Annotated in this window: 184 protein-coding genes and 2 pseudogenes (2 of these 186 only partly in view); 107 read left to right on the forward strand and 79 right to left on the reverse strand. The window is 67.7% G+C overall.

Going from position 1 to position 230686, the window contains the following annotated elements:
- Window positions 1–668, reverse strand: partial view of a transketolase gene (locus IM660_RS17705; protein ID WP_193497083.1) — the 5' portion only. 208 nt of this gene lie to the left of the window's left edge; 668 of the gene's 876 nt are visible here — the first part of the coding sequence; it begins with the start codon at window positions 666–668; the stop codon falls past the left edge of the window.
- A gap of 347 nt (window positions 669–1015) precedes the next feature.
- Between IM660_RS17705 and IM660_RS17710 the strand changes: the two genes are divergently transcribed.
- Genes IM660_RS17710 through IM660_RS17720 form a run of 3 tightly spaced genes read left to right on the forward strand, consistent with a single transcriptional unit; the run spans window position 1016 to window position 2553 of the window.
- Window positions 1016–1384: a hypothetical protein gene (locus tag IM660_RS17710; RefSeq protein ID WP_193497084.1), complete on the forward strand. Its 369-nt coding sequence runs from the start codon at window positions 1016–1018 to the stop codon at window positions 1382–1384.
- Window positions 1356–1547 (forward strand): DUF86 domain-containing protein, encoded by a 192-nt coding sequence (locus IM660_RS17715; RefSeq protein ID WP_246465021.1) that lies wholly within the window; start codon window positions 1356–1358, stop codon window positions 1545–1547. The genes IM660_RS17710 and IM660_RS17715 overlap by 29 nt, the downstream gene beginning before the upstream one ends.
- Before the next feature lie 55 nt (window positions 1548–1602).
- Complete coding sequence (locus IM660_RS17720; RefSeq protein ID WP_193497085.1) at window positions 1603–2553, forward strand: Lsr2 family DNA-binding protein; 951 nt, start codon at window positions 1603–1605, stop codon at window positions 2551–2553.
- A gap of 110 nt (window positions 2554–2663) precedes the next feature.
- On the opposite strand, the gene IM660_RS17725 is transcribed toward IM660_RS17720, so the two are convergent.
- On the reverse strand, window positions 2664–3410 hold the full coding sequence (locus tag IM660_RS17725) for a FadR/GntR family transcriptional regulator (protein ID WP_193497086.1): 747 nt from the start codon (window positions 3408–3410) through the stop codon (window positions 2664–2666).
- 156 nt (window positions 3411–3566) lie between these two features.
- Between IM660_RS17725 and IM660_RS17730 the strand changes: the two genes are divergently transcribed.
- Genes IM660_RS17730 through IM660_RS17765 form a run of 8 tightly spaced genes read left to right on the forward strand, consistent with a single transcriptional unit; the run spans window position 3567 to window position 12517 of the window.
- A complete protein-coding gene (locus IM660_RS17730; RefSeq protein ID WP_246465022.1) occupies window positions 3567–4667 on the forward strand; it encodes a mandelate racemase/muconate lactonizing enzyme family protein in 1101 nt (366 codons plus the stop codon).
- Window positions 4664–5626 (forward strand): MBL fold metallo-hydrolase, encoded by a 963-nt coding sequence (locus tag IM660_RS17735; RefSeq protein WP_193497088.1) that lies wholly within the window; start codon window positions 4664–4666, stop codon window positions 5624–5626. The genes IM660_RS17730 and IM660_RS17735 overlap by 4 nt, the downstream gene beginning before the upstream one ends.
- On the forward strand, window positions 5623–6690 hold the full coding sequence (locus IM660_RS17740; RefSeq protein WP_193497089.1) for a Gfo/Idh/MocA family protein: 1068 nt from the start codon (window positions 5623–5625) through the stop codon (window positions 6688–6690). The genes IM660_RS17735 and IM660_RS17740 overlap by 4 nt, the downstream gene beginning before the upstream one ends.
- Window positions 6687–7907, forward strand: coding sequence for a CaiB/BaiF CoA transferase family protein (locus IM660_RS17745; protein WP_193497090.1), 1221 nt, complete (start codon window positions 6687–6689; stop codon window positions 7905–7907). The genes IM660_RS17740 and IM660_RS17745 overlap by 4 nt, the downstream gene beginning before the upstream one ends.
- Window positions 7904–9004 (forward strand): carbohydrate ABC transporter substrate-binding protein, encoded by a 1101-nt coding sequence (locus IM660_RS17750; protein WP_193497091.1) that lies wholly within the window; start codon window positions 7904–7906, stop codon window positions 9002–9004. Before IM660_RS17745 ends, IM660_RS17750 begins: the two co-directional genes overlap by 4 nt.
- On the forward strand, window positions 9001–9783 hold the full coding sequence (locus IM660_RS17755; RefSeq protein ID WP_193497092.1) for an enoyl-CoA hydratase/isomerase family protein: 783 nt from the start codon (window positions 9001–9003) through the stop codon (window positions 9781–9783). The genes IM660_RS17750 and IM660_RS17755 overlap by 4 nt, the downstream gene beginning before the upstream one ends.
- A gap of 32 nt (window positions 9784–9815) precedes the next feature.
- Window positions 9816–11006, forward strand: a complete 1191-nt coding sequence (locus IM660_RS17760; RefSeq protein ID WP_193497093.1) for a fumarylacetoacetate hydrolase family protein — start codon at window positions 9816–9818, stop codon at window positions 11004–11006.
- A complete protein-coding gene (locus tag IM660_RS17765; protein ID WP_193497094.1) occupies window positions 11003–12517 on the forward strand; it encodes an aldehyde dehydrogenase (NADP(+)) in 1515 nt (504 codons plus the stop codon). Before IM660_RS17760 ends, IM660_RS17765 begins: the two co-directional genes overlap by 4 nt.
- Window positions 12518–12541: 24 nt before the next feature.
- Here the strand turns inward: IM660_RS17765 and IM660_RS17770 are convergent, their stop codons facing one another.
- The 7 genes from IM660_RS17770 to IM660_RS17800 all read right to left on the reverse strand — a co-directional run bounded on the left by IM660_RS17770 (window position 12542) and on the right by IM660_RS17800 (window position 23495).
- A complete protein-coding gene (locus IM660_RS17770) occupies window positions 12542–13837 on the reverse strand; it encodes an alpha-L-fucosidase (protein WP_193497095.1) in 1296 nt (431 codons plus the stop codon).
- The gene (locus IM660_RS17775) at window positions 13837–14829 is read right to left on the reverse strand and encodes an ABC transporter permease (RefSeq protein WP_193497096.1); all 993 of its coding nucleotides are present in this window, start codon (window positions 14827–14829) and stop codon (window positions 13837–13839) included. The genes IM660_RS17770 and IM660_RS17775 overlap by 1 nt, the downstream gene beginning before the upstream one ends.
- A 17-nt stretch (window positions 14830–14846) precedes the next feature.
- On the reverse strand, window positions 14847–15746 hold the full coding sequence (locus IM660_RS17780; RefSeq protein ID WP_210769016.1) for a carbohydrate ABC transporter permease: 900 nt from the start codon (window positions 15744–15746) through the stop codon (window positions 14847–14849).
- Between the two features lie 8 nt (window positions 15747–15754).
- Complete coding sequence (locus tag IM660_RS17785; protein ID WP_193497097.1) at window positions 15755–17521, reverse strand: extracellular solute-binding protein; 1767 nt, start codon at window positions 17519–17521, stop codon at window positions 15755–15757.
- A gap of 24 nt (window positions 17522–17545) precedes the next feature.
- Window positions 17546–18874 (reverse strand): glycoside hydrolase family 28 protein, encoded by a 1329-nt coding sequence (locus tag IM660_RS17790; RefSeq protein WP_193497098.1) that lies wholly within the window; start codon window positions 18872–18874, stop codon window positions 17546–17548.
- Window positions 18875–18981: 107 nt separating this feature from the next.
- A complete protein-coding gene (locus IM660_RS19970) occupies window positions 18982–20763 on the reverse strand; it encodes an acyltransferase (protein WP_193497099.1) in 1782 nt (593 codons plus the stop codon).
- Window positions 20760–23495 (reverse strand): hypothetical protein, encoded by a 2736-nt coding sequence (locus IM660_RS17800; protein ID WP_193497100.1) that lies wholly within the window; start codon window positions 23493–23495, stop codon window positions 20760–20762. The genes IM660_RS19970 and IM660_RS17800 overlap by 4 nt, the downstream gene beginning before the upstream one ends.
- A 125-nt stretch (window positions 23496–23620) precedes the next feature.
- Here IM660_RS17800 and IM660_RS17805 point away from each other — a divergent pair, with 125 nt between their 5' ends.
- From IM660_RS17805 to IM660_RS17830, 6 genes are read left to right on the forward strand one after another with little or no spacing between them, the layout of a single operon-like run.
- Window positions 23621–24328, forward strand: a complete 708-nt coding sequence (locus IM660_RS17805; protein WP_193497101.1) for a GntR family transcriptional regulator — start codon at window positions 23621–23623, stop codon at window positions 24326–24328.
- The gene (locus tag IM660_RS17810) at window positions 24325–25482 is read left to right on the forward strand and encodes a mandelate racemase/muconate lactonizing enzyme family protein (protein ID WP_193497102.1); all 1158 of its coding nucleotides are present in this window, start codon (window positions 24325–24327) and stop codon (window positions 25480–25482) included. Before IM660_RS17805 ends, IM660_RS17810 begins: the two co-directional genes overlap by 4 nt.
- A complete protein-coding gene (locus tag IM660_RS17815) occupies window positions 25479–26285 on the forward strand; it encodes an SDR family NAD(P)-dependent oxidoreductase (protein ID WP_193497103.1) in 807 nt (268 codons plus the stop codon). The genes IM660_RS17810 and IM660_RS17815 overlap by 4 nt, the downstream gene beginning before the upstream one ends.
- Window positions 26282–27184: a dihydrodipicolinate synthase family protein gene (locus tag IM660_RS17820; RefSeq protein WP_193497104.1), complete on the forward strand. Its 903-nt coding sequence runs from the start codon at window positions 26282–26284 to the stop codon at window positions 27182–27184. The genes IM660_RS17815 and IM660_RS17820 overlap by 4 nt, the downstream gene beginning before the upstream one ends.
- A gap of 22 nt (window positions 27185–27206) precedes the next feature.
- Window positions 27207–28211 carry a hydroxyacid dehydrogenase gene (locus IM660_RS17825; RefSeq protein WP_193497105.1) on the forward strand — a complete coding sequence of 335 codons (1005 nt, stop codon included), beginning with the start codon at window positions 27207–27209 and terminating at the stop codon, window positions 28209–28211.
- A 45-nt stretch (window positions 28212–28256) separates the two neighbouring features.
- Window positions 28257–30410 carry a right-handed parallel beta-helix repeat-containing protein gene (locus IM660_RS17830; RefSeq protein ID WP_193497106.1) on the forward strand — a complete coding sequence of 718 codons (2154 nt, stop codon included), beginning with the start codon at window positions 28257–28259 and terminating at the stop codon, window positions 30408–30410.
- An 87-nt stretch (window positions 30411–30497) separates the two neighbouring features.
- On the opposite strand, the gene pgi is transcribed toward IM660_RS17830, so the two are convergent.
- Window positions 30498–32180 carry a glucose-6-phosphate isomerase gene (pgi, locus tag IM660_RS17835; protein WP_281389262.1) on the reverse strand — a complete coding sequence of 561 codons (1683 nt, stop codon included), beginning with the start codon at window positions 32178–32180 and terminating at the stop codon, window positions 30498–30500.
- 162 nt (window positions 32181–32342) lie between these two features.
- Between pgi and IM660_RS17840 the strand changes: the two genes are divergently transcribed.
- The gene (locus tag IM660_RS17840) at window positions 32343–32615 is read left to right on the forward strand and encodes a hypothetical protein (protein ID WP_193497108.1); all 273 of its coding nucleotides are present in this window, start codon (window positions 32343–32345) and stop codon (window positions 32613–32615) included.
- The gene (locus IM660_RS17845) at window positions 32612–34036 is read left to right on the forward strand and encodes an acyltransferase domain-containing protein (RefSeq protein WP_193497109.1); all 1425 of its coding nucleotides are present in this window, start codon (window positions 32612–32614) and stop codon (window positions 34034–34036) included. The genes IM660_RS17840 and IM660_RS17845 overlap by 4 nt, the downstream gene beginning before the upstream one ends.
- 4 nt (window positions 34037–34040) lie before the next feature.
- On the opposite strand, the gene IM660_RS17850 is transcribed toward IM660_RS17845, so the two are convergent.
- From IM660_RS17850 to IM660_RS17860, 3 genes are all read right to left on the reverse strand, one after another.
- A complete protein-coding gene (locus tag IM660_RS17850) occupies window positions 34041–34319 on the reverse strand; it encodes a metal-sensitive transcriptional regulator (protein WP_193497110.1) in 279 nt (92 codons plus the stop codon).
- 4 nt (window positions 34320–34323) lie between these two features.
- Window positions 34324–34494 (reverse strand): hypothetical protein, encoded by a 171-nt coding sequence (locus IM660_RS17855; RefSeq protein WP_193497111.1) that lies wholly within the window; start codon window positions 34492–34494, stop codon window positions 34324–34326.
- A 70-nt stretch (window positions 34495–34564) separates the two neighbouring features.
- Window positions 34565–35269: a M50 family metallopeptidase gene (locus IM660_RS17860; protein ID WP_193497112.1), complete on the reverse strand. Its 705-nt coding sequence runs from the start codon at window positions 35267–35269 to the stop codon at window positions 34565–34567.
- A 232-nt stretch (window positions 35270–35501) separates the two neighbouring features.
- Between IM660_RS17860 and IM660_RS17865 the strand changes: the two genes are divergently transcribed.
- Window positions 35502–38162, forward strand: coding sequence for a lamin tail domain-containing protein (locus tag IM660_RS17865; protein WP_193497113.1), 2661 nt, complete (start codon window positions 35502–35504; stop codon window positions 38160–38162).
- A 95-nt stretch (window positions 38163–38257) separates the two neighbouring features.
- Here the strand turns inward: IM660_RS17865 and IM660_RS17870 are convergent, their stop codons facing one another.
- Entirely contained in the window at window positions 38258–39268 is a 1011-nt protein-coding gene (locus IM660_RS17870; RefSeq protein WP_193497114.1) for an NADP-dependent oxidoreductase, read from the reverse strand.
- 39 nt (window positions 39269–39307) lie between these two features.
- On the reverse strand, window positions 39308–39694 hold the full coding sequence (locus tag IM660_RS17875) for a DUF1304 domain-containing protein (protein ID WP_193497115.1): 387 nt from the start codon (window positions 39692–39694) through the stop codon (window positions 39308–39310).
- Window positions 39695–39797: 103 nt separating this feature from the next.
- Between IM660_RS17875 and IM660_RS17880 the strand changes: the two genes are divergently transcribed.
- The 3 genes from IM660_RS17880 (at window position 39798) to IM660_RS17890 (ending at window position 45076) form a co-directional block, all read left to right on the forward strand.
- On the forward strand, window positions 39798–40388 hold the full coding sequence (locus IM660_RS17880; protein WP_193497116.1) for a TetR/AcrR family transcriptional regulator: 591 nt from the start codon (window positions 39798–39800) through the stop codon (window positions 40386–40388).
- 68 nt (window positions 40389–40456) lie between these two features.
- A complete protein-coding gene (locus IM660_RS17885; protein ID WP_193497117.1) occupies window positions 40457–42529 on the forward strand; it encodes a RecQ family ATP-dependent DNA helicase in 2073 nt (690 codons plus the stop codon).
- A gap of 138 nt (window positions 42530–42667) precedes the next feature.
- Window positions 42668–45076: a DUF11 domain-containing protein gene (locus IM660_RS17890; RefSeq protein WP_193497118.1), complete on the forward strand. Its 2409-nt coding sequence runs from the start codon at window positions 42668–42670 to the stop codon at window positions 45074–45076.
- Between the two features lie 194 nt (window positions 45077–45270).
- On the opposite strand, the gene IM660_RS17895 is transcribed toward IM660_RS17890, so the two are convergent.
- Together IM660_RS17895 and IM660_RS17900 are read right to left on the reverse strand one after the other, a co-directional pair.
- Window positions 45271–45957, reverse strand: a complete 687-nt coding sequence (locus IM660_RS17895; protein WP_193497119.1) for a hypothetical protein — start codon at window positions 45955–45957, stop codon at window positions 45271–45273.
- Window positions 45958–46107: 150 nt separating this feature from the next.
- Complete coding sequence (locus tag IM660_RS17900; RefSeq protein ID WP_210769018.1) at window positions 46108–47172, reverse strand: small ribosomal subunit Rsm22 family protein; 1065 nt, start codon at window positions 47170–47172, stop codon at window positions 46108–46110.
- A 201-nt stretch (window positions 47173–47373) separates the two neighbouring features.
- On the opposite strand from IM660_RS17900, the gene IM660_RS17905 reads away from it, so the two are divergent.
- The 3 genes from IM660_RS17905 to IM660_RS17915 are packed head-to-tail and all read left to right on the forward strand — an operon-like array spanning window position 47374 to window position 51496.
- Complete coding sequence (locus IM660_RS17905) at window positions 47374–49980, forward strand: circularly permuted type 2 ATP-grasp protein (protein ID WP_193497120.1); 2607 nt, start codon at window positions 47374–47376, stop codon at window positions 49978–49980.
- Window positions 49977–51035, forward strand: a complete 1059-nt coding sequence (locus tag IM660_RS17910) for a transglutaminase family protein (protein WP_193497121.1) — start codon at window positions 49977–49979, stop codon at window positions 51033–51035. Before IM660_RS17905 ends, IM660_RS17910 begins: the two co-directional genes overlap by 4 nt.
- A complete protein-coding gene (locus tag IM660_RS17915) occupies window positions 51035–51496 on the forward strand; it encodes a PPOX class F420-dependent oxidoreductase (RefSeq protein ID WP_193497122.1) in 462 nt (153 codons plus the stop codon). The genes IM660_RS17910 and IM660_RS17915 overlap by 1 nt, the downstream gene beginning before the upstream one ends.
- A 79-nt stretch (window positions 51497–51575) precedes the next feature.
- Here the strand turns inward: IM660_RS17915 and IM660_RS17920 are convergent, their stop codons facing one another.
- Window positions 51576–52877 (reverse strand): FAD-binding oxidoreductase, encoded by a 1302-nt coding sequence (locus IM660_RS17920; protein WP_193497123.1) that lies wholly within the window; start codon window positions 52875–52877, stop codon window positions 51576–51578.
- Between the two features lie 100 nt (window positions 52878–52977).
- Window positions 52978–53745, reverse strand: coding sequence for a type I methionyl aminopeptidase (gene map, locus IM660_RS17925; RefSeq protein ID WP_193497124.1), 768 nt, complete (start codon window positions 53743–53745; stop codon window positions 52978–52980).
- 1273 nt (window positions 53746–55018) lie between these two features.
- On the opposite strand from map, the gene IM660_RS17930 reads away from it, so the two are divergent.
- The 3 genes from IM660_RS17930 (at window position 55019) to IM660_RS17940 (ending at window position 57045) form a co-directional block, all read left to right on the forward strand.
- Window positions 55019–55462 (forward strand): (deoxy)nucleoside triphosphate pyrophosphohydrolase, encoded by a 444-nt coding sequence (locus IM660_RS17930; RefSeq protein ID WP_246465023.1) that lies wholly within the window; start codon window positions 55019–55021, stop codon window positions 55460–55462.
- 36 nt (window positions 55463–55498) lie between these two features.
- Window positions 55499–56110, forward strand: coding sequence for a TetR/AcrR family transcriptional regulator (locus IM660_RS17935; protein WP_193497126.1), 612 nt, complete (start codon window positions 55499–55501; stop codon window positions 56108–56110).
- Between the two features lie 287 nt (window positions 56111–56397).
- Window positions 56398–57045, forward strand: a complete 648-nt coding sequence (locus tag IM660_RS17940) for a biliverdin-producing heme oxygenase (RefSeq protein ID WP_193497127.1) — start codon at window positions 56398–56400, stop codon at window positions 57043–57045.
- Between the two features lie 40 nt (window positions 57046–57085).
- Here IM660_RS17940 and IM660_RS17945 read toward each other — a convergent pair whose 3' ends face one another.
- The gene (locus IM660_RS17945) at window positions 57086–58957 is read right to left on the reverse strand and encodes an NHL domain-containing thioredoxin family protein (protein WP_193497128.1); all 1872 of its coding nucleotides are present in this window, start codon (window positions 58955–58957) and stop codon (window positions 57086–57088) included.
- A 56-nt stretch (window positions 58958–59013) separates the two neighbouring features.
- The gene (locus IM660_RS17950) at window positions 59014–59721 is read right to left on the reverse strand and encodes a hypothetical protein (RefSeq protein ID WP_193497129.1); all 708 of its coding nucleotides are present in this window, start codon (window positions 59719–59721) and stop codon (window positions 59014–59016) included.
- Window positions 59722–59900: 179 nt separating this feature from the next.
- Between IM660_RS17950 and IM660_RS17955 the strand changes: the two genes are divergently transcribed.
- Genes IM660_RS17955 through IM660_RS17965 form a run of 3 tightly spaced genes read left to right on the forward strand, consistent with a single transcriptional unit; the run spans window position 59901 to window position 62207 of the window.
- Window positions 59901–60251 carry a YciI family protein gene (locus IM660_RS17955; RefSeq protein ID WP_193497130.1) on the forward strand — a complete coding sequence of 117 codons (351 nt, stop codon included), beginning with the start codon at window positions 59901–59903 and terminating at the stop codon, window positions 60249–60251.
- 31 nt (window positions 60252–60282) lie between these two features.
- The gene (locus IM660_RS17960; RefSeq protein ID WP_193499507.1) at window positions 60283–61476 is read left to right on the forward strand and encodes an RNA polymerase sigma factor; all 1194 of its coding nucleotides are present in this window, start codon (window positions 60283–60285) and stop codon (window positions 61474–61476) included.
- 23 nt (window positions 61477–61499) lie between these two features.
- Window positions 61500–62207 carry a hypothetical protein gene (locus IM660_RS17965; protein WP_193497131.1) on the forward strand — a complete coding sequence of 236 codons (708 nt, stop codon included), beginning with the start codon at window positions 61500–61502 and terminating at the stop codon, window positions 62205–62207.
- 52 nt (window positions 62208–62259) lie between these two features.
- On the opposite strand, the gene IM660_RS17970 is transcribed toward IM660_RS17965, so the two are convergent.
- Window positions 62260–62793 (reverse strand): rRNA adenine N-6-methyltransferase family protein, encoded by a 534-nt coding sequence (locus IM660_RS17970; RefSeq protein ID WP_193497132.1) that lies wholly within the window; start codon window positions 62791–62793, stop codon window positions 62260–62262.
- 181 nt (window positions 62794–62974) lie between these two features.
- On the opposite strand from IM660_RS17970, the gene IM660_RS17975 reads away from it, so the two are divergent.
- Genes IM660_RS17975 through IM660_RS17990 form a run of 4 tightly spaced genes read left to right on the forward strand, consistent with a single transcriptional unit; the run spans window position 62975 to window position 66834 of the window.
- A complete protein-coding gene (locus tag IM660_RS17975; protein ID WP_193497133.1) occupies window positions 62975–63676 on the forward strand; it encodes an LmeA family phospholipid-binding protein in 702 nt (233 codons plus the stop codon).
- Between the two features lie 36 nt (window positions 63677–63712).
- Window positions 63713–64369, forward strand: a complete 657-nt coding sequence (locus IM660_RS17980) for a TetR/AcrR family transcriptional regulator (protein WP_193497134.1) — start codon at window positions 63713–63715, stop codon at window positions 64367–64369.
- Between the two features lie 54 nt (window positions 64370–64423).
- Window positions 64424–66115, forward strand: coding sequence for an RCC1 domain-containing protein (locus IM660_RS17985; protein ID WP_193497135.1), 1692 nt, complete (start codon window positions 64424–64426; stop codon window positions 66113–66115).
- Between the two features lie 29 nt (window positions 66116–66144).
- The gene (locus IM660_RS17990) at window positions 66145–66834 is read left to right on the forward strand and encodes a spermidine synthase (protein WP_193497136.1); all 690 of its coding nucleotides are present in this window, start codon (window positions 66145–66147) and stop codon (window positions 66832–66834) included.
- Window positions 66835–66861: 27 nt separating this feature from the next.
- On the opposite strand, the gene IM660_RS17995 is transcribed toward IM660_RS17990, so the two are convergent.
- Both IM660_RS17995 and IM660_RS18000 read right to left on the reverse strand, forming a co-directional pair.
- Window positions 66862–68922, reverse strand: coding sequence for a S9 family peptidase (locus IM660_RS17995; protein WP_193497137.1), 2061 nt, complete (start codon window positions 68920–68922; stop codon window positions 66862–66864).
- A 41-nt stretch (window positions 68923–68963) separates the two neighbouring features.
- Window positions 68964–69824 (reverse strand): alpha/beta hydrolase, encoded by an 861-nt coding sequence (locus IM660_RS18000; protein ID WP_193497138.1) that lies wholly within the window; start codon window positions 69822–69824, stop codon window positions 68964–68966.
- A gap of 411 nt (window positions 69825–70235) precedes the next feature.
- Here IM660_RS18000 and IM660_RS18005 point away from each other — a divergent pair, with 411 nt between their 5' ends.
- From IM660_RS18005 to IM660_RS18030, 6 genes are all read left to right on the forward strand, one after another.
- Window positions 70236–71216 carry an ABC transporter permease gene (locus IM660_RS18005; protein ID WP_193497139.1) on the forward strand — a complete coding sequence of 327 codons (981 nt, stop codon included), beginning with the start codon at window positions 70236–70238 and terminating at the stop codon, window positions 71214–71216.
- Window positions 71213–72130 (forward strand): carbohydrate ABC transporter permease, encoded by a 918-nt coding sequence (locus IM660_RS18010; protein WP_159618244.1) that lies wholly within the window; start codon window positions 71213–71215, stop codon window positions 72128–72130. The genes IM660_RS18005 and IM660_RS18010 overlap by 4 nt, the downstream gene beginning before the upstream one ends.
- A 39-nt stretch (window positions 72131–72169) precedes the next feature.
- Entirely contained in the window at window positions 72170–73729 is a 1560-nt protein-coding gene (locus IM660_RS18015) for a DUF3502 domain-containing protein (RefSeq protein WP_193497140.1), read from the forward strand.
- Window positions 73730–73798: 69 nt separating this feature from the next.
- Window positions 73799–74776: a hydroxyacid dehydrogenase gene (locus IM660_RS18020; RefSeq protein WP_193497141.1), complete on the forward strand. Its 978-nt coding sequence runs from the start codon at window positions 73799–73801 to the stop codon at window positions 74774–74776.
- A 68-nt stretch (window positions 74777–74844) separates the two neighbouring features.
- On the forward strand, window positions 74845–75882 hold the full coding sequence (locus IM660_RS18025; RefSeq protein WP_193497142.1) for a LacI family DNA-binding transcriptional regulator: 1038 nt from the start codon (window positions 74845–74847) through the stop codon (window positions 75880–75882).
- A gap of 72 nt (window positions 75883–75954) precedes the next feature.
- The gene (locus IM660_RS18030; RefSeq protein ID WP_193497143.1) at window positions 75955–76938 is read left to right on the forward strand and encodes an acetylxylan esterase; all 984 of its coding nucleotides are present in this window, start codon (window positions 75955–75957) and stop codon (window positions 76936–76938) included.
- Between the two features lie 146 nt (window positions 76939–77084).
- Here IM660_RS18030 and IM660_RS18035 read toward each other — a convergent pair whose 3' ends face one another.
- From IM660_RS18035 to glpK (IM660_RS18065), 7 genes are all read right to left on the reverse strand, one after another.
- Window positions 77085–77720 carry a LuxR C-terminal-related transcriptional regulator gene (locus IM660_RS18035; RefSeq protein WP_193497144.1) on the reverse strand — a complete coding sequence of 212 codons (636 nt, stop codon included), beginning with the start codon at window positions 77718–77720 and terminating at the stop codon, window positions 77085–77087.
- A gap of 19 nt (window positions 77721–77739) precedes the next feature.
- Window positions 77740–80151, reverse strand: coding sequence for a glycoside hydrolase family 65 protein (locus IM660_RS18040; protein ID WP_193497145.1), 2412 nt, complete (start codon window positions 80149–80151; stop codon window positions 77740–77742).
- Window positions 80152–80168: 17 nt separating this feature from the next.
- Window positions 80169–80987: a trehalose-phosphatase gene (gene otsB, locus IM660_RS18045; protein ID WP_210769019.1), complete on the reverse strand. Its 819-nt coding sequence runs from the start codon at window positions 80985–80987 to the stop codon at window positions 80169–80171.
- A gap of 16 nt (window positions 80988–81003) precedes the next feature.
- Window positions 81004–81789, reverse strand: a complete 786-nt coding sequence (locus IM660_RS18050) for an HAD family hydrolase (protein WP_193497147.1) — start codon at window positions 81787–81789, stop codon at window positions 81004–81006.
- Complete coding sequence (locus tag IM660_RS18055) at window positions 81789–83507, reverse strand: glycerol-3-phosphate dehydrogenase/oxidase (RefSeq protein ID WP_193497148.1); 1719 nt, start codon at window positions 83505–83507, stop codon at window positions 81789–81791. Before IM660_RS18055 ends, IM660_RS18050 begins: the two co-directional genes overlap by 1 nt.
- 1 nt (window position 83508) lies before the next feature.
- A complete protein-coding gene (glpX, locus tag IM660_RS18060; RefSeq protein ID WP_193497149.1) occupies window positions 83509–84543 on the reverse strand; it encodes a class II fructose-bisphosphatase in 1035 nt (344 codons plus the stop codon).
- Window positions 84544–84604: 61 nt separating this feature from the next.
- Window positions 84605–86122, reverse strand: coding sequence for a glycerol kinase GlpK (glpK, locus tag IM660_RS18065; protein ID WP_193497150.1), 1518 nt, complete (start codon window positions 86120–86122; stop codon window positions 84605–84607).
- 527 nt (window positions 86123–86649) lie between these two features.
- On the opposite strand from glpK (IM660_RS18065), the gene IM660_RS18070 reads away from it, so the two are divergent.
- The 5 genes from IM660_RS18070 to IM660_RS18090 all read left to right on the forward strand — a co-directional run bounded on the left by IM660_RS18070 (window position 86650) and on the right by IM660_RS18090 (window position 91942).
- Complete coding sequence (locus tag IM660_RS18070) at window positions 86650–87423, forward strand: IclR family transcriptional regulator (RefSeq protein ID WP_193497151.1); 774 nt, start codon at window positions 86650–86652, stop codon at window positions 87421–87423.
- 32 nt (window positions 87424–87455) lie between these two features.
- Complete coding sequence (gene glpK, locus IM660_RS18075) at window positions 87456–89003, forward strand: glycerol kinase GlpK (RefSeq protein WP_193497152.1); 1548 nt, start codon at window positions 87456–87458, stop codon at window positions 89001–89003.
- A 243-nt stretch (window positions 89004–89246) separates the two neighbouring features.
- Complete coding sequence (locus IM660_RS18080) at window positions 89247–89525, forward strand: hypothetical protein (protein WP_159618254.1); 279 nt, start codon at window positions 89247–89249, stop codon at window positions 89523–89525.
- Window positions 89525–91030: a sodium:solute symporter family protein gene (locus IM660_RS18085; protein WP_193497153.1), complete on the forward strand. Its 1506-nt coding sequence runs from the start codon at window positions 89525–89527 to the stop codon at window positions 91028–91030. The genes IM660_RS18080 and IM660_RS18085 overlap by 1 nt, the downstream gene beginning before the upstream one ends.
- A gap of 45 nt (window positions 91031–91075) precedes the next feature.
- Window positions 91076–91942, forward strand: a complete 867-nt coding sequence (locus IM660_RS18090) for an amidohydrolase family protein (RefSeq protein WP_193497154.1) — start codon at window positions 91076–91078, stop codon at window positions 91940–91942.
- 51 nt (window positions 91943–91993) lie between these two features.
- On the opposite strand, the gene IM660_RS18095 is transcribed toward IM660_RS18090, so the two are convergent.
- The 7 genes from IM660_RS18095 to IM660_RS18125 form a co-directional block, all read right to left on the reverse strand.
- Complete coding sequence (locus tag IM660_RS18095) at window positions 91994–93316, reverse strand: Gfo/Idh/MocA family protein (protein WP_193497155.1); 1323 nt, start codon at window positions 93314–93316, stop codon at window positions 91994–91996.
- Between the two features lie 29 nt (window positions 93317–93345).
- Complete coding sequence (locus IM660_RS18100) at window positions 93346–94815, reverse strand: sulfatase-like hydrolase/transferase (RefSeq protein WP_193497156.1); 1470 nt, start codon at window positions 94813–94815, stop codon at window positions 93346–93348.
- Window positions 94812–95519 carry a DUF1961 family protein gene (locus IM660_RS18105; protein ID WP_193497157.1) on the reverse strand — a complete coding sequence of 236 codons (708 nt, stop codon included), beginning with the start codon at window positions 95517–95519 and terminating at the stop codon, window positions 94812–94814. The genes IM660_RS18100 and IM660_RS18105 overlap by 4 nt, the downstream gene beginning before the upstream one ends.
- Window positions 95520–95535: 16 nt before the next feature.
- Complete coding sequence (locus tag IM660_RS18110; RefSeq protein WP_193497158.1) at window positions 95536–97398, reverse strand: GDSL-type esterase/lipase family protein; 1863 nt, start codon at window positions 97396–97398, stop codon at window positions 95536–95538.
- Window positions 97399–97454: 56 nt separating this feature from the next.
- Window positions 97455–98354: a carbohydrate ABC transporter permease gene (locus IM660_RS18115; RefSeq protein WP_159618268.1), complete on the reverse strand. Its 900-nt coding sequence runs from the start codon at window positions 98352–98354 to the stop codon at window positions 97455–97457.
- Between the two features lie 2 nt (window positions 98355–98356).
- The gene (locus tag IM660_RS18120; protein WP_193497159.1) at window positions 98357–99259 is read right to left on the reverse strand and encodes a carbohydrate ABC transporter permease; all 903 of its coding nucleotides are present in this window, start codon (window positions 99257–99259) and stop codon (window positions 98357–98359) included.
- A 79-nt stretch (window positions 99260–99338) separates the two neighbouring features.
- Complete coding sequence (locus IM660_RS18125) at window positions 99339–100697, reverse strand: ABC transporter substrate-binding protein (RefSeq protein WP_193497160.1); 1359 nt, start codon at window positions 100695–100697, stop codon at window positions 99339–99341.
- Between the two features lie 355 nt (window positions 100698–101052).
- Between IM660_RS18125 and IM660_RS18130 the strand changes: the two genes are divergently transcribed.
- The 7 genes from IM660_RS18130 to IM660_RS18160 all read left to right on the forward strand — a co-directional run bounded on the left by IM660_RS18130 (window position 101053) and on the right by IM660_RS18160 (window position 109029).
- Entirely contained in the window at window positions 101053–101835 is a 783-nt protein-coding gene (locus IM660_RS18130; protein WP_193497161.1) for a FadR/GntR family transcriptional regulator, read from the forward strand.
- 5 nt (window positions 101836–101840) lie between these two features.
- Window positions 101841–103310 carry a sulfatase family protein gene (locus IM660_RS18135; RefSeq protein WP_193497162.1) on the forward strand — a complete coding sequence of 490 codons (1470 nt, stop codon included), beginning with the start codon at window positions 101841–101843 and terminating at the stop codon, window positions 103308–103310.
- A 5-nt stretch (window positions 103311–103315) separates the two neighbouring features.
- Window positions 103316–104305 (forward strand): aldo/keto reductase, encoded by a 990-nt coding sequence (locus IM660_RS18140; protein ID WP_246465024.1) that lies wholly within the window; start codon window positions 103316–103318, stop codon window positions 104303–104305.
- 210 nt (window positions 104306–104515) lie between these two features.
- Entirely contained in the window at window positions 104516–106594 is a 2079-nt protein-coding gene (locus IM660_RS18145; protein ID WP_193497164.1) for a type 1 glutamine amidotransferase family protein, read from the forward strand.
- 145 nt (window positions 106595–106739) lie between these two features.
- On the forward strand, window positions 106740–107486 hold the full coding sequence (locus tag IM660_RS18150; protein WP_193497165.1) for an SDR family NAD(P)-dependent oxidoreductase: 747 nt from the start codon (window positions 106740–106742) through the stop codon (window positions 107484–107486).
- 270 nt (window positions 107487–107756) lie between these two features.
- The gene (locus IM660_RS18155; protein WP_193497166.1) at window positions 107757–108044 is read left to right on the forward strand and encodes a hypothetical protein; all 288 of its coding nucleotides are present in this window, start codon (window positions 107757–107759) and stop codon (window positions 108042–108044) included.
- A 151-nt stretch (window positions 108045–108195) separates the two neighbouring features.
- Window positions 108196–109029, forward strand: a complete 834-nt coding sequence (locus IM660_RS18160; RefSeq protein ID WP_193497167.1) for a NucA/NucB deoxyribonuclease domain-containing protein — start codon at window positions 108196–108198, stop codon at window positions 109027–109029.
- A gap of 678 nt (window positions 109030–109707) precedes the next feature.
- On the opposite strand, the gene IM660_RS18165 is transcribed toward IM660_RS18160, so the two are convergent.
- From IM660_RS18165 to IM660_RS18175, 3 genes are read right to left on the reverse strand one after another with little or no spacing between them, the layout of a single operon-like run.
- Window positions 109708–110130, reverse strand: a complete 423-nt coding sequence (locus IM660_RS18165; RefSeq protein WP_193497168.1) for a PaaI family thioesterase — start codon at window positions 110128–110130, stop codon at window positions 109708–109710.
- The gene (locus IM660_RS18170; RefSeq protein ID WP_193497169.1) at window positions 110127–111785 is read right to left on the reverse strand and encodes a class I adenylate-forming enzyme family protein; all 1659 of its coding nucleotides are present in this window, start codon (window positions 111783–111785) and stop codon (window positions 110127–110129) included. The genes IM660_RS18165 and IM660_RS18170 overlap by 4 nt, the downstream gene beginning before the upstream one ends.
- Complete coding sequence (locus tag IM660_RS18175; protein WP_210769020.1) at window positions 111782–112789, reverse strand: zinc-binding dehydrogenase; 1008 nt, start codon at window positions 112787–112789, stop codon at window positions 111782–111784. The genes IM660_RS18170 and IM660_RS18175 overlap by 4 nt, the downstream gene beginning before the upstream one ends.
- Window positions 112790–113012: 223 nt before the next feature.
- On the opposite strand from IM660_RS18175, the gene IM660_RS18180 reads away from it, so the two are divergent.
- Window positions 113013–113648, forward strand: a complete 636-nt coding sequence (locus tag IM660_RS18180; RefSeq protein WP_193497170.1) for a VOC family protein — start codon at window positions 113013–113015, stop codon at window positions 113646–113648.
- Between the two features lie 64 nt (window positions 113649–113712).
- On the forward strand, window positions 113713–114249 hold the full coding sequence (gene msrA / locus IM660_RS18185) for a peptide-methionine (S)-S-oxide reductase MsrA (protein ID WP_193497171.1): 537 nt from the start codon (window positions 113713–113715) through the stop codon (window positions 114247–114249).
- A 185-nt stretch (window positions 114250–114434) separates the two neighbouring features.
- Here the strand turns inward: msrA and IM660_RS18190 are convergent, their stop codons facing one another.
- The gene (locus tag IM660_RS18190; protein ID WP_210769021.1) at window positions 114435–115343 is read right to left on the reverse strand and encodes an alcohol dehydrogenase catalytic domain-containing protein; all 909 of its coding nucleotides are present in this window, start codon (window positions 115341–115343) and stop codon (window positions 114435–114437) included.
- Window positions 115344–115448: 105 nt separating this feature from the next.
- On the opposite strand from IM660_RS18190, the gene IM660_RS18195 reads away from it, so the two are divergent.
- Entirely contained in the window at window positions 115449–115856 is a 408-nt protein-coding gene (locus IM660_RS18195) for a winged helix-turn-helix transcriptional regulator (RefSeq protein WP_193497172.1), read from the forward strand.
- A gap of 43 nt (window positions 115857–115899) precedes the next feature.
- On the opposite strand, the gene IM660_RS18200 is transcribed toward IM660_RS18195, so the two are convergent.
- Entirely contained in the window at window positions 115900–118053 is a 2154-nt protein-coding gene (locus IM660_RS18200) for a bifunctional copper resistance protein CopD/cytochrome c oxidase assembly protein (protein WP_246465025.1), read from the reverse strand.
- A gap of 161 nt (window positions 118054–118214) precedes the next feature.
- Between IM660_RS18200 and IM660_RS18205 the strand changes: the two genes are divergently transcribed.
- From IM660_RS18205 to IM660_RS18265, 13 genes are all read left to right on the forward strand, one after another.
- Window positions 118215–119237, forward strand: a complete 1023-nt coding sequence (locus tag IM660_RS18205; protein ID WP_159618292.1) for an AAA family ATPase — start codon at window positions 118215–118217, stop codon at window positions 119235–119237.
- An 87-nt stretch (window positions 119238–119324) separates the two neighbouring features.
- On the forward strand, window positions 119325–120212 hold the full coding sequence (locus IM660_RS18210; protein WP_193497173.1) for a DUF58 domain-containing protein: 888 nt from the start codon (window positions 119325–119327) through the stop codon (window positions 120210–120212).
- The gene (locus IM660_RS18215) at window positions 120199–120681 is read left to right on the forward strand and encodes a hypothetical protein (RefSeq protein ID WP_193497174.1); all 483 of its coding nucleotides are present in this window, start codon (window positions 120199–120201) and stop codon (window positions 120679–120681) included. The genes IM660_RS18210 and IM660_RS18215 overlap by 14 nt, the downstream gene beginning before the upstream one ends.
- 5 nt (window positions 120682–120686) lie before the next feature.
- Entirely contained in the window at window positions 120687–121715 is a 1029-nt protein-coding gene (locus tag IM660_RS18220) for a vWA domain-containing protein (protein ID WP_193497175.1), read from the forward strand.
- The gene (locus tag IM660_RS18225) at window positions 121712–122809 is read left to right on the forward strand and encodes a VWA domain-containing protein (RefSeq protein ID WP_193497176.1); all 1098 of its coding nucleotides are present in this window, start codon (window positions 121712–121714) and stop codon (window positions 122807–122809) included. Before IM660_RS18220 ends, IM660_RS18225 begins: the two co-directional genes overlap by 4 nt.
- Complete coding sequence (locus IM660_RS18230) at window positions 122809–123738, forward strand: hypothetical protein (protein ID WP_193497177.1); 930 nt, start codon at window positions 122809–122811, stop codon at window positions 123736–123738. The genes IM660_RS18225 and IM660_RS18230 overlap by 1 nt, the downstream gene beginning before the upstream one ends.
- 371 nt (window positions 123739–124109) lie before the next feature.
- Complete coding sequence (locus tag IM660_RS18235) at window positions 124110–125216, forward strand: IS110 family RNA-guided transposase (protein WP_193496828.1); 1107 nt, start codon at window positions 124110–124112, stop codon at window positions 125214–125216.
- A 56-nt stretch (window positions 125217–125272) separates the two neighbouring features.
- The gene (locus IM660_RS18240; RefSeq protein WP_193497178.1) at window positions 125273–126541 is read left to right on the forward strand and encodes a GNAT family N-acetyltransferase; all 1269 of its coding nucleotides are present in this window, start codon (window positions 125273–125275) and stop codon (window positions 126539–126541) included.
- Window positions 126542–126628: 87 nt separating this feature from the next.
- On the forward strand, window positions 126629–127345 hold the full coding sequence (locus IM660_RS18245; RefSeq protein WP_193497179.1) for a WXG100 family type VII secretion target: 717 nt from the start codon (window positions 126629–126631) through the stop codon (window positions 127343–127345).
- A gap of 10 nt (window positions 127346–127355) precedes the next feature.
- Complete coding sequence (locus IM660_RS18250; protein ID WP_193497180.1) at window positions 127356–127967, forward strand: HNH/ENDO VII family nuclease; 612 nt, start codon at window positions 127356–127358, stop codon at window positions 127965–127967.
- 51 nt (window positions 127968–128018) lie between these two features.
- Window positions 128019–128561, forward strand: a complete 543-nt coding sequence (locus IM660_RS18255; RefSeq protein WP_193497181.1) for an ankyrin repeat domain-containing protein — start codon at window positions 128019–128021, stop codon at window positions 128559–128561.
- A 1-nt stretch (window position 128562) separates the two neighbouring features.
- On the forward strand, window positions 128563–128952 hold the full coding sequence (locus tag IM660_RS18260; protein WP_193497182.1) for a DUF2185 domain-containing protein: 390 nt from the start codon (window positions 128563–128565) through the stop codon (window positions 128950–128952).
- A gap of 30 nt (window positions 128953–128982) precedes the next feature.
- Entirely contained in the window at window positions 128983–130029 is a 1047-nt protein-coding gene (locus IM660_RS18265; RefSeq protein ID WP_193497183.1) for a LacI family DNA-binding transcriptional regulator, read from the forward strand.
- Window positions 130030–130096: 67 nt separating this feature from the next.
- On the opposite strand, the gene IM660_RS18270 is transcribed toward IM660_RS18265, so the two are convergent.
- The gene (locus IM660_RS18270) at window positions 130097–132988 is read right to left on the reverse strand and encodes a family 20 glycosylhydrolase (RefSeq protein ID WP_193497184.1); all 2892 of its coding nucleotides are present in this window, start codon (window positions 132986–132988) and stop codon (window positions 130097–130099) included.
- A gap of 227 nt (window positions 132989–133215) precedes the next feature.
- On the opposite strand from IM660_RS18270, the gene IM660_RS18275 reads away from it, so the two are divergent.
- Together IM660_RS18275 and IM660_RS18280 are read left to right on the forward strand one after the other, a co-directional pair.
- Window positions 133216–133851, forward strand: coding sequence for a hypothetical protein (locus IM660_RS18275; protein WP_193497185.1), 636 nt, complete (start codon window positions 133216–133218; stop codon window positions 133849–133851).
- The gene (locus tag IM660_RS18280; RefSeq protein WP_193497186.1) at window positions 133848–134081 is read left to right on the forward strand and encodes a helix-turn-helix domain-containing protein; all 234 of its coding nucleotides are present in this window, start codon (window positions 133848–133850) and stop codon (window positions 134079–134081) included. Before IM660_RS18275 ends, IM660_RS18280 begins: the two co-directional genes overlap by 4 nt.
- Before the next feature lie 65 nt (window positions 134082–134146).
- Here the strand turns inward: IM660_RS18280 and IM660_RS18285 are convergent, their stop codons facing one another.
- The 3 genes from IM660_RS18285 to pdhA are packed head-to-tail and all read right to left on the reverse strand — an operon-like array spanning window position 134147 to window position 137811.
- A complete protein-coding gene (locus IM660_RS18285) occupies window positions 134147–135619 on the reverse strand; it encodes a dihydrolipoamide acetyltransferase family protein (RefSeq protein ID WP_193497187.1) in 1473 nt (490 codons plus the stop codon).
- Between the two features lie 36 nt (window positions 135620–135655).
- Complete coding sequence (locus IM660_RS18290; RefSeq protein WP_193497188.1) at window positions 135656–136669, reverse strand: alpha-ketoacid dehydrogenase subunit beta; 1014 nt, start codon at window positions 136667–136669, stop codon at window positions 135656–135658.
- Window positions 136666–137811: a pyruvate dehydrogenase (acetyl-transferring) E1 component subunit alpha gene (gene pdhA, locus IM660_RS18295; protein ID WP_193497189.1), complete on the reverse strand. Its 1146-nt coding sequence runs from the start codon at window positions 137809–137811 to the stop codon at window positions 136666–136668. The genes IM660_RS18290 and pdhA overlap by 4 nt, the downstream gene beginning before the upstream one ends.
- Before the next feature lie 681 nt (window positions 137812–138492).
- Between pdhA and chvE the strand changes: the two genes are divergently transcribed.
- The 5 genes from chvE (at window position 138493) to IM660_RS18320 (ending at window position 144474) form a co-directional block, all read left to right on the forward strand.
- Window positions 138493–139650: a multiple monosaccharide ABC transporter substrate-binding protein gene (gene chvE / locus IM660_RS18300; protein WP_193497190.1), complete on the forward strand. Its 1158-nt coding sequence runs from the start codon at window positions 138493–138495 to the stop codon at window positions 139648–139650.
- Window positions 139651–139711: 61 nt separating this feature from the next.
- Window positions 139712–141253, forward strand: coding sequence for a multiple monosaccharide ABC transporter ATP-binding protein (mmsA, locus tag IM660_RS18305; protein ID WP_193497191.1), 1542 nt, complete (start codon window positions 139712–139714; stop codon window positions 141251–141253).
- Window positions 141250–142428 (forward strand): multiple monosaccharide ABC transporter permease, encoded by a 1179-nt coding sequence (gene mmsB / locus IM660_RS18310; RefSeq protein WP_193497192.1) that lies wholly within the window; start codon window positions 141250–141252, stop codon window positions 142426–142428. Before mmsA ends, mmsB begins: the two co-directional genes overlap by 4 nt.
- Window positions 142429–142522: 94 nt before the next feature.
- Window positions 142523–143695 (forward strand): ROK family transcriptional regulator, encoded by a 1173-nt coding sequence (locus tag IM660_RS18315; protein WP_193497193.1) that lies wholly within the window; start codon window positions 142523–142525, stop codon window positions 143693–143695.
- Entirely contained in the window at window positions 143695–144474 is a 780-nt protein-coding gene (locus tag IM660_RS18320; protein ID WP_159618337.1) for an ATP-binding cassette domain-containing protein, read from the forward strand. The genes IM660_RS18315 and IM660_RS18320 overlap by 1 nt, the downstream gene beginning before the upstream one ends.
- 163 nt (window positions 144475–144637) lie before the next feature.
- On the opposite strand, the gene IM660_RS18325 is transcribed toward IM660_RS18320, so the two are convergent.
- The 3 genes from IM660_RS18325 to IM660_RS18335 are packed head-to-tail and all read right to left on the reverse strand — an operon-like array spanning window position 144638 to window position 149185.
- Entirely contained in the window at window positions 144638–145951 is a 1314-nt protein-coding gene (locus tag IM660_RS18325) for a four-carbon acid sugar kinase family protein (RefSeq protein WP_193497194.1), read from the reverse strand.
- Window positions 145944–147200 (reverse strand): ribulose-bisphosphate carboxylase large subunit family protein, encoded by a 1257-nt coding sequence (locus tag IM660_RS18330; RefSeq protein ID WP_193497195.1) that lies wholly within the window; start codon window positions 147198–147200, stop codon window positions 145944–145946. The genes IM660_RS18325 and IM660_RS18330 overlap by 8 nt, the downstream gene beginning before the upstream one ends.
- Complete coding sequence (locus IM660_RS18335; RefSeq protein ID WP_193497196.1) at window positions 147200–149185, reverse strand: glycoside hydrolase family 127 protein; 1986 nt, start codon at window positions 149183–149185, stop codon at window positions 147200–147202. The genes IM660_RS18330 and IM660_RS18335 overlap by 1 nt, the downstream gene beginning before the upstream one ends.
- A gap of 143 nt (window positions 149186–149328) precedes the next feature.
- On the opposite strand from IM660_RS18335, the gene IM660_RS18340 reads away from it, so the two are divergent.
- From IM660_RS18340 to IM660_RS18350, 3 genes are all read left to right on the forward strand, one after another.
- Entirely contained in the window at window positions 149329–150027 is a 699-nt protein-coding gene (locus IM660_RS18340) for an aspartate/glutamate racemase family protein (RefSeq protein WP_193497197.1), read from the forward strand.
- A gap of 110 nt (window positions 150028–150137) precedes the next feature.
- Window positions 150138–152303: a glycoside hydrolase family 5 protein gene (locus IM660_RS18345; protein ID WP_193497198.1), complete on the forward strand. Its 2166-nt coding sequence runs from the start codon at window positions 150138–150140 to the stop codon at window positions 152301–152303.
- A gap of 78 nt (window positions 152304–152381) precedes the next feature.
- Window positions 152382–154784 (forward strand): glycoside hydrolase family 95 protein, encoded by a 2403-nt coding sequence (locus IM660_RS18350; protein ID WP_193497199.1) that lies wholly within the window; start codon window positions 152382–152384, stop codon window positions 154782–154784.
- A gap of 88 nt (window positions 154785–154872) precedes the next feature.
- On the opposite strand, the gene IM660_RS18355 is transcribed toward IM660_RS18350, so the two are convergent.
- Complete coding sequence (locus tag IM660_RS18355; protein ID WP_193497200.1) at window positions 154873–157455, reverse strand: glycoside hydrolase family 78 protein; 2583 nt, start codon at window positions 157453–157455, stop codon at window positions 154873–154875.
- A 153-nt stretch (window positions 157456–157608) separates the two neighbouring features.
- On the opposite strand from IM660_RS18355, the gene IM660_RS18360 reads away from it, so the two are divergent.
- The 8 genes from IM660_RS18360 to IM660_RS18395 all read left to right on the forward strand — a co-directional run bounded on the left by IM660_RS18360 (window position 157609) and on the right by IM660_RS18395 (window position 171635).
- Window positions 157609–159165 (forward strand): apiosidase-like domain-containing protein, encoded by a 1557-nt coding sequence (locus IM660_RS18360; RefSeq protein ID WP_246465026.1) that lies wholly within the window; start codon window positions 157609–157611, stop codon window positions 159163–159165.
- A 47-nt stretch (window positions 159166–159212) separates the two neighbouring features.
- The gene (locus tag IM660_RS18365) at window positions 159213–162245 is read left to right on the forward strand and encodes a glycoside hydrolase family 2 TIM barrel-domain containing protein (RefSeq protein ID WP_193497201.1); all 3033 of its coding nucleotides are present in this window, start codon (window positions 159213–159215) and stop codon (window positions 162243–162245) included.
- Window positions 162246–162350: 105 nt separating this feature from the next.
- The gene (locus IM660_RS18370; RefSeq protein ID WP_193497202.1) at window positions 162351–163709 is read left to right on the forward strand and encodes an ABC transporter substrate-binding protein; all 1359 of its coding nucleotides are present in this window, start codon (window positions 162351–162353) and stop codon (window positions 163707–163709) included.
- Window positions 163710–163771: 62 nt separating this feature from the next.
- Window positions 163772–164653: a carbohydrate ABC transporter permease gene (locus IM660_RS18375; RefSeq protein ID WP_193497203.1), complete on the forward strand. Its 882-nt coding sequence runs from the start codon at window positions 163772–163774 to the stop codon at window positions 164651–164653.
- Between the two features lies 1 nt (window position 164654).
- Window positions 164655–165560, forward strand: a complete 906-nt coding sequence (locus IM660_RS18380; protein WP_193497204.1) for a carbohydrate ABC transporter permease — start codon at window positions 164655–164657, stop codon at window positions 165558–165560.
- A 124-nt stretch (window positions 165561–165684) separates the two neighbouring features.
- A complete protein-coding gene (locus tag IM660_RS18385; protein ID WP_193497205.1) occupies window positions 165685–166698 on the forward strand; it encodes a glycoside hydrolase family protein in 1014 nt (337 codons plus the stop codon).
- Window positions 166695–168812 carry a hypothetical protein gene (locus tag IM660_RS18390; RefSeq protein ID WP_193497206.1) on the forward strand — a complete coding sequence of 706 codons (2118 nt, stop codon included), beginning with the start codon at window positions 166695–166697 and terminating at the stop codon, window positions 168810–168812. The genes IM660_RS18385 and IM660_RS18390 overlap by 4 nt, the downstream gene beginning before the upstream one ends.
- A gap of 282 nt (window positions 168813–169094) precedes the next feature.
- Window positions 169095–171635: an NB-ARC domain-containing protein gene (locus tag IM660_RS18395; RefSeq protein ID WP_210769022.1), complete on the forward strand. Its 2541-nt coding sequence runs from the start codon at window positions 169095–169097 to the stop codon at window positions 171633–171635.
- Between the two features lie 176 nt (window positions 171636–171811).
- Here the strand turns inward: IM660_RS18395 and IM660_RS18400 are convergent, their stop codons facing one another.
- Window positions 171812–172783 (reverse strand): sugar-binding transcriptional regulator, encoded by a 972-nt coding sequence (locus tag IM660_RS18400; protein ID WP_246465027.1) that lies wholly within the window; start codon window positions 172781–172783, stop codon window positions 171812–171814.
- Window positions 172784–172895: 112 nt separating this feature from the next.
- On the opposite strand from IM660_RS18400, the gene IM660_RS18405 reads away from it, so the two are divergent.
- From IM660_RS18405 to IM660_RS18415, 3 genes are all read left to right on the forward strand, one after another.
- Window positions 172896–173726 carry an NAD-dependent epimerase/dehydratase family protein gene (locus IM660_RS18405; protein ID WP_193497208.1) on the forward strand — a complete coding sequence of 277 codons (831 nt, stop codon included), beginning with the start codon at window positions 172896–172898 and terminating at the stop codon, window positions 173724–173726.
- Window positions 173727–173754: 28 nt separating this feature from the next.
- The gene (locus tag IM660_RS18410; RefSeq protein ID WP_193497209.1) at window positions 173755–174759 is read left to right on the forward strand and encodes a LacI family DNA-binding transcriptional regulator; all 1005 of its coding nucleotides are present in this window, start codon (window positions 173755–173757) and stop codon (window positions 174757–174759) included.
- Between the two features lie 83 nt (window positions 174760–174842).
- Complete coding sequence (locus tag IM660_RS18415; protein WP_193497210.1) at window positions 174843–175226, forward strand: hypothetical protein; 384 nt, start codon at window positions 174843–174845, stop codon at window positions 175224–175226.
- Between the two features lie 153 nt (window positions 175227–175379).
- On the opposite strand, the gene IM660_RS18420 is transcribed toward IM660_RS18415, so the two are convergent.
- From IM660_RS18420 to IM660_RS18435, 4 genes are all read right to left on the reverse strand, one after another.
- Window positions 175380–176039: a helix-turn-helix domain-containing protein gene (locus IM660_RS18420; protein ID WP_193497211.1), complete on the reverse strand. Its 660-nt coding sequence runs from the start codon at window positions 176037–176039 to the stop codon at window positions 175380–175382.
- Window positions 176040–176128: 89 nt separating this feature from the next.
- A complete protein-coding gene (locus tag IM660_RS18425) occupies window positions 176129–178018 on the reverse strand; it encodes a D-apionate lactonase family protein (protein WP_193497212.1) in 1890 nt (629 codons plus the stop codon).
- Window positions 178018–178875, reverse strand: coding sequence for a phosphogluconate dehydrogenase C-terminal domain-containing protein (locus IM660_RS18430; protein ID WP_193497213.1), 858 nt, complete (start codon window positions 178873–178875; stop codon window positions 178018–178020). The genes IM660_RS18425 and IM660_RS18430 overlap by 1 nt, the downstream gene beginning before the upstream one ends.
- Window positions 178872–179666, reverse strand: a complete 795-nt coding sequence (locus IM660_RS18435; protein WP_193497214.1) for a sugar phosphate isomerase/epimerase family protein — start codon at window positions 179664–179666, stop codon at window positions 178872–178874. The genes IM660_RS18430 and IM660_RS18435 overlap by 4 nt, the downstream gene beginning before the upstream one ends.
- Before the next feature lie 68 nt (window positions 179667–179734).
- On the opposite strand from IM660_RS18435, the gene IM660_RS18440 reads away from it, so the two are divergent.
- Complete coding sequence (locus IM660_RS18440) at window positions 179735–180466, forward strand: FadR/GntR family transcriptional regulator (RefSeq protein ID WP_193497215.1); 732 nt, start codon at window positions 179735–179737, stop codon at window positions 180464–180466.
- 183 nt (window positions 180467–180649) lie between these two features.
- A complete protein-coding gene (locus tag IM660_RS18445; protein ID WP_193497216.1) occupies window positions 180650–181048 on the forward strand; it encodes a phage holin family protein in 399 nt (132 codons plus the stop codon).
- 6 nt (window positions 181049–181054) lie between these two features.
- Here the strand turns inward: IM660_RS18445 and IM660_RS18450 are convergent, their stop codons facing one another.
- The 4 genes from IM660_RS18450 to IM660_RS18465 form a co-directional block, all read right to left on the reverse strand.
- The gene (locus tag IM660_RS18450; RefSeq protein ID WP_193497217.1) at window positions 181055–182713 is read right to left on the reverse strand and encodes a hypothetical protein; all 1659 of its coding nucleotides are present in this window, start codon (window positions 182711–182713) and stop codon (window positions 181055–181057) included.
- Window positions 182710–183012, reverse strand: a complete 303-nt coding sequence (locus IM660_RS18455; protein WP_193497218.1) for a hypothetical protein — start codon at window positions 183010–183012, stop codon at window positions 182710–182712. The genes IM660_RS18450 and IM660_RS18455 overlap by 4 nt, the downstream gene beginning before the upstream one ends.
- Window positions 183013–183144: 132 nt before the next feature.
- Window positions 183145–183912: an ABC transporter ATP-binding protein gene (locus IM660_RS18460; RefSeq protein WP_193497219.1), complete on the reverse strand. Its 768-nt coding sequence runs from the start codon at window positions 183910–183912 to the stop codon at window positions 183145–183147.
- Between the two features lie 27 nt (window positions 183913–183939).
- On the reverse strand, window positions 183940–186339 hold the full coding sequence (locus tag IM660_RS18465; RefSeq protein ID WP_193497220.1) for an FtsX-like permease family protein: 2400 nt from the start codon (window positions 186337–186339) through the stop codon (window positions 183940–183942).
- Between the two features lie 303 nt (window positions 186340–186642).
- Here IM660_RS18465 and IM660_RS18470 point away from each other — a divergent pair, with 303 nt between their 5' ends.
- From IM660_RS18470 to purB, 4 genes are all read left to right on the forward strand, one after another.
- A complete protein-coding gene (locus IM660_RS18470) occupies window positions 186643–187134 on the forward strand; it encodes a low molecular weight protein-tyrosine-phosphatase (RefSeq protein WP_193497221.1) in 492 nt (163 codons plus the stop codon).
- The gene (locus IM660_RS18475) at window positions 187134–187895 is read left to right on the forward strand and encodes a fructosamine kinase family protein (RefSeq protein WP_193497222.1); all 762 of its coding nucleotides are present in this window, start codon (window positions 187134–187136) and stop codon (window positions 187893–187895) included. Before IM660_RS18470 ends, IM660_RS18475 begins: the two co-directional genes overlap by 1 nt.
- Before the next feature lie 172 nt (window positions 187896–188067).
- Window positions 188068–190329: a beta-glucosidase family protein gene (locus tag IM660_RS18480; protein ID WP_210769024.1), complete on the forward strand. Its 2262-nt coding sequence runs from the start codon at window positions 188068–188070 to the stop codon at window positions 190327–190329.
- 106 nt (window positions 190330–190435) lie between these two features.
- Complete coding sequence (gene purB / locus IM660_RS18485; protein ID WP_193497223.1) at window positions 190436–191863, forward strand: adenylosuccinate lyase; 1428 nt, start codon at window positions 190436–190438, stop codon at window positions 191861–191863.
- 248 nt (window positions 191864–192111) lie between these two features.
- Here the strand turns inward: purB and IM660_RS18490 are convergent, their stop codons facing one another.
- The 3 genes from IM660_RS18490 to IM660_RS18500 form a co-directional block, all read right to left on the reverse strand.
- Window positions 192112–193767 carry a type 2 periplasmic-binding domain-containing protein gene (locus IM660_RS18490; protein WP_193497224.1) on the reverse strand — a complete coding sequence of 552 codons (1656 nt, stop codon included), beginning with the start codon at window positions 193765–193767 and terminating at the stop codon, window positions 192112–192114.
- Between the two features lie 77 nt (window positions 193768–193844).
- The gene (locus IM660_RS18495) at window positions 193845–194771 is read right to left on the reverse strand and encodes a carbohydrate ABC transporter permease (protein WP_246465028.1); all 927 of its coding nucleotides are present in this window, start codon (window positions 194769–194771) and stop codon (window positions 193845–193847) included.
- Window positions 194768–195775 carry an ABC transporter permease gene (locus tag IM660_RS18500; RefSeq protein ID WP_246465029.1) on the reverse strand — a complete coding sequence of 336 codons (1008 nt, stop codon included), beginning with the start codon at window positions 195773–195775 and terminating at the stop codon, window positions 194768–194770. Before IM660_RS18500 ends, IM660_RS18495 begins: the two co-directional genes overlap by 4 nt.
- A 289-nt stretch (window positions 195776–196064) precedes the next feature.
- Between IM660_RS18500 and IM660_RS18505 the strand changes: the two genes are divergently transcribed.
- The 6 genes from IM660_RS18505 to IM660_RS18530 are packed head-to-tail and all read left to right on the forward strand — an operon-like array spanning window position 196065 to window position 201095.
- Window positions 196065–196304, forward strand: a complete 240-nt coding sequence (locus tag IM660_RS18505) for a glycoside hydrolase N-terminal domain-containing protein (RefSeq protein WP_210769026.1) — start codon at window positions 196065–196067, stop codon at window positions 196302–196304.
- The gene (locus IM660_RS18510; protein WP_193497226.1) at window positions 196301–197503 is read left to right on the forward strand and encodes a CaiB/BaiF CoA transferase family protein; all 1203 of its coding nucleotides are present in this window, start codon (window positions 196301–196303) and stop codon (window positions 197501–197503) included. Before IM660_RS18505 ends, IM660_RS18510 begins: the two co-directional genes overlap by 4 nt.
- Complete coding sequence (locus IM660_RS18515) at window positions 197500–198636, forward strand: extracellular solute-binding protein (protein ID WP_193497227.1); 1137 nt, start codon at window positions 197500–197502, stop codon at window positions 198634–198636. The genes IM660_RS18510 and IM660_RS18515 overlap by 4 nt, the downstream gene beginning before the upstream one ends.
- Window positions 198623–199078: a MaoC family dehydratase gene (locus tag IM660_RS18520; RefSeq protein WP_193497228.1), complete on the forward strand. Its 456-nt coding sequence runs from the start codon at window positions 198623–198625 to the stop codon at window positions 199076–199078. The genes IM660_RS18515 and IM660_RS18520 overlap by 14 nt, the downstream gene beginning before the upstream one ends.
- A complete protein-coding gene (locus IM660_RS18525) occupies window positions 199078–199914 on the forward strand; it encodes an amidohydrolase family protein (protein WP_193497229.1) in 837 nt (278 codons plus the stop codon). Before IM660_RS18520 ends, IM660_RS18525 begins: the two co-directional genes overlap by 1 nt.
- Window positions 199911–201095: a Gfo/Idh/MocA family protein gene (locus tag IM660_RS18530; RefSeq protein ID WP_246465030.1), complete on the forward strand. Its 1185-nt coding sequence runs from the start codon at window positions 199911–199913 to the stop codon at window positions 201093–201095. The genes IM660_RS18525 and IM660_RS18530 overlap by 4 nt, the downstream gene beginning before the upstream one ends.
- 69 nt (window positions 201096–201164) lie before the next feature.
- Here IM660_RS18530 and IM660_RS18535 read toward each other — a convergent pair whose 3' ends face one another.
- From IM660_RS18535 to IM660_RS18580, 10 genes are all read right to left on the reverse strand, one after another.
- Window positions 201165–202184, reverse strand: a complete 1020-nt coding sequence (locus IM660_RS18535; protein ID WP_193497230.1) for a LacI family DNA-binding transcriptional regulator — start codon at window positions 202182–202184, stop codon at window positions 201165–201167.
- A gap of 376 nt (window positions 202185–202560) precedes the next feature.
- On the reverse strand, window positions 202561–204780 hold the full coding sequence (locus IM660_RS18540; protein WP_193497231.1) for a sialidase family protein: 2220 nt from the start codon (window positions 204778–204780) through the stop codon (window positions 202561–202563).
- A gap of 77 nt (window positions 204781–204857) precedes the next feature.
- The gene (locus IM660_RS18545; RefSeq protein ID WP_193497232.1) at window positions 204858–205880 is read right to left on the reverse strand and encodes a hydroxyacid dehydrogenase; all 1023 of its coding nucleotides are present in this window, start codon (window positions 205878–205880) and stop codon (window positions 204858–204860) included.
- Window positions 205877–206980 (reverse strand): Gfo/Idh/MocA family protein, encoded by a 1104-nt coding sequence (locus IM660_RS18550; RefSeq protein ID WP_193497233.1) that lies wholly within the window; start codon window positions 206978–206980, stop codon window positions 205877–205879. The genes IM660_RS18545 and IM660_RS18550 overlap by 4 nt, the downstream gene beginning before the upstream one ends.
- A gap of 16 nt (window positions 206981–206996) precedes the next feature.
- Window positions 206997–207935: a Gfo/Idh/MocA family protein gene (locus IM660_RS18555; protein ID WP_193497234.1), complete on the reverse strand. Its 939-nt coding sequence runs from the start codon at window positions 207933–207935 to the stop codon at window positions 206997–206999.
- A gap of 1 nt (window position 207936) precedes the next feature.
- The gene (locus IM660_RS18560; RefSeq protein WP_193497235.1) at window positions 207937–208791 is read right to left on the reverse strand and encodes a sugar phosphate isomerase/epimerase family protein; all 855 of its coding nucleotides are present in this window, start codon (window positions 208789–208791) and stop codon (window positions 207937–207939) included.
- A gap of 45 nt (window positions 208792–208836) precedes the next feature.
- Window positions 208837–209685 carry a carbohydrate ABC transporter permease gene (locus tag IM660_RS18565; protein ID WP_193497236.1) on the reverse strand — a complete coding sequence of 283 codons (849 nt, stop codon included), beginning with the start codon at window positions 209683–209685 and terminating at the stop codon, window positions 208837–208839.
- Between the two features lies 1 nt (window position 209686).
- Entirely contained in the window at window positions 209687–210562 is an 876-nt protein-coding gene (locus IM660_RS18570; RefSeq protein ID WP_193497237.1) for a carbohydrate ABC transporter permease, read from the reverse strand.
- Between the two features lie 126 nt (window positions 210563–210688).
- Window positions 210689–212047: an ABC transporter substrate-binding protein gene (locus IM660_RS18575; protein ID WP_193497238.1), complete on the reverse strand. Its 1359-nt coding sequence runs from the start codon at window positions 212045–212047 to the stop codon at window positions 210689–210691.
- Window positions 212048–212153: 106 nt separating this feature from the next.
- Window positions 212154–213152: a dihydrodipicolinate synthase family protein gene (locus IM660_RS18580; protein WP_193497239.1), complete on the reverse strand. Its 999-nt coding sequence runs from the start codon at window positions 213150–213152 to the stop codon at window positions 212154–212156.
- A 25-nt stretch (window positions 213153–213177) separates the two neighbouring features.
- Between IM660_RS18580 and IM660_RS18585 the strand changes: the two genes are divergently transcribed.
- The gene (locus IM660_RS18585; RefSeq protein ID WP_193497240.1) at window positions 213178–213897 is read left to right on the forward strand and encodes a FadR/GntR family transcriptional regulator; all 720 of its coding nucleotides are present in this window, start codon (window positions 213178–213180) and stop codon (window positions 213895–213897) included.
- A 116-nt stretch (window positions 213898–214013) separates the two neighbouring features.
- Here IM660_RS18585 and IM660_RS18590 read toward each other — a convergent pair.
- A pseudogene (locus IM660_RS18590) lies at window positions 214014–214962 on the reverse strand (integrase core domain-containing protein).
- Window positions 214963–215091: 129 nt separating this feature from the next.
- On the opposite strand from IM660_RS18590, the gene IM660_RS18595 reads away from it, so the two are divergent.
- From IM660_RS18595 to IM660_RS18605, 3 genes are all read left to right on the forward strand, one after another.
- Window positions 215092–217113, forward strand: coding sequence for an ABC transporter ATP-binding protein (locus tag IM660_RS18595; protein WP_246465031.1), 2022 nt, complete (start codon window positions 215092–215094; stop codon window positions 217111–217113).
- Window positions 217106–219073 carry an ABC transporter ATP-binding protein gene (locus IM660_RS18600; RefSeq protein ID WP_193497241.1) on the forward strand — a complete coding sequence of 656 codons (1968 nt, stop codon included), beginning with the start codon at window positions 217106–217108 and terminating at the stop codon, window positions 219071–219073. Before IM660_RS18595 ends, IM660_RS18600 begins: the two co-directional genes overlap by 8 nt.
- A 281-nt stretch (window positions 219074–219354) precedes the next feature.
- Window positions 219355–224499 (forward strand): bacterial Ig-like domain-containing protein, encoded by a 5145-nt coding sequence (locus tag IM660_RS18605; protein ID WP_193497242.1) that lies wholly within the window; start codon window positions 219355–219357, stop codon window positions 224497–224499.
- 253 nt (window positions 224500–224752) lie between these two features.
- Here the strand turns inward: IM660_RS18605 and IM660_RS18610 are convergent, their stop codons facing one another.
- From IM660_RS18610 to IM660_RS18625, 5 genes and pseudogenes are all read right to left on the reverse strand, one after another.
- Window positions 224753–225733, reverse strand: a complete 981-nt coding sequence (locus IM660_RS18610) for a LysR family transcriptional regulator (protein WP_193497243.1) — start codon at window positions 225731–225733, stop codon at window positions 224753–224755.
- Between the two features lie 19 nt (window positions 225734–225752).
- Window positions 225753–227993, reverse strand: coding sequence for a family 78 glycoside hydrolase catalytic domain (locus tag IM660_RS18615; protein ID WP_193497244.1), 2241 nt, complete (start codon window positions 227991–227993; stop codon window positions 225753–225755).
- 99 nt (window positions 227994–228092) lie between these two features.
- A pseudogene (locus IM660_RS20060) lies at window positions 228093–228449 on the reverse strand (glycoside hydrolase family 78 protein); the annotation flags it as partial.
- A gap of 12 nt (window positions 228450–228461) precedes the next feature.
- The gene (locus tag IM660_RS18620; protein ID WP_193497245.1) at window positions 228462–229886 is read right to left on the reverse strand and encodes a sulfatase family protein; all 1425 of its coding nucleotides are present in this window, start codon (window positions 229884–229886) and stop codon (window positions 228462–228464) included.
- Between the two features lie 34 nt (window positions 229887–229920).
- Window positions 229921–230686 carry the 3' portion of a carbohydrate ABC transporter permease gene (locus IM660_RS18625; RefSeq protein WP_193497246.1) on the reverse strand. Its footprint extends 95 nt past the window's final position, so only the last 766 of its 861 coding nucleotides appear in the window; its start codon lies beyond the right edge, outside the window; the stop codon is at window positions 229921–229923.

The following is a 230686-nucleotide window of genomic DNA, read 5'->3' on the forward strand; positions in this document are numbered from 1 at the left end:
GCGGCGAGCCGCGCGTCCAGTGGGTCAAGTCCGTTGGTGTCCTCCGTGCGGGCTCCCTGCTGCAGCCGGTTCCGGTCGACCACCAGAGTGAGGTTCTCAAGGCCATAATGCGCCGCGGCCATGAGGGCCTCCCAGTTACTGCCCTCCTGCAGCTCGCCGTCTCCGGCCACCACGAAAACCCGTGCCGGCGAGCCGGCCAGGTGTGCACCCACCGCCTGCCCCACGGCGACCGGCAGGCCGTGTCCAAGCGGCCCGGTGTTCGTCTCGACACCCGGAACCTTCACGCGGTTGGGGTGACCGTTCAGGGCGGACCCTTCAGCCATGAACGTGTCCAGCTCGTTCGGGGAGAAATAGCCGCAAGAGGCGAGTGTCGCGTACAAGGCTGCGGCGCAGTGGCCCTTGCTGAGGATGAACCGGTCGCGATCCTTGGGCAGGTCGGCCGGGTCGATCCGCAACGTCCCATAGAAGAGGGTCGTGAGAATGTCGGTCACCGACATGTCCCCGCCCACGTGCCCCTGGCGCGCGGTCATGATCATCTGCACCACGCGGCGTCTGATGGCCTGCGCTCGACCGGCCAGCAAGGCCGCCTTCTCCGCGGGCTCGGCCGCAGCGATGCGATCGCGCTCAGCGCGCCAGATCAGCACCTGCTCGAGATCCGTCGTCAGCATCTCCGCATATCCATTCAATAGTGATCTTGTGTGCATTCACCATGGCACGGCTACGTGGCGGCGTCAAGATCCGCGGCGCGCCCCGGTCCCGACCGCTCAGAAAATCGAACGTCAATCTGGTTGACGGCGTGGACGATTGCCCAGGTCGCGCCATCGCAGATTTGCTATACCGAGTCGGTGAGCACCTTCGGTGAGTTCCTCCGAGCGCGGCGTGAGGCGGTCGGCTTGACCCAGCAACGACTCGCGCGTCCAGCAGTCAACGATCGCGGCTATCGAGCGCCGGCGGCGCCAGCCGTCTGACGAGGCCCGCCGTCACCTGTCGAAGCCCGGCGCGAGGCCATCGCCCTGTGACCGACGCCGCCGAGCAGCACCTCCGCGACGAGGCCGACTATGTGAGCGCCGACGAGAAACGGATGTACCAGGAGGGTCGGGGCTACCCGAAGAACGCCCGGCCGTTCTCGCCGGAGCAGACGCGACGCCGACTGGGCGACCTGGTCGAGGTAGCTATCCGGTGCGGGCGGATCGTCGAGCGTGGCCATGCCGCATTCCTCGCCGACGACACCGACGGCGAACTTCTGAGGGCAGCGGCGGAGCGCTACCTCATCACGATCGGGAACATCGTCGAGAAGCTGCACAGCGACTACAAGGACATATTCCCCCAACGTCCCGTGGCCTGCCGTCACCGCGATGCGAAGTCTCGTCGCACACCACAATGACAAGGTCGACCATGAGCAGGTCTGGCAATCGATCACGCGCCGGGTCCCGGAGCTCATCGAGACGCTGCACCTCGCCGACACGGTCGACGACATCACCCTTCCCGCCGACCTCCAGCCACGAACACCCCGGCCGGCCGACCCGTTTCCCGGGCCTGACGCCTAGCGCCGCACCTCAAGGGGGTAGCGGCCCCGGTCCCCTCGCGCCGTAGCATGGCGCCATGCCGGAGGACTTCCTGATCGCCCGGAACCCCGAGGAAGGCAGCACACTGCCGTATCTGCTGCGGATCCCACTGGGCGAGCACGGGATCGTGCTGAAGGCGCGCGAGGTCTGGCCCCGCACCGGGAAGGTCTACTGCCACCGCGCGGTCGGGTGGCCGAGCGAACCGGAGATCGTGGAGGCCACGCCCGTGCGTTCGTGCCGGCGCCGGGGCGCAGCGATCGATCTCGTATTGGACCGCTCCCGTGAGAACCGCAGCCAGTTCGTGCTCACCCGGATCAAGGGTGGCCGCGAAGCGGTGTTCTGGCAGACCGCACGAACAGCCAAGCAGGCGCGCCCCACCGTCGCGATCCCCACAGCCAGGGCGAGCGGCCTGGCCGAGCTGGAGATCGTCGTCGACAGCCACGAGCGATATGCCTGGAAGTTCAGTCATCAACAAGCCACCACCCGGAAGGCACCACTGGCCGCCGGCGACTATGCGGTCGAACTCGACGGCGCCGTCATCGCCTCCGTCGAACGCAAGAGCCTGAGCGACCTGGTCAGCACGCTCACCACCGGCAAGATGCGCTACCTCGCGGCCGACCTCAGCGATCTGCCGCGTGCCGCGATCGTGGTGGAGGACCGGTACTCCCACATCTTCGCGCTCGAGCATGTGCGGCCATCGGTCGTGGCCGAAGCCGTGGCCGAACACCATGCGCGGTTCCCCCAGATCCCGATCGTGTTCTGCGAGACCCGGGCGCTCGCGCAGGAATGGACCTACCGGTTCCTCGCTGCCGCGTTGGCCGCGATCGCCGGGGAGAGCATCGGCGAGGTGCGCACCAGCGCGCTCGCGAGCGCCGCCGCACCGACTCCGTCCGCCATCCGGGCGTGGGCGCTCGAGGCTGGTTACACGGTGTCAGCCCGCGGTCGCATTCCTGCCGAGGTGCGGGCCGCGTTCGACCGCCGCGAATAGAGCGCGCCAGCGCACGAGGTTGCACAGTTCCGCAATGGCGAAGTCCGACGGCGAAGGCTGCGCCATCCGGGATCCTTGCCACCGCCCGTGAAGGCTCGAGACGCCCACCGCTACGACGAACTCCGATCGGTCGGCAACCGGCGGCGCTGCCACGAGCCGAGGATGTGCTCGCGCATGGCCTCGCGTGCTCGGGCCTGGTCTCCGGCGTCGATCGCGTCCACGACAGCCTGATGCTCGGCGAGCGTCAGCTCGAAGGCGTGAGTCGGATCGAGCCCCAAGTATCGATCGCTGTGAACCGCATGCAAGATGAGCGCGCGGGCGATGTTCGCGGCCAGCGCGTTGCCGGAGAGGTCCATGACCGCGAGGTGGAACTGCACGTCCGCTTCGCGGAAGACGCTTGAGTCCGCAACCGACTCCGCCATATCGTCGATCCGCTCGCGCAACAGCACCCGCGCCTGTTCGTCCACCGACCCAGCGACGTCACCGGCCATCTCCGCCTCGAGTGCGCTGCGGACCACGCTGAGATCATCCAGGACGCCGAGCGTGCGATCGTTGCCGATCATCGTCGAGAGCACCAACGGATCGAGCACGTTCCAGCTGGTGATGGGCTGAACGTGGGTGCCACGCCCCTGCGCAACCGTGATCATCCCCTTCTCCTGGAGCCGCTTCATGGTCTCCCGGATCACGGTGCGACTGACCCCGAACTCTGTGGTCAGTTCCGCCTCCGTCGGAAGGATCTGGCCCGCGGCGTACTCGCCGGAGACGATCGCTTGGACGAACTCGCGCAGCACCGTGGCTCCGATGCGCTCGATCGGGCGTCGGACACGCGCAGCAGCCGTCGGCTCAGAGATGGGCATGCCACCAATCTAGTGAGCAGGAGAGGGCGGCGATACCGGAACACACCAAAACAACAGACATATGATGTATGCTGTACGGACCGATCTCACCTCGAGGATGATATGAAGATCACCGGTTACCGCACGCTTCGAACAACCCATCACTGGGGCAGACCAGTGGGCGATGTCAATGGGTTCGTTGCCTCCGGGGTCACCGAGTTGCCGATCGTGATCCTCGAGACCGACGAAGGCGTCGAAGGGGTCGGCACCGGATCGCACGCCGACCTCGACCGCCTCTTCCCCGCGCTGGAGGGACAGGACCCTCGCGCGGCCACCACGTTGTACGACGCGATGCTCGCCCGGGTGTTCAAGACCTCCCACGCCGGAGCAACCTTCGGTGGCATCGGCACACTCGATACCGCTCTGTGGGACATCAAGGCCAAGCTCGCTGGAGAACCGCTGTGGCGCTTGCTCGGCGCCGGCGATCGCTATGTCCACGGATACGCTTCCGGACTCGATGCCGCGCTGACCGACGACCAGCTCGTGACCCTCTACCGTTCGTTCGCCGAGCGTGGATACACGGCCGCCAAACTCAAAGGAGGACGGCGCCTCAGCGACGACCGGCGGCGCTTCGGACTCCTCTCCGAGGCCCTCAGCGCCGGGGACACGCCACCGGCGCTGATGCTCGATGCCAACGAGTCCTGGAACGTCAAGCAGGCCGTGCGGTACGTCAGTGCGCTGGAACAGCACATCGATCTGACCTGGGTCGAGGAACCGCTGCGCCGCTGGGACGCGCTCGGGCACGCGCGCCTGAGCCAGTCGATCAAGTCCGCCGTAGCAACAGGGGAGAACCTCACGGGCCTCGAGATGTACCGGCCACTCCTGGACGCTGGCGGCGCTGACATCGTCCAGGCCGGCGCCGTCTGGGGCGTCACTCACATGCACCGGGTCGCGATGACCGCCCACAGTCGCGATCTAGCCATCAGCCCCGTCGGTCTCACCGCCAACTACGCCGTCGCCGCTGTCGCCGCCGCGGTGCCCAACCACCTCACATCCGAAGTTCAGGACCTGGGGACGCCCCTCGGGCTGACCATCGATCAGGAGTTCATCGACGGCGGCATCGTGCTGGGCTATCAGCCCGGCGCCGGCATCGCCGTCGACGAAGCGGCCATCTGCGCCGCTCGCGCCGCCGACGGCTGGCAGACACCTGATGGACCACACGTGCGACCACAACGAAGCGGACTGCGCATCGTCGACGGCGGCGGATGGGGGGAATGATGGAGTTGCGACCGGGACTACACCGGATCGTCGCTCCCCTGGGGGAGCGGTTCGTTGCTCTGTATCTGCTCACCGGCCCGCGCGGCGCGCTGCTGTTCGACACCGGGGTGGAGGAGTCAGTCTCGGGCACGCTCAAGCCCTACCTCGGCGAGATCGGCCTGGCCCCGGCCGAGATCCGCTGGGTGATCAGCTCCCACTGCGACTTCGACCACACCGGCGGCAATGGCGCTCTCCGAGAGCTGGCACCGGGAGCAGAGTTCCTGGCCGGTCGCGCGGACGTCCCGATGACGGAGGACGTCGACCTGCTGATCACTGGTCGATACGGCGAGTTCGCCAGCCGGGACGGCTTCGACGACCCGCCCGAGACCACCAGCGAGATCCGCCGCAGCACCCGGCTCGTCGCCGTGGATCAGGCGCTCGACGGCGGCGAGGTCCTCGACCTGGGCGGTGACCGCCGGGTCGAGGTGATCTCCGCCCCCGGCCACTCCCCCGGCCACCTCGCCCTGTGGGACCCGGCCAACAACGCGCTGCTCATCTCCGACGCCGTGCTCGGTGAGAGCGTCCTGACGGCGCAGGGTGCGCCGGTCTTCCCACCCACCTACCGCGACACGGTCGCCTATGCCGACACCATCACCCGCCTGCGCAGGTACGACGCGGAACTGCTGCTGACAGCGCACTACCCGGTCTACGAAGGAGTCGAGGTGGACACCTTCCTGCACCGATCGGCCGCCTACGTGGACCACATCGACGCGGTGGTGGAGCAGCAGCTGGGTGCCGTAGAGGAGCTCACTTCGCTTGAGCTCATCCGTCGGTGCGCCCCGCACCTCGGCCCCTGGACCGAGGCAGCCGCTGACTACCTGATCTTCCCGATGACAGGCAATCTGGAACGGCTCGTGGCCGCCGGACGCCTGAGCGAGGGCATCCGGGACGGCCTGCGCACCTGGAGGTGGACCCGATGACGGTCCGGCTCGGGGCGATCGGCGCGGGCTGGTGGGCGACAAGCAATCACTTCCCGGTATTCGCCGCCCGCGAGGACGTGGAGCTGGTGGGCGTCTGCGGCATGGGACCGAGCCTGGCCCACGCGCAGGCAGAGTTCGGGTTCGACCTGGCCACCGAGGACGCCGACGAACTCCTCGCCGCGGACATCGATGCCGTGGTCATCTCCACCCCGCATGACCTGCATCACCGGTTCGCGGCACAGGCGCTCGAGCGCGGATTACACGTGTTGTGTGAGAAGCCGATGACGTTGGACGCTGCCCAGGCGTGGGACCTGGTCGAACGTGCCGAACGCGCCGGGACCGTCTTCCTGGTGCCCTACGGCTGGAATTACAAGCCGTTCACGTCCGCGGCCAAGCGCATCCTCGACGCCGGCGGGATCGGTGAGATCCAGTACGTGCTCTGCCACATGGCCTCGCCCACCCGTGGCCTGTTCGGCTCCGACCCCACCCACATGCTGCAGCGGTGGAACTCGCACACCGCGCCCGACCCGAGCACCTGGGCCGACCCTGCCCACGGCGGCGGCTACGCGCACGGGCAGATCACCCACTCCTCGGCGCTGCTGTCCTGGCTCACGGGCCTGCGTGCCACCACGGTGGCGGGCCGGGTGAGCGGACCAGGGGCCGCCGTCGACCTCTTCGACGCCGCTGTGGTGCAGTTCGAGGGCGGAGCGCTGGGCACCGTCTCGGGTGCTGCCACGCTCGCCGACGGCGACAAGTACCAGCTCGACATCCGCCTGTTCGGCTCCGAGGGGGTGCTGATGATCGATGTGGAGCGCGAGCGGGTCTCACTGAGCCGCTACGACGGCCGTCGCGAGAACGTCGCCATCGCCCCGGGTGAGGGCGAGTACGAGTGCCTCGTGCCCCCGGCCCGATTCATCGACCTGATCACCGGTACCAGCACCGAGAACAACTCCGATGCCCTGGTGGCCGCGAGATCGGTCGAGCTGATCGAGGCGCTGCTGCGCTCGGCCGGCGCCAGCGGCGTCGAGACGCCCGTCCATCGAGAACCTCTGAGGGAGACATGACCGACGCCACCCACCGCGGAGTCCTCGACGGCTACCGCGTGATCGACTGCTCCATCGCCATGGCCGGCCCGTTCGCGGCCCAGCGTCTGGGCGACCTGGGCGCCGACGTCGTCAAGGTTGAACCCACCACCGGGGAGTGGCAGCGCGGCGCTGCTGCCGGTGGGGCGAAGGGCAACGAGATCAACGTGTCCTTCCTCAGCCTGAACCGGAACAAGCGGTCCCTGGCGATCGACCTCAAGTCCGAGGAAGGACGCCAGATCGTGCGCGAGCTCGTCGCGGGCGCCGACGTCTTCCTGCAGAACTACCGGCCCGGGGTCGCTGCCCGTCTCGGTCTGGACTACGAGACCCTCGCTGCGATCAACCCGGCGCTGGTCTACGTGTCCATCTCCGGCTACGGCGAGGACGGACCGTACCGTGACCGCCCCGGCCAAGATCTCATCCTGCAGGCCATGAGCGGTGCCATGCTCTCCGCCGGGCGCGACGGTGAACCGCCCGCGCCCGCCGGGCAGTACCTGGCCGACGCCGTCACCGCCTCGACCGCGTTCGAGGGCGTGCTGGCAGCGTTGCTCCACCGGGAGCGCACGGGCGAGGGCCAGCTCGTCACCGTCAACATGCTCGACGCGCTCACCACCCTGCAGATGCAAGAACTGAGTGTCTACACCGTCGGCGGCGTACCCCAGCAGCGGGGCGAGGAGCCGCACGCGCATGTCTATATCCGCGCCCCGTACGGCATCTTCGAGACCGCGGACGGGTTCCTGGCCCTCGCGTTCGCCGACCTGGAGGCCCTGGGGGCCGTGCTGGAGGAGCCACGGCTGGCGGGCCTGGATGCCGAGACCCACGGCTGGACCCACCGGGACGAACTTCACGCGATCGTGGCCGGGCACCTGTGTGGGCGCAGCACGCAGCACTGGCTGGACGTGCTGCTTCCCGCCGGTATGTGGGTCGGTCCGGTATACGGCTACGAGGATCTGGTCCAGGACCCGCAGATCCGGCACAACGGGACGTTCGTCGAATACGACCACCCCACCGAGGGTCGCGTGAAGACCCCCGGCTTCCCCTACCGGATGACGAAGACACCACCGCGCATCGACCGCGGTGCGCCACGGGTCGGCGAGCACACCCGGGAGATTCTCGGCGAGCTGGGTATCGAGTCGGACCGCGCCGACAGCCTGGTCGGCAGCGGTGTGGTGACCGAACCGGTCAGCGCCCCGGTATGACCGACTATGTCGGGCTCACTTGGGACCACCCGCGGGGCCGGAACGCGCTGGAGGCTGCAGCTCCTCGGCTGACCGGCCTGACCGGAACAGACACGCTGCGGTGGGAGGTGCAGCCGCTGGAGGGGTTCGAGTCGGCGGCGATCGCCGACCTCGCCAGGCGCTATGACGTCCTGGTGCTCGATCACCCTCACCTCGGCGACGCGCTGGCCGCCGACTGCCTGCACCCGATCGACGGCCTCCTGCCCCCGGAGGTGGTCCAACGCCTGGAGCGGGGCGCAGTGGGGGCCAGCGTGCGCTCCTACCGGTTCGGCTCACACCTGTGGGCGCTCCCGCTGGACGCAGCCACGCAGGTGAGCGCACGGCGACCCGATACGGTTCCCGACGCACCCACCAGCTGGGACCAGGCGATCGCGGTGGCCGGGACCGCGCGGGTGGCGATGAGCCTCGCCGGTCCGCATGCGTTCCTGACGTTCTGCTCCATCGCCGTCTCCCTCGGTGGCGAGTATGCGGGGGCCATCTTCGAGCGACGCACGGCCCAGCATGCCCTGCAGATCATGACCGACCTCTCGGCCAACCTCCCCGCAGGGACCGAGCACCTGAACCCGATCGGGCTGCTGGACCGGATGCGCACCGCCGGCGACATCGACTACCTGCCGCTGGTGTACGGCTACGTGAACTACTCCTCGCGCACGCTCTCCTTCGGCCCGCCGCCGATGGCTCGCCGGATCGGTTCGACGATCGGCGGCACCGGTATGGCTCTCACCCGCAGGAGCCGTCCGTCTCCGGCGCTCCTGGACCACGTGCTGTGGCTGCTCGACGAGCACACCCAACGCACGTTCATCCCCACTCACGACGGCCAGCCCAGCTCCCGGGCCGCCTGGTCGGACCCGGCCGTCGACGCCGCCGCCCACGGGTTCTACGGCGCCACGCGCGCCACCATGGAGGCTGCCTGGGTCAGGCCGCGCTTCGCCGGCTACGTCCCTGCCCAGAGCCAGGCATCGGCGATCGTGCGCTCCGTCGTCCTCGGCGGACGCTCTGCCAGCGAGGCCCTGGACGAGCTCGAGGAGCTGTTCGCCCATCAACCGGAGGCATCATGACCCTCACCCCCGAGTCCACCCTCATCGCGGTCGAGATCCACGATCGCGTGGCGACCGTGCGGCTGAACAGACCGCACAAGCTCAACGCCGTCACCCAGGAAATGAGCAACGACCTCATCCGGATCATCGCCGGAATCAATGACGACCCCACGATCCGGGCCGTCGTTTACACCGGCACCGGTCGCGCCTTCTGCGCAGGCAGCGACATCTCCACCCTCGATCAGTACACCACGCCGTGGCAGTTCCGGAACCGGCGCGACTACTGCGACGCTCTGCGCGAGTGCCGGAAACCAGTGATCGCAGCCGTGAACGGCTACGCCTTCGGGGGTGGGCTGGAGGCCGCGCTGACCTGCGACATCCGGCTCGCCGCCGATTCCGCAACGTTCGCGGCACCGGAGGTCAAGCTCGGCTGGATCGGGGGCGGTGGCATGTCCCCCCTCCTCACGAACTCGATCGGTCCGAGCAACGCGGCCACCATGCTGATGACCGGGGACCCCATTGACGCCTCGCAGGCGCTCGCCTGGGGAATGATCAGTCAGAGCCTGCCAGCGGCGGACCTGCTCGACACAGCCCAGGCCCTGGCGGCGACGATCGCGGCCCGTCCACCGATCGCCGTCGAGACGGCGAAGGCGAACCTGCGCGCGGCGCAGAACCTCCCGCTCGACGGGGCCATCGGCTACGAGCGGGAGCTGCAGGCGATCACCTTCGCCACCGACGACGCCACCGAGGGCCGTGCGGCGTTCGCGCAGAAGCGCGCGGGCACCTTCCACGGCCACTGACCAGCACTGACCAGCACTGAGGAGCAGAGCCCATGACATGGTTCCCCCCGGTCACCGACATCCTGCCACAGGACGACGCCGACGCGGTGCTGGTCGGGCGCGCCTGGGTGCCGCGTGCCCCAGGGCCGGCGGTCGTAGCTGTCCGAGAGGGCGAGCTGCAGGACCTCTCCGCCACCTTCCCCACGATGCGTGACCTCACCGAGCAGCCGGACCCGGCCGCGGCCGCCGCCGGGGCGAGCGGCCCTTCCCTCGGCTCGCTCGAAACTGTCTGGGCCAACACCGATACCGGCCGCCGGGACGAGAGGCTGCCCTGGCTGCTCTCGCCGATCGACCTGCAGGTCATCAAGGCCGCCGGCGTGACGTTCCCGGTCTCGATGATTGAACGGATCATCGAGGAGCGCGCACGGGGCGAGGCCGCAACCGCCGAGAACATCCGTGGCACCATCCTGGAGGCGATCGGCGGTGACATCGCTGACCTCGTGCCCGGCTCGGAGGCCGCCGCGCGACTGAAGGAGGTGCTGCTCGAGGCCGGGATGTGGAGCCAGTACCTCGAGGTCGGTATCGGGCCGGATGCCGAGATCTTCACCAAAGCACCCGTGCTCGCCTCGGTCGGGCCGGGCGCGGACGTGGGCGTGCTCGCCGAGTCGGAGTGGAACAACCCCGAGCCCGAAGTGGTGCTGGTGGTCTCCTCCGCCGGCGCGATCGTCGGCGCCACCCTCGGCAACGACGTGAACCTGCGTGACATCGAGGGCCGCTCCGCCCTGCTGCTGGGACGGGCGAAGGACAACAATGCCTCCGCCTCGCTCGGCCCGTTCCTGAGGCTGTTCGACTCCACGTTCACCCTCGACCACGTGCGACGGGAGACCGTCTCGCTCACTGTCACCGGTGAAGACGGCTTCCGGCTCGAGGCGACATCGGAGATGGCGCGCATCAGTCGCGACCCCGCCGACCTCGTCCACCAGGCGACCGGGAATCATCACGCCTATCCGGACGGCTTCGTGCTGTACCTGGGCACCATGTTCGCCCCGACCGCCGATCGCGATGTGGCCGGTCACGGCTTCACCCACCACCCTGGTGACGTGGTCCGGATCGCCTCCCCAGGTCTGGGCGCGCTGAGTAATCGCGTCCAGCACAGCGAGTGCCTGCCCCCGTGGGAGTTCGGGATCGGTGACCTGATCTCCAACCTCGCTCAGCGAAACCTGATCGGAAGGATGACGCAATGACCACCCTGTCGACGACCGACCCGCGTACCGGCACCACCACACCCACGCTCGTCGAGCAGACCAGCCCTGAGCGGCTGGTCGAGATCACCACCCTGGCTCGTGATGCCTTCCGCGACCTGAGCAACCGCAGCCGCGCCTGGCGAGCCGGGCTGCTGCTGGCCCTGGCGAACGGTGTCGAGCAGGACCGGGAAGCGCTCGTGAGCACGGCGATGAGCGAGACGGGCCTGCCCGAACCGCGGCTGAACGGCGAGCTCTCCCGCTCCGTCTACCAGCTGCGCCTGTTCGCCGACGTCGTCACCGACGGCGGGTACCTCGAGGCGATCATCGACCACGCCGGTGAGACCCCGCTCGGCCCCGGCCCCGACGTGCGCCGCATGCTCGTGCCCCTCGGTCCGGTCGCCGTCTTCGGGGCGAGCAACTTCCCCTTCGCCTTCTCCGTGCTGGGCGGTGACACGGCCTCGGCGATCGCAGGAGGCAGCTCCGTGGTCATCAAGGCACACAGCTCGCACCTGCTGACCTCCCAGCGCTCCTACGAGAGCCTCGCGGCGGCCGCGGCCGCCTACGGCGCTCCCGAGGGCACCGTCGGGATCGTCTACGGGCAGCAGGCGGGGGCGGACCTGGTCCGTGACCCCCGCATCAGCGCTGTCGGCTTTACCGGGTCGCTGTCCACCGGGAAGATCCTGCAGTCCCTGATCGACGAGCGCCCCACGCCCATCCCCTTCTACGGAGAGCTCTCCAGTCTCAACCCGCTCGTGATCACCACCGGCGCTCTCGCAGAACGCGGCGAGGAGATCGCCGACGGCTTGTACACCTCGTTCACCGGGTCCGCCGGGCAGTTGTGCACCAAACCGGGGATCGCGCTGGTCCCGGAGGGGGAGGCCGGTGATGCGCTCGTCGCCGGTCTGGTTGCACGCGGCGAGGCCGCCGGGCCGCAGACGCTGCTGAACTCCCGCATCCACGACAGCTTCGGCGAGATCCGCACCCGGCTCATCGATGAGGGTCGCGCACGCAGCCTGCTGGCACCCCGAGCCGGTGAGCAGGGCTTCTCGCTCACCCCGGCCGTGCTCGAGATCGACGCCGACGACGTCACCCCCGCCGTCGCCGAGGAGGCCTTCGGCCCCCTGCTCGTGGTGGTCCGCTATCGCGACCTGACGCAGGTCCGTTCGACCTTGACGGCTGTCCCCGACTCCCTGACGGCGACGATCCACTCGGGGGCCGGCGAGGAGAGCGAGCGGCAGGCCTTGACCGAGGCCGTGCGGGACGTCGTCGGGCGGATCGTCTACGACGGCTACCCCACCGGCGTGCGGGTGTGCTGGGCGATGCACCACGGCGGCCCCTGGCCGGCGACGAACACCACGCACACCTCGGTGGGCGCCACCGCCATCCGTCGCTTCCTCCGGCCTCTCGCCTGGCAGGACGCACCACAGGAGGTGCTGCCGCCCGAACTGCGCGAGGGCCGGGTGGGCATTCCCCGACGCGTTGACGGTGTGCTGCAGTCCGCCGAGGGCTGAGGCGAACCGAGGCCGGGCTGGGGGTCAGTCCTCGGTGAGGAAGAGCTCCACGACCGGGACCGCGACCTCGGGCCGGACGGCAGGCAACTGCAACGTGACCGTGCCTGCAGGCTGCTCACCGGGGGTGATGTGGTCAAGCTGATGGTTGGCGTCGGTGCGCCCGCCGCCGGCCACCCTCACCTGCAGCTGAGAACCGTCGTGCAGGAACCGCGCATACCGCACCGAGCCGGGCAGATCCCGCAGGTGCACGTGCTTGAGCGGCCAGTGCAGCAGGTGCACGTAGATCCGGTCAGCGCGCGCGGTGAACGCGGTCCCGGGCGCCGGGGTGGCCGCCACCGGCCCGGCCCCGACGATCGCCTGGCGGTGCAGGCGCATCCACTCGGCGAGGACCCCGAGCGAGGCCGCATCGCTGCCGGTGATCGCACCCCGTCCGTCTGGGCCGATGTTGAGTAGGAAGTTCCCGTTCTTGGACACGATGTCGATCAACGTGCGGATCAGCAGGTCCGGGCTCTTGAGGTTACGGTTCTCCCGGTCATACCCCCACGCCCCGTTCATGGTGTGGCAGGCCTCCCAGGTCTGCCAGGCGCCGTCGTCGGTCATCATCGGGGCGTCCGGCAGGTACTGCTCCGGGGTGACCAAATCGCCCGGGATGCCCAGCCGGTCGTTGACCACCGCTCCCGGTTGGAGCTCGCGCGTCATCGCGAGTAGACCGGCCGCGTCCCAGTCCTTCGGCCCCTTGCCGACCCAGCCGTCCTGCTCCCACGGGTAGGTGAAGTCGTAGAAGACGTAGTCGATCTGCCCGTACCCGGTCAGCAGCTCACGCACCTGCCCGTGCAGGAACCGGCGGTAGCTGTCCATATCGCGACCGGAGTTCAGCTCGGCGGCATCCGGGCGGTCCCGGAGCGGGTGCTGGAAGTCGATCGTGAAGTCCGGGTGATGCCAGTCGATGAGCGAGTAGTAGAGGCCGACCCGCAGCCCCACTCGGCGGCACGCCTCGACAGTCTCGGCGACGAGGTCGCGCCCACAGAAGGCGGCCGAGCTGTAGTCGCTGAGCGCGGTGTGGTACAACGCGAAGCCCTCGTGGTGCTTGGCGGTCAGCACCACATAGCCCATCCCTGCGTCCTTCGCCGCCCGCGCCAGAGCATCGGCGTCGAACAGGTCGGGATCGAAGTACCTCGCGAGCCGCTCGTACTCCGCCGGGTCGATCCGCTCGTTGGTCATCACCCATTCGTGCCGGGCCAGGGCAGAATAGACCCCGAAGTGGACGAACATCCCGAACCGGTCGTGGGTGAACCACGCCGGTACCGACGTGCCCGCCATCAGAACAGGCTGGTTTTCGCCACGCGCCGCGCCAGCCAGTTGGCCATCACGAGCATGATGACGGCGATCACGGACTTGAACAGGCCGATGGCGGCGGCGTAGGAGTACTGAGGGATCGAGGAGGCGAACGCGACGTTGTAGGAGTAGGTGTCGATCACCTCGGAGACGTTGAGGTTCAGCGGCGTCTGCATCAGCAACACCTTCTCGAAGCCGACGGAGAGCATCGAGCCCATGTTCAGGATCAGCAACGTCACCATCACCGGCAGAATGCCGGGGATGTCGATGTGCCAGATGCGACGCACGATCGAGGCGCCGTCCACCTTGGCCGCCTCATGCAGCTGCGGATCGATGCCGGCCAAAGCCGCGAGATAGATGATCGCCGAGTAGCCCAGCGTCTGCCAGGCACCGGACCAGACGTAGGTGTGCCGGAAGAACTCCGAGCTGAGGAAGTCGGTCGGCTGGCCGCCCAGCCCGACGATCACCTGGTTCACGATGCCGCCGCTCGGGGAGAACAGCATGATGATGATGCCCACCACCACCACCGTGGAGATGAAGTAGGGCGCATAGGTGATCATCTGAACGGTCCGCTTGAACTTCATGTTGCGCACCACGTTGAGCAGTAGCGCGAGGATGATCGGCAGCGGGAAAAGTGCGATCAGCTCGTAGAAGTTCAGCACCAGGGAGTTCCTGATCACAGTCCCGAACTGGAAGGAACTGACGAACTGCTCGATGTACTTCAGCCCAGCCCAGGGGCTGCCGTTGATGCCCAGGGCCACACTGAAGTCCTTGAATGCCATCTGCAGGCCGTACAGCGGGGCCCACATGAACAGGATCCCGTAGACAAACGGTGGCAGCAGGAGCACGTAGAGGCGCCATGATCGCTTCAGGCGCAGTCCGAGGGGGTGTTGATGCTTCCTCGCCGGCCTCCGGCTGACCGGCTCCGGAGCCCGGCCCCGCGACGCGGGCGGTGCGGTGGTCGTCGGTGACGTCATCGTTCAGGCTCCCTGGCTCACTTCAGCGATCCGATCAGCGCACCCTTGGTGAAGTGCTTCTGGACGAACGGGTAGGCGATCATGGGCGGAATCATCGCGACCACGATCAGGGCGTATTTGAGCTTGTCGAACAGTTCCTTGCGGCGGATCAGCTCGGAGACATCGCCGCCGATCATGGAGGGGTCCACCTGGCTCTGGGTAAGGATGTCGCGCAGCACCAACTGCAGCGGGAACAGCGTGTCGTCCGAGAGGTACAGCAGCGCGTTGAACCAGCTGTTCCACTGCGTGATCGCGTAGAACAGCACGTTCACGGCGATAATCGGCTTGCTCAGAGGGATGGCCATCCGGAAGAAGAACCGGAAGTCCGTGGCTCCGTCAACCTGCGCCGCCTCAAGCATCTCTTTGGGGATGTTCAGGCGGTAGAACGTCATCGTGATGATCATGTTGAAGACGTTCAGCACACCCGGCAGCACCACCGCCCAGATCGAATCCATCAGCCCCAGGGCATTCACGATCATGTAGGTCGGGATGATCCCGGCGCTGAACAGAAACGGGATGAGGAAGAAGAACATCAGGATCCGCCTGAACGGCAGATCGTCGCGCGAGAGCACATAGCCGGCCAGCAACGTCAGGAATGTCCCGATGGCCGATCCCAGCACCGTGTACAGCACCGAGTTCAGGAAGCCCCTGACCAGCCGGGGGGAGCCGAGGACCTCGGCGTACGCGTCAACGTTGACCCCGACCGGCCAGAACCAGACCTCTCCGCGCGTGAGCGCGTCGGCACTGGAGACCGACGCGCTCACGACGAAGATGAGCGGGTAGAGCACGGACAGGGTGAAGACCGCCAACAAGATGTAGGTGGTCACCATGAAGGTGGCGTCACCCCCGGAATACCTCATCCGGCGCGTACGGGCCATCGACTCTCTCACCCCTGACGTGCGTCGAAGGCTTGCTGGTGCAGATCGATGTACTCCGGCAGCCCCATCGCGCCGAACGCGGACACGTACTCCTCCCACGCGGCGTCGTCGTTGATGTCGAGCTCACCGATGGCGAAGCTGGCCATGTGCTGGCGCACGTGGCTCTCGATCGAGGTCGCGATATCCGCGCGACGTGAGGCCTGCGTCTCGTCGAAGATCAACGAGGGCAGGAAGAACTCCCGCGGCTGCTGATACGGCTCGTACTCGGTGGTGGCGTTGTAGAGGAAGACCTCCAGGTCCGGATTGTCCGGGTCGGACAGCTGACCGAGGCGGAAGTCGTTGGAGTTGTAGGCCAGGGCCAGACCGCCCAGGCTGGTCCCGGCCGGGGGTGGCCAGGTCACACGGTCCCAGATGGCCTGCTCCCCGTTGATCCCGACGTCGCCTTCTTCGGCGTAGTTCCAGTTCTCCGTGTTCCCGGCCGCAGCGCGGAGAGTTCCCTCAAGCGTGAACATGTAGTCGAGCCACTGCACCAGCACTTCGGGGTTCTCGCAGTTGCGGGTGATCACGAACGGCCGGCTGCGGTCGGTCTCCCAGTTCCAGTTCGCGTAGCGCACACCGTTCGGGCCCTCGAGCGGCGGTACCGAGACGTAGTCACGCCAGAGGGCGTCCGGCTCGTCGGCGATGTCGGCGAAGAAGCCCCAGTAGTAGCTGCGGACGAACCCGAGGCGGCCCTGGTTGCCGGCCTGGAGCAGCTCGTCGGAGGTCATCGTGAAGGCGGAGCGGTCGAGCGTGCCGTCGTCGCTGAGGGTGCGCAGGTAGCGCAGACCTTCGCGCCACTCATCCTTGTCTGCGACGAACTCGACGTTGCCTTCGTTCAGGCGCAGCCACCCGCCGCCAGTGCCCTCGGAGCCTGGGTTGTATAGGAACGAGTTCATGATGAAGTTGTCGATGAAGTCGTTCGGGCCACCGCCGGAGAAGGGGATCATCTGACCGGTACCGGACGGATCCTGTTCCTTGAACAGCTTGAGCACCTCGCGCAGGTCCTCCGTGGTCTGCGGCATCTCAGCACCGACCGCCTCGAGGTACCGCTTGTTGATAAACGCGCGTGAGGGGCTCACCCGGCAGTGGTAGCAGTCGTTCGGAACAGCCATCTGATACTTGTGACCGTCCGTTGCGGTGAGCGCGGCTCCCCACTCGGGGTAGTCCTCCATCACCTGACGCAGCGCTGGCGCATAGGTCTCGATGAGATCCTCCAGCGGCTGGAACAGACCCTGGCTGCCGTAGAGGGAGACCTGATCGTTGGTGAAGGGGATCATCAGGTAGGCGTCCGGCATGTCGCCGGCCGTCATCTGTGCATTCACCCGGGTCAGGTCGGCGTCCTCGTTCAGCACGACGTCGTAGTTCACCGGGACGCCGGTCTGCTCCTCCATCCACTGGGTGAACTCGTTGGTGTTCCAGTCCCCGACGTCGTTGGGATTGAGCTTGGTGCCGATCGTGAAGGTGGCGTCACCGGTGTAGAACGGTTCGCGCACATAGGAGCGAGGTCCGACATAACCCTCCGGGTAGAGGATCCCCTCGGTGATCTCCTCTCCCAGCTGAACCTGCTCGACACCGTCGACGCCGCTCGCCTCGATCTCGCTCGGAGCCTCGGCTTCCGGTTCTCCGCCGCAGGCAGCGAGAACGCCAGTCGTGGCGAGAGCACCAGCGCCCGCTGCGCCGTAGCGAAGCAGCGAGCGACGGTCGAGGTCGCGCTCCAGGGGGTTGAACGTGGTCATGCTCTTACCTCTCTTCGTTGAGACTTACGCGGAGTGAGTGTTCGTCAGCATCAGGCCGACGACGTTCTCGATCGAGTCGGGCTCGGCCATCGACTCGAACGTGCTGTCACAGATGTGGACGTCAGCGATGGGGCTGTGGGCGTACCCGGCCAGGTGCAGGGCACGCCTCGCCCGGCCGACCCGGACGTTGCTGATGCGAACGTGGCGCACAGTCGGGGTCCGCGGGCCTTCCAGGCCCTCCCCCCGGAGGAAGTTGCAGCTGAGGAACTCGCGCCGCAACTCGGTCACCGCCACGTTGTCGACGTAGACATTCTCGACATATCCGCCACGTGCAGCGTTGGTCTTGATGTAGAGGCCGTACCAGAGGTTCGGTCCACCGATCGTGCAGTTGCGCACGTACACGTCGCGAACGCCGGACGTGAGCTCGCTACCGATGGTGAATGCGCCGTACTTCATCGTCATCGCGCAGTCCTCGATCACCACATTCCGGCACGGCTCATCGACCCGTTCGGCGTCGTCTTCCCGGCCCGCCTTGATCGCCACCGCGTCGTCGCCGACGTCAAACCGGCAGTTCCGGATCACGACGTCGGTGCAGGACTCGGGGTCGACACCGTCGTTGTTGGGGCCATGACTGTCGATCTGCACGTCCTCGACGAGCACACCAGTGCACAGCACCGGGTGGATCTCCCACATGGGAGAGCCGACGATCCGCACCCCCTGCACCCAGACCTGCTCGCAGCGGTAGAACTCGATGAAGTTCGGCCGCAGATTGCTCGCCGGGGCCATGATCCGCTGCTTCGGCGGCACCCCCTGTCGAACCTGCTCCACCAGGTGTTCCCAGTCGTCCCCCTGAGCGGGGATCCCCGGGCGCCATCCGAACTCTTCCATCCCGCACCAGGGCCACCAGTGCTCGGTGTCAGCACCACCGTCGAGGATGCCGGCGCCGGTGACAGCAACGTTCTCGGCATCGTGGGCGTTGATGAGCGGGGCGTACCCCATCATCTCCACCCCCTGCCACCGGGTGAGGACGGGCGGAAGGTAGCGTTCGGGCTCGGGGATGAAACGCACCGTCGCCCCCGCGGCGACATGCAGATCGATGTTGCTGAAGAGCCGGATCGGCCCGGTCAGGTAGGTCCCCGCGCCGAGAACCACCCGGCCACCCCCGGCCCGGCGGACGGCGTCAATGGCACCGGCGATGGCAGCGGAGCAGTCCGTCGCGCCGTCGGCGACTGCCCCATGGTCCTCGACCAGCACCTCGCGGTCGGGGAAGGCAGGCGCCTGGACCCGGCGCACGATGGCGTCGGCCCGGTGCCAGCCGGGGCCGTCGTCCTGCCATTCATCGAGCTGCATCATTGCCTTTCGCTTCTCACGTCCTCGTGCGATGAGACTCTTGGAAGGTACTATGTATGACCCTTATGGTCAAGATCCTACCTATGACGTATGCCGTCACTTGATTCGATTCACTGTGACGTCAAGGAGCCCGCAGGCTCGGGGCGATGAACGCCGGCCGGCCGGTAGCTCAGCGATCGACTCACGCCGAGCAGGTCGGCGAGGTACCAGACGATGGCCAACCACATCTCGGTCCCGCGCAGGCCGGGGGTCTCGGCCAGTGGGTCCCGCCCTGTCCCGGAGTCGGCGGCGAACGCGAACCCCTCACCGGGGCGCCAGTGGCTCAGGGCGTCAGCGAGCAGGCGCGCGGCCACCTGCCGGATCTCCTGCTGGCGGTAGTCACTCATGCGACCCGCAAGCCAGAGCGGATGCGCCACATCCAGCACGTTGCAGGCGTTCTGGCGATCAGCCGCGAAGTAACGGGCATCCTGAGCGTGCGCAAGCACCGTGTCCACGACGCGCTCGGGGTGCGGCAGGGGCAGCCCGAACTGGGCGAACGACCCTCGCGCCGTGCGATAGAAGCCATTCACGGTCTCCAGCCGGCCCGAGCGCGGGTCGTCGGCGCCCCACATCCCCGTCCTCGGGTCCACGTGGGTGTGCAACCAGCCGAACAGCCCGGCCGCGGTGGCGGCACTGTGTGGTGTGCCGGCGCGGGTATTCCACAGCACCGCCGTCCCGAGCATGTCGGCGACGTTGCTGCTGCGCCACGGACTCCCGCGCCAGGGGAGTGAATCCAGCAGCGCGATCACTCCATCGGCACCGAGCTCGTCCACTGCGTGGATCGGGTGAGGCAGGCTGGACCCGAGCACCTCGAGCGCATACCCCACGCATAGCACGTGATAATGCGCATCGTCGACGCTCAGATCGGTCACTCTCGGCCCGGGGTGCCCGGAGGCATCGAGCTCGGCGATCATGCCGGAGGCCGGGTCCTGCAGCCCGCGTAGCCACGCGACGTGCTCTTCGCGGCTCAGCTGTGACGGGACGTCGCCGGTCAGGTAGGCCGCCACCTCGATCGCGTCGCAATGGGCGCGTACCGACGGCGCGTGCCCCGGCGCATCGACGTACCGGCCGGTGGCCGCGTCCCAGGATCTCGCGAGCACTTCCTCCGCCTGCTCGCGCACCATCTGGTCGAACGCGCGCAGCTGCTCAGCCAGCGCGGGATCACCCGACGGCACAGGTCCACCGGAGGACACAGGTCCACCGGAGGGCACAGGTCCACTGGAGGGCACAGAGGCGGCCGTGGGCGGAGCGAGCTCGGGCACCCGCCACTTGCGCACCGTCGCCGGGTTCCCGGCGACGATCGCCCCGGCCGGCACGTCCTTGGTCACGATCGACCCAGCTCCGACGACGGCGCGGTCACCGATCGTGATCCCGTCCAGGACCATCACGTGCGAACCGATCCAGACGTCGTCGCCGATGGTGATGCCCCGCTGGGAGGTCGGCTGCTTGAAGACGGGCAGGTCCGGGTCGGTGATCGTGTGGTTGAAGGCCAGCATCGACGTGTGGGCGCCGATCCGCACCGAGTGGCCGAGCCGGATGTTGCCCCGGATCACGCAGAACGGGTTGATCGTGCAGTTCGGGCCCGTCAGCAGCGTGCCCGTCAAGTAGGCGTGGCCGGAGATGTAGGAGCTGCGCCCGAGCGTCAGCGTCTCTACCTGGATGGCGGCCAGCGGTGAGATGAAGCAGCGCTCACCGATCGAGGAGTCCGGCCGCACGCGCAGGAACTGCTCTTGCTGGGCGAGCTGCTCGGCCTTCTGCTCTTCACTGGCCTCAACCCAGAAGAACCAGGAGGAGTAGTCGTAGTGGTCGCGGTCGAAGGGGTTCGTCTCGATACCGGTCCTGGTCTCGCTCATGCCATGCTCCTGATCGGGTTCTCGTACAGCCAGTCGAAGGAATCCTCGCGCTCGGTGCCTGAGACGCTGCGACCGGTGAACTCCTGGTCGGCGGCGACAGCGCCGAGGATCACGTACGCGCCGCCGCCGGGGGCGAAGGTGTGCCGGCCCGCTTCGTAGCGGAAGGCGTGCACGTCCACTGCCGGGTTCCAGGAGACGGTCACCGCTGAGGTCAGCACCGGGGTGAGTCCGCCCCGCTCGTCGGCGTGCGTGTTCGTCTCCAGATCCGGCACCTGCAGCCAGGTGGGGCTGGAGTCCTTGAAGTAGCCGACCAACAGGTGCCCGTCCTGCGCCAACGAGAACTCCACGCTCGCCTCGCCGCCGAGCACCGCGGACTTGGCGAACCGGACCCCGCGCAGGCCGGTCAGCTCCTCGGCGAGGGCGACCACCGGCTCGTCCACGTCGTCGAACAGCGCCTTCCCCTCCGCCACCTCGAAGACCTCGCCGCCGGCGTGAACCGTCAGGTCGATCCCGCGGAATCTGCCCGGTAATGCCGGGCGCTCCGCGACGGCCGGCGGGAGGTCGCCACGGGCGAGGATCTCGGCGTTGGCCCGCAGGTTGGCCAGCTCGGCCTCATACTCAGGCAGGCATTGCTGCCAGTGCCCGTACACCTTGCCGTTCGGGAACGGGATCTTGCGCTGCGGCGTCTGCATGCTGTTCGCGTACCAGTAGGTGCCGGCCGTCAGGTCGGCCAGGCGGCGGTACACCTCCACGCTCGCCTCGACCAGGGAGACCGCCTCCCGCAGCCGGCCGGCGATGGCGAGAGGGTCACCCTCGAAAGTGGCCCGGGCGCGCAGGATCTCGACGGCGGCCCGCACCCTCAGGTCGTAGAAGTCGGCGATCAGAGCGATGGCTTGCGCGTCCCTGGCGAGCCGCTCGTACTCCGCTCCCCCGGTGCGCACCGCTGCACGCCCTGCGCCCACGGCGGCCTGCGCCCGCGAGGCGAAGCGCACCGCGTCCTCGACGACGTCCAGCGGGGTCTCCCCGATGTGCGTGCCCCCGGCCACCTCAGTCGCGACGAACTCCTCCAGCCGCTCCCCTGCCGGAGCGTGGGAGAGCCAGAGGTCGTCGTAGGCGCGGTGCCGGGCCGGGTTGGTGAGCTGGCTGAGCGTCATCCCGAGGCTGAGGGTCTGGCGGTTGCCCTCGGTGATCCCCAGCCGCCGCACCAGTCGCGGCGCGACCTGACCCATCGCCTCGAGCGTCTCGAGTGCTGCTGCTCCTGCCTGCTCGGAACCGAATTGCTCGGCGAGCCGGCCGGTCCAGTAGCGACGCTCGTCGTCGGCATCCCGATCGCACTTCCAGGCGTAGCGGTGCCAGGCCTCGAACCAGATCCAGTCCCGGTCGAGCTGACGCAGTCTCGGCTCCGCCCTATCCGGTGAGAGCGGCCACTCCCAGTAGAAGAGCGGGTACAGGTGCAGCCCGTTGCTGTCGAGGCGGTGGCGGATGGCGCGGACGCTGCGCTGGATGAAGGTGACGGCGCCGTACCGGAACGGTTCGAGGTCGGCCAGGATGTGGATGTTGACCACGTGGACCCCACCGAGCGAGGCGAGGTAGCGGTGGGTGCGCTGCCACTTCCCGCGCGGATTCCACGTGGTGAGGGACTCGCCGTTGTACTTGGCCTCGGTATGCAGGGCCGGATACCGGCCGGCGGACGCCTCGATCACCGGCTTGGGGTCCAGGGAGTGCGCGCGGAGCAGAATCGGTGGTGGCGCCTGGGCGCCGGCGGCCACCACACCGTCCTCGACGGCGGGCAGGATGGTCTCGGTGAACCACTCGGTGCCGTAGAGGTCGCCCTGCAGCACCTCACCGAGGCAGACGTAGAGCCCGACCTGCGGGAAGTCGCGCACGAAGTCGGTCAGGACCGCCCTGGTGTACCGCGAGGTGAGCTCGGTCGGTCGGGGCTGATGCAAGGGGATGTCGTGATGACGCGCGAACGGCAGCGGGATGTGGATGTTGTAGAACATCAAGAACAGCTGGATTCCGCGGCGCCCGGCCTCGGCCACCATCCACGCGAGGGTCTCCCGGTTGAGCGCGAGCTCGTCCGGGGTCACCTCGAGCGCTTCCGGGAACTGCGCCGTCTGCACGAACGAAGCGAACGGATGCCCGCTCCACAGGTAGATGACGTTGGCGCGCTGGCTGAGCAGCGTCTCGAACATCTCCAACCAGAGGTCGCGGTCGTAGAACCAGCCGAAGCGGTCGGGGGTGATCGGGTACTCATACACCTGCCGCGGCGGTTCCACCTCGGTGAGCTGGAGCCCGATCGCCGGCCCGCGTAGCGCCAGGTCGGGGGTCTGGCCGGTCTCGACATCCCAGGGGATCCCGCCCTCGGCGGCGATCAGCCGAGCCAGCTCCTGGCAGCCGTAGAGCACGCCGACGTCGTCGCCGCCGGTCACCACGAGGATCCGACCCGGCAGCATGCTCAGATAGAAGCCGTTCGGGCCCGGCGCCCCAGTGTTGTAGAGCAACCACTCCTGCTCTTCCAGCGCGGTGATCGCGGGCACCGTGCGATGACCGACAACGACGCACACCTCCCCGTCCTGCGGACGCCGGATCGCGTTGCCGAGCGGTTCGTTCCGGTAGTCGATCCCCGTGTCGGCCAGGGCACGGCCGAGCATCTCGATCCCGTGCTGTGCGGCGGGACCGAGATCGGCGGCCGGGCTGATCACGACGGCGTGCTGCGCTGAGCCGGACACAAAGAACTCCCGTAGTTCTGCTCGGTGGTCTCGCCCGGTCGCAGGCGAGATGGCGAAGATAGCATCGTGCGATACCAGATACAATGTCTTGCGATCGGAGGGCGGAGGCTGGTAGAGATGACACCATGACCCCACCACCGGAGGTGGCGGATCCGGCCCCTCGACCGGCACTCGCCCTCGAACAGCCCATCTCCCGCGGCGATCGCGTCCGCGACGTGATCCAGGCAGCGATCCTCGACGCACGACTCCCGCAGGGCACGCCGCTCGTCGAGCGAGAGCTCTCTGCCATGCTCGGCGTCTCCAAGACGCCCATTCGCGAAGCGCTCAAGCAGCTCCAGTCCAGTGGCCTCGTCGTATCCACCGCGTATCAGGGCATGCGAGTCCGGGTGCTCGATGCCGCGATCGTGCGTGAGGTGACCGACGCCCGGCTGGCGGTCGAGCCGCAGGCCCTCCGCCTGGCCATCGCCGCTCGGGGCGCGACCACTTTCGATGAGGCACGTGAACTCCTTGCCCGGACCGAAGCACTGGTCAGCGCCGATGACACCGCCGAGCTCAGCGTGTCCAACAGAGCCTTCCACCGGTGCCTCTATGCGGCCTGCGGCAACGATCTGCTCACTGACTTCCTCGACAAGCTGCAGGCGCTGAGCAGCTTCATCGCCACGGCCGGCTGGCACCTGCAGGCGACCTACGACGAGGAACTCGCCGAGCACACCCGACTGCTGGCGGCGTTCGAACGGGCCGACGTCGACACGGCCACCACCTTGCTGCGAAGCCACATCAGCACGGCGGCCGAAGGCACTCTCCGTGCGCTCGAGAGCGGGTCCGGCTCATGAGCGTGATCACCGCGGTGCGGCTGACCCCGGTCAATGTCGCCCGCTCGACCGGCTTCGTCTGCGGGCACGTCATCGTCGAACTCGAGACCGACGACGGGCTCCTCGGCATCGGCGAGATGTCCGACCTGCAGCACCTGCCCCGGTTCCACCCTGACGTGGATGACCTGACCTCGACGTTGCAGGCGATGCTCATCGGCGCTGACATCTGGAATGCGAACCGGCTGACGGGGCTACTCGCCGAGGCCTTTCCTCCTGCCGGAACCCTCTACGACAAGGGCGCCGTGATCCGCTGTGGCGTCGACATCGCACTCTGGGATCTACGCGGCAAGGCCACCGGGCGCAGCGTGACCTCCCTGCTCGGCGGGGCGGTGCGCGAGGCACTCCCGGTCGCCTATCCGATCTTCCGCCAGCGCAGCGAGGCCGACGTCGCCGCCAACCTCGACGTGGTCGCTGATCGGCTGGCAGCCGGGTTCTCGATGTTCCGGATCTACGTCGGCGGCGACCTGGACCTCGACGAGCAGTTCCTGCGCCTGCTGCGCGAGCAGTTCACCGACCGGATCCAGATCAAGTCCCTCGACTTCTCCAACCTGCTGGACGCCCCAGCCGCCATCCGCTTCATCGAACGCACCCGCGATGTCGATTACGCCCTGGTGGAGGCCCCCGCGCACGAAGGTGACATCGACGGCCTGGCCGAGGTACGCCGTCGGACCTTGATCCCCGTCAGCGAGCATGTCTATGACTCCCGTTCGGCCCTCCGGCTCGCCTCTGAGCGCGCCGTGGACGTGTTCAACGTGGGGCTGTTCGCCCTTGGGGGCATCACCCCCGCCCAGCAGGTCATCGCCATCGCCGAGGCCGCCCGCCTCGACTGCCTCATCGGCACCACCCAGGAGCTCTCGATCGGGACCGCAGCCGCCGCACACCTGGGACTGGCGACCGTGGGCGCGCGGGTCGCTGCCGACCCGGTCGGACCACTGCTCTACGACGGCGATGTCGTGACCGACCCGGTGACCTATCGCGAGGGCCGACTGACGGCGCCGACCGGACCCGGGCTGGGGATGACCATCGACGCTGATCGTCTGCGGCAGGCATCCGGCCCGTTGCGCTGGGATGCCGGTTCCGGTTCGGTGATCGATCGGGTGGGGGCGAAACCATGAGCGCGGGGCGGTTCGCCGGCGCGCGGGTGCTGATCACCGGCGGGTCGCGCAACATCGGGCGAGCGATCACCGAACGGTTCGCCGCGGAAGGCGCGCACGTCGCGATCAACACCGTGGTCGAGGGTGAGGCCGAGGAACTCGCCGGTCTGCTGCGCACCGGGAGTCGCCGGGCGATCGCCGTGCCGGCGGACGTCTCCGACCCGGCGGCTGTGGAGGACATGCTGGCCCGGGTCGAGTCCGAACTCGGCGGTATCGACGTGCTGATCAACAACGCCGCCGTGCCGATGCTCGGGCGCGTACCGTTCTTCGACCTCACGCTGGCCGAGTGGGACAGGCAGTTCGCAGTGGGGGCGCGGGGAACCTATCTATGCACCCGGGGTGCGGCCGAGCGAATGAGCGACGGCGGCAGCATCATCAACATCTCCTCCATCGGGGCCACCAAGGCGCACCGGGAGGCGGTCGCCTACGACGCGACCAAGGGCGCGATTGAGGCGTTCACACGCGCTGCCGCGCTGGAACTGGCGCCCCACCGGATCCGCGTCAACGCCATCGCACCGGGTGCGATCTCGAACGCGCGGTACCAGGGCGAAGATCCTGCCGTCCAGCAGGCTGAGGTCACCCCCATCCCACTCGGGCGCGCAGGCACCGGCGGTGAGGTGGCCGGTCTCGCCGCCTACCTCGCCTCGCCGGAGGCGGCCTACATCACCGGGCAGGTCATCACCATCGACGGCGGCCTCAGCGTCCAGGCCAGGCAGGCCACGGCCGAGATCGCGCTCGTCTCTGAGCGGGAAGGTTCTGCATGAGGATCGAGCTCGACGGCGTCACCGCCGTGCTCGTCACCGGGTACCGCGACGGGACCACACAGGTGAACCAGGACGCGGTGTCCGCCCTGGCCGCCCATGTCAGCAACGGCGGGGTTCCGGTATTGACCGCACTGGGCAACACCGCCGAGGTCCATCAGCTTCAAGGCCCCGAACGGAGTGCAGTGCTGCAGGCCGTGGCCTCAGCCGGGCACTCCGGCACGCTGCTCGCTGGGGTCGCGGGCCCGATGGCCGGGATGCTCGAGGAGATCGAGCTCGCACATGCCCTCGGTTACCACGCGGCGATGGTGCACGAACCCGCCGACCCGTTCGGTGACGGAACCGGTCTCGTCCGCTTCTACACCGAACTCGCGCACATGTCTGCGCTGCCGCTGGTGCTGTACCTGCGCACCACGCGCCTGTCGGTCGCGCAGCTGCGCGACCTCGCCGACCACCAGCGCGTGGCCGGCATCAAGTACGCGCGCCCCGATCTGCACACCCTCGGATCGCTGCTGCGGGAAGGATCCGGGTCCCGATGCACGTGGATCAACGGTCTGGCCGAATGGAACAGCCCCGCATTTGCCGCGATCGGCGTCACCTCATTCACCTCCGGCATTGCCAACGCCCGCCCGGAGATCGCGATGGCCGTGCACCGTGGCCTCAGCACCGGTGACCTGACCGCGGTGCACCGCCTGATCGAGGAGTACGTCGGCCCGGTGGAGGCGCTACGGGCCGAAGGCTCTGGCCGCTACAACGTCTCGGTCATCAAGGCGCTGCTGCGCTGGGAGGGCCTGGAGCTGGGCGGGGTGCGAGCGCCGCACTGCGAGCTCGACGAGGCGGCGCTGGCACGGCTGGCCACGGTCTCGGCGCACCCATCGGCGATAGCGTCGGCCACGACCTGAGCATCCTGACCGAGGGAGAGACATGACAGCACCGCGCCCAGTGGCCGGCTACCTACTCGATCCGAACGCCCTGGAGGCCGTCTTCGGAAGCGCCGAACGAGCACGGGTGGACGCGCTGCTCACCATCAGTGACGACGTGCACGCCACCAAGGAGTCCCTCCTCGCCTCCCCTCGGTTGGCGCAGATGGAGGTGCTCATCGCCGGCTGGGGTACGCCCCGCCTGACGCCGGAGCTGCTCGAGAAGATGCCATCGCTGCGACTGGTGCTCTACTCCGCCGGATCGATCCGCCCTCTGGTCACGGAGGAGTTCTGGGAACGCGACATCGACCTGGTCTCAGCTGCCGACGCCAACAACGACCCGGTGGCGGAGTACGTGGTGGCGAACACGGTCCTGGCGCTCAAAGGCGAGCACCGCGCGATGACGCACCTGCGCGCCACACAGACGTTCCTGCCCGATCACACCGGCCTGGGGATCGACGAACGGCGGATCGGTTTGGTCGGCTTCGGCTCGATCGCGCGCAAGGTCGCCGAGCGGCTGCGCCGCTTCGGCCACCACATCGGCGTGTGGGACCCGTACCTGGACGAACGGGACGCCGTCGGCGTTCACCGGCACGAGACATTGACGGAACTGTTCGCAGGCAGCGACGTGGTGAGCATCCACGCGCCCTGGATCGCCGGGGAGAACGACCGGCTGGTGGGCGAGGAGGCCCTCGCTGCGCTGCCCCATGGCGCGACGTTGATCAACACCGCCCGCGGCGCACTGGTGGACGAGGACGCACTGGTGGACCTGCTGCGCCGGCGGCGCGACCTGTACGCCATCCTCGATGTGACCTGGCCGGAGCCGCCCCCGAGCGGCAGCCCCTTGTACGGGTTGGACAACGTCAAACTCACGGGGCACATCGCCGGCAGCATCGGCACCGAACGCCGGGCGCTGGGCAGGCTCGTGGTCGGCGAGCTGGAGCGCTGGATCGACGGCCGACCGCTCGAGCATCAGGTCACCGTGGGTGCCGCGCGACTACGCGCCTGACCGCGACCAACCCCCTCCATCCCCGACGCGCACCCGAGGAGTCCCATGTCCACCGACCGCATCGAGGTGTTCGTGCACCCGAACGGCTCACGCTACGCCGACGGCTCCCAGGGCTATCCGGTGGGCTCACTCCTGACGGCGATGGCCCTGATCCGCTCCCGGCGCACCCCGGGGCAGCGCGCCGTGGCGTGGGTCGCCGGTGGCCGCTACAGCCAGCACGAGACGCTGGCGCTGGGGCCGGCGGATTCCTTCACCTCCTTCGTCGCCCTCGATCCGCAGGACCCGCCGGTGTTCGACGGATCCGCAGCGATCACCGGCTGGCGGCCCGTCACCGTCAACGGTCACGAGGTGCTCGCGGCCCCGGCACCGGCGCACGGTGGCCGTGCGTTGTACGTGGAGGGAGAACGCCGCTCCCGCCCGCGCCTGCCCCGCACCGGGCGGCTACGCATGGACAGCGCCGGCAACCTCGACCCCGCGGCTCACGGCGTGGGCACCATGTTCGACGGGGGCGACACGTTCACCTTCTCCGAAGGTGACATCCCGCAGTTATCCGAGCCGGAGCGGGTGGAGGTGGTCGTCCCGCACTACTGGGTACAGGAGCGCCTGCCGATCGGCAGCATCGACCACCAGACGCGGACCGTCGTCAGCCCGTACCGCAGCCTGTTCGCACTGCGCGACGACAGTGCGAAGACTTTCGCGACCTATTACCTCGACAACGTCGTGGAGGCGCTCGGCGAGGCGGGCGGTGAGTGGTACCTGGACGCCTCTGGCGCCGTCAGCGGTCTCGGCTCGGCCCACGTGCTCTACGCCCCGCTTCCGGGGGAGGATCCGGGGTCCCTGCGGGCCCACCTGCCCGTGATCGACGTCTTTGTCCGGATCGAGGGTAGCGCCGAGAATCCGGTGCGAGAGGTGCGCTTCGAGCACATCGAGTTCGCCTACGCGGACTTCCGGACTGCACCCGCAGCGGTCCCGCCGTTCGGCGTCCGGGAGGACCCGCTCCTGCCCGCGGGCCAGTACGGCAGCGACATCCAAGCCGCCAGCCAGATCCCGGCCGCGATCCAGCTGCGGTACGCCCATGCCTGCGCGATCATCGGCGGCGGAGTCTCCCACGTCGGCGGCTACGGCGTTGAGCTCGGCGAAGGCACCCGGGGCGCCCTGCTCTCCGGGATGGAGCTGACCGATCTTGGCGCCGGTGGCATCCGCGCCGGTGGTAGCGCTGAGGCAGCCTCGCCGGGATTCGTCAGTCACAATGAGATCAGTGACTGCACGATCCGTTCCGGAGGCCGGGTCTACCCGGGCTGCGTGGGCATCCTCGTCCAGCACGGCGCTCACCATGTCATCGCGCACAACGAGGTCGCGGACATGCTCTACACCGCGATCTCGGTCGGCTGGGTCTGGGACTATCACGCCAGCGCTTCGGTCGCGAACATCATCGAGGGCAACCACCTGCACCACCTCGGGCAGGGCGAGCTCAACGACATGGGCGGCATCTACCTGCTCGGCATCGCCCCCGGCACCGTCATCCGTCGCAACCACATCCACGACGTGAAGTGCCGCAACTATGGCGGGTGGGGTATCTATCTCGACGAGGCGTCCTCGCACGTGGTCGTCGAGCAGAACACGGTGCACGACACCTCCAGCCAGTGCATGCACCTGCACTACGGACGGGAGAACATCGTCCGGGACAACCTCTTCGCGTTCGGTGGCGAGGGGCAGATCGCGGTCACCCGACCGGAGGAGCAGATCGGGCTCACGGTGATGAACAACGTGATCCTCGGGCGGGACCGACCGGCCTTCGGTGGGCACCACGAACGCCCGGACGACGTGCGCGCGTTCAACGTCCGTAGCGATCTCAACCTGATCTGGGACTACGCGCCCACGCACGGGGCGGTGCTCGCGGCGAACGGCCGGGTCGAGGGATCTGGCCACGAGCGGGACTGGTCGCTGGTGCATCCGGCGGACGAGGAGTGGCTCGCCGCCGGCCACGACACCCACTCGGTGGTCACCGATCCGCTCGTGCGGGACCCGGAGGCGCGGGACTTCACACCGCTGCCAGGGTCCCCGGTACTCGAGGTCGCCAAGAACGTCACCCCGATCTCCGACGGCGGCCCTCGCCCCGCCGAGGAACGTCGCCACCCGCTGGGTCAGCCAACATTGCCCGACCCGACCCCGCCCACGCGCGCACGGTCCGTCTTCTAGCACCTGACGCACTTGTGGTGTGGATCCGGTGCACGCGGCGCACCGGATCCACACCACAAGCGGGTCACGATCGGGAGTAGCGGAAACTCAGCCGCGCAGCTCGAGGTACCTCTCGATCAGCGCCTTCGTCGATGCGTCCTGGCTCGCCAGCGCCTCGACTTCCCCGGCCACGGCGGGAGCGAGCTCGGTCGCGAGCTGCTTGCCCAGCTCCACGCCCCACTGGTCGAAGGAGTCGATCCCCCAGATCACGCCCTGCACGAAGGTGATGTGCTCGTACAGGGCGATCAGCTGGCCGAGCACGGACGGGGTCAGCGCCGGGGCGAGGATCGACGTCGTCGGGCGGTTCCCCTCAAATACCCGGGCCGGGACGATAGCCTCGGGCGTCCCCTCGGCCCGCACCTCCTCGGCTGATTTGCCGAACGCGAGCGCCTTGGTCTGGGCGAAGTAGTTGGCGAGGAACAGACCATGAACATCGGTCTCCCCGTCCTTCAACGGGTGCGCCGGCGAAGCGACCGCGATGAAGTCGGCCGGGATCAGGCGGGTGCCCTGGTGGATCAGCTGGTAGAAGGCGTGCTGGCCGTTGGTGCCGGGCTCACCCCAGAAGATCTCCCCGGTGTCGGTGGTCACGGGCGTGCCGTCCCAGCGCACGCTCTTGCCGTTGGACTCCATGGTGAGCTGCTGCAGGTAGGCAGCGAAGCGGTGCAGGTGCTGGGAGTAGGGAAGCACGGCGTGGCTCTCCGCGCCCAGGAAGTTGACGTACCAGACGTTCAGCAGGCCCATCAGGACCGGCACATTCTCGACCAGCGGCGTGGTGCGGAAGTGCTCGTCCACCGCATGGAATCCGGCAAGGAACTCGGCGAAGCGCTCCGGACCGATCGCGATCGCCAGGGAGGTGCCGATGGCCGAGTCCACCGAGTAGCGCCCGCCCACCCAGTCCCAGAAGCCGAAGGCGTTCTCCGGGTCGATACCGAACGCGGCCACCTTGTCCAGGGCGGTGGAGACGGCCACGAAGTGCGCGGACACCGCGGCGGTGCGCGCGTCGTCGACATCCTCGATCGCGCCGGCCGCGATCAGTCCCTTCCAGAGCCACTCCCGGGCCAGGCGGGCATTGGTGAGGGTCTCCAGGGTGCCGAAGGTCTTGGAGGCAACGATGAACAGCGTCGTCTCCGGGTCCAGGCCCTGGGTGGTCTCGGCCACGTCGGTGGGGTCGATGTTGGAGACGAAGCGCACTTCGAGGCCGTCCGCCACGTACGGCTGCAGCGCTTCATACGCCATCACCGGCCCGAGGTCGGATCCACCGATTCCGATGTTCACCACCGTGCGCACCGGCTTGCCGGTCACCCCGGTCCACTCCCCACTGCGCACCTTCGCGGCGAAGTCGTACACCTTGGCCAGCACGGCGTGCACGTCGGCGTCGACGTCCTGACCATCGACCACCAGCGGCGGCTGCAGACCGGCGGGCCGGCGCAGCGCCGTGTGCAGCACGGCCCGGTCCTCCGTGACGTTGATGTGGTCACCGCGGAACATCGCCTCGATCCGGTCTGGCAGATGCACATCCTCGGCCAGCCGCAGCAGCAGGTCCCGGGTCTCGTCCGTGATCAGGTTCTTCGACAGATCCACGTGGAGGTCGGCCGCCTGGTAGGTGAACCGCTCCGCCCTCCCGGGATCCTCGGCGAACCACCCTCGCAGATTCGGTTCGAGCACACGGCAGTGGGCCATGAGATCGGCCCAGCTGGTGGTGCGAGTGACGTCGATAGGCGCGTGGGTCACAGTTCTCTCCTGAGGCGGCGCTGGCGGTGATCCCTCACACGGTAGACCGACCGGGCGCGGCACGACCACCATATCGGGCGATATCTCGCCGCAGCCCACCACGAGAGCGCCCCGCCCGCTCCAGGGTCCGGTGCCGCCCGGGCGATCGGTACCCTGGAGAGCATGGACAGCCTGACGTTCCGGACCCGGGTGATGGAGATCCAGGCCGAGCTCTCCGACATGGATCCCACCGATCCGGGCACCGTCGAGCGGGCCACTGAGCTCGCAGACGAGCTGGACGTGCTCGCCGCGGAGCAACGCGAGCGGGCCAACCAGCTTGCCGCCCGGGCATTCGAGCAGCAGGTGGCCGCAACCGGCGTCGACACTCCGTTGGAGAAGGTGGGCGAGGCCGTGGACCACGTCACCGGCACCGACGGCACCGACGACCCGCGATGATCCTGACCGCCGACCTCATCCGCACCCGCCTCGCCGCCCCGGATCTCCCCGAGACCCTCACCCTGCTCGGTTTCACACCCGAGGACGCCGCCGCCACCCTCGAACTCCGTGAGCGCGCTCTCGACGACGCCGCGATCGAGCAGATCCGGGTTGACGCCCACGAGCTCTCCCGCCGCCTCGGCGATGTCACACGCGAGATCCCCGGCGAGATCTGGCCACGGATCGAGTCCAGCAGCGACGTCGGCGAGCGCGCCGCCGTGGGCCATCGCGCGATCCTCACTTTCCTGGCCACTCTGCCCGAGATCCGTTCCTTCCACCGCAGCCGGGGCATTCCCGAGGCGATCTCCTGGCGGTCACTGGCAGATCTCGGCCAGCAGGTGGCCGTGCACCGGCTCGCCTTCGGCGAGTTCGGGCTGCACACCCAGAACTGGCTGATCAACGCCTGGGCGGGCGGGCTGTACTGGCTCGGCCGGTTGCAGTTCACCGTCGAGCGTGCCGGCGACGAGCTCCTCGCTTCCGCGCACATCCCACGCACCGGCCCTCTGGATCCCGCGGCGGTCGATGCGTCCTTCGCACGTGTCGGGCCGTTCTTCGCCCGCCACTTCCCCGAACTCCCGATCGCCGGTCTGCACTGCAACAGCTGGTTGCTGGACCCGCAGCTGGCACAGGTCCTGCCCGAGCGGTCGAACATCGTGGCGTTCGGGCGCCGTTGGCGCCTCACCGGGGAGTCCAGCCCCGGGACGGCGGACGTGCTGTTCTTCGTGTTCGCTCGCCGCGGGCAGGTGGATCTGGACGCCCTTCCGCTCACCTCGAGCCTGCAGCGCGGCGTGGTCGAGCACCTCCAGTCCGGAGGCACCTGGCACACGTGTGCGGGCAGGCTTGCGCTGCCTCCCGACGGCGGCCCCTCCTCCTGCGCTGACGCCGACACAGCTGGGGGGAGACAAGGCGATCTCACCACGGCCGGCGCCGAGGTGCCGGAATCGCTGGTGCGGGAGTTCCATCGCGTCTACGACGTGCCGGTCGGGTCGGCTCCGTCGCTCGACTCCAGCCGCGTACCGATGCGGATGGCGCTGATCGCCGAGGAGTTCGCTGAACTCGTCGGTGCCGTCTACGGCCGGGAGGCCGAAGCGGTCATGGAGGCCGCGTTCCTGCAGGCGGTGAGGGCCGCAGACGACGCACGGGACGCCGTCGGGGCGGCCGATGCGATCGGTGACCTGGTGTACGTGCTGTACGGGATGGCATTGGAATGCGGGATCCCGCTCACGGAGGTGCTGGCAGAGATCCAGGCGTCGAACCTGTCCAAGCTGGGCATGGACGGTCGCCCGATCCTGCGCGAGGACGGCAAGGTGCTCAAGGGCCCCGGCTATCGTGCGCCGGATATCGCCGCGGTGCTGGAGCGCGCGCGAGACGGGCGAGCCTGACGGGTCAGGCGAGGGACAGGAACAGCTTCTCCAGCTCCTGCGTCGTGAGCCCGTCCTCGGACTCGGCAACGCCGTCGGGATCAGCGAGGCACTCCTTCATTGCTGCGGAGACCACGGTGAACCCGGCGCGGTCCAAGGCAGTGGAGACGGCCGCCAGCTGGGTGACGACGGCCCGGCACGATCCCCCCTCCTCCACCGCGGCGATCACCGCATCGAGCTGACCGCGGGCGCGGCGGAGGCGGTTGAGGATCCGGCGCTGGGCCTCGGCATCTTGCGTGAGCATCGGATCAACGCCCCAGAATCCGGGCGAGGAATCCGGGCCGGGGCTGCTGCTCGGCCAACGGGTGTCCGGGGCACTGCTGCGCCTGGGGCACTGCCCTCATCACCTGGTCGACGTGCTCACCGCAGCCGGCCCAGGTGGTCTTACCGCAGGTGTCGCACGAGACGGGACGGCACATGGGGGTTCCTTTCGATCGAATCTCAGACAACTATACCCCCTAGGGTATCGCATCCTCGTTGTCGTCGAGGTCAGGGCAGCACCGCGATGATCGCGAGCCCGGCCCACCAGGTGAGGACCCCCAGGACCATGACGAAACTGGCCATCCACAGCAGCCGCGGAACAGGGGTCAGCGCCGCCAGCACTGCCGGGTCGCTACCCCGGCTGCGGTCGCGGGCCACCGAGCCGAGGTGCCGCCACGATCCGACCAGCAGGAGCGCACCCATCCCCAGCACCGCCAGTCCCTGCCAGAGCGGGTCCGCCGCCCACCACAGCAGGCCGACCACGGCGATCACGGCGAGCAGGACGACGGCGGTGAGGAACGAGCGCACCCGGATCAGCGAGCCGAGCAGAACCACCAGGGCGAGCGCCAGTACCGGGGGCGCCCAGCCGTGGGCTGCGGCGACGATGAGGACGGCCCCGACCACCGCCGGGGCGGGATAGCCGGCCCAGGTGGTGGCGATCCGGCCGAATCCGCGCGCCGGACCCTGGGTGACCGCATGCCCGGAGGCGTCCATCCGCAGGACGAAGCCAGTGAAGCGCCTGCCACAGAGAACACCGACGACGGCGTGCCCCAGCTCGTGCACGAGCGTCACGCCGAGCCGGGCCGCACGCCAGGCGGGGCCCAGCACGACCACAGCGACCACGAGCCCGAGCAACACCAGCAACTCCCGGGCCGTGGGCGCGAGCGCGTCCACCGGGCCGATCCGGTCGACGATCTGCTGCCACCACTCCATCCGGCTGAGCCTATGCGCCGCCGCTGACCGGACCGACACAGCCGCGTGGAGCGCGGCGAGATAGTGCCGCACACGGGCGCCGTCGTGTCGGTTCGGTCAGCGAGGCGGCCGGTAGGAGCGCGAGGTGCTGCTGGAGCCGTCACCCGCCGGCACCCGGGCGTTCGCGGCTCGTTCATCCAGTGTTCGCCACGCCCCGAGAGGATCACAGGTGGCCCCTACCGAAGGAGCACCTGTGCGCCGCACGCTCTCCCTCGCCACGGTCGCCGCCCTCGTGGGCAGCGCGACCGGTGGCATCTTCCTCGCTGCACCTGCTGCCGCCGCCGAGACAGACGTGCGGATCAACGAGGTGCAGTCCAACAGCGCGGACAGCTCCCCCGACTTCGTCGAGCTGACCAACGCCGGCACCGAGAGTGTCGACATCTCCGGGTGGATCATCCGCGACGACGATGACACTCACACCTTCACCATCGCCGATGGCACCGTGCTCGAGCCGAGCGCGTACGCCGTGTTCGAGACCAACGAGGTCGCCGACGGCTTCGGACTGGGCTCGAATGACATGGCCCGCCTGTTCACCCCCGACGAGACGCTCGTCGACTCCTACGCCTGGACCGATCACGCCTTCACCGAAGGACGAGTGCCCGATGGCACCGGCGAGTTCACCGACACCGAACCCACCCCCGGCACCGCGAACGTGGAGCGGAACGAGCCGCAGTGGTACGACGCCGAGGAGACCATCGCCGTCAACGAGGTCATGTCCGATGACCCGGACGACGGCGAGGACTGGGTGGAGCTGATCAACGACGGCGACGCTGAGGTCGACCTCTCGGGTTGGATCCTGCGCGACGACAGCGACCTCAAGGCCCTCCCGATCGCTGCGGGAACCACGCTCGAGCCGGGCGAGTTCCTGGTGATCGAGACCAACATCACCGACGACGGCTTCGGCCTCGGCAAGAACGACATGATCCGCCTCTACGTCGCCGATGGCCTCGGGCTGGTCGACTCCTACGAATGGACCGAGCACGCGTTCACGGAGGGCCGCGTGCCGGACGCCACCGGAGCCTTCGTCGACACCCGCCCCACCCCGGGTTCGGCCAACGTGGCCCGCGACGCGGAGAGCCCGGTCGTCATCAACGAGATCGAGTCCAACGGCGGCATCGGCGACTGGGTCGAGCTGGCCAACACCGACACCGAGCAATCGGTGGACCTGACCGGCTGGACCCTCATCGACAACGACCCCACGCACCCGCCCGTCGAACTCTCGGGCGAGATCGAGTCCGGCGGGTATGCGGCGTTCATGACCCAGCCGAACTTCGGACTCGGCAACCCGGACAGCGTCACCCTGCGGGATGCCGAGGGCATCGTGGTGGACTCGCTGGCCTGGCAGGACCACGCCCCGATCACGCTCGGGCGCTGCCCGGACATGACCGGCGCCTTCGCCGAGACCTCCGAGAGCACCCATGAACTCCCGAACGCGTGCGACGAGATCGTCGAACCGGAGATTGAGGCCGAGCCGTGGCCGTTCGCCAACGAGATCACTGACGCCGTGGCGGCGGGCACCTTCGGTGAGGACATGTCGGGCATCGACATCGCCACGGACGGCACTGTGTACGCGGTCAACAACGGCACCTCCGAGCTGGTCACGATGGTTGCCGAGGGCGATCAGTACGTAGTGAGCGGCTCCCAGGTCGTCACCTATCCCGACGGCGGAGGCGAACCGGACACTGAGGGCGTCACCGTGACCGAGGACGGCCAGATCTTCGCCTCCACCGAGCGTGACAACGCCGCCGGTGGCACCAGCCGCCCGTCAGTGCTGCGCGTGGACACTGAGACCGGGACCGCCACCCACGAGTGGAACCTGGCTGACATCACCGGCCCGCTCAGCGCGAACGGCGGCTTGGAGGGGATCGAGTGGATCTCCGACGCCGACGCCACGGCACTCGGGGTCCGCGACGCTGACGGCGCGGTCTACGACCCGGCCGCGTACGGCGAGCACTTCGGCGGCATCTTCGCCGTGGCCGTGGAGTCCACCGGTGACATCCACCTGGTGGTGCTCGAGTCCGACGGCACCGCCACCCACCTGCAGTCCGTCGCCCCGAGCGAGGCCATGTCGGCTGCGATGGGCCTGGACTGGCGCGCCGGCGCCAACGAGCTGTGGGTGCTGTGCGACGAGTCGTGCGACAACCGCACCTCGGTGCTCAGCTTCGATGACGGCGAGCTGACACGAGCGCTCACCTACCACGCACCGACCGGGATGAACACGAGCTACACCAACGAGGGCATCGCATTCGACTGGTGCGACGTGAACGACGAGGTGGCGCCGGGAGTGCTGTGGATCTCCGACACCGCCCACGACGGCGTCTCCCTGCGAGCGGCAGCCGGTGAGGAGTGCGTCGAGCCGACCGATCCGGAACCTACTGACCCCGAGCCGACCGACCCCTCGACCGAACCTGTTCCCACCCCGGACGAGGACCTCACCGAGGACTCCCGCGGGAGTGTCACCGCTCCGACGACGGCGGAGCGCGGGGATTCGATCGAAGTCACCGTGGCGGGCAACGAGGGTGAGCAGGTGCACGTGTGGTTGCACTCGGATCCGGTACTCCTGGCCACCGGCACCGTGGCAGATGATGGGACGACCACCATCACCATCCCGGCTGACGCCACCCTGGGCGACCACCAGATCGTGGTCCAGGCCGCCGACGGCACCCTAATCGGCTGGGCTCCATTGGAGATCGTGGCCGCGGACGGCAGCGGTACGGATGGCGATGGCTCCCTGGCAGAGACAGGGGCCGCCGTCGGGCCGGATCTTGGGCTGGCGGCGCTCGGAGCAATGCTCCTGGGTGGGCTGCTGATCGGTGCCGCACGCGCAGCGAAGGTACGTGACTCGATCCGCTGATCACCACCGCACGAAGGGCCGCACCCACGCATCGGGTGCGGCCCTTCGCGCATGTCGCAGCCAACGGGGCCGGGTCAGCTCCGTCCTTGCCATCGTCAGACGCGCACGAGCATCTTGCCGGTGTTCGCTCCGCGCATCATGTCGAGGAAGGCATCGACTGTGTTCTCGAATCCGTCGACGATGGTCTCGTCGTAGGCGATTCTTCCCGCGGCGAACCAGGCTGTCATCTTCTCCGAGAACTCGGGCGCCAGGTGGAGGTAACTCGCGAGGGTGAATCCCTGCAGGGTGAGCGCGCGAGTGATGATGTTGGCCATATTGTCGGGCCCGGGGCTGGGCTCGGTGGCGTTGTAACTGGAGATCGCACCGCACAGTGCGGCCCGGCCACCGTCGTTGAACACGGCGAGCGCAGCCTCGAGGTGGTCACCGCCGACGTTGTCGAAATACACGTCGATCCCGTCAGGGGCGGCCTGCGCGAGTTGCCCGCGGATGTCGCCATCCTTGTAGTTGAAGGCGGCGTCGTATCCGTACTTCTGAGTCAGTAGCGCGACCTTCTCGTCCGATCCGGCCGACCCGATCACACGCTTGGCCCCGAGCAGTTTCGCGATCTGTCCGACCGCGGTGCCGACAGCACCAGCCGCTCCGGAGACGAACACCGTGTCTCCCTCGCGCAGACCCGCGATGGTCGTCAAACCCACATACGCGGTCAGTCCGGTCATCCCCAGGATGTGCAGCCGCAGCGAGAGCGGCAGGCCCGGCACCTCGGGCACCACGGTGAAGGTTCCGGCATCCGCCTGCACCGCATCGGCCCAGCCGTGCTGGTGCAGCACGACCGCTCCGACCGGAACATCATGGGCAGCAGATTCGATCACCCTGCCGATGGCTCCGCCAGTGATCGTCTCACCGAGTGCGTAGGGAGCGACGTAGCTGCGGACGTCGTCCATCCGGCCCCGCATATAGGGATCGACCGAGATGAACTCGTTGCGCACCCGCACCTGCCCTTCCAGCAGGTCGCCGTGGGTGGCCTGCACGGTCTGGAAGTTCTCGTGCGTCGGCCAGCCTTCCGGGCGGGACGCGAGCTGGATCTGCGTGGAATTGAAGTGCGGCATGGAGGTGTGGTCTCAACTTTCTCTTTGAATGGTGGGTGGTCACGCGGTCAGTGCGATGGCGAGAACGATCACGCCGAGCGCGGGAAGGATGCCCTGCTTCATCGCGGCCGCGAGTTTGTCGGGGCTGGAAATCGCCAGCACCAGGCTTGCTGCCGCCATCGATCCGGCACCGGCGAATAGGAGCGCCGCTCCTGCCGCACTCTGGCCGGCGGCGAACAAGATCATCCCCGTGAACACTGCAATGGCGAGGAATAGGTTGTAGAAGCCTTGATTGAAGGCGAGCGCCTTGGTGGCCTGAGCCTCCGCCTCACTGGTGCCGAAGACGGCACGAGCGCGCGCCCCCGTCCACGCGATCGACTCCAGGTAGAAGATGACGATGTGGACCAGCGCCGCGACACCAGTGAGCACGAGTCCCGCGATGATCATGTGGATTCCCTTTCGGTGGCCCAGACTGGGCTGGACCGATTCTGTAACGTTCGGTCCAGTATATACTGGACCGGACAGTCTAAAAAGTCGAGTGGGGAAGATCATGGCCAGAACACAGAGCTTCGACCGCGACACCGTGGTGCGAGCAGCACGTGCGACGTTCTGGCACTCCGGCTACTCAGGGACCTCCGTCCCCGACCTGGAGGCAGCCACAGGTCTGAGCCGCTCCAGCATCTACAACGCCTTCGGCTCCAAACGGGGGCTGTTCGACGCAGCCGTGCAGAGCTATCTGGATGAGGTAATCCGCCCGCGGCTGCGTCCGATGCAGAGCGAGTCCGTCGAACCTGACGCCGTGATCACCTACCTCACCGGGCTAAGCGATGCCTTCTCACGTGCGGACTCCATGTCCGCGACCAACGGGTGCCTCCTCGTCAATACGGCCGGGGCTCCCATCGCCCAGGACGTGCACGTCGCCGCAGTCATCGCCGATTACCGCCGCGAGCTACACGAGGCACTCACCCGCGGAATCGAAGCACATCACCCCGCAGCCGAGCCGGCGGAGGTGACCCAGCTGGCCGACACGGTGACCGGCCTCATCGTCGCAGCCTTCGCGCTCGCCCGTATCGACCCGATAGCGGCATCGCGGAGCATTGCAACCGCACGCGAACTCATCGAGCAGACGCAACAGCCCTAGTCGCCCACCAGAGCACTGCTGTGGATAGACGCTGACGAGTTTCACCGGCAGCAGGCAGGATGGAGGTAATGACATCCACCGCTGAGTTCCTCGCCGCCACCATCCGCTCCGTGGCCGGGCCGGAGGCCGCACCGCGCCCGGATCAGGAACGGGCCGTGACCGAACTGGTCGACCACGGCCGGCGGGTGCTGGTGGTCCAGGCCACGGGGTGGGGCAAGTCCGCGGTCTACTGGGGGGCGACGGCGGCACTGCGCTCCCGGGGTGCAGGTCCCACCTTGGTGGTCTCACCACTCCTGGCACTGATGCGGGACCAGATCGCCGCGGCCGAGCGGGCAGGGCTGCATGCTGCCACGATCAACTCCACGAACATCGAGGAGTGGGACGAGGTTCTGGCCTCACTTGCCGCCGGGACGATCGACGTCCTGCTCATCTCCCCCGAGCGGCTCTCAAACCCGCGCTTCGCCGAGCGCCTACCGCAGCTGCTCGCACGTACCGGGATGCTCGTGATCGACGAGGCCCACTGCGTCTCGGACTGGGGGTTCGACTTCCGGCCCGACTACCAGCGGCTCACGCGGACCTTGCTCCAGCTCGCGCCCGGCACGCCGGTCCTAGCCACCACGGCGACGGCGAACGCCCGGGTGACCGAGGACGTCGCCGCCCAGCTGGGTGAGGCGACCGTCACCCTACGGGGCTCACTGGCCCGCGCCTCACTCCGCCTGGCCGTCGTCCCGGGGCTGAGTCCGCTGGAACGCTACGCTTGGGTGGCCGAGGCGGTCGGGCAGCTCCCCGGCTCTGGCATCGTGTACGCCCTGACGGTCGCCGAGGCCGAGCGGGTGACCGGGTTCCTGCAGGCCCAAGGTCTGGACGTGGCCGCCTACACCGGCAAGACGGAGAACCGGACCGAGCTCGAGGACCGGTTGCGGGACAACCAGGTGAAGGCGCTGGTAGCGACGTCAGCACTCGGCATGGGCTACGACAAGCCCGATCTCGCCTTCTGTGTGCATCTCGGCTCGCCCGCCTCACCCGTGGCCTACTACCAGCAGGTCGGACGCGCCGGCCGAGCGCTCGACAACGCCATCGCGGTGCTCGTGCCCTCGGACGCCGATGAACGCATCTGGGAGTACTTCGCCACGGCCGGGATCCCCGATCCGGAACAGGTCGATCGAGTTCTGGAGGTGCTGGCGCGCGAGGGCGGTCTGGACGAGTCCGGTCATCAGCTGGCCGTCTCGGAGTCGGCGATCTCGACCGCGACCGGCATCCGGCCCGGACGTCTGGCCACGCAGCTGAAGATCCTCGCCGTCGATGGCGCCGTCGAGCGGGTGCGTGGCGGCTGGGCTGCCAGCGGCCAACCCTGGCACTTCGATGAGCAGAAGTGGTCCTCACTACAGAAGGTACGAGCGACCGAAGCCGATCTGATGCGCCGCTACGCCCACGGCGAGGGCTGCCTGATGCAGTTCCTGCAGCAGGCCCTGGATGATCCCGACCCACGACCCTGCGGTCGCTGCTCGGTCTGCGACGGGCACCTGCCCCCTCCCGGCGCCCGCCCGAGCGAGGACCTGGTTGTCACCGCCCGCCAGCACTTCCGCGGCCTGGACAGCATCGTCGAGCCCCGCAAGCTGTGGCCGTCTCGCCTCGAGGGCGTACGCGGGAAGATCGGTCCGATCATCGCCGAAGGGCGAGCCATCGCTTTCGCTGACGACCCCGCTTGGTCGGATGTGCTGGCGCGACTGTGGGTCGACGACCAGGAGGCTCCGCCGGAGATCCTGCAGGCTGCCGTCGCCACGCTACGCCGGTGGGCACCTCATTGGCAGCGCCCGACGGCGGTCGTCCCCATGCCGTCGCGACGGTATCCCCGGCTCGTGGGTTCCGTTGCGGACCACCTCGCCCAGGTGGGCCACCTTCCCGTGGTGGAGGCGCTGCGGGTCAGCGGACCGCCGCCATCGGACGAGGCGGCCTCGGGTGTGCGGGTCTCGCAACTGCTGGAGCGAACGGGCGTGGTCGACGGAGTGGAGCTGAACGGGCCGGTCCTGCTCGTAGACGACACGATCCGCACCCGATGGACGGCCACCGTCGCTGCACACCTGCTCAGCACGGCTGGTGCAGGGCCTGTCCTACCGTTCGCGATTCACCAGCTCCCCTGACACGCGGTCCACCAGTTGAACGTCCGTCAAAGGAAGAAATTGAACGCCTGGACAGGATGGGGGCGGATGCGGTTGGGTAGCACTCGGCAGTAGACCGTCAGCGGCTGGGAGGCCGCACGAGCCTCGGGGGAGGACGCGATGCCGCGCGCACCGCATGAAGTCACAGACAACCGGACACGACGGCCGTGGCGGGCTCGAGGCGGAGCACTCCTCGCCGTCGTCGCTCTCATCGCCGCCGCGCTGGGAACGACGGCACCGTGGGCAGCCGCTCCCGCGAGCGCTGCTCCGGGCGACCCGTTCGACGCAGCCGATCCGTTGGTCTTCGTGGGCCAGGAACAGCCGACGGGGCTCTACCAGGCGATCACCAATGCCGACGGCGAGGTGGAGTTCGAGACCGAGGGCCCCACGTCCCCAGTTACCTACAACGCACTGGCGTACAACACCGACGACAACTACCTGTACGCCATCGTCAACAGTGACGACAGCCAGGAGTTCCCCGAGGGGTCCTTAATCCGCATCGGGCAGGAGGGAGTCCTGACCCGCGTCGGCACGGAGACCTACAGCACGTCGATCGTCGGAGCCTTCGGTGACGACGGCTTGTACTACAGCGCACGGCCCGAGAACGACGAGCTCCAGGTGATCGACGTCGCCACCGGCGCCCTGGTCGACACCATCGAGCTCAGCCAGCCGATGTACACGGCAGAGATCGGCGGACCCGACTTCGCGCTGCTCGATGGCTACTTCTGGGGAGCGGGCAGCGGGGCGATCACCCGCACCGATCCTGCGACCGGCGAGGTGACCTACTTCCCGGGCGTTTTCTCGGCAGACCTCGCGATTGCGGGTGCCGCCTGGACCTTCGGCAACGGCAACCTCGGCTTCTCATTCAACGCCTCCGGGAGCGTCATGCAGCTCGCGGTCGAGAACCCGGATGCCGACGCCCCGACCTTCACGGTGGTCAGCACCGGGCCTGGCCCGGCGAGCAACAACAACGACGGCGCCGCCTCACCCGGTCAGCCCACCGACCTCAGTGTGGACAAGACCGGCCCGGCAGCGCTCGTGCCTGGCGGCACGATCGAGTACACCATCACCGTGACGAACCACGGCCCCGGCAACTCGTCCGGTTTCATCGTCAGTGACACGATCCCGGAGATGCTGCTCAACCCTGACACGGACGAACCGAACTGCACCGTCGCCGAGGGGACCTTCACCTGCATCGGCGGACGGACCGAGGCTGGCACGTCGGTGGACTTCACCATCAGCGCCGAGGTCCCGGACGACCTCGACCCGCAGACGCTGGTCGAGAACACCGCGACTGTCTCCGCGAACGAGGAGGACCCGGACGAGGAGAACAACACCAGCACCTCCGGTGGCGCCGTCCCCGAGGTGCAACTCGAGAAGGAGGTCGCCTCGATCGAGGATGCCAACGGCAACGGCCTCACCGATACCGGTGACCTCGTCCACTACAACTTCACCGTCACCAACACCGGCCTGGTGGATCTGAGCGACATCGCGATCGAGGACCCGTTGCTCTCCGAGCCCGCCACCTGCCCGGTCACCGACCTTGCCGCCGGCGACAACACGGTCTGCACCGCCACCTACGCCCTGACCCAGGGCGACGTCGATGCCAGCTGGGTGGCGAACACGGCCACGGCAAGCGGTGTGCCCTCCGGGGCGGAGGAGCCGATCACCTCGGAGCCGTCGACCACCGGCGTGGAGATCCCGGCAGAGCCGGAACTCACGATCACCAAGACGGCCGACCCGGCAACGGTCGACTCCTACGTCGTCGACCAGGACATCACCTACACGTTCCTGGTGACCAACACCGGCAATGTCACCCAGACGCAGGTGGAGGTCGTCGAGGGCGAGTTCACCGGTAACGGCGACCTCGGCCCGATCACCTGCCCCGACGGCGCCGGCGACAGCCTGGCTCCCGGTGACAGCTTCGCGTGCACCGCCTCCTACACCCTCACGCAGGAGGACATCGACGCCGGATCGGTGGAGAACAGCGCGACAGCCACCGGCTTCCCGCCGGGAGGGGAGATCCCGATCGAGTCGCCCCCGTCGACGGTGACGATCCCGCCCCCGGCTGAGCCGGCCCTGAGCGTGGTGAAGACCTCCGACACGGTCAGCGTCCAGGAAGCCGGTCACGTGATCACCTACTCGTTCCTGGTGACCAACATCGGCAATGTCACGATCGAGGACGTCACGATCGACGAAGGTGAGTTCACTGGTGCGGGCGAGCTGGAGCCGGTCACCTGCCCGGCAGCGGCCGCTGCCCTCGCTCCGGACGAGGAGGTCGTGTGCACCACGACCTACGAGGTGGTCGAGGCCGACCTCACCGGTGGCGAGCTCAGCAACACTGCGACCGCGACCGGCGCCACCCCGGGTGGTGACCCGGTGACCTCACCGGAGTCGAGCACGACGACGGACACGGTGGCTCCGCTGCCCACCACCGGTTCCTCGGTGCTACCGATCGCCGCCATCGCCCTGCTGCTGGTGGGTGCGGGTACGGCGCTCGCGGTCGCACGCCGCCGCGGCGCGAACTGAGATGGTCCCGGTCCGCGTCGCTGACGCGGACCGGGACAGTCGCAGACTTACCTCCGCCCGCGCATCCGCTGAGGGTACGCGGGCGGACCCATGCCTGGCCAGCCTCAAGTCTGGCTCGCACAGTCGCAGCCGGCGACCCCGAGCACCGCTCACTCCGAGGGCCGGACCCTTCCTAGGCTGCGCTCAGCTGCCGGTCAGGAAGTCCGCACCAGCGGTCGCCACTGGTGCGGTTCGAGCGCCGGGACTTCGCGGGCGGCGAGCCCGGCCCGGGCACGGCTGTGAGCGATGACCTCCTCGAGCAACCGATGCAGCCGCTCGTCCGGATCCGGCACACACGCCTCCGCGATTCCCCGGACGGCGATCTCCGTGATCGCGATCGCGGAGGAGTCCCGCACATCCGGGCGCGCGATGCGCCGCGCGAACGTCGTCGCCCAACTGCGCAAGGCTGCGTACTCCGCGAGTTTCGCGCGCGCCCACCCCACCACTGCTGGCTGCGCCGGAGTGGTGTAGCGGCCGAACTCTCCCACCGTGCGACCGATGCCAACGGCCAGAGCACGCTGCCGGGACTCCGACGCCACCGGCAGGGCGTGGACCGCCGCGATCAACGCGATCTCGTCCTCGAGCCCACGCCCGAGATCACGCAGCCCGATCACCCCGGGGATGAGCGCCGCCAGGCGCGGACGAGCCGCATCGCTGGTGAGGTCGTTCACCAGGCGGGCCAGGTGGGCGAGGGACTCATCGGTACACGCGGGCGCATCGCTCCAGGCTTCACCCGCCAGGAACGAGGCGAGTTCCATGAAGCACGCACCGCGGCGAGGGTTGCGGTGGCGGCCTCTCGCGAGCATCGGCATCGATGCAGACATCGACACTGTGGCGGACATTCTCGACACCTCCAGCAGACGGCTGACCACCAGTGTCCAACTGTTCGGTCGCTCCCGCCACAGGAGGGCGACCAGTCGGTCGAGAAGCGAGCGGGCTGCGGGCCAAGCCGGCACGCGGGTCACCGTGCGGCGAACACTTCCTTACACCTGCTAGGCATCCTCACCTGCAGGATCCCACCCCTGCCCCCACGCGACCTTCCGCGCAGCCCGGAACGCCGCCTTGTCACGTTTGGAGACGGTCACCTCACGTGCCCGACCGTCGGACTCGCACAGCTGCAGCCGCACATGACCAGGTCGCACCTGCGGATGGCGCAGCACCCGGGCCGCGGCCGGCTGTACCGGGAGCCGGGTGGCTGCGACGTAGGCGAACTTCTCATCCTCGAACCCGCGCGAACCCCCCTTGGCCTGCCGGTGGGCAGCCGTACGCTCAAGCCGGGCCGCGGCGTGACACCAATCGCCCGGTCCGAGCGGGCAAGCGAGCTCGTGCGGGCACGGTGCGGCGATCCTCATCCCAGCCTCGAGCAGGCGTTCGCGCGCACGGAGCACGCGGGCGTACCCGGCCGGGGTACCCGGTTCCACCACCAGCACCGTGCCGGCGCTGCGCGCCAGCCGATCCACGACGGCGTCCCTGCCCTGCGCGTCCAGCTCACCCAGGACGTAGCCGGCCAGAGCGAGCCCCGCAGTACCGTCCGCTTTCCGGGCAGCCTCTTCTGCACCTGACCCCACCTCGCCTGGCCGAGCCGCAACTGGATCAGCCGCACCCGGACCGTCTGCATGTGAACCCGTCCGGTCCAGACGGAGGTCCTGTCGGTCCACCTCGACGGGCGCCTCCGCGAGCATCCTCACCGCGAGGTCCAGTGCGTCGGTGGCATAGTCGGCGAGGGTGACGGCCGAGAGCGAGTCAAAGGTGTCGATCGCTGCCCAGGTCATCGCGCCGGTCCCCGCTCCGAGATCCAGCACCCGGGACGGTTCCAGGGAGGGCACTGCCATGGCCAGCTCAGCGAGTGCTGCTCGGGCGGCCGCGAACGTGGCGGGCATCCGGGCGAGCACGTAGGCGACGGCCCGCAACCGCGAGTCCATGATGGGCTGCGCCGCTGGCTGATCGGCGAGGTACCGCCTGCTGAGGGCCTGCGCAGCCCGGTGCAGGTCCGCAGCTGGGTGCTCGGCCGTGACCGAGGAGGTCGCGGCCACGAGTGCGGCGGGGAGCGGGTGCACCGGCCCAGTATGGCCTGCCCTGCGGCGCACTCCGCCCCCCGGCAGTGCGATCACACCCGCAGTCCTAGACACCCGCGGTGCCACCAGCACCAGTCATCGCCGGTCAAGGATGCGCCAAACCAGGCTCGCGCGCATGGGCACGATCTTTGCCGACGCATTACACTACGGGGGTCGGCGAACCAAGCGAGAGAGTGGAGCACTGTGCCCGACCTCCTCGCCTCCTACCGTGCCGCGGGCCCGGGGCACGACGAGATGCTGCAGTCCACCGGTGCTGCGCGCGCGGCATGGGACCAGATGGCCGACCTCGCCCAGGTGCAGTCCTGGGAGCAACTGGCCGAACGCCGTCAGGAAGTGGCCCTCCTCCTGGAGGACCACGGTGTCCGGTTCGGCATCGGGGGCGATGCCGAAGCCCAGACGCCCGGTGCGGCCAGGCCAGACGGGACGGGTGGGACGGCTGGGACGACTGGGAACTCGACCGGTCAGACGACAGCCACGACCGACTCGCCCTGGCAGCTCGACCCCCTGCCGGTGATCCTGGACGAGCTCGAGTGGGCGCAGGTGGAGACCGCTCTGCGCCAGCGCGCGATGCTGCTGGATGCGATCCTCACCGACCTCTACGGCCCACGGCGCCTCATCGGTGACGCGGCGCTTCCGCCAGAACTGGTCCTCGCCCACCCGGGGTTCCTGCGGGCCGCGGAAGGGATTGCCATTCCCGGCCCCCATCAGCTGTTCCTGTACGCGGCGGACCTCGCGCGCAACGCCGATGGCTCCTGGGTGGCTCTGTCGGACCGCACCCAGGCTCCGTCGGGTCTCGGCTTCGCGATGGAGGACCGGCGCGTGGTCTCCCAGGTGCTGGCCGGCTCCTACCGCCAGGCACGGATCCGGCGAATGGGGCCGTTCTACCACGCGATGCGGACCGCACTGCAGGAGGTCGCGCCGGCCGGGGGTGATGCTCCACGTATCGCCCTGCTCACCCCGGGACCGTACTCGGAAACGGCATTCGACCAGGGCTACCTCGCCACCATGCTCGGCCTGCCGCTGGTCGAGGGGGAGGATCTCGTCGTCTCCGACGGCCGGCTGTGGATGCGTTCGCTCGGCGGCCTCGAACCGGTGGACGTGCTGATCCGGCGGGTGGACGCCGAGTTCTGCGACCCGCTGGACCTGCGGGGCGACTCGGTGCTCGGCGTCCCTGGTCTGGTGCAGGCCGCCCGCAGCGGCGCTGTGACCGTGGTGAACCCGTTCGGCGCCGGCGTGCTCGAGAACCCGGCCCTGATGACCTTCCTACCGCGCCTGTGCCGGCAGGTACTTGGTGAGGAGCTGCTGCTCGGCTCCGCCGCGACGTACTGGTGCGGTGAGCGCAGCATGTGCTCGCACGTGATCGCCAACCTGGATCGCCTGGTGATCCGACAGACCGTCCCGGGTGGGTACCAGCGCAACGGCTGGGAACTGACGGTGGCCGAGCGGGCCGACCTGGCGACCATGATCGCGGCGGACCCGCACCGGTGGGTGGGGCAGGAGCCGGTGGACGCCTCCACCACGCCGACGATCGGGGAGGAGAGCCTGCAGGCCCGTCCGACGACGTTGCGCACTTTCACGCTCGCCCGGCCCTCGGGGTATCAGGTGCTTTCCGGCGGGCTCGCCCGCGTCGACCTCGACGAGCGGCACGAACGCTTGGACCACGCACCACGCTCGCCTATGGCGGGTGCAGCCGCGAAGGACGTGTGGATCCTCTCCGCCGAACCGCAGCCGGTGCAGGACCCGTGGCTCACCGACGATGGCGCCCCCTATCACCCGACCGTGCCGGCGATCTCCCCTGGCGCTGCGGAGGATCTGTTCTGGTTCGGTCGCTACAGCGAGCGAGCCGAGGCCACCGTCCGGCTCGTGCGTGCAGTGGCCGACCGGTGGGAGGACTACCACCTGACCCCGCACAGTGCGGGCGGCCGGTCGTTGGAGATCCTGATGACGGCGCTGGCTGGCGTGACCACTGATGCCGGCCTGGATGACGTGGTGCTTGACGAACGACGACCGGGATCGGTCGCCTTCGCTGTCGCCCATGCCGTGCGGGCGGCGACCGGGGTACGCGACCAACTCTCCGGTGACACCTGGATCGCACTGTCGGCGGCCGAGCGTGCCCTCGCTCGGGGCCGGTCGCGGCGTGCCCGCACCGTTGGACCGGAGCTGGAACTGGACGGGGTTCTCACCCGGACGCTGGAGGCATTGCTCGCCCTCGCCGGCATCGGCAACGAGGCGATGATGCGCGATGTCGGCTGGGCCCTGATGGACGTGGGCCGGCGGCTCGAACGCGCCCAGCACTTGGTACAGGTGCTGGCAGCCACGGTGACGGTGCGGCGCGATCGCGTGGTGGACTCGATGGTGCTGGAATCGGTGCTGATCGCACACGAGTCGGTGATCAGCTACCGGCGGCGTTCCCAGACGACGGCGCGGCTGGAGGCGTTCCTCGAGCTGTTGCTGATGGACTCCCGCAACCCCCGCTCACTCGCCCACCAGCTCACCACGCTGCGCACGGACCTGGACTCGTTGCCGACGGCCGCGCACAACGCCCAGGTGCGCGACCAGTTGCTGGCGGACCTGGGGGATCTGCTGGCGGAGCAAGATGCGGCCGCTCTGGCCGCTACCGACCCTGCTGGTGACCGCCGCCGGCTGGCGGAGCTGCTGGAATCGTTGGACTGGCGGCTACGTGATCTGGGGGAGGAGATCGCCCGGGTGCACTTCGCCCACCCGGTGCCGATCCAGTGGGCCGACGCAGCCGGCACCTGGGTTCCCCGCCGTGAGGAGGTGACCTCATGAGCACCGGCGACGGAAGCGCACCCCAGGCGCGCGCGGCAGAAACGACCCGGCACTATCGCCTGACGCACACCACGACCTACCGGTATCCGGCGGCCGTGACGTCCTCCTACGGCCGGGCCACGCTGCTGCCACGCCCTGGTGGGGGTCAGCAGGTGCACAGCAGCGGGCTGGTGATCGACCCAGTCCCGGACGTCGTCGCCGAGCACCGGGACTTCGCCGGCAACCGGTCGGGGTTCTTCCACGTCACCACCGAGCACGAGGTGCTGCGGGTGGTCAGCCACGCGGTGATCACCACAGGCCGGCGCCGCAGCGACATCGCACGCCTGCCCACCACCGGCTGGGAGGAGGTCGCCCAATTGGTGCGCACGATCCGGATGGGTGCGCCCGGTACGAGCCGGGACAACCCGAACACCGTGGTGGCGATCGCCGATGCACGGTTGCCTTCTGCGATGGTCGACACCGACGAGAGCGTGCGTGAGTACGCCCAGGAGTCCTTCACCCCCGGGCGCCCGCTGGTCGAGGTCATCATGGAGCTGACGCACCGCATCAACACCGACTTCACCTACGCCCCCGGCTCCACCTCGGTGAGTTCGCGACTGCCGGAGGTGCTCGCCGGGCGCAAGGGTGTCTGCCAGGACTTCGCGCACCTACTCATCGGGTGCATGCGGTCGATGGGCCTGGCAGCACGGTATGTCTCCGGCTACATCGAGACGCGTCCACCTCCGGGGAAGCCGAAGTTGCGCGGGGTGGACGCCTCGCACGCGTGGGCGGCGGTCTGGCTGCCTGACGGCGGATGGGTGCAGGTAGACCCGACCAATGACCAGGTGGTCGACAGCCGGTACGTGACGATCGGCTGGGGCCGGGACTATCGCGATGTCGCCCCGTTGCGTGGCATCGTGTTCACCGACGGCTCCGGTTCGCAGCTGGACGTGGGCGTGGACCTCTGGCCCCTTGACGGCGGCGAGGTGGCCGGTGCGGTGGCTGAGGTGGACGATCTCACCGCTGAGTGGCGAGACGGCTGCGGCACCACGACAGGACGAAGGAGTGCAGATTGATGGCGATCGCGACGAACACCCGAGTGGGACGAGCCGAGTTGGAGGAGTTCCTGCGGCCCCGGCATCGCGGGATCGTGATGACTCTCAGGTCTGACGGCGGACCGCAGCTCTCCCCCGTGGCCTGCGGTCTGGACAACGAGGGCCGTCTGGTGGTCTCCACCTACCCGGACCGAGCGAAGGCGAACAATGTGCGTGCCCGCGAGCAGGTGGCTGTGTGCGTGCTCTCCGACGAGTGGAACGGCCCCTGGGTGCAGGTGGAGGGTGCCGGCGAGATCATCGACCCACCGGATTCGGTGGAACCACTGGTGGAGTACTACCGGGCCGTGGCTGGGGAACACCCGGACTGGGACGAATACCGGGAGGCGATGGTGCGTCAGGGCAAATCGCTGTTGCGGCTGACCATCACGCGTTGGGGCCCGATCGCGACGGGCGGGTTCCCGGCACACGTGGCACCCTCCTGAGACGATCCCTTGCGAGCTCACGTCTGACGTTGCCCTCCTGGCGGCCACCTCCTGACTCGTGGCGCCAACGCCCCGGCGCTCAGTACAGGGCGTGCGCCGCCGCGAAGATCCCGTCCGGATCCACCCGCTCCTTCACCGCCCGCAGACGTTCGAGGGTGGTCGGTGGGTACATCGCCGCGGTGACGTCCGGACCTCGGTCGAGAGAGAAGTTGCCGTAGATCCCGGCGTGGCCGAACACGCCTGCCTGCGCCTCGCGCGCAGCAGCGATCGCCTCCTCCGGCGCGTCTGCCGGCAGCAGCGCGTTCGCGACCGCGAGCACGCGTGCGTCCCGATGCGCGAAGGCCGTCTCCTCGGCGCGGACCCGTCCGAACGCACCGCCGAGCCCGCGCAGCAGGAGCATCGTCGGCGCCTGGCCCGCGGCCAGGGCGGCGAGCTGATCGAGTGCCTCGCTTGTCAGGTCCGGCAGCACGCGATTGCCCCCGACGAAGGTGACGGGAATGTCCTCGGGTGGCGTCGGGCCCAGCAGATCGGAGTAGTGGCAACTCTCGATACGCTCCGAGCGCAGACCCTCGACGGCGAGCAGCGGCGCGACGACCTCCCTCGCCTCACCCACGGTGCCGTCGAGCACCAGGTCGACCAGCCCGCCAGCCGGGAACTGCGGGCTGATATCCGGCATGACGGCAAGGGTCGAGTTGACCGTGTCAGGCGCCTCGGCCATCACCTGCCACCACGCCTCCATCAGCGAGCGGGTGGCTGAAGGCTCGTATCCGAGCTCGACCCGCACGAGGTCCGGCGCGGGTGCCGCCTCGATCCAGATGCGGGTGACGACACCGAAGTTGCCGCCCCCGCCGCGCAGCGCCCAGAACAGCTCGGGGTCGTCCTGGGCGTCGACCATGCGGATCCGGCCGTCGGCGGTGACCAGCTCGATCCCACGGAGGGAGTCGATCGTCAGTCCGTGGGTGCGCACCAGCCACCCGATCCCGCCACCGAGGACGAGTCCACCCACACCCACCGAGCCGGTGTCCCCCGAGGTGACCACCAACCCGTGCGGGGCAAGCGCCGCGGCCACCTCGGCCCACACGGCACCGACGCCGATCTCCGCCGTGGAACCGGCAACGGTGACGCCGTCCAGCCCGCTCAGGTCGATGAGGGCGCCATCAGGGCAAGGCGCGCTCCCGTGCCCGCCCGAGCGCACCTGGATTCGGAGCCCGGCCGATGTGCACGCACGGACGGCGGCGGCCACCTCCTCGGTGGTGCGGGGCCGGAGGACGACCTCGGGTGTGGCTGGCGCTCGGAAGAGGTGAGCTCCGCCGTCGTACTCGGACGTTCCGGGAACGTGTGCGAACGGTGAGACGTGGTCAGGCAAGTCAGCGAGTGGCATGCGCCCTACGCTTGCACCGCCCACCGACACTGACAAGGGAGATTCGGCGCATACGGCCCTGGGACAGTCACGTCAGCCCGCACGTCAGCCACAGCCGGCGTCAGTCGCGGGCGGTGAGCACCAGCGGCCCGTCCGGTGTGATGGCCACGGTGTGCTCGGAATGCGCACCACGGGAACCATCCTTCGAGCGAAGTGTCCAGCCGTCCGGATCCGTGTAGATCTCGTCGGTGCCGAGCATGAACCATGGCTCGATCGCGATCACCAGACCGGGCCGCAGCGCAAGCCCGCGCCCGGGGCGCCCGGTGTTGGGAACGTGCGGGGCACCGTGCATCTCCCGGCCTACGCCGTGGCCACCGAAGTCGGTGTTCACCGGGTAGCCATAGGAGGCGGCAACCTCACCGATCGCAGCAGAGATGTCGCCGATCTTGTTCCCCACGGTCGCCACGTCGATGGCGGCGGCGAGCGCCTCCTCGGTGGCCCGGATGATCCGCTGATCCTCCTCGCGGGGAGTTCCGACGATCACGCTCCGCGCGGAGTCGCCCACCCATCCGTTGACGCTGACCGCGAAGTCGACCGAGAGCAGGTCGCCGTCCTTGAGCCGGTAGTCGTTGGGCAGCCCGTGCAGCACGGCGTCGTTGACGGAGGTGCACAGCACCTTCCCGAACGGGCTCGCCCCGAAGGAAGGGTGGTAGTCGATGTAGCAGGACGTCGCGCCCTCCTCCCGGATCATCCGGTGGGCGAGGGCGTCCAACTCGTTCAGGGAGACACCGACATCGGCCGCGTCTGCGAGCGCATTCAGCACCCGGCCCACGAACGCACCGGCGGGACGCATCGCCTCGATCTCGGCGGGAGTCTTCAACTCAATCACCGCTCCAGCGTAACCGTCCGCCGGACGAGCCGGACAGGGCGGCAGGCGCGCAGTCGGCAGGCTCATGGTCCGCCGGCTCGCCGAGCGGGTGGGGTGAACATCACACGAACGATCGCCGGCGGGCGGTGTGTCTGGTCTGATCCGGCCCGGACGTGCCGCCATGATGGGAGCAGGCAGAGCGAAGGCCCCTCGGAATAGGCGTCCGAGGGGCCTTGCTCATCTCCTGAGGTTCTCGACGATTCAGTCGACCGCCTGCGCCACCGGAGGGGTGGCGGCACAACTCAGGAGAGGATCCATCCGGGGCCATCCAATCAGCGTCTGCACGCCTCGCCGCAACCTGAAGCCGAAGCGATCATCGGTGGGATCCCGGGTGAACTCGAGTCCCTCGGCCGGGTGCGCCGTCCTGCAGCGTCCCGCAGGGGGCACGACGCGGGGCGTGTGGAGCGAACTCCTCACATCCCTGCGCTGCACGTCCCAAGCGTCCCTGGTTCGTGCTCCGCATGGGTCCAGGTCCGTCCGGGGAACTCCTGCGCCGGCCGGTCTCCCGGTCCGCCGCTCTCACACTCCCCGGGATCACTCCCTGGAACCTCGCGGTTGTGATCTCGGCTCGCCCCTCACGGAATCCGTTCGGTGCGATCCGATCTCACGCCGCCCGTCCCGCAGTCTCCTGCGGAGCGGTCCGGTCACGTTCAGCGAATGGTGACCTTCAGGCTGCCGATCCGTCTTCCCCGGTCGACCGCCTAGGTTTCCCCTGCGGCGCTCGTGGATATCGGACCCGCATCCGTCAGGACGTCCGTCCCGCCTTCTGCGACCGAGTCGGTGAACTCGATGTGTCATGTGTAGTCCGCGTCACACTCCGGCGCAAGGGGTTCGGAGGACGAGTTTTGACCCCGCTTGCGGTGCACAGCGTTGTCCACAGCGTGACCTGCAAGGACGCGATCTGTGCACAGACCTGTGGAGCAAATCTGTGGACAACCCCCACATCTCCACATCGACAACCGACCCTCTCAGCCCATCCAGTCGGCTCGCCGCCTCTCCAGCCGGGTGCACGTGGAACGCCCGGTGAACAGCCCGACCGCGGGCTCCGACCACAATCGGCGTGATCGCATGCACTCGCGTCGCTCGTTCGCACGTCGTTCACCTCGTTGGTCACCTGTCTCCACGTGGTCCACAGCCGTGACCTGCACGGATGCCCGGTGTACACACACCTGTGGACAAGCACTGTGGACAACCTGCGACCGTGAGCGTGCAGGCGCGCCGTTACGATCGCGGTGTGACTGCCGCCTCCCACTCCCGCCTCGTCGTGGCCGCGGCGATCGTGGACGACCTCGATCGCCCGGCCCAGTTGCTTGCCGCACGCCGGAGCGCACCGAAGTCACTGGCGGGTCAGTGGGAGTTCGCCGGGGGCAAGGTCGAGGAGGGCGAGGATGACCTCGACGCCCTGCGTCGCGAGCTGGATGAGGAGCTCGGGGTCTCGGTCGAGCTCGGCGATCGGATCCCTGGCCCAGCGGGCGGCGACTGGCCCATCCTGCATGGCCACGCCATGCGGATCTGGTTCGCCCGGATCACCGACGGCACCCCGGAACCCCTCGCCGACCATGACGCGCTGCGGTGGCTACCGCTCGAGAATCCGTTCGACGTGCCATGGCTCGAACCAGACCTCCCCGTGGTCCACGCCGTGCGAGCCATCGGTCGAGGGAACGAATTTTCCGACTGATTCGCGGCATCTGTCACGAAATGCGATGATGACGGCGTGCCCAAGATCATCGGCTCCACGCTCGCTGAGCACCGTGAGCACGTCCGGACCCAGCTCTTCGGCGCGCTCTCACGCCTGATGACCGAGTCCGGCTTCGACTCGGTCAGCCTCGCCGACATCGCGGCGGCTGCCGGGGTCGGACGGACGTCTGTCTACAACCACTTCCCCGACAAGGAAGCGTTGCTGCTGAGCTTCATTGAGCACGAGACGGCCAAGTTCGTCGCCGACCTGCGGGTGTCGCTGCAGGACGTGGACGATCCCGAGCAGCAGCTGCGGGTCTACGTGCGCGAGCAGATCAACCTCAAGACCGTCTACCACGTCACGTCCGGCCCAGACCTACGCTCCGTCGTCTCCGGGAGCACCCAGGCCCGCCTGCGCGAGCACGTGTGGCAGGTCGCCGAACTGCTGGCCGGGATCCTGCGCGCCGGGATCGCCGCCGGACGGCTGCCCGATCAGGACGTTGAGGCGGTCGTCCCGCTGATCAACTCCTGCCTGTCCGGCCGCACCTTTCCCGATGCCGAACCCGAACGGAGCCGCGCTATCGAGGCCACCGAGCACTTCGTGCTGCGCGCCGTGGGGATGCGCGAAACGGCCCTCACGCCCGCCTGAGCATCCACGCACCATTCAGGCCAGGCGTTCCCACCTGGAACCTCGCACGCCGCTCCCAGGCACGCCGCACCTCGAACCGTGCGCCTTGCGCCTTTGGGTCTCGCGCGCCCACCGCTCGCACCTTCGCGCGTCCACCACGCAGCCACCGTCACGATCGCCGGCGACCGCGCAACACCCTCTTTTCGCAACGTTGATGTTTCGCTAACATCGAGACCACTTGCCAACTTAGGTCGACCTCACCTAGGGTGATGACACACTGTCACGACACTCTGTCAGAACGAGGCCCCATGTCGATCACCTCGATGCAACTCCCGATCAGCGCTCTCCTGCGGGAGGCCACGGGCGAGGCACACTCCCGTGCAGAGTCCACCGGGTTCGTCACCCATTTGATGGCCGGTCACCTCCCGCTCGCTGCGTTCACCGCGCTCGTGAGGCAACACCGCGCCATCTACGCGTCGCTGGAGCGTCTCGGCAAGCGCATCAAGGACCAGCCCGGTGCCGCGGCACTGGTGCGCCCCGAGCTTGCCCGCTCACCAGCCCTGCACCGCGATCTCACCGATCTCACCGATCTCACAGGCGCCGTCCCCGAGATCCAACCGGCCACCCGCCGCTACATCGAACGCATGGACGCGATCGACGATCTGCCCGGATACGCCGCCCACGCCTACACCCGCTACCTCGGCGACCTCTCCGGCGGTCAGGTCATCAAGACGATGATGCAGCGCCACTACGCCCTGACCACAGGGCTGAGCTTCTACAGCTTCGACCAGATCGAGAAGATCCCCCCGTTCAAGGCCTCCTATCGTGAGGCCCTCGACGCCCTCCCTCTCGATGACGCCGGCCGCGAGCGCCTCGTGACCGAAGCGCGTGACGCGTTCGCGTTCAACGAAGCGGTCTTCACCGACCTAGGGAAGCGGTTCCGGCCGGCCGCCTGATCGGGCGACCGTACCCTTGCTGCGCGACAGGAGAAGCCGCTCAGCCGAACAGTGGCAACGTCAGCTCCGCCTCACCACCGTCGACCACCCGCACCGGGATCCCCCAGTCCTGCTGCGCCAGGTGGCAGGCCGGGAACTCCACCGCAGGGTCTGCGTCGCACGCAGCCGCACGAGCGCTTACGTGCAGCACCCCCTGCCCTTCGGTGAGGTGCAATGTCCGGCGGAGGTCGGTCTCCTCGCCGTGGCCCCAGGCGAGCAGTGAAGGCGGGGTCGACGAGACGCTCAGCTGCGTCGCCGGGCCGAACCGGTCGTCCAGCCTCGTGCCGGGCGCCGGGGTGAAGAGCACCTGGAACTCGAGCTGCTCCCCCACCTCGGTGACCGGACGCTGGACGTGGTGAGCTGCGCCGTCGTGGATGAGCTCGTGCCCGATCTGCACGGCGGTGAGGCGATGCGCGGCGGACTCCACCACGAGCAGGCGGCCGCCTGCCACAAGCACGTCCGAGGGCTCGGCGAGGCCGGTGGCGAGCGTGGTGACCTCACGCGTGATCGGGTCGTAGCGGCGCACCGCACCGTTGTAGGTGTCGGCGACGGCGACGCTGCCGTCCGGTAGGAGGCACACCCCGAGCGGGTGCTGCAGCAGCGGTTCAGTGCCGACAGTGCCGACAGTGCCGGCTGTGCCGTCTCGATGACCGAACTCGAACAGCCCCTGCCCGACGGCGGTGCTCACCTCTCCCTCGAATCCGCCTGTCAGATGCACCAGCCGCAGTGCCGAGGTCTCCGCGTCGGCGAGCCAGACCTGGCCGTCTGCGCCGGGAGCCAGCCCGGAGGGCTGAGCGAGCCACGCCTGGGGGAGCGCGCCGTCCACCAGGCCCTCGTTCATCGTTCCCGCCATGTGCTGGATGTGTCCCTGCTCGCCGTCGAACGCCCACAGGGTGTGGGTGCCGGCCATCGCCACCAGGAATCCGCCGAGCCGCGCAACCCAGGCCACGTCCCACGGGGAGGAGAGATTCTGGCCCAGCGGGCCTGGCGTGCCGGGGTCGATGTTGTCCGGCGCCCCCACCCGGTAGGGCCGGCCCGACCCGGCCACGGTGCTCACGTGCCCGTCGTCCAACCGCACCCCGCGCAGCAGGTGATTCACGGTGTCGGCGACCACGACGTCGTAGCCGAGGGAGCGCTGCAGCTCGGGCGGCACCAGGCACAGGCCATTCGGTTCGTTGAAGGAGGCCTCGTCCGGAGCCCCGTCGGCGGCCCCGCGCTCACCCGAGCCGATCCTGCGCACCAGGGTCTCGCCGTCGGGGGCCAGCTCGGCGAGGCTGTGGTGCCCGGCATCGGCCACGAGCAGGGTGCCGCCGGGGAGCTCGATCGCCTTCGCGGGGAAACGCAGGGCCGTCGACGGCGGCTCCGGCGGCACGTACGGCCCCTCACCCCGGTGCAGGGTGCCCTTCGCGTCGTGCTCGCGGATCAGCTCGGTGATCAGCGCGGCCAGGCTCGGCGCGTGCCCCTCCCCGGCGAGCTGGGCCACGACGTATCCCTCGGGGTCGATCACCACGAGTGTGGGCCAGGCTCGCGCGGTGAAGGCCGTCCAGGTGGTCATATCCGCATCGTCGAGAACCGGGTGAGCCACGCCGTAGCGTTCGACCGCGGCGGCGAGAGCATCCGGGTCGGCCTCGTGGGTGAACTTCGGCGAATGCACGCCGACGATCACGAGCTCATCGGCGTACCGGTGCTCCAGATCCCGCAGTTCGTCGAGGACGTGCAGGCAGTTGATGCAGCAGAAGGTCCAGAAGTCCAGGAGCACGATCTTGCCGCGCAGGTCGGCCAAGGTGAGGTCGCGGCCGCCGGTGTTCAACCAGCCGCGGCCGATGAGCTCGCTGGCGCGCACGCGAGGCAGGCGGGTCGTGGGATCAGGCACCCCGGCAGGGTACGCGGTGCACTGAGCGCGCGGCACCTGGCATCGCTACCCCCGGGTCAGAAACCCCGCAGTCGCCGGATCAGCCGCACCGTGTCGACCGCACTGGCTTCCAGGATCGAGATGGGAATCACCACGCGGGGCTTACCCCCGGCCCGCGTGAGCCGCACCTGCTGGATCCCCCAGCGCAGCACCACCGAACCCAATACCGGAACGTCCGACCACGAGTAGCGGCGCCGGCGCAACCACCCCGCCTCGATTCCCTCGCCGTCGAGCACGTAGACAACGCGAGCCACCAGCACGGCCATCACCACGAAGACGACAGCGAACGGCCCGAACACATACACCAGGCGCATTCCTTCATCGAGGTAGCCCACCACCGCGAAGAACGCGAAGAGCGCTGCAGCGAAGAGCCAGCGCGCGACGGCGGCCTGTGAACTGTGCAGGTAGTAGCGACCGCCACGAAGCTCCACCCCATACGCGGTCATGACCTCGAGATCGAGATCTGCGAGATCCTCGCGCATCGCTTGGACCAGTCCGGCGGTGGCGCGCTTGCGCACGTACGACCCCACGGCAGCGAGCCCGACACCCACACTACCCACGAGCACGACGCCGGCGACGTCGCCCACGGTCCAGTCGTCGACGATGTCCACCGTGGCAACCAGTACGAGCAGAGCCCAGCACAGCCCGACCAGGAGCACCACCAGTCCCAGGCCCCGAACTACTCGCCGACGACGGGTCCGGGGCATGTCTCGAGCGCGTGGCATCGCCCCATGCAAGCATCTAGGTGCTCGATGCGCGAGGGGGCGCCCTGATGGCACGAAGCGTTGCACTGTGGGGACCGAGAACAGAAATCTGCGATCACGTGTCGATATCGCTCCGCCTCGTTCGTGGAGATGATGAGAGGCGGGCACCGGGCCCGCCCCACGACGCAAGGAGTTCGACGATGACGCAGTACCTGCTCTCCGTGTGGCACGACTACGACCAGCCCCCCTACTCCGATGACGCCACGATGCAGCAGGCGTTCGCCCAGGTGGATGCCTTCAACAAGCGCATCACCGAGGCCGGGCAGTGGGTGTTCGGTGGCGGCCTGGAGGCGCCCAGTACCGCCACGACCGTGGACAACAGCACAGGCCAGGGGCTCGTGACGGACGCCCCGCTCGCCGAGACCCGCGAGCAGATCGGCGGATTCTGGGTGGTCGAGGCGCCCGACCTGGACGCTGCACTCGCACTCGCGCAGGACGCGTCGGCCGCCTGCATGGGGCCGGTCGAGGTGCGGCCGTTCCAGTCCGAGTGAACCGGTGACCGGCTCGGCACTCACCGAGGAGATGGTGGCCCGCATCTACCGAGAGGAGTACGGCAGATGCGTGGCCACCCTCACCCGTGTGTGCGGCGATCTCACGCTCGCCGAGGACATGGTGCAGGAGGCGTTCACAACTGCGCTGACGGCCTGGTCCGAACGCCTCCCGCCCAACCCGGGCGCTTGGATCGTGGTCACGGCCCGGCGCCGCGCGATCGACCGCTTGCGCCGCGAGGCGAAGCGCGAGCAGAAGCATGCGGAGGCGTTGCTGGTGCACCCTCCGCCCGAGCACGAGGAGGTGGGACCGGTGGCCGATGATCAGTTGCGCCTGATCTTCACCTGCTGCCACCCGGCGATCGCCCCGGAGGCCCGGGTCGCACTCACGCTGCGCACACTCGGCGGTCTGACCACACCCGAGGTGGCGCGCGCCTTCCTCGTTCCGGAGCCCACGATCGCCCAGCGCATCGTGCGGGCGAAGAAGAAGATCGCCACCGCGGGCATCCCGTACCGGGTGCCGGCCGACCATGACCTGCCGGACAGGCTCTCCTCCGTGCTCGCCGTGATCTACCTGATCTTCACCCAGGGCTACGCACCGAGCACCGGGGCCGAGCTGGTGCGCACCGACCTATGCGCGGAAGCAATCCGGCTCGCCCGGCTCCTCGTCGCGTTGATGCCCGACGAGGAAGAGGCGGTCGGGCTGCTGGCACTGCTGCTGCTCACCGAGTCCCGCCAGCCGGCGCGCACCGATCCCGGCGGAGACCTCGTCCCTCTCGCAGAGCAGGACCGCACCCGGTGGGACGCCAGCCTGATCGATGAAGGTCAGGCACTCGTGCGCTGGTGTCTCCAGCGCAACCGCCCGGGTCCCTACCAGGTGCAAGCCGCCATCGCAGCCGTCCACAGCGACGCCGCCACCGCCGGGGCGACCGACTGGCACCAGATCCTCGCCCTCTACGACCAGCTCCTCACGCTGGCCCCGTCGCCCGTGGTCGCCCTCAATCGGGCAGTAGCCCTGGCCGAGGTGCGTGGACCTGCGGAGGCGTTGTCCGCCGTCGACGGTCTCGACCTGGACGGCTACTATCTGCTGCACGCCACACGCGCCGACCTGCTCAGCCGCCTCGGACGCGCCAGGGAGGCGGGCGCTGCATGGCATAGAGCCAGCGAGCTGACGGCGAACGAGGTGGAGCGGCAGTTCATCGCCGACCGGATCGCAGCGCTGGAGTGACGTCACCGGCGTACCGTGGATCGATGGACATCGTGGTTCCCTCCCAGTTCAACGGTCCGCCTTACTCGGGCAACGGCGGCTGGACCAGCGGTCACCTGGCCGCGTTACTGCCCGATCACGACGGCGCAGCCTCCGTCCGACTGTTCTCTCCCCCGCCGCTGGACACGCCCATGCAGGTAACGACCGGCCATGATTCGGGCGAGCTGACCGCCCTGCACGGGCACGTGAAAGTCGCCTCTGCTCGGCTCGCGCCCCCGATGGAGACGGAGGATGTCCCCGAGCCAGTGCAATTCGCGGAGGCGGAGGCGGCCGGCGACTCCTACGCCGGGCTGGTGGATCATCCCTTTCCGACCTGCTTCTCCTGCGGCACCGAGCGCGATCCGAACGAGGCGTTGTGCCTACGCACCGGTGTGGTGCGCGAGGGGGTGTACGCCGCGGCCTGGGTTCCCCGCGAGGTGACGCCTGAGATCGTATGGGCCGCCATCGACTGCCCGAGTGGATGGGCACTGGGGGTGGGCGGGCGGCCGATGGTGCTCGGCACGATGACCGCCCAGGTCGATGAGCTGCCCGAGCCGGGGTCCGAGCTGGTGGTGCTCGCGTGGCCGATCTCCTCCCAGGGGCGCAAGCACCACGCGGGCACGGCGCTGCTGCAGGGCGACCGCATGCTGGCTCAGGCGCGCTCGGTGTGGATCAGCGTGGACCCGGAGTCGGTCCGGCCGATCGCCGGATGAAGTCGACGGTCATACTGCCAACCAGGCGCGCAAACGGACCTGGTTGGCAGTATCACCGTCGTTTTCGTACCCGACGCAGCACCAGCACGGCCGAGTCGCTGCGCGGTGGCGGCACGAACGCCGCAGCCGGAACATGCGCGCCCACCTCGGCGGTGAAGCCGCACGGCGGGGAGGCGGCGTACCGGCGCGCCATCCATCGCGGCAGCACCAGGTCGGCCCGCGTCAGCGCCGATCTGGTGCCGCCGGTGATCCGGCGCACCACAGCAGCTCCGATCGCATACGGCGGGTTCGCCACCACCCGGTACGGGCGCCGCGGTAGTGGCATCTCGAGCAGGTCCGCCTGCACCACGGTGACGGCATCGGACGAGCCGAAGGCCGCCGTCAGCCCGCTCACCCGGCCGGAGTGCAGCTCGACCGCGATCACTCGCCCGGCGTGCCTGGCGAGGGGCCGGGTCAGCGCCCCGGTTCCCGCGCCCAGATCGAGTACGAGCTCACCACCACCGAGCCCGGCACCGCGGACGATGCGCTCAGCCCAGGAGCCCTTCAGCCGGTGCGACCCCCACCGCCGTTGCCCGTTCCCGGACACGACGCACCATCACCATGTACATACCCATGCCGGCGACAGTAGACAGCGGCGTGGTGCGAGCGCCACGGATTTTCAGCTCGCGCATCCGAGACCCGGAATCCGACGTCGATCTGGCGGTTCGCGGCAGCCATATCGACGAGTGATTCCGGGAGTCCCAGGCGGGCCGGTTATCGTGACCGCCATGTCACGTTCGGGCAAGGCCGCGATCGGCACGCTGGCGCTTCTGCTGGTCCTGGTCGGCGGCGCCTACGCGCTAGACCGGTGGGCGGTGGCGCAGGCGGAGGATCGGGTCCGTACCGAGTTGAGCACCGCCTTCCCCGACGCCGAGCGCCTTGAGGTCTCGATCGCCGGGGCGCTGTTCCTGCCGCAGGTGATCACCGGCTCTCTGAGCACGGTGGAGCTGTCGGCCGACGGCGTCCGGTACGAGGGCCTGGACGTCGCCAATGTGGAGGTCCTCGCCCAAGGGGTGGATGTGGGTGAGCCGCGAACCGTGGAGGAACTCACGGTGAGCGCCACCGTGCCGGGAACGACCGTTCAGGCTGCGGTGGCGGCCTCGGGCCGCGTACCCGAGGGGGTCACAATCGAGATCACCGGCGGTGACCTGGTCGCGAGCGCGACCGTACTGGGCGTTCCCCTGGAGGCGACCCTGCAACCGGTGGTCTCCGACGGCGAGCTCCAGCTCGAGCCGCAGACCTTCTCCCTCGGCGGGCTGGAGGTCGATGCCGACGCGATCCCGGGCGACCTGCTCGGGGATCTCGGCTCGCTCCAGGTGCCGGCTGACGCCCTTCCGGATGCGCTCACCCTCACCTCCGCCGAGGTGATCGGCGACGAGGTCAGGCTCGAGGTGACCGGCAGCCAGGTAGCGCTGGATGATCTCAACTGAGGGCGGGCGACTCCGCGGGCGGGCATACTGCGCCACGTGACTAGTTCCGCTCCACGCCGACGCCCCCGCAAAGACGCATTGGCCAATCGTGATCGCATCCTCGACCATGCCGAGGGTGTGTTCGCCACGGAAGGGCTCGACGTGAGCCTGCACCGTCTTGCCGAGGACCTGTCCCTGGGGATCGGGACGGTGTACCGCCACTTTCCCACCCGCGACGATCTTCTCCTCGGTCTGTATCACCGGCTCCAGGAACGCGTCGATGAAGCAGGCGAGGCACTACTCAGTATCGAGGGCGCGTACGAACGTGTCGTCGCCTTCATCGACCAGACGGTGCAGTTCTCTCTCGATGTTCCGGTCGCCCGGACGGTCGGGGCCAGGGTGCAGCGCCTCTTTCCCGACGAGGTGCGGGTCAGCCCCACCGCAGGGGTGGTCGCGGGAGCGGTCGAGGAGGCGAAGGCGGCAGGCACGATCCGCGACGACGTCGATGTCACCGATATCGCGTCGCTGGCAGGGATGCTCGCGGATCTCGTGTGGATCCGGGACCCGGAGCGCTCGGTCGTGATACCCCGGATGCGCGTGCTCGTCCTCGATGCGCTCCGGCCCCAGGGCGAACCCCGGCCGGGCCTCCCGGCGGGACCGGTGTCAATGACTGAACTCACCCGGATGGCGCACCGCAACCGGATGGATCCCTGAACCCTGCGTTGTTAAACGGACTTTTCGTCCACTATGTTCGTTCTCATGACGTGGATGCGCAGGACTGTCGTGGGAGCCGTGGTCGCGAGCGTGCTCGCGGCCGGAGTGGCAAGCGCTCCGGCGTCAGCCGATGAGCCAGAGGTCCTCGGCGGCTCGGCGATCGCCTTCGGCGACGACACGTACGGGCAGACGAACGTCCCGGAACTGCCGGAGGGCATGGTCTACACCGCCGTCGCCGCCGGCACCAACCACACAGTGCTGCTGCGCTCAGACGGCGAGGCAGTGGCCTTCGGCAACGGCAGTGACGGACGGACCGACGTGCCGGGCCTGCCGCCCGGGGTGACCTACACCGACGTCGGCGCCGGCACCAACCACACCGTGCTACTGCGCTCAGACGGCGAGGCAGTGGCCTTCGGTGACAACCTCTACGGGCAGACGGACGTGCCGGAACTGCCGGAGGGCATGCACTACACCGACGCCGCCACCGGCTGGGGGCAGACGATACTGCTGCGCTCAGACGGGAACGTCGAAGCCTTCGGCCACAGCGGCTCCGGAAAGACCGACGTGCCGGACCTGCCGCCCGGGGTGACCTACACCGCCGTCGCCGCCGGCACCAACCACACAGTGCTGCTGCGCTCAGACGGCGAGGCAGTGGCCTTCGGTGACAACGCCGAACATCAGATCGACGTCCCGGAACTGCCGGCCGGAGTGACCTACACCGCCGTCGCCGCCGGTGGCTGGCATACGGTGCTGCTGCGCTCAGACGGGAACGCGAACGCCTTTGGCGCCACCAACGACGGACGGACCGACGTGCCGGACCTGCCAGCCGGGGTGACCTACACCGACGTCGCCGGTGGTGGCCGCCATACCGTGCTCCTGCGCTCAGACGGCGAGGCAGTACCCTTCGGCCACAGCGGCTTCGGGCAAACGAATGTGCCGGAGTTGCCTGAGGGGATGGTCTACACCGACGTGGCGGCTGGCTACGCGTCTACCGTGCTGCTGCGGTCGGCCGTAGACACCGACGTGAGCCTTCAAGCTCCTGACTCGATCGTCGCCACCGACGGCGAGGTGGAGGTCAGCGCCCGTGTCGGTGCCTCCAGCGTTGCCCAGCCCGATGTCGCGTTCACCGGCACGGTGCGCTTCACCATCGACGGCCAGGATCCGATCGACGTCAACGTCAACGACGAGGGAGAGGCCACCACCACAGTCGACGGGCTCCCCACCACCGCAGGCAGCACCATCGCTGTCAGTGCCACCTACCTCGGATCCACCGACGGCGCCTATCTCGCCACACCCACCCCGGCCGAACGCGACATCGAGGTCACCGCCGCACCACTGGCCGCGATCGAACTGCGCGCACCGGACGGCCTCGAGGTCATCGACGGGGGAACGCTTACGTTCACCGTGGACGGAACCGACACCTACGGCAACCCGGTCGAGATCGACGACGACACAGTCGAACTCACCAGCGACCAGTCCACCGACATCGTCGACGGCCTCACGGTCACCTTTCCCGAGGCGAGCCCCCACCGGATCACGGCGACCGTCGGCAACCTCACCGACACCGTCGCCGTGGAGGTCACCCCGAGCACCCCCGCACCGACGAACCCCGAACCAAGCGCCCCCGAACTTCCAGAAACCGGCGCAGGTGTCGGCACCCCGCTCACCGGCGCCGCACTCCTGCTGCTCGTTGGAGTGGCACTGACCATGTCAGCCCACCGCACGGCTCGTCCGCAGCACACCTGACCTGCTCCCCCGCGTGGTAGGACTGCCTGATGGCAGCCCGTTTCGAAGAGCTCGACTTCCAACAGACTCCGGTCGGTGAGATCAGCCTCCGACGGCGCTACGACCTCACGGCGAAGACCGACGTGTACGAGGTGCGCCTGGGCGAGGAGTACCTGATGTCGAGCCTGTTCACGGTCGCCGAGAAGGCACTCGCCACTCTCGCCCTCGACGCGCTCGACCGTGACGGCGCACGGGTTCTGGTGGGCGGTCTCGGTCTCGGCTACACCGCCCACACGGCGCTGAACGATCCACGCGTGGCAGACCTGACGGTGATGGACGTGGCCGAACCGGTGATCGACTGGCACCGCCGCGGCCTGTTACCCGAGACCGCCGGCCTCGCCGACGATCCCCGCTGCCACCTGGTGCTGCGCGACTTCTTCCAGCTTGTCACCACCGAGCCCGAGACCACCTACGACGCGATCCTGCTCGACGTGGACCACACTCCGCGCCACGTACTGCACCCGAGCCACGCCGAGCTCTACACCCCGGCGGGACTGCGGCAGATGCAGCGTCACCTCACCGCGGGAGGGGTGTTCGCGCTGTGGTCGGATGACCCACCCGATCCCCGGTTCGATGCCGTGCTCGCGCAGGTGTTCGGCTCCACTGCGGCCGAGGTGGTCACGTTCGCCAACCCGCTCACCGGTGGTGAGTCGAGCAACACCGTGTACCTGGCCCGCTGACGGGCCGGCCGGCCTCGACCAGCGCTCCTACCCGAGCACCTCTGGTAGCTCCGGCGCCTCGCCGCCGAGCACATGCTCAGCCAGGAACGCCGAGACCACCTGGTACCAGATCTTCGCGTGCTGCGGGGTGAGGATCCAGTGGTTCTCGTCCGGAAAGTACAGGAACCGGTGCACGGTGGAGCCGTCCTCACCGGCGGGCAGCCCAGAGGAGCTGAGCAGGTCGTACCAGAGCCGCAGTCCCTCACCGATCGGCACCCGGTAGTCCTTGTCTCCGTGGATCACCAGCATCGGGGTGCGGATCTCGGCGACGGCGCGGTGGGGGGAGTTTTGCTCCGCCATCTCCGGCGTCATCTCGCGGGTCCAGTAGAACGCCGCATCGGTGGTGCCACCAAAGGCGTCCAGGCCCCACAGGCTGGCGTGCGTGACGATCGCGTCGAACCGGTCGGTGTGTCCGGCGACCCAGTTGGCCATGTAGCCACCGAACGAGCCACCCATGGCGGCTGTGCGGGTCTGATCGATCTCCGGCAGTGCCTCGGCAGCATCGGTCGCAGCCATGAGATCGGTGAACGGCGCCTGACCCCAGGCACCCCACCCACGCTGGATGAAGTCCTGCCCGTACCCGGTGCTCAGGGCCGGGTCCGGCAACAGCACGGCATAGCCCTGCGCGACCAGCAGCCACGGGCACCACCGCCAGCTCCATGCGTTCCAGGACCCGAGCGGGCCACCGTGGATCCACAACAGCAGTGGAGCAGGCTCGTCCGCGCTCGCTCCGTCCGGCAGCGCCAACCAGGACCGGACGCGCGTGCCGTCGTCGGCGGTCGCCTCCACCTCGCGCAGCGTTCCCGGTAGCACCGGCCGCGGCACCGGACCGCGTAGCGCCGTCACGTCCCCGGAGTCCAGATCGATGCGCACCACCTCGGCCGGGAACTCGTAGGAGGACCGCAGTGCGTAAGCCGTCGCGCCATCCGGTGCGGCAACCACACTGGCGTACGCGGCAGCGTCGTCGGTCACCTGGGTGACCACACCCTCCAGGGTGACGTGAAAGACGGGCGAGCGACCGTCGTCGTCGGTGGCCATCAGCAGCCCGGACGAATCCGGCAGCCACACCGGTTCACCCGGCCAACGGTCCCACTCCGCGGCGATCCGGCGCGGCGCGGACCCGTCGATCCCGCACACCCACAGGCTTACCTCAGGTGCACGCTCGGGCGTGGTGATCGTCTCGAGGCCGTAGGCGACGTGCTGCCCGTCCGGGCTGATGCGGGGGGTCAGGAACTCCGCCTCCGGGTCGTCCACCAGCACGGTGCGCCCGCCATCGGCCAGGTCGATGCGAACGAGCTGGGTGCGTACGGCACCCCTTCCCAGCGGCACCCGCCACGTGCTCACGACGGCGGAGCCGTCCGGGGCGAGATCGGCCTCGGCCTCGATGAGGTGCTTGCCGGCGTCGGGGGTCAGGTCGCGCAGCTCGATCTCGTCCTGGGTGCTCGCCTCGCCGGCGAAGTACCGGGGAGCGGCGGGGCCGAGATCGTGATCCCAGAACCGCACGGGGTAGTCGCTGTGCAAGATCGCGGACACCTTGTTCTCCTCGCGCGCGTCCCAGATGGCCTGCTCGGACTCCTCATCGGTGGCCGAGGGCATAGCATCGGCGGTGACGACCACCGTGCCAGCGGTCCGGGCGGCCTGCACTCCGGAGATGCCACCGGGGCGGGTCGCCACCTGACTGGCTTCCCCGCCGGCGGCCGGAAGCAGCCACAACGCCGGCTTCGCCTTGTCCTCAGCGGTCTCCTCGGTCGGGCGCTTGGCGACGAAGAGCAAGTCGCCGTCAGCCGTGAAGGCGGCCCCGCTCTCTCCGGTGAGGCCGTGCGTCAGGCGCCGCGCCGGCTGGACGCCCGTCGGATCAACCTCCCACAGCGCGGTCAGGTACTTCGTGGCATCGGCGTTCAGGGTGGAGACGCCCACGACGATGCTGTCACCGTCCGGTGAGAGCGTCAGTCCGCCCACACGCGGGAGGGCGATGTAGGAGTCGAGGTCGTGGAACGGGGTGGCCGGAGGGGTCTCCTCGGCTCCGGGGGTGTCGGTGCTGGTGTTCACGAGACGTTCGTATCACGCCGGACCGACAGTGGCGAGAACAATCACCACGACACCCTCTCCGGCCGGCCGCGAACAGCGGCACCGGACCGCACACCGGGCACTGTCCGGATCTGTTCGAGCCATGCATCGGTCGTGCGCGCAAAGGCCAAGGGGTTGTCCCGCCGCACGAAGTGCCCGGCTCCCTCGATCGCCACCACCTCAGCGCCGCGATCGGCCAGAACGCGCCGATGGTCGGGCGTCATCCCGACATCGGGGGCCGTTCCAGTCACCACCAGCACCGGCGCAGATGCGGCGATTGCAGAGACGGTGTCCGGCCACGGCGCCGTCGGGATGACGTGACCGTTGCGCACGAGCAGGGCGTCGGCCTGGCGCTGGGCGCGTGCCCATTGCCGCACCTCCCACACCTGCCATCGAGGGTGGGAAGACGCACCGTGGGCCTCCAGCCGCTGTTGCCCCCACACGTGATACGCGAGCAACTCGCGCGCCGCTCGTGCGGCCACGAACCGGTCCTGAAATGCAGTCACCGGAAGCCGCCAGAACGGATCCTCGAGCAGTACCCCGTGCACCACCGCGGCCTGCTCGGCCGCGGCTGCGGCAATGGCCCCGCCCGCGGAGTGCCCGTAGAACACCACTTCGTCGTCTCGCCCCGCTCGGGCCAGGTATGGTCCGACGGCGTCCCTGACGTCGGCGAGCAGACGGTCGCCAGGATGCAGTGGGTCGGCCGGGTCCCATCGAGGCGAGCGACCGTGTCCGCGCAGGTCTGGCGCCACCACGTCCCAGCCGTGGGCAGCCCAGTGCTTCGCGAGCCGGCGCAGTGTGTCGGCACTCTCCCTCAACCCGTGCAGCGCGACGATCGTGCCGCGCCGCTCACCAGCCGACCTGGGGTGGTACTCGGTGGACATGCCTCCCACTGGCGGACGCACTCCTCGGCGCCTGGCAACCCGAGAACGTGGTCGCACAGAGCCGGTGTCCGCGTGCACCCCCGTACGACCAGGTGCTCGCGACTGGGTCAGCGATCGCATCGCGACCGTTCGACGCAGTGAAAGCGCATTCACGTATCATGCCACGAGACACTGCCTGACGCGGCGGAGGGGCCCCTATCGAGGCGCGAACAGGTCGCACAAACCTGAGAACCTTGCCAACTACATGCCGATCACCCATACGGCATGCGCTTTCAGTTTTTCTTGACATCTTTCAGCAACGGTCATAGCGTCTCCTTTCGAGACAGCGACCACCCTTCGACGGAGAAGAGATCCCGTGACGCTCCCGGCACTCCCCGCGCCGCTGGCACGCATCGACCTTCGGGCGATCTGATGACCGCGCCACCGCAGACCACACCCAAGACAGCGACCCGGGAGACGCCGGGCCCTCGTCCTGCCAGGAACCCGCGACAACGCCGGGACTACGGTCTGGTGATCCTCGCGGCCCCCGCAGTGATCCTGCTGCTGGTGTTCGCCTACGGTCCGATGGCGGGCCTGGTCGTCGCGTTCCAAGACTTCAACGTCGCCGACGGGGTCTTCGCCTCACCCTGGGCGGGACTGGAGAACTTCCGCTTCTTCTTCACCTCCGGCGACGCGACGCGCATCATGCGCAACACGCTGCTGCTCAACGTGCTGTTCCTCAGCGCCACGCTCGCGGTCGGCGTCATGTTGGCACTGATGCTGAACGAGATCCGGGGCAAGGTCACCAAACGGTTCTTCCAGTCGGTGATCTTCGTGCCCTATTTCGTCTCGCCGATCGTGGTCAGCATCTTCCTGCAGGCCTTCCTGGCAGGACCGGGTGGCCGCGGGGGCCTCATCAACGACGCCGCCGGACTCTTCGGCATCCCCTCGGTGACCTGGTACACCGAACCGGGACCGTGGCCGTGGATCCTCACCCTCGTCAAGGTGTGGCAGCTCGGCGGGTACATGAGCGTGATCTTCCTCGCCGCCATCACCGCCATCCCGGAGGAGGTCTACGAGGCTGGTGAGATCGACGGTGCGAGCCGGGCCCAGATGGCCTGGCGGATCACCACACCGTTGCTCAAACCGACCGCGGCCATCCTCCTCGTGCTCGGTGTCGGCCGGATCTTCTACGGCGACTTCGCCACCATCTACGCGATCGTCGGCGACAACGGCACCCTCTTCCCGACCACAGACGTGATCGACACCTACGTCTTCCGCGCCCTGCGCACCCGCGGCGACTTCGGGGTCACGGCGGCGATCGGACTCGTCCAGTCCGTCGTCGGCTTCGTGCTCGTGGTCGTCGCCACGATGGTGCAGCGCCGCTACGCCAAGGAGACATCGATCCTGTGACTGCCACCGTTGAACGCACAGCACCCGTGACCAGGGTGAGGCCCCCTTCTCGGCGCAAGAGCCGCCGTCTGGAGCCGTTCACCATCGCCAGCTACGCGGGCGTGATCTGCTTCGGCCTGGTCTGCGCCATCCCGTTCTGGATGGTGGTGGCCGGATCTCTGACGGCGGAGAGCGCACTCTCCCAGCGCGGATACTCCTTCTGGCCCACCCCCTTCTCCCTGGACGCCTACACCACCCTGTTCCAGGGCACCCGGGTCTGGCTCTCCTACGGCGCCACCATCTTCATCACCGGCATCGGAACAGCCATCGCGGTGGCGGCCACCTCCGGGATCGCGTGGGTCATCGCCCGCGGCCTGCCGCGCGTCAGCCGCCCGCTGGCCGTCTTCGCCTACATCCCGATGCTGTTCAACGGCGGCCTGGTGCCCATGTACATCCTCATCACTCAGGTCCTGCAGCTGCAGAACTCATGGTTCGCGGTGATCCTGCCGCTGGTGATCGCCCCGTTCCTGGTGTTCGTGCAGGTGAGCTTCTTCCGGGCGACACCGCAGGAGATCCTCGACGCGGCCCGGATCGACGGCGCCGGTGAGCTGCGGATCTTCTTCCAGGTGGTGCTGCCGCTGTCGAAGCCGGTGATCGCCGTGATCGCTCTGTTCTACGCCGTGACCTTCTGGAACGAGTGGTTCCACGCGCTGCTGTTCCTCAGCCAGCCGGAGAAGTTCCCGCTGCAGCTGGTGCTGCAGAACCTCATCTCCTCGGTCACCAACGCCGCCGAGCTCGGCACCACGAGCGCGGCACCCGTCTACCAGATGCGACTCGCGATGACAGTCATCACGATCGGCCCGATCCTGCTCGCCTACCCGTTCGCCCAGCGGTACTTCGTCAAGGGCCTGACCCTCGGCGCCACCAAGGGCTGACGCGGCCCACCTGCACAGATCACACCCAACGAAGGGAACATGATGTCTGCCCACCACACCTTCTCCCGCCGGTCGTTCCTCGCCGGCACCGGAGCGGCCGTGACCGCCGTCGGACTCGCCGCGTGCGGGAATGGTTCCGGCAATGGCAATGGCTCGGGGAGCTCGACCTACTCCTTGCTCCTCCCCGGGGACACACCCACGGACTGGACCCGGATCCGCGACGCAGTGAACCAGAAACTGCGCACCGACCTCGGGTTCGAGATCGAGCCCCAGTTCATCAACTGGAGCAACTTCGCCAACCAGTCGCTGCTGAAGTTCACCGCCGGTGAGGATTTCCAGACGTCGCTATCGGCCCGCTGGCTCAACATCGCCCAGCTGATCGAAGGCGGATCGCTGCAGCCGATGGACGATCTGCTCGCGAGCGGGGACTACGGCAATCTCACTGCTGCGGTCGACGAAAGTGCGTTCGACGCCAACCGGTGGAGCGACGGGAACGTCTACGGCGTCCCGGCCGTCAACAGCGCCGCCCGGATCCACTGCTACGTCGCCCGCGGCGACCTCATCGACCGCTACGCCGGCGGCGAGATCACCAGCTTCGACCAGCTGGAGCAGTTCTGGTATGACGTACACGCCGGCGAGGGGATCGTCGGCTACGTGAAGAACAACTCGGTCTTCGATGTGCTCGGCGCTCCCACCGGGACGATGTTCGCCGAAGGGTGGGAATCGCCGTCGATGATCCCGCTGTACTTCTCCAGCGACTCTCTGCTGTTCGTCCCCTCCCGCGATGCCGCGACCAGCGGCGTGACGGACGCGGTGCCCTTCTGGGAGCACCAGCCCTACGTCGATGCGCTGCGCCGTGCCCGCCGCTACTACGAGGACGGCATCATCAACGCCGACCGGCTCAACGTCGACTCCGCCACCGCCGGGGCGTTGTTCAAATCCGGTGGGGCTGCCACCACCTGGGCGATCACCGATGGTGCGAATACCTCTGCCCACCTGAGCCAGCTCGAGGCAGCCGTGCCCGGAGCAAGCCTGGTGACGCTGCTGCCGTTCGCCGACGGGATGGACGCCCGCCCGAACCAGACGTTCCAGGCCGACAACCTGGTGGTGGTCAATGCAGCGGCGGCCGACGCCGAAGCCGCGATGGCACTCCTGGACTGGGTATCGATCCAGGAGAACCACGACCTGCTCCAGTACGGCGTCGAAGGCACCGACTGGACTCCCGTCGGCGAGGACGCCTACGAGCCGACCAGCGACTACGCGAACTTCCCCGGCTACGCCCTGAGCTGGCGGATCCCGTTGGAGCGCCGGTTCTCGCGCATGAGCGAGTCGGAGCAGGCGTGGTTCGAGTGGTCCAAGGACTACAACAACTTCACCCAGGACCCGTTCGCCGGGTTCATCCCCGACCTGAGTGCGATCGAGACCGAACACGCGCAGATCACCGCAGCGATCGGCGAATATGGCAACCCGTTGTGGGCCGGTGCCGTGGACGTGGACGAGGGCCTGGACAACCTCAAGCATGCGGTCGAGCAAGCCGGCCTGGCCACCGTGCAGGAAGAACTGAACCGGCAGGCCGACGCCTACCTCGCGGGCCAGTAGCGGCCAGCCCGCCCTCACCCCGTTCATCCCCGCACGGCTCCTCGCCGGCCTCGTTCGTGAAGGAACTCTGTGATCGACTACGCCCTCGCCGTCGGCTCGGCCAGGCTGACCGAACGACTCTTCGGCACGTCCCTGGACGTCCTGCGCGACGTCCAGGGACGGCGGGTCGGTGACATCCTGCATGACCTCCGGTCCCCGGCCTCCGACCAGACCCTCGCGCAGGCAGAAGCACTCGTGACGGGCTGGGATACCGCGCCACTCACCGCGGACGTCCTCGCCCGCGCACCGCGGCTGCGCCTGGTGGTCCACGCCGGCGGTGGCACCGATCACCTCTTTCCCGACGGATACGGGGGCCTGACGGTCCTCGATGTGGGGGACGTCAACGCCGTCCCGGTGGCGGAGTACACCCTGGCGATGATCCTGCTGGCGAACAAGGAGACGTTCCGCGCTCAACAGCTCTACCGGCACCGGCGCACCGTCGTCGACCGGGAGGAGGAATTCCCCGTGGCCGGGAACTACGACCGCACCATCGGTGTCATCAGCGCCTCCCGGATCGGCCGTCTGGTGATCGAGCATCTCGAGAGCTTCCCGGGATTGCGCACCCTCCTGTACGACCCGCACCCGAGCGCCCGAGCGGGCCTTCCGCCCGGGGTGGTGCGCGTCGACCTGGACACCCTGCTGGCATCCTCCGATGTGGTCACCGTGCACGCCCCGGTATTGCCGGAGACGCACCGGATGATCGGCTCCCGGGAGCTGGCGCTGCTACGCGACGGCGCGACGCTCATCAACACCGCTCGCGGATCACTCATCGACGCCGGCGCTCTGGAGGCCGAACTGGTCAGCGGCCGGATTCAGGCGATCCTCGACGTCACCGACCCCGAACCGCTACCTGCGCAGTCTCCGCTCTACGACCTCCCCCACGTGCTGCTCACCCCGCATATAGCCGGATCGGTGGGGACCGAGCTACGCCGGATGGGCGCCGCCGTCGCTGACCATCTCACCGCGGCGGCACAACACCAGCACGCGACACAACCGGTCCCGCGATGAGGAGGTCAGACGTCGCCGGAGTGAGACGTGGATACGATCGATCCTCAGGACCCAAGGGCAGGAGGACCATGGCGGAGGAGCCACCGCTCGCGCGTGCCGCACGCCTGGCCGACGTCGCCGAGCTAGCGGGCGTGTCTCCGGCGACAGCATCGCGAGTCCTCAACGGGGGCCACCGCGGGGTCCGGGAGGGCAACCGGCAACGGGTGCTCGATGCGGCCAAGCGGCTGGGATACACGGCCAATCTCGCCGCGCAGACCGTCGCTCGCGGGCGCGGGCGAGGGGTGACCCTCGTAGCCAAGGGCATGCCGGACGACTACGCCAATCCGGTCACCGCCGGAGTAGTATCCGCGGCTCAGAGACGTGGCCTGCCGTTCACACTGATCTCCGCCGGCACCGAACCGGCCGATCTGGTGGAGGCGGTCAACATGGCGCGTGGCAACCGGCCCGAACTCCTCGTCCTGGCGGGGGGCCGGATGGCCGACGACGCCACCATCCCCGATCTCGTCGACGCCCTGCAGCGATACGAGGACGAGGGGGGCCGTGTCGTACTCATCACCCAGACGGGGCTCCCCTTCGACACGGTCTCCTACGCGAATCACCAAGGTGGCCGCGACATGGCCACCACGCTCGTCGACCTGGGCTACCGCAACTTCGCCGTGATCTCCGGCCTCAAGCACGGGCTGACACAGCGCGAACGCACCGACGGCTTCATCGAGGGACTGGCGGCTTCCGGGATCACGTTGCCGGCCGACCGCGTACTGATCGGCCAGTTCGATCGCGACGCCGCCTACGCGATGACCGGTGAACTGCTCCGCCGGCCGATCGAGGTCGATGCGATCTTCGCCGTCAACGATGCGATGGCGCTCGGCGTGCTGACGTTCCTGCGGGACAGGGGCGGTACCGCACCCCGTATCGCGGTTGCCGGCTTCGATGACATCAAGGCGCTGCGGGACGTGACCCCGGCGCTGACGACCGTGCACCTGCCGTGGGAGAGCGCGGCCGACGAGGCGCTGCGGATGGGCCTGGGCCCGCGGTCGCCAGAGCCGCAGGTCTCAGTGATCGAGGGACATGTGGTCGTCCGTGAGAGCACACCCCCGCTGCGCTGACGGCGTAGCGGGAACGGAACCCGTTCAGATGTTCAGTAGTGTGTTCCGGGTTCATCGATCAAGGAGCACCAGTTGACAGCGCCGCCGTTCCAGACGTGGTTCCCCGACGCACCGTTCGACGCCACGCACGGCTATGACCTCGACGCTTTGCTGCAGGTCCAGCCACCAGCAGCGCCTGCGGGTTTCGACGACTACTGGCAGCGGGTCTACACCGATGCCCGTGCCGTGGACCCGCAGCCGTGGATGACGCCGGATCCGATGACCAGCCGCCACCACGAGGTGCACCACATCGATCTGACCACCCTGGATGGTCTGCGCTTGGGCGGCTGGGTGGCCCTCCCCCACGGGCCCGCCCGCATCGGAGCGGTGATCAGCCACGGGTACGGCGGGCGCGCCGAGCCCGATCTGTCGGCTCTGCCTGCGGATGCGGCTGCGATCTTCCCCGTCGCCCGCGGGCTGCCCACGATGAGCCTCATGCCCGAAGTGCTCCGGCCTGAGGACGGGCACGTCATCGACGGGATCGAGTCGGTCGACACCTACGTGCTGCGCGGTTGCGCGGCCGATGTGTGGTGCGCCGCGACAGCACTGCACCAGCTGCTGGAGCAGGAGCTGCCGCTGGTGTTCGTCGGTGGCAGTTTCGGCGGCGGACAGGGCGCGCTCGCACTCCCGTGGGATGAGCGATTCGTCGCCGCGGCGCTGAACGTCCCGAGCTTCGGGCAGTACGACCTGAGGCTGGCCCAGCAGTGCACCGGAAGTGGTGCGCGGGTGACCGAGTACGTGAGGGACCACCCGCAGGCGCGCGAGGTGCTCCGCTATTTCGACGCTGCCACGGCCGCCACCCGGCTGCGGATCCCCACCCTGATGGCGTGTGCGCTATGGGACCCGGCGGTTCCTCCGGCCGGGCAGTTCGCGGTGCACAACGCGGCACGTTCGGCCACCGGTGACGCCGCCCGGCTGCAGGTGCTCAGCGCCGGTCACGCCGAGTACCCCTCCCAGGTGACCGAGGCGGCCGTGTGGCTGCGGGGAGTACGCGACCTGATCAACACCGCCGCGTAGGCGATCGCACCGCTGGGAGCGCATGCCCCCGACGGCGTATCCCGCCATATGGTCCTCCCTCACCTCCCCCATGCTCCGGTTCGCAGCACGGGCGGACAGATCGGCGACCGACGCGGCCGCTCCCTGTCGACATCACTATGTCTCCTTCAGACTCGGTGCCAATCCCTATCGCGCCGCCTCGCCGCGAAGGCGGCGATCTGGGTCCGCCGCTGGAGCCCCATCTTCGCCAGCACCGGAGTCACATGATTCTTGACGGTCTTCTCGGCAATCCCGAGCGCCTCTCCGATCTCCCGATTGGACAGCCCGTCGCCGATGAGGTCGACAATCCGCCACTCGTTGAGCGTCAATACAGGAGTCGCGTTTCCCCCAGCGATGCAAGCGAGTCCGAGCGACTGTCGTAGCAAGGTCTTCCCTGCCGCCACCGACCGCGCGATGTCTACCAGCTCGGTGCAGCGCGCGCTCTTGAGCACAAAGGCGTGAGCGCCTGCCTCCCGAGCAGCTGATCGTGCCCCTCCGTCATCCGAACATGTCAGAACTACCGAGCGCACCAACGGCAGGCCGGAACGGACCTCACGCACCACCCCCAACCCGCCACCGCCTGGCAGCTCCAGATCCACCAGAAGCAGATCGGGGCGCATCAGCCCGGCACGGCGAGTCGCAGCATCCACTGTGCCCGCCTCGGCGACAACGGTGAGGTCTGCGGTGAGGCCGAGCACACCGGTGAGCCCACGCCGGAAGATCTCCTGTCCATCAGCAACAAGCACTCGCACCTGGTTCGCCATGCTGCACCAGATCGGATGCCTATGACTGCAGAGTGAACTCAACCGCCTGCGCCGGCCGAGCCTCCTGGATGCTGTCCTCGACAGCGATCCAGATGAGTGTGGGGCTGTCATCGACCCGGCTGACGCTCAATCGCTCGTGGTCGATGGCGATCTTGAGCACGGTTTCCCGGAACCGCATGGTCATCGACTGGCCAGCCAGCTTTTGGACGCCGCGCGGTGTGAAACGAAGAAGTTCGCCGTTGCCCTCGGTGCCGAGGTAGCCCCGCTGGATCAGGTCCAGCGTCCCCGCCATGACACCGAGGTGAATCCCTTCGGCCGTGGTACCGCCCTGCACATCGTTGAGATCGCTGTCGAGCGCGGTCCGGAACATCTCCCACGATCGGTCGGGGTCAAAGCGAGCCAGAACGTGTGCGTGCACGATGTAACTCAAGGTCGAGCCGTGTGTGGTGCGACTCTCGTAGTACCCGATGTTGCGCCGTGCGGCGTCAGGTTCGTACCCGTAACCGAGCCGGCCGAGAATCTCAGCCAGTTGAGTGTCCGAGAACACGTAGAAGAGCATCAACGTGTCGGCCTGCTTCGCCAGCTTGTAGCGGTCGGGCGTGTCACCCTCGGCGCGCAGAATGCGATCGAGGCGCTGGATGTTGCCGTACTTGGACCGGTAGGCGGCCCAATCGAGCTCCTCCAGATCCTCGTATCCCTCGAACTGGCTGATGACCGCGTCGCCGTTCTCGTCCTCGTGGAAGGGGATGTACATCAACCGGGCGAGTTCGGCCCAGTGCTCCAGCTCGCCCTCTGTCAGCCCGATCGAATCCCACAGACGGCGCCGACGACGGACGGGGAGTGCGGCAAGTACCTGACCGGCGGTGTGGGCCAGCCATGCGACCATGACGTTGGTGTAGGCGTTGTTGCGCAGGCCTTCCTCGTCCGAACCCGGGTACTTCTCGTGGAACTCGTCCGGACCCATCACGCCATTGATCTCCCATCGGCCCCGATCAGCGTTGAACGTGGCGAGGCTGGCCCAGAACCGGGTGATCTCGAGCAGCACCTCAGCGCCGAACCGGGACAGGAAGTCGATATCACCGGTGGCCTGGTAGTACTGCCAGATGTTGTAGCAGATCGCCGCATTGACATGGCGCTGGTTATGACTCAGGTCCGGCTCCCACTGTCCGTTGCGTGGATTGAGGTGGACGACCTGCGTCTCCTCGGTGCCGTCGCTGCCGCTCTGCCACGGGTACATCGCTCCGCGGTAGCCTGCGTCGGCTGCCGCGGCACGCGCCTCATCGAGACGTCGGCAGCGATACATCAGCAGCGACCGGGTGACTTCCGGAAGTCGGTAGTTCAGGAACGGATAGATGAACAGTTCGTCCCAGAAGATGTGACCACGGTAGGCCTCACCGTTCAAACCTCGCGCCGGGGCGCCGGCGTCGAGTTCGGCGGTATGCCGCGAGCACACCTGCAGGATGTGTGCGATGTGGAGATTGAGGCGCAACTGCACCTCATCGTCGCCGACTTCGACCCCGCAGCGCTCCCACAGTTCGGACCACGCGCGTTGGTGGCGGGTGAACGCCTCGGCGAAGGTCGGCAGGCGCGAAGCAACCGTCCCGGCAGTGGTGAGCGGTTCACTCATCGCGTGGTCGCGGGAGTTGTACAGCGCCACCATCTTCTCCACCCGGATCGGTTCACCCTCCGTCGCCGAGAACGAGATCGTCTGGTGGATGTAGTCCTCCATCTGGTAGAGCTCGCGGGCGACGTTCACCGGCTGACCGTCAAGGTCGAGAACCCGGGTGCGCGCTGCCTGTCCGACGTGGATCTGTGACTGTCGGGTCCGAACCTTGAGGCCGATCACCTCTGGTCCGAACGTGCGGGGCACCACGGGATCGAGATGCCGACCCTCCAGTTCCTGGTAGCGCGCCACACCCCAGTTCGTGACCCGGCCGTCCAACGCCGTGATCACCTCCAGACGACCAGACCAGTTCTCCGGCGTGATGGTCCACTCGATCCCCGCCCAGTGGCGATCGCTCATGCTGACAAACCGGCGACTGGTCAGACTCGTCTCACGACCGGCAGGATCGCGGAAGCGGACGAAGCGCGAGACCGTCGCCGTGGCCAGGTCATACTCGTGCCGGTACTCGAGCACGTCGGCAGTCCCGGCGAGCCGGAACGGCTCGCCGTCCTCCACGCGCAGTTTGAGCACCAGCCAGTTCGGCAGATTGACGAGGTCTTCGTTCAGGACGGCACGGCCGGCCACGATCGTCGTCTCCCGGTTGAATCCGCTGTGAGTATAGGTACCGGGGTAGTGCGATGCGCCCGGGTCCTCCCACTCGGCGGCTCCGCGAGTGCAGATGTAGCCGTTCCCGGTCGAGGTCAACGCCTCGCGCAGGCCTTCCGTCGCGGGCTCGTACGAGTCGTAGGTCAGCGTCGTGGTGAACACGGATCTCTCCAAACAGTTCAACGTGCGATCAGATCAAGGAAGCGCTGGACGGCAGCGACTCCGTCCAGCCGGTACTCCGCGGCACTCACTCGGTCGGCGTCGGCCGTCGCCGCGCCCACAACGATGAGTCCGATACCACGCCCCCTCAGCGCGGTGAAGGCATGTTCGTCCGTGAAGTCGTCGCCGAGGTAGATGGGCACCACATCTGGCCCCATCTCCAGCACCCGGATGAGGTAGTCGACAGCCTTGCCTTTGTCCCAATCAATGGCCGGCTGCACTTCATAGACCATCTTCCCGGGTGTCACCTTCAGCTCATCCAGATGGGCCGTCCGGACCTCTTCGACAAGCGCGGTAGCCCGCCAACGGTCGATCTCGTCGACGAGTCGGTAGTGCAGGGCAACCGAGGCGGCCTTGACCTCTACGGTCGCCCCGGGGATCTCCCGGGCACCCGCCTCGACCTGATGTCTGACACTCTCGAGAAGGTTCTCGTGCCCGCCGGCGAACTGAGCACTGATCTCTCCGTCAGGGCTGGCGATATCGAATCCGTGACTCCCGGCGACAATCAAGGAATCCAGGCGCATCAGTTCCTGGACGACCGGGCGGTCACGTCCACTGACAACGCAGACCTGGCACCGCTGGGCCAAGTCAGCGACGACGTCGCGCATCCCGTCGGAGATCGTGGCGTCCTCTGGCCGGTCCACGATCTCTGCCAGGACCCCGTCATAGTCCAGGAACAGGGCGACAGGACGACCTCCGATTCGCGTCCGGAGCGAATCCGCGATGCCCCCTTGGAGGTGCCCAAGTGCGTCTGGGAGCTCGCCAGCAACTGTGGTCATGGTCATCTCCCGCACGTCACCGGATCGTCGCGAGCTCGACACTGCCCTGATGCAGCGCGGAGACGGAGACGTCGTCGAGGCTGGTCACCACGCGATCAGCACCGGCACGGGCGAGTGCATCCTCATCGTCGGCCCGCGACACTCCAAGCGCGGTCATCCCGCCAGCTTTCGCCGCCTGAATCCCCGATACGGCATCCTCCATCACTACACACCATTCCGGCTTGACGCCGAGTTCCTCAGCAACGGCGAGGAACATCATCGGGTGCGGTTTACCGTGCTTGAAGTCCTGACCGGACAGGTTGACATCGAAGAGATCGAGCAGCGTGAGACCCGGCTTGACGGCGGAGTACGGGAGCCCGTGCTCGTTCACGAACACGTCGAGGTAGATTCGTTCGAGGAACAGCTGGGCATTCTTGGAGGAGGAGGCTGCGGCGACCGGAATGCCGCTGTACTTCACTGCGAGAATGAACCGGAGCGCATCGGGGTAGGCGCGGAACTCACCTCGCCCGATCAGTTCGCGGACCAGCGCCTGCTTGCGGTCGGCGTACGCCTGGACGCGATTCTCGGCGTCGGGTACCTGAAAGTAGTCAAGGACCGCCAGCGCACCGCTCATCCGTGGCTTGCCCGACATCACCTGGTGGTAGACGTCAGCCGTGAACCTCTCCGGCGTGTACGTGCTCTCCTCGCGGACATCTGCCCACTCGGTGTCCATCAGCTCGGCGAAAGAGTCTCGCCATGCCCGCTCGTGCGGGGAGTCGACAAGGACACCATCGACATCGAAGATGGCAGCGCGAAAGGTCATCAGGTACTCCTGTGCTCGTCGGTACGAATATCCGGTGCACTCAGTCGGGTGGCGTCGGCCGAGGGGTCATCCGGTTGCATCTGTGATTCACGCTCCGCCTTGACGCGCAGGCGATAGGCCTCGATCTCCTCGAGGGTCTCGGTTGTGCTCCACCCCAGAATGGGAGCCACCAGCGGTGCGATCTCAGCCGCTGCTCCCTCGCCACGGTCAGGCACCTCGATCCCGATTCGCGTACGGCGGGTGAGGATGTCCTCCAGGTGCAGGGCGCCCTCGTGCGTGACGGCGTAGACCGCCTCCACCTTGAGATAACCAGGGGCGCTGGCCAGCGGTTCGCTGAGCTCCGGACTGTCGGCGATCAACGAGAGCAACTCGTTCATCAACGTCCCGTACCTACCCAGCAGGTGCTCAACAGTCTCGACGCTCATCTTCAGTTGAGCCGCAGTGTCTCGACGGCCCCGGAAGGCATCGTGGTACCCCTCGGCTCCGAGAAGCGGCTTGTGCTGCGTTCGCGAGGCAGGCACGCGACCTCCCGCGGCGTTCATCGGCTTGACCGCGGCGTCCACGGCATCCTTGGCCATGACCCGATATGTGGTGTACTTCCCCCCCGCGACGACTGTCAGACCCGGGACCGGGGACGCAACCGCATGTTCACGTGAGAGCTTGCTGGTGGAATCGGAGTTCGCGGCGAGGAGCGGCCGCAGGCCCGAATAGACCCCGACGATGTCGTCGCGGGTGAGCGGTTCGGTCAGGAGCACATTCACATGCTCGAGCAGATAGTCGATATCGGCGGCGCTCGCTGACGGGTGCGCGAGGTCGTACTCCCAGTCGGTGTCCGTGGTCCCGATGATCCAGTGCTGAGCCCACGGGATCATGAACAGCAGGCTCTTCTCCGTGCGGGTGATCACCCCGGTCTCGCTCTTGATCCGATCTCTGGGCACTACCAGGTGCACGCCCTTGGACGCCCGTACTCGGAACTTCCCCTGGGTACCGACCATCTTGTGGATCTCATCGGTCCAGACGCCGGTGGCATTGATCACCTGGCGCGCCCAGATTGGGAACGACTCACCTGACTCCAGGTCGGTGACGGAGACACCGACGACCGTTTCGCCCGCTCGCAGCAGCCCGGTCACCCGCGTGCTGTTGGCGACGTGGGCCCCGTGCGTGGCAGCAGTACGTGCCAGCATCATCGTGTGGCGGGCATCGTCCACCTGCCCCTCATAGAACTTGATACCTCCTCGCACCGTCTTGGGGTCGCCCGAGGGGAACGACTCGACAGTCTTGGCCCTGCCCAGGTGCTTGAGGTGGCTTGGCACGCCGCGCCCAGCCCCCAGCACGTCGTAAACGCCGATCCCGAGGCCGGCATACGGCCTGTCGATCGCTTTCAGCATCGGATAGATGAACGGGACCGGCCGCGCCAAATGGGGGCACAGGGTTTCCAGCGCCAGCTTGCGTTCTCGCAGCGCCTCGAAGACCAGGGCGAAGTTGAACTGCTCCAGGTAGCGCAGGCCGCCATGGAACAACTTGCTCGAGCGGCTCGACGTTCCTGCCGCGAAGTCCCGCGCCTCGACCAGCCCGACCTTGAGTCCGCGCGTCGCTGCATCCAAGGCACTGCCGGCACCGACCACGCCGGCTCCGATCACAAGGACGTCGAGTTCAACGGTGCGCAGAGCGTTCAACGCCTTCGCGCGGGAATCCGGACTCAGCGCAACTGCCGCCATCTCAGTGCCCTCGTCCGCTCGCGGTGATCAGGTTAGAGCGCTCGCGGTCGTGCCAGGCGTCGACGATCCGTACGGCTCCCGAGCGCGAACGCATCGAGATCGACTGGGTACGCACCCGGTCGGCCTCGAACTGCACCCCGCGTAGCAGGGGGCTGTCCGTGACCCCCGTCCCAGCGAAGAACACGTTGTCACCCGACACCAGATCCGTGGTGGTGAGTACGCGATCGACGTCGTGGCCGAAGTCGATCGCCGCGCTGCGCTCGTCCTCGTTGCGAGGGTAGAGCTTGCCGAAGATCGCGCTGCCGTCGCACCGCAGCGCGCACGCGGCGAGGACACCCTCCGGGGTACCGCCTATGCCAAGCAGCGCATCGATCCCGCTGCCCTCCCGGCCGACCGCGATCGCGCCGGCGACGTCTCCGTCCAGGAGGAATCGCACCGATGCTCCGGCAGCCAGGATGCTGGCGACGAGGCTCTCGTGGCGTGGCCTGTCGAGTACGGCGACCCGGACGTCGGACACCTGCTTGCCGATCGAACGTGCTACCGATCGGAGAATGTCGCCCACCGGCGCCTCCGGATCGATGACGTCGGCAGCAGCCCCGGGAACGACGAGCTTGCGCATGTACACGCACGGGCCCGGATCGAACATCGTGCCCCGCTCGGCAAGCCCGACCATCGCCACGGCGTCCGGGAGGGCCTTGGCGGCGGCGGTGGTTCCGTCGATGGGATCGACCGCGATGTCTACCTCGGGGTCGGAGCCGTTACCGACCTTCTCGCCGTTGTAGAGCATCGGAGCCTCGTCCTTCTCCCCCTCACCGATCACGACCACGCCGCGCATCGATACCGAGCCGAGCACCGGACGCATGGCATCGACGGCGGCCTGGTCGACCTTGATCTTGTCGCCACGGCCGACTTCGCGGGCAGACGCGATCGCGGCGGCCTCTGTCGCCCGGACCAGTTCCAGGGCAAGGTTTCGGTCCGGGTCCAACGGCAGTGCGCGGCCATCTCCAGCGCGATCGGATGTGTTCGTGGGGTTCATCACTCGTTCATCTCCTTCAGTAGTGGGTTGATCCCGAACCGGGACCAGGGGCTGCCGGTGTCTACTCGACGTCTACCCAGTCGAGCGTTCTCTGAATCGCCTTCCGCCAGTCCGCGTGCCCGGCGGCACGTCGCTCGTCGGACCACTGCGGCGTCCACCGCTTGGACTCGTGCCAGTTCTCACGCAGCTCATCCGTGCTTGACCAGAATCCGACGGCAAGGCCAGCGGCGTAGGCGGCACCGAGTGCCGTCGTCTCCGGAACACGTGGACGAATCACGGGCACGCCGAGGATGTCCGCCTGCATCTGCATGCACAACTCGTTGGCGGTCACCCCGCCGTCTACCTTGAGCGCCTCAAGGCCCGCGCCGGAGTCGGCCACCATCGCGTCTGCGACGTCGCGGCTCTGGTAGCAGATCGACTCGAGGGTGGCGCGGGCCATGTGCGAGTGATTGCTGTACCGCGAGAGCCCGACGATCGCGCCCCTGGCGTCACTGCGCCAGTGAGGTGCGAACAGTCCGGAGAAGGCGGGCACGAAGTAGACGCCACCGTTGTCCTCCGAGCGCCGTGCGAGACCTTCGATCTCACTGGCATCGGAGATCATGCGGAACTGGTCGCGAAGCCATTGCACGGCGGAGCCGGTGACCGCGATCGACCCCTCGAGCGCATACACGGGCGCTTCGTCTCCGAACTGGTAGCAGACCGTGGTCAGCAGCCCGTTGGTGCTCCTGACGATCTCCGTACCGGTGTTCAGGAGGAGGAAGTTCCCAGTGCCGTAGGTGTTCTTCGTTTCACCTGGTGCGAAGCACACCTGCCCGACCATGGCCGCCTGCTGATCGCCGAGGCTACCTGTCAGCGGGATCCCTCGGAACTCGGTCGGCATCGTCGTCTCGCCGTATCGGGCCGGGTCCGAGGACGGACGGATCTCCGGCAGCATCGCACGCGGGATTCCGAAGAACCCGAGCAACTCGTCATCCCAGTCGAGGGTCTCGAGATTCATGAGCATCGTGCGGCTGGCGTTGGTGACATCGGTGAGGTGCTTTCCGCCGCCGTCAACCCCGCCCGTCAGGTTCCACATGAGCCAGCTGTCGGTGGTTCCGAACAGTGCATCGCCCTTCTCGGCGTCCTCCCGCGCACCGGGGACGTTCTCGAGGATCCACTGGATCTTGCCGGCAGAGAAGTAGGTAGCCGGAGGCAACCCGGCCTTGCGCCGGATCACGTCACCCCGCCCATCGCGTTCGAGCGCGCTCGCGATCTGGTCGGTGCGAGTGTCCTGCCAGACGATCGCGTTGTAGTAGGGCCTGCCGGTCTTGCGGTTCCAGACGACCGTCGTCTCGCGTTGGTTGGTGATGCCCATCGCCGCGACGTCCGAGGAGACGAGCCCGAGCCCGTTCATCGTCGCCTGGATAGCGGAGCGGGTCCGCTCCCAGATCTCGACAGGGCTGTGCTCGACCCATCCGGCCCTGGGCAAGATCTGCTCATGCTCCAGCTGGTGGCGACCGACCTCGTTTCCACCATGGTCGAAAAGCATGAAGCGGGTGCTGGTCGTTCCTTGATCAATCGCTCCGACGAAGTCCGCCATGACGTCTCTCCTCCTCGATGAGGGAATAGCTGCACTGCTCGCCATCACGCTAGGTTCGGTCCCGCGGCTCGACCATCGCCGAGTGTCGGCATTGTCGAACAAATCGAGATGACCGCTCCGCACCGAGAAGAACCCGCGGGACGACACTGCGGGCGCGCGTGCCACGCGGTCCCGTCGCAAGCGTCAGTGCGGCGAAGGGGGCTGCACGGATGACCCATGCGGATCACCCACGCACAGCGAGGCCGTGAAAGAAGTGCTCGGACTACGCCCAACGGTCGCAAGTACACACGTCACTCACGACCAGCACGGCCCGGGGGAGTAGCGCGTGCGGTACCCGCCCGAGCACCTCTTTCATGGCCTCACCGCGGAGCCACGGCGGCGGTCGTGACGACCATTCGCCGGCTCACGGTGAGCACATTAGGGTCGGCCCGCTCCACGGACAAGCAACGCCTGTCGGCATTGTCGAACCGGATGCAACGTCCGCGCTCGCACATCCGATGGTGACCGCCTCTGGCTATCATGAAGCGGTGCCAGGGTCGATACAGTCGATAGAGCGGGCTGCGGCCATCGTTCGGTTGCTGGCCGCCGGTCCTCGCCCGTTACGGCTCAGCGAGATCGCTACGGCCCTGCAACTCCCGCGCGGCACTGCCCATGGGATCCTGAAGACCCTCACCGAGGTCGACTTCGTCGCACAGGATCGGTCAACGGGCCTGTACGAACTGAGTGATGGTCTGCGCCACCTTGGCTCGGGCTATCTCGACGCGAACGAGCTTCGCGTCCGGAGCATGAACTGGGCCGATCCACTCGCAACACGCACAGGCACAGCCGTTCGAGTCGCAACGTTGGATCAGGGCGGTGTTCTCGTGGTGCACTACGTGCTGGGGCCCGACGCCGCGAGCGACCAGGGACCGGATGTCGGAACATATCTTCCTCCACACGCCACCGCACTCGGGCAGGTCCTCCTCGCCTATAGCGCGAGCGCAGAGCAGTACACCGGCACCCGACCCACGGCATTCACGAGCTCCACGATCGTCGATGCGCGAGCACTGGCCACTGTGCTCACACACACACGCACGCGCGGCTATGCCGTGGAACGTAGCCAGTACGCACCGGAGCGGGCCAGCATTGCCGCTCCGATCTTCGGCTACGGCGGCCTCGTCGTAGCCGCAGTCGGGATTCACGGCGAGGCGGATCGACTCACCACATCCACCGGCGAGGCGCACCAGCGCCTGGCGACTCACGTCTGCCGGTGCGCACGTTCGATCACCCGAGCCCTGCAGATTTCTCGCTCGGAAACCTAGCCCGAGCGCCCCGGACCGCCAGGAGACCAGCCGTGCCCAGCCGCTACGTCATGTCGATCGACCAGGGGACATCCTCAACACGCTCGATCCTGTTCGACCAGGCTGGACAACTCGTGTCGTTCGCCCAGCTCGAGCACTCCCAACACTACCCGCGGCCCGGTTGGATCGAGCACGACGCGAGCGAGATCTGGCACAACGTCTCTCGGACGATCCAGCAGGCACTGGCGGAAGTGGACGCGACGCCAGGCGATCTGGCTGCAGTTGGCATAGCCAATCAGCGGGAGACGGTCGTCGTGTGGGACAGACGCACGGGCATTCCCGTCGGGCCGGCGCTGGTGTGGCAGGACCTCCGCACTGAACAGCTCATCGCCGATCTCTCGGCCCGATCAGATGCCGCAGTCGTGGCAGCACGTTCGGGCCTGCCGCTGACGTCCTACTTCAGCGCACCCCGCTTGCGCTGGATACTCGACGCCGATCCCGGGCTTCGGGCGCGGGCCGAAGCCGGGCAGGTGCTCGCCGGCACGATGGAGACATGGCTGATCTGGAACCTGACGGGCGGTCCCGATGGCGGTGTACACGTCACCGAACCCACCAACGCCAGTCGCACACTCTTGTTCAACATCCACACACTCACCTGGGACGAGGACCTCCTCGCCTTCTTCGGAATCCCCGTGGCCATGCTGCCCGAGGTCCGACCTTCGATGCAGGTCTACGGAAGGGCACGCGGGCCCCTCGCCGGGGTACCGATAGCGGCGGCCCTCGGCGATCAGCAGTCATCCCTCGTCGGCCAGACCTGCTTCGACGCCGGTCAGGCAAAGTGCACTTTCGGTACCGGTAGCTTCGTGCTACTCAACACCGGGCCGGAGTTGATCGTCTCCCAGCACGGAATGCTCTCGACCATCGCCTACCAGGTGGAAGGGCAGCCGCCGGTTTACGCCCTCGAAGGACCGATGGCGAGCACCGGCTCGCTGGTGCAATGGCTCCGGGACGGCCTGGGGCTCATCCAGACCGTTGGCGAGATCGAGACGCTAGCAGCATCGGTCCCGGACAATGGTGGCTGCCACGTCGCACCAGCGTTCTACGGCATGTTTGCCCCTCGCTGGTGGCCGGACGCACGGGGCGTCATCGCCGGGCTCACCAACTACGTCACCAAGGCGCACCTCGCCAGGGCTGTACTCGAGGCAACGGGCTGGCAGACGCGCGAGGTGATCGATGCGATGAACACTGATGCCCACCATCCGATCACCGAACTCCGGACCGACGGCGGCATGACCTCGAACAATCTTCTGATGCAGCTCGTCGCCGACGCGATCGACCTGCCGGTGGTCCGCCCCACGGTACGAGAGACAGTGGCACTCGGGGCAGCGTACGCCGCTGGGCTCACAGTGGGGTACTGGGCCGACCTCCAGGTCCTCCGGCGCAATTGGCACCGTGCGGCCACGTGGCTACCCGCAGCCGACCGCCCTCACCGGGACAGCGAGTTCAACACCTGGCGCAGCGCAGTCGACCTGACGTTCGAGTGGACCGCCAAGACGGGCCAAGCCCAGTCATTCACAGGGAGAGGACCCGGGCCGGTGTGAGCAGTGACGCGTCCGGGTGTGTCGACGATCGCCGAGCGCGCGGGTCCGTGACGACCGTTCCACCAGCATCCCGTCCCGACATATGGGCGCTCGCCGCGACCTACATGCTCTGGCGGGGTGTACCCGCGTACAGTGATCGGCGACCGAGCCGGATCGCCACATGTGCGGACCTGCACACGCTACGGTGCCCGGCCGGACGATTTCCTGCAGAGGCGGCGTGACGCCGCGGAAGGAAGCTCCCTCATGTCGCAGACGCAACGTTCCCGGGCCACCGGCGTGGTGGCGATCGTGCTGGGGGTGCTGCTCGCCGCCCTCATGGTCTACCCCTGGCCGCAGCACACCCCCACCCCGATCATCGGCGGCGTGATCCCGGCACCACTGTTCTTCTGGATCATCTGGACCGCGCTGTTCGTCGGGTATGTCGCCTGGATCGCCTACCGGTGGGACCCCTACGCCGCTGTCGCACGCCGCGCTGAGGCTCTGGCCGCGCAGCAGAACGACGCAAACGGGGAGGAGCGCTGATGTCTGCCACCACCATGTGGATCGCGCTCGCGGTCTTCGCCGGGTTGCTGGTCTTCCTGGGCTACCTCGGGCACCGGGGCTCGACCAACACGCTCGAGGACTTCGTGCTTGGCAGCCGGAAGCTGAGCAACATCCCGGCATTCTTCACGGTCACCGCCACGTTGTTCAGTGCTTTCAGCTACTTCGGGATCACCGGCCAGTTCTACACCAGCGGCATCGGCGCCTGGATTCAGGTGGCCACCACCGCGGCCGTCGGCCCGATTCTGTACTTCGCCGGCACCCGCATCTGGGTGGTCGCTCGCAAGTACGGCATCGTGAACGTGACCGAGTACCTCACCGACCGCTACCGCTCACGGTGGGTGGGCCTGGTGGCGGGCGTCATCATGATCGCCGCGCTCGTGCCCTACATGGGTGCCCAGTTCCGGGGCAGCGGCCTCACCCTGGAGGCTGTCACCAACGGGGGCATCCCCTACTGGGCCGGTGCGGTCTTCCTCGCCGTGGTTGTCACCCTGTACGTGATGAGCGGTGGCTTCCGGTCGGTGGTCTGGACCGATGTGATCCAGGGCGGGCTCATGTACGTGCTGCTCGCGATCGCAGCGATCATCCTGGTCGCCACCCACACTGACGGCCTCGGCAACCTGCTCGACATGGTCGAAGAGCAAGGCCAGTCCGCGCTGCTGTCCAACCCGGGAGCCGACGGCCTGTTCGGTCTGCCATACCTGATCTCGGTGCTGGTGATCTTCGCGGCCGCTCATTTCACCATGCCGCAGCTGCAGCAGCGGTGGATGGCGGCCCGCAGCCACTCGACGCTGAAGTTCATGGCCATCTCACTGCCGGTGGGTACGGCGATCATCTACTTCTGCCTGTTCTACATCGCGATGGTCGGGGTGGTCACCCGCCCGGGTGACCCGGCACCGGAAGCGATCTACCCGGCGATGATCATGGAGGTGCTCCCGCAGTGGCTGCTGCTGGTGGCCATCCTCGCGATCATCGCGGCCACCGGTTCCACCGCGAACTCGATCGTACTGACCCTGAGCTCGATCGTGGCGAAGGAGTACGTGAACCCGGCACGTCGGCGCCGGGGCAAGGTCAGCCCCGAGCAGGAGAACAAGGCGCTCACCACCACCGCACGCGCCCTGCTGCCGGTCCTGGTGGCCGGAGGTCTGCTGGTCGCGTTCTTCGGGCCGAGCAGCATCATCGGCATCATCGTCTCGATCACTTGGCCGGCGGTATTCCTGATCTTCCCGACGCTGCTGGCGGGCCTGTACTGGCGCCGGGCGACGGCACCCGCGGCGGTCGCCTCGATGGTGGTCTCCGAACTGATCTTCCTCAGCCTGAACCAGGGCTGGCTGCCGATCTCGCTCGGCGGCTGGCACCCCGCCATCCCGGCGGCGATCGTCGGTGTGATCCTGCTGGTCGGAGGAAGCTACCTCACGAAGCCGCCGTCGAAGGAGCACATCGAGCGGCACTTCGAGTTGTTCGAGACCGATCCGGCGAAGGTCTGAGGTGGACCGGGGCGTAACCGTGCACGCCCCAGGCAGAATGGCACGATGGGTGTCGACTGGAAGGCAATGCTGAAGGTCGACGCCCATCACCATCTGTTGGATCCACGCCGTCGGCAGTACCCGTGGCTGAGTGCTCGGAGAGACGACCTTCTGCTCACCCCCTTCACGGCGGCACAGTTCGAGGCCCTCGCCGACCGGCACCGGATCGACGCCAGCGTGCTGGTTCAGACACTCACGGATGCCGGAGAGACGGTCGAGTTCCTCTCCACAGCCGCCACCAGCCCGGTAGTCGCCGCCGTGGTGGGGTGGGTTGATCTGACCTCGGGACGTGTGGCGGAAGACCTCGATGTCCTCCAGTCCGGTCCGGGTGGCAGTTACCTTCGCGGAATCCGTCATCCACTCCCCCGCGAAGCCGACCTGGACTGGCTCGGACGCGACGATGTCCGGTCGGGCCTGCGTGAACTGACTCGGCGCGGGTTGGCGTTCGACGTCCTCGCCGACGAACGCCACCTTCCTGCGGCCACAGCGGTTGCGCAGGCGCACCCTGACCTGTCCATGGTCATCAACCATGCGGCCAAGCCGCCGTTGCGCGGTGGCGACCTCACCCGGTGGCGCGAGGCGATCATCGACCTCGCCGTAACCGACAACGTCACCTGCAAGGTCTCCGGACTGGTCACCGAGGCAGACCATGCCTGGTGGACGATCAACGACCTTCGCCCGGCCGTCGAATTGGTCCTGGAGGTCTTCGGGCCAGGACGGGTGATGCTCGGCTCCGACTGGCCCGTCTGCCTCGTTGCCGGAAGCTACGGCCAGGTGCTGGACACCTACCGTGGTCTGCTCGATGGTCTTAGTGTCGCCGAGCGGAGGGACGTAGAAGGCGGTGTAGCAGCCTCGGCATACGGGCTGGCTTGATTCCCGGTCACCGAGACGTCTGCACCTCTACCAAGACAACATCATTCGAAGTCACCGAAGCTCGATACCGAGATCGAGGTCGAGGTCGCCGATTCGGACGGCTTGGCCGGTGGCGAGCGATCGGTTGCCGGCGATACCTACGGCAACCGCACGGACGCCGTCGAGCGCTCCTGCTCGCTGCCCCAGAGGGTCGGGCCGCTGCCCAGGTCGGAACACATCCTGCAGCAGGATCGCGTCACCTCCACCGTGCCCGCCCGTGCCACGGGGAATCTCAACCTCCCGCGCACGCTCCCAGTGACGCTGCACCACCAGCCGCCCTCCCACCGGTCGCACCCCGTCGATCTCATCCATCGCGGTCGCGGACGGATCCACCACCCGCCCACCGGTCTCGAGCGGCACGTAGGACCGCTCAACCACATCGAGTTCGGCACGGCCCGCTGACCCGTTCACCACAACCCGGTACCCCTCCCAGGGCCCGTGCGCCGTCAGGGAGTAGGTCAGCATGGCACCGGAGTCGTAGTGCACCATCACGGCGAGGTCGTCTTCGATGCTGATACCCGGCGCGAAGGGGTCCTGGTCCCTGCGGTAGCCGTCGTGGTGCTCGGCGTCGAGGTAGAGCGCCTGCAGGCGCGGGTCGCTGCGCAGGTCGAGGGACCAGGGGTCGTTGGCCGCCCCCGAAGAGCCACGATCGGGGCGCGGCCCCGCACCCGAAGCACCAGCGCCGTCAGGCCCATAGAACATCAAACCACCGGCCGCGTAGACACGAACGGGCACCGCACCGATCCACCAGTTCACCAGGTCGAAGTGGTGGGATGACTTGTGCACGAGGAGCCCGCCGGACCTCGCCTTCTCCCGATGCCACCTGCGGAAGTAGTCGGCGCCGTGAGACGTGTCCAGGACCCACTCGAAGTGCACCGAAAGCACCTGCCCGATCTCACCGGCGGCAAGCACCCGGCGCAACTCACTGTTGCGCGGTGCGTAGCGGTAATTGAAGGTGGTCACCAGATCCCGCCCTGTCTCCTGAACGGCGTCAGTGATCTCGGCGATCCCGGCCGTCGTTGTCGTCAGGGGCTTCTCCACCACGACGTCCGCACCGGCTCGCAACGCCCGGCTGACCATGTCGGCATGGGTGTGGTCGGGCGAGGTGACGACGACGCGGTCGACCTGATGGTCGGCGATCAGCTGCTCGAGGTCGTCCGGGTCGTAGCGGGGAACCGAGAACTCGTGGAGCGTGCTGTAGTAGGACGCCCGTGTCGGGTTCGGTTCGCACAGGGCGACCAGCTCACCGTCTGCGCGATGCTCTCCCGCCAGGGCACCCAGGTACATGCGCGCCCTGTTGCCCGTCCCTGCCACGGCATAGCGTCGTCGTGTCATCTGTACCTCCGTTGTTCGTTGAGCACTCGTTAGTGCAGGCCGCGTTGGCCGGACAGGCCGCGCGTTGGTGGAGCATCGGGGCCGGCACTGCCGCCGCTGTCGGCGTGACCCGGGTTTCCGATCCACTTCCCCTCGCGCGTCCACTCTTCGGCTTCTACGCCCAGCTCCGAGACCAAGACGTTCGAGAGCCGCTCGAGGACGTCCTGGTGGTCGGGCGAGGAAGCCAGGTCGTCGAGTTCGGCCGGATCGACATCCAGGTCGAACAGCTGCCGTCGGTTTCCGTGGGGGTAGTAGATAAGTTTGTACCGGTCGTCGCGGGCCATGCAGGTGGCCTTCACCCCGGCTCCGACGGCGCCCGTGAAGTGCCCACGCTGCGCCCCGGTGACCACGGAGCGGCCGTCGAGCCCAGCGGGTGGGTCGATGCCGGCCAGGTCGAGGAGCGTAGGCATGACGTCTTGGAGCCCGCATAGTCGCTGGTCCACCTGGCCGGGTGACACGCGGTCGTCCCCGACGGGACCGGTGAGGATCATCGGCACCCGCGCCGAGCCTTCGTAGAACAGTGACTTGGCCCAGGCACCGTGGTCGCCGAGCATCTCGCCGTGGTCTGAGGTGAACAGGATCACCGTGTCCTCGAGCATGCCTTCCTCACGCAACGTGCCGATGACCACACGTAGTTGGTGATCGATGTGGGTGCATAGGGCGTAGAACGCCCGCCGGGCGTCCTCGCGCAGAGCTTCCGGTGGTGCCGAGCGTTGCCGTTCGCACACCGGCCAGGGCGCTGCGTCCGGATCATCCGCCCACTGCCCGTGGACCGGTGGGTCCATCTCCTGGCGACGGTAGAGATCGAGGTATTCCGCGGGTGGGACCAGCGGCGGGTGCGGGTGTGTGTAGGAGAGGTAGAAGAACCCGGGCCGGGTGGGGTCCCGGCGCTTGATCTGGCGCGCCATCTGCTCCGTGGCCCAGTTCGTCACATGCAACCGTTCCGGCAGGTGCCACGCGCGGCTGAGGTACTGGTTGTTGCCCATCCCGTGCGTGAAGGCCTGACCGTGGAACCCGGCATCGGTCAGGGCAGCCTCGTAGTCGTCGACCACGCCCCACTGGGTCCGTCCTTCTTCGGTGAGCAGGACGTCTGCGAACCCGATTCGGTCCCGTTGCGGGTACACATGCAGTTTCCCGACGGCGTAGGTCTGGTAGCCGTGGTCGCGGAAAGTTGAGGCGAGGGTCGCCAGGTCCGGCATGGGCGCTTCCGGCTCGTTCCACCTGACGCCGTGGGTGCGGGCCGTGGTCCCGGTCATCAGCCCTCGGCGCGCGGGAACACACACCGGCGTCTCGCTGTAGGCGCGGGTGTAGCGGATCCCGGTCGCGGCCAGCTCGTCGAGGGTGGGCGTCTGCACGACGGGATGACCAGCCGACTGCAACAGGTGCCCGGGCCACTGGTCGACGGTGACGAGGAGGACGTGCGGGCGGCGCGCCGCCGGCGTCTCTGCAGCTGCCGTCATCGCGCGATCTCCTCGTCGTGTGCTGCCTCTTCGAGGAGCGCTACCTCGAGGTCGGTGTACTCGCCGATCAGGGGTGCCATCTGCCGGAATCCGATCTGGCCGCCGGCCAGAGCCTCCCCCACGGCGCCGTCGTCGATCCAGTCGAAGCAGCGCAGCGCGTTGACCCAGAACTCGACCCGCGGACCGTCCTTGATCACGGTGATGGTGTACGGCGGATCGGCGTCGGCTACGTCGGGGATCGGGTCACCGCCTTGCGTCACGAGGTGGAAGCCCGGGCTCTTGCGCAGGTTGCAGGTGTGGAAGGCCCGTTCGTGGGGCTGCTTGCGGCGGAAGTAGGACACGTGCAAGGTGCGCAGGTCACTGCTGTGGTATTGCGGGTACTCACCGGTGCGCCGGGCCAGGGCGTCGTCGTGGACGTTCTCACCGCCCATTCCCGTGGCGGCGAAGAACATGATCGCCAGGCCCGGTTCGCGGATCGGCCAGAACTTCCACCGGATCGCCACATGATCGGGGAGGACCTCGGGGCACCAGAACACGACGTTGGCGGCCTGCCCGTCCTCGACCGGCCGGGTGCTCTCGAGCCGCATCCGCCGGTGCGGGAATGTCACGGCACCGTCTCCCTCCATCCGGAATCCGTCCACGTCCGACGGCGACCGGAGCGGGTTGGCATAGATGGTGCGACCGAGCGCGGGCTGCTCTGGCATGGGGATCCTCCAGGTCTCAGATATCCACGACGCACAGTTGGGAGTAGCCGGTGGCATCGCTGGCGAACAGGATGCTGCGCGAGTCGTGGGACCAGACCGGGTGCAGGTGCGTGCCCCGGTGGGAGTGATCGGTGACGGCAACCTCAACCAGTTCGCGGACGGAGTGGTCGGCCGTGTCGACCAGGTTCAGCGTGGCCATGCCCTCGCTTGCGATGACGTGGTCGACCACGATCCATCGCCCATCCGGGGAGAAGGACGGGTGGCCGTGGCCACCGATCGCATCGGTGGCCAACTCGCGCTCACCGGTACGGGCATCGATCAGCACCAGGCTGTAGCCGGGTCGATCCCCGAATTCCGCATTGGCGAGCAGACGTCGCCCGTCCGGGTGCCAGCTGGGGTGGTTGCCGAACTCACCGAGCCTGCGCAAGTCGCTACCGTCAGCATTCACCGAATAGAGGTCCTTCACCCGCGGAAGCTCGGCGAACTTCGTGTCGTAGAACTTCTCGTTGGTGAACACGAACATCAATTGCTGACCGTCAGGCGACCACTTGGTGTGCTTGATGTACAGATGCCAGTCCGCGATCTCGGCACGCCTCGGATGGATGTCCAATGCGTCCTGGACCGTGGCGAGGGTCCGCTCCTCAACATCGGTGAAAGAGCGGATGACGACGCCGCTCGTGGCCTTGGTGCGCCGGACGGTCTCGTCGTCGTGGCGGGCGCGATCGGTGAAGTAGACGAGCTCATCGTGACCGGGGCGCATCATCCGCAGATCACCCGGGAGCGAATCGACGCCGCCGGTCGCCATATCGACCGTAGCAACCAGCGGGCCACGCTCGTCGACGTCGCGGAAGTACAGCCGCGCGCCGTCCGCTGACCACTGCGGCATCGCACCATCGTTGGCCGTCATAGCCGCCGATCTGGCCACCACTGTCAGATCCGATCCGTCCGGCCTCATGACACAGATCTCGCCATCACTGCTGCCACGGTGACGGCTGAAGGCGATCCGCCCGTCCGTACGCGACCACGGTGGCAGGTCGTAGTACCCGTGTACCGAGTGCGCCCGGCCGTGAGTTAGTTGCCGGATCGTCGATCCGGTGATCGAGTCGACAGTCCGTGTGCCGCCGGTAACAGGTCCTGTGGCATCAGCCGTGGAGTCCGCGGTAGCCATCACACCGTCAACGATGGCGTCGGCCACGTACTCGGCAATAGTCCGGGAGCCGAGGAAGGAGGAGTGACTGTCATCCCGCAGGCCGTCGGGGAACTGGGTGCTGGGTGCGCGGTGGGTGAAGTACTCGACCGACCCCTCCGGTCCTAGCCGTTCGTAGAGAGCATGGGTCATCGCGTGCAGGTCGATGAGTGACAGGGACCGTTCCGTGGCCAGCTCGCGGACCACCTGCGGGTACCGCCCGTGTGTGTCGGTCAGCGTCGCGCCGTCCCACACGCGCCGCGCTACCGGCGTGCACAGGATCGGCGTGGCCCCGGCCGCCTCGACCTCGTCGACAAAGCACCCGAGATTGGAGCGGTACTGACCGTCGGCAGCCAGGTGCTCATGTTTGGCATCGTTGTGGCCGAACTGGATGAGCACGATGTCGTCGATGTGCACCAGGCGCAGGAGCTCACCCCACAGACCGCTCTCCCGGAACGACTCCGTGCTGGCACCCCCCTGTGCGAGATTGCACACCGGGACAGTGAGCGGTGGCAGCCCTCGCTCCACACGGCGACAGGTCACGAGAGTGTTGAGCTCGGCTCCGAGGTGACTTCCCCACCCAAACGACGGCTTCTCGTGGATAGGGCGTGAGGCGACGGTGGAGTCACCCGCCAGGTACACGGTCGGGCCCCCGGTTCGGCGGGGCCGCAGTCCATGGTCGGTCTTCTCCATCGCTTCCTCTCTGACGGTTCGAACAAACTGATCCTCAGACTCACGCAGCGAGGCGGTCATCCCTTGAGCGCCCCACCCATGATGGTGGCGCCCCGCAGAACGATCCGCTGGGCGAAGATCAGGACCAGCAGGACCGGCAGCATGGTCAGCAACGTGGCAAGGACTACCTCGGGGATACCGATATCGGACTGCACGATGGAGTTCGGATTGAGTTCGGGTGCCACCGAGGCCAGGAGCGCGAGCCCGACCGGCAACGGGAAGTCATCACTCGAGAGCATGATGTACGGCAGCAGGAACTCGCCCCAGTTCCGGGTGAAGGAGAAGAAGGTCACCAACGCGGCGATCGGTGCCGCAAGCGGCATCGCCACCTTCAGGAAGACCTTCCACTCGCTGCATCCGTCGATCCGGGCCGCGTCATAGACATCGCGACCGATCGTGCTGGAGAAGTAGATAAAGGTCAGGTAGAGCCCGAGCGGGAAAACCGCCCCTGGAAGAATGACGGCCCACCTGGTTCCAACCAGTCCTAGCGCCACCATCTCCAGGAACTGCGGCAGCACGAGCGCACCGCCGGGCAGCAGAATCAGACCGAGGGTGGCCATGAGGATCGGCTTGCGCATCCGGAAGGTGCACGCGCCGAGCGCATACCCAGCGGGAACGGTCGCCACGAGCGTCAGCACCATCTGCGCGCCCGTCAGGATCACGGTGTTCCCCAACCACCGGTACAAGACGCCGTCGTTGAACTCGGCCAGGTGCTCCCACGACTCCCCGACCCGCGCGAAGGAACCGAAAGCGAAGGGGTGCTCGGTCGCCAGTGCGGCACCTGATTTCGTTGCCGCCAGGACCAGCCAGAGCATCGGCAGGATCGCGAATGCTGCCCAGAGCAGCAGGCCGATCCAGGCGAATGTGCGGGCCGCCGACGCAGACAGGATCGTGCGATCGATTCGCATATCACGCATATCTAGACCTCCACCCGGAACATCCCGGTCTTCTTCACCACGAGCACGGCCCCGCCCAGGCCGAGCAGGAGCAGCTGGATCGACAACGCCGCTGACGCTGGGAAGTTGCCGTACTGGTAGGCGAACGTGTAGGCCAGTTGCAGCGGCGAGAAGTTGGTCCCCACCGCACCGTTCGTCACCGCTGACATCAGCTGCGGCTCGGCGAACAACTGCGTGGACGCGGCCACGCTCGTGATCAGCAGGTACGCGACCCACTTGCGCAGCAGGGGCAACTTGATGTGCCACACCATCTGCCAGGCGTTAGCACCGTCAATGGATGCCGCTTCCTCAACCTCCTGGGGGACAGATGAGAGCGCAGCGAACATCAGCAAGATGCCCTGCCCCGAAGTCCACACGGCAATGATCGCGAACAGCACCGCGAGACTCGCCGGATTGCCCGGCCGGACGACATCGTAGAACTGCTCCATCCCCAGCGACTCGAGCAACCCGCCGATCGGCGAGACACGCGGGGTCAACAGGAACAGCCAGAGCAGCACGGCGGCGACACCGATCACCGAGTGAGGCAGGTAGTAGATCACCCGGAAGGTCGAAGCCACACCGGGTCTGCGGCCGTGCAGGAGCAGGGCCAGCCCGATCGAGATCACCAACGTCGGTACCAGGAACACCAGGGCGTACACGCCGAGGTTCTTGAACGTCGCCACATACCGGAAATCGGTGGCCACGGTGATGAAATTGCCGAAGCCGGCGAACCCGCCTTCGGGCCGGACGAAGGCGAGGTAGACCGCATACACTGCCGGCAGGAACGCGAAGGCGACGAAGAGCAGCACGTACAGGCTGGACAGCACATACCCGGCGGTTGCCTGTCCACGCGTCACGGACCGGCCCGAAGGCCGGTCGGTGGGCACCGACCGGCTCCGCGGGGGGCGTATCGCAGTGGGAGCACTCATGCGCTCACGCCTGGGTAGCGGTTGATCATCGCGGCGATCATCCTTCCTCGACGGTCCAGCCGGCCGCCTGCGCCTCGTTCACGATGAGCTCTTGCCACGCGGGGACCAGGTCGAAGATGGACTCACCCTGTCGCAGACCCGGTTCGACCGCTTGGGCGTAACTGGAGCGGATGGATCCAACGTTCAGCTCGTCCCAGTAGGGGGACAGTTGCGACTCCGACGCCTCGACAACGTCGCCCAGTTCCCCGTCTTCGACGTAGAACATGTCGGTGTGGTTCTCGATCCAGTTGTCCTGCGCGGGCCGGTAGGCGGGGAAGGTCGGCGTCTCAGGGGCCGTCTGATAGGGGCCGGTAGCCATCCAGGCCGCGAGTTCGGCGGCTGCCTCCAGGTGCTCGCTGTGCCGCGAGACGGCATAGGCAACACCGCCGCCGTAGTAGTTGTGCACCTCGTCCTCGTTCTCCCAGCGCAACGGAGGAGCGATACCCACGGACCCCTCGGGCCATTCGTAGGCGTTGATGAATCCGTACTGACCGCGGTGCAGCGGCTGAACCGACATCAGCAGATGGCGGTTCGATGCGTAGTCGGCGATAAACTCCGGGTCATTGGCCGACAGCGGCGAGAGTGCACCGGCGCTGAGCATGTTGTCGATCATCTCGAACACGCGGGTGCAGTTGGGGTCTTCCAGATCCACCTGCAATGTCCTGTCCCCGACGACCTGCGCCATCGGGCACCGCGACACCGGCAGGTACTGCATGGTGGCGATGTGGCCCATGATGTAGCCAGGGTGTTCCTCTGCGAGCTGCAGGCCGAGCGCCTCGAACTCTTCCCAGGTGGTCGGCAGTTCGTACCCGAACTCTTCCATCAGGTCCTTGTCATACCAGAGCACCAGGGGCGAGAGGTCGTTGTTGATGCAGTACAGCGCATCGCCGTCCGTGCAGAGATCCAGGATCGCCGGCGAGAACTCGCCGAGCATATCCTCCGGCACGTAGTGCGAGATGTCCGCGGAGTACTCGTATGGCGCGTCCGCGAAGGCCGCCATCTGCTGGGTCTTCACCACGATCATGTCCGGCCAGCCTTCACCGGCTTGGTTGGCCAACTGGAGCCGCGACTCGATGTCATCGGGCAGCGTCTCGATCTGGAGATCCACCTCCGGGTTCTCCTCCTGGTACATCTCGAAACCGACCTGCCGGTTCGGGTCGGTCCAGATGACCAGTTCGGCGGGCCCTTCCGCTTGCGATGCCGTCTCGGTGGCGGGATCCTCCGTACCTTCGCCCTGGCCTGGGACACATGCGGCCAGAGCCAGTGCTGCGCCGATACCGAGCACGGCCCAGGGCCTTCCCCGGCGACGTTCCGTTGTGTGATCGAACCGTCCGGTCCGCGTTCTCCCTGCAGCCATCTCTCGCTCCTTCGGTGCGTGCTGTGCAGCGTCCTCATCGACTTCAGCGACCGTCGCGCGCAATGACTTGAAGCACCATTGCGGGCCGCGAATGAATACCAACCATATTGAGATCTGTCGGACCGGTCAACCAGCATGTATGCACTTCATTGCTCAATAGTCGCTTCACCAGGCGGTCAGCAACGCAGGCTGCCGATCGACCGGACCGACTCTCCAGCGGTGCCGTTGAGCAGTCAATTGCTCACCCAAGGGTTCCCCACGACCGACAGATACTGGTTCGCATCACGCCGACCGATCGGGCTAGCGATCAGCCAACGAGCCATGTATAGTTACCATCTACTTGCTAGGAGGCGACGTGGAGAAGAACACCAAGAAGGCTGGCGCGTCGAACAAGGGAAGCCGCGCACAGACCTACCGGCCGGGCTACGAGATCGCGGCCGAGCGGATCCTCGCCCTGATCGACCGTGAGGGACACGCCCCGGGCGACCGACTCCCCACCGAGAAGGACCTCGCCTCCCGCCTCGAGGTGAGCCACACCGTGGCACGCGAGGCGATCAAGCTGCTCTCGGCCCGCGGTCAGGTAGTCACGCGCAAGGGGGCCGGCATTTTCGTCGCCAACCCCACCACCACCCTCACTCCGGGCACATGGGAACCGCTGCTGCTGCAGAACCTCGACCACGTCGAGATGCTCTACGAGGCGCGGCGGACACTCGAGGTCGAGGCAGCTGCGCAAGCGGCGAAACGCTCCAACCCTTTAGAGCTCAAGCAGATCCGGGATGCTGCCCAGGCCACGGTCGACGCGGCCGCCGAGGGAGCGTTCGACGCCTACATCGCAGCCGACGAGCAGCTCCATCTGGCGATCGCGCAGGGCTCGCACAACATGTTCTTCTGCTCACTCATCGAGAACCTCTCGGCGCTGAAGCGGCGAGTCATGACGGTCGGCTTCGAAGGTGAGGCCGGCGACGTGATCCGTCGTGGCGCGGGCGAGCATGCACGCATCGCCGCAGCCATATCGGATGGTGACGCCGAGGAGGCCGGCGCAGCGATGGGCCACCACGTCGACATGGCACTGGATCAGTACCGGCAGCAAGTACAGAAGAGGCTCCTGCACGAGCCGCGTGAACCCAACGGAGAGTGAGCACCGTGTCGTCGAAGCGTCCGAACCTCCTCTATATCCTGTCCGATCAGCATGCAGCGTCGGTCATGGGATGCAGTGGAGACCCTGTCGCCCGCACACCCCACCTGGATCGGTTAGCGGACCGCGGCGTGCGCCTGACGAACCTGTACTGCCCGTCTCCGATCTGCACCCCCTCCCGTATGGCACTGCTCACCGGACGCGAGCCCCACGAGAACCAGGTCTGGACGAACGAGAACATCCTCAGCGGCGCCCACGCCACCTGGCCGCATGCCCTGGGAGCTGCCGGATACCGCCCCGAGCTCATCGGTCGCCTCCACTCCCGCGGCCGCGATCAATTGCTCGGCTACGCCGCACGCGCAGTCGGTGACCACTCACCCAATCATCCTGGTGGACCCGAACCTGTGCGAGGAAGTCTGCACGGAACGAATGACCCGCTTCGCGTGAGCCTCAGCAAGACCGGGGCAGGATCCAACCCATACGAGTTCCACGACGAGGACGTCACTGAGCACGCGGTGACGAGGCTGGACGAGATCGGGAGGGCACGGGCCGACGGCGACAGCACCCCGTTCGCCCTCTCCATCGGACTCATGCTTCCGCACCAGCCCTATGTGGCCAATCGGGAGGACTACGACCTATTCGACGGTGCGGTTCCCCCGCCTCGGAACCCGTCCACCTCAACGCATCCGTATCACACCGCATGGCGAGCGGAGACGGGGATCGACGACGTCACCGACAACGAGTCCAACCGCGCCAGAACCGCGTACTACGCGTTGGTGTATCGCATGGACGCCATGATCGGGCGGATCCTCGACGCGCTTGACCGGAATGACTTGGCTAGCAACACCCTCGTCATCTATCTCTCGGACCACGGAGACCACCTAGGCGAGCACGGACTCTGGTGGAAGCAGACGTTCTTCGAAGAGTCCGTCCGGATTCCTGGCATCGTGTCCTGGCCGGGGCACCTTCCAGCCGGCACGACCTGCGAGCGAGTGGCGTCCGGAACGGACCTGACGGCCACTCTCGTGGACGCCGCGGGTGCACCCGCCCTGCCGAACAGTTCCGCACGTTCCATGCTCCCGATCCTGACCGAGGGTACGGCCAGTTCCGGCGAGTGGGAGGACCGCGCGTTCTCCGAGTACGTGACCGCGAGCGGCCGCACCCACCGGATGCTCCGGCGCGACCGCTGGAAGCTCTGTTACTACACGGATCAGCCGGAGCAGCTGTTCGACCTGGAGGCGGACCCTCACGAGCAGGTCGATCTCGGCCAGCACCCCGACTACGCTGCGGTCGTCGACGAGTTGCGTACCGACCTGCTCCGCGACTGGGACCCCGAGATCGTCCAGGGTGCCTGTACGGAGAAGGCACGCGATCTCGAGGTGCTCCGTGCCTGGGCTGAACGAGTCGAGCCTCCTGAGCAGCATCGATGGCTCATGGAGGAGAGCATGAGCCGGCTGGATCAGCCACAACCAGCGTGACGCCCGTGGAGCGGACGTCCCTGTTCAGCGACTCGGTGACTGCGCCCGGTCAGTTTCCGCTCTCACTCGGTTGCGCCCAGCTGGGCAATCTCCATCGACCGCTGAGCAATGAGGATGCCGTATCGATCGTCGAATCGGCGTGGGAGCACGGTCTCCGATACTTCGACACGGCACCCCACTACGGGCTCGGCCTGTCGGAGCGACGGCTCGGGCAGGCTCTGCGCGGGCGACCGCGTGACACCTTCATCGTATCGACGAAGGTCGGACGGCTGCTGGAATCGCGTTCGGTTGACGGCACGCCCAACCGTGATCGCCTCCACCATGTACCCGCCACACACGAACGCGTCTGGGATTTCAGCCGGGACGGTGTGCGGCGCTCGCTCGAGGAGAGCCTCGAGCGACTCGGGACGGATCGCGTGGACGTCGTGTACCTCCACGACCCGGATGACCACGCCGCGGAAGCCCTCGATGACGCCTACCCGGCGCTGGAAGAGCTCCGCGCTCAAGGAGTGGTGCGCGCCATCGGGGCAGGCATGAACCAGTCGGCACTGCTCACCCGGTTCGTCCGCGAGACGGACGTCGATGTCGTCATGATCGCCGGTCGCTTGACCCTGCTGGACAGCTCGGCCGCCGACGACCTGGTGCCGGCGTGCTCCGAACGCGGCGTCGGCGTCGCAGCGGCAGGCGTGTTCAACTCAGGAGTCCTCGCCACGCTCGGCTCAGGTGAGCCCGTGACCTACGACTACGCGCCCGCACCCGATGCCGTGCTCCACCGAGCGCGGCGTATCCAGCACCTTTGCCATTCCTATGGCACGGATCTTGCGACCGTCGCGCTCCAGTTCCCGCTCAGGTTCGGGCCGGTCGAGACCATCACGGTGGGTTGCGACAGCGCGGAGCAGGTCGCACGGAACGTCACAGCGGCGCAGGCCCCAATCCCTGAGGGCCTCTGGGAAGCGATCAACCAGCTGATCGATTGCCAACTATACACTCGATAGTGGATCTTAGATGCCATTCATTCTTGCCAGATGCGCTCCACCATGGCAGAGTGACACAGTCAGCGCCGACAGTGTCAGACATCTTCGTCGAAGATAAATACCATCAATGATCGTCGGGCATCGTTCCGTCGAGCAGGAGCCAGCGCGGCCCACTCACGCTCCCGTGGGTCCAGAGGCAGATGCTCCCCGCAACAAGGAGGTTCAGCGAGCATGACCACGAACACACCGATCAACCGTGCGACGGACTCACCCACCGGACCCGCTAGGCGTACCGTTCTCGGCCTTGGCGCCGCCACGGCCGGTTGGTTCCTCGTGCCGACACCTGCGCTCGCAGCACCGAGCACAGGCACGCCACCGCACGCCTTGTCGAGCAACGGAGGCGGGCGCGAGGTCCCACACTGGTACGACGCGAACCGTGTCCAGGGACACACGCGCCTGATGATCGACCGATACCACGACACGCCCCAGTTCTCCGATGCCGCCGAGCGATTCCAGCAGCTCGGGGCCGGTGCCTTCACCCGACACGCCAAGTTCGGCGACGAGCAGCCCTGGTGGCCCACGGCACTCCCGCTCGGACCCGACGGCAACCCGCTCTCGGACCACGACCGGATCATCAGGGGCGTCGAGGTCGAGGCGGGACGCAACATCCCGCAGGAGTACATCGACTACGCACACAGCCTAGGCATGCGCGTTATCGCCTACTACTGGCACATGTCGGAAGCCTGGTATCGAGACAATGAACCCTCCTATATCTGCCGTACGCCCGACGGCGATCCGATTGAACACGGGAGAGGTACCCACCTCGACATCACCGGCCCATACGGCGACGTCGTGGTCACCCGGCTCCGCGAACTGGCCGCCATGGGGGTGGATGGCTTCTTCTTCGATGAGAACCATCTGCCGCCCTCAGGCTCCTGGGGTTCGGCACTGGAAGAGGCTTGGGAGGCAGAGACGGGCACTGCCGCTCCTGTTCCGGCGGGCGCCTCCGGAGCCCTGCCCACGTGGCCACCTGCAACGTGGAACGATGCGTCGTACCTTGCATACCTCGACTTCCGGGCACGTCGGATCGAAGACACATTCCAGTCGTGGATGGACGACGTCAAGGCCGACTATCCGGAGGTCGTTTTCATCATCAGCACCACGGAAATCGCCGGTATGACTCGCCGCGGCATGACGACCCGGCTAGCCAGGATTGCTGACTCTGCGAAGAACGAGTTCGACACCTCGTGGAAGCACAACTACAGCTACCGGGTCTTCCTCGACTATCCCGATCTCCTTCAACCGGCGAACCATGTGCGCCAAGCCCTGAGCTTCTCACTGATGCGGGATTCCTCTGACGGTCGCCCGCCGCTCATCTGGGTGACGGGCCTACCGAATGCGGACCACGCGGAGGGCTTCGCCAGCTCAGTCCTCACCTTCGGAGGCGTCGCGAGCATGGACACCGACGAAGGAACGACGCTGGTCGGTCAGGACCCGCCGCCGTGGCCTGACGGCCTCAAGACCCCGATCGCGGGCCTCGAGGCAGCGTTCGAGCTTGGGAACGCCGTCTCTCCACGCCTCGCCGGAACGCGACCGGTCCGCTGGGCGGCCGTGCACTACAGCGAACGGATCCGCAACGCACGGGAGGGAGACTTCCGCGCTGCGTGGGAAGAGGTAATCTGGCCGACGATCGGTGTGTACCAGACCGTGACAGAGGACGGACTGCCCATCGGGATCGTGAACGACCACCAGCTCGCTGAGAACGAACTGGACGGGTATCAGGTACTCATCCTGCCGAACCCCACCGAGCTCACGGGTGCAGAACAAGCGGCGGTGGACGACTTCACTGCCGGTGGGGGCGCGGTCATCGCGATGGACCCGTCGTGGGAATGGAGCACCGAGGCCGGCAACCCACTCGCCGCCGCATCGCTACGCAGCGCGCTCGCGCCCCACACCAGCTCGGCGACCGTTCAGGTCGTCGGCGGTCCGGCCGGACGGTACGGCATCGCCTACCAACGCCAGGGGCACACCTACACAGTAGCCATCACCAACGACTTCAGCTGGGTCCAAGATTCCGCCTACGCCAAGCGTTGGGAAGGCGAGATCAACCCTGCAGCCCCACCCGCCGAAGGCGTCTCGGTCCATCTGCGCGACATGCCGAACGTGAACGCGCTTGTAGCGACGGACGCCGTCAGCGGCGAGGATCTCGACGTGGTAGCAACCGCGGACGGTGTGCGGGTGGACGTCCCCGCCTTCGATCGGATGGCCTGCATCGTGGTCTCCTGCGGGAACACGAACCAGCCGTCGTGACCTCCTGAGCCGGCCGGCCGGGCAATCCTCAGCAGGCAGGGGATGCCCGGCCGGCCGCCTCGTTTCGTCCTGCTCGTCCTGGGGTACCGTCGTGTCCTGCCCACCGGCGCAACCATCCCCGCCGTCGACAGGAAACCGGCACACCGTGACCTCACCCCCCGCGGAAGCACCCGTCGTCGTCATCACCGGCGGCTCGGCCGGGATCGGCCGGGCGGTGGGTGAACGCCTGCACCGGGCCGGGCACCAGGTGGTGAGCCTGTCCCGTCAGGCCACCGACCCCGAGTCGGGCTGGGTGCCGGACGTCCAGCACGAGGTGGATGTGGCCGATTCTGACGGCGTCGCTCAGGTCGCAGCGCAGGTGCTGTCCGAGCAGGGCCGGGTGGATGCCTTGGTCACGTGCGCCGGGACCGTCACCCGAGGCGACCTCATCGAGACCTCAGCCGACCAGGCGGGGCGGCAGATCGCCGTCAATCTGCTCGGGACGATGAACGCCTGCCGGGCCTTCGCCCCGGCACTGCGGGCCCCTCGGGGCGCCATCGTCACCCTGAGCTCCTCGATCGCGGCCAACCCGCAGGCGTCGGTGAGCGCGTACGCGGCCGCGAAGGGCGGGGTGGAGTCCTTCAGCCGCGCGCTGGCGCTGGAGCTGGCGCCGGTGCGGGTGAACGTGGTGCGCCCCTCGCTCGTGGACACCGGCATCTGGGTCAGCGGCGGCCTTGATCCCGACGCCTACGACACCCTCATCGCCACCCGCGGCTCGGAGTACCCCCTCGGCCGGGTGGGCCGGGCAGAGGACGTGGCGGCCGCCGTCGCGTTCCTGCTCTCCGAGGACGCCGCCTGGATCACCGGCACCGTACTGCCGGTGGACGGCGGCGCCGACCTGATCGGCCGCTAGTCCACGCCGGGCAGGTCGTGGTTGTTGGGTCCAGGCGGACGGGGCGATCTGAGCGCGGCAGCGGTCTTGCCACCGGCGACCTCAGCCTGGATGCGCGAAACGAGCCATCGCCAGGACGGTCGACGCGCCTGCTTCATTTGTTCACCAAAGAGCCTTGAGGCGCAACCGAATCCTCAGCTAACTTGTGGGTGTGTGATGTAGGCCACCCACTCGGGGGTGACCGTTCATTCGGGGGAGGAACTCATGAGTCACACACGTCAACAATCGCGGATGGTCGCGACACTCGCCCTCATTTCAGCTCTGATGCTTCCTGCGTCATCTGCGGGAGCAGTTTCGTCGACCGAGGCCGGGTTACCGGAGGATGAGTCTGCGGTCTGGGTTGAGCCGGTACTGAACGACGTTCTGGACGACGTTCGTCTCCGGGCGGACGAGGTCGGCGAGGAGTGCGCCGAACAAGACGATGGACAGACCGAGGTTTGCGTCAGCATCGAGAACGCGCGCGATGTCCAGCTCGCTCCAGTGCCGGATGAAGCCGGTGGTCTAGCCGCCCGAGGATGAGCTGGGAGTGGTTACTCCGCAAGCGATCGTGCCGATCCCACAGTGGTGCCTAGACGCTGGCGTCACAGATGGCTGGATGGTCACACGCACGGAGGGCTGCGGAATCTTCACGGGTGAACTGGTTGTCAGGCAGGTATCGTCCACGGGGGCTGTGACCGTGATCGGAACGATGAACTTCCTGATGTACCGCCTGATTTACGTCTCCACTAGTGCGGTGCTGTGGGGCAACCAGATCGAGGTATCGCCCACCATCATTACCGGCGCCGCAGCCGGCACGGTCATCTCCGGCACCCCAGCGTGCTCTGGGGTGTGCGCGTTGAGCAGTTCCGTGTTCCCCCCTCAGACGCCAGGTGTGGGTGGTAGCGCCAACGGCGAGTCATACTACACCACGGCCACTACGAGTGGCGGGGCTGCGTTTGCCTATGCGGGGTGGACCCTGTCCTTCAAACCTCCGAACGTGACGACGCCAGCCACGTTGAACACGACAAACGGCCTGGCGGTCCGCTGTGATAATGCCGTTCCCGGCCGGGGCCCGGGATGCGTGGTACCGCATGTGACCGGCCGCATCACCTACTCGCAGGCGGTGTACCCGACCTTTGGTGCGCATCTGAGCGCGGCACAAGCGTCAGGACTTCCCGGTGCGACGGTCCCTCTTCATCGCCTCACTGACAGTGCGCTTCAGGCTGCCAACCGGACCGAGTCGTGCAAGACGGGTGCCGTGATTCCGCGGCCGTCTGGGATGAGCTGTGACGAGTACCCGTTCGCGTCCAGTTACGAGGGTGCTTTCACTGGTGGCGGCAGCGGTCGGACATTCGCTGGCTGCAGCGTGACCTACTACCCGACTGGAGTGACCGGGCCAACGGGGTTCAGCATCTGCATGATCAACGCCACCGAGAACTCCTCCGCCGGAAGCCAGCTCAACTCGGTTCTGTACTCTCCGTACAGGATCATCGACGGCGACCCCTTCTACGTATCTGTCGCCTAGCCGCCTCGGCAGCTGGGAAGGAGGACCGTGGTGTACCACGCGAACGCGCACTCTCACCGCCTTGACCTCGACGGCGCCGTTCGGTGGCACGATCTCCCTCCCAACTCCGGGCCAGGAGGTGGCCTCTTCGGCCACCTCCTGGCCGCGTTCCCTGGCCTATCGCCGGGGTTGTTCACCAGCGTGTGGGGTGGTCCGGTGGCGATCACCCTCGAGGCACACGGCACACGCCCAAACTTGCCATCTGGCAGATTCGACATCTGCGTTGAGACCAGCGTACTGGTCAACGAAGCACACTTCGCAGTACGAGGGATGGAGGACCCTCCCTCCCTCACAATCGAGCACGGTCTAAAGCTTCCAGGCGGCTGGATGCGTATGCGCGTGTACGGTGCAGGGCGTGAGGAGGCCTACGACGAGATGGTAGCTACGGCGGTCGAGAGCTACCTCCTTCAGGTGTGGCCCGAACAAGTCTCACCCACACGAAACCTGACTACCGGCGAGCTGGTCGATCACCCCGGGCCACCGACGCCACAGCAGTCCGAACCTAGCGTTCGGGTCGAGTTCGTCCCCGATGACTCCCCAGCCGACGAACCTCACGGATAGTCCACAACGCCGTAGCCGGAACGCCTTGCGGCCCGGTCGGCACCACGGCGTACTCGTTGAATGAGCCCCAACACGATTTCAGGCGGCCGCGGTGCTGTACAACCCCCGCGCCACCGCGAGCTTCTTGCCGTCGCCGTTGGTGACCACCGCATCGGCCACCCCGAGCGACCGGCCGCGCCGCACCACGGTGCCCACGGCCAGCAGCCGATCCCCCGGTCGAGCGGGGCGCAGGTAGTCCACCCGTAGATCAATCGTCGGCAGCCCCACCCCGAGCTCGGTGACCAGCGCGAAGTCCCCGGCCACGTCCAGCAGCGTGGCGAGAATGCCGCCGTGCACGTAGCTGCCGTCGACGTCGGCGGTCAGCTCGTCGCGGCAGTCCATCGCGATCTCCACCTCACCGGGCGCCGCCCGCACCAACTCGAGCCCGAGCCACCGGTGGTAGGCGGGGGTGGTGAGCAGTCGCTCGACGGTCTCGCTGTCCACCAGGGATGTCTCGGTCATGTGCTCTCCTCCGTCTGCACGTTCTGCGGCACGTTCTCCTGCGCCCCGCCCTGCACGTTCTCCTGCGCCAGTGCACTCAACCGGGCGTAGTCCACCTTCCCGGTGCCGCCCAGCGGCAGCTCATCGAGGAACCACACCCGCCGCGGGTGCGCATGCGCCGCCCCATGAGCGAGCGCGTACTGCTTCACCTCATCCTCGGTCAGCCCCTCACCCACCACGAACGCCGCCGGCACCTGCCCCTTACGCTCGTGCGGGATCGGCACCACCGCTGCCTGCCCCACTCCGGGCATCGTGCGCAGCAGCTTCTCCACCTCCAGCGGGTACACGTTCTCCCCGCCCACATTCATCATGTCGTCCGCGCGGCCGAGCACCCGCAGGTAGCCGTCAGCATCCGCAGCGGCCAGGTCACCCGTGCGCAGCCAGCCATCCGGGGAGATCCGCTCCGCCGTCACCTCCGGCAACCGGTGGTACCCGGCGGTCACGCCGGAGTTGCGTACCCACAACTCCCCCACCTCACCCACAGGAAGATCACGGGCCTGGGCGAGCTGCGCCGTCGGGAGATCGGGATCGAGCACCCGCACCTCACAGCCCGGCAGCGGCAGCCCGGCCCGCCCGTAACGCGGCGAATCGGTGCGCGGGTTCATCAGCACCTGCGGCCCGCCCTCGGTGAGCCCGTACGCCTCGATCACCGGCACGCCGAGCCCCGCGGCGAACCGCTGCCCGAGCGCATCCGAGAGCGGCGCCGACCCGCAGATCACGAACCGCAGCGAGCTCAGGTCGTGCCGGAGGTGCTCCCCGCTCGCCAGCAGCATCTCGTACGTCGCCGGCACCCCGGTGGTGTAGGTGCATCGGTGCTCGGCTACTTCGGCCGGGATCCCCGCGGGGTCGGGCCGGCGCCCGATCACGATGGTGCCGCCCACCAGCAGCAACGGCTTGACCACGCAGATCATCGCGTTCTTGTGATAGAGCGGCGCAGTGATCAGGCCTCGGTCGTCGCCGGCGAGTTCCCACACCCGCGCCACCGTGCTCGCGTTCCACGTCTGCCCGGCGTGCGTGAGCAGGCACCCCTTCGGGTTGCCGGTGGATCCGGAGGTGTAGGGCTGCAGGCAGATGTCCCCGGGCCGCACAGGTTCGGGCCCGTCAGCCCCCGACGGCGGAGCATGCGTGCCATCAGCATCTCGCCACCCGTCCGTGGTCGCCTGGAGCGTGGGCATCCCGGCTGGTGCCGCGAGCTCGGCGGCCCGCTCGGCCAGCGGGTCGTGAGTGAGGAGCACCCGGGGTTCGGCGTCGGCCATCACATGCTCGAGCGAGGCGCGCCCGGCGCGGGTGTTGAGGGGGACGGCGACGGCGCCGATCCAGATCGTGGCGAGCAGCGCCTCGACGAACCGGTGATCATTGCCGAACAGCAGCGCCACCCGGTCACCTGGCCCGACGCCGAGGCCACGCAGGCTGGCTGCGGTGGTGCGGACCGCCGTCGTGAGCTGACCGTAGCTGACCACGTGCGCACCCTGCAGGATCGCGGGCCGGCCGGGGTGATCGGCGGCGCCGGCGAGGAGGTGGACGGCGAGATTGTCGGCGAGGTGGGTCTCATCGCCGTGCGGACCTGAATCGTGTGGAGTGCCTGCGGCGCTGCCGGGGGCCTCGCCCTGCGTCACAGGGTGATCACCACCTTGCCGATCACGGCCCGGTCCTCCAGCAGCTGCTCAGCCTCGCGGATCTGATCCAAGGGGAACGTGCGGTCGATCACCGGCTCCAGGTCGCCCGAGGCCACCATCGCCAGGAGGGCTTCGAGGTCCTCCCGTCGCCAGCCGTTGCTGCCGCGGATGTCGAGCTCGCGCACCCACACGTACGGCTGGAACTGGGTGACCTCGTAGCCGCTGGTGGCGCCGCAGGTGACCACGCGCCCGCCGACCTTGGTGGCGCGGATGGAGGACTGCCAGGTGGCGGCGCCGGTGTTGTCGACCATGAGGTCCACGCCCTGCTTACCGGTGGCCTTCCAGATCTGCGCACCCCAGTCCTCGGCGCTGGAGTCGATCACGATGTCGGCGCCGAGCTCGGTGAGGCGCTCGCGCTTCTCCGCCGAGCTGGCGCAGGCGATGACGGTGGCCCCGACGGCCTTGGCGATGAGCACGGCGCCGGTGCCGAGCCCGCCGGCGGCACCGAGGACGGCGACAGTTTCCCCGGCCTGCAGCCCGCCGCGGGTGATGAGCTGGCGGCGGGCGGTGCCGTAGGCGATCGGGAGGGAAGCGGCACGAACGTAGTCCACGCCGTCGGGCAGGGGAATGATGTTGGTGCCGGGAACGGCAGCGTACTCGGCCAGCCCGCCCTGCATGTCCTCCCCGAGGGCCTTGCCGCCGACGAGCGGGTCGATGAGGATGCGCTGGCCGATCTGGATGTCGGTGACCTCGGAGCCGACGGCGGCGATCTCGCCCGCGATGTCACCGCCGGAGATATGCGGCAGCGGCAGGTGCCGACCGGCCACACCCTTGCGCACGAAGACGTCCAGGTGGTTCAGCGAGCAGGCGCGCACCCGGACGAGGACGTCGCTCGGTCCGATCTCCGGGACCGGGTGCTCCCCGACGACGCGGCCCTCCGGTCCGCCGCGCTCGACGATGAGTGCCGCGCGCATGGTCTCGGACTGGCTGGGCGCCTCGGGCATCACAGTTCCTCCTCGTTCCGGTGGCGCTGCGCTGAGGGGGCGCGGCGCCGTGCTGGTCTCACTTTCTCACGTCCTTCTGGCAAGCCGGCGAGACCAGTCACCTACCGGACCGACACCGGTCCGCACCGCCGCGGCACCATGGTGCGCGGCTCGACGTATACGTGTCGGTGCGATCAGCGCGGGCCGCTCCTCGGCGATCTGTGGGCCAGATACTCTGGCAATCATGACAGCGATCGATCACCTGGTGTATGCCGGGCCCGACCTGCAGGCGCTCGTGCGCGAGGTCGCCGACCTGACCGGCGTCGAACCCGTCGCTGGTGGCAGCCATGAGGGGCGCGGCACCGCCAACGCGCTGCTCGGGCTGGGCGAGGGGCGCTACCTGGAGTTGCTCGGGCCCGATCCTGACCAGGGCGAGCCCGACCGACCGCGACCGCTGCGGGTGGATGAGGTCAGCGGACCCACGATGGTGGGGTGGGCCGTGAACCTCGGCGGGGCCGGACGCGACATCGAGGCGCTGGTCAACTCGTCCCAGGCAGATGGCTACGATCCCGGTCCCGTGGCCCCGATGAGCCGCCGCACCGCCGACGGCGACCTGCTGGCGTGGCGTTTGACCCCACCCGAGGGTGGACGCGGTGGGGCGATCCCGTTCCTCATCGACTGGGGCACCACGTCGCACCCCTCAGCGGATCTGCCGGCGGTGGAGCTGACCGGCCTGCGCCTGGAGCACCCCGAGCCCGAGGTGGTGCGCGCGGCGCTGACTGCCGTGGACGCCGTCGGGCTGGTGGATGTACACGCCGGTGAGCGGCTACGGATCGTGGCCGAGCTAAGGACACCGCGAGGCGTCGTCACCCTGGGCTGAGCGCGTGCGGAACATCGCGGGTGCCACGGGAGTTGACCGGGTAGGACCCGACCAGGAGGTACACATGACTGACACCGGCACGATCACCCGCACCCCCGGCACCGAGACAGCGGTACTCGCAGGGGGCTGCTTCTGGGGGATGCAGGATCTGATCCGCGCCCAGCCGGGCGTGCTCAGCACCCGGGTCGGCTACACCGGCGGATCCAACGACCACGCCACCTACCGCCATCACCCCGGGCATGCGGAGGCGGTGGAGATCGTGTTCGACCCGGAGCAGACCAGCTACCGCGACATCCTCGCGTTCTTCTTCCAGATTCACGATCCCAGCACCCTGAACCGGCAGGGTAACGACGTGGGCACGAGTTACCGGTCGGCGATCTTCCCCCTCGGCCCGGAGCAGGAACAGACGGCGCGGGAGACGATCGCCGACGTCGACGCCTCGAGCCTGTGGCCCGGGCCGGCCGTAACCACGATCGAGCGGGCAGGCGCGTTCTGGGAGGCCGAGCCCGAGCACCAGGACTACCTGCAGCACTACCCGAACGGGTACACCTGCCACTTCCCGCGACCGGGATGGGTGCTCCCGCGGCGCGGCCAGAAGTAGACATACCGAGACACAATGAATCGATGAATCGATCTCGGTAGGCGACCCCGGCAGAACCCGGCGCCGATGCTGTGATGGCACGGGTCGCCGAGCAGATCGGCTACCCGACGTGCGACCCGGTCGCAGAATGAGCCCGGAGTCGAACGCTGTGGCGAACCTTGCCGTCGCGAGGAGTGGCCGGGCCGCTAGGGAACCAGCAGCAGGCGTCCGCGCTGTCCGCCCGAGGCCACCTGCCGATAGGCTGTGGCCCCTTCGGCCAGCGGGCGAGAACCGCTGATCCGGACGGCCAGCTCACCGGAGGCGCTCCGCGCGAGCAGGTCGGCGAGCGCCACCGGGTCGGGTTGGACGAACACGTCCTCGCTGGTGATGCCGCGCACCGGCGGCGTCGGTGCGATCGGCAACACTCCGACGAAGGCCCCGTCGTCGCGCACGGCGGTCATGGCCGCCTCACGCAGCGCGGCGGCGTCCAGCACGGCATCGACCGAACCGGGCACGAGCTCGGTGACCAGTTCCTCAGCACCAGCGGAGCGGACGAACTCCTCGTCAGCAGCGCGCGCGAACGCGACAACCCGCCAACCTGCCGCCGAGGCAAGCGCCACGGCGTAGCCGCCGACCGCTCCGGCCGCACCGGTGACCAGCAGGTCCCGCCCGTCGGCCGGTCCGAGCATCGCAAGCGCCTGCGCTGCCGTGAGCGCGTTCAGCGGAATCGATGCGCCCGCGACTGGATCCAGACCGTCGGGCAGGTGAGCAGCCCACGACTCCTCCAGTAGAACCTGCTCGGCGTGCGCCCGGGAGGGGGCAGCCAGATCGGGATGGATCGCGGCGACTGTGTCACCCACCGCGAACCGGGTGACACCCGCACCGATCTCACGCACCACTCCGGTGACGTCCCAGCCGAGCCCGACCGGCCCGGTGAGACCGACCGGCCCGCGGGCAGCGCCGGAGGCGACGGCGAGATCGAACGGATTCACCGCGGAGGCGATGAGATCGACGACGATCTGACCGGCGCCGGCCGATGGTCCGGATGCCTTCTCCGCCACCGGTTCTGTGGAACCGGGGTGGGAGATCAGGCTGGTGATGATGCTGGAGGACATTGGGGGTCCCTTTCAACGAGGTCTCATTGCCACTCCAGGATCGGGTGGTTACTCTCCATGGGGAAGTAGGCACTTCGAAGTGGGTCACGCACCCGGAGGTAACCCATGGTCACGATGACGGCGCAGGAACGGCGCGAACTCGAGCGCGAGGCATTCGACGCCTACCTGAGCAACTGCCCGAGCCGCCAGCTCCTGGACCGGATCAGCAACAAATGGGTGACGCTCGTGATCTGCGCCCTGGGCGAGGAGGGCACCATGCGCTACTCGGAGATCGCGCGACGCCTCGCGGGAGTCAGCCAGAAGATGCTCACACAGACCCTGCGGTCGCTCGAGCGTGATGGCCTCGTCATGCGCGAGGTCACACCGTCGGTCCCGGTCCGGGTGGACTACTCCCTCACCGCACTCGGGAACTCCCTGCTCGGGACGATTCAGCACGTCAAGAGCTGGGCCGAGGAGCACATGACGGGAGTCGACGAGGCGAGACGTCGCTATGACGGGCGCTCTGTACAGTGATCGGCCCGCACGCTCCGAGCCGACGAGCTCAGTCCCGACGAGCTCAGTCCCGACGCACGCGGTCCTGACGGCTCTCGTCCTTCCCCATCCGCTGCATCATCGCGTTGTAGGCCTCCAGCTCGGCGTCGTCGTCCCGGTCGGCCTTCCGGTCCCGGCGCCGGGCCTCCCGGGTGTCACTACGCGCCCACTGCACTGCCACCCCGATCGCGAGCGCCAGCGAGGGGACCTCACCGATCCCCCAGGTGATCTCACCACCGGTCTCCTGGTCGGCGAGAGCGTCCACACCCCACGGCAGCCCGAGCGCGCCGAAGTAGTCGGCCGCCAGAAGCGTGTTCATCGAGATGATCGCGATCCCGAAGAAGGCATGGAACGCCATCGTGGCGAACAGCATCACCAACCGCAGCGGGTACAGGGGGCGGCGCGGGCCCGGGTCGATCCCGATGAGCACGTTGACGAAGACGTACCCGGCGAGGCTGAAGTGCACAACCATCGCGACGTGCCCGATATGGGTGGTCAGCGCGAGCTCGAACAGCGGTGTGAAGTAGAACAGGATCATCGAGCCGGCGAAGTTCACGGCGGCGATCACCGGGTGGGAGGCGAAGCGCGCCCATCGCGAGTGGACGATCGCCAGCAACCACTCCCGCGGGCCCCGGGTACCGTCGGTACGAGCCGGGAGGGCACGGAGCGCGAGTGTGACCGGGGCGCCGAGGGTGAACAGGATCGGCAGCACCATCACCAGGGTCATGTGCTGGACCATGTGCGCGCTGAACAAGATCCGCCCGTACACCGCCGGCCCGCCGAAGGTGATCCACGCGAAGCCGGCCGCTCCTACCAGCCAGACGACGGTGCGCCCGAGCGGCCACCGGTCGCCACGCCGGTGCAGCCGCACGACCCACATCACATAGACAACGGCGAGCACCACGGCAAGGCACGCGAACAGCAGGTCCGGAACGCCCTGGGTGAACCATCGTTCGAATGTCGGTGGCGCCGGCACAGGCTGCTGCGAGAGCTCCTCGGCGGGGCTGAGATTCTCCTGCGCCTCTTGCGGAACTGGTGGCCCGGTGTCCGCCAGGGCCACCGCGACCCCCATGACGGCGCCCATCACCAGCACCTCGACGGCAGCCAGGCGCCAGAACGCCTTCGGCGTTCCGCCGTCAGATTTCTGCACCGGCGTTCCGCCGTCGGGCCGAGGCTCCAGGGTGCGGATCGTCCGCACGCGGTGCAGGAGCCCGATCCCGCCCAGAGCGTAGAAGATCACGATCTTGACCGCGAGCAGCGCACCGTAGGTGCCGAGGAAACCTTCCCAGCCACCGAGCCGGAGCCAGGCGTTCGCGGCGCCGGAGACTCCGACGCCGAGGAAGCACCACAGGGCGATCCTCGAGTACCGGGCCGCGGCGCCGGCCAGGTCACGACCCAGACGCGGTGCACTCAGGCACAGCACCACCAGGCCTCCCACCCAGATTGCTGCGAACAGCAGGTGCCCGAACATTCCGGACATGCCGAGCTCGTGGTAGGCGCTACCGGAGGCGTGGCCCGAGGTGGCGATCGGGATCAGGACGGCGACCGCCAGCAGGGCAGCGATCGCTGCGGTGCCGTAGCCGGCCACCGCAACGCATGCCACCGACATGATCGCCGCAAGCACTGCGGCCATCAGCGCGGCGCGGCCGGTGGAGATCTCGGTGAGATAGAAGGCGAGCTCGTCACCGAACCCGGCCCCGCCGATAGGACGACCGGCGACGGTGGCGTAGCCGAGCACGAGGTCGATCACCAGACAGGCCGCCCAGACCGGGCCGGCGACCATCACCGCGCGGGCGGCGATCGGCCACGCCTCACCCATGCCTCGCGGCCGGTTCTCCCGGATCGGCCCGTTCTGACGGTTCGTGCGGTTGCGCCCCGGCGCCGCCTCTCGCCCAGATGCCTCTCGCCCAGCGGCCGCGCCGTGCCCAGCCGGCGGGGGGCTGAGCACGAACAGCAGCAGCATCAGCCCGCCGATGGTGACCGAGGCTGCGAGCTGCCACGTCACGGAGATCAGCGGCCGGCTCCAGCGCACGAGCGGGCCGGCGTCGGCGAGCTCGGTCGGCCCAGCAGCCCCGGAGAAGGCGAGGCCGAGCAGAGCGGCAAGCATCGCCGTCGGGAGCAACGCCCAGGCGGCCCAAGGGGCTCGCTGAGCGGCGAGAGTGGAGGGCGAGGCGGGCACACCGTGAGCCTACGCGGCGCACTCATCGACCACCGACGTCTCGGCCGGGACGTGGCCCGTGGGCGGGTCATGGGGACTCCTCCCCCGAGGCCACCCCGACGACGTCAGCCCCGGCTGGCATAATCGGCCGCGACCCACGTCCTCGTACAGAGCCGGAGCTCATGTCCAGTCCCGTTGCCCCCCACCTGGCGCCGCCGACGGCGACGATCTCCTACGACGACATCCAACGCGCGTCCGAGCGGCTCGGCCACGTGGCCCGGGTGTTCGACCAGCGCATCGTCGGCCAGCACGGGCTGCGCACCGCACTGGTGAGCTGCATGCTCGCAGGCGGGCACGTGCTGCTGGAGTCCGTACCCGGCCTGGCGAAGACGACCGCGGCACAGACCCTGGCCGACTCCGTCTCGGGCACCTTCCACCGCATCCAGTGCACCCCGGACCTGATGCCGAACGACATCGTCGGCACCCAGATCTACAACTACGCCACAGGTGAGTTCTCCACCCAGCTCGGCCCGGTGCACGCGAACATGGTGCTGCTGGACGAGATCAACCGCTCCTCCGCCAAGACGCAGTCGGCGATGCTGGAGGCGATGCAGGAGAAGCAGACCTCCATCGGCGGCGAGATCTTCAAGCTGCCGAAGCCGTTCATGGTGATGGCCACCCAGAACCCGATCGAGGAGGAGGGCACCTACGTCCTCCCCGAGGCACAGATGGACCGCTTCCTCATGAAGGAGGTCCTCACCTACCCGGCCCCGGACGAGGAGGTGGACATCCTGGAGATGATCCAGTCCGGCCGGATGAGCGCCCCGCTGACGGCGCAACCCATCTCCATCCAGGACGTCGAGTTCCTGCAACGCCTGGTCGGGCAGGTGTATGTGGACACCTCGATCAAGCAGTACATCGTCGCGATCATCAACACCACCCGCGGTGGCGGCCCGAGGCCGCTGCCGAACCTGAACCAGCACGTGCGGGTCGGTGCCAGCCCCCGTGGTGGGATCGCACTGATGCAGATCGCACAGGCGCTGGCCCTGCAGGCCGGCCGCGCCTACGTGGTGCCGGACGACGTCAAGGCGCTGCGTCACTCAGTGCTGCGGCACCGGATCGTGCGCACCTACGACGCGCTCGCCAACAACGTGGCACCGGAGTCGCTCATCGACGCTGTCTTCGCCGCGGTGCCGAGCCCATAGCCGGTCGCGAGCTGCCCATGCACCGACCATGAGCCGACCCTGACACAGGCGCCTGAGGCGCCGCCCCACCATCAAGGAGAGTTCCGCGTGGTCTCGACGTCCCGCCTGGCGAAGGTCCGAGCACGGCTCGACCTGCCCACGGTGCGGCGCGCCGCCGGACTGCTGGAGGGGCGCCACCGCTCGGTCTATTCCGGGCACGGCCAGGACTTCGACGAGATGGCCGAGTACCGGATGGGCGACGACGTCTCCGACATCGACTGGAAGGCGAGCGCCTCCTACGGCGAGCCGGTGATCCGCCGATTCGTCCGCGACTCCAACCTGGCGATGGTGCTGGCGGTGGACACGGGCCGGAACATGGCAGCCGCCGCACCCGACGGTGGCAGCAAGGCCGAGATCGCGACCTTCGCAGCCGAGATCGTCTGCTACCTGGCCCGCGGGCGTGGCGACACGGTGGCGCTGGTGGCCGGCGATGCGGAACGGATCGTCCAGGTCCCCGCCCGGGGCGGCACCGAGCACATGGAGATGATGCTGCGGCGGGTGGAGGCGATGCTCACCCTCGACGCCGGGCCCAGCGACCTGAACCGGGTGATGGACCGGATCCTGACCTGGTTCAACCGCCGGTCGCTGGTGGTACTCATCACCGATGAGGCACGGCCGCAGCCCGAGCACGAACTGAGCCTCAAGCGCCTGCGCACGAGGCACGAGGTGATGGTGATCCAGGTGGCCGACGCGCTGCCCACCACGTTCGGGGACCGGCCGATCGACGATGTGGACCAGCCCCTCGATATCCCCGAGTACATGCGCTCGCACAAGGCACTGGCCGAGGAGGCTCGGACCGCGGTGGAGCGGCGGCGTGCCGACGTCGCGGCGATGCTACGCCGTCAAGGTGTGGAAGGAGTCACAGCCGACAGCGAGGAGACGCTGATCGACGCGCTGATCGACCTGCTGAGGAGGCAACGCCGTGTTCGCCGGTGACCTCATGGCCGCTCCGATCAACGATCCGGTCGACCCTGCCGCCTACTCGGCCTGGGTCTGGATCGTCGGTCTGGTCCTGCTCGCGCTCATCGGCGGGTGGTACTGGTTCGTCTTCTACAACACCCGCAAGCGCCCCTTTGAAGAGGACGAGGGTGCGCGAGACCGGTATGCCACGCTGCGCACCACGATGCTCGAGCAGGTCGACGCAGCCGAGGCCCGCTACCGCGAGGGCGAGTCTGACCTGCGCAGCCTGCACCTGGACCTGAACCACATCCTGCGTGAGTTCGCCAACGGGCGGATGCGGATGGATACCTCCTCTCTGACCGTCCGGGAGATCGCCCGGCTGGAGGGCACCGACCGGCTGGTAGCGCTGCTGAGCGAGTATGAGGAGCCGGCGTTCGCGATCGACTCCGACGCCGAGGCACTGTCGGCCACCGACAGCGCGCGGGCGGTGGTACGCGAATGGTGACCAGCATGCTGATGCACCCGTGGGCGATCTGGGTGGTCGTGGCCGTCGTGGTCGCGGCATTGGTCCTGGGCTGGTTCGCGCGGGCCGCCAAGCAGGAGCGACGCCGCGTGGCGTGGGTGGCCAACGCCGGCTATCTGACGGCGCTGCCGTCGTTCAGGTCGAGAATCTCTCAGTACCGGGTGCTGCTGTCGTGCCTAGTGGTCGTGCTCTTCGGAGCCTCGATCGCCGCGGGTTTCCTCGTCTCACGCCCCGTCGACCGGGAGGTGCGCTCGGATGAGCTCGCCACCCGGGACATCGTGCTCTGCCTGGACGTCTCGGGGTCGATGGTCGAGTACGACACCGAGATCGTGCAGCGGTTCCTGGAGCTGCTGCCGAGCTTCCACGGCGAGCGGATCGCGCTGTCGATCTTCAACTCCACCTCACGCACGGTGTTCCCGCTCACCGACGACTACGCCCTGGTGGAGGAGCAGCTCACCGAAGCGGCCGAGGCGCTCGACTTCGACGTGGACTCTCTCGACGACTTCTCCTACGACGCCGAGGCCCTGGACCGGCTACTGGCGTTCCTCGCGGGGACCGAGGGCCTCGGGCAGGATGCGTCCTCCCTGGTCGGTGACGGGCTCGCCACGTGTGCCCTGGCCTTCGACCTGGAGGACGAGGAACGGTCGCGCTCGATCATCCTCGCCACCGACAACGAGGTGTTCGGCGAACCGCTGTACACGCTTCCGGAAGCCGCTGACCTGGTGGCCGAGCGCGACATCACCCTGCACGGTTTCTATGCCGGGGCGGTGACCGCAGACTCGGCAGCGCAGGAGAAGGAGTACCGCGACGCCGTCGAGGCTCATGGCGGGTTGTTCTACGCCAGTGACGATCCGGACGCGGTCTCCGGGATCGTCGACCAGATCTCGGCTCAGCAGGCGGCCGAACTGGACGCCGATGCGGACGTGATCATCACCGACACACCGGAAACGTACTTCGCCTGGCTGATGGGACTGCTGGCCCTGTACCTCCTCGCCGTGTGGAGGTTGCGCTCATGACGCTGCGGATGATGTGGCCCCTGTGGCTGACACTGCTGGTCTTCATTCCACTGCTGGTGCTGGCCATATGGAAGATCCGCACCTCGCACGGGCAGCGGCGCCGGGACTGGTGGCGCCGTGGGGCCATCGTGCTCACGGCCCTGGTGATCGCACTCACGCCCAGTGTGCCGCGCACGCTGGAGGAGTCCCTGATCACGAACGTCGAGATGTACTTCGTGGTGGACCGGACCGGGTCCATGGCCGCCGAGGACTACGACGGCGACCAGGCTCGCCTGGTCGGGGTTCAGCAGGACATGGTCGCACTCACCCAGGCGATGCCGGCTGCCCGCTACAGCATCCTGGCCTTCGACTCCCAGACCACCTCCCAGCTCCCGCTGACCACGGACTCGCGTGCGGTGCGCGCGTGGGCGGACACGGTGACGCAGGAGATCACGGCGTACTCGGCCGGATCGGCGATCGATCGCCCGCTTGCGGCCCTGACCGAGACCTTGGCCGCCGCGGCGGAGCGGAACCCGGAGAACGTGCGCCTGGTGTTCCTGTTCTCCGACGGTGAGAACACCGACGGCTCGAACTCCCAGGCGGGTGGCGGGTTCGAGTCCTTCGCCGGGCTCGAACCCCTCGTGGACGGCGGCGCCGTGCTGGGATACGGGACCCCGGACGGCGGGAATATGCGTTCCTATGACGGTTCCTCCGGCACTGGCTTCGGGTCCGACGCGCCGTACATCACCGATGACACCGGGCAGCCGGCCGTCTCCCGCATCGACGAGACCACCCTGCGGACGGTGGCCGACCAGCTGGGCGTGGAGTACACCCACCGCATCACGCCGGACCCGGTGGAGCCATTGGTGGCCGGTGTGGACGTGGAGGAGATCGCCGCGGACGGCCGGCGCGATCTGACCACCTACGAGGACGTCTACTGGCCGTTCGCGATCGTGCTGGCGCTGCTGCTGGCCTGGGAGGCCTGGGACCTGACCAGAGAGGTCCCCCGGGCGGGGCGTAAGCGACCGCGCGACGACGATGACTTCGGCACTGCCGATGACGACGCTGATGATCGTGCAGCGGTGCCCGCGGGCACCGGGAACGGAGGCCGGTGATGAGCACGGATCTGCTGCCCCCGCCCGGTGAGTTCCGCACCACCGAGGAGATCCGCGATGCCCAGTTCCACGAGCGACTGGCGCGCCGCCGCAAACTGATGCTGCTGTGGTCAGCCCCGGTGGTGGCCATCGCGTTCCTGGCCGTGCTGAAACTGCTGAGCGCGACGGTGATCAACCTCGCCGGAACCAGCGCCTACGACAACGCCAACTACGTCACGGCCACCGATCGGTTCGAATCGCTGGAGTTCTTCAACGTGGTGCAGCCGTGGAAGGCGCACTTCAATCAGGGAACGGCTATCTACGCCAGCGGCGACTTCTTCAACGCCACCGTCCAGCTGGAGGTAGCGCTCGGTCTGGTGCCGCAGGCGCCGCAGGGTGAGCCGCGCGGCGAGGACGAGTGCAAGGTGCGAACCAACTATTCCCTGGCGCTCGAAGGTCTGGGGGACGAGGCCTCGATCGCCTCCGACTTCGCCACGGCCACCGACTATTACGAGCAGGCGCAGACGATCCTCTCCGACTGCGGCGAGTCAGGCGGCAACGGTGGTGAGGAAGCGCAGGAGGCCGAGGAGCGGCAGCAGCAGTCGCAGGAGCAGAGCGAGCAGCAGCAACAGGAGCAGGAGCAGCAGGGACAGGACGGGCAGGAGGGCGACCCGAGCGAGTCCCCCAGCGAGGGCGAATCCGGCGGGGAGTCCGAATCCCCCAGCGAGGGCGAGTCCGGCGGCGAATCGGAGTCCCCCAGCGAGGGTGAGTCCGGCGGGGAGTCCGAATCCCCCAGCGAGGGCGAGTCCGGCGGGGAGAGCCCGTCACCGACCGAGTCGGTGGATCCGCGGCAGGAAGAGTTGGAGAGCCGCAACCAGGAGGCGCAGGAATCGCGCGAGGCCTCCGAGCAGCAATCCGGCGGGGGCAACGGCTCCGGGCAGAACTGGTAGCCGAACCTCTCCCACCACGAAATCTCTCGTCGATCTGGCGCCTCCCACACCCACCACCAGGAAATCTCTCGTCGATCTGGCGGGTCAGCGTGACCAGATCGACTGTGAGTGTGGTGTTCGCAGCCTGGTGGTGATGGGCTGTGGGTGGTGGCTTGGAGTGTGACTCGCTAATCGACTGGCCGTGTGTGCCTTTCGCACGACTTGTCCGCTCCGGGTCGCCGCCTCCGGCCCGGTCGGAGCGACTGGCCTGATCAGGAGCTTGACCGGCGGGCGTAGTAGCGCCCGTCGTGTCCCATCTACAGTCCTGCCGATTCTCCTACCGGACCGGAAAGCAACAACGTCCCGTCCCGTTCCGAAGTGGAGGAAACGTCATGACTAGTCTGAGTGATCTCGTCGAGGTTGTCATCGGGGTCGACACCCATGTCGATACCCATACCGCGGCGATCATCGATGCTGGCACCGGTGGGGTGCTCGGCCAGGTACAGGTCGCGGCCACCCCGGCGGGGTATGCCGAGCTGGTCGAGTTCGTCGATACCCACCTACGCGGTGAGGATGAGGCTGATATCGAGACCGATCCGTGCGCCGCCACTGGTGGACGGGCGTGGGCGATCGAGGGCACCCGCTCCCACGGGGCGGGTCTGACCCGACATCTACAGGCTCGTGGTGAGCTGGTCATCGAGATCGACCGCCCGCAACGGGCCAAGCGCCGCCGTGGAGCCAAGTCCGACCCGATCGACGCAGTCCGCGCCGCACGGGAAGCGTTAACCCGCGAGCACCTCGCCACCCCACGCTCAGGCGGGAACCGGCACGCCCTCGCGATCCTGCTGAGCACCCGAGACTCCCTCGTGACCGAAGCAGGCCGCGCCGCACGGCAAGTGTTCCACCTCATCATCACCGCCCCCGAACCCCTGCGAGCGAAGTTCGCCGGCAAGAAACTGCCCGCGATGATCACCACCGCCGCCCGGCTACGCACCCGGCCCGGTCAAGACATCGAGACCACCACCACGATCACCATCCTGCGCGACCTGGCCCGCCGCGCCCAAGACCTGACCACACAAGCGGCCCAGTACAAGAAACAGATCCACCACATCGTGACCAGCATGCGCGCCGACCTGCTCGATCAGCCCGGCATCGGCCCCATCGTGGCCGCACGAATCCTGTGCGCCTGGTCCCACCCCGGACGCATCCACTCCGAAGCCGCATTCGCCATGCTCGCCGGCGTCGCCCCCATCCCAGCCACCAGCGGCAGAACCACCAACCGACACCGCCTCAACCGCCACGGCGACCGCCAACTCAACCGAGCACTCCACGTCATCGTCCTGACCCGACTACGCCACGACCCACACACCCGCGCCTACGCCCAACGCCGCACCACCCAAGGCCGCACCCACCGCGAAATCACCCGCTGCCTCAAACGCTACATAGCCCGCGACATCTACCGACAACTCGAACACCACAACCCCACAAACACCCCTTGACAGAACATAGGAGCGTCGAGCAATTTCAGGTTGCGCCGACCGCATAGAGTCCTCCTGTGGACTACGTCTTCGACACCCTGAACCTGCACGACGACTCTGCTGAATCCGTTGCCCGCCGCAACGCGTGGTTCGGCTCCGTGGCCCAGGCCTTCCATGAGCCGCGGCCCGCTCCGGAGCAGATCCAGCACATGGTCACCAGCGCCCGCGCCGACGGCGCAGTGTGCCGGGGTGCGTGGCTACCGGACGGGGAGTTCGGCGCCGGACCGGCACCCGTGGCCACGTTCATCAGTTTCGACAAGACCATCAACGCCGGTCATGAGCTGCTCAGCGTACGCATGATCAGCGACGTCACAGCGAGCCCGGCGCACCGTCGCCGAGGACTGGTGCGCACGCTGATGGAGGCCGACCTCTCCGACGCTGCGGCCAGCGGAGCGGCACTCTCGGCACTGACTGTCTCCGAGGCGACGATCTACGGGCGCTGGGGATTCGGCCCGGCCACGTTCGTGCGCAAGTTCGAGCTGGAGACGGGCCCGCGGTTCGGGCTGCGCTCGTTCACCGATCCAGGCCGCACGGAGCTGATCGACCCCGCAGATGCCTGGCCGCACATCAGCAGCGTCTTCGAGACCTTCCATCGCACCAGGCGCGGGTCGATCGAACGCCCCACCTTCTACGAGGTCATGCACACGGGCGCATTCGACTTCTCCGAGGGCGGACCGGCGAAGAAGCTCCGTGGCGCCGTGCACCTGGACGCAGCCGGTTCAGTGGACGGCTTCGTGCTCTACGAGTTCGACGGCAGCGACCGTGACAAGCCCGCGATCAAGGTGAACGAGATGCTGGCCCTGAATCCCACTGCTCAGCTCGCGCTGTGGGACTTCCTCGCTCACATCGACCTCTCCAACCGCGTGATCTGGCGGTTCGCCGATCCCGCCGACCCGCTGCCCTGGGCACTGACCGATCTCAACGCCCTCACCATCAGCGCCGACCGTGAGTTCATCTGGGTCCGTGTGCTCGACGTGGAGCGTGTGCTCAGCGCACGCCCCTGGGCAGCGAGCGGACGAGTGATCCTCCAGGTCGAGGACGCCCAAGGTCACGCCAGCGGCACCTACGCCATCGAGAGCAACGACGGCCGCGCCGTCGTCACCCGGACCGAGGAGCAGCCCGAGATCGCGGTGACGGCCGAGACGCTCGCCACCCTGTGCTTGGGCACGGCCCCGGTGACCGTGCTGGCAGCGGCAGGTCGCCTGACCGGGGCACCGGACGCCGTCGGACGCTTCGCCGCGATGGCCGACCTCGTGGACCAGCCGTACACGACGACCTTCTTCTAAGAGGTCCCCGGGGGTGGTGAGTACTCCCCATTCCCCCGCCTCTCGTCTCGCTCTAGGTTGAGCGCGAGACGAGAGGCGGAGAACACCATGGGGATGACCATTCCCGGCGAGCTGGACTACGTACTCGACCTGCTCGGCTACGAATGGCCGAACCTGGACGAGGACGCGATCCGTGAAGCCGCGGTGCTGATGCGCGGGCTGAGGGATGACCTCCAGGGCACTCTCGATGATCTCGACAACACGATCAACGTCGAGCTGGCCGAGGCGTTCACCTCCAAGACGGCCACGGCCTACATCGACGCCTGGACCGACAACCGCACCCAGAACATGGACCAGATGCTCGACCTGATGCCCACCGTGGCGGACGGTATCGACATCTTCGCCGACGCCGTCCTCGCCCTCAAGGTGAAGGTGATCGCCGAGCTCACCATCACCGCAGCACAAATCGCGGCGGCAGCGGCGAGCGCCGTGGTGACCCTCGGCGCGAGCGTGGCGGCGAACGCCGCGATCATCGCCGCCCGGAAGAAGGCGCTGGACATCGCCACCGATCTCGCGATGGAACAACTGCTGGGCCAGATCCTGACGCTCGTGATCGAACCACTCACCGACACTGCGGCCGGGCTCGCGGAAGCCGTCGTCGCAGCACCGATCACCTCCTCCGGCAGCGAGACGTCCTCCTTCGACGCCAGCTATGACCTGATGGAGCAGCTCGCGCAGGCGATCGACGACTGCGGGGTCGAGCAGGAGGAACGCATCGACACCTTCATCTCGCAGGTCATGGGCCTGCCGATCTTCGCGTCCTGAGGAGGCACCCATGTCCGCACTGACACGCAACGCGCAGGAGATCCTCGAGGCGATCGAGAGCGGCTTCCAGCGCATCAAGCGAGCCCTGCGGGATCGCCAGCGCGACCAGGCGCAGAAGATCCGCGACGACAACAACCGGATCAACGAGACCGACGGCGAGATGGCTGAGACCGTTCGCAAGACGGATCTGCCCGAGACGGGTCCGCCAGGCTCCTACGGTTACGACGCCGACGGCAACCGGCTCCCATACGCCAATGATCGCCCGAAGTACGACGAGGGGCAGGTCGAGACGGTCTGGCGGGACACCCACGACCAGCAGGTCGCCGACGCCGAGAGTGGCAACCTGGTGGACCAGGAGGGCAATCCGCTGGATCCCCCAGGTGAGAACCAGGTGTGGGTTCAGCGCACGGACGACAGCTGGGATCTGGTCACCTGGGAGCCTGGGCAGAACAGGCGGGGCGTGTGGGACATGGGGCACCGGCCGGACGCCAAGTACAGCGACCTGCGCGATCGCTACCTCAGCGGGGAGATCAGCAAGGACGACTTCCTGGCCGAATATCGCGATCCCGACCACTACTTCGCCGAGGATCCTGGCCGGAACCAGTCACATATGGACGAATAGGCGCTGTGGAAGGATGAGACGAAGTGTGAGCACACGATCGAGAGGTGGGACGTGGCCGATCCGATTCTGAGCGCCAAACGCGCGACCCACGAGTCCTTCCTCGCCGACTATGACCCGGGGGTCACTCCGAAGTTCACGAGTGCGAGTACCGGGCAAACGGTCCTTTTCGGGGCTCTCGCCAACAAGGACCCCCGCACGCGCGCAGCGATCGCGAACCGGTTGCTCGATGACGGTGCCGACCCTGCGGTGGTCTCCAGCTCGGGCGTGAGCTTGCTGCACGTGCTCCTGGGGCAGCGCAAGCACGAGCCTTCCCTGGAGGGCCCCCTGCTACGCCGGCTGCTGGAAGGCGGAGCGCCGATCAACACGGTCGAGTCACGCGACGGCGCACCGCTCGGGATGCTCTACCGGCTCAGCTCCCTCTCCGACGAGGACCGGATCCCGATGTATGAGGCGTTCTTCGACCGACCGGATCTGGACCTCGACGCTCACGCCACCACAACGCACACGATCCGCGAACTCATCGAGATGGCGGCGGAGAACCGCCCGATCCCCTATCGATTGATGCTCGACCATGACGCACGGCGAGGAGCCTGACATGCCCGATACCCCCAGCGGCGCACCGGCTGACTATCCGGAGTTCATCCCGGATGCCGGCGCCTGCCTCGCCACCACGAACGTGCTCAGCGGCGCGGGTGCGGTGCGCTGGATGCTGCGCAAGCCCTCACAGGCCGGCGCCGACAACGGCTGGCGGATCATGAGCCACATCGATACCAGCGACTACCTCTCCGACCCCGCGAACTGGAAGATCACCGACTTCAACCAGGTGTGTGCGATCGAGCCGGCGCTCATCGGCATCTGGGATCTGGAGATCGGCTCCGACCTGCAGATCGTCCGGGACTCGCTCGGGGTGAGGGTCGTGGACACCGCGACCGGCCAGGCCATCCCGCGAGAGAACCTCTACGTACCCCCGCAGCAGCGCGCCTGACGCCGTCCCTTTCACGTTACGCTGACCGGCGTGGCCACCGATGAGCACTCCAGCAACGGACGGCGAGCGCGGGTCACGATCCAACAGCTCGCCACCGAGCTCGGCGTCTCCAAGGCTGCCGTCTCGTTCGCGCTCAACGACAAGCCTGGGGTCAGCGAGGAGACCCGGCAGCGGGTCCTGGCCGCCGCCGGCGAGCGGGGCTGGGCCGCGAGCATAGCCGCCCGCGCGCTCTCGGGGCAGGGCACCGGGTCTATCGGACTGGTGCTCGCCCGCGATGCCACCACGCTGGCGTTCGACAACTTCTACCTGCGATTCATCGCGGGCATCCAGGCAGTGCTGTCGCCGCGCGACCTCACGCTCACATTTCAGCTTGTGGACACACTCGAGGCTGAATGCGCCGTGTACCGCCGATGGGTGGCGCAGGAACGGGTCGATGCCGTCATCGTGGTCGACCTGCACGTCAAGGATCCGCGGCTCCCGCTGCTCGACGAGCTCGGGCTGCCCGCCGTTATCGTCGGCGACCGCGGATCCGGCGATGGCCCGTTTGCCGAGGTGTGGACCGATGACATCGCACCCATGACCCGGCTCGTCAACACTCTCGTCGAACTCGGGCACGAGCGGATCGGCCTGATCAGCGGGCTGCCTTCACTACGCCACACCGAACGCCGCGTGCAGGCCATGCAGGACGCCCTCGGCGCCCATGGACTCGCCGCACTCGCCACGCACTACACCGACTACAGCCGTGAACAAGGCGCTGCGGCAATGGCCGATCTGCTCGACTCCGAAGAGCGGCCGACGGCGGTCATCGCAGACAGCGATCAGCTCGCCCTCGGTGCACTCACCGCAGCGCGCGCGGCGGGCGCGAGGATCCCGGAGGACGTCGGCATCGTCTCGTGGGAGGACACCCCGCTCTGCGAGATCACCGAACCGCAGCTGGCGGCCCTGCGGCGCGACCCGTTCGACCTCGGTTCGGTGGTGGCGAGCGCGCTGCTCGACCAGCGTGCGCGCCGGTCCCCCACCAGTTTCGAGGGGATCGCGCCAGAACTCATCATCCGGGGCTCGCTGGCTGCACGCTGACAGTCCCGGGTCGGATGGACGGCGCTCGGGGGAAGTCCTCCGTCCATCCGACCCAGTGCTTGACGCGTTAGGTCGTGAAGCGAACCGCGCGGCGACGGTGAAGCAAGACCAGTCCACCGAGCGCGATGAGCGCCGCCGCGATGAGCGCGATCCATCTCGCGTTGCTGGCCCCGGTGTTGGCGAGGTCATCGTCCGGGTTCGAGGAATCCGGCACGTCATCGGTGGTTCCCGGCGAGTCTGAGGAGTCCGGCGTCCCATCGGTTTCCGGCGTACTCGAGGACTCCTCACTGCCGCCAGAGTAGGGCGGATCGTCCGGGTCACCAGTGGCGGGTGGCTCCTCCGCAACGATGTGCAGTGCGTCCAGGTCCGTGCAGCCCACGCAAGCGGCGAGCTCGGCATCTGCAGCCTCACCGGTCACGGTGACGGTCAAGTCACGGTCGCCGCGCGGCACCAACGTGCGGTCGGACAGCGGTGCGCTGATGACGATAGACCCGCTCCGACCTGCCTGGAGGCCGATATCCCAGATGACCGCTCCGGGGACGAGTGCCACATTTCCCGTATCGGCGACCGGCAGACGCGTCGCCGCGATGTCGTCGAGCACGTCCTCGAGATCGATCCTGACTCGTGCGGAATCGAGCGGCGACTCCCCTGCGGTGGCGGTGATCGACCACGTGGGTGTGTCACCGAGGTCTACCTCGCTCCCGGGGTCCGGGTCACTGGTGATCTCGAGGCTCCACGTGGGGACGTCGGTCGCTTCGGGGACCTCCCAGACCTGCTCGGCACCGAAGTAGGAGGCGTGCCCCTGGAACCGCAAGTGCTGGTCGAAGTCGGCGAACGTGTCTACCGGCCGCTCCGAGTTCCAGGTGTCCTGTGCGAACAGCCGCAGTCGTGGCAGGAGCGTCTGGGTAAGCACGGGTTCGGGCGCCCACCCGTGAGCGTCGTCCCAGACCGGGAAGAACTGACCCCGCACCTGGTCGCGGTACTGCACGTCGACAGTCTGAGGCGGACCGAACCCGCCCGAGAAGACGAACGGGCTCGGATAAGCGTTCCACGAGTACTCGGGTAAGGGGCGGTTGATGAACTCGCCCATCCTGCTCTCGCCGCCGGTCTGGTCCGCCCGCTCCGTGGCCGGCCAGAGGTCGTGGTAGCGGTCCGAGGACGATCCGATCGTCAGGTGTCCCTCGGCGAGCAACTCGTTGACCCTGAGCGAGCCGTAGATCTGCGCCCAGTAGATGATCGTGATAGTCGGGTCGATGTCGACGACGGCGTTGGAACCGTCGAGCATGTCGTTCCACATCATGGTGCGCATCCCGGCCTCGGATACCGCCTCGTTCACCTCGTTGAAGAAGGCGATGTAGGCGTCGCGGGGCGTCGCAGACGGATCCCCCGTCTCCTCGCGGATCCACTCGACCGGCTCATCATGGGCATTCATCGACATGAACTCGTCCCCACCGAGATGGATGTACCCGCTGCCGAACAGCTCGCCCATCTCGACGGCGACATCGGCCAGCCGTTCACGGACATCGGCGCGGCCGTAGTTGTACGACTCCTCGCCGAGCATGTACCCGGGCTCGGTGAAGATCTTGGCGTCGAGAGCCGAGTGCGCAGGCATGTCGTACTCGGGAATCACGCGCACGTGGAACCGCTGGGCGAACGCCACGAGATCCTGCACCTCCTCGCGGGTCCAGTGACCGCCGTCCGGAAGGTCGTCCACCAGCTCGGGGAAGACCTCACTCTCCACACGCAGGCCCTCGTTGTCCTTGATGCGCAGCACGAGCGTGTTGAGGTTGGTGTACGCCAGGTCCTTGATCTGCTGCTTGAGCCAGTCGATCGAGTAGTAGCGACGGCCCGAGTCGATCTGCAGTGCGCGGAACTCCTGATCGGTCCAGTTCAGGACGGTACCCGCGGGGAGGCCGGCGTCGCCTGTCGCGGCGCTGCGCATCGCCTGGGTCAGGGTGGAGAGTGCGTACAGCACCCCGGGTTCGCCGCCGGCTGTGATGCTCACGCCCTCGGGGGTGATCTCGATCCGGTACGCGTCCTGCATCAGGTCGCGGGCGTTGACGGGGGCGTCGTCCGGAATCGGGACGTCGCCCAGCTCGATGAACACACCGCCAGCAGCGAGGTCGCCGGCGTCACCGTAGGACAGTTCGACCTCTGGTGCCACACCGGCTTCGGCCATGTTGGCGGCACCGAGATGCGCCTCATCGGCGATCGCGTCGCGGTTCTCCTCGGCGACGATCACCCGGTCGATCGGTCCGGTGAAAGCGCCCTCAGCCGCCACGAACGACTGCACCGCGGGGATCGTCACCGGGAAGCCGTTCTCCATCGCGGGCATCTCGGCCCACGGTTCGGGCGCCTCGACCGGCGCGGCCGCGGGTCCGATACGCGTGATCGAGAAGTCGTCGCAGTAGCCGGCGCTGTCCGTGCTGGTGCTGAAGCAGTAGAGGTTGAGCTCGGTGGTGCGCGGACCGGTGGTCACCTGAAAGGTCGTCGTCTCCCATTCGGTTCCGTTGCCGGGAGTGGCGACCCCATTGCTGTACCCGCGGGCGGAGTCCCCCGTGGCGAGCCCGCGATAGTAGAGCGAGGCTTCGGTGTCGAAGGCTCCGTAACGCATCTGCCGGCCCTTGACCGTGATCGAGACCTCGTACACGGTCTGCGGCTGGATGTTGCTGACCGTCTTGTTCACCATGCCGCGGACGGGGCCACCACCTCGGATGGGCAGCGTGGTCCCCTCCGGCGTGAGTGAATCACCCTCGAAGTTGAAGCCAACCTGAACGGCGGTTCCTGTGCCGTCGGCGCCCGGGGTGACGAATTGCGCATGGTTGTGCTGCGTCGTCGGGTCCCATTCGCCCGACTCGAATCCGGGATCGACTATCACCGGCTCATCGTCGGCGTACGCCGGAGCGGCGCCGACGCCGCTGCCGACGACCAGGCCCGACATCACCAGTGCGGCAGTCACGCCGCCTACCATCCACGCTCGCAATGCTCGCATCGTTGCTCTCCAGACATCGTTGTGGTGATCAGGAACTTATCCGGTTAAGTTGTTGAGCGCAAGAGTCGGTCGATCGGCGCCTGAGCGCACCGGAAGCCGGGATGAACCGACCGAGGCAGGCACTTGCGTCAGGCGATGACATCGCCTATGTTATCGAATGTCGATATTAACGAACAACGATAAGGAGTGAGTCGATGTCCGAGCAACGCGTACCTGACCGAGGGGACCGCGTCGCCCTGACGGTCGTCGCCGTAGCGGCAGCAATCGTCGCCATCGGATCGGTGGTGATGATGATCCTGCTCGCAGTCGAGGCCTTCACCTCCCCGAACCTGCTGTTACCCGGCTTCGAGGTCGAGAACGGGTCCTCACCTGACTTCCTGGCCGATGCCGCCGGTGTGATCCACTCCCACTACACCACCGTCACGCTGACCGTCGTCGAGCCAGGTGGCGTGGTCCGGCTGCTCTACTTCGCGAGCGGCTACCTGCACCAGCTGATGGTGATCGTCGTAGCCGGTGCCGTCTCCTGGCTGGCGTGGCGCACCGTGACCGGTCGTCCGTTCGTCCGCTCCGCCACGATCGCCGTCATGCTGGCTGCCGTCGCCGTGCTCGCAGGGGGCGCATTCGGGGACCTCTTGCGGGGCATCACCCGCGCCGAGGTTGTCGCCGGGTTGGGCGAGAACGCCATCGCGACCGACACGAGCGAGGGCTTCCTCGCGCTGATGGTCTCGTCCACACTCGGCTGGCTCGGATGGGGCCTCGCGCTCGGCGTGGTCGCCCAGGTCCTCTGGATCGGCGAGCGCATGCAGAAGGACACGGAGGGGCTGGTATGACGCCACGCCGCGCCGACGAGACCGAGCCGGCGCTCATCCACTGCCGCCTCGACGAGCTGCTCACCGAGCGCGGGATGACCCTCACACAACTCTCCGAGCAGGTCGGAGTGAGTCTTGTGAACCTCTCGGTGCTCAAGAACGACCGGGCGAAGGCGATCCGCTATTCCACACTCGCCGCGATCTGCGACGCCCTACAGTGCGACGTCGGCGACCTTCTCGTGCGGGCGTAGCGCGACCGGGGCTGGTTCCCGGCTGCGCGCCTCCACCCCGGCCCGCATAGGGCGGGTGCGGCGAACTACCCCCAGACCAGACCCTGACTCGGCTCCTCCATCACCCGTGCCACATCGTGCAGTACCCGGGAGGCGAGCTCACCGTCCACGAGGCGGTGGTCCACCGACAGCGCGAGCTGAGTCACCCAGCGCGGCTTGATCTTGCCCTTGTGCACCCACGGCCGCTGATCGATCGCCCCGAGCGCCAGGATCGCCGACTCCCCCGGGTTCAGGATCGGGGTTCCGGTGTCGATACCGAAGATGCCGACGTTCGTCACCGTCACGGTGCCGTCGGCCATGTCGGCAGGCTGCGTCTTGCCTGCCCGCGCGGTGGTGGTCAGGTTCGCGATCTCCACCGCGAGCTCGTGCAGCGAGAGCCGGTGCGCATCCTTGATGTTGGGCACGATCAGCCCCCGGGGCGTCGCCGCCGCGATACCGAGGTTGATGTAGTGCTTGTAGACGATCTCCTGCGTCTCGTCGTCCCACGCCGCGCTGATCATCGGGTGCTGGCGGATCGCGAGCACGAGCGCCTTGGCCGCGATCAGCAGCGGGGTCACGCGCACGTCGGCGAAGTCGCGATCACCCTTGAGCCGCTCCACCAAGCGCATCGTCTTGGTGACGTCCACGGTCACGAAGACGGTCACGTGCGGGGCGGTGAACGCCGAGGCGACCATCGCCTCCGCCGTTCGTGCCCGCACACTGCGCACCGGCACACGCGTCTGACGCCCGTTGGCGGAGACGGTACCGCCATCGAGCCAGGGCCGGTCGTCGTCACGGTGCTTGACGTAGTTCTCCGGTGCGGACCGCTCGGCGGCCGAGAGCACGTCGGCGCGGGTGATGATGCCGCCGGGCCCGGTGCCCGGCACGCCGTTCAGGTCGAGCCCCAGGTCCTTGGCGAGCTTGCGTACCGGCGGCTTGGCCAGCACGTGTGCCGAGCGCTCGGAGGCCCCCGACGGCGGAGCTTGCGCAGGTGCAGGTGTGCCCGGTGTGGTGCGTGGCTGGGCAGGCGAGGCCGGCGCAGCGGCAGCAATCGGCGGCGCTCCGGCGGGCGCTCCGGCTGACGACGTCGCGCCGTCCTCCGGCGCAGCGGCAGCGCTCTTCCTGGGTCGCCGGGTCGCCGACGCGGTCTTAGTGCCGTACCCCACGAGCACACCACCGCTGGTCTCGTCCGCTTCCCCAGCAGGCGCCTGCTCACCCGAAGCCTGGGTGGACTCCGAGGAATCGGAGGCTCCGCCGTCGGGGGCCGGGCCACCGGGATCGGTATCGACGGTGATGATCGGCGTGCCGACCTCCACGGTGTCGCCGACCTCGGCCAGGAGCTCGGTGACCACCCCGGCGTAAGGGCTGGGCAGCTCGACCAGGCTCTTCGCCGTCTCGATCTCGACGATGTTCTGGTTCACCGTGACGGTGTCCCCGACGGCAACCTGCCAGGCGACGATGTCGGCTTCGGTGAGGCCCTCACCGACGTCGGGAAGGCGGAACTGCACGAACTGCGGCATGGTGTGGTCTCGTCTCCTCGGTCTGCGGGCGCTCGCTCAGTGTTGCAGCACCGAGTCGACGGCGTGGAGCACCCGGTCCAGGTTCGGAAGATACTCCTCCTCGAGCTTGGAGACCGGGTACGGCGTGTGGAACCCGCCCACGCGCAGCACCGGCGCCTCCAGATGGTAGAAGCACTCCTCACTGATCCGGGCGGCGATCTCAGCCCCCGCGCCGAGGAACGTCGGTGCCTCATGCACGACCACGAGCCGCCCGGTCTTGCGCACCGATTCCGCCACGGCGGGGATGTCGATCGGGGAGATCGAGCGCAGGTCGATCACCTCGATACTGGTGCCCTCGCTCTCGGCGGCGGTGGCGGCGCGCAGTGCGGTGGTGACCGACGGCCCGTACGCAGCAACGGTGACGTCGGTCCCGGCGCGGGCTACGACGGCGCGCACGTCTCCGGGGGTGTCGAGCACCTGGTCAGCGGCGGTGACGTCGACATCCGCCTTGTCCCAGTAGCGCGCCTTCGGTTCGAAGAACAGCACCGGGTCCGGGGAGGCGATCGCCTGCTGGATCATGGTGAACGCGTCGGCGGGGGTGGCGGGGGTGATCACCCGGAGCCCAGCGGTGTGCGCGAAGAGCGCCTCAGGGGATTCCGAGTGGTGCTCGACCGCACCGATACCGCCGCCGTAGGGCACGCGGATGACCACGGGCACCTGGGCCTTGCCGCGGGAGCGGTAGTGCATCTTGGCCAGCTGGGTGGTGATCTGGTCGTAGGCGGGGAAGATGAAGCCGTCGAACTGTATCTCGCACACGGGCCGGTAGCCGGCCAGCGCCAATCCGATCGCGGTGCCGACGATGCCCGACTCGGCCAGCGGGGTGTCGACCACCCGGTCGGAGCCGAAGTCCTTCTGCAGCCCGTCGGTGACCCGGAAGACGCCCCCGAGGGGCCCGATGTCCTCACCCATGAGGAGCACCTTCGGGTCGCGTTCCATGGCGCGCCGCAGGCCGAGGTTGATCGCCTTGCCGAGGGTGATGCGCTGGGTGCCGGAGGTGGTCTGCTCGCTCATGAGGCCGCCTCCTCGAATCCGGCGAGGTAGTCGGTCAACCACGCCCGATCGCTACTGATCTGTGCCTGCTCGGTGGCGTAGACGTCCTCGAAGATCCGCTCCACTGGTGGCGAGGGGATCGCGTGGCAGTAGTCGCGGATCTCGGCGCCGAACTGTTCGGCTTCGTTCTCGAGGCCGGTGAAGAACTCCGACGGCGTCCCCTCGCGTTCGAGCAGGATGCGCATCCTGTCGATGGGGTCGCGCCGGCGCCACACTTCTTCGTCCGCCCGGGTGCGGTAGCGCGTGGGGTCGTCGGAGGTGGTGTGGGCGCCCATCCGGTAGGTGACCGCCTCGATGAAGGTGGGGCCGCCGCCGGAGCGGGCGCGCTCGAGCGCCTCGGCGGTGACGGCGTAGCTGGCGAGGACGTCGTTGCCGTCCACGCGCACCGAGGGGACCCCGAAACCGCGGCCGCGGTGGTACAGCGGGACGCGGCTCTGGCGTTGCGTCGGCTCGGAGATCGCCCAGTGGTTGTTCTGGCAGAAGAAGACCACGGGGGCGTCGTTGACGGAGGCGAAGGTGAGCGCCTCGCTGACATCGCCCTGGGCGGTGGCGCCGTCGCCGAAGTAGGCCACGACGGCGCGATCGCGTCCGGGGTCGCCGGTGCCGACATCTCCGTCGCGCTGGACGCCCATGGCGTAGCCGGTCGCATGAAGTGCGTGAGAGCCGATGACGAGGGTGTAGAGGTGGCAGTTGTGCTCGTTGGGGTCCCAGCCGCCGTGGTCCTCCCCGCGGAAGAGGTGGAGAGTGGAGCGCAGGTCGACGCCGCGGGTCCACACCACGCCGAGTTCGCGATAGGAGGGGAAGGCGTAGTCGCGCGGCGCCATGGCCCGGCCGGAGCCGATCTGGGCGGCCTCCTGGCCGAGGCTGGGGGGCCACAGCCCCAGCTCGCCGTGGCGCTGGAGCGAGGTGGCCTCGGTGTCGAACCGGCGCACCAGCACCATGTCGCGGTACAGGCCTTCGAGGGCGACTCGGTCCAGGTGGTCGACCCGGGGCGAGTAGCTCTGGTGATGCACACGCTCACCGTCGGGGGTGAGCAGTTGGATGAGGTCGTCATCCGTCTCTCCGACTGGGGCGTTGACCCCGTCTGCGCCGGGTGTGAACACAGGCGAACTCCTTCATGTGGTGGCCGTCCTCGCACAACTTACGCCAGCGTAGGCTACGCGACCGTAGGTCACAACGAGTGGAGCCGGACGAACAGCAGGGGGCGAGAGTTGTAGGAAACCTCCAAAGCTCGACGACGATGACGAGCAGCGGGATCGCCGCTGGGCCGCGCGGGGCGGCACGCAGTCAGCGTCTCACTTTGTGGACAGGTTCGCGAGGGAGGCGTCGAGAAGGGCCGAAAGTTGTACACCCTGGCCACTCAAGGGCCGAACTTTCGACCCTTGGACGCGACTTCCCGCATCGCGCCCGGTCGGACACTGGGCACGCATTGAGTTCGTGACACGAAGTCATACGCTCGAAGATTGCCGGTTCGCCTCACGTCAGTAGCTCCGGAAAGTGACCCATGCGGGATCGATCCGCCCCCAGGATCGCTCCGATCCAACAACCGTCTATCCCTTGATAATCAGGCTTTCGCGGAGAGCTTCCCCATCGCAACCAGCCCCCGTGACCATATCGTGACCTGAGATTCTCTCAGAAGGCTTGACTTCGAGTCTCGAACTCAAGCACCGTATGGGTGCTCGGGGACCACATCGACGTGAAGGAATCCGAGCCACCCACGCCGGGCGAGCCAGCCAGCTCGTTGACCGGCCAAGCACTGCAGTTCATGGAGCGAAGGAGCCCACATGCGCAAGTACGGACTCGCGGCACTCGGCACGGCGGGGCTACTCGCCCTCTCAGCCTGCGCCGGAGGAGGAGCCGGCAGCGGAGAAGACGACGGCGGTGGCGGCGGTGGCGACACCGAGGCGCCCGAAGAGGTCCTGGTCGGGGTCGCCATGCCCACCCAGACGTCAGAGCGGTGGATCGCCGACGGCGAAGCCGTCGAGGCGGGTCTGACCGACCTCGGATACGACGTCGATCTCCAGTTCGGGAACGACGACATCCCCACCCAGGCGCAGCAGATCGATCAGATGATCACCAGCGGGGCAGACCTGCTCGTGATCGCCGCCATCGACGGCACCGCCCTGACCAGTCAGCTCGAGGCCGCGGCCGCTGCGAACATCCCGGTCGTCTCCTACGACCGGCTGATCCGCGACAGCGAGAACGTCGACTTCTACGTGACCTTCGACAACTACCAGGTGGGCGTCCAGCAAGCGACGTCCCTGCTCGTCGGGCTGGGCTTGCTGACCGAGGACGGCAGCGAAGGCGAGGCCACCGGCCCGTTCAACATCGAGCTCTTCGCCGGCTCCCTCGACGACAACAACGCGCACTTCTTCTGGGAAGGTGCGATCGAGACGCTCCAGCCCTACATCGACGACGGCACTCTGACCGTTCCCTCGGGCCAGACAGACATCGAGCAGGCAGCCACACTGCGCTGGCAGCAGGAGACCGCACAGCGGCGGATGGAGGACCTGCTGACCTCCACGTACTCCGACGGCACCGAGCTGCACGGCGTCCTGTCCCCCTACGACGGCCTCTCGCGGGGCATCATCACGGCCCTGCAGAACGCAGGCATGGGGCCGACCCTCGAGGAGGGACTACCCGTGGTCTCCGGCCAGGACGCCGAGATCGCCTCCGTGGCCCTGATCGACCAGGGCGTGCAGTTCGCGACCATCTTCAAGGACACACGCAAGCTGGCCGACCAGGCTGTGACGGCCGCCGAGGCCTACCTCGCGGGTGAGGAGCCAGAGGCCAACGACACCGAGACCTACGACAACGGGGTCCTCGTCGTGCCCTCGTACCTGCTCGAGTCGGACATCGTCTACGCGGGCAACATCACCTCGCTCCTGGTCGACTCCGGCTACTGGACGGCCGACGAGGTCGCCGCAGGCGTCGCCGAGTAATCCACTCCCCGGGGTGCGTCGCCCTCGCGGCGCACCCCGGGCATGCGAGCAGGAGCATCCCATGACTCAATCCATCCTCGAGATGCGGGAGATCACCAAGGCCTTTCCCGGCGTCAAGGCGCTGCAACAGGTCTCCTTGACCGTCACGGCCGGAGAGATCCACGCCATCTGCGGTGAGAACGGCGCGGGCAAGTCGACCCTGATGAAGGTTCTCTCCGGTGTCTACCCCCATGGCAGCTACGACGGCGAGATCGTCCTCGACGGCGAATCAGTCGCCTTCGGCTCGATCAACGACAGCGAGGCCCGTGGCATCGTCATCATCCACCAGGAGCTCGCACTGATCCCCCACCTGAGCGTGGCCGAGAACATCTTCCTCGGCAACGAGCGGCGTGGGCCACTCGGCCTGGTGGACTGGAACCGCGCGAACTCCGAGGCAGCGGAACTTCTCGCGCAGGTCGGTCTGCACGAGAATCCGACCACGCCGATCTCGGCCCTCGGCGTCGGGAAGCAGCAGTTGATCGAGATCGCCAAAGCGTTGTCGAAGAACGTGCGGATCCTCATCCTCGACGAACCCACCGCCGCACTCAACGACAATGATTCCGAACACCTGCTGCACCTGCTGCGCACCCTCCAGGAGCGCGGCATCACCTCGATCATCATCTCCCACAAGCTGAACGAGGTGGAGGAGATCGCCGAACGCACCACGATCATCCGGGACGGTCGCACGATCGAGACGATCGACATGTCTGAAGCCGGCGCCACCCAGGAACGCATCATCCGCGGGATGGTCGGCCGCGACCTCTCCCATCGCTTCCCCGAGCGTGACCACGCCATCGGTGATGAGGTGTTCCGTGTGGAGCACTGGACAGTCCACCACCCCACCCAGACCGGCCGGATCGTCGTCGACGACGCCAGCCTCAGCGTCCGGGCCGGAGAGGTGGTCGGTATCGCGGGCCTCATGGGTGCCGGACGCACCGAGCTTGCCATGAGCATCTTCGGCCGCTCGTACGGGCGGGACGTCAGCGGGCAGGCGTACATGCACGGCAAGCCCGTCTCGACGGCGAGCGTCCCCGAGGCGATTCGGCACGGTATCGCGTATGCGACGGAAGATCGCAAGGTGTACGGGCTCAACCTGATCCAGGACGTCCGCAAGAACATCTCTGCCGCCGGCCTACGCCAACTGTCCTCCCGAGGGTGGGTGAACGGCAATAAGGAACTCGAGGTGGCTGAGAAGTACCGCGCGGACCTGAACATCAAGGCGCCCAGCGTGCTCTCCGTCGTCGGGCAGCTCTCCGGCGGGAACCAGCAGAAGGTCGTCCTCAGCAAGTGGATCTACACCGATCCGGACGTGCTGATCCTCGACGAACCCACCCGGGGGATCGACGTCGGCGCCAAGTATGAGATCTACACCATCATCAATCGGATGGTCGCAGCGGGGAAGGCGGTCATCGTCATCTCCTCCGAGCTACCCGAACTGCTGGGCATCTGCGACCGCATCTATACCCTCGCCTTCGGCCGGATCACCGGTGAGGTACCGATCGCCGAGGCCACCCAGGAGAACCTCATGCACCTGATGACCACGGAGAAGGAGCTGGTCTCATGACCGGGATCGCCAACATCTGGGAGCTCGCGTCCCGGAACATGCGCCAGAGCGGCATCGTGGTGGCGTTCGTGGCCATCGTCGCACTCTTCAGCCTGCTCAATCCGACGTTCCTCTCCCCCGGGAACATCACGAACATCGTGTTGCAGTACTCCTACATCCTCATCCTGGCGATCGGGATGGTGATCGTGATCATCGGTGGTCACATCGACTTGTCGGTCGGGTCGTTGGTGGCGCTGACCGGGTCGGTGGCAGCCGTGCTGGTCATCAAAGGTGGACAGCCCTGGTGGGTGGGAGTGATCGCCGCTCTTGTCGTCGGTCTGCTCGCCGGAGTCTGGCAGGGGTTCTGGGTCGCCTACGTCGGGATCCCCGCCTTCATCGTCACCCTCGCCGGGATGCTGCTGTTCCGCGGCTTGACCTGGATCGTGCTGGAGAGCATCTCCCTCTCGCCGTTCGGCGGGCCGTACTATCAGATCGCCAACGGGTTCCAGAACGGATTGCTCGGCGGGATGGGATTCGACGTCTTCACGTTGCTGATCTTCGCGTTCGGCGTCGTCGGATACGCCGTGCTGCAGTGGCGCTCCCGCCTGGCCAAGCTGCGCTACCAGCAAGCAGTGGAGGCACTGCCGTTCTTCGTCGCGAAGATCGTGCTGGTGGCAGCGGTCGTGATGTGGTTCGCCTGGCAGCTCGCGAACAGCCGGGGACTGCCGAACGTGCTGATCCTGCTCGCGATCCTCATCATCGCCTACAGCCTCATCACCCAACGCTCTGTCTTCGGACGGCACGTGTACGCCATCGGTGGCAACCTCCACGCTGCGCAGCTGTCCGGCGTCAAGGTGAAGAAGGTCAACTTCTGGATCTTCGTCAACATGGGCTTCCTGGCCGCCGTCGCCGGTGTGGTGTACTCCGCCCGGATGAACGGTGCTCAACCCTCGGCGGGAGAGATGTTCGAGCTCGACGCGATCGCCGCATGCTTCATCGGCGGCGCAGCGGTCACCGGCGGTGTCGGCCGCGTCACGGGCGCGATCGTCGGCGGCCTGATCATGGCCGTGATGAGCAACGGGATGCAACTGATGGGCGTCGACCAATCGGTACAGCAGGTGGTCAAGGGCCTCGTACTGCTGTTGGCGGTCGCCTTCGACGTCTACAACAAGAAGCGGGCAAGCACGGCTCGCTGATGCCGTCCACCCATCCGCAACGTGCACGGCACCCCGCCGCACCGGCCACAACCGGTGCGGCGGGGTGCGCTGTCATCATCGATAGACTCGCGCCGTGAGCCGATGGCCGGCGGGATCGCAATCGGCGCTGCGCGAGGCCAACACTGCCCTCATCGTGGACGCCGTCAAGCAGTTCGGCGGGCTGACCCAGGTCGAGCTCGCCGATGCCACGGGCCTGTCCGCGGCCACGGTCTCGACCATCGTCAAGGAGCTCACCCAGACCGGGGTGGTCGATACCCGGCCCACCGCCCGCAGTGGGCGGCGCGCGACCATGGTGACGCTTGCCCGCAGCACCGGGATTGCCGCGGGGATCGTCGTCGGTCACCGCGGGCTACAGGTTCTGCTCGGCGACTTCGCCCACGAGGTGCTGGCAGAACGCACCATGCCACTGCCGCCGGACCACCCGATGGACACCGTGCTGGACCGGATCGCGCTCCTCGTGGTCGACATGCTTGAAATCCTCGGGACCGACCTCACCGAACTGGCCGGCCTGGGGGTCGGCCTCCCCGCACCGGTGGAGGCCTCCACCGGGATGATCTCGGTGCGCGGGATCATGCGCGGGTGGGACGGTGAGCATGTGGGTAACGTCCTCGCCAAGCGGCTCGGCCGGCCCGTGCACGTGGAGAACGCTGCGAACCTCGGCGCGCTCGCCGAAGCCACGCTCGGGGCAGCCCGGCCCTACGCCGACAGTCTCTACGTAAGATCCTCGTTCACTGCGGGTGCGGGCATCATGCTCGGCGGACGCTTGCACCGCGGATATGCCGGTACCGCCGGGGAGATCGGGCACGTGCAGGTCGATCCACTCGGTCAGATCTGCCGCTGCGGTCGCCGGGGTTGCCTGGACACTGTCGTCGGAGCCGATGCCCTCCTCGCCTCGCTCCAAGTCAGCCACGGGTCGCTGACATTGCGTGACGTGATCGCCCGGGCGATCGACGGCGATCCGGGGTGTTCACGGGTCGTTGCGGACGCTGGGCGGGTCGTCGGCCTGGTGGTCTCGGGCGTGTGCCAGACCGTCAACCCACAGATCGTCACTGTCGGCGGGGAGCTGAGCGAGTGCGGAGAGGTCTTCCTGGCCCCGCTGCGTGAGACCCTGCGCGACCACACCCTGCCCAACCACGTGGCTCCGATGGAAGTCCAGCCCGCCCTCCTCGGCACCGAGGCCGAGGTGATGGGCGCGCTGGTCCACGCGTTGCAGTCCACCGATGTGCGAATGCAGAGAGAACGCTGATGACATCACCGATCGATACCAGCGACACGACCACCGGGCCGGTGCTCTCCATGCACGGCATCACCAAACGCTTCGGCGCCGTCGAGGCGCTCGTGGATGTGACCTTCGAGGTACGCCCACGGGAGGTGGTTGGACTGATCGGCGACAACGCCGCCGGCAAGTCCACGCTCGCGAAGATCATCGCCGGTGCGTTGCAGCCAACTGCCGGTCTGATCGAGATCGACGGTGCCGGCGTCACCATCGGCTCACCCTCGGCCGCGCATCGGTTAGGGATCGCGACGGTGTTCCAGGATCTCGCCCTGTGCGAGAACCTGGACGTGAGCGCGAATCTCTTCCTGGGCCGCGAGCTCAATGCCACCGGATTCCTGCATGAGGGCCGGATGGCACAGCTCACCCGCTCGGTGCTGCGGGACCTTCGCGCACAGATCCCCTCGATCCACACCCCCTTGCACCAGCTCTCCGGCGGTCAACGGCAAGCGGTGGCGATCGCCCGGACCCTCATCGGCGAGCCCCGCCTCGTCGTCCTCGATGAGCCGACGGCGTCCCTGTCGGTCGCGCAGACGGCCGAAGTCCTGACGCTCATCGAACGCCTGCGCGATCTCGGACTCGGCGTGGTCTTCATCAGTCACAACCTCACTGACATCGGGGCCACCTGCGACCGCATCGAGGTTCTCCGGCACGGCCGGAACAACGGCAGCTTCGCGGGGTCCTCGGTGCGGCAGGCCGACCTCATTGCCGCGATCACCGGCGCCCCGGGGTACGGGACTGCGCACAGCTGATCGACCGGACCTCTCACTGCGGGCTGTGCTCGTCATCCAGCCGGTCCCGGGACGGACCTGTGCACCCAGGAACCGAGAACAGGCCGAAAGTTGTACACCCTGGCCGCTCAAGGGCCGAATATTCGGCCCGCGGAGCCGGGGCCGGCACACCCAGTCTTCACCCTCAGTCGCCGAGGCCCCGGATCGTCTCGAACAGGTCGACGTCCCCGACCTGGCCGCCCTTGAGCAGCAACTCGAGCCCGTCCACCGCCGGGTCAGCTGCATGTGCACGCAGCAGCACCACGTTCCCGGTCGGGTTCGCGGCGATCGAGAGTGACTCCACTCCCAGGAGTGTGGTCACCCGGCTGGAGGTGTCGCCCCCGCACACGATCACCCGCCCGACGCCGGCCCTCACCGCAGCCTCGACCACCCCCGCCGCAGCGCTCGCCAGGGCGGGAAGCACCTCCTGCGCGGCCAATCCAGACGTATCGGCGTCGTCGGAGCTCAGCGCGACGCTCTGCCCGGCCGCGAGCGCCACGAGTACCCGCTCCCGGAGGCTGTGCTCACTCGCGCTGTGCTCAGCCGTGCCGTGCTCACCACTGCCAGAGCTGCCCACAACCAGCGGCGCGGTCATCCACCCCGCCCGGGCAGCGGCGTCGATCTGCCGCCGCGTCTGCGCCGACCGGCTCCCGGAGACCGCCAGCACCGGCCCCCGGGCGGGTGTGGCCACCGGTACCGGACCCGCCTTCCCCGGCTCGGCCGCAGCCAGCGCGTGGGAGAGCCCCCCGGAGCCGATCGCGAAGCCCCCCAGATCCAGCAGGGCCTGCCCGAGCAGGCGCAGATGCTCCTCCCCGAGCGCATCCAGCACCAGACCCGCTACGTCGGACTCCCTGATCTGCTGCGTCACCTCCGCCACGGAGCTGTAGGCCGTGAACGGCAGCGACCCGATACCGAGTTCTGTCTGCCGCCCCAGATGAACGGCCAGGTCGGACTCGTCCATCGGCGTCACCGGATGGCTGGACATCGTCGGCTGCCGGTCGAGCCGGTAGACAGCCTCACCCTCTCGGGCGAAGTGGTGCCCGAACGCGGTGTACCGCCCGAAGTCGGGCTGGGCGAAGAGCATCGGCACCGGCTGCTCGCCCCGCGCTGTCTGCTCGCCCACCACCGCACGCCCGATCTCCAGCGCCCGGCCCACGCTCCCCACGTGCGGCGAGGAATCCGCCGTCGAGCAGGCCTTGTACTGCAGCACCTGTGGGTCCAGGCTCGCCAGCGCCGTCAGCACCGGCCGCACCTCGGCCTCGAGCTTCTCGGAGGGAAGTGACCTGGCAATCCCGGCGACCCCGACGGCGTCGCACCTCTGGGCGGCCGCCCGCAAGGTCTCCCTGTCCGGCAGCCGGGTGAACAACCGCCCGGTCCACCCGCGCCGGGCCACCTGCAGCAGCACGTCAACGCTGCCGGTGAAGTCGTCCCCGTAGAACCCCAGCCGCAACTTAGACACGCGCCGGGCCGAACCGCTCGACCGCCCGCCGCAGGGCTCCGGAGCTACGCAAGGCATCCTCTACGGTCTCACCTGCCGCCGCCGAGGCCCACGCCTGGCGCATGCTGTCCACACCGCCTCGGACGCCGTCGGGGTGGCCATGAATCCCGCCCCCGGCGAGTACGAGCAGGTCCGTGCTGCCCACGGCTTCATAGGTGGCGTGCGCGAGCCCGCCCCACTGCCCGGAGGAGAGCACCGGAATCGCTGGGGTGGTGCCCAGCAGGGGCTCCTGGACGGCGGAGATCGCCGCCAGCACCTGGGCGTCGGACTCGTAGAACTTGTTGGAGATGCCGTTGGTGTGCAGGTGGTCCACACCGCTCATACGGGCCAGCTTCTGCCACGCCCGGAACGCAATGCCGACCTGCTCGGAGCGGCTGACGGCCCCGAACCCGGCACGATGGCCGTGGATGGGCAGCTGCGAGCGGCGGCGGATGTAGTCCAGCCCCGCCAGACCAATGTTGTTGATGCAGACCATGATGCAGGTGCCGCCGGCCTCGAGCACCATGTCGTGGTTGCGTTCGAGCTGGTCGATGTCGTCGGTGATGTTGAAGGCGTACATCGGCTTCACACCGGTGCGCTCAGCGTGCCGGTTCAGCACCGGCATCACGGCCTTGATGCGCTCGGCGAGCGGCGCGTGCGGGCCGTTGCCCTGCAGCTCGTCGTCCTTGATGAAGTCGATCCCGCCCTCGGCGAGGTCACCCACCAGCTCCGCGAGCTCGTCGGGCGTGAGGCCGATACTGGGCTTGACGATGGTCCCGAGCATCGCCCCCTCGGCGCGCGACATCAGCCGCCGCGTGCCCGCCACACCGAACTGCGGTCCGGGATAGCGGTCAGTGAAGGCATCCGGCAGGTCGAGGTCGATCAGCTTGATCGCCGCGAGCTCCTTGATCTCGAACAAGTTCCCGGCCACGGCTGCCATCAGGTTCGGCAGCGAGGGTCCGAAGTTGCTCAGCGGGAACCGGATCTTCAGTCGGGCCCGCCGCCGTTCGCCGGTGTCCCCGACCGTCCCGGGCAGGGGCGAGGCACCGGTGAGGGGCAGCTCGTCCAGGCTCTCCACCTGCGCGGCAAAATGGGCGCGCACCGAGTCCGACTCCCGTTCGACGCGCACGAAGGTGCCGGTGGACTGCTCCCCGGCGAGCACTTCGGCGGCCTGTTCCAGCGGCAGGGACGTCTCGACGTGGTACGTGGCCACGACATGGTCGGCTCCCATCACCACACCACCGGCAGCCAGACCGACATCTCCGACGGCCCGCGGTTGCTCCAGGCGTAGTACGGCACCAGCCGCACGCTCGCACGCCGCACCGGGGTCTCGTCGACGTCACCGTAGAGTCCGTCAGTGGCGGGCGGAAGGATGGCGACCTCTGTCTCCAGTGCGGTCACCTGCTCCGCCCCGATCGTCATCTGCACCGGGTGGGGCTGGGCGCCGCGCGGCAACGCGATCTGCTCGAGCCGGACGCCGTCGGGAAGCTCATGGCTCTCCAGGCAGTAGACGACCGGGCCGCGCTGCACAGCCACCTGGTTCGTGATCTCCTCCGCGAGCCGGTGCCCGCGCACGATCCGGGCCGGCATCGGCAGGTCGAGCGTGATCTCGTCCCCGGCCTGCCACTCCCGCTCGATGCGCGTGTAGTTGGAGGGTCCGCTCACCTCGAGCGGGGTCCCGTTGACGGCGGCCCTCGCCCCGCGCGCCCATCCCGGGATGCGTAGGTGGACCGGCAAGGCACCAGCGGCCTCGGTGACAGTGAAGGTGATGGCGCCGTCCCACGGATACCGGGAGTTCTCGGTCAGCACCACCCGCGCCCCGTCGCGCTCGCCCCGGATCTCGGAGCCGCCGTACTGGTGCACATAGAGGCCGTCCGGTCCGACCGAGGCGATGCGTTCGTGCATCTCGGAGAGGGTGCGGGCGATGTTCGGGGGGCAGCAGAAGCAGCTGAGGTAGGGCTGGCGGAGCCGTTCGTCCGAGGGCGGCGGCTCCGGCGTCGGACGCAGTGCGGTGTCCCCGGCGCGGCGCAGCGGGTAGGGCAGGTCGCGGACCTGGCGCAGCGGGTTGGTGTAGAAGTAGCTGGTGCCGTCGAGGCCGATGCTGGCCAGGAGGGCGTTGTAGGAAATGGTCTCGATCACGTCGGCGTAGCGCGCCTCGGGGCGCAGCGCCAGCATCCGCTCGGACCAGAAGATCATGCCGATGTGCGCGCACGACTCGTTGTGCGCCGTCGTGTTGGGCAGTTGATAGGCGCGGCCGTAGGCCTGGTGGACCCGGCTGATCTCCTTCTGCCAGGGGTAGCCGTCCGGGGAGGCGCCGTCGTAGAGGGCGCCGCAGCCGCCGGTGAGGTAGAGCTTGGTGTCGACCACGTCGTTCCACAGCCGTTCCAGCACCGTCTGCAGTTCGCCGTCCCCGGTCTCGGCGACGAGGTCGCTCAGGCCCGCGTAGAGGTAGTTCGCCCGGACCGCATGTCCGGTGACGACTGTCTGCTCCCGCACGGGGATGCGGTCCTGGTTGTCGTCGCCGCCTTCGTCGAACTCGTCGCGCACCCGAAGGAACGCCTCGGCGAGGCGCAGGTAGCGGGGGTTCGCGGTGGCCCGGTACAGGTCGATGACCGCCATGTAGTGCGACGGGCAGATCGCCGACTTTGCCAGCTCGGTGGGCTTGTCGGTGGCCAGCATCTCCAGGAAGCCGGCGGCCTTCTCGGCGACGTCCAGGAGGGTGGTCGAGCCGGTGACGGCGTGGTGGCGGACGGCCACGGTGATGAGGTGGCCGAGGTTGTAGGTCTCGAAGTTGAAGCGGTCCGCGAGCGCCTGAACCTGCTCCTGCTGGCGCTCGGCGATGGCGGTGGGGGTGTGCAGGTACCCGTCTTCGCGCTGCACCGAGGCAATGAGTCGGCCCAGGTCTTCGATCCGAGTGGCGAGTTCGTCGTCCCACTGGAGTTCGAGTTGCACGACGGCGGACTCGAGCCACTTGTAGGTGTCACCGTCCATGAACGGCGGGCCCTGGTGCTCCCCCTCCTCCAGCCCCGCAGCGATCTGGAAGTTCCGCACGCCGGGGCTCACGGCGGGATCGCGCAGCATGGCCTCCATGCTGGGAACCGTGACCTCTCGGGTCCGACGCGCGACACCGGACCAGAATCCACGTCGCCAGCGCGCACCGGCTGCCCCCAGGGGAGTCCAGGGCGCATGCGCACGGGTGGGGGATGTGGCCGTCATTGGCTGTCCTTTCGCGTCATCACTGGATTGCGACTCTGCCGACAGGCTAACCTGAGGGTGCAACTTCTCGCAATCGTGAATGATTATGCATGGTAAAACGGTTGCTCTGGCTTTCTCACCGACTCAAAGGAGAAGATCGGACCATGACCTCCACTCCGCATACACCGGCCGCCGCGACGACGTCCGCGCCCGCAACCCGGGTCGCCTTCCTGCACACCGGCGCCGTCGTCATCCCGCCCGTCATGGAACTGGTCGGCGAGCGGCTGCCCGGCCTGAGCACAGTCAACTACCTCGACGACCGGATCGTCGCCGACCTCGCCGACCCGGCCCGCCAGGACTCCGTGCCCGAACGCCTCGCCGACCTCGCCGCCGCCGCCAAGTCTGCCGGGGCGGACGTGCTGATGTTCACGTGCTCCTCGATCTCGCACCTGGCGGCCTCGACAGCGGAGCAGGCGGGGATCCCGGTGTTGCGCATCGATGAGGCGATGGCGGACGAGGCCGTGGCTGGTGGCGGCCGCGTGAGCGTGCTCGCGACCCTCCCGACGACGCTCAACCCGACCCTCGCGCTGCTGCGCGAGCGTGCCGGGATCGCCGGTACCGCACCGGAACTGACCAGCGAGGTCATCCCGGGGGCGTTCGAGGCCGTCGCGGGCGGGGATCGCGCCACCCACGACCAGCTGGTGGCGGAAGCCATCGAGCGTCACGCGCCGGAGAGTGACGTGGTGGTGCTCGCCCAGGCCTCGATGGCCTCGGCAGCCGAGGCCGCACAGGTCACGGTGCCGGTGCTGACGAGCCTGCGGCCGGGGATCTCGCGGCTCGCCGAACGACTGCAGGTCGGCTGAACGAGGGCGCGCCTTCGACCGACCGCTTGTGGTGTTATTCCGGCGCATGAGGTGCATCGGAATCACACCACAAGCGCCGCTGCCCTCCCTCTCACGCCTCGGAGTTGAGCATGAGCGACATCCCTCTCGTCCCCTACGTCATCGACCACCACCAGCGCGAGCGCTCCGCCGCCGACCTGTCGTTCCTGCTCGATGCACCGGCGGGGCGGGACGGTTTCATCCGCATCCACGACGGGCATCTGGTCACCCCCGACGGCGAGCGCCTGCGCATCTGGGGTGTGAACCTCACCGGGTGGACCAGCGGTTCCGCGCTGCTGCCACCCAAGGACGAAGTGCCCGTCTGGGCTGACACCCTGGCCCGGTTCGGCATCAACTGCGTGCGTTTCCACTTCCTGGATCTGCCCAGGAGGGACGAAGCCGAGGCGCGCCCGAGCGGGCTGATCGACCCCGAGCCCGACCACACCCAGTCCTTCGACGCTGAGCAGCTGGACCGGCTCGACTTCTTCGTCTCCGAACTCAAGCAGCGCGGGATCTACACCAACCTCAACCTCAATGTCGGGCGCACCTACAAGCCGGGCGACGAGGTCCCCGACGGCGAGGCGGTGCGGATCTGGAAGGGCATGACCTTCATCGGCGAGCGCCTCATCGAGCTCCAGAAGTCCTACGCGCGCGACCTGCTCACCCATCGCAACCCCTACACCGGCAACGAGTACGCCTGCGAACCGGCAGTCGCCATCGTGGAGATCGTCAACGAGAACTCCCTCTACGAGTTCTGGATGCGCAACTGGCTCCGGGGCGAACGGAGGACCGACAGCCCGGACATCCAGCTCGACTTCCCGCCGTTCTACGCCCGGCAACTCGATGCGATGTATCAAGGATGGCTGGCCGAGAACCGCACCGAAGCACAGCTGGCCGAGCTGCGAGACTTGGCCGGGGTCGAGGCGGGCGAGGCGGTCCCGCGGCTGCGCGCGGAGCAGTTCGCCGAGGCGCCCGCGCCACTGTTCCACGCCGAGGGAGAGTTCTACGGCGCCGTCGAACGCACCTTCTTCCTCGACATGAAGCGCTACCTCACCACCGAGCTCGGCGTCGAGTCGCTGATCGTCGGCTGTGCCGACCATACGTACTGGATCCCGAACCAGCCGATCATCGCCGGCACCTCCCAGCTCGACATCGTCGACGGGCATGTCTACTGGCAGCACCCAGCGATCTGGGGCGCCCGCAACACCCCGATGGTCAATGACCCGCTCAGTTCCACCATCGTCAAGCTCAGCAGGTCCCCGGTCGAGGGCAAGCCCTTCACTGTGAGCGAGGTGAATCACCCGAATCCGAACGAGTACGCGGCCGAGATGATCCCGATCCTCGCCGCCTACGCCGCCTTCCAGGACTGGGACGGCATCTTCTTCTACACCTTCGAACCGAAGCTGCAGGGACAGTACCAACACCAGGTAGCCGACAACTTCGACATCACCCTCGATCCGGTGAAGATGATCCAGATGGCAGCCGGGGCGCTGATCTTCTCCCGCGCCGACGTGCAGCCCGCCCACGAGATCGTGACCCGGTCCTACTCCGCCGCGCAGGTACTGGAGAGCATGCGGCTGCCGGAATCGGCCCGCCCCTACTTCACGCCAGGGTTCCCAGTCTCGACGGCGTTGCGGCACGGACTGAGAATCTCCTCCCTCGACGGCGAGCCCACCGCCGACCACGGACCGGAGGCACCCGGTCCCTACCTCGCCGACACCGGCGAGCTCGGCTGGTTCGTCGAGGACGAGCGCGGCGGCCTGGTGACGATCGACACCGACCGCACCCAGGCCCTCGTCGGATTCGTCACTGCCCACGCCCGCACCACCCGCCACCTCGCAGCCGAGGTGGCGAACGAGTTCTGTGCACTCACCCTCAGCGCGCTGGATGATCGGCCGATCGCTCGCAGCGAGAGGTTGCTGCTGACCGCGTGCGCACGGATCGAGAACACCGGCACCCGGTGGAACGCCCGCCGCACACTCTGGGAGACCTGGGGCGAGAGCCCGACGCTGATCGAACCCGTGACGGGCTGGCTGGTGCTGACCGACCTGCAGGGTCCGATCGACATCCAGGTCACACCGCTCGACGGCTCGGACCGGCCGATCGGCGAGCCGCTGCACGCCCGCCGGCTCGAGATCGGATGGGAGATCCCACTCGGCGACCCCGCCACCACCCAGTACCTGCTGCACCCGGTGCGCTCGGCCGAGCAGGCCCAGCGCCTCGCTCAAGGCGGGCAGCAGTGGGAGTTCTTCGGCTGACCGGCCCTCGACTCCCATCCCCACCAGGACAACCCTGGCGAGAACCTCTTCCTATCCCGTGAGAAAGCGGAGCACATCGTGACCACCCCGGACGACGACCACACCCTCTGGTACACCCGCCCCGCCCAGATCTGGCAGGAGACGTTGCTGCTGGGCAACGGACGCCTCGGCGCCAGCGTGTGGGGCGGCGTGGAACACGAGGTGATCGACCTCAACGAGGACACCCTCTGGACCGGCGAGCCCAGGTACGAGCCCAACCCGAAGGCACCGGGCGCCCTACCCGAGGTGCGCCGGCTGCTGCTTGCCGGCGAGTATGCCCGCGCACAGGAGCTCGCCGCTGACGCCCTCGGCGGGATCGGCGGCACGGGGCTGTACATGCCGCTGGGCCGGCTCACGCTCGACCTTCCCTTCGGTGAGGTGAGCGGCTATCGCCGCCAGCTCGATCTTTCTGCGGCGACGGCGCAGGTCACCTTCACCCACGACGGCGTCACCTACCGTCGGGAGGTCTTCGCGTCCCACCCGGCCGGTGCGCTGGTTGTGCGGCTGAGTGCTGATCGCCCGGGGATGGTTTCGTTCCGGGCCTCACTGACCAGCCAGCTGCGGCACGAGACCGGTACAGTGGCTGGCAGCGATGGCCCGGTGCTGCGGATGTCCGGCCGTGCCCCGATGCGTGCGTTCGACTACTCGGGGCAGACCCGCGAGCCGGAGTATGACGACGGCCCCGAACAACGGGGAATGCGATGGGAAGCGCGACTCGCAGCCATCGCCGAGGGCGGCACGGTGGCGATCAGCGAGGACGCTGACGTCGTGATCGCCGACGGGTGTGACGCCGTGACACTCATCGTGGCCGCGCGCACCAGCTACGCTGGCCCGCACGCCAGCCCGAGCCAGGCCGGCCAGGACGAGAAGGCGCTGGTCGAGGCGGACGTGAGGGACGCCGTCGGGAGGGACTACGAAGCCCTGCACGGCGAGCACGTGAGCGATCATGCCAGCCTGTTCGGCCGGGTCCGGCTGGACCTGGGACGCTCGGGCGCGGACATGCTACCGACCGACGAGCGGGTGGCGACGTTTGTAGCGGGCAGCGGTGAAGATCCGGGGCTGGCCGCGCTGTACTACCAGTTCGGCCGCTACATCCTCATCGCCACCTCCCGGCAGGGCAGCCAGCCGGCGAACCTGCAAGGCATCTGGAACCCCTCGATCAACCCGGCTTGGGGCTCGAACTGGACGATCAACTGCAACGCGCAGATGAACTACTGGCCGGTGGAGGCGGCGAACCTGGCCGAGTGCCACGAGCCGCTGCTGGAGCTGACGCGGGAGTTGAGCGAGAACGGGGCGCGGGTGGCGCGCGAGCACTACGGCGCGCGCGGCTGGGTCTCACACCAGGGCACCGACATCTGGCGCTACGCCCAGCCGGTGGGCAGCACTCCACAATGGTCGAACTTCGTCGCCAGCAACGCGTGGCTGTGCCAGCACCTGTGGGAGCACTACGCCTTCTCGGGCGATCTCGAGGAGCTTCGGCGTGCGTGGCCGATCCTGCGTGACGCCGCCGCGTTCCACCTCGACATGCTCGTCGAGGAACCGGAACACGGCTGGCTGGTGACGGCACCGGACATCAACTTCGAGAACATCTGGGTGGCGCCGGATGGCACCACCGGGTCGCTGGCGATGGGCACCACGCCAACCACCCAGATGGTCCGCGAGTTGTTCACGAACGTCCTCACTGCCGCCGACGCGCTCGGAGAGTCGCCAGAGCTGGCCGAGGAGATCGAAGCCGCCCTGCCGCGGCTGGCTCCGATGCAGATCAGCCCGACCACCGGGCAGCTGCAGGAGTACCTGCAGGACTGGGGGCGCACGATGAAGGCGGAGGTGCTCTCCAGCTGGGGCGCGGTGTGCAGTGCGCAGATCCACCCGCGCCGCACGCCCGAGCTGGCGGCAGCGTTGCGGCGGATCTTCGACACCGAGCGCTGGTGGGAGGAGAAGGAGGATCCGCTCAAGGGCTCGTGCCTGGGCAGCTGGGAGGGCGGCTTCCAGTCGATGGCCTACGCCCGGCTCGGAGACGGGGATGCGGCACTACGAGTGTTCGACCTCCACCTGCAGAAGGCGGTGCAGCCCAACCTCGGATCGAAGTTCATCGGGCACTCCCCGACGAACCCGATGTTCCAGATCGACGGCAACCTCGGCCAGACCGCTGCCGTGAACGAGATGCTGCTGCAGAGCCACGTGCAGGAGGGCGGCGTGTACGAGCTCGATCTGCTGCCTGCGTTGCCGGGCCAGTGGGCCGACGGCGAGGTCCGCGGCCTGCGCGGGCGCGGCGGGTTCGAGGTGGACCTGCGCTGGCGCGGCGGGGCGCTCGAGTCAGCGACGGTCCGGTCGGTCACGGGCACGACCACCCGGGTGCGCTACGGGGAGCGCACGTGCGAGCTCGCTCTGGCCGCGGGCGAGCAGATCCATCTCGGCCAGGATCTGGTGACTGTGGTGTGATTCCGGTGCACCAAGTGCATCGGAATCACACCAGAAGCGACGACGCAACGCAGCATGGTGCGGATTCGCCGGGCGGGTCGCGCCTAGCTCAGGTCCGCATCCGGCGATGCCGCCCGTGCCCGAGTATCTCGGGCTCCGAGTCCGGCAGCTCCAGGATCGCCTCGGCACCCACGGGTACCGTCACATCGACCACGAGTTCACCCCGGGCGATCCGCCACGAGATCGCAGCCTCGCCGTAGGGGGTGAGGTGCCGCGCCGAGGCGTGGGTGAGCCCGCCGCCGGGCCGCGGGGCGAACCGGATCCGGCGATACCCAGGCTCAGCCGGAGCGAGCCCGGCCACCACCCGGTGCAGCCAGTCCGCCACGGCGCCGAGGGCGTAGTGGTTGAACGAAGTCATCTTCCCCGGGTTCACCGTGCCGTCGGGGAGCATCGAGTCCCAGCGCTCCCACACCGTGGTCGCGCCCTGCTCCACCTGATACAGCCAGCTGGGGCACTCGCGCTCCTGCAGCAGCCCGTACGCGGTCTCCAACTCACCGGCCGAGGTCAGCGCGTCGGTCACCAGCGGCGTGCCCACAAAACCAGTCGCAATCCGGTGCCCGGCCTCACGGACCAGCTCGGCCAGCCGCCGTCCGGCCACCTCCCGCTGCCCGGGAGTGAGCAGGTCGAACTCCAACCCCAAGGCATAGGCGGTGACGGCGTCACTGGTCATCCGCCCGTCCGGCAGTACGTACGTGGCCTGGAATGCCTCGGCGACGGCGTCCGCGAGCCTCCCATAGCGCGCCGCATCCTCCGTAGCACCTAGCCGATCTGCCATCTGGGCCATCAGCCGGGAGGACCGCGCGAAGTACGCAGTGGCCACCAGGTACCGATCGGTGCGAGCGTCGGCCGGGTCGTCCGGCGGGGCGGCCGGGTCGAGCCAGTCCCCGAGTTGGAAGCCCTCGTCCCACAGGTGATCGTCGCCGGCGAGCCGGTCCACCAGGTCCACCCACCGGCTGGCGCTGCCGTACTGGGTCTCGAGCACCCCGGCATCGCCGAAGCGCTGGTACAAGGTCCACGGCAACATGGTGGCCACATCACCCCAGGCGGCGCCGGGGCGGATCGGGGTCCACATCCGGTGCGCCGGGATCACGGGCACATACCAGGGCACGGTGCCGTCAGGGAGCTGATCAGCCTCGACGTCACGCAACCAGCCGGCGAGCATGCCGGAAACGTCGTACAGATAGGAGGCCGTGGGGCCGAACACCTGGATGTCCCCGGTCCACCCGGCGCGTTCGTCGCGCTGCGGGCAGTCGGTGGGCACGTCCACGAAATTGGAGCGCATCCCCCAGACGATGTTCTCGTGCAGCTGGCTCACGAGCTCATCGGAGCACTCGAACCAGCCGGTGCGCTCGGCGTCGGTGTGCAGCACCCGCGCCACCAGGGCACCGTCGGCCACATCGGCATCGAGATCACCCGGCCAGCCCTCCACCTCGACGTAGCGGAACCCGTGGAAGGTGAACCGCGGCTCCCACTGCTCTGTCTCGCGCCCGGCGAGGGTGTAGTGGTCGGTGGACCGTGCCGATCGCAAGGGTCGCGTGTACAGCTCCCCCTCCTGCAGCACCTCGGCGGTACGCAGCCGCACCGTGGTCCCCTCCGGGCCACTCACCCGGATCCGCACCCGGCCCGCGAGGTTCTGCCCGAAGTCGAGGATCCGGTTGCCAGCGGGCGAGGTGAGCACCGCAACGGGCCTGATCTCTTCGGTGCAGCGCACCGGGGGGGCCGTCGGGGCGACCAGCGTGGCGGGGTCGCGGTAACGCACCGCCACCTGCTCCCACGTGCCGTCGTCGAAACCGGGAGCGGACCAGCCGAGTTGCTCCAGCCGGGCGTCGTGATCCTCGCCGTCGTAGATGCCCGACCGCAGGATCGGACTTGGCGCCGTCCGCCAGCTGCCATCGGTGGCGATGGTGTCCACGCGCCCGTCGGTGTAGGTCACCTCGAGCTGGCCGATGAAGGACAGGTCCTCCCCGAAGACATTGCGGAACCCCTCGTACCAGCCGATTCGGCCGCGATACCAGCCATCCGCTAGCCAGGCCCCGACGGCGTTCTGCCCCGGGTGCACCAGCTCGGTGACGTCGTAGGTGTAGTAGCGAAGCCGCGTGTTGTAGGAGGTCCAGCCCGGCGAGAGCGTATCGGTACCGACCCGGGCGCCGTTGAGCTCGGCCTCGTAGAGCCCGTGGGCGCTGGCGTACAGGCGGGCGCAAGCGATGTCGCCGTCGAGAGAGAACTCCCGGCGCACCAGGGAGGGCCGGCGGGTGTCGGAATCGCGCGGTTCCAGCCACCGGGCGCCGACGGGCCGAGCCTGCCAGTCTTCGGGGCGGAGCAGTCCGGTCTCCACGACGGTTGGCTCGGACCGATCTGACCAGCGCCCGTCCTCGCCCCGGACCTGCACGCGGACTGTCGCGACCTCCCGGGACGACAGCGGTTCCAGCGGCCACGGAACGAGGATCTGTTCGGCCGAATCGACCTCCACGGCGTGCTCGTCGCCACCGCGGGCCATGAGCAGCCGGTAACCGACCTGTTGCCACCCAGGCGGTGCGGAGCGGACCCGCCAGGAGATCCTCGGGCTCGCCTCGCCGATGCCCAGCGGCTCGCGGTGATGTTCGATCGTGGGGGCGTCGACAATGACGCTCATGGGAACCACCTTCGCTTCGAAACGTTTCACTCTCATCGTAGTAGACGCTAGATTAGTCTCCTGACGCAACTGAGCACGTTTCAACCGCCCTGGCACGCAGCGCCTGGGGCGAGCGAGAGCCCGTCGATGTGCGGGACGACGAGGAGGTCGGGTATGCCGCAGCAGATAGCGCACGTGAACCAGCCGCACGAGATCGAGTTCACCGGACCGGAGCAGCCGATCCGCGCCGATCGCGTGCCGTTCCAGGCCACGTTCACCCACGAGAGCGGCCGGTCCATGACCGTCTTGGGCTTCTGGGACGGCGAGCGCCGCTACCTCGCTCGCATCGCTCCCCCGCTCGCCGGAAGGTGGACCTGGCGCACCACCAGTGACGCTGCCGAACTGGATGGCCGATCTGGCGAGTTCACCGCTGAGCCGGCTGAGCCCGCTGGGTCGGCCGAATCCGACCGCTCCCCCGGACACGGAGTCGTCCGCGTCAACGCCCGCTTCCACTTCGCGCATGAGGACGGCACGCCGTTCCGCCCGGTGGGGGCCACCGTCTACAACTGGATCCATCAGGACGAGGCGCTGCGCACCGAGACGGTCGAATCGCTCAGTGCTGCCGGCCTGAACAAGCTCCGCTTCATGGTCTTCCCGCAGGCCGGCGGGTACGTCGAACACGTCCCCGAGCTGATGCCGTTCGAGAAGACGGCGAACGGCTGGGACGTGGGCCGCCCGAACATCGAGTTCTTCCGCCGTCTGGACTCCCTTGTCGCGGACCTGGGCAACCGCGGCATCGAGGCCGATGTGCTCATCTTCGACGCCTACGATCGCGGCGCCTTCGGCCTGAACGAGCTCACCGAGGAACAGGACGCCGCCTACCTGCGCTACCTGGTGGCCCGCCTCGGCGCCTATCCGAACGTGTGGTGGTCGCTGTGCAACGAGTTCGACCAGATGACCGACCGGCCCACCGAGCGTTGGACGCGCGCCGGTGAGCTGCTCGCCGAGATCGACGCACACGACCACCTGCGTTCGATCCACAACTGGATCGAGCTCTACGACTACAACCAGCCGTGGGTCACGCACGCCTCGATCCAGAACGGCTTCGCCACCGAGGCACTCGGTCGCGCGAGCCTGTACCGCGACGTCTATGGCAAGCCGGTCGTGCTGGATGAGATCAAGTACGAGGGCGACTGCCCCGAACGCTGGGGCCAGCTCAGCGGGCAGGAGCTGGTGGACCGGTTCTGGATCACCACCAGCTCGGGTTGCTACGCCTCGCACGGGGAGAGTTTCGTCACCGAGTCGGGCAGCCTGCACATCGTCGAGGGTGGCCGGCTGCGCGGTGAGAGCCCCGTGCGCCTGGGCTTCCTGCGCGAGGTGCTGGAGGGACTGAACGTCCCCGGCCTGGACCCGATCGACAAGTGGGACGACCCGGCCTGCGTCGTCGGCACGCCCCGCGAGCAGTACCTCGTCTACCTCGGCCGCGAAGCCCCTGCCGAGTGGACGTTCCGGCTGCCGCAGGGCCACGGCGGCGACCGACTCGAGGTGGGAGACGCCTTCGCGGTCGAGATCATCGACACCTGGAATATGACGCGCACCCCGGCACCGGAGTCGTTCGCGCTGACAGACGTACAGCGCAACGATGCCTACGCCACCGGCAACGCCCCGCTCAGCCTGCCCGAGGGGGAGGCGATCGCCCTGCTGATCACCCGCGTCCCCAGCGCCGCCTGAACGACCACCCACCTGCACGCGCCCGAGGGCCACGAGGAGAGAACAGCATGAGTACCGCCCGCTACTGGGAGTCCCACACCCCGGGTGAGGGTCGCCGTCGGCCTCGTGCCGAGGCACGCACGGATGCCCGCACCCTCTCCTTGAACGGCACCTGGCGGTTCCGGCTGTGCCCGACGGCGGAGGGCACCGGGGCAGAGTTCCTCGCCGAGGACTTCGACGACAGCGCGTGGGACGAGATCCGCGTGCCCTCGCACTGGGTACTGGAGAGCGTCACCCCCCTGGCCGGCGGTGAGCAGCGCTCGCTGCGCGGCAGCGCCGAGGGCCCGCTGTATACGAACACCGCGTTCCCGATCCCGATCGACCCGCCCCGGGTGCCCACCGAGAACCCGACCGGCGACTACCGGCTGGTCTTCGACGCCCCGGCCGACTGGGGCACCTCGATCCTGCGGCTGCGCGGGGTGGACTCGTGCGCGAAGGTGTGGCTGAACGGCGTCGAGTTGGGCTGGTCCACCGGCAGCCGGCTGCCGGTGGAGTACGACGCCCCGGTGCGCCCGGGCCGCAATGTGCTGTGCGTGCGGGTGCACCGCTGGTCGGCGGGCACCTACCTGGAGGACCAGGACATGTGGTGGCTGCCCGGGATCTTCCGGGACGTCGACGTGATCGAGCGCCCCACCGCCGCGATCGAGGACCACCACGTCCACGCCGACTACGACCACAGCACTGGTCTGGGCACGCTGCGGGTGGACGCCGAGGTCACCGACGGTTCTCCGGCCCGGGTGCGGGTACCCGAACTCGGGATCGACATCGGCGCCGGGGAGCAGGTCACTGCCACGGTCGCGCCATGGAGCGCGGACAGCCCGCGCCTGTACCGCGGCACCCTCTCGACGGCGGAAGAGACGATCGAGCTGGCGATCGGTTTCCGCCGGGTCGAGATCACCGACGGCGTCCTGCTCGCCAACGGCGCCCCGTTGCGGTTTCGCGGGGTGAACCGGCACGAGCACGACCCGGCGACCGGCCGCACCCAGGACCGCGCCACGATGATCCGCGACATCGAGATGATGAAGCAGGCCAACATCGATGCCGTCCGCACCAGCCACTACCCGCCACACCCGGACTTCCTGAGCCTGTGTGACGAGTACGGGCTGTGGGTGGTCGAGGAGTGCGACCTGGAGACCCACGGGTTCATCTACGCCGGCTGGGAGGGCAACCCGGTTGACGATCCCGCCTGGTTCCCAGCGCTGCAGGACCGGATCGAGCGGATGGTGGAGCCGGACAAGAACCACCCGAGCGTGGTGATCTGGTCCATGGCGAACGAGAGCTGGACCGGCGCCGGGTTCGACGTGCTGGAACGGTGGATCCGCGAGCGCGACCCCTCGCGCCCGGTGCTCTACGAACGCGACCCCTCCTACCGCAACTCCGACTTCTACTCCTGCATGTACCCCTCGCTGGAGGACCTGGAGGCGATCGGGAGGCGCGAGGAAGCGCGTCCGGAGCACGTCACCGACGCCGAGGATGAGCGGCGGCGCACCCTGCCGTTCCTGCTGGTGGAGTACGCCCACGCGATGGGCAACGGGCCCGGTTCGCTGCAGGACTACCAGCAGATCCTGGAGAGTTCGGACCGCTTCTGCGGCGGGTTCGTCTGGGAGTGGATCGACCACGGTTTCGATGCGCTCACCGCCGATGGCACGCCTTTCACGCTGCACGGCGGAGCCGTCGACTACCGGCCCAGCGGCGGGCGCTACTGCCTGGACGGGCTGGTACTCGCCGACCGCACCCCCACCCCGGGCCTGACGCAGCTGGCGAAGGCGTACGAGCCGGTGCGGATCACGATCGGGGATGCGATCACGGTCACCAACCTGCGCCATGCCGCCGACACCGCGGACCTGCAGTGGCGCTGGGAAGCACTCGTGGACGGCCACCCGATCGCCGAGGGCGAGCTTGAGGTTCCCGTGGTCCCCGCCGGGGGCACCGGTGAGGTGGGCCTTCCTGAGGCCATGCCAGAACTGCCCGGCGACGGCGAAGCTCACCTGAGCGCCGAGGCCCGCCTCGCGCACGACACCGCCTGGGCTCTGGCGGGCCACGTGGTCTCATGGGGCCAGCACCAGCTGCGCTCCGGTGGATCGCGCGTTCAGGGAGCGCCCACGGGCACAGGCTCAGGCGCTGGAAACACGGTGGCGCCTGCGGCAGCCCGGACGAGCGGCGCCCGCGGCGAGGGAGACATCCGGGCGCACGGGACGCCGTCGGCAATCGTGCTCGGGCCGGCCACCTTCGATGGTGAGACCGGGCGCCTGGTGCGCCTGGGAGACCTCGAGCTGGAGGGTCCGTGGCTGGATGTGCACCGCGCCCCCACCGAGAACGACCGGGGTCAGGGAGGCCGCAACGATCTCGCGGGGGCGTGGGCCGCCGTCGGGATGGACCGGATGCTGCACCGCACGCTGGACGTGCAGGTACGCCCGGAGGGTGTGAACGTGACCGGCCGGGTGGCCGCCGCCACGCATCCGCACGCCCTGGAGTACCAGCTCGACTGGACGCTGGACGCCGGGCTGCTGTGGCTGGACGTGCAGGTCGACTTCACCGGGCCATGGGACTCGACACCCCTCAAGGGGCTGGAGATCGTGCTGCCCCGGTTGGGGTTGTTGTTCAGGCTGCCGGGTGGCTACACGAGTGCCGCGTGGTTCGGGCGCGGTCCGGGTGACAGTTATGCGGACTCCTTCGCGGGAACCCGGGTGGGCCGGTGGCAGGCGACGATCGACGATCTGCAGGTCCACTATCCGGTGCCGCAGGAGAACGGCAACCACGTTCATACGCGGGAAGTGACGATCTCGGGGCCCGGGGTGCCAGACCTGCGCGCGGTGGGCGATCCGCTGTTCGACTTCACCGCTCGGCGTTGGACGTCGACGGATCTGCAGCAGGCGCGATTCCCGCACGAGCTGCGCGATTCCGGGCACGTCTGGCTGAACCTGGACCATGGCCAGCTGGGCCTGGGGTCGGCCTCGGTGGGGCCGGCACTTCCCGAGGAGTACCGCCTTTCCCGGAGCCAGACGTCGTGGCGGATCGGACTGTCGGCACGCCCTTCATGATGAATAATAATGCACAGTTGATTCTGTAGTTACATCGGGTTACGCTCGGGGCGAGTCACACAGCGGGCCGCGCCTCGGTGCGCGACCCTCGTCAAGGAGGACGTCATGAACATTCGTCACCGGCGGCGCACCGTCGTCACTGCGAGCGCACTGCTCGCCACATCACTCACCCTCGCCGCTTGTTCTGGCGGGGAGGACACCGATTCCGGTTCCGGTTCGGACACCGGCTCGGACTCCGACGCAGGGTCGAGCATCGGCACCGACCCAGACACCTTCGAGGTGCTCACCGCGAACGAGAACCCCACCCTGCGCGACCAGCTCGACGCCCTCGCTGCGAACCAGTGTTCGGCCGAGAATGACGCGCTGCCGCTGGAGCACCGCACCATCGCCCAGGGCGACACCGTGCAGCAGATCACGCTGCTCGCCAGCCAGGGCGCGCTGCCCTCGCACTTCATCGCCGGCACCGATCAGGTCCGGCCCACGGGTGACCTCGGCGGTAGCGAGCTGGTGCTCGACTACCAGGAGGCCTTCACCGAATCCGGCGCCTGGGAGAACGTGCTGCCCGCGGCCGCCTCGACGATCGAGTCGGTCTACGGCCAGATGGTCTCGATGCCGTACCAGTACAACCTCGAAGGCTTCTGGTACAACAAGGAGATCCTCGCCGAGCTCGGCCTCGAGGAGCCGCAGAGCTACGACGAGCTCGTCTCGGCTGCCGAGGCCGCTGCTGAGGCCGGCTATATCCCGATCGCCCAGGCCGGTGCTGACGGCTGGCCGCTGACCCGGCTGATGGGTCTGTACATCTTCCGTAACGCCGGCCCGGACGCCATGGCTGCCGTGCGCGACGGTGAGGCGAGCCTGACCGATCCGGAGTACGTGGCCGGCGCCCAGGCGCTGCAGGATCTCGCGCTGGGCGGCGCACTCGGTGAGGGCTACATCTCCCGCACCGGCGATCAGGCCACGGCCGCCCTGCTGAGCGGGCAGGCGCTGATGAAGTACGACGGCACCTGGCTGCTGAGCGCCGTCAATGACCCCGAGCGCAACGAGGTCGGCGAAGAGAACATCGGCTTCATGCCCTTCCCTGCCGTCTCCGGTGGCGCCGGCAGCGCCGACCAGTACCCCGCGAACGCCGGTGCTGCGATGGCGATCAACCCCGAGACGTACGGCCCGCTGACGGCCGACTGGTTCGCCTGCATCGCTGAGAACTACGGCCAGCAGGCCCTCAGCGACGCCGGTGTGCTCTCGGGCTTCGCCGTGAACGGTGACGTCGGGGACATCCCGGCCGCCACCGCCGACATCCAGGAGCGGATGTCCTCCATCGACGAGACCGTGCTGTGGTTCGAGGCGCTGCTCGACTCCGAGAGCAACTCCCTCGCATCGACGAACGTGTCGCTGCTGGTCAACGGCGACATGAGCGCCGAGGAGTACATGACGCAGCTGCAGGACAGCATCGACTCCAACCGCTGACGCGAGCTCGCCGGCCCTACCCCCGGGTGGGGCCGGCGACGTCTGCACGAAAGGATCACGCGATGTCGCGCGTCTTCGGGGACAAGAAGACCATCCTCATCCTTCTGCTCCCCACTCTCTCGATCTACGTCCTGCTGAAGGTCATCCCGGTCGCCTGGTCGCTCGGACTGTCCTTCTTCCAGGGCAACACCCTGCGCGGGTTCGAGTTCGTCGGGCTGGACAACTTCCGGGAGTTCGCCGGCGACTCCGCGGCCCTGAACTCGGTGTGGGTGAGCGTCAGCTTCGCCGTCATCGTGACCGTCGCGCAGGTGACCTTCGGCTATCTGCTCGCTTTGCTGTACGTCTTCGTGCTGCGCAGGGGATCGGCGTTCGTGCGCACCGCCGTCTTCTTCCCGATGGTGCTGCCCACCGTGGCGGTGGCGCTGCTGTTCAAGAGCCTGATCGCCGTCGGGGAGAACCAGGGCCCGGTCAACGATGCCATCAATGCCTTCGGCGGCGAGAGCATCGAGTTCCTCGCCTCCACCGCCGGCACGATGACCATCGCGGTGATCATGACCCTGTGGAGCTCGATGGGCTTCTACGCGGTGCTGCTCTACACGGGCCTGCTGGACATCCCCGAGGAAGTGGTGGAATCGGCACGGATGGACGGCGCCACCGGTCCTCGCCTCGTGGGGTACATCATCATCCCGCTCTCGCTGCCGATCCTGCTCTCGTCGATCATCTTCAGCCTGAATGCCACGCTCAAGGTGTTCGACAGCCTCCTCGCCCTGAACAACGGCGGGCCGGGCACCACCACCGCACCTCTCACCCTGTACATGTACCGGACCGCCTTCGAGTACGCCGAGTACGGCTACGGCAGCACGATCGCCCTCGCACTGACGCTGCTGTGCCTGGTGTTCACACTGGTGGTCTTCCGGCCCTCGAGCAAGCGCGTGGAGGACTGACATGACCACCGCACCGAGCACTGCGCCCGTTCAGCTCCCCACTCCGCGCCCGCAAGCCCGGCCGGCTCGGCGTGCGGCACGCCGTATCGTGCGCCGCCTGCCCGTCTGGCTGCTGGTCGCCGTGCTGCTGGTGGTGATGCTCTACCCGCAGTTCTGGATGATCATGGGATCGTTCAAGACCCAGACGGAGTTCTTCGCGAACCCCACCTGGGCGCTGCCGGAGCAGTTCAACCTCGACAACTACATCGACGCGTTCACGCGCGGCAACGTCGGCGTGAACTACCGCAACAGCATCCTGGTGACCTTGCCCTCGGTCGCCCTGATCGTGCTCGCCGGTCTCGCGGCCGGCTACGCGCTGGAGATCATGATCTGGAAGGGCCGCCGGCAGGTCCTGCTCTTCGTGATGGGCGGGATCATGGTGCCCGGGCAGATGATCCTGGTGCCGCTGTTCACCGTGTACTTCAAGATCGGCATCACCGACAGCCTGCTGCCGATGATCCTCACCTATACGGCGATGGGCATCCCGCTGACGACGTTCCTGATGGCGGCCTACTTCCGGGCCATCCCCCGGGAGATCTTCGAAGCGGCGACGGTGGACGGCTGCGGGCCGCTGCGGTCGTTCTTCGTGATCGCGGCACCGCTGATGAAGAACTCGATGCTGACGATCGGGCTGATCCAGTTCTTCAGCGTGTTCAACGATCTGCTCATCGCGCTGACGTTCACCACGCGCCCCGAACTGGCCACCATCCAGGTGGGGCTGCTCAGCCTGTCCGACCAGTACGGGTCGACTCAGTACGGTGCGTTGTTCGCGGCCATCAGTATCAACATCATCGTGCTGCTGATCGTGTTCGTGTTCCTGAACAAGAAGATCATGGCAGGCCTCGCGGCCGGTTCGGTGAAGGGCTGACGCCCGACGCGGCGTCCGGGCGGCGGCGCCCGATCGAGGTCTGGGCTCGGTCGGGCGCCGCTGTCGTCTGCGCCATCGATCCGCACGCACGCGCACCCTGTATCGACGAAGGAACCTCCGCTCCATGTCACTGACTCTCGACGGCGTCCCTCCCCTCTCCCCCAGCCACCGCAGCCCGGAGCTGCTGTTGGCACCTACGTTCCAGGCCGGTGACTGGCGGAGCCTGGGCCTCGACTGCCCCTTCGTCTTCCGCTCGGGCGGCCGGCTCGGAATGACCATGGTCGGCTGGGACGGGGAGGGCTATCAGTCCGGCCTCGCTTGGTTCGACGGCGCGCGCTGGTCGGAGCCGGAGGTGATCCTGCGCCGCGATCCGGCCTCGGCCCATCGCCGCCACAACACGGCACTGACCTCCCTCGCCCGCGACACCGAGCTGCTGGGGCAAGGGGAGCTGGTGCAGATCGACGGCTGGTACTACGGCACCTACCACGCCTACCCGGACGCCGGCTACGAGGCCGGCTCGGCGCTGATCGGCTTCGTCCGTTCCCGCGACCTGCTGGCCTGGGAGGAGACCGGGGGGTTCCTGCGCCCCGAGGAGGGCGGCACGTGGGAACGCGGCGGGCTGTACAAGTCCTGGCTGATGCGCCACGAGGACCGCTGGTGGCTGTTCTACAACGCCAAGGACAAGGCCGAGGGGTCGTGGATCGAACAGACCGGTGCGGCTGTCTCCGATGATCTGCTCACCTGGGAGCGGGTCAGCGACAAGCCGCTCCTCCCGGTGGGGCCACCCGGGTCCTACGACGAACGCTTCGCCTCCGACCCGTGCGTGCTGCGGGCGCCGGACGGCACCTGGGTGATGTTCTACTTCGGACTCGCGCCGGGCCGCGGTGCCGTCGATCTCGTAGCCACCTCCCCCGACCTGCTGACGTGGACGCGTGATCCCGAGCCGTTGCTGGCACCGGGGCCAGCCGGCTCCGTGGACGACTGGCACGCGCACAAGCCGTCGGTGATCCGCGACGGCGACCGGTTGCTGCACGTCTACTGCGCCGTGCGCCGGTTGGCCGAGCCGGTCACGGTCGGTGAGCGGACCGTGTCTGAACACCGAGGAATCGGCCTGGCCTGGTCGGAGGTGACCCGATGACCGGGGTGCCTTCCGCGCAGACGCGACCTACGCCGTCGGGAACCATCGACCGCGAAGCCGTGGTGCGCCGGCACAACGTGCGCTACGCCGGCCCGTGCCCAGAATCCCCGGTCTCGGTGGGCAATGGGGAGTTCGCCGTGACTGTGGATCACACGGGCTTGCAGAGCTTCGCCGACCGGTACGAGCGCAATGCCGCCCGTTCCCGCGGGGAGGCCGCGACGCCGCTGGGGATGCAGGCGCAGTGGGGATTCCACTGGTTCCCCAATCCGCACGGCTACCGGCTCGAGGACACAATGGAGGCGCATCCGAGTCCGCGCGGCCCCGTGAAGTACCCGAGTGCGTACGACTTCCGGGAGTCGCGGGAGGAGTCCGAGGCCGCCGGGCGTGGGGCGGGGTACTACTACTGGACGAACCCGCAGCGGCTGCATCTGGCGCAGGTGGGGCTGCTGCTGGACGGGCGAGTCCCCGAATGGGAGGAGATCCAGGAGGCCGGCCAGGAGCTCGACCTGTGGACCGGGGTGGTCACCAGCCGGTTCCTGATCGAGGAGCACGCGGTGCAGGTCCGGACGGCGGTCGATCCGGAGCGGGACTGCCTCGCCTTCGAGATGGAGTCGGCTGTGGAGGTGGCGGAGCGTCTCGCGGTACGGGTCGCCTTCCCCTACGTGGAGGAGAGCTTCGAGGCGCCGCCGGTGTGGGACCAGCCGGAGGCGCACAGGACCGACTATCGGGCCGACGGCGGAGCGCACGTGTGGGAGCGCACCGTGGACGAGGCGCGCTATCAGGTGCGGGCGATGGGCACGTTCTCGGTGAACGGGAGTGGGCACGAGTGGGTGCTGCGGGCGACTGAGTCGGTGCTGCGCTGTGCAGTGGAGTTCGCCCCGGAGCTGCCCGCCGACCCGATCTCCGCCCCGGGCGAGGTTCTGGTGCGTTCGGCGCGCGGCTGGGAGGACTTCTGGCGCCGCGGCGCGGCCGTGGACCTGGGCGCCAGCACGGCCGATGGGGCGCATGAGCTGGAGCGCCGGATCGTGCTCTCGCAATACCAGACGCGGGTGCACTGTTCGGGGTCGACCCCGCCACAGGAGACAGGTCTGGTGTGCAACAGCTGGGGCGGCACGTTCCACCTGGAGATGCACTGGTGGCATGCGGCGCACTTCCCGGCGTGGGGGCGCCCGGGGCTGCTCGAGCGGAGCCTGGCTTGGTATAAGTCCATCTTGCCGGTGGCGCGGGCGGGGGCAGTCGCGCAGGGTTTCAGGGGTGCGCGCTGGCCCAAGCATGTGGGGCCGGAGGGCATCGAGAGCCCGAACGACATCGGGCCGTTACTGGTGTGGCAGCAGCCGCATGTGATCAGCTACGCGGAGCTGCTGCGTACCGGCGCCGAGGACGAGGCGGCGGTGCGGCAGCGGTACCGGGTGCTGGTGGACGAGACGGCGGAGTTCCTGGCGTCATTCGCGTTGCTCGATGGGGATGCCTACCACCTGCCACCGCCGCTCATGCCGGCGCAGGAGGTGTATGGCGCTGCGCAGACGTGGGACCCGCTGTTCGAGGTGGCGTACGTGCGCTGGGCGCTACTGACTGCGCTGGCCTGGCGCCGGGCGGACGGCCGGGCGGAGCCTGCGCTGTGGGCGCGGGTCGCTGATGGGCTGCGGCCGGTGGTCAGCGAGGACGGTCACTACGACGCCGTGCAGCGCCCGCCCCGCACCGTCTACACCGACCACCCGGCGATGCTCGGCGCCCTCGGCGTGGTTCCCGACACCGGGGCGATCGACCACGAGGCGATGCTGCGCACCCTGGAGCGGGCGTGCGCGCAGTGGAACTGGCGCAGCGCCTGGGGCTGGGACTTCCCGATGATCGCGATGTGCGCCACCCGGCTCGGGCGGGCAGACGTTGCGCTGTCGGCCTTGCTGCGCACCGAGGACAAGAACACGCATCTGCCGAACGGACACAACCGGCAGGTTCCGCACCGGATGCCGCTGTACCTGCCGGGAAACGGGGGGCTACTGATGGCCACGGCCCTCCTGTTCGGGGGGTGGGTGGACTCCGACGGCGTTCATCGCCGGGTGGAGCTGCCGGAAGGGTGGTCCGTGGTTGCCGAGGGTTTCCCGCCTCGGCCGTGACCTCCGCGGCGAAGACCTCTTTCGCCACGCAACCACACTCGACATCGAATGCGAACCAAGCCGACGAGCCTAACGACGCCGATCCAATGCATGCGGTGCGCGTGCGCCCACGGCGTCAACCGAGAGGACTCGTAACCCTGCGCGTGCACCGCGCCGCATAGTGCGAGTCCAGAGAAGATGGCGCCCGCACGCCGCTACGCTGTCCTCAACTCGAGCCGTGATACGGCACCACTCGCATCGACCGTACTAGCAAGGATCCCGCAACAAGCGATAGGACCTCGAATGAGTTTCAGCGCCACCAGATTAACGTGCTTTGCCCTGCTCGCCGCGATGGAGCAAGACATGCGTATGAATATTCAGGAGGCGCTCGGACACAATGATACCGGGGACCTCATTCCATCGGATCGACTCGACACAGCAAACGACCGTAGGGCACGTGACGGTCTGGGTCCGACAATCGAACTACCCGGAATCCTCGCATATTTGGACTTCGCGCAGAGCTACGAAATTCTGATTGCCAACCGCACAGACCTTGCAGAGAACCTCCGTTCGAGCCTGGAGGTCATCAAGCCTTCACTCTCGAGGACTGTCGCGATACGAAATAGGGTCGCCCACACCCGACCTATGGAAATAGACGATTCGTCCTTCCTCATAGACTTAGCAAATTCAATCTCGATTGCAGGTGGCAAGCACTGGGATGAGTTGGACTCAATACTATCCCGCCTCCGCTCCGACCCCTCTTTCGTGCTCGGACTAACCGTTAGCCTTCCCTCCGACCCTGACAGAGTTCCGCAGCACAACCTGCCAGTTCCAGACTTTGACGAGACAGGCTTCTTCGGTCGCCAGGCCGAACTTCGTCGAATAACCAAGGCAATTCGCGGCGCATATCCGGTAGTATCCATACTCGGCGACGGTGGAATCGGGAAGACATCGATTGCATTGAAAGCAGCGTACGAATTACTAGAAGACCCGAAGCGCCCCTTCGACGCTATAGTTTGGGTAACAGCAAAAGCAACAATCCTCACACCGAATGAAATTCGCAGGATAAATGGAGCGATCGAAACCTCGCTCGGGTTGATTAGCTCGGCCGCATCTGAACTCTCTGGAATCGACGCACCATCTGACCCCGTCGATGAAGTGTTGACCTACATGGAGAACTTCCGGATTCTCCTTCTACTAGACAACCTAGAGACTGTCCTAGATAAGCGTCTCCGCGATTTTCTTCTTGAGTTGCCGGTGGGAAGCAAAGTTATCGTAACTAGTCGCATCGGTCTAGGCATCGAGAACCCTGTACAACTAGGCCCTCTACCCGATGATGAATCTGCGCGCCTACTTAGAGCGCTTGCCCGTGTTCGAAACGTTCAACATCTCACCAGTCTGACCCAAGAGACCGTGGACACTCTGGCTCGGCAGATGGCGGGACATCCGGCGTTTATCCGATGGTTTGTCGCCGGCGTGCAGGCTGGTCGTCGCCCCGAAGACCTTCTGGGCAACAATGAACTGCTCCTCGACTTCTGTATGTCCAACGTTTACGACTACTTGAGCGTGGACGCGCAGGCGGCGTTGCGTTCGATGCAGGTCTTAGCAGGCGCGAAAAATCAAGCGGAACTAGCATTCTTGAACGACTACACCGCTTCGAAAACACAGGCTGTACTATTAGAGTTACTCACGACCAACTTCACGGCAATGTCCAGCCAGGGATCGGGCTACTCGCTAGACACCGCTTATGAACTCTCGGAGTTCTCGAGACAATACTTGGATAAACACCATCCTGTGGAATCGGAGGAACGTTCGTGGCTTCTGCAGCGAGCTGAGGAACTGCGTGATCTCGGAATGGAGATGGCGGCCGCGAATACCGCGTCTCCGTATTCAGCATCGAGCGTGCATGTGCGGGGGCCCGGCGACTTCCATGCGGCGGGAATTCTCCGCACCGCCATAGCGGTAGCACTTACCGACGTCGGTGGCGCTTTGGAACACTGCGTTGAAGCGCAACTATTGGCGCCCGGTTACTATGAGGCGTGGCGTGTCGAAGGATTTGTACGGTCGATCGATCGCGACCAAAGTGGAGCGCAGGCTGCCTTTGACCGAGCACTGGAGCTTGCCCCCGAATCGCCCGCAGCCCTGTTTCATGCTGGCACATTCTTGCTCGACAAGGTCGGCGATGCGGGCGCAGCCCTCACCCTTCTCCAACGGGCGGCGCGTAACGATCCTGAGAGTTCGGAGGTAGCGGGCCAAGTCGCCTGGGCTCACTTTTGCCTAGGCGACATGTCCTCGACTGTTGACGTCTGTACTCAAATCGCTACAAAGCAGGCAGCGAGTAGTTCGCACCGAAGAGTGGCGTTTGATCTCGCTCTACACGCAATCCAGTCAGCGGTTGGACACTTTCGCAGCAATGAGCAGTTCGACGATGCCGTCGAACATGTTGAGCTGGGCGTCGAGCTCGCTGAGGCGGTAGACCCAAGATTAATCGAGGGCGTCGCTTCTGACCGCTTGATTGCGTTGCGGGACGTCTCGAATTCTCTTGCACACCAGAGCATCGACTACGCTGCTCGCCAAGCTGCACAGTTCACTACGAGAATTAGCGATATCCTTGCCTTCAACTTGACTAACAGTGTCCGGAGATCCGGCTCAGTTCACGCCTTGGTGCCTGACAAGGGTTTTGGATTCGTAACCTCTACGAAGACGAAGTACTTCTTCCATATATCCGATCTGCATGATCGTTCTGACTGGGAATCCTTGACTGAAGGGGCTGAATGCGTATTCGAGCCGACTGAGACCGCGAAAGGCCCCAGGGCGAGGAGGCTGCGCCTAGTCAGCGTATGACTTTCGCATTCCCGCTGACCGCAGGGTCTCGCCGTTCCACACTCCTACGATTGCGCGCTTGCCAGCCCCCACCCCCCGCACGGCCGAATGTCCGGGCGTTGTGCGTTTGATGCACGTTTGATACAGAAGTGTCCTGGTAGCTCCCCCTATCGAAGAGCAGTGAGTTTTGCTCTGCGCTAGGCGATCAACTGTTCTGCCGTCCTCGCATCGGTGATCAACGTCGTCACCCATCCCCCCGCGAGCGCCCCCCGCACGGGGCCGATCTTCCGTTCACCACCAGCAATGCCGATCCTGCGCGGGATCCGTCGGAAATCATCGATCGGTATCGAGATGGTGCGCGCGTCCACATCCCCCTCGATCGCCGACCCGTCCAGGCGGAACACCCGGTGGCAGATGTCGCCCACTGCCCCGTCGGCGAGCAGCGTCTCCCGATCCGAGGCATCGAAGGCATTCCCGCTCTCGGCCAGCAGGTCGCTCGGGTCGATGCTGCCGATCCCCACCACCGCAGCCGTCAGCTCGCGCCAGCGTTCCATCACCGCCTGCAGACCGGGCTCGCGCAGCAGACTGTCACGGGTACCCCGATCGGCCACCACCCCCGGCGCCTGCACGTAGTACGCCTGACCGCCGAGCATCCGCGCCAGCTCGCTCGCGAGCCGCTGCGCCTGCGTCTGCACCTCCGGCACCCCGATTCCGCCCAGCAGCTGCACCACTTCGCTCACGGTCGGGTTCACGGCCGGGCGCATCCGATCCACGGTCGCCAGCAGCGTCTGGCTCCACGAGGCGATGCCCACGCGATCGGCCCCGGTGAACGCCGTCTCCAGGTACGCGGCCCCCGCTCCCCCGATGGCCGCGATCTGCTCGGCCTCGTCGGCGTCGTCCTCGACATCCACGATCACCGCCTCCGCCAAGCCGAACGCGCGCTCCAGCTCGCCCTCGAGCTCGGTGTGCAGCCCCGGCGCGATACTGACCGTCGTGCGCACCACCCCGAGCTGTGCGGCGCGCTTGAGCAGCCGTGAGACCTTCGCCTGCGAGAGCCCGAGGGCGTCGGCGATCTGCGCCTGCCGCACCCCTTGCTCGTGGTACATCACCGCCACCTTCGTCAGCTGCCGTAGCTGCACGTCGATCGGCGGACCGTATCGTGAGGGCATCACTGCTCCTTCCCCAAGAAGTGCAAGCATATTCACAGATGAATGAATTGCGCCAGTGGGTGCCGCGCGGCTAGGCTCGAACCCGCTATCTCACCACGAAGGAGTGTCGACGATGATCGTCGGAGTCACCGGCAGCTCGGGCAAGCTCGGCAGCGCCACCATGACCCACCTGCGCGAGCACGGACACCACGTCATCGGCTTCGACCGGCACGGCTCTGTCGGCTTCGACTTCACCCAGGTCGACCTCGGCGATTACGGCCAGATCCTCGACGCCCTGCTCGGCGTCACCGCACGCCACGGCGGGCTCGACGCACTCGTCCACCTCGCCGCCATCCCGGTCAACGGCATCGTGCCCGACGCCGCCACCTTCGACGCCAACGTCAGCGCCACCTTCCACACCCTCTTCGCCGCGCACCGCGCCGGCATCCGCAACGTCGTCTTCGCCTCCAGCATCACCGCCATGGGATTCCCCTTCGAGCAGGCCCCACCGTCCCTCCCAGTGGACGAGACCTTCACCCGCGCGCACAACACCTACGGGCTCGGCAAGGTGGCCGAAGAAGCGATCGCCGCCCAGCTCACCGGCTGGACCGACGGCGCCTCACTCACCGCCCTGCGCTTCACCAACGTGGTCGCACCCGATGAGTACGCCACCTTCGAACGCGCCGGCGACCCCGCCTACCGGCGCGACCTGCTCGGCTCCTGGATCGACTCCCGCGACGGCGCCCTCGCCGTCCGCCTCGCCCTCGAAGCGCCCGCCCCGGGCTTCCGCGTCTACAACGTCGCCCACCCTGAATCCGGCAACAGCAGCCCCTCGGCCGAGGTGGCCGAGCGCTGGTTCCCCGGCACCCCCGTGGCCGGCGACCTCGGCGAGCACGAGTCCTTGATGTCCACCCGCAAGATCCAGCGCGAGCTCGGCTTCGCCGCCCAGCACAACTGGCGCTGAGTACGCTCGGGCGGATGGAGAACAGGGCGTGAGCAGGGTCGGCATCCGCGATGTCGCCGCCCACGCCGGTGTCGGGATCGGGACAGTCTCGAACTACCTCAACCACCCCGAACGCGTCTCCCCCGAGACCGCGGGCCGCATCGCCGCCGCCATCGACACCCTCGGTTTCGTGCCCAGCCAGGCCGGCCGGCAACTGCGTTCGGGCACCAGCCGCGTGATCGGCTACCTCGCCCCCGACATCTCCAACCCGTACTTCACCGAGATCGCCGAGAGCGTCGAACAGGGCGCCTCCACGCGCAACATCTCCGTGTTCTTCGCCGACTCCCACCGCAGCCGCTCCCGGGAGGACGCCTACCTCTCCGTCTTCGAAGAGCACCGCGTGCTCGGCCTGCTCGTGTCCTCACACGAGCCGATCGAAGACCGGTTGGCACAGGTGCGCAGGCGAGGGACGCCGTCGGTTCTCGTGGGCCAGCAGGCCCACCACCCGGAGCAGCCCTCGATTTCCGTGGACGACGTTTCCGGCGGCCGGCAGGCGGCCGCCCACCTGATCGATATCGGACGGCGGAGCCTCGCCTTCGTCGGTGGCCCCCTGACCATCGCCCAGGTCGCCGCCCGCCTCACCGGGGCGAGCGCCGCCGTCAACGGGAGCGGAGCCGGCCTGGAAATCATCGACACCGCCGACCGCACCGTCCACAGCGGGCAGGAGGTGGGCCGTGCGCTCCTGGAACGCACCCCCGAGCGGCGACCGGACGCCGTCCTGGCCGTGAACGACCTCGTCGCACTGGGTCTGATGCAGGCGCTGGTGCACGGCGGCGTGCGGGTGCCCGAGGACGTCGCGATCGTCGGCTACGACGACAACGAGTTCGCCGAGGCCTCCCTCATCCCGCTCACCAGCGTGCGCAGCCGGCACGAGGAGTTCGGGCCGACCATGATCGACCTGCTGTTCGAGGCAATCGCTGGGGAGTTCTCCGGGCAGGTGCACCGCACGTTCGAGCCGGCGCTGGTGGTGCGGGCGAGCACGAGTGGAGGCTGACGCTCCTGAGGGCCCTCGAGGGAAGTGGAGCCCAGCGCTGATAACATTATCAACGCCGAACCATCGCTGAGAATGTTATCAACGTGCGCACCGCAGCCAACTGGTACGCCAGCGCGGTCAACACGATCACTGAAGATCAAGTACTCACCGGCTGGGAAGCGGCCGTTCCAGAGGCGGTCGCTCACGTCGAGCGGATCCTCGAAAGGCTCCCCGCCCGCGAGCGTGCGTTCGTCGGAGCCATGGCCGCCTTACCCAAACCGGAGCGTACGCTCACGTGCATCGCTCGGGAGATGGGACTCGCAAAGCACACCGACGCCGGCCCCACGTCACAGCGCCTCGACGCCGTCCGCAGGATCATCACCCGTGGCAAGCCGTACACATTTCGCCCGCCGGGCCGTCGAGGCGTACGTCGTCGCGCCGGTCTCGATGTGGATGATGAGGTCGATATCCTCGGTCGGGCGTGTTGACCGGCATTTCGGCAAGCAGCACGTGCGCCTGAACCATGAGCCCTCCGATCAGCGTCCACGAGCCCGCGGAGGTCTCGTTCGCCAGCTCGAACAGACGCGGCCACGGCGCACCCAGCTCGCTCGGCGAGATCGGCAGCACGACAAGCGAGCGGGTCACTGTGACAACCGACCCTCCAGCAGAGCCAGGGCCGCGCTGCGTTCACGTACGGTGCCGGTCTCGACCAGGTCAACGGCTGTACTCACCAACCCGGCAGCGGGTGACTCAGTGCTGATTCGTAGCAACACAACTCCTTCGGCGTCGGCCTCCAGGCCGAACCTCGCCTGCGTGCGTTTCCACTCCCCTGCGTTCACGTAGCCCTCGGTACGTCCAGCTGGCCCACCGCTCAGGCCAAGCAGCGCAGCCACCTGCGGATCAGCCAGCAGCGATTGGCCCGATGGGTAGATCTCGGCACGAAGCTGGTCGGAGGAGCGACGAGTCAGGTTTCCCCGCCACAACGATGCCCGTCCCGCGCACAACCGCACCAGCTCTTCAGCGCTGATCGCCCGCAACCGGTGCCGCAGACGTGACAGGGCCGAGCCTGCCAGTCGGCCCGTATGACCGGACTGGAGTGAGTCGATCGCGGCCCACGCAGTGACCGGCGACCAGAGCCGCCCCGCACGCGCCGAAGCGGCTCGCGCCAGCCCTGTATCGTCCACCAGCGCTACTGGACCCCGGTGCCCCACGATCTGCAACCGACCGGATCGTGCCAGACGCTGCGCCTGCCGCGGCGTCACCCCGAGCCGAGCGGCAGCCTCCTTCAACGTCAGTTCCATGACACTAATGGTCGCTTGAGCGACCTATTCTGTCAATGGGATCAGGTCGGCGGTGCATCAGACGTTGGCGACGATGTGCCTTCGACGACTCAAACCATCGTCCGGCTCACCCAGGACGCCGCCTCGACGCACTCGGTGACCGTCCCGGCGGGTGTGTTCACGCGCACCTCCCGCGAGACCGGGTGCAGGTTCGCCAGCAGCAGCGTGGTCTGGGGACCATCCGCGCTTCCCACAGCCCAAAGCAGCCCGTCCGGGCTGTCGCCACTGAGCAATTGCACAGCCCCCGACGGCGCAGCGTCCGCTGATCTGTTCCCGTGCGTGACCGCAGGGTCACCCGGGGCCACCAAGCCACGCAGCGCCTCGAGCGCCCCGGCCACCGGGTACGGCGCGCCGTCACTATCGACCACGCCACGCGGGCCCCACTGCTCGAAGTAGCTGATCGAGGTCACCCCGGGAACCGCGAGCGCCGCTGCGCTGGCAATGGTCCAGGCGGCCAGCTCAGGTGCCTGCTGGCGCGGATCGGTGGCGTCGGCGAGCGCTGGGCCGTAGCCCTCGGCCAGGTCGGGGCGCGTGGGCGAGGCATAGTCACGCTCGGCGACAGCGTTGAAGGGCGGCCGCAGGGTGACGGGTCCGATGTGCACTCCCGCCCCGCGGGCCTTCTCCTCCGCCAGCGCCACCATGCGGCGGGCAAGAATGCGCTGCATCGCCACCGACTCCACCAGCTGCGGGGTTCCGAGGTCGTGGAAGAGCGGCGACATCGCCACCGCCAACCCGTCCAGGTCGGCCGGGAGAAGGTGCTGCCCGCGGTTCAGCTCAGTGAAGTGGGATCGGGCGCCACCGACCACCGGCAGGTCCAGGCCGGCGGCGTCGAGCGCCTCCCGGAGCACGGCGATCGTCGCCGCGTCGGAGACGTGTCGCGGGGACCCGCCGGCATAGGCACCCACCCGCAGCACGCGCTGACCGACCAGGCCGGCGACGGCGGAACGCACCTTCTCGCGGTTGGCAGGGTCGGCCGAGTCGGCAGGGTCGGCAGGTTCCAGCACCAGGCGCACGTCGAGCGGGTGGCCGCTGGCGACGGCGCGCTCCAGCGCGGCCTGCCAGGTCGCCGTCCGTAGGTCAAGTTCGACGAGCAGCGGCACGCCCCTATCCATGCCGATCTCAGGCGCCGGGTCGGGTGCGGTGGCCGCTCCCAGACCGATCTGCGGGAGCGGGTCGGCGGCAACGAGGTCGATGACGTGCGGCCCATGCCCACCAGTCCCCTGCGAACTCACGCCCCGCCCGGGTGCCACGGCAGCACCAGAGGGGAGCTGCGCCGTCGCGCCTGATGCGCTGACGACGAGGCCATGACGGATGCGCTCACACGCCCCGATCCGATACGGGAACGGCAGGGAGAGGGGGCGGTTGTAGGTCTTGAAGGAGGCGTCGGTCCAGTTGCGCTGGTCCTCCATCTCGAACACGTCGCCCTCCAGGCCCAGCTCCACCCGGAGGCCGCCCTGATCCCAGGTGAGCCCGGCGATGTCGCGTGCCGGCTGATGCGGAGCGGGAGCCTCGGGGAACTCGGCGGGCGAGCGGCCGCCGTCGGGGTGGCGTACGACCAGCGGCGTTCCGGCCAGCACCGGGGGATGGAGCACGACCAGCCCGGCGCGGTTGGTCCACAGCTCCTCGGCGGGCTCCAGCTCGACAGTGGCGGTGAGCCGGTCGCCGTCGATCTCGGCGCGCAGGGTGCCGGTGATCTGCGGCTCGGTGGCCTCGAGGCGGACCGTGACCGAGGCGTCGGTCATGTCCACGGAGGTCACCGACCACGGCACGGTCACCCAGTCGGCCACCCGCACGATCGCGCGCACCCCGCGTAGCAGCACCTGCCCGTCCACGGCGATCTCGGCGAGCTCACCGTCGCGGACAAGCAGGGACCACCGCCCGCTCGTGAAGGAGCGGGTCGGTGGGAACCACTGCGATGGGGTGGCGGGCCCCTGGGTCATCAGCGCTCGATGGCGTCGAGGTGCAGCATGCGGGCGAGGTTCTTGTCGAGTTCGTCGTCGCGGAAGATCTTCTTCCAGTCCTCCTTGATGATCGACTCGCGCCCGTAGTCCATGGCGATCAGGCACGCGTCACTGAACGGGTTGTCCCCGCGCAGACCGTTCGCGAGCGCCACCTGGGTGTGGCCGTAGAGGATGCTGCGCGCGGCGGCCTCGGGCACGCCCATGGTGTTCACCGCCTCCTGCAGTGCCTCGTTCAGCAGCTCACCAATCATGCAGGCCACGGTCTCCACCAGGGTCGGCTCGAGCTGGGCAAGCTGCTTGACGCTCACCCAGTGCACGTCGATCACGGGGGCGTAGATGGCGCGGACCGTGGTCTCCACGAGCGCCTTGACGGCGTCGTCGTCGGACTCGACGGCGGCAATGGCATCCTGCGGGGCGGCGATGCCGCCGAAGGTGTCGGCCCACTCCTCGGGGGTCTTGCGCTGCAGGAAGACCGACGGGTGGCACGGGTGGGCGACCGCCTGGATGACATCCTCGCGGGTGGCGAGCAATCCGGCGTAGGCGGCGGCCGGGTCGAGGGTGAGCACCACGGCGCCGGCGCGCATCTGCGGCACCAGCTCGGCGGTGACCGAGGCGAGCGCGAGGTCCGGCACCGCCAGGACGACGATGTCGGCGTCGGCTACGGCGGTGGCGGCGTCGGTCAGCTCGCGGCCGGCGTCGATCGTGCGCTGGCGGCCGGCTTCAGAGTTCTCGACGTACTTCACAGCATGATCCGTGTGGACCAAATTGTTGGAGACGCGCATCCCCATCTTCCCGCCGGCGCCGATGACGGCGATCGTGTACGTGTTCTCACTCATGTGGTGCTCCTCAGATAGTCGACGGCGGTACGGGTCCATTCCCGTTCCGTGCGGAGGGTGGTCTCGGGGTCGCCCTGCCAGGGCAGCCAGTGCTCGACGACTTCGTTGATCCCGCGTTCGCGCGGGCGGACGGTGCGCAGTAGGTGCGGGTAGTCGTGCAGGCCCTCGCCCATCGGGGCGCCGCTGTAGGTGAAGCCGACCCAGCCGGGCTGGCGCGCGAAGGCGTAGTCCTTCACGTGCACGGCACGGGTGAGATCGGCGACCTGCTCCACGCAGGTTTGCGGGTTCTCCAACCGGGCGACGACGTTGCCCGGGTCGAGGCAGATGCCGAGGTTCTCGCTGCCGACCTGCTCGACCAGGGAGATGAGGTCGGTGGTGGGCAGCTGCTCGTAGGTTTCCAGGGCGAGGGTGACGCCGGCTGCCTCGAAGGCGGGCATCGTCTCGGTCAGCCACTGGAGGGCTTGCTCAAGGGTGGGGCGGGAGTCCGGTCCGTAGATCATGCTCCGGATCAGCGTGCTGTCGAAGACGGCGGCAATCTCCAGGAAGCGGGCCAGGTGGCCGGGGTCGATGCCCTTGGTGCCGAGCTCGATCACCAGGTCCAGGTCTTGTGCTGCGGCGGCGGCATCGGCGAGTTCGGCGTCATCCATCTGCTCCAGCGGCGCGTAGTCGCAGATCTGGTGCAGGCCGATGCCGAGGTCGCGGGTGGCCTGGAAGGCCTCCGGCAGCGTCATCGGCCGCGGGTTGCGGTCGGAGAGCTGCCAGAAGAAGGCGTAAGTGCCGAGTCCGAACATGAGGCCATTTTGGCGAACCGGTTGACCAATTGCAAGAGCGCCGGGGCTTGTGCCGGTACTCTCGTGCCATGCCAGCCAGCGACCGTTCCGCCGAGATCACGGCGTCCCTGGGCTCGCTGCCGGGCACTACACCGGTCTCGGAGGTGGCGCGCCGGTTGCTGGACCTCTTCACCGGCGGCTCGTTCGAGCCCGGCACCCGCCTGCCCGCCGAACGCCAGCTCGCCGCGACCCTGGGGGTGGGGCGGTCTGCGGTGCGGGAAGCCCTCGCGGCCCTGGAGATCCTCGGCATCGTGCAGGTCCGGCCCGGCTCGGGCACCTACCTGCGCGGGACCGCCAGCACGCTCCTGCCCCGGACGTTGCGGTGGGGCTTGCTGATCGGTTCGCGAAGCACCGCGGAGTTGCTGGAGCTGCGCTCCGGGCTGGAGACGCAGGTGGCTCAGCTGGCCGCCATTCGCGCGAGCGAGGACGATCTGAAGGAACTACGAGCCGCACTCGATCACATGCGTGAGAGCACCGGGGATCTGGCGGTCTTCGCGCGCGCCGACCACGACTTCCACGACAGCCTCGCGACCGCCTCGAAGAACGAGACCATCGTCGATCTGCTGCACGTGGTGCGATCGCTGCTGCAGGTCTATGCCGATCGCGCCGTGCACGACGAGGCGTCAGCACTCCAGGCACTCGACGAGCATCGCGCGGTCCTGGAGGCGATCACGGCACAGGACGGCGGCGCTGCGGCTGCGGCGATGGCGGCACACATGGCAACGGCGAATCGCCGGTTGGGTGAGTCCTCCGACGCGTGAGTGAGCGCTCCACGACTCCTCGAGGGAGCCGAAATCAAGGATCAACCCAGCAAGGGGGCCGAATGTTCGGCCCCCTCGGGAACGGGCACATCGCCAACGGGCCTGAAACTCGGGGTCAGCCCTGAGAAAGGGCCGAATATTCGGCCCCTTGGGGCCGACGGCCGCGGGTGCGACAATGTCCGTATGAGCTTCCTCATCAAGGTCCTCATCAACGGCGTCGCGCTCTGGCTCACCGCCCTGTGGATCTCGGGCGTCGACTTCCGCACCGACGGCACCGCACTGAACACGGTGATCGTGGTCGCCGTCGTCTCACTGCTCTTCACGCTCGTCAACGCGATCGTGAAGCCGCTCGTGCAGCTGGTCTCAATCCTGTTCTACATCCTCACCCTCGGCCTGTTCTTCCTCGTGGTGAACGCGTTGATGCTGCTGCTGACCAGCTGGATCACCGGCTTCACCGACTACGGCCTCGAAGTGGACGGCTTCTGGACCGCGGTGCTCGCCGGCCTCATCATCACCGTCATCTCGGTGATCCTGACCGTGATCTTGCCGGACGGGAAGAAGAAGGATCGCGACCGCCGCTGACCCGGTTCACTCCTCCCGCCGCATCTGGAAGTACATGGTCTCGGTGGTGACCTCCCCGGAGGGCAGCACGCCGGCCGACTGCTCACGCCAGCTCTCGATCGCCGGATCAGTGCTCGCGTCGATGAGCGTGCCGGTGCGCTGGTAGGCGGGCAGATCGTGGGACTCGCCGAGGTGGTTGACCTCGGCATCGGTGGCCAGCTGGGAGTCCGAGAGAGGGTTCGCCACCGTCACCCGGTTCCCAGCCACCGGGTTCGGCTGGTTGGCGAGGTTCCACACCACATCCTCCGGATGTTCCACGTGCATCACAGCAGCCCCCTCCGGGGTGGGCAGGTGCCCGGTCGGACCGCCGAAGGTGACCACCGACTCGAACGAGAACTCGGTGCTGAGCACCGGGTCGTTCGCCATGTTCATGACGATCATCCCGGCCTGGGAGTGACCCGAGAGCAGCACCGGTTCATCCGGTGCGACACCCGCGGCACGCATCGCCTCGACCACACCGTTCTGCGAGGCGGCCTCCTGACCGGTGAAGAGATGAAGGTTGGACTGCCAGTCCAGCGGGTTGGGGTTGCGGATGCCGCCCGCCACCCGCTCCGCGGCACCCTGCAGCAGCGGCTGTGTCACTGCCGGCGCCCCTGGCACGACCGGGACCAGCGACGGTGCAGGGGCCTGCCGCAGCGTGGGCGCCAGGCCAGCCAGAGGTGTAGCCGTAGCAGCCAGACCCAGCGCCGGACCAAAGAACGGGTTCGTCACGGGCCGCGGATCGTCCCAGGATGATTGGGTCCCCGGCACGTGCACCTGCCATGAGATGTTCCCCTCGGCATCGCTCACCCGGTCGATCCGGACCGTGCCCTCGGGCAGATCCTCGCGGTGGCGGAACCCGTTCTGCACCCCCGCCAGATCCTCGATCCCGCGCGCGGCCTCCGTGTGAGGCACCTGGAAGCGCCCGTTCACCACCTGCGGCGTGGGGTAGACCCGCTGCACGCTGACATCCGTCCCTGCGCCGAGCACCAGACCGGACGTCCAGCTCACCATCGAGGCGAGGAGCACACTGCGATTGATGTCATCCTGCCCGAGCCAGTCCAGCACCGGCCCACCGGTCGCGGTCCAGCTCAGCTCCTCCAGGATGTATCCGAGTCCGGCCCCGGTCGGCGTCAGTTGCCCGCGATCGGCGGCCACCTGCATATTCCCGACGGTGATCGCCACCAGTCGCGTCACCGCCCAGGGCACGTAGTCGAGTCCGAACAGCCACGGCACGGGCTCGCCCGACCCGGTCAACGACCGCGGCAGCTCGAACACCGTCGCATCTCGCGCCGACTCCTCCGCGCGCTCGTACTCCTCACGCGCTGCACGCAATGCAACCGCCAACTCCTCCGCCTCGCGTGCTGCCACGAGCAGACTGCCCTTCGCGAACCCGCACTGGGTCTGCCCCTGCATCCCGCTCCCCCACGCCAGCGCCGTGGTGGTGCGCACCGCATCCTGCCCGCTGCGGACCTGTCCGTAGACGGCGTGCAGTTGCTCCGCGATCGCGTCCGCCTCGATCGCCAACAACACCAGTTCGGCTGTGTCGGTATCGAGCGCCGCGCCGGAGACGATCAGCTGATCGGCCGCCACCTGCCGCCAGAACCCGTCCCGGTTCCCGTCCGGAACCTGCGAGATGCCGCTCATACCGGGATCGGGGCGCCCGTGAGCAGCGCCTGCCGCACGTGGTCGAGCTCGGACTCGTGCACACGGGCGGCCGCGGCTGCTGCATCGATCCCTTCCGCCGCCGCCTCGACGGCTCGCACCAGATCGTGGACCCGATCGCAGTAGGCACGCGCGGCCGGCGAGACCCAGTGGGAAGGCTCCAGGGCCGCGGCGCTCGTGGAGATGCGGCGGGTCTCAGCCGCCGCTGCCGCGAGCGCGACCGACGGGGTCAGGCTCGCCGGGGCGATGGGCAGGGTCAGCGGTGATCGTGGTGGGTTCACGGGTTCCTCCTCGTCTCGCCAGCGACGTTAGGGAGAATCCCTGCGACCGATGCGAGAGCCCCCGGAGGGTTGTGGACGAACCGACATCGCCCAGCCGGCATCGCACACCGGCTCACCGGCACCGGCAACGGCTCAGAAGCCCTGCTGGCGCAACCACCCGATCAACCGGTCCTCCCGCTCACCCGCCGCGTCCGCCGTCCAGGTCCCCAGCTCCGCGGAGTCGACCAGCAGACCGTCCCGCAGGTAGACCACCCGGTCGGCTCGAGCCGCGCAGGACGGATCGTGAGTGACCATCACCAATGTCGACCCATCCCGATGCACCTGCGTGAGGGCGTCCATGACCTCGGCCGACATCCTGCTGTTGAGTGCACCTGTGGGCTCATCGGCGAACACGATCGCGGGTTCACTGGCCAGCGCCCGGCACAGGGATGCCCGTTGCAGCTGGCCACCCGATACCTGGGTGATGCCGTGGCCGGCGACATGCGCGATCCCGAACCGCTCCAGCAACGCTTCCACTCGTGCGATCGCGCCCGGTTTGTCCCTCGGTGCGGCCTTCAACGCCGGCAGCAGCACGTTGTCACGCAGTGTGAGGTTCCCGAGGAAGTGCGCCTGTTGGAAGACGAATCCCATCCGGGTCAGACGTAACCTACTCATCTCGCCGTCGGAGAGTCCGGTCAGCTCGCTGCCTTCCAGCAGCACCTGGCCGCCGCTGGGCCGGTCCATCCCACTGATGCTGTAGAGCAGGGTGGACTTCCCGGATCCGGAAGCGCCCATCACTGCGATGAACTCCCCCTCGCGGACCGTCAGGTCGATGCCGCGCAGCACCTCAGCCGGCGGGTCGGTGGAGACGTAGGTCTTGGTCACGGCGCGACATTCCAGTGTCGTCTGGCGATCGGTCATCACAGCTCCTGTCATTGGTCGGGAAGGTCAGCCGCGGAGCCAGTCGCTGGTGTTGGCCCGGCGCAGCGAGTGGCTGAGCAGGACGGCACCGACGTAGGCGGTTGCGAGCAGCAGCAGCGGATAGGCGAGGTAGGCGATCCACGGGTTGGGCAGGAGCGTCAGGCTGACCAGCCCGAACGGCAGTGTGGCGATCAACGACCCGACGAACCACTCTCCGGCCGTGGCCGCGAACACCGCGCCCAGGCCGATCCCGGCCGAGGCCGTCACCACGGTCTTGCCCTGCACCTGGCCTGCGAGCTCCCGTAGCGAGAACCCGATCGCGGAGAGTGCTCCCATCACCGGCCGATCCCGGCTCAGCCGCCATCGCAGGAAGAGGCAGGTGATCAGCAGTGCCACCGCCACCCCGAAGATCAACGACAGCACGGCCGCGCTGCGGAATGCGTCGGTCAGGGAGGACAGCAGCTGGTCGAGGTACTCCTGCATCGGCCACATCGTGGCGTCGGGGAACGTCGCGTTGTACTCCGATGCGACGGCCTCCGGGTCCGTCTCGTCTGTGGTGTTGGCGAAGATCACGTAGCTGGCAGCGCCGGCGGTCACCCGCCCTGGCATCTTGGCGGTGTACCCGCCGCTGGTGATGTCCTGGTAGATCCCGCTCACGGTCAGGGTCAGCTCGTCGTCCTGGTTGCGCACTGTGAGCTCGTCGCCCGTCGCTACACCGAGCTTGTCCGCATTCAGCGCCGACAACGCGATCTCCTGCTCTCCTGGGGAGCGGCCGTCGAGGAACTCCGCGCTGCCGGCGCTGTGGTCCCCCACCGCGATCCGCAGGGTCTCGGGACCGTCCACGCCCGTCGTCTCGTACAGCACGTTGGCATGGGCCTGCACGTCGGTGAGCCGGTGGTCCTCCGTCATGGCCGCCAGAATTTCGGCGCCCGCGGCGTCGACGTCGTCGGCGAACTGCACGTCTGCCCGCACGTCGGCCTCCGGCGATCCCATATGGGTGACGAAGCCAGGATCCTGGAATGTGTTCAGCAGGCTCATCGGTAACGTGATCAGCACGGTCGCCAGGAAGTACACCACGGGGATCAGCAGCCACTGCCGGCTCTCGGCGCGCAGGTCAGCCACCGCGAGCCGGCTGTTGAGGGTGCCGAAACGCCCGGCAACGCTGGTGCGATGCAGCCGCCGAGCTTGTCGCTTGGCCCGCCTGGCGGACTGGCGCTCACCGAGGAGGCTGCCGTGCACCAGGGCGTTGACCACCTCCACCTTCTTCACCGACCGCAGCACCCTCCAGCAGGTGAGCAGCACGATCCCGGCGACGAGCCCCACGGCCGCGAGCAGCACGGGAGCGGACAGCGCTCCGAATCCGGCGGGTGCGAAGTTCACCTGGACACTGCGGGTGAGCAGGTGAGCAGCAGCGATGGCTGCGCCTGCACCGATCAGGCACCCGATCACCGTCATCGCGCCGTATCGCAGCAGGTAGAGCCGAGAGATCTCGTGGGATGGAAGGCCGATCGCCTTCATCGTCCCGATCTCGCGGACCTCGTCCTCCAGGGTGCCGCGGATCACGAACCGCACGCTCAGCAGCGCGATCGCGATCAGGAGCAGGCTGACCAGCATCAACGCCATCGCCGCGAGGCCATCGCTGAAGGCGTTGAACACCCGGGCCAGCGCGTAGGTGACGGTCGGCCCGTTCTTCGGCACTGCCGCGTCCGCGTCATAGGCGCGTTGCAGCTCGCCGACCAGCGCGAGGTCGGTCATCCGGTACTCCACGATGATCTCCGACGCACCCCCTCCGGCCTGCCGCAGCGCCGCGAAGTCGGGCTCCGAGATCAGGAACCGGATCGCCGGGGACAACGAGGAGGCCATCTGTCCGTCGCGGACGAAGCCCTGAACCACGTAGTGTTCCGTCCCCGCGTCGGTGCCGACGACGAGCTCGTCCCCCACCCGCAGCTCATACCGCTGCTGGTACCCGACCGGAACATAGATCTCCCCGGGCGCCGGCCGCGGGATCGCACCGGACTCCTCCACGAGGTGGTCGAACTCGGTGTTCTGGGTGACGAAGAGGTTGTCGATCAGGCTGTCCGCGAAGTCTCCTGACTCCCCGGTGGACGGTCGTTCCCAGCCGATCGCGGCGCCGTCGAAGCCGAGCATGTCCTCGATGAACCAGCTCTCGATGCCGGGTTGCCCGGCGGCGAACTCCTCGAGCGCCGTCAGGTCGTATTGCCCCGAGTGCATCTGCAGGAAATGTGGGGGCTTTGCCTCGTCGAACAGCTGATCCACCGACCCGAGAGTCCGCTCCATCACCAGCGCGCCGGTGCCCATCAGGAATGCACTGAGGGTCACCACCAGCAGCAGTGCGGTGGTGACAGTCTTGTTCGCGCGCAGGTCGTTGGCGACGTACCGCAGGTAGACCGACGATCGGATGTTCACGGCAGCATTTTCCGTTCCTCGTCCTGAGGCGAGAGCCCGTCGCGCTCGCCACGCCTACGACGCTAGGAGGCCGGTGATGTCCGGGACCATCGGGGACAACCCGGGTTAGCGGCACCGAGACCCTGGCCTTCCTCAGGGTCGCCACCCTGACCATCGGCACCGCACGTCGGCACCGCACATCGGCACCGCACATCGGCACCGCACATGGGCATCGACCGGGGACCGCAGCGCGCCTCGAGTTGGCGTTGAGCCCGCCCGGCGAGCGGGATGGTGGCCAGAGCGACGCACCCGATAATGGTCGGCATGGGATATCGGATCAGCGTGGTGTGCACCGGCAACATCTGCCGCTCCCCGATGGGCGAAGCAATCCTGCGATCAGCATTCGAGGAGATGGGCCTCGGCGACCAGGTCGACGTGGTCTCAGCCGGGACGGGCGCCTGGCACCTGGGCAACGACGCCGACCACCGCACGCACGCCGTCCTCACCCGCCATGGCCACACCCTCAGCGGGCACACGGCCACCCAGTTCTCCGCCTCCGACTTTGCTGAGCTGGACCTCGTACTCGCCCTCGACCGCGGCCACGAACGGGCCCTGCGCCGGCTCGCCCCCGATGCCGGCGCCGCCGCGAAGATCCGCCTGCTGCGCAGCTTCGACTCCAGCGCCCCACCCGGTGCCGAGGTCGCCGACCCCTACTACGGCGACCCAGAGGACTTCGAGACCGTCTATACGCAGGTGAGCTCCGCCGTCGACGGGCTCGTGGCGCACGTGCGGGACGCGCTCGAGGCACCGGTCTGATGGAGAGCTGGACCAAGACCGACTTCCCGCACCCGGATGCCGCCCTCGCCGAGGCCGAGGGGTTGCGCTGGCTCGCAGCCGCCGACGGCGGAGCCCGGGTTGCGCAGGTGCGTCACGCCGGGCCCGGGGTACTGGAGCTGGAGCGGGTACGCGACGGCAGCCGGTCGGCCGAGCACGCCCGTACGTTCGGAGCGGCACTCGCCCGCACGCATGCCGCGGGCGCCCCGTCATTCGGGTTCGTCCCCGGCCAGGCCACGGGATTCATGGCGGGTGCGCCCATGCCCGGCAGCGACGCTGCGACGTGGGGCGAGTTCTACGCCAGCGCACGGGTGATGCCGTTCCTGCGGCGGGCCGAGGCGAGCGGAGCGTTCGGGGCGCGGGATGTGGAGGTGATCTGCGCCGTCGTGGAGCGGTTGGCGGCCGGGGAGCTGGACCATCCGCAGCCGGCACTCGTGGGTGAGGTAGCGCGGTTGCACGGCGACCTGTGGAGCGGGAACGTGCTGTGGTCACCCACCGGGGTGGTGCTCATCGACGCCACGGCGCACGGCGGGCACGCCGAGACCGACCTGGCCATGCTCGACCTGTTCGGAGCGCCGCATCTGGCGGAGATCCTCGCCGGCTACCAGGAGGTTTCCCCGCTCGCCGACGGGTGGCAGGACCGGGTGGCGCTGCACCAGCTCAACCCGCTGCTGGTGCATACCGTGCTGTTCGGGGGCGGATACGCCCAGGCGGCGGTGGCTGCGGCCTCGCGGTACCGCTAGGTGCCACGGCTCGTCGATACCGACGGGCGTGGCAGTCCGGCATCAAGCGTCTCGACAGTTCGACAGCGGGCGGCTTGCAGACGACGCTCGGGCATGCCACGCTTCTCTTTGAAGCGCTTCATTATGAGATTGAATCGCTTCATTCCCTGTTGATCAGTGTCAAGGAGGACATATGCTCACCGACGCCCCTCACCGGCACCTCGACCAGAGGTCCGAACCGCGACGGCGACGACGCCGCGCTCTCGTCCCGCTCACGATGGCCGCGGCACTCGCCCTCACCCCGCTGGCCGCACAGGCGCAGCCCCCGGCCGCCACACCCGCCGCAGACGCGTCATTCCCAGCCGAGTGCCCCTGGATGGACACCACTCTTTCTGCGGAGGAACGCGCGCAGGTCCTGCTCGACCACTCCAGCCTCGAGCAGACGATGCGCTGGATCGTCGAGCAGCCCGCCGCCGCTCCTGACCGGACCACCTGGCCCGGTGATGTGGTCTATCCCGAGCAGCTGCCGTGCACGCCGGACATCATGTTCGCCAACGGCGCCCAGGGACTCGACGCACCCGGTGCCACCGCCCTACCCGTCGCGATCGCCGAGGCGGCGGCGTTCTCCCCCGCGCTGAGCCAGGCCAAGGGTGCCCTCGTCGCCGACGAGACGTTCCGCTCCGGTCGCAACGTCCTCCTCGGCCCCGGCGTCGCGGGCGGGCGCACACCCCTGTCCGGACGCACATCGGAGTACTACGGCGAGGATCCTGTCCTCTCCGGCGTGCTCGCAGCGGCGAACATCCACGGACTGGAGGACAGTAACCCCGAGCGTCCGGTGGTCGCCAATCTCAAGCACTACGTCGCCAACGAACAGGAGCTCGACCGCGAGTCCAGCTCGAGCAACATGGACGAGCGCACGATGCAGCAGATCTACGGGCTCGGGTTCGAGATCGCCACGCGCGAGGGCGACCCCGGCTCGATCATGTGCTCCTACAACCAGATCAACGGCGTCTACGCGTGCGAGAACGACATCCTGACCGACATCGTCAAGGAGGCCTGGGACTACGAGGGCTTCATCATGTCCGACTTCGGTTCGGTGCACTCCACGGCACCGTCCCTGAACGCTGGCCTCGATATGGAGCTCAATCGCCCGATCTGGTTCACCCCCGATCGCCTGCACGCCGCACTCGACGCCGGTGAGATCACCGAGGATCAGATCGAAGCCGCCGCATTCCGCGTGGTGACGGTCTTCATCGAGGCCGGCCTGTTCGACCACCCACTCCCGGAGAACCCCTCGACCGATCTGGTCACCGAGGACAGCCGCGCACTCGCCCGCGAGATGGCCGAACAGGGGTCGGTGCTGCTGACCAACGACGGCACGCTCCCCCTCGCGGACACCGCGCTCGACGTCGCGGTGATCGGCCCGACCGCCTCGAACACCCCCACGGACGGCGTCAGCGCCCGGTCGGTCTGCTCGTCCTGGATGCCCTTCGGCGGCGGCCGCCCGTCGGTCCCCTGTGACGAGCCGGTCGCACCCCTGGACGCCATCACCGAGCGTGTCCAGGCCGCCGGCGGCACGGTGACCTTCGACGCCGGCACCGACCATGAGCAGGCAGCTCAGGTCGCGGCCGCCGCGGATGTGGCGATCGTGTTCGGGTACTACCAGATGGGAGAGTTCAGCGACCTGACCGATCTGCGCCTCGACAACGACGGAGACGCCCTGATCGAGGCGGTCGCAGACGCGGCGGCGAGCACCGTCGTGGTGACCCAGACCGGTAGTGCAGTCGAGATGCCATGGGTCGACGATGTCGACGCCGTGCTCCACGTCTGGTACGCCGGGCTGGAGATGGGCAATGCGATCACTCACCTGCTCTGGGGTGACGTCAACCCATCCGGCAACCTCCCGATGACCTTCCCGGTCTCTCTCGACGACGTCCCGACCAGCGCCCCGGAGCAGTACCCCGGCGTGGTGGACACCGATGGCATCCGGCAGGTGGAGTACTCCGAGGGCCTGCAGGTCGGTTACCGCTGGTACCAGGCGCAGGGCATCGACCCCCTGTTCGCCTTCGGGCACGGGCTCTCCTACACGACCTTCGACTACTCCCACATCCGGGTCACGCCCCGGCAGGTGCAGTCCGGGCACGAGGTGCGCGTGCACTTCCGCCTCACCAACACCGGTGATGTCGCGGGCGAGGAGGTCGCCCAGGTCTACCTGACGCTGCCGGACGAGGCCGGTGAGCCATTCCAGCGCCTGGTCGCCTTCGAGCGGGTGCACCTCGAACCCGGTGAGCACGAGAACGTGGTCATCGAGCTCACCCGGGATGACCTCGAGTCCCGGCACCTGCTGCAGTATTTCGACGGCGGAGCCTGGGTCACCCCTGCGGGCGAGTTCGGCGTGCACGTCGGATCTGCCTCTGACGCCCTCGCCCCGCCGGTGAGCTTCACCGTGCGCTGACCGGGTCGACACCCCGGAATCGCTCGTCGATCTGGCCGCCAGATCGACGAGCGATTTCGGGTGGGCACGGGTTCGCCCGCCGCACGAGTTCTGGGATGATGGCGGCATGGAGCGCGTTCTGTTCGCCGAGCTGCCCGATATCGCCCTCGGCCCGTTGGACGGCCGCTACCGACGGGTGGTGGCCCCGCTGGCGGACCACCTGTCCGAGGCGGCTCTCAACCGGGCCCGGCTGCAGGTGGAGGTGGAGTGGCTCATCCACCTGACCACCCACCGAGTCCTCCCGGGAGCCCCGGACCTGAGCGAGGCCGAGATCGCCTACCTGCGTGACGTCGTCGCCACCTTCGGCGCCGAGGAGATCGCCGAGCTGGCCGAGATCGAGGCCGAGACCCTGCACGATGTGAAGGCGATCGAGTACTTCCTCAAGCGCCGGCTCGCCGCCGCCCCGCAGACGCTCGGCGAGGACACGGTGCTGCCCCGCGTCAGCGAGATCGTGCACATCTTCTGCACCAGCGAGGACATCAACAACCTGTCCTACGCGCTCACCGTGCGCGACGCCGTCCAGCAGGTGTGGCTGCCTGCCGCCCGCACCGTGGCCGACGCCGTGGCGGATCTGGCACGCGAACACGCCGGGGTCCCGATGCTGGCCCGCACGCACGGGCAATCCGCCACCCCCGTGACCCTCGGCAAGGAGCTGGCGGTACTCGCGCACCGCCTGCGCCGGCAGATCAGGCGGATCGAAGCAGGTGAGTACCTCGGCAAGATCAACGGCGCCACCGGCACCTACGGTGCGCACTCGGTCTCGGTCCCGGGCGCGGACTGGCAAGAGGTCTCCCGCACGTTTGTCGAAGGTCTGCGGCTCAGTTGGAATCCGCTCACCACCCAGATCGAGAGCCACGACTGGCAGGCGGAGATCTACGCCGATGTGGCGCGCTTCAACCGCATCCTGCACAACCTCGCCACCGATGTGTGGACCTACATCTCCCTGGGGTACTTCCGCCAGCGGCTCTCCGCGCAGGGATCCACAGGCTCCTCGACCATGCCGCACAAGGTGAACCCGATCCGGTTCGAGAACGCCGAGGCGAACCTGGAGATCTCCTGCTCACTGCTGGACACGCTCTCGGCCACGCTGGTGACCTCCCGGTTGCAGCGCGACCTCACCGACTCCACCACGCAGCGCAACATCGGCGTCGCGTTTGGGCACTCCCTGCTCGCCCTCGACAACGTACGCCGCGGCCTGGCCGGCCTGGATGTGGACGCCGCCACGATGGCTGCGGACCTGGACGCCAACTGGGAGGTGCTCGGGGAGGCCGTGCAGTCGGCGATGCGTGCGGCGGGGATCGCCGGTGCCGACGGGATGGCCGACCCCTACGAGCGCCTCAAGGAGCTCACACGTGGTCGCCGCGTGGACGGACCCGCCATGCGGGAGTTCATCTCCGGTCTGGGCCTACCGACCGAGGTCGAAGATCGGCTGCTGGCACTGGGCCCGGCCGACTACGTGGGACTGGCACCCCAGCTCGTCGCCCACCTGGACTGACGGGGCGCCCACCCACCCGGAAATCGCTCGTCGATCTGGCTACCGCCGGGCGGTCGGAGACCGCCAGATCGACGAGCGATTTCCGTGAGCGGAAGCCATATCGACGTCGGATTCCTGGGTGGGAGCCAGATCGACGAGCGATTCTAAGTCGGCCCGGCGCGCGTCGCTGAGGACGACGACGAGCGGGTGCGCCGGCAGGAGGAACCGGCGCACCCGCTCGTCTGGCGGTGCTGGGCGTCAGCGACTGGTCACTGCGTCGCGTCCCATGCTTCCTGGTAGATCTCGACGTAGCGATCGCTCCCGTTGGCGACGAGGGCGTCCTGGAACGCCTGCCAGTCATCGTCGGAGTCGATGTCACGCACACCGGTGACGAACTCGGCGCTCGCCTGCAGCACCAGGGACTCGACATTGGTCTGCACGGTGGAGAGCTCGCTCGCGTGGTCCTCGGGGATCCACAGGTTCCAGTACGGGAAGGCCTCCGCCGGGCTGTTCTCCGCGTAGGGCTGCGTGGCCTCGAACAGACGGCGCTCATAGCCGGAGAGGTCGTAGACGTCCTCGGGGACAACCTGCGACTGACGGAACTCCTGGCTGCCGTAGTACTGGGCCAGCGGGCCCCAGGCGGCGTTGGTGTTCTCACTGGCCTCCGCGCCACTGAGGCGATGGCGCACGTACAGCGGCTCGAGCTCCTCGTTCAGGGCCACGTCACCGTCCTGGGCGTAGTCCCAGGCGACACCCTCCTCGCCCCACTCGGCACGCAGGTGGTTGTCGTAGTCGATCATCCAGTCCACGATCTCCACGAGCGTGGCCGCTTCCTCGTCGGTGGCGTTGTTCGTGATCACGAAGGTGGCGCCAGCCGAGGACGAACTGATCTCCGACGCCGGCGAACCGTTCGGCCCGGTCAGCGGGGGCAGCGCGTCATAGTTGGCGTCACGGCCGTCCTCCTGACCGATGGTGACGAAGACGCCCGGGTGACCGACCGTGGCAGCACCGAGGATCGGGTCGCCGGCGACGTCACCGAGGGCGAGCAGCGCATCCTGGTTCTGCGTGAAGGCGGCCTCATCGATCAGGCCGTCCTCGAACAGCGAGTTCACGTAGGTCAGTCCCTCGCGCCACCCGTCGAGCGTGGGCTGCAGCGTCACGTCGTCCCCCTGCAGCGCCAGCGATCCTGGTGCGGACCCGCTCGTGCTGGAGGTGGCCATGTACACGAACGGGTTCATCAGGAACGGCAGCACCGAGTTCGCACCGGGTGAACCGGACAGCGGCACCTCGTCGGCCTCACCGTTGCCGTTCGGGTCCTGCTCCTTGAACGCGGCCAGCACCTCCCTCAGCTCCTCGGGCGTGGTCGGCTGCTCCATGCCGACGCTCTCCAGCCAAGCAGTGTTCAGCCAGAGCTTGGAGGGATAGGTGCAGTGGAAGCAGTCGTTCCACTGGGGAAGACCCCAGACGTTGCCGTCGGGCGCGGTGGACAGTGCCTCCCACTCGGGGGTGTCGGCCCATGCGGCTTGCAGGTTCGGCGCGTTCTCCTCGAGCAGGTCGTTCAGCGGCCGGATCAGGCCCTGATCACCGAACTTGATGAGCTCGGCCTGGGTGAACTGATCCACCCACGGAATCAGCAGGAAGGCATCCGGGTAGTCACCGCTGGCCAGTGTGATCTGCCGAGACTCAGAGGCCGCAGCCGCGTCCCAGGTCGTGGTCTCGAACTGCAGATCGACGCCGAACTCTTCCTCGATCAGCAGCGTGAACGAGCTCGTGTTGAGGTCACGGTCAGGGCCCTGCTGGCTGTAGATGGTGATGACGCCGTCATCGGTGGGTTCCTCCTCGCCACCGGGGGCGCAGGCGCTGATTCCCAGCGCCAGGCCACCGGCGGCCAGAACAGCCGCGGTTCTGCGGTGCGTGCGTGTCATGTCGTGCCTCTCTTCGTCGTGAGGGAGTGCCACCGTCGTCGATGGCCGGAGGGTTGAACGAGGTCGGGAGGGTCAGGTCAGCCCTTGACGGCACCCAGGAGCAGGCCCCGGGTGAAATAGCGGGCGACGAACGGATAGATGAGCATCATCGGGACGGTGGAGACCACGATGAGCGAGTACTTCAGCAGGCTTGCGAGTTGTTGTCGCTCGATCGCTGCGGTGACGTCCGCGCCCGCGTCGGTGTTGAGGATGAGGATGTTGCGCAGCACCAGCTGAAGTGGGTAGAGACTGTCGTCGCGCAGGTAGATGAGAGCGTCGAAGTAGGAGTTCCACTGCACGATCGCGTACATCAGAGCGATCACGGCGAGCATCGGCGCCGAGAGCGGCAGCACCACCTTCCACAGGATGCGCAGGTCGCTGGCCCCGTCGATCTCACCTGCCTCACGCAGCTCGTCCGGGATCGCGGTACGGAAATAGGTGATGGCCAGGATCGCCGGCCACACCGCCACCGCCTTCGGGATGAGCAGGGCCCAGCGAGTGTCCAGCATGCCCATGCTCTGCACCACTAGGTAGGTCGGGATGAGCCCACCTGCGAACAGCATCGTGAAGACGACTGCGCCGGTGAGAAATTTGCGCCCCACGAAGTCGGCCCTGGAGAGGGGGTAGGCGAGCATGACCGTCAACGTCACGCTGATCGCCGTACCGGCGACCGTATAGAACGCCGAGTTCGCGAAGCCGGTCAGGATCGTCGAGTTGGTGAAGACCACCTCGTACCCGCGCAGCGTGAAGTCGACCGGCCAGAGGAACACCTCACCGGCCGAGACTGCCGCCGGGCTGGAGAAGGAGCTGACCAGGATGTACCACAACGGCAGCAGCACCACGATCAGGAACGTCGTCAGCAGGATGTAGACACCGACGAGGAAGATACGGTCGACCGGCGTCTCCCGCACCCGCCGAGGGCGCCGGGAAGCCGTGCGGTTCGGCTTGGTCAGGACGGCGTTCACCACAGCCCCTTTCCTGTCACGCGCTTGGCGACGATGTTGACCGCGACCAGCAGAACGAGGTTGATGACGGAGTTGAACAACCCGATCGCGGTGGCCAGGCTGAAGTCGGCGTTCTGGATGCCGATCTTGTAGGTGTAGGTGGCGATGATCTCCGACTGCGAGAGGTTCAGCGGGTTCTGCAGCAGGAACGCCTTCTCGAAGCCGACCGCCATGATGGAGCCGACCGAGAGGATCAGCACCACGACGATGGTCGGGGTGATGCTCGGCAGGTCGACGTGCCAGATCTTCTGGAGCCGGTTCGCTCCGTCGACTTTCGCCGCCTCGTAGAGCCCCGGATCGACCCCGGCGAGGGCGGCGAGATAGATGACGGCGGAGTACCCGGCCGTCTGCCACACCTCGGACCAGACATAGACGTGCCGGAAGAAGTCCGGCTGGGCAAGGTAGTCGGTGGCCGGCAGACCGAAGAAGCCGGTCAGGTCGCTGGCCAGGCCGATCCGCGGCGAGAGGATCAGGATCGCCATCGAGACCACGACCACCGTCGAGATGAAGTAGGGCGCGTAGGTGACCATCTGCACGGTGCGCTTGAAGAACCGCGCCCGGATCTCGTTCAGAGCGAGGGCCAGGATGATCGGGATCGGGAAGCTCGCGATCAACGCGTACAGGCTCAGCAGGAAGGTGTTGCTCACCACGGTGGTGAACATGGGGTTGGAGAAGAACCGCTCGAAGTACTCCAGTCCCGCCCACGGCGATCCCCAGATGCCCTCGACGACGTTGAAGTCCTTGAACGCGATGATCGCGTTCGCCATCGGCACGTACTGGAAGATCAGGAAGTACAGCAGCGGGGGGATGACGAGCAGATAGAGCTGCCAGTGGCGCCGGACGGACCGGCGCAGCCGCCCACGGCGACCACCAGAGTGACGGCGCGGCGAGGGCGATGCGCCCAGCCCCCGCGTCGCGACCTGGGGTGGCGACGCGCTGGCTGTACCCAGACCGGTGTGCACCACTGGGGACTCCTCTCGCTGTGAACCGAGGACGTGGCGCCTGCCGCTCAGGGGCGGAGTCTGTGACCATGACCTCGTCGTCCGGTGAATCGTTTCTCTGATGCTAGCCAGGGTTCCCACTCATGCGCAACCCACGGTCGACTCCCACTCCGCATGGCGCGAATATTCAGTCGATACAGCGCTTGCCACGTCCCCACCTGAACCGGCTATGGTGTCTCCACGTGCATTAAATCGATTCTCCGAGGTGACAGTGTCGTCCAGGTTCACGTTCGCGCAGCCGCCCGCAGAGACGGTGACGGATCCCCGCGTTCACCAGCTCTCGTTCACCAGCGCCGCGTCCGAGTGGGTCGAAGCGCTGCCCCTCGGTAGCGGCAGGCTGGGCGCGATGGTGTTCGGCGGGGCAGTCCAGGAGCTTCGTTCCGACCATCACACCGCGCAGAAGGTGATCGTCCGATACCGGTCGATCTCCCAGGAGATCGAGCTTCATCCGGGCCAGCCGGTGCACCTGACCGCCGAGGAGACCCGCTCATGACCGCATCCACCTCCATCGACCCGCTCGAGGGCTTCCTCGTGCTCGACTTCAGCCAGTTCCTGGCGGGGCCTGTGGCCGCGCTGCGGCTCGCCGACCTCGGCGCACGGGTGATCAAGATCGAGCGACCCGGCACCGGGGACATCGGCCGTGGCCTCGCCTTCGCGGGAGCGCGCGCCGGCAGCGACACGGTCTCCTTCCACGCGATGAACCGCGGCAAGGAGAGCCTCGCTGCCGACTTGAAGAACCCCGACGACCTGGCGATCGTCCGCCGCCTCGTGGAGCAAGCAGACGTCGTCGTGGAGAACTTCCGCCCCGGGGTCATGGAGCGGTTGGGCCTGGACTACGAGACCGTTCGCGCGACCAACCCCGGCGTCGTCTACGGCTCGATCACCGGCTACGGCGAGGAGGGGCCCTGGCGGGACCGCCCTGGTCAGGACCTGCTCGCGCAGTCGATCGCCGGCGTGCCCTGGCTGCAAGCCGATCCCGAGCCGAGCCCAATGGGGATCGCCATTGCGGATCACCTCGCCTCCTGCCACCTGGCGCACGGGATCACGGCCCTGCTGCTGCGGCGCACCCGTACCGGAGTCGGCGGCCATGTGCGCACATCGCTGCTGGAGGCGATGGTCGACCTGCAGTTCGAGATGCTCTCGGTGCGCCTGACCGAACCGGCGGCGCTGAGCCAGCCCGTCCGTGGCCCCCACAGCGCACATAGTTACCTGCCCGCCCCGTACGGGGTCTACCCGACGGCGGACGGTTACCTCTCCATCGCGATGAACCCGGTGCCTCGCATCGGTGAGCTGCTCGGCATCGCCGAGCTGGTGGAGATGACCGACCCGCAGACCTGGTGGGAGCAGCGCTCCCACATCGAGACGCTGATCGCGGACCGGCTGCGCACCGGCACCACCGAGGCGTGGCTGATGATCCTGGATCAGGCCGACATCTGGTGTGCACCGCTGCATACCGTGGACGAACTGGTCGAACACGAGGGCTTCCGGCAGATCGACATGGTGCAGACCCTCGACCGCGCCGAGGCGGACGGCTCCCGCACCGAGGTCACCACCACCCGGATGCCGCTTCGGTTCGATGGCGTCCGCCCCCGCTCGGCGGCCGCCGCACCCTCCCTCGGCGCCGACAGCGAGCGCCTGCGGGCTGAGCTCAACCCCTGTGTCACCGAGCGGATCGCGGAGCAGGCGTCATGACACTCACGCTGCGCGGGATGACCTGGGACCATGAGCGCGGGTTCGACAGCATCGTGGCGGCATCGTCGGCGTATCGTTCCCGGGCCTACGCCGAGACCGGGGCTGATGTGGAGATCATCTGGGAGCGCCGCTCACTGCAGGCGTTCGCCGACCAGGGCTTGGAGTCCATGGCGGCGGAGTTCGACCTGCTCGTCATCGACCACCCGCACATCCCGCACGCTGCCCATGCCGGGCTGCTCGCCCCGCTTCCCGACGGCGAGGGGCCGGCCGCCTTCGTCGGCCGCAGCTACGAGACCTACCGTTGGCAGGGCGCCCAGTACGGGATGGCCATCGACGCCGCGGCGCAGGTGGCGGCCTACCGGCCGGACCTGTTGCCCGAGCCACCACGCACCTGGCCGGACGTGCTGGAACTGGCGAGGGACGCCGTCGTGCTGTGGCCGTGCAAACCCATCGATGCGTTCGCCTCGACCTTCACGCTGACGTCCGCCGTGCAGGGTGAGGACGCCGGGCAACGCGGCCGCTTCGGTGATCCGGATGCCTTCGCCGAGGCGTGGGAGACGTTGGGGCGTTTGCGCGACCTCGTGCCCGAGGAGTGCTTGGCCGAGAATCCGATCGAGGTCGCCGAGCGACTCGCGGGCAGTGACCGGTGGTGCTATGTCCCGCTGCTGTACGGCTACAGCAACTACGCCCGGCCGGGCTTCCGCGACCGCCGGCTGGCCTGGACCGACATTCCGCAGTCCGGCGGCGAGCCCCGCGGTTCGATGCTCGGTGGTGCCGGGTTGTCGGTCTCGGCGCGCAGCGAACATCGGGCCGAGGCGGTGACCTTCGCCACCTGGGCCGGTACCGGGGACGTTCAGCGTGGTGTGTACGCCCACGCCGGCGGCCAGCCCGGGCACGTGGCCGCCTGGGAGGACCGGCAGCTGGACGAACTCACTGCCGGGTTCTTCACCGGCACCCGCCGCACGCTGGAGCTGGCCAGCCTGCGCCCACAGCATCCCCGGTACATGGACGTGCAGAACGCGGCGTGCGCCCGGGTGCACCGGGCGCTGGTGCAGCGCGAGGGGGCCGCCGTCCTGCTGGCGGATCTGGACGAGATGTTCGCAACGTTGGGAGACCAGCATGCAGGTGATTGACAGGTACTTCGAGGACTTCGCCGTCGGTGAGATCCGCCGCACGCTCGGACGCACGGTCACCGAGGCGGACGTGGTCCTGCACGCCGGTCAATCCGGCGACTTCTTCCCGCACCACATGGATGAGCGCTGGTGCGTGGAGGAAGCGGGCCTGGGCGGCCGTATCGCGCACGGCACGCTGATCATCGCGATCGCCGTCGGGATGACCGCCGGGGACGTGAACCCGCAGGCGATGAGCTACGGCTACGACCGGATTCGGTTCATCAAGCCGGTGCTGATCGGGGACACCATCACCGTCACCGCACAGATCACTGAGGTCACCGATCATCCGCGACGCCCGGAGCTGGGCCGGGTGGACGAACTGGTGACGGTGACCAACCAGCGGGGCGATACGGTGCTGTCGTTGGTGCACCTGTACGTCGTGACGAAGCGAGGGTCTGAGTAGTGTTCGACGCCCATCTGCATGTCTGGGACCACGCCCGGTCCTCCTACGGCTGGCTCACCGGCGCGCCGGAGATCCTGCGCCGCGATCACCTGATCGAGGAGGCCCGCGGGGCGCTGATGCCGTGGGGTGTCGACCGTGCCGTCCTGGTGCAGGCCGACGAGACGATGGCCGAGACGGACTACCTGCTGGACCTCGTCGCCGCCGACCCGCTGGTCGTGGGCGCCGTCGTCTATCTCCCCCTGGAGGATCCGGCCACGGTCGCAGAGCAGATGGCTGCTTCCCGTCCAGGTGTCGTCGGGGTCCGCAACCTCACACACGACCGGCCGGACCCGGACTGGATCCTCGGCGCGGACCAGCGGCGCAGTCTGGAACTGATCGAGGCAGCCGGACTCCCTCTCGACTATGTGGCGACGCTCCCGCGCCACCGTGAGAACCTCCTCACCCTGGCCCAGGAGCAGCCCGGACTGACGTTCGTGCTGGACCATCTCGGCACCCCGCCGGCTCAACCGGACCAGCGCGATGGCGCCTGGCAGCAGTGGCAGGAGCAGATCGCGGCGCTGGCCGCGCTGCCCAACGTCGTAGCAAAGGTGTCAGGGATCTACGACGCCGGTGGGCCCGTCACGCCGGAGCACATGCGCACCGTACTGGCCGCCGCGCTGGACGCCTTCGGGGCCGACCGGCTGCTTGTGGGCAGCGACTGGCCGGTGTGCACGGCCTTCGGCGGGGCCGAGGCCACCATGCGGGTGCTGCTCGCCGAGGTCGACCGGCTGCCCGGGGATCAGCGGTATGCGCTGCGCGAAGGAACGGCAGCGCGCGTCTACGGGCTCGACGCGTGACGTCGCCGGCCGCCGAACCGGCTACAGAGCCGGCTTCGGAGCAGGCCACGGAGCAGGCCGGACTGCCGGAGCACGCTCCGGATCCGGCCTACCTGGCCCGGCCCCCGGCCCGGACGCTGCCGATCGTCCTCGTCGGCGCGGGTGGGATCGCCCGGGACGCCCACCTGCCCGCCTACCGCAAGGCACGGATGCCGGTGGCCGCCGTCGTGGATCTTGACGCGGGCCGTGCCGCAAGCCTGGCGACCGACTTCGATATCCCCGCCACCTACGAGCGCCTGGAGGACGCCGTCGCTGCACACGGCACCGACGTCGTCTACGACGTGGCCGTGATGCCGAACGCGTTCGGGGCCATCCTCGATTCGCTGCCCGACGGCGCAGCGGTGCAACTGCAGAAGCCGCTCGGCTACACCTACGCCGAGGCGACGGCGCTGGTCGAGATCTGCGACCGCAAGCGACTACGCGCCGCCGTCAATACCCAACTGCGGTTCGCCCCGCACGTGGCGGCGGCTCGCCGGCTGATCGCCGACGGCGCGATCGGGGAGCTGATCGACCTCGAGGTGCTCGTGCGGGTGGAGACGCCGTGGGAGCTGTTCCCGAGCGTATTCGCGCTGGAGCGCATGGAGATGCCGATGCACTCGGTGCACTATGTGGACCTGGTGCGCTCGTTCGTCGGCGACCCCAGCGGAGTGAGCGCGGTGACCGTGGCGCATCCGCACAAGGAGTTGGCCAGTACCCGCACGGGCTATCTGCTGCACTATGCCGAGCGGCCGCTGCGGGTGACCATCAGCACCAACCACGACCATGCCTTCGGTCCCGCGCATCAGGAGGCGGCGGTGCTGTGGCACGGCACCGAGGGCGCCATCCGCACCGAGCTCGGGCTGCTGCTGGACTACCCGCGAGGCGGGCCGGACCTGCTGGAGATCACCGACGGCGAGGGCTGGCGCGAGATCGAGGTGGAGGGGTCGTGGTTCCCGGATGCCTTCATCGGCTCGATGGGGGCGCTGCAGCGCTACGCGACGGGTGAATCGGAGACGATGCCGACGTCGGTGCGCGACGTGCTGAGGACCATGGCCGTGCTCGAGGCCGCGCACGAGGCCACCCTGGCCGGCGGGCACCCGCTGCCCGGCCCGCCGCTCTGCCCGCCGCTCGACCCGCCGCTCGGCCCTCCAAGGGCCGAATAATTGACCCCTACTCGGGCTCGACCCTGAATTTCGGGCCCCTGCACGGGTGCGCTCGGGCCGGGAGGCCGATCACGTGCCGACGGCCGCCGTGGAGGCACGCAGCACCAGTTCGGGCGCCGGGTCCTCGACCACCCGGCTGATGGGGTCCACCCGGTCCGCGCCGGCGCCGTCGAGCAGCATGTCCACGGCGGTCGAGCCCAGTGCGCCCATCGGCAGCCGGATCGTCGTCAGCGCCGGGGCGCAGGTGATGGCCGGCCAGATGTCATGGATCGCCACCACCGAGAGCTCCTCGGGCACGCTGATACCCATCTGCGCCGCCTCGGTGAGCGCACCGATCCCGGCGTTGACGTTCCCGACCACCAAAGCGGTCGGCCGGGGCTCACGCCCGAGCAGCAGCCGGACGGCGTCCCGCGCTGAGCGGTAGGTGTACCCCAACGTGGTCACGTGTTCCCGGGGCAGGGTGAGCCCCGCCTCGCCGAGTTCGCGCTCGACTCCCTGTTGACGGCGGCTACTGGTGTCGGAGGCCGGGACGCCGCCGACGTACCCGATGCTCCGGTGCCCCAGTTCGAGCAGGTGGCGGGTCGCGAGCGCACCGGCGGCGACGTCGTCGAGGCCGATGGTGCGCACCCCATCGACCGGACCGGAGTTGATCATCACGGTGTGCTCGGGGTGGGTCAATGCCCGGGCGACCAGATCGGTGGGGGCGCTGTCGTCCTTCTGCAGCAGGACGCCGTCGACGAGCCGTTCGTTGAGCAGCCGGTTGAACCCTTCACTGCCCGGCTGCATCCGCGGACTGGAGGCCAGCAGCACCGAGTAGGAGTGGTCCAGGGCGCGCGCCTCAACCCCGTTGACCAGGTCGGTGAAGGTGGCGTTGGTGACGTCGGGGACCACGAGGGCAAGCAGGTGGGTCCGGGCTCGCCGCAGGGACCGTCCGGCCGAGTTGGGCGCGTAGCGCAGCAGCCGCGCCGACTCCACGACCCGCTCACGCGTCTCGGGGCGGATCCGGATGGTGGGGTCGGAGTTGAGCACCCGGGAAACCACCGAGACAGACACGCCTGCGTGTGAGGCCACATCCCGTAACGTCACCATCCTCGCGATCGTAGCGGTGCACACCTTCGGTCGCACAAACGATTCACCGCCGTTTCACCATGGCACAGTGATCACCGGTAGAGCACTGGGTGAATGTCGGTGGTGCTGCCCATAGGCCAGACCTGTTGCATATACCCAGAAGCTCCCGACACCAGTAGCGTCGGTGCGCCACATCCCAGCCCGTATCCGCCATCCGCGAGATCAGACGATGCCTCGAGCGTTACATCGCCCGCGATCTATACCGCCGTCTCGAAGCCGAACGGACCCGCACTTGACGCCCACAGGGAGCGGCACCCCTCCGGGTGGAGACGTTCGCCGAACGACGCGTGCCGGGTGACGTCGTTTCTGCCACCCGGCGCGCGCGATCAACGTGCCATCATCGGATTTCGCAGGTCGTTCTAATCCAGTCCATGGCGAACGCCGAGGTGTCTGCGCTATTCGTTGACGACCAGAGCCTCACCTGAGGGTCGATGTCTGAGTCCTGGATCGTCCAGTGCGCACCGGTGTCGACGCCGTTCCGATAGAGCCGCGCCTCGCCACCGCTGGAGGTGTCAACCCGCCAGGATGCGAGCGAGCCGGCATTGGACAGAGCGTAGATCCGCGTCCAGTGCGTCTCGCCCTTGGGTATGGCGTAGACGCCGTCGTGCTGAATCGAGAGCATCAACCGACGACTGTCATTCGCGACCATCAGAGCCAGGCTCGCACCCCGTCCATTCGACGGATCCAGCGTGCTGTAGTCGGTGACCTCCGCCCGGAAGTCCACACTGAAGTCACATCTGGTGTTGACGAAAGCGGTGACCGCGTTCTGGCCGGAGGTTGGACTCGAGACGATGAGCTCGCCCTGTGAGACAGTCCCTCCCGCGCCGAACGGCACCCAGCCCGACAGATCGTCCCAGGTCGTGGAGACGATGTTGTCCTCGACACTGAACCAGTCGACGCTTGCAGAGGCGGGCTCCGTCGAGGTCCCGGATGCGAAGAGCTGAATGCCGAGACTGGTCGTTGATGCAGGAGTGGACCACTCAACACCAGTGTCAACAGAGTCGAGGTAGAGCCGCGCGGTGCCGGCTTCGTCGACGGTGACACGGTACTGATGATCACCGGTACCGATGGATGCCGCCAGGACTCGGACCCAAGCCGAGCCACCCGCAACTCGGGCGTAGACACCGTCGGACTGCGCAGACAGGGCAAGGGTCCAATCACCACCGACGACCTCCATGCCGAGGTTGGCTCCGATGCCGCTGCTGGTATTCAGAGGACCACCCGTCGCGATCCGCCCGCGGAAAGCACCCACAAAACCGTGCAGCGGAGCCTGCTCGCGGCCGACGGTCGTCCAGGTGGAATCGTTGTTCGCGAGATTCAATCGTCCGGACGACACCGTTGCCGAGCCGCCCGCCGGCGTCACGCTCCAGTTCCCGATCGTGTCCCAGTTCTCGTTCGCGCCTGTAAACGACTGGTCGAGATCCAGCTTGATCAGCTCGACACCAGCCGTGTCGCTCTCCCAGACGATGTAGTACTTGCCGGGCGCATACTCGTCACCCATGGCGTACGTGTCCCAGCCGGCGCTGTGCGGGCGATCCACGACGGGCGGCTCGTCGGCAAGGAATCGACCCGGACCCCACGGCTGGTCCGGCTCCTTCACCTTGTAGTTGAGTATCGAACGCCAGTGCGCGGGCCGTGTCTCTAGCGGGCTCGGGAAGATGCCACCCATGGTGTTGTACACGGCCACGTAGCGACCGGTGGAGTCCTGCGTGACGTATCCCTTGGTCCCCATGTTGGGGATGCTGCTGTCGTAGACAAGGCTGCTCCACGTGAGACCGCCGTTAGTGCTCTCGGTGCGAGACATGTAGACCGGACCAGTCACATAGTCCTCAGCGGGCGCTGCCACACGGCTGAACATGATGAGCTTGTCGGGGTCGTCCTGATCCACGACCAGCTGGTTCTCGCCCGACTTGGTGTTCAACGGGTCAGGGGCGTAGGCGCCAGCGGTCCACGTCACCAAGTCGGTCGACCGCATCACAGCTACTCGTCCATCATTCCAGAACGGCGCGATGTGGTAGCCATCCTGGTACATCGGCCGCCCCGCGATGACAAATCCGGAAGGAACCCCCGAGAAGTCGGCGTTCCAGTTCGACCAAGTCGCGCCGCCGTCGGTGCTTCGCTTCATGAAACTCGTCACCGGCATCCCGTTGTACGAGCTCGCGGGTGTGCGGCCGAGGAACGCGTAGAGGTCGGACCCGACCCGGTAGAGGATGACGTAGTGCCAGCCGTAGGTTGAGTCTTTGGGGGCCAGGACGGCGGGCGAGGTCCAGGTCGCCCCGCCATCCGTGCTGCGTGAGTACCGAACCTCACCGTTGTCGAACTGACCATCGGTGTTGCCCTCACGCCAGGCCACGACGACATTGTTCGGACTCGTGGTGATCACATCGGGAGTTCGGATGCCATCACCGTCTCCGAAGCTTGTGTCCGAGTAGACGGTGACCTGATCTGTGAGCTCCTCTGCTGCCGCCGGCTGTGCCACCACCGCTGCCACCAGCAAGAGGGCGATCGCCTGTGCAAGTAGCACAAGCCACCGTCTCGATCGAGCGATGTCTGCCATTCTCGTTTCTCCTTGATCATCATGGCTGCAAGCACCGGGCCGGAACTTGCGGGGAGTCCATCGACCTGCCATCAGCGCTAGGCGATGCGGTCGTACATCTCGCGACTGATCTCGCCGACGAGCGATTCGCCCGCACGAAAACGCTCGATCTCATCGACGACCGCTTCGCCCTGCGCGCGGAGCGTCTCAACGGTGAGTGCGGCGATGTGAGGGGTGACCATGGCGTTCTCGAGGTGGCGCCAGGGGCTGTCAGGTGGCAACGGTTCCTGATCGAAGACATCGAGCACGGCGGACAACCGGCCAGACCTCACTGCGTTCAGCACGGCACTCGCATCGAGCAACGCGGCCCTTGCGGTGTTGATCAGCAGTGCACCGTCACGCATGCGCGCTAGTTCCGCGGCTCCGATCATCCTGCGCGTCTCCGGCAGCACGGGTGCGTGGAGCGAGACGACGTCGCTCAAGGTCAGCAAGTTGTGAAAGGTCACGAGCTCGACGCCCAGTTGGCTAGCGTCGTCGGGCGTCAGGAACGGATCGCTGACGAGGACACGACAGCCGAACCCTGCCAGCAGCCCGATCACGGCTCTACCGACACGGCTCGCGCCGACCAGGCCCACCGTCTGCGCACGAAGCAGCCTGCCGGGAGCCTCGGCCGCCAACGACTCCCAGTCGTCGCCACGCCGCATCCGCTCATGTAAGAGAGTCGCCCTCCGTAGCCCGGCGATCATGGCCATCGCAGTGAACTCCGCCACCGCGTCGGCCAGTACCGCGGAGACCGTGGTCACGGCGACGCCCCTGTCATAGACCTCGGCAGGGACGATCGCGCGGATCGAGCCGCCCGTGTGAGCGATGAGCCGCAGCTTCGGCGCGTGGTCCAGAATCTCGACGGCGAGGGCAGGGCTGTCCCATCCGGTGACGACGACCTCGGTCTCTGGACCGATCGCCGTCAGATCGGGCAGGCCGATCGCATCGACAGCGGGCAGCCGGACAGCGCCCGCGGCGCGCAGCCTCGAGCGATCGCGAGCGGAGAAGATGCGCTCGATCAGTCCCGTCGACATGAGGACGGCGACTCGCTCACCCCGCTCGACTGCCGCAGGTGTCACGGGGCTACCGGCGCTGGTGCGCCGTCGCGCAATGACTGCAGCGCCGCCTGCGCCACCTGTACCGAGGCACGTGCAGCCGACCCATCGAAGAGCATCTTCTTGTCGTCGTCGATCGGAAAGCCCGTCACGACGTCGATGAAGCAGGCAAGCTCGTCACGCACGGCGCGCCTCAGATAGAGCGGCGGCCGGTCGGTAGGACTCCCGTACGTGCTGCCGCCGTCGACATCCTTGAACAACGCCTGCATCGACTCCTCGCTGTCGGCGTCGTCGAAGAGCCCGAACTGTTGCGGCGCCGCGTCACCGACCTTCAGGAAAACGCTCGCGGCCTTGTTGTCGATGAGCACCGCACCCTCGGTGCCGTTGATCTTGACGAGGTGCTCGCCCCAGCGGAATCCCGAGCCGTACTGCATCGAGCCGAAGCCGCCGTCGGCGAACGTCAGCGTGAGCAGCACCACGTCGTCCTCGTCCCCGAAACCCTCGCCCTGATGCGCGAGGTTGCCGCCCACAGCCCGGACGCTGGCGACCGCACCGGCGAACCAGAGCAACAGGTCGATCTCGTGGATGTGATGGAACAGGTGGCCGCCGGAGGTGTCCTGCACCTTCTTCCACGAGACGTCGGGGCGTGGTTCTTCCCACCCCGTCCTCTCGGCGTGCGCAACCAGGACGCGCCCTATCGTCCCCGACTCGATCCACTCCCGGACTCGCCGCATGCCAGGGTAGAAGTGCATCATGTGACCGAGCATCAGCGTCACGCCGGCACGGGTGCACGCCGCGACCATCGCGTCGCAGTCCTCGACGGACAGCGCGAACGGCTTCTCACAGAAGACGTGCTTGCCGTGTGCTGCGGCAACCGTCACCGGCTCCCGGTGCAGATGGTTCGGGGTGGCGACGATCAGTGCATCGACGTCGTCCCTCGCCACCAGTGACTCGAGCGAGTTCTCGACATCGCACGGCAGTTCATCGGCGACCCTTCTGGCGCCGGTGCCTGAGGCGCTGTGGACGGCAATCAGCTCGGCTCCGGGGAGCGAGTGGATGATCCGCGCCTGCTCGGCGCCGATATAGCCGCATCCGGTGATCCCGAAACGAACGGGTGCTGGCATTGGTAGTACTCCTTCGTCAGTGCGAGTTGGGTGTCGCCTTGAGGTCGTCGATGATCGCCTGGACGGCGAGTGCGTCAGCTTCACGCGCCAGGTCGGGGGAGGCGCTGCCCTCGAGCACGGCCCAGAAGGCGCGCCACTGGTCCGCGAACGGCTGCCGATAATCAGTCGTGAGATCCTCGACGCGGCGTGAGGCGCTCTCGATCACCAGCGTGCCTGGCCGCGTTGCGAGCGCATATCCACGTTCGCCCACCGCCAGCAGGACGTTGTCGCGCGTGCCGCCGACGTCGGGGAAGTCCGGCATCCATCCGCCGGCGATCAGCGCGTCATGGGAGTCATCGAACGTCAGCCGGATCCGGCCGACCTCGTCGGTTCCAGTCGTTCGGTCCTGCGTCAGCACGCCCTCGACAGCGATCGGCTCCGCTCGCATGAGCCAGCGGCTTAGGTCGATGGCGTGGCAGAGCGTCTCGCTCGTCACGCCGACCCTACCGGCCCACACCTCCGGGCGGGGCTGCTGGTAGTGCGCGACGTGCAGGTAGCGCAGCGCTCCGATTTCGCCGCTCTCGATGACGTCGCGCACGCGCCGGAACAGTGCTTCGAATCGCATCTTGAAGCCGATCGCTAGCGGGACACCGCCTTGGCGACAGCGTGCGACCATCGACTCGGCTACCGGCAGCGTGAGCGCGAGCGGCTTCTCGCACAGCATCGGGATCCCGCGCTGCACGCAACGGTCGACGATCCGCTCGTGAGACTCTGGTGGGGTACTGATGCCCACTGCATCGACGACCTCGCGCGACAGCATCTCTTCGACGTCCGCGTAGATCGGCGATGCTCCGGCGACGGCAGCAGCTCGGTCATGGTCAATGTCGACCACGGCGACGACGGCGTGCCCGGCACGTCGCAGCACGTCGATGTAGATGCCACCGATGAGCCCGCAACCGACGACGGCCGCCCTCACTTCACGCACCTACCCGGTCGTCCGGGGCCGACAGCATCCAGCGTAGCTGTGCCAGTTCGTGCTGAAGGCCCTCTCGCGACGGCGGCAGTTCTTGCGGGTGCCACCGCTTCTCGAACTCGGTCGATACGAACCCGCTGTACCCGGAGGCCGCCAGCGCCGGCAGGATCCAAGCCCACGGGACCTCGCCCTCGCCGACCAAGCGAGGCATGTGTTTCCCGCCGCCCAGCACGTCGACGTCCTTGAAGTGCACGTGGCCGATGTACGGCGCCTGCAACGTGAACGCCTCCTGGTAGTCGGCGTCACCGAGCACCAGCAGGTTCGCCGGGTCGTAGAGGATGCCGACGTACGGCGATCCGACCTCCTGGACGATCTCGGTCGTGATCGCACCGCTGATCGCGTGGGAGCCCATGTGGTTCTCGACATTGAGCCGCACGTCGAGGTCCGCAGCATGCCCGGCGAGCCGCCGAAGACTGTCGACGAGCAGTTCCTGCTGCTCGGTCTCGTGGCCAGGCTCAGGGTCCACGCCGGCCCACACGCGCACTGACAGCGAGCCGATCGCGGCGGCGATGTCGAGGCAGCGGCGCATCTCGTCCACGTGGCCCAGCCGTGTCCGCTCGTCGCGCGCGTTGATCGGCCGCACGTATGGCACGACGTTCGCCACGGCCAGCCCCAGCTGCTCAGCCGCCGAGCGTACGGAGGTGAGCTGCGCCGTCGTCGGTCTGGTGGGGAGGCCGCACGGGTAGTCATCTGCGCAGATGATCTCGACACCCTCGAACCCGATCTCCGCGAGCAGCACGAGCGCTTCCTCGAGCGTGGCGTCCGGCGTGGCCATCGTGTGGCCGGCGGCACGAATCATGTCGGTCTCCTGACTCAGGTTGGACAGTCGTCACCAGATGTGCCGTCAACCCTTGACGGCACCGCCTGTGAGCCCGGCGACGATGTGCTTCTGCGCAAACACGAACAGCACGATGATCGGGATCATGGCGAGCGTGGAGCCGGCCATCAAGACGCCGTACTCCGCGCCCTCGGCACCGCGGAGGATCGTGGACAACCCCACGGAGACAGTGCGGTTCTCACCGCCACCTGCGATGACGAAGGCGAACAGGAATTCGTTCCACGTGTTGATGAAAGTGAAGATCGCCACGGCCGCCAGGCCGGGCCGAGTGAGCGGCATCGCAATCGACCAGAAAACCCGGAGGTTGCTGGCACCATCGATGCGCGCGGCTTCGATGAGCTCGTTCGGGAGCGTGGCGAAGTAGCTCGTCAGGAGCCAGAGCGCGAAGGGAAACGTGATGATCATGTAGGCCACAACCAACCCGCTGCGCGTGTTCGCATAACCCAGATCCGCCAGCACCCCGAACAGCGGCACCACCAGCATGATCGGTGGAAACACGTACGCGAGTAGCGTGCTTTTGAGCAGGAGGCGGCGCCCCCCGAACCTCCCCTTCGCGAGCCCGTAGCCGGCCATGGCTGCCAGCACCATCGTGATGACAGTGGTGGCGACCGAGACGATGGTGCTGTTGACCACCATGCGCCCGAAGTCGGCACTCACGCCGAGGAGCTTCTCGAACTGCCCGAGCGTCGGTGCGTGGGGGAGCAACGAAGGAGGGAACTGGTAGATCTCGTCGAAGGGCTTGAACGCCGTGGACACCATCCACAGCAACGGAAAGGTCGAGAGGCAGCACAACACCACTGTGAGTACGCCACTGCTGACCTTGGAGGCACGACGACTCTGTGGGATCGCGGGCACGTCAGCTCCCGTCCTCGTCACTGTCGATCGGCATCAGGCGGAACAGCACGATCACCAGCGCGAGCAAGGCGAGCATCATGCCGACGCTGATCGCGGCCATCCGGCCGACCTCGAACTGGGCCCATCCAGCGCGGAAGGCATACAACGGCAGGGTCATCGTGGTGTCGCGCGGGCCTCCCCCGGTCGTGAGGTAGATGAAGTCGAAGTTGTTCAGCACCCAGATCGTGCGCAGGATCACCAGGGTCCCGACGATCGGCCGAAGCGCCGGGAGCGTGACATGCCAGACCTGACGCCAGTAGCCGGCGCCGTCGGTCACGGCGGCCTCATACAGGTCTTGCGGGACCGTCTGCATGCCGGCGAGAAACGCGAGGAACATAAACGGTGCCCCAAACCAGACATTCATCACGATCACCGATGCCAGCGCCGTGCCCCCGTCGCCGAAGAACGCCACAGGCTCCTCGAGCACCCCGACACCGATGATCACGGCGTTCGCCACGCCAGTCAGACCGTCCAACATCAACCGCCACGTGGAGGCAAGCACGATCGAGGAGAACATCCACGGCACGATGAGCAGTAGCCTGACCAGCGCCCGACCGCGTGCGATCGCCTCGACCGTCAACGCCGCGACGAAGCCGATGACCAGTTGTCCAATCACCGAGGTGACAGTCCAGATCGCCGAGTTCCCGAGCGAAGACCAGAATGCAGGGTCGGACAGGAAGGCAGAGTAGTTGTCGAGCCCGACGAATGACGTGTTCGGGTACTGAAAGCTCTTGTTCGTGAAGCTGTAGTAGAAGTTGAGCAGCACCGGGTACAAAAGCAGTGCCAGCATCCACAACATGCCCGGCGCGACGAGAAGCACAGCGAAGTGCCGATCCACGAAGCTCCGGATCCGGCGCAATGATGCCGACCCTCGCGGTGGCACGGGTACGCGGCCTCCCCGCGCCGGCTGCCGACCGCCTGCGCGGTCGGGCGCGAGGCTGCGCATTGTCGTCGTCACGCCCCCTCACCCGATCTGGGAACTGATGCGGGTGACAATCTCGTCCGAAGCGGCCGCGGCCTTCTCGATCGCCGCATCCACCGCCATGCCGCCGAAGGCGACGTCCTGTACGAGGATCTCGGAGATCTTCGCGTCCAGGATCGCCCCGATGTAGGGGTTCGGACCGTCTTCGAAACCCGCGACGGAGCCCTCCTCGATGCCGGCCAGTGTCTGGGCGACCACGGTGTCCTTGTACCGGGTCACAAGAGGATCGGCGTAGAAGGCATCAGTGTCGATGTTCGTGGTCGCGGGGAAGTGGAACATCGGGATCGAGAGCAGGAAGTCAAGGTGGATCTCCGGCCGGTAGAGCACCTTCGCGAGCGCGTTGGCGGCGGCGATGTTGGCACCGGCGGGGATCGTCATCGAAACGGCTCCGACCTGGTGACCGGGTCCGCTGCTCCCGCTGGGCATGTGTGTCCCGTCCAGGGCGGCCACCAGGTCCGGGTCGAGCCCTTCGGTGCTGTTGGCGACCGCGATGTTGGCCGCTGTGTCGACGACCATCGAAGAGCTGCCGTCATGAAAGCGGTTGAACATGTCGCCGATCGTCGTGGTCGTCGCCGCTTCCGGGCCGAACCTGCGCGCGACGCCAGCGAGATAGTCAGTCGCCTCCTGGACCTGCTCGCTGACCCAGAGCTGCTCACCGTCCGCGGTGACCAGGCCGCCGCCATTCGCACGCACCACCTGCCAGAGCAGGTATCCAGCACCGATGTCGCTCTGAGACAACGGCATCGTCCACCCGAAATACTCCGGGTCGCTGTTCATTGCCTCAGCGCATGCCTCGACGTCCTCGAGAGTGACCGGGACATCGAGACCGGCCGCCTCGAGCCGGTCACGGCGGTACAGCATCAACCGGTTGTGGGCGTAGTGCGGCAGCGCGAACGCTGCACCCTCGTAACGACCGTTCTTGTCCAGGAATCCGGGGACGAAGAAGTCGTCGCCACCGAGGTCTTCGACCAGGCTCCCCATCGCGTCCGTGTCCACGAGCCCCGCCATGTGCATCGGAAGGATGTTCTCGGGGATGTTGATCAGCAAGTCGGGCAACGTCCCGCCCTGCTGCGCGGACGGCCACCGCGTGGGGAAGTCACCAAACGGCACGTGTTCGGCCTGGACGTTCGCACCCGGATTCTCTTCTTCGAAGACGGCGAAGGCCTCCTGCAGTTGCACCTGCCGCGACTCCTGGCCGTACGGGTGCCAGAACACTACGTCGCCGGAAATGCTGTCGGTCGAGGTGCCGCCGCCGGAGCCTTGCGAGCAACCGGCCACCGCGACACCGGTCGCGGTTAAACCGAGTCCGAGGACGGAGCGCCTCGAGAGGATGCCAGCCATATGCGATGAGTCACTGTTCACGTCGTTGCCTTCCTTGGCAGCCAGGCGAGAGAACCTGGGGTGGGACGTCCTATGTCTCAGACCATAGATGCGACGGTTACTCTCGTCAAGAGGCGATGTCTTCGAGATCGAAGTGCGCGAGGTGGGCAGCTACAGCCTCAGCCTCATGGTCGTTCAGTGTGACGAGTGGCGCGAGCAGCGCCCGACTCTCGATGACCCCCAGCGCCACCAGGGCGGCTTTGAAGGAGCCGATGCCCGCCGAGAAATTGCCCATCCGGGATGAGTCCGCCACACGAGCGATCCCGAAGAGCTCGATCAGGCGATCCTGAATCGACTGAGCACGATCAAGATCCCCGACGGATGCCGCGTCGTACAGCTCAACGTACGGTCGGGGGCTGACGTTGGCTAGCCCTGGCACCCCACCGACCGCACCCAGTCGGAGCGCACTGTCCACCATGACTTCGGAACCACTGAGCACCGGAAAGTGTTCGAGCGGTGCACACGCCGCAACGGTTCGGCGCAAGGCATACTCGTCGCCGCCGGAGTCCTTGTAGCCAGTGATGATGCGAGCATCCGCGAGCTCGGCGACGAGCTCCGGCGACATCCGGACGCCAGCTGCTCCCGGGATGTTGTAGGCGACGACAGGCAAGTCGACCGAGGTTGCGATGGCCCGGAAGTGTTCCCTTACCTCGCCCTGATGCGAGGCACCATAGAAGGGTGTCGTGCACACCAGCGCGTCCACTCCGCGACCTGCGGACGTGGCAGCCATAGCCGCGACCTGCCGTGCCGACGGTGCCATCGCACCGACGAGGAGAGGCACCCGTCCCGACACCACCTCAACGGCAGTGGCGATGACGCGACGACGATCGTCGTCGGTGACATACGCACCTTCGCCGGAGGTGCCCAGCAGGAAGACCCCGTGCACACCCGCGTCCAGCATGCGCTGTATCTGCCGCTGCAACCCGGCCTCGTCCACGCGAAGTTCTGATGTAAATGGCGTGAGGACTGGTGGGACGATGCCACGGAGCCAGCCCTCGTCACCCGGTCCCGGTCGAGCCGTCGTCGCGGCTTCTCTCGCCGAAGATTCGAGTATCATGCGATCCATTGTCGCTCCACTGCTAGGACGTCCCATGTCTCAGAACAGTAACCCGCCTCAGCTGGAATGGCCAAGGGCACGGGTTCAAGACATACAGAACGCACTCATCGAGCTCATCATCCGCGACGGGCTCGGGGAGGGAACCGCGCTGCCGCCGGAGGCCGAGCTCTCGGAGGCCCTCGGCGTTGGCCGCAACTCGCTTCGTGAGGCGGTCAAGGCGCTGCAGGCGTTGGGCGTCCTGACGATCCGCCACGGCTCCGGGACGTTCGTGGCGGAGCCGAACCTGTCGGCACTGACGTTGCTGCTGAGCTTCCGGGCGAGACACTCGATGCGGACCTCGGGACGCGAGGCGCAGCAACTCGTGGAGGTCCGAGAAGCGCTGGAGATCGGCCTGCTGCCGCACGCGATGCACGCTTCAGGCGAGGCCGATCTCGCTGCCGTGCGGAGCGCGTTGTCACACATGGAGGCGGCACCGTTGGGTGACCAGCTGCGCGCCGCCGACATGGCTTTCCACGAGTCACTGTTCGCACCCCTTCGCAACGACCTGCTCAGCCAGGTCCTGCGGGCGTTCTGGGTGGCATACAACGACATCGCGGACCTCGTCCAAGAAACTACCGTCGATCGCCTCGAGACGGTGGCGAAGCACCAAGCGATCCTCGATGCGGTCGAGTCCGGGAATGAGGCCGACGCAGTTGTCGCCATGCGCGACCATTTCACGGAGATCCGCGAGCGCATCCACGCCCTGGAGGTATAGGGGGGCAGAATGCCAAGCTATCGGCGCGCGAGGGGCTCTTGACGAAGTGCCGACGCTCGGCGCCCGCCCGCCCTGCCCTGAATCAGCCGCCTCCGACGAGCGGGCCCGCGCGAGATCTAGGCGTTCTGGCCCATGAGATTGGTGACGCGTGTGTGTAGGCGTGTGGCTGGGGGTTGGTCTCCGACGGCGGTGTGGGCTCGATGGTAGTTGTAGTGGATGGTCCACACGGTGATCGCGTGGGCGCGTTCGTCCTCGCTGGTCCAGCTGCGCGAGTAGAGCAGCTCTTCGGCCAGGATCCGGTTGTCGCGCTCGATCTTGCCGTTGTGGCGGGGTGCATTGGGGCGGGTGCGCTGGTGGCGTGAAGCGCAGGTCAGGACGGTGCGGTGATGGCATGGGCGGCGAAGAAGGCCCGGGCACGATGGAAGGAGCCGATCGTGGTGGCTGCTTTCTCGTCCTGGAGGGCTTCGGTGTAGGCCAGGCGGGAGTAACCATCAATGATCGAGTGCAGGTAGAGATACCCGGCCCGGGCGCCGCCGGTCTTGGCACGCTGAGCCTGCGTGTCCTGAGCCGAGCCGCGCCCGTGGGCGCGCCTGCCACCCTCGTCGGGGATATGCCCGACCTTCTTCACATCCAGGCGGACCATGTGGGGCGGCGAAGCGGGCGGCCATCGTGCCCACGACCCGGTTCGCCGAGCCGTTGGGGTCAAGGTCGCGGCGGCGGTTGATGCCCAATCGCACCAACCAGCGCCCGACAGTGGCTACCAAGGCCCGGTGCCTTCGCACACCCAGCTCCCGGCCGATCTGGCGGGCGGTCCACTTCCTCTCCCGACGCCAGGTCTCGATCAGATCCACCACGTGCGCATCCAGCTGGGTCGGGCGCGCATGCGGGGCGCTGGTGCAGTCCACGAGCCCGTCATCGCCGTCGGCCTCGTAGCGGGCCTTCCACTTGACAAGCACACCCGGGAGATCCCGGCCTCGGCGGCCAGTGCGCGATCGGGCGGTCCTGGCAGCGCTGGATCAGGCGCAACCTGCCAGCAGGAGTCAACGGAGCGTTAGCGTGGCTCATGAGGGGTAGGTCTCTCGCTTCGCGCAGAACGATCGTAGTGGTACTTCCATCCGGCCACCAGAGGCCCACGCCTCCCTCACACCCCGGTGTCACCAACCTCATGAGCCACAACACCTAGGCTGCTGTCTCGTGCACGACTTCCCGCCCGATGTGGCGCCCTACCCGACCCGAACCGAGGCCACACCCTCGGCCCGTGGGGATCACCCCGACACCCGGAGCCCGTCCCGTTTCCTGATCTGGCTGCTGGGCAAGCAGGCCTACGCGATGGTGGGCATGTTCGTCACCGGCATGCTGGTGTTCCTGCCGGGCGCCGCGGGGCCCTACTTCGTCGGTCGCGCTGTCGATGAGGGCATCGTCGCGGGCTCGGGGAGCGGACTGCTCACCTGGTCCCTGATCCTGCTCGGAATCATCGCGGCCGCAGCTTCGGTCGGGGTACTGATGCACACCTACGCCGTTCATGGCTGGCTGCACGCGTTGTACCGGACCACGAAACTGGTCACGCGCAAGACCACCCAGATGGGGCACGTGCTGCCGCAGCGGATGCCCACCGGGGAGATCCTCTCGGTCTCCTCCTCCGACGCGGATAAGTACGGCGCGCTCAGCGAGGTCGTCGGCCGCGCCGCAGCGGCCCTGTTCGCCTACTTCGTGGTCGTCGGCCTGGTGCTCAGCACCTCCGTCCCGCTCGGCCTGCTCACGCTGGCAGCAGGTCCGGTGCTGGTGTTCATAGCCACCCCGCTGCTGCGGCCGCTGCACCGGCGGCAGGCCACCGAGCGCAGTCGCTCCTCGGAGCTGACCTCACTGGCCACGGACATCGTGGCCGGGCTGCGGATCCTGCGTGGCATCGGCGGCGAGGGCACCTTCGGGCGCAATTACGCCCGCCAGTCCCAGCTGGTGCGGCAGGCAGGTGTGGCAGCCGGGATCTGGCAGGGAGCTGTCGAGGCAGTGGGAACGCTGTTCTCCGGGCTGTTCCTGGTGACGCTGACCTGGTTCGGCACCCGGCTCGTCGCCCGCGGGGAGCTCAGCGTAGGCGAGCTGATCAGCTTCTTCGGCTACGCCGTGTTCATGGTGGTCCCGATCTACACCTTCTTCGAACTGGTGCAGAAGTGGGTCCAGTCGCTGGTCTCGGCCCGCAAGACCGTGGCGCTGCTGGAGCAGGAGCCACCCTGGGAGGAGCCACACACCACCCAGCGGCTCCCGGCCGGTGCCACCATTCACGATGAGGCCACCGGCTTCACGGCGCATCCCGGCGAGCTGACCGTGGTGGTCTCAGCCGTCCCGGATGACAGCGCCGCACTGGCAGACCGGCTCGGGCGGTACCTGCCCAGCGAGGCCGAACCCGTACCCGCCGAGCTCGAGGACGGCGTGAAGGGCAGGCGTGCCAAGCAGACACGCGCCGAGCGCCTCGCCGCACGCCGTGCACAGGCGGAGAAGGATCGCCAGCGAGCCCGACGGCGGTGGGGCGTCACGGTCGGCGGTGTGGACCTCTCCCAGGCTCGCCTGAGTGAGGTCCGCGAGCGCATCCTGGTCTCGGACACGGCCAGCATGGTCTTCGGCGGCACACTGCAGCAGGCGGTGGATCCGCACGGCCGGCTCAGCCGCGCAGAGGCCGAGCAGGCTCTGGTGGTCGCCTCGGCCGAGGACGTCTTCGACTCCTTGCCGGGTGGCTGGCAGGGGCACCTGGACGAACGAGGGCGAGGGCTCTCCGGTGGGCAACGGCAGCGGCTGGTGCTCGCGCGCGCGGTGGCCGCCGACCCGGACGTGCTGGTGCTGGTGGAGCCGACCTCCGCCGTCGATGCGCACACCGAGGCGAGGATCGCCGAGCGCTTGGCGGCTCACCGGCAGGGGCGGACCACCGTGATCACCTCGGTCTCGCCGCTGCTCCTGCACCACGCCGACCGCGTGGTGCTGCTGAGCGACGCCCACGTGGCTGCCGAGGGGACGCACGCCGGCCTGCTGGCCACCAGCTCCGCCTACCGGCGCGTGGTGGTGCGCGGTATGGAAGACGAGACGGGCGAGGCAGCCGGGCACGCGGCATCCGAGGCACCCTCGGAGGTGGCCCACGGGACGGGGCCGCTGCACCTGGGCAGTCCGGGGCACCCGGACACCCAGACCATCATCCGTGAGGGGACGCAGGAGGTCACAGATGACTGAGGGGACGGCGGGCCCTGAGCCGAGGCCAGAGACGGCCGGAGCGGCCGAAAAGCTGCCTGGCTCCGCGCAGACCTGGCGCCCGGCCATATCGGAACCGGTGATCCCGGATGAGCTGCGCCCTGCCCGGACGGGGCCGATACGGGAACGGCTCGGGGCCTGGCGCCGTCGTCACCTGCTGCGTGAGCAACGGGCGAAGGACACCTTCGAACGTTCCCGGCATCCCGAGCGCGGGCTTCCGGTTGCCTCCGGCCCGGCGGTGTGGACGTTCCTGCGATCCCTCTTGGCTGGGCGTCGCCGGATCCTCATCGGGCTGCTGGTGCTGCACGCCCTGGCCGCGGTGGCCGGGCTCGTGGTGCCGCAGATCCTGCGCCGCCTGGTCGATAACGCCGCTGCTGCTGACACCGCCGCGGCCACGCTGAACTCCCTTGCGCTGGCCGTCGCCGGAGTCGTGGTGGCGCAGGCGCTGCTGACGTTCGCCGCCCGGGCGATCTCCGCCGTCTTCGGTCAGGACCTGCTGGCCGCGGCGCGGGAGTACGTGGTGCACACGGTGCTGCGGCTGCCCCTGAGCAGGGTGGAAGGGGCCAGCACCGGGGACCTGGTCACGCGCGTGACGCGCGACGTGGGCACGATGAGCGAGAGCGTGCGCTGGGGGCTCCCCCAGGCAGTGGTGGCACTGGTGACGGTGCTGCTGACGCTGGGCGCGATGATCTACAACTCGCCACTACTCTCCCTGCCGCTGCTGCTGTCGGTACCGGCGCTGGCATTCGCCGTCACCCGGTACCTCAAGCGCGCGCCCGCCGGCTACATCACCGAGGGCAAGACCTACTCCGACATCAACTCCACGCTCACCGAAACGGTGGAGGGAGCCCGCACGGTGGAGGCGTTCGGGCTCGGCGAGAAGCGCCGCGATCTCGGAGACGACGACATCGAGGTGTCGGCCCAGGCGGAGCGGTACACGATGAGCCTGCGGAACCTGCTGTTCATCGTGATCGACTTCGCCTACAGCTCACCGTTAGTGTGGACGCTGCTGCTGGGAGGCGTGGGATACGCGAACGGCTGGGTGTCACTCGGCCAGCTGACCGCGGCGATCCTGTACATCCAGGCGGTAGTCGAGCCACTGGACCGGTTGATCGCGAACGTGGACCGGCTGCAGGTGGGCGTGGCCTCCACCACCCGGCTTCTGGGGATCGCGGAAGTGCCGGCCGACCGGGAGCCCACCGATCGGCAGCCGGACGGAGTGAAGCTGACGGGTGAGGACCTGCGCTTCGCCTACCGCGAAGGTCACGACGTGCTGCACGGAGTGGACGTGGACCTCCAGCCCGGGGAGCGGCTGGCGATCGTGGGACCCAGTGGATCAGGCAAGTCGACCCTGGGGCGCCTGCTCGCCGGGATCAACGGACCCCGGACGGGATCGGTCACCGTGGGCGGGGTGGAACTGCTGGACCTGCGCTTGGATCTGCTCCGTACCGAGGTGGCCCTGGTGACTCAGGAGCACCACGTCTTCGTCGGCACGGTCCGCGACAACGTGGTCCTCGCTCGGGAGGACTCCGACGATGCGACCGTGATCGAGGCGCTCCGGGCCACCGGTGCGTGGGAGTGGGTGGAACGCCTGCCGGAGGGGCTGGGCACCGTCGTCGGCTCGGGCAAGGTCCGCCTGACGCCGGCCCAGGCGCAGCAGATCGCCCTGGCCCGGCTGGTGGTGGCCGATCCACACACGTTGGTGCTCGACGAGGCGACCAGCCTGATCGATCCGCGCACGGCCCGCACTCTCGAGGGGTCGATGTCCTCGCTGATGGAGGGGCGAGCCGTCGTGGCGATCGCACACCGCCTGCACACCGCGCACGATGCGGACCGGATCGCCGTGGTGATCGACGGCCAGATCGCCGAGCTCGGTAGTCACGATGACCTGATGGCCGCCAACGGCGCCTACGCAGCGCTGTGGCGAGCCTGGACGTCCTGACGAGCCCAGTACCCGACCACACCCGGAGGCAATCGACGGGAATGCTGCCAAACGAGGCCCCATAGACGCACTGGTTGGCAGTATTCCCGTCGTCTTCATCCCAGCTGGGGCGCCGATCCCACCACGTGCGCTCATCGCTCACCCATGCACTGATCGATTCCTGATCGAATCGGCCCTTTTGCTTGTTTTGATCGATATGACGTGATTGCATTCATCGTCGTACGGCGTGCCCCAGGTTCCCCTGGGGGAACGCCACAGTCACGGCAGAGCAAAGGAGCCTCATGCACTCGATGTCGAGCGCAGGAACGCCCATCCCGGGCGCCGCGCCCGCCAGGTCAGGCCAGACGTCACGGACACGGCGCCGCAGAGCCACCGGCGCCGCCGGTCTCCTGGCCGGAGCACTCGTCACAGGTTCGGCACTGGTGGCCGCGCCTGCCGCCGCCGAACCGTTCGACCCGGTCTCGGCGGCCGCGCACCTCGGCGCCGCGACCAGCGCCGGTACGTCCCTGCCGGAGTCGGTCTCGGACGGCACCACCGACCACGATGTCACCTGGGACATCGACGCGGACACGTTCGCGCTGCCGTACAGCACCGTCGAGGTGAGCGGAACAGCCAACGGCGAGGCCGTGACCGCCGTCGTGGAGGTCATCCCCCCAGCTGAGCACCCGCTCGCGTACTTCGTCGACGCTGGCCATGCCGGGGACGCGCAGGACCGGTGGTACTCCGCCGGGAGCGTGGACTCGCGCGCCTACACGGCGATCGAGACCCTCACCCCGCTCCAGAACGAGACACCGGATCAGCGTTTCGCGGATGGCACCACCTGGGGCTACACCTACGAGGTGCCGACCGACTACAAGCTCTCCGTCCCCGGTGGCGACCCTGCTTCCGGGACCGACCTGTCCTCCTTCGACAAGTTCGAGCTCGGGGCGCGCACCAACAGCGACCACCTCACCTACCGGCTCGACCTCACCCCGGGCACCTACACCCTGACCAGCGGCTTCTACGAGTTCTACGCGGGCCAGGACCGCTACCGGCAGATGGACCCGACGCTGACGTACCAGCTGGATGGTGAGACCGCCTCCCAGACGCTGGACCGGGTGGCGATGAGCACCTCCGCGGGTGCTGCCGAACCGATCCAGGACACCAGCGCCTTCACGATCCCCGAGGGAGCCAGCGAGACCTCCCTGACCTACCAGCAGTCCGGTGGCGAGGCACCGGTGCTCAGCTGGTTCGCGATCGCCGAAGGCGATGCCGAGGAGATCCTCGAGAGCGCGCTCGACAGCGCACCGGACTACGTGGACGTCACGATCGACGCGGCTGACATCGCCGCCGACAACGTCAACGGACTGACCTTCAAGGGCTTCGGAACGCTCAGCGCGAACAGCACCAGCGCCGTCCTGCTGGACTACAAGGCCGAGCACCCCGAGGCCTACGCCGAGCTCATCCGGATCCTCTTCGGCGGTGAGAACCCGATCATGAACCACGTCAAGATCGAGATGGGCAACGACCGGAACAACTCCACCGGCCCCGACGTGGCCACGATGCGCACCGAGGACGAGCCGGCCAACGTCACCCGCCACCCGGGCTTCCAGCTCGCGGCCGATGCCCTCGCGGTCAACCCCGACCTGCAGGTCTCCATCCTGCGGTGGAACGCCCCCGCCTGGGTGGAGAACAACGACGACATCTACACCTGGTACAAGAACACGATCCTGGCGGCCTACCGTGAGTACGGCTACATGGTCGACTACGTCAACCCGGGCGTGAACGAGCACAGTGCGGACCTGAGCTGGACCGAGGAGTTCGCCGATCGGGTGAGCACCGACACCACCGGCTACATCAGCGATGACCCGGCCCTGGCGGGGTTCCGCGACGGTGAGGCCGAGTTGTTCGCTCAGATCCAGACCGTGATCTCCGACGAGGTCGGCGTGGGCACCTTCGGCGACGAGATCATGGCTGACGCCGACCTGCGCGAGGCAGTGGATGTCGCGGCTTACCACTACAGCCCCAACGATGACTCCAACGGCAACTTCACCCGGCTCGCGGACGAGTTCGACATGCAGGTGTGGAACAGCGAGGCGCAGGCGACCTTCTCCAACACCGCGTTCCGGCCGAACAACAACACCGCCGACCCGACCGTGGCGGGGACCGGGATCGGCGGGCACATCAGCTCCCTGGAGATGGCGAACACCATCGTCAAGGGCTTCGTGAACTCGCGCCGGAGCCACTTCATCTACCAGCCCGCCATCGGATCCTTCTACGAGGGTGGTCAGTACTCGTTCAAGGAACTGGTCAGTGCCCGCGACCCGTGGTCAGGATGGATGCACTACGACGGCGGCCTGGCCGTTTTGCAGCACTTCTCCAGTTTCGCCGTGACCGGTTGGGAGAACGAGGACAACACCGCTGGGATCTGGCGGGCCGTGCCAGAGGCCAGCAGCTCGGGAGCCACCGGCACCAACCCGGTGGTCGGTCGCAACGGTGAGCCGAACTACCTCACTCTCGCCGCCCCGGACAGCTCGGACTTCTCCACCGTGATCGTCAACGACTCCGAGAAGACCCTCACCTATCGCCTGAACCCCGAGGGCTTCGGACTGGACGGCGCCCCGCTGGCCGTGTGGGAGACCCGCGCGGCCGAGGACGGCGAGGCGTTCAACGCCCACTACAAGCAGCACGTTGGCGACGTCACCCCTGACGGCGGAGCGTACGTCGTCGAGGTCGCGCCGTTCTCGATGACCACCGTCACCTCCCTCGACGTGACCGGAGACGAGGGGTGGACCACCCCGCTGCCGGTGGAGGGCGAGCGCACCGTCCTGGACGCGGGGCTGGACTCCGGTGAGGGCGTGCTGTGGTCGGATGACTTCGACTACACCGAGCGCACCATCCCGCAGCTGACCGCCGAGGGCCAGGTGAGCACGCAGACCGACCCGTTCGTCGAGGCTCGCGGAGGCGAAACCGGAGCGATCCCGCTGTTCACCTGGGATCGCAACGGCGCCTTCGAGGCCTACCTCGACGGTGAGGAGTGGGTGCTGCGCCAGCAGCTCGACACCGAGGAGACCGGTGTGGGCGGCGCCTGGAACGGCGGCGATCCGATCACCGCGATCGGTGACCGCCGGTGGACGAACTACCGCGCCACGGTGGATGTGCGCTTCGAGCGGGAGACGACCGACGGCAACTACGCCGCCATCGGTGCGCGCTCCAGCGGTGGCGACAACTCCCAGAGCCTGAACACCACCCCATACGTGCTGCGGCTCGACCGCGACGGCGACTGGCAGCTGGTGCGGATGGGCTCGGTGACCGCCTCCGGTTCGATCGGCGACATCGGGACCGAGTGGCACGAACTCTCCCTGCAGGTGGCCGGTGACCAGATCACCGGCTGGATCGACGGTGAGCAGGTGGTCGACTGGACCGACCCGGCGCCCATCGGGTCCGGGTGGGTTGACCTGGCCAGCGGCTTCCACCACACCCAGTTCGACAACCTCTCGATCGAGCAGGCCGAGTCCTACCTGCCCTACTACGGGGAGTACCTGGACAACCTCGAGATGACCGATCTGAGCGACCCGCCGGCCACCCAGCTGGCCTACTCCGGCAGCTGGAACCACGCCGTCAGCGGCAGCATGTACGAGTACCAGCGCTCCACCTCACGCACGTCCGAGGCGGGCGCGAGCGTGGCGTACACCTTCACGGGGTCCGGACTGGACGTGCTCGGCTCGAACGACGGCTCCGCCCGCCTGGAGGTGCGCGTGGACGGTGAGCTCGTCGAGCCCGCAGCCCGCACGCAGGCCAGCGGTCAGTTCGAGCAGACGTACGTGCTGCGCGGGCTCGCCCACGGCGAGCACACCGTGAGCCTGGAGGTCCTCTCCGGTTCCCTCACCGTCGATGCCGTGGCGATTCACGACGGCGTCCCTTCCGTTCCCGCGGACGTCACCCAGCTGGCCGAGGTGCTGGAGGCCGCCGAGCAGATCGAACGGACGGACGACTTCACCGACGCCGGCTGGGAGGCACTGCAGAACGCCATCGCCTCCGCCCAGCAGGCGGTCACGGACCCGGCCGGGTACGGTCTGGACGCCGAGGGCGCCGCCCAGCTCGCGGACCGGTTGCGCGCGGGCTCGGCCCCGTTATGGGATCAGATCGTCTCCGTGGAGGACGTCCGGGTGGCCACCCTGGTGGGGGTCCAGCCGGAGCTGCCGGAGACGGTGGCGGTGACCCTGGACGACGAGAGCACGCGGGAGATCGCGGTCGAGTGGCCCGCCGACGTGGTCGTCAGTGAGGCGTGGGCGAGCGTCACGGTGGCCGGGCAGTACGGGGGTGCGACCATCCCCGCATTCGTGGAGGTAATCCCCTCCGGTGTGGTGGCGTTCGCCGACATCAACGGCACCGAAGGCGGGTCGCTCGGCTACGCCTCGCCGTCCTACGAGGTCATCTCGGACTCGGCCACCCTGGTCAACGAGACCCCGGACCAGCCGTTCGACGGCACCTGGGGCCACGCCGGGCAGAACGCGGGCGGCGCCTCGGAGGTGAACTTCAAGGGCATCGTGCCCGGCGAGTACAGCAAGCTGACCACCACCGGGATGTACACCTCGAACGCTGAGGGCTCGCAACTGTCCTACACGTTCACCCTGCCTGCCGGAGAGTATGAGGTGGCGGCTGGGAGCCACTCGTGGTGGCCAGATTGGGCCCGTACCTCCGATGTGGTACTCAGCTACGACGGCGAGGACCACGTGGTCGACTCGGTGACCCTGGACCAGGGGTCGCCCAGTGCCCTGCTGACCTACGCCGTCGAACTCGAGGCAGACGGTCCGGTGACGCTGACGTTGCGCAATACCAGCAGCCAATCGCCGATGCTGAGCTGGGTGGGCGTGGCTCGGGCCGAGCCGACGCTCACGGGGATCGAGGTCACCTCACTCCCCGACCGCGTGGAGTACATCCAGGGCGAGGAACTGGATCTGACGGGGCTGGAGGTGACCGCGTCCTACTCCGACGGCGTGCAGACGGTGTTGGACAACGACGCGCTGGCCGTGACCGGGTACGACCCGGACACTCTCGGGGTGCAGACCCTCGGGGTGCTCTACACCGAGACAGCACCGCCGCTGCACACGCGGGCGGTCGGGGACGTTGCGTCGACATCGTTCGAGGTGACAGTGCTCGAGGCCTCTGATGGGTCGGATGGTTCGGACAGCGGGGCTGACGGTTCTGATGCCGGCAGTGATAGCGGTGCTGACGGCTCCGACGGTTCTGATGCCGGAGCCGATGGCGCCGGCGCTTCGGACGGGCCCGACGCTTCCTCCGACGGCGACCAGGCCAGCGATCCGCCCGGCGAGGACCAGCTGCCCAGCACCGGTGCGACCGTCGGCGCGATCGTCACCCTGGCCTTGGCCCTGCTGGTCGCGGGCGCGCTGCTGTTCATGCGACGTCACCGCAGGATCAGCTGATATCTCAGGCCGTCCTCGGCCCGGGCCACCGCACTCGGGCCGAGGACGGCCTGCCTACTGCCTGCCTTGAACCATCCAGCTCACGACCCCACGTCGCCCTGACCGAGGAGGTACCCATGAGTTGGATGTGCTGGTCACCAATGTCAACGAGTCCCGCTGCGCATCACCGAGGTCCGGAAAGTGCAGCGAAGTCCGCACCCGCGCGCTCGGACCTCGCTGCGGCGTTCGAGCAGCCACATCCAGGGTGAACACGTCAACCGCGCTCCTGATCGAGCGCGAGTCCTGGCGATGCCACGTCCATCTCCCTGGCCTGCGCATGAAGCGTCTTGATGAACTCCTTGATCACCGGCGGATAGAGGCGCTCCTTGTTGACGAGCGTATGGACATCTCGTTCGAACGCAGGATGGTCCACCGGGACCATGGTGACCTGGTCTCCAGTGTCTAGCATGGCCGCTGCAAGCTCGGGAAGGAGACCCAGGCCAACACCCACCGCTACCAGGGCCTTCGCCGTTGTGGGTTGTCCAACCGAGTACTCGCCCAGCGGCCGGACGCCGGCCTGCTGCAGGATCACTCGAGAGTCGCTGTAGCCATTCGCGATACTCGTCAGGATCACAGCATCGGTCTCAAAGATCGATGCCGGGACCGCTGACATCCCAACTGCCGGGTGATCTGAGGGCATGACGCAGACAACCCGCTCGCGAAGGAGGAAGTCAGCACGCACGGAGCGGGGAAGCTCGATCTCACCGTCGTAGAACACAGCGAGATCGGTATCCCCCCTCGCGACCGCCGTCGCTGGGTTCGGGAGGTCCTCCTTCACCACGACTCGGGCCTGCGGATAGGTGTCACAGAATCGCCGTATGGTCGGGGCAACCACAAAGGCGGCAGCCCCAGGGAAGGCGCTCACAGTCACCCGTCCTCGCACGTGACCGTCCTGAGACGTCGCAGCACTGACGCCTTCAGTCAGTTGTTGCAGAACCGTTCGAACGTAGGGAAGCAGTTCCTCACCTGCTTCCGTGAGGCTCGTGGCACGTCGGCTCCGGACAAAGAGCTGGACGCCCAGTGCCCGTTCGAGATGAGCCACCTGTGCGCTCACCCGAGACTGCGCCCGGTGGATCCGGTCGGCAGCAGCCGTGAAGGAACCCGATTCGTGCACGGCCATGAAGGCCCGCAACCAGGAGAGCTCGATGTCTCGCTGGACCAGATCGAGCACGCCGTGCACTTCGTCGTCTGGCATCCCTGCACTGTACTGGTCATCAATCATGGGTCACCTCGTCCGCACCGAGGCTTTCAGCGCCCGGAACCGCCAGGACGTCCGGGACCACCAGCTGGTGCGTTCCGGGACCCAGAGCAGCCGTGGTCGAGCCCTCGGCCCGGCATGGGTGTAGGAAGCGAGCTGACGCACCGTCAGGAATCGTGACATCGAAGATTCTGACAGCACCGTCACGACGCATCTCCACGCTGATAGGTCCCACGATGGTGTCCAGGTGCCCGTGCGCCCATTCCAACTGCACCCCAGCCCATGGCTGGAGGAGGATCTCGCGGTAGCCAGGCGACGCGGGTTTGATGCCGAGGACTCCCTCGAAGAACCATCGGTCGACCGAGGAGAAATAATGGTGGTTCCGCGATCGGTAGTCCGGACGCCAGCTCTCCGGAAGGTTCGTCTCACCGTGGTCGAACCAATAGCGGTACGAAGGGTACTCACGCGAGGTGAGCACCGAGAAAGCCAGGTCGGGACGGCCCATCGTGGCAAGCACAGCCGGGAGATGCTTGGTGCCGAGCACACCAGTGTTGAGACGTCCACCCCTGAGCTCAACATCGTGGATGACCCGCGAGGCTGCTCGAGCTCGCTCAGAGACCGGCACAAGTCCGAGGGCGATGCCCAGCACGTCCACTGACTGGCGGTATCCACCCGCCCGATCGCCGTCGCCACCTGGGCGTTCGGGAACGAACTGCCCCGTGAAGGCCATCCTGATCCGGTGCGAGAGTCGCGCGAAGTGGAGTGCGTCCTTCCGCTCTCCGATCGCGCGAGCGATCGATGACAGGAGGCGGGCCCAACGAAAGAGGTAGAGGGTGCTGTAGACCGACGCGCCTTCGGGGCACATCTCACTGGTGGTATCGGGGGCCATCCAGTCGCCCAGACCTCCGCGCACAATGAGATCGGGCCATCGGGCGACCAGCATCTGCAGATAGCGACGAAGCCGTGGGTAGTGCTCGGTCAGAACCCGTCGATCGGCATAGTAGACGTACATCGCCCAACAAATCTCCGCGTACGCAACATCCCAGGCTGGCACTGGTCCGCGGACATCACTCACGCTATCTGAGTACCCCCAATCTCCGGCCGGGATGATGGGGGGAATCTCACCATCGTCGCGCTGACAGTCGGCGAAGGAACGCAGCCACTGCGAGTAGAACTTCGCCATATCAAAATTGAGGATCGACGTCTCCAGGGAAAGATGCGCATCGCCCGTCCATCCATTTTTCTCGAATGTTGGCGTATCCGTGAAGACTCCGTGAAGATTGTCGAGAATTGATCGTCGCGACGCGCGATGGATGCCATTGAGGGCGGGATCGCTGCACTCAAACCTCGCCCTTGACTCAACGTTGGTGTGCACAATTTGCGCCTCGACGGCTGGCCCAGAGCCGATGTCGAACTGTGCTCCCTCGATCTCCACGTAGCGGAAGCCGCGATATCCGAATCGAGGCTCGTGATCGAGGGGAGTGTCGCCCGCAACGATCACGTCGCGCTGGATCGGTGGCACCACGTGATCCTGATGGCACTCGACCTGCCCGGCGCGATCTACTCGCTCGCCGTAAGAGACGGTCAGCTGGTTCCCGTTCGGCAGCCTCGCCTGCACGCGGGCCCACCCTGCGAGTTGGCGACCGAAGTCGTAGACGCGTGCGCCGGACCTGAGGTCAGTGTGCGCGACGGGGGCAAGAACGTCGGTCACCTCGACAGGCTCGGCGGTACGGGGACGAAGGGCGCCGCCCGGAGCCGATGCGATGCGCACGGGATGCCAGGCGCCCGAGCGAGAGTGCGGGAGGCACCAGTCAGGCACCTCCGCCCGTTGGTCGAACCGCTCGCCAGCGAGGAGCGAGTCCGCGGTCACCGGCCCTGGCGTCCACTCCCACTCCCGATCGGAGACGACGGACGCGACGTCGTCGGCATACTCGATCCTCAGCAAGCAGATCAGTTTCGGATGGTCCCACCAGGGCGCGAGGTGCCAGCGCCATACACTGACGCGAGGCTCGGCGAACTTCCCGCGACCAAGCTCGAACCCGAGCACGTTCACGTCAGCTGAGAGCATCGCGGTGACATCGTGGCTGACGAAGTAGGCCGTCTTGTCGTAGCGCGACGGACCGGGGTCAAGCACGCTGGAGCCGACCCGGACTCCATTCACGTACGCGTTGGCGGCACCGAGTCCAGACCAGTACAGGCGCGCACGTACGACCCGCTCACCAATCACGAATCGGCGCCGGAGCAACGGCGAAGCCACCGCGCGCTCGTCCGGCGGCGGTGCCGCACGCGCACCCGCATGGCTCCCGCCGATCCACTGTGCAGCACTCCAGTCCGGCACGGATCGGGGCCCGTACTCCCAGGTCGCCCAGGAAGACCAGCGCGACTCGCTCGTGCGTCCGCGCCACGCCACACGCCACGCGTACGCACCAAACGCGTGGAGTTCCTGCCCTTCGTAGCGGTGTTGCGTTAGCGCAGCGGACCGGACCCAGCCCGAGTCCCAGGTGACACGCGGCCCAGCGATGGTTTCGACCTGGATCCTGTACTCGCGCTGAGTACCACCACCTCGAGGAAGAAGCCACGAGAACCGGGGCTGGGTAGCCTCGATCACACCGCCTGTCGAGTACTCCGCCCGTAGTCCGTGGGCAGGACTCGCGGAACCGACTCCTGTTCCGGTGGGGTTCACCGGGACCTGTGCGCCAGCACCGCGCTCCATCGGCACCGTCCCTCAACCATCGCTGGCCGCGAAGGCGATACGCGCATCCGAAGCACCACTGCCTCCGCCCGTGGCAACGGCACCGCTCTGGACCCGCTCCCGCTCTCTCCACAACGGGCCAAGTCCCATCCGTTCCACCAATTGCACGCCTGGGACGAACGGGTCGCGCGCATCCTTCAGCTTTGACCCAAGAATGCGGACAAGATCTGCCTGTATCTCCGCGTAGCCGGGCATGTCGACGACATTGCGCATCTGGAAAGGATCCTGGTCCAGGTCGAAGAGCATCCAGGGAGCCCTGCCCACCGTCTCGGCGTACAGGTAGTCCCGGGTACGGATGGCTCGCCACTCGGGGATGTCCTGGTCCGCTGATTCGTCCGCCTTCATCAGGTCCATGAGGAGGACGCTCTCCGGCCCACCATCGCCTGCCAGGCACGGCGTCAGGCTGGAACCGTCCATGTCTTGGCCGTCGTGTTCTACCCCGAGGAACTCGAGAACGGTAGGCACCAGGTCAACAGCACTCGCGAGAGCAGCCGACTGCGAACCTGGGGCAATGACTCCGGGCAGGCGCATCAGCAACGGCACCCTGACCGCCTCGTCCCACGGCACCTGCTTCTTCAGCATTCCATGGGACCAGAGCATGTCACCGTGGTCAGAGGTGAAGACGACCAGCGTGGACTCAGCGAGGCCGAGATCCTCCAGGCAATCAAGGAGACGGCCCATCTCCGTATCCAACGCAGAGATTGCTGCGTAGTAGTCCGCGATGCTCCGGTCGTAGTCCAGTCGACGAGCCATGGCGGTTCGTCCCGGGACCTCGACGTTCGGTCGGGCAGTGATCCCGCTCTCGCGATACAGCTCCCGGTAGCGCTCGGGGACATCCGGGTACGGGTCGTGCGGCGGACCCCATGAGAGGTATAGCGCGAACGGGCCGTCGCGATTCTCACGGAGAAACTCACGCGCCAGGTCTGTCTGCACTTCGGGCTCGTAGCCGCTCACCTGTTCGGGGACCGGACTGTCGAGGTAGTACTTGTCCTCGCGAAAATACTCGTGCGAACAGTTGTAGGCCGCCCAATAGTCGAAGCCCCGACGCCGAGCACCGGGCGGCGTGAACTTGTCTCGGGGAATTCCATCGAGATGCCACTTTCCGATATAGCCGGTCGAGTAGCCTTGCTCCTTGAGAACATCGGCAACCGTCCGGCAGTCACCCAAAGGGAGGTCGTTTGCTACCGCGCCATGACGGATGGGATAGCGCCCCGTCAAGATCGTCCCTCGGCTCGGCGTGCAGACTGGCGAGTTCACCAAGGCATGGGTGAAGTTCACTCCCGCTCCTGCGAGCCGATCGAAGTTGGGAGTGCGGATCTCCGAGTTTCCGGCACACCCCATATCGAAAGCGCGCATCTGATCCGCAAATACGAAAAGAAGATTCTTGAAGCTGGACAACTCTACTCCGATCCGGCGACTTGCAATGGAATAACTACCCCTTCACGGCCCCAGAGATTCCGTCGATGAAGAATCTCTGCACACACAGGAATATCACGATGATCGGCAGCTGACTAATGGTGGCTGCGGCAGCAAGGCCCGCCCAGTCGGAGAAGAACTCACCCTGGAAAACTTTCATTGCAACGCCCAGCGTCTGCAGCTCTGGCCTGGTGAGCGTCAGAACAAGGGGCAGAAAGTAGCTGTTCCAACTATTCATGAACTGCAGAACGACGGTCGTTGCCACCACCGGTCGCGCAAGTGGCAACATGACGGACACAAACGTGCGAGAGAATCCTGCACCGTCGATCGCAGCCGCATCTGCGAGCTCCCTAGGAACTTGGCTAAAGTATCCAGCGAAGAGCAGGATGAACAGGACGTGACCGCCTCCAGCCTCCGCCAGGATGATTCCCCACAGAGACTCGTTAAGAGCCAAGGCGTCCAGGAGCTTATAGATCGGAATGATCGTATAACCCTCGGGCACGAAGGCGCTCGCTACGAGCAGCGCAAATATCATCTTCCGCCCCGGGAAGGCAAAGCGACCGAGAGAATATCCGATCATTGCTGTTGTCACCAACACGATCGTCACTGTCCCGACTGCAACAATGACCGAGTTCATGAAGCTGTTCGCGATGTTCGCGTCCCACCATGCGCGCGCAAAGTTCTCCAGCGTGAACTGCCGTGGCATCAGCCCAGATCTCGCGAATACCTCGCTGTTCGGCTTGAAGGCCGTCGCGATCATCCAGAGGAATGGGTACACCCAC

The sequence above is a fragment of the Ruania alkalisoli genome (assembly GCF_014960965.1).
Lineage (GTDB): Bacteria > Actinomycetota > Actinomycetes > Actinomycetales > Beutenbergiaceae > Ruania > Ruania alkalisoli.

Coding starts and splice junctions, on each gene's coding strand:
- IM660_RS17735 (WP_193497088.1), top strand. CDS start 4,664: ATGATGGAGTTGCGACCGGGACTACACCGGATCGTCGCTCCCCTGGGG.
- IM660_RS18380 (WP_193497204.1), top strand. CDS start 164,655: ATGACCACCGCACCGAGCACTGCGCCCGTTCAGCTCCCCACTCCGCGC.
- IM660_RS17845 (WP_193497109.1), top strand. CDS start 32,612: ATGATCCTGACCGCCGACCTCATCCGCACCCGCCTCGCCGCCCCGGAT.
- IM660_RS17860 (WP_193497112.1), bottom strand. CDS start 35,269: ATGGAGTGGTGGCAGCAGATCGTCGACCGGATCGGCCCGGTGGACGCG.
- IM660_RS18290 (WP_193497188.1), bottom strand. CDS start 136,669: ATGAGCGAGCAGACCACCTCCGGCACCCAGCGCATCACCCTCGGCAAG.
- IM660_RS18475 (WP_193497222.1), top strand. CDS start 187,134: ATGGAGAGCTGGACCAAGACCGACTTCCCGCACCCGGATGCCGCCCTC.
- IM660_RS17770 (WP_193497095.1), bottom strand. CDS start 13,837: ATGGCGGGCACGTCGGTACCGGCGTGGTTCACCCACGACCGGTTCGGG.
- IM660_RS18395 (WP_210769022.1), top strand. CDS start 169,095: ATGAGTTTCAGCGCCACCAGATTAACGTGCTTTGCCCTGCTCGCCGCG.
- IM660_RS17880 (WP_193497116.1), top strand. CDS start 39,798: ATGGCCAGAACACAGAGCTTCGACCGCGACACCGTGGTGCGAGCAGCA.
- IM660_RS17965 (WP_193497131.1), top strand. CDS start 61,500: ATGGACATCGTGGTTCCCTCCCAGTTCAACGGTCCGCCTTACTCGGGC.
- IM660_RS17830 (WP_193497106.1), top strand. CDS start 28,257: ATGTCCACCGACCGCATCGAGGTGTTCGTGCACCCGAACGGCTCACGC.
- IM660_RS18015 (WP_193497140.1), top strand. CDS start 72,170: ATGATGTCTGCCCACCACACCTTCTCCCGCCGGTCGTTCCTCGCCGGC.
- IM660_RS18165 (WP_193497168.1), bottom strand. CDS start 110,130: ATGACCGAGACATCCCTGGTGGACAGCGAGACCGTCGAGCGACTGCTC.
- glpX (WP_193497149.1), bottom strand. CDS start 84,543: ATGAACCCCACGAACACATCCGATCGCGCTGGAGATGGCCGCGCACTG.
- IM660_RS18220 (WP_193497175.1), top strand. CDS start 120,687: ATGCTGATGCACCCGTGGGCGATCTGGGTGGTCGTGGCCGTCGTGGTC.
- purB (WP_193497223.1), top strand. CDS start 190,436: ATGGAGCGCGTTCTGTTCGCCGAGCTGCCCGATATCGCCCTCGGCCCG.
- IM660_RS18375 (WP_193497203.1), top strand. CDS start 163,772: ATGTCGCGCGTCTTCGGGGACAAGAAGACCATCCTCATCCTTCTGCTC.
- IM660_RS17720 (WP_193497085.1), top strand. CDS start 1,603: ATGCCGGAGGACTTCCTGATCGCCCGGAACCCCGAGGAAGGCAGCACA.
- IM660_RS18390 (WP_193497206.1), top strand. CDS start 166,695: ATGACCGGGGTGCCTTCCGCGCAGACGCGACCTACGCCGTCGGGAACC.
- IM660_RS18460 (WP_193497219.1), bottom strand. CDS start 183,912: ATGACCGATCGCCAGACGACACTGGAATGTCGCGCCGTGACCAAGACC.
- IM660_RS17870 (WP_193497114.1), bottom strand. CDS start 39,268: ATGCCGCACTTCAATTCCACGCAGATCCAGCTCGCGTCCCGCCCGGAA.
- IM660_RS18605 (WP_193497242.1), top strand. CDS start 219,355: ATGCACTCGATGTCGAGCGCAGGAACGCCCATCCCGGGCGCCGCGCCC.
- IM660_RS18005 (WP_193497139.1), top strand. CDS start 70,236: ATGACCGCGCCACCGCAGACCACACCCAAGACAGCGACCCGGGAGACG.
- IM660_RS18205 (WP_159618292.1), top strand. CDS start 118,215: ATGTCCAGTCCCGTTGCCCCCCACCTGGCGCCGCCGACGGCGACGATC.
- IM660_RS18095 (WP_193497155.1), bottom strand. CDS start 93,316: ATGACACGACGACGCTATGCCGTGGCAGGGACGGGCAACAGGGCGCGC.
- IM660_RS17955 (WP_193497130.1), top strand. CDS start 59,901: ATGACGCAGTACCTGCTCTCCGTGTGGCACGACTACGACCAGCCCCCC.
- IM660_RS17850 (WP_193497110.1), bottom strand. CDS start 34,319: ATGCTCACGCAAGATGCCGAGGCCCAGCGCCGGATCCTCAACCGCCTC.
- IM660_RS17825 (WP_193497105.1), top strand. CDS start 27,207: ATGACAGCACCGCGCCCAGTGGCCGGCTACCTACTCGATCCGAACGCC.
- IM660_RS18345 (WP_193497198.1), top strand. CDS start 150,138: ATGAGCGACATCCCTCTCGTCCCCTACGTCATCGACCACCACCAGCGC.
- IM660_RS18285 (WP_193497187.1), bottom strand. CDS start 135,619: ATGCCGCAGTTCGTGCAGTTCCGCCTTCCCGACGTCGGTGAGGGCCTC.
- IM660_RS18085 (WP_193497153.1), top strand. CDS start 89,525: ATGTCTGCCACCACCATGTGGATCGCGCTCGCGGTCTTCGCCGGGTTG.
- IM660_RS18360 (WP_246465026.1), top strand. CDS start 157,609: ATGCCGCAGCAGATAGCGCACGTGAACCAGCCGCACGAGATCGAGTTC.
- IM660_RS17875 (WP_193497115.1), bottom strand. CDS start 39,694: ATGATCATCGCGGGACTCGTGCTCACTGGTGTCGCGGCGCTGGTCCAC.
- IM660_RS17885 (WP_193497117.1), top strand. CDS start 40,457: ATGACATCCACCGCTGAGTTCCTCGCCGCCACCATCCGCTCCGTGGCC.
- IM660_RS18550 (WP_193497233.1), bottom strand. CDS start 206,980: ATGCCAGCACCCGTTCGTTTCGGGATCACCGGATGCGGCTATATCGGC.
- IM660_RS17725 (WP_193497086.1), bottom strand. CDS start 3,410: ATGCCCATCTCTGAGCCGACGGCTGCTGCGCGTGTCCGACGCCCGATC.
- IM660_RS18250 (WP_193497180.1), top strand. CDS start 127,356: ATGTCCGCACTGACACGCAACGCGCAGGAGATCCTCGAGGCGATCGAG.
- IM660_RS18225 (WP_193497176.1), top strand. CDS start 121,712: ATGACGCTGCGGATGATGTGGCCCCTGTGGCTGACACTGCTGGTCTTC.
- IM660_RS18510 (WP_193497226.1), top strand. CDS start 196,301: ATGACCGCATCCACCTCCATCGACCCGCTCGAGGGCTTCCTCGTGCTC.
- IM660_RS17990 (WP_193497136.1), top strand. CDS start 66,145: ATGGCAGCCCGTTTCGAAGAGCTCGACTTCCAACAGACTCCGGTCGGT.
- IM660_RS17740 (WP_193497089.1), top strand. CDS start 5,623: ATGACGGTCCGGCTCGGGGCGATCGGCGCGGGCTGGTGGGCGACAAGC.
- IM660_RS18175 (WP_210769020.1), bottom strand. CDS start 112,789: ATGCCCGAGGCGCCCAGCCAGTCCGAGACCATGCGCGCGGCACTCATC.
- IM660_RS17750 (WP_193497091.1), top strand. CDS start 7,904: ATGACCGACTATGTCGGGCTCACTTGGGACCACCCGCGGGGCCGGAAC.
- IM660_RS18330 (WP_193497195.1), bottom strand. CDS start 147,200: ATGGGAGCCGACCATGTCGTGGCCACGTACCACGTCGAGACGTCCCTG.
- IM660_RS18035 (WP_193497144.1), bottom strand. CDS start 77,720: ATGGCGAACCAGGTGCGAGTGCTTGTTGCTGATGGACAGGAGATCTTC.
- IM660_RS18425 (WP_193497212.1), bottom strand. CDS start 178,018: ATGACCCAGGGGCCCGCCACCCCATCGCAGTGGTTCCCACCGACCCGC.
- IM660_RS18000 (WP_193497138.1), bottom strand. CDS start 69,824: ATGTCCACCGAGTACCACCCCAGGTCGGCTGGTGAGCGGCGCGGCACG.
- IM660_RS17745 (WP_193497090.1), top strand. CDS start 6,687: ATGACCGACGCCACCCACCGCGGAGTCCTCGACGGCTACCGCGTGATC.
- chvE (WP_193497190.1), top strand. CDS start 138,493: ATGCGCAAGTACGGACTCGCGGCACTCGGCACGGCGGGGCTACTCGCC.
- mmsA (WP_193497191.1), top strand. CDS start 139,712: ATGACTCAATCCATCCTCGAGATGCGGGAGATCACCAAGGCCTTTCCC.
- IM660_RS17785 (WP_193497097.1), bottom strand. CDS start 17,521: ATGACCACGTTCAACCCCCTGGAGCGCGACCTCGACCGTCGCTCGCTG.
- IM660_RS18080 (WP_159618254.1), top strand. CDS start 89,247: ATGTCGCAGACGCAACGTTCCCGGGCCACCGGCGTGGTGGCGATCGTG.
- IM660_RS17810 (WP_193497102.1), top strand. CDS start 24,325: ATGAGCGTGATCACCGCGGTGCGGCTGACCCCGGTCAATGTCGCCCGC.
- IM660_RS17765 (WP_193497094.1), top strand. CDS start 11,003: ATGACCACCCTGTCGACGACCGACCCGCGTACCGGCACCACCACACCC.
- IM660_RS18100 (WP_193497156.1), bottom strand. CDS start 94,815: ATGACGGCAGCTGCAGAGACGCCGGCGGCGCGCCGCCCGCACGTCCTC.
- IM660_RS18190 (WP_210769021.1), bottom strand. CDS start 115,343: ATGTCCTCCAGCATCATCACCAGCCTGATCTCCCACCCCGGTTCCACA.
- IM660_RS17815 (WP_193497103.1), top strand. CDS start 25,479: ATGAGCGCGGGGCGGTTCGCCGGCGCGCGGGTGCTGATCACCGGCGGG.
- IM660_RS17790 (WP_193497098.1), bottom strand. CDS start 18,874: ATGATGCAGCTCGATGAATGGCAGGACGACGGCCCCGGCTGGCACCGG.
- IM660_RS18470 (WP_193497221.1), top strand. CDS start 186,643: ATGGGATATCGGATCAGCGTGGTGTGCACCGGCAACATCTGCCGCTCC.
- IM660_RS18155 (WP_193497166.1), top strand. CDS start 107,757: ATGGTCGCGACACTCGCCCTCATTTCAGCTCTGATGCTTCCTGCGTCA.
- IM660_RS18115 (WP_159618268.1), bottom strand. CDS start 98,354: ATGCGTGATATGCGAATCGATCGCACGATCCTGTCTGCGTCGGCGGCC.
- IM660_RS18560 (WP_193497235.1), bottom strand. CDS start 208,791: ATGATTCGTGCCGCCGGCCACACGATGGCCACGCCGGACGCCACGCTC.
- IM660_RS17910 (WP_193497121.1), top strand. CDS start 49,977: ATGAGCACCGGCGACGGAAGCGCACCCCAGGCGCGCGCGGCAGAAACG.
- IM660_RS18055 (WP_193497148.1), bottom strand. CDS start 83,507: ATGGCGGCAGTTGCGCTGAGTCCGGATTCCCGCGCGAAGGCGTTGAAC.
- IM660_RS17780 (WP_210769016.1), bottom strand. CDS start 15,746: ATGGCCCGTACGCGCCGGATGAGGTATTCCGGGGGTGACGCCACCTTC.
- IM660_RS18235 (WP_193496828.1), top strand. CDS start 124,110: ATGACTAGTCTGAGTGATCTCGTCGAGGTTGTCATCGGGGTCGACACC.
- mmsB (WP_193497192.1), top strand. CDS start 141,250: ATGACCGGGATCGCCAACATCTGGGAGCTCGCGTCCCGGAACATGCGC.
- IM660_RS17940 (WP_193497127.1), top strand. CDS start 56,398: ATGTCGATCACCTCGATGCAACTCCCGATCAGCGCTCTCCTGCGGGAG.
- IM660_RS18450 (WP_193497217.1), bottom strand. CDS start 182,713: ATGAGCGGCATCTCGCAGGTTCCGGACGGGAACCGGGACGGGTTCTGG.
- IM660_RS18370 (WP_193497202.1), top strand. CDS start 162,351: ATGAACATTCGTCACCGGCGGCGCACCGTCGTCACTGCGAGCGCACTG.
- IM660_RS18400 (WP_246465027.1), bottom strand. CDS start 172,783: ATGCCCTCACGATACGGTCCGCCGATCGACGTGCAGCTACGGCAGCTG.
- IM660_RS17915 (WP_193497122.1), top strand. CDS start 51,035: ATGGCGATCGCGACGAACACCCGAGTGGGACGAGCCGAGTTGGAGGAG.
- IM660_RS18025 (WP_193497142.1), top strand. CDS start 74,845: ATGGCGGAGGAGCCACCGCTCGCGCGTGCCGCACGCCTGGCCGACGTC.
- IM660_RS18125 (WP_193497160.1), bottom strand. CDS start 100,697: ATGGCTGCAGGGAGAACGCGGACCGGACGGTTCGATCACACAACGGAA.
- IM660_RS18385 (WP_193497205.1), top strand. CDS start 165,685: ATGTCACTGACTCTCGACGGCGTCCCTCCCCTCTCCCCCAGCCACCGC.
- IM660_RS17895 (WP_193497119.1), bottom strand. CDS start 45,957: ATGTCCGCCACAGTGTCGATGTCTGCATCGATGCCGATGCTCGCGAGA.
- IM660_RS18110 (WP_193497158.1), bottom strand. CDS start 97,398: ATGGAGAAGACCGACCATGGACTGCGGCCCCGCCGAACCGGGGGCCCG.
- IM660_RS17920 (WP_193497123.1), bottom strand. CDS start 52,877: ATGCCACTCGCTGACTTGCCTGACCACGTCTCACCGTTCGCACACGTT.
- IM660_RS18230 (WP_193497177.1), top strand. CDS start 122,809: ATGAGCACGGATCTGCTGCCCCCGCCCGGTGAGTTCCGCACCACCGAG.
- IM660_RS18355 (WP_193497200.1), bottom strand. CDS start 157,455: ATGAGCGTCATTGTCGACGCCCCCACGATCGAACATCACCGCGAGCCG.
- IM660_RS18105 (WP_193497157.1), bottom strand. CDS start 95,519: ATGCCAGAGCAGCCCGCGCTCGGTCGCACCATCTATGCCAACCCGCTC.
- IM660_RS17820 (WP_193497104.1), top strand. CDS start 26,282: ATGAGGATCGAGCTCGACGGCGTCACCGCCGTGCTCGTCACCGGGTAC.
- IM660_RS17805 (WP_193497101.1), top strand. CDS start 23,621: ATGACCCCACCACCGGAGGTGGCGGATCCGGCCCCTCGACCGGCACTC.
- IM660_RS18405 (WP_193497208.1), top strand. CDS start 172,896: ATGATCGTCGGAGTCACCGGCAGCTCGGGCAAGCTCGGCAGCGCCACC.
- IM660_RS17890 (WP_193497118.1), top strand. CDS start 42,668: ATGCCGCGCGCACCGCATGAAGTCACAGACAACCGGACACGACGGCCG.
- IM660_RS17775 (WP_193497096.1), bottom strand. CDS start 14,829: ATGACGTCACCGACGACCACCGCACCGCCCGCGTCGCGGGGCCGGGCT.
- IM660_RS18420 (WP_193497211.1), bottom strand. CDS start 176,039: ATGGAACTGACGTTGAAGGAGGCTGCCGCTCGGCTCGGGGTGACGCCG.
- IM660_RS17840 (WP_193497108.1), top strand. CDS start 32,343: ATGGACAGCCTGACGTTCCGGACCCGGGTGATGGAGATCCAGGCCGAG.
- IM660_RS17975 (WP_193497133.1), top strand. CDS start 62,975: ATGTCACGTTCGGGCAAGGCCGCGATCGGCACGCTGGCGCTTCTGCTG.
- IM660_RS18280 (WP_193497186.1), top strand. CDS start 133,848: ATGACGCCACGCCGCGCCGACGAGACCGAGCCGGCGCTCATCCACTGC.
- IM660_RS18335 (WP_193497196.1), bottom strand. CDS start 149,185: ATGACGGCCACATCCCCCACCCGTGCGCATGCGCCCTGGACTCCCCTG.
- IM660_RS17960 (WP_193499507.1), top strand. CDS start 60,283: ATGGTGGCCCGCATCTACCGAGAGGAGTACGGCAGATGCGTGGCCACC.
- IM660_RS18050 (WP_193497147.1), bottom strand. CDS start 81,789: ATGACCTTTCGCGCTGCCATCTTCGATGTCGATGGTGTCCTTGTCGAC.
- otsB (WP_210769019.1), bottom strand. CDS start 80,987: ATGACCACAGTTGCTGGCGAGCTCCCAGACGCACTTGGGCACCTCCAA.
- IM660_RS18275 (WP_193497185.1), top strand. CDS start 133,216: ATGTCCGAGCAACGCGTACCTGACCGAGGGGACCGCGTCGCCCTGACG.
- IM660_RS18600 (WP_193497241.1), top strand. CDS start 217,106: ATGACTGAGGGGACGGCGGGCCCTGAGCCGAGGCCAGAGACGGCCGGA.
- IM660_RS18610 (WP_193497243.1), bottom strand. CDS start 225,733: ATGCCAGACGACGAAGTGCACGGCGTGCTCGATCTGGTCCAGCGAGAC.
- IM660_RS18580 (WP_193497239.1), bottom strand. CDS start 213,152: ATGGATCGCATGATACTCGAATCTTCGGCGAGAGAAGCCGCGACGACG.
- IM660_RS18575 (WP_193497238.1), bottom strand. CDS start 212,047: ATGGCTGGCATCCTCTCGAGGCGCTCCGTCCTCGGACTCGGTTTAACC.
- IM660_RS17950 (WP_193497129.1), bottom strand. CDS start 59,721: ATGCCACGCGCTCGAGACATGCCCCGGACCCGTCGTCGGCGAGTAGTT.
- IM660_RS18520 (WP_193497228.1), top strand. CDS start 198,623: ATGCAGGTGATTGACAGGTACTTCGAGGACTTCGCCGTCGGTGAGATC.
- IM660_RS18540 (WP_193497231.1), bottom strand. CDS start 204,780: ATGGCAGACATCGCTCGATCGAGACGGTGGCTTGTGCTACTTGCACAG.
- IM660_RS18180 (WP_193497170.1), top strand. CDS start 113,013: ATGACAGCGATCGATCACCTGGTGTATGCCGGGCCCGACCTGCAGGCG.
- IM660_RS18145 (WP_193497164.1), top strand. CDS start 104,516: ATGACCACGAACACACCGATCAACCGTGCGACGGACTCACCCACCGGA.
- IM660_RS18340 (WP_193497197.1), top strand. CDS start 149,329: ATGACCTCCACTCCGCATACACCGGCCGCCGCGACGACGTCCGCGCCC.
- IM660_RS17855 (WP_193497111.1), bottom strand. CDS start 34,494: ATGTGCCGTCCCGTCTCGTGCGACACCTGCGGTAAGACCACCTGGGCC.
- IM660_RS18260 (WP_193497182.1), top strand. CDS start 128,563: ATGCCCGATACCCCCAGCGGCGCACCGGCTGACTATCCGGAGTTCATC.
- IM660_RS18195 (WP_193497172.1), top strand. CDS start 115,449: ATGGTCACGATGACGGCGCAGGAACGGCGCGAACTCGAGCGCGAGGCA.
- IM660_RS18435 (WP_193497214.1), bottom strand. CDS start 179,666: ATGTTCGGACTCGGCACTTACGCCTTCTTCTGGCAGCTCTCCGACCGC.
- IM660_RS17715 (WP_246465021.1), top strand. CDS start 1,356: ATGCGAAGTCTCGTCGCACACCACAATGACAAGGTCGACCATGAGCAG.
- IM660_RS18440 (WP_193497215.1), top strand. CDS start 179,735: ATGCCAGCCAGCGACCGTTCCGCCGAGATCACGGCGTCCCTGGGCTCG.
- IM660_RS18585 (WP_193497240.1), top strand. CDS start 213,178: ATGTCTCAGAACAGTAACCCGCCTCAGCTGGAATGGCCAAGGGCACGG.
- IM660_RS18490 (WP_193497224.1), bottom strand. CDS start 193,767: ATGACACGCACGCACCGCAGAACCGCGGCTGTTCTGGCCGCCGGTGGC.
- IM660_RS17760 (WP_193497093.1), top strand. CDS start 9,816: ATGACATGGTTCCCCCCGGTCACCGACATCCTGCCACAGGACGACGCC.
- IM660_RS18535 (WP_193497230.1), bottom strand. CDS start 202,184: ATGGTGACGTTACGGGATGTGGCCTCACACGCAGGCGTGTCTGTCTCG.
- IM660_RS18365 (WP_193497201.1), top strand. CDS start 159,213: ATGAGTACCGCCCGCTACTGGGAGTCCCACACCCCGGGTGAGGGTCGC.
- IM660_RS19970 (WP_193497099.1), bottom strand. CDS start 20,763: ATGAGCGAGACCAGGACCGGTATCGAGACGAACCCCTTCGACCGCGAC.
- IM660_RS18445 (WP_193497216.1), top strand. CDS start 180,650: ATGAGCTTCCTCATCAAGGTCCTCATCAACGGCGTCGCGCTCTGGCTC.
- IM660_RS17755 (WP_193497092.1), top strand. CDS start 9,001: ATGACCCTCACCCCCGAGTCCACCCTCATCGCGGTCGAGATCCACGAT.
- IM660_RS18430 (WP_193497213.1), bottom strand. CDS start 178,875: ATGAGTGAGAACACGTACACGATCGCCGTCATCGGCGCCGGCGGGAAG.
- IM660_RS17985 (WP_193497135.1), top strand. CDS start 64,424: ATGCGCAGGACTGTCGTGGGAGCCGTGGTCGCGAGCGTGCTCGCGGCC.
- IM660_RS18245 (WP_193497179.1), top strand. CDS start 126,629: ATGGGGATGACCATTCCCGGCGAGCTGGACTACGTACTCGACCTGCTC.
- IM660_RS18515 (WP_193497227.1), top strand. CDS start 197,500: ATGACACTCACGCTGCGCGGGATGACCTGGGACCATGAGCGCGGGTTC.
- IM660_RS18320 (WP_159618337.1), top strand. CDS start 143,695: ATGACATCACCGATCGATACCAGCGACACGACCACCGGGCCGGTGCTC.
- IM660_RS18480 (WP_210769024.1), top strand. CDS start 188,068: ATGCTCACCGACGCCCCTCACCGGCACCTCGACCAGAGGTCCGAACCG.
- glpK (WP_193497150.1), bottom strand. CDS start 86,122: ATGGCGGACTTCGTCGGAGCGATTGATCAAGGAACGACCAGCACCCGC.
- msrA (WP_193497171.1), top strand. CDS start 113,713: ATGACTGACACCGGCACGATCACCCGCACCCCCGGCACCGAGACAGCG.
- IM660_RS18090 (WP_193497154.1), top strand. CDS start 91,076: ATGGGTGTCGACTGGAAGGCAATGCTGAAGGTCGACGCCCATCACCAT.